At 44.9% G+C, this 230,686-nt stretch carries 205 protein-coding genes, 3 tRNA genes and 2 pseudogenes (2 of these 210 only partly in view); 110 read left to right on the forward strand and 100 right to left on the reverse strand.

Annotated features, from left to right (window positions below; all coding sequences use genetic code 11):
* From trpD to QE390_RS07380, 3 genes are all read right to left on the reverse strand, one after another.
* Positions 1-462 carry the beginning of an anthranilate phosphoribosyltransferase gene (gene trpD, locus QE390_RS07370; protein WP_307141652.1) on the reverse strand. It extends 525 nt beyond the left edge of the window, so the window shows 462 of its 987 coding nt (coding positions 1-462); it begins with the start codon at positions 460-462; its stop codon lies beyond the left edge, outside the window.
* Positions 463-514: 52 nt separating this feature from the next.
* Complete coding sequence (locus QE390_RS07375; protein WP_307141653.1) at positions 515-1,084, reverse strand: aminodeoxychorismate/anthranilate synthase component II; 570 nt, start codon at positions 1,082-1,084, stop codon at positions 515-517.
* 83 nt (positions 1,085-1,167) lie between these two features.
* Entirely contained in the window at positions 1,168-2,535 is a 1,368-nt protein-coding gene (locus tag QE390_RS07380; protein ID WP_373424558.1) for an anthranilate synthase component I family protein, read from the reverse strand.
* 330 nt (positions 2,536-2,865) lie between these two features.
* Between QE390_RS07380 and QE390_RS07385 the strand changes: the two genes are divergently transcribed.
* Positions 2,866-3,300: a hypothetical protein gene (locus QE390_RS07385; RefSeq protein WP_307141655.1), complete on the forward strand. Its 435-nt coding sequence runs from the start codon at positions 2,866-2,868 to the stop codon at positions 3,298-3,300.
* 301 nt (positions 3,301-3,601) lie between these two features.
* On the opposite strand, the gene QE390_RS07390 is transcribed toward QE390_RS07385, so the two are convergent.
* Together QE390_RS07390 and QE390_RS07395 are read right to left on the reverse strand one after the other, a co-directional pair.
* Positions 3,602-5,071, reverse strand: a complete 1,470-nt coding sequence (locus QE390_RS07390; RefSeq protein WP_307141656.1) for a Gfo/Idh/MocA family protein — start codon at positions 5,069-5,071, stop codon at positions 3,602-3,604.
* Positions 5,072-5,129: 58 nt separating this feature from the next.
* A pseudogene (locus QE390_RS07395) lies at positions 5,130-6,063 on the reverse strand (sugar phosphate isomerase/epimerase family protein).
* 398 nt (positions 6,064-6,461) lie between these two features.
* Between QE390_RS07395 and QE390_RS07405 the strand changes: the two are divergent.
* Positions 6,462-7,689, forward strand: a pseudogene (locus tag QE390_RS07405) (4-hydroxy-3-methylbut-2-enyl diphosphate reductase).
* A gap of 184 nt (positions 7,690-7,873) precedes the next feature.
* On the opposite strand, the gene QE390_RS07410 reads toward QE390_RS07405, so the two are convergent.
* A complete protein-coding gene (locus tag QE390_RS07410) occupies positions 7,874-8,689 on the reverse strand; it encodes a 3'-5' exonuclease (RefSeq protein WP_307141659.1) in 816 nt (271 codons plus the stop codon).
* Between the two features lie 208 nt (positions 8,690-8,897).
* Between QE390_RS07410 and guaB the strand changes: the two genes are divergently transcribed.
* On the forward strand, positions 8,898-10,367 hold the full coding sequence (guaB, locus tag QE390_RS07415; RefSeq protein ID WP_307141660.1) for an IMP dehydrogenase: 1,470 nt from the start codon (positions 8,898-8,900) through the stop codon (positions 10,365-10,367).
* Between the two features lie 94 nt (positions 10,368-10,461).
* Here guaB and QE390_RS07420 read toward each other — a convergent pair whose 3' ends face one another.
* The 3 genes from QE390_RS07420 to era form a co-directional block, all read right to left on the reverse strand.
* On the reverse strand, positions 10,462-11,058 hold the full coding sequence (locus QE390_RS07420) for a hypothetical protein (RefSeq protein WP_307141661.1): 597 nt from the start codon (positions 11,056-11,058) through the stop codon (positions 10,462-10,464).
* A gap of 171 nt (positions 11,059-11,229) precedes the next feature.
* A complete protein-coding gene (gene der / locus QE390_RS07425; protein WP_307141662.1) occupies positions 11,230-12,537 on the reverse strand; it encodes a ribosome biogenesis GTPase Der in 1,308 nt (435 codons plus the stop codon).
* A gap of 179 nt (positions 12,538-12,716) precedes the next feature.
* A complete protein-coding gene (era, locus tag QE390_RS07430; RefSeq protein WP_307141663.1) occupies positions 12,717-13,616 on the reverse strand; it encodes a GTPase Era in 900 nt (299 codons plus the stop codon).
* Positions 13,617-13,768: 152 nt separating this feature from the next.
* On the opposite strand from era, the gene QE390_RS07435 reads away from it, so the two are divergent.
* Positions 13,769-13,841: transfer RNA gene (locus QE390_RS07435), tRNA-Met, on the forward strand.
* A 34-nt stretch (positions 13,842-13,875) separates the two neighbouring features.
* Positions 13,876-13,947, forward strand: a tRNA-Arg gene (locus QE390_RS07440).
* Between the two features lie 438 nt (positions 13,948-14,385).
* Here the strand turns inward: QE390_RS07440 and QE390_RS07445 are convergent.
* The 6 genes from QE390_RS07445 to QE390_RS07470 all read right to left on the reverse strand — a co-directional run bounded on the left by QE390_RS07445 (position 14,386) and on the right by QE390_RS07470 (position 18,232).
* Positions 14,386-15,585 carry a VapE domain-containing protein gene (locus tag QE390_RS07445; RefSeq protein WP_307141664.1) on the reverse strand — a complete coding sequence of 400 codons (1,200 nt, stop codon included), beginning with the start codon at positions 15,583-15,585 and terminating at the stop codon, positions 14,386-14,388.
* Between the two features lie 27 nt (positions 15,586-15,612).
* On the reverse strand, positions 15,613-15,987 hold the full coding sequence (locus QE390_RS07450; RefSeq protein ID WP_307141665.1) for a hypothetical protein: 375 nt from the start codon (positions 15,985-15,987) through the stop codon (positions 15,613-15,615).
* Positions 15,988-16,123: 136 nt separating this feature from the next.
* Positions 16,124-16,972 carry a tyrosine-type recombinase/integrase gene (locus QE390_RS07455; RefSeq protein WP_307141666.1) on the reverse strand — a complete coding sequence of 283 codons (849 nt, stop codon included), beginning with the start codon at positions 16,970-16,972 and terminating at the stop codon, positions 16,124-16,126.
* A complete protein-coding gene (locus QE390_RS07460) occupies positions 16,960-17,433 on the reverse strand; it encodes a hypothetical protein (protein WP_307141667.1) in 474 nt (157 codons plus the stop codon). The genes QE390_RS07455 and QE390_RS07460 overlap by 13 nt, the downstream gene beginning before the upstream one ends.
* Entirely contained in the window at positions 17,433-17,825 is a 393-nt protein-coding gene (locus tag QE390_RS07465; protein WP_307141668.1) for a hypothetical protein, read from the reverse strand. The genes QE390_RS07460 and QE390_RS07465 overlap by 1 nt, the downstream gene beginning before the upstream one ends.
* Before the next feature lie 173 nt (positions 17,826-17,998).
* Positions 17,999-18,232: a hypothetical protein gene (locus tag QE390_RS07470; RefSeq protein ID WP_307141669.1), complete on the reverse strand. Its 234-nt coding sequence runs from the start codon at positions 18,230-18,232 to the stop codon at positions 17,999-18,001.
* 127 nt (positions 18,233-18,359) lie between these two features.
* Here QE390_RS07470 and QE390_RS07475 point away from each other — a divergent pair, with 127 nt between their 5' ends.
* Positions 18,360-19,103: a helix-turn-helix domain-containing protein gene (locus tag QE390_RS07475; protein ID WP_307141670.1), complete on the forward strand. Its 744-nt coding sequence runs from the start codon at positions 18,360-18,362 to the stop codon at positions 19,101-19,103.
* Between the two features lie 27 nt (positions 19,104-19,130).
* Positions 19,131-22,154: an NACHT domain-containing protein gene (locus tag QE390_RS07480; protein ID WP_307141671.1), complete on the forward strand. Its 3,024-nt coding sequence runs from the start codon at positions 19,131-19,133 to the stop codon at positions 22,152-22,154.
* A gap of 94 nt (positions 22,155-22,248) precedes the next feature.
* On the opposite strand, the gene QE390_RS07485 is transcribed toward QE390_RS07480, so the two are convergent.
* The 4 genes from QE390_RS07485 to QE390_RS07500 form a co-directional block, all read right to left on the reverse strand.
* On the reverse strand, positions 22,249-22,455 hold the full coding sequence (locus tag QE390_RS07485; protein ID WP_307141672.1) for a hypothetical protein: 207 nt from the start codon (positions 22,453-22,455) through the stop codon (positions 22,249-22,251).
* Complete coding sequence (locus QE390_RS07490) at positions 22,430-22,756, reverse strand: hypothetical protein (protein WP_307141673.1); 327 nt, start codon at positions 22,754-22,756, stop codon at positions 22,430-22,432. The genes QE390_RS07485 and QE390_RS07490 overlap by 26 nt, the downstream gene beginning before the upstream one ends.
* Positions 22,757-22,762: 6 nt before the next feature.
* A complete protein-coding gene (locus QE390_RS07495; protein ID WP_307141674.1) occupies positions 22,763-23,341 on the reverse strand; it encodes a hypothetical protein in 579 nt (192 codons plus the stop codon).
* Positions 23,342-23,577: 236 nt separating this feature from the next.
* Positions 23,578-23,874 (reverse strand): hypothetical protein, encoded by a 297-nt coding sequence (locus tag QE390_RS07500; RefSeq protein WP_307141675.1) that lies wholly within the window; start codon positions 23,872-23,874, stop codon positions 23,578-23,580.
* Between the two features lie 243 nt (positions 23,875-24,117).
* On the opposite strand from QE390_RS07500, the gene QE390_RS07505 reads away from it, so the two are divergent.
* Positions 24,118-24,546, forward strand: coding sequence for a hypothetical protein (locus QE390_RS07505; protein ID WP_307141676.1), 429 nt, complete (start codon positions 24,118-24,120; stop codon positions 24,544-24,546).
* A 7-nt stretch (positions 24,547-24,553) separates the two neighbouring features.
* Here QE390_RS07505 and QE390_RS07510 read toward each other — a convergent pair whose 3' ends face one another.
* The 9 genes from QE390_RS07510 to QE390_RS07550 form a co-directional block, all read right to left on the reverse strand.
* Positions 24,554-24,766 (reverse strand): hypothetical protein, encoded by a 213-nt coding sequence (locus QE390_RS07510; protein WP_307141677.1) that lies wholly within the window; start codon positions 24,764-24,766, stop codon positions 24,554-24,556.
* A 4-nt stretch (positions 24,767-24,770) separates the two neighbouring features.
* Complete coding sequence (locus tag QE390_RS07515) at positions 24,771-25,673, reverse strand: CHC2 zinc finger domain-containing protein (protein ID WP_307141678.1); 903 nt, start codon at positions 25,671-25,673, stop codon at positions 24,771-24,773.
* A 367-nt stretch (positions 25,674-26,040) separates the two neighbouring features.
* Positions 26,041-27,132 (reverse strand): glycine cleavage system aminomethyltransferase GcvT, encoded by a 1,092-nt coding sequence (gene gcvT / locus QE390_RS07520; RefSeq protein WP_106636396.1) that lies wholly within the window; start codon positions 27,130-27,132, stop codon positions 26,041-26,043.
* Between the two features lie 91 nt (positions 27,133-27,223).
* The gene (locus QE390_RS07525) at positions 27,224-27,733 is read right to left on the reverse strand and encodes an HAD-IIIA family hydrolase (protein ID WP_106636397.1); all 510 of its coding nucleotides are present in this window, start codon (positions 27,731-27,733) and stop codon (positions 27,224-27,226) included.
* A 215-nt stretch (positions 27,734-27,948) separates the two neighbouring features.
* On the reverse strand, positions 27,949-28,416 hold the full coding sequence (locus QE390_RS07530) for a hypothetical protein (RefSeq protein WP_106636398.1): 468 nt from the start codon (positions 28,414-28,416) through the stop codon (positions 27,949-27,951).
* 131 nt (positions 28,417-28,547) lie between these two features.
* Entirely contained in the window at positions 28,548-29,663 is a 1,116-nt protein-coding gene (locus QE390_RS07535; protein ID WP_307141679.1) for a VCBS repeat-containing protein, read from the reverse strand.
* A 31-nt stretch (positions 29,664-29,694) separates the two neighbouring features.
* The gene (locus tag QE390_RS07540; RefSeq protein ID WP_307141680.1) at positions 29,695-30,849 is read right to left on the reverse strand and encodes a glycoside hydrolase family 172 protein; all 1,155 of its coding nucleotides are present in this window, start codon (positions 30,847-30,849) and stop codon (positions 29,695-29,697) included.
* Between the two features lie 122 nt (positions 30,850-30,971).
* Positions 30,972-32,579 (reverse strand): hypothetical protein, encoded by a 1,608-nt coding sequence (locus tag QE390_RS07545; RefSeq protein ID WP_307141681.1) that lies wholly within the window; start codon positions 32,577-32,579, stop codon positions 30,972-30,974.
* The gene (locus QE390_RS07550) at positions 32,576-33,175 is read right to left on the reverse strand and encodes an RNA polymerase sigma factor (protein WP_307141682.1); all 600 of its coding nucleotides are present in this window, start codon (positions 33,173-33,175) and stop codon (positions 32,576-32,578) included. Before QE390_RS07550 ends, QE390_RS07545 begins: the two co-directional genes overlap by 4 nt.
* 264 nt (positions 33,176-33,439) lie before the next feature.
* Between QE390_RS07550 and QE390_RS07555 the strand changes: the two genes are divergently transcribed.
* Positions 33,440-34,045 carry a PepSY-like domain-containing protein gene (locus tag QE390_RS07555; protein WP_307141683.1) on the forward strand — a complete coding sequence of 202 codons (606 nt, stop codon included), beginning with the start codon at positions 33,440-33,442 and terminating at the stop codon, positions 34,043-34,045.
* Between the two features lie 56 nt (positions 34,046-34,101).
* A complete protein-coding gene (locus QE390_RS07560) occupies positions 34,102-34,254 on the forward strand; it encodes a hypothetical protein (protein ID WP_157830286.1) in 153 nt (50 codons plus the stop codon).
* A 235-nt stretch (positions 34,255-34,489) separates the two neighbouring features.
* Here the strand turns inward: QE390_RS07560 and QE390_RS07565 are convergent, their stop codons facing one another.
* Positions 34,490-35,134 (reverse strand): NAD(P)-dependent oxidoreductase, encoded by a 645-nt coding sequence (locus tag QE390_RS07565; RefSeq protein ID WP_307141684.1) that lies wholly within the window; start codon positions 35,132-35,134, stop codon positions 34,490-34,492.
* A 99-nt stretch (positions 35,135-35,233) separates the two neighbouring features.
* On the opposite strand from QE390_RS07565, the gene QE390_RS07570 reads away from it, so the two are divergent.
* Positions 35,234-35,650, forward strand: a complete 417-nt coding sequence (locus QE390_RS07570; RefSeq protein ID WP_307141685.1) for a helix-turn-helix domain-containing protein — start codon at positions 35,234-35,236, stop codon at positions 35,648-35,650.
* A gap of 70 nt (positions 35,651-35,720) precedes the next feature.
* On the opposite strand, the gene QE390_RS07575 is transcribed toward QE390_RS07570, so the two are convergent.
* Both QE390_RS07575 and uvrB read right to left on the reverse strand, forming a co-directional pair.
* On the reverse strand, positions 35,721-36,266 hold the full coding sequence (locus tag QE390_RS07575) for a hypothetical protein (RefSeq protein ID WP_307141686.1): 546 nt from the start codon (positions 36,264-36,266) through the stop codon (positions 35,721-35,723).
* 74 nt (positions 36,267-36,340) lie between these two features.
* Positions 36,341-38,356, reverse strand: coding sequence for an excinuclease ABC subunit UvrB (uvrB, locus tag QE390_RS07580; protein ID WP_307141687.1), 2,016 nt, complete (start codon positions 38,354-38,356; stop codon positions 36,341-36,343).
* A gap of 211 nt (positions 38,357-38,567) precedes the next feature.
* Here uvrB and QE390_RS07585 point away from each other — a divergent pair, with 211 nt between their 5' ends.
* On the forward strand, positions 38,568-39,494 hold the full coding sequence (locus tag QE390_RS07585; protein ID WP_307141688.1) for a hypothetical protein: 927 nt from the start codon (positions 38,568-38,570) through the stop codon (positions 39,492-39,494).
* A gap of 27 nt (positions 39,495-39,521) precedes the next feature.
* Here the strand turns inward: QE390_RS07585 and QE390_RS07590 are convergent, their stop codons facing one another.
* Both QE390_RS07590 and QE390_RS07595 read right to left on the reverse strand, forming a co-directional pair.
* Positions 39,522-40,514, reverse strand: a complete 993-nt coding sequence (locus tag QE390_RS07590) for an aspartate-semialdehyde dehydrogenase (RefSeq protein WP_307141689.1) — start codon at positions 40,512-40,514, stop codon at positions 39,522-39,524.
* A gap of 320 nt (positions 40,515-40,834) precedes the next feature.
* On the reverse strand, positions 40,835-41,419 hold the full coding sequence (locus QE390_RS07595; protein WP_307141690.1) for a 5-formyltetrahydrofolate cyclo-ligase: 585 nt from the start codon (positions 41,417-41,419) through the stop codon (positions 40,835-40,837).
* A gap of 169 nt (positions 41,420-41,588) precedes the next feature.
* Between QE390_RS07595 and QE390_RS07600 the strand changes: the two genes are divergently transcribed.
* Complete coding sequence (locus QE390_RS07600) at positions 41,589-42,308, forward strand: outer membrane beta-barrel protein (protein ID WP_307141691.1); 720 nt, start codon at positions 41,589-41,591, stop codon at positions 42,306-42,308.
* Positions 42,309-42,460: 152 nt separating this feature from the next.
* On the forward strand, positions 42,461-43,378 hold the full coding sequence (locus tag QE390_RS07605; RefSeq protein ID WP_307141692.1) for a DUF2167 domain-containing protein: 918 nt from the start codon (positions 42,461-42,463) through the stop codon (positions 43,376-43,378).
* Between the two features lie 81 nt (positions 43,379-43,459).
* On the opposite strand, the gene QE390_RS07610 is transcribed toward QE390_RS07605, so the two are convergent.
* The 3 genes from QE390_RS07610 to QE390_RS07620 form a co-directional block, all read right to left on the reverse strand.
* Positions 43,460-44,089 carry a thioredoxin family protein gene (locus QE390_RS07610; protein WP_307141693.1) on the reverse strand — a complete coding sequence of 210 codons (630 nt, stop codon included), beginning with the start codon at positions 44,087-44,089 and terminating at the stop codon, positions 43,460-43,462.
* Between the two features lie 228 nt (positions 44,090-44,317).
* Positions 44,318-45,805, reverse strand: coding sequence for an amino acid permease (locus QE390_RS07615; RefSeq protein ID WP_106636412.1), 1,488 nt, complete (start codon positions 45,803-45,805; stop codon positions 44,318-44,320).
* A 150-nt stretch (positions 45,806-45,955) separates the two neighbouring features.
* Positions 45,956-46,726, reverse strand: a complete 771-nt coding sequence (locus QE390_RS07620) for a TerC family protein (protein WP_106636413.1) — start codon at positions 46,724-46,726, stop codon at positions 45,956-45,958.
* Positions 46,727-46,996: 270 nt separating this feature from the next.
* Between QE390_RS07620 and QE390_RS07625 the strand changes: the two genes are divergently transcribed.
* Positions 46,997-49,108 carry a thioredoxin family protein gene (locus QE390_RS07625; protein ID WP_307141694.1) on the forward strand — a complete coding sequence of 704 codons (2,112 nt, stop codon included), beginning with the start codon at positions 46,997-46,999 and terminating at the stop codon, positions 49,106-49,108.
* Positions 49,109-49,466: 358 nt separating this feature from the next.
* Positions 49,467-50,039: an RdgB/HAM1 family non-canonical purine NTP pyrophosphatase gene (gene rdgB / locus QE390_RS07630; RefSeq protein WP_106636415.1), complete on the forward strand. Its 573-nt coding sequence runs from the start codon at positions 49,467-49,469 to the stop codon at positions 50,037-50,039.
* A 165-nt stretch (positions 50,040-50,204) separates the two neighbouring features.
* Here the strand turns inward: rdgB and QE390_RS07635 are convergent, their stop codons facing one another.
* Positions 50,205-51,164 (reverse strand): MlaD family protein, encoded by a 960-nt coding sequence (locus QE390_RS07635; RefSeq protein WP_106636416.1) that lies wholly within the window; start codon positions 51,162-51,164, stop codon positions 50,205-50,207.
* Between the two features lie 284 nt (positions 51,165-51,448).
* Between QE390_RS07635 and glyA the strand changes: the two genes are divergently transcribed.
* The 3 genes from glyA (at position 51,449) to QE390_RS07650 (ending at position 58,183) form a co-directional block, all read left to right on the forward strand.
* The gene (glyA, locus tag QE390_RS07640; protein ID WP_106636417.1) at positions 51,449-52,744 is read left to right on the forward strand and encodes a serine hydroxymethyltransferase; all 1,296 of its coding nucleotides are present in this window, start codon (positions 51,449-51,451) and stop codon (positions 52,742-52,744) included.
* Between the two features lie 205 nt (positions 52,745-52,949).
* Entirely contained in the window at positions 52,950-53,840 is an 891-nt protein-coding gene (tatC, locus tag QE390_RS07645) for a twin-arginine translocase subunit TatC (RefSeq protein ID WP_307141695.1), read from the forward strand.
* A 395-nt stretch (positions 53,841-54,235) separates the two neighbouring features.
* On the forward strand, positions 54,236-58,183 hold the full coding sequence (locus QE390_RS07650) for a S8 family serine peptidase (protein WP_307141696.1): 3,948 nt from the start codon (positions 54,236-54,238) through the stop codon (positions 58,181-58,183).
* 335 nt (positions 58,184-58,518) lie between these two features.
* Here the strand turns inward: QE390_RS07650 and QE390_RS07655 are convergent, their stop codons facing one another.
* The 3 genes from QE390_RS07655 to QE390_RS07665 form a co-directional block, all read right to left on the reverse strand.
* Positions 58,519-59,022 (reverse strand): hypothetical protein, encoded by a 504-nt coding sequence (locus tag QE390_RS07655; RefSeq protein WP_307141697.1) that lies wholly within the window; start codon positions 59,020-59,022, stop codon positions 58,519-58,521.
* A gap of 93 nt (positions 59,023-59,115) precedes the next feature.
* Positions 59,116-59,952, reverse strand: coding sequence for a rod shape-determining protein MreC (gene mreC / locus QE390_RS07660; protein WP_106636420.1), 837 nt, complete (start codon positions 59,950-59,952; stop codon positions 59,116-59,118).
* A gap of 80 nt (positions 59,953-60,032) precedes the next feature.
* The gene (locus tag QE390_RS07665; protein WP_106636421.1) at positions 60,033-61,064 is read right to left on the reverse strand and encodes a rod shape-determining protein; all 1,032 of its coding nucleotides are present in this window, start codon (positions 61,062-61,064) and stop codon (positions 60,033-60,035) included.
* A 223-nt stretch (positions 61,065-61,287) separates the two neighbouring features.
* Here QE390_RS07665 and rnr point away from each other — a divergent pair, with 223 nt between their 5' ends.
* The 9 genes from rnr (at position 61,288) to QE390_RS07710 (ending at position 78,618) form a co-directional block, all read left to right on the forward strand.
* Complete coding sequence (gene rnr / locus QE390_RS07670) at positions 61,288-63,672, forward strand: ribonuclease R (RefSeq protein WP_307141698.1); 2,385 nt, start codon at positions 61,288-61,290, stop codon at positions 63,670-63,672.
* 581 nt (positions 63,673-64,253) lie between these two features.
* Complete coding sequence (locus QE390_RS07675) at positions 64,254-67,709, forward strand: DUF4175 family protein (RefSeq protein WP_307141699.1); 3,456 nt, start codon at positions 64,254-64,256, stop codon at positions 67,707-67,709.
* 226 nt (positions 67,710-67,935) lie between these two features.
* Entirely contained in the window at positions 67,936-68,352 is a 417-nt protein-coding gene (ybeY, locus tag QE390_RS07680) for an rRNA maturation RNase YbeY (RefSeq protein WP_307141700.1), read from the forward strand.
* A gap of 138 nt (positions 68,353-68,490) precedes the next feature.
* Positions 68,491-70,353, forward strand: a complete 1,863-nt coding sequence (gene mnmG / locus QE390_RS07685) for a tRNA uridine-5-carboxymethylaminomethyl(34) synthesis enzyme MnmG (protein ID WP_307141701.1) — start codon at positions 68,491-68,493, stop codon at positions 70,351-70,353.
* Between the two features lie 137 nt (positions 70,354-70,490).
* The gene (locus tag QE390_RS07690; RefSeq protein WP_307141702.1) at positions 70,491-71,381 is read left to right on the forward strand and encodes a class I SAM-dependent methyltransferase; all 891 of its coding nucleotides are present in this window, start codon (positions 70,491-70,493) and stop codon (positions 71,379-71,381) included.
* Complete coding sequence (locus QE390_RS07695; RefSeq protein ID WP_307141703.1) at positions 71,362-72,984, forward strand: Ig-like domain-containing domain; 1,623 nt, start codon at positions 71,362-71,364, stop codon at positions 72,982-72,984. The genes QE390_RS07690 and QE390_RS07695 overlap by 20 nt, the downstream gene beginning before the upstream one ends.
* A gap of 589 nt (positions 72,985-73,573) precedes the next feature.
* Entirely contained in the window at positions 73,574-75,409 is a 1,836-nt protein-coding gene (locus tag QE390_RS07700) for a tetratricopeptide repeat protein (protein WP_307141704.1), read from the forward strand.
* A gap of 157 nt (positions 75,410-75,566) precedes the next feature.
* Entirely contained in the window at positions 75,567-76,682 is a 1,116-nt protein-coding gene (locus QE390_RS07705) for a hypothetical protein (protein WP_307141705.1), read from the forward strand.
* Between the two features lie 133 nt (positions 76,683-76,815).
* Positions 76,816-78,618, forward strand: a complete 1,803-nt coding sequence (locus QE390_RS07710) for a long-chain fatty acid--CoA ligase (RefSeq protein ID WP_307141706.1) — start codon at positions 76,816-76,818, stop codon at positions 78,616-78,618.
* Between the two features lie 68 nt (positions 78,619-78,686).
* On the opposite strand, the gene QE390_RS07715 is transcribed toward QE390_RS07710, so the two are convergent.
* Positions 78,687-80,096: an APC family permease gene (locus QE390_RS07715; RefSeq protein ID WP_307141707.1), complete on the reverse strand. Its 1,410-nt coding sequence runs from the start codon at positions 80,094-80,096 to the stop codon at positions 78,687-78,689.
* A gap of 256 nt (positions 80,097-80,352) precedes the next feature.
* Between QE390_RS07715 and purB the strand changes: the two genes are divergently transcribed.
* From purB to map, 4 genes are all read left to right on the forward strand, one after another.
* Entirely contained in the window at positions 80,353-81,699 is a 1,347-nt protein-coding gene (purB, locus tag QE390_RS07720) for an adenylosuccinate lyase (protein WP_307141708.1), read from the forward strand.
* A gap of 274 nt (positions 81,700-81,973) precedes the next feature.
* Positions 81,974-83,182 carry an exonuclease subunit SbcD gene (gene sbcD, locus QE390_RS07725; protein ID WP_307141709.1) on the forward strand — a complete coding sequence of 403 codons (1,209 nt, stop codon included), beginning with the start codon at positions 81,974-81,976 and terminating at the stop codon, positions 83,180-83,182.
* 35 nt (positions 83,183-83,217) lie between these two features.
* Entirely contained in the window at positions 83,218-86,331 is a 3,114-nt protein-coding gene (locus QE390_RS07730) for an AAA family ATPase (protein WP_307141710.1), read from the forward strand.
* 53 nt (positions 86,332-86,384) lie between these two features.
* Entirely contained in the window at positions 86,385-87,149 is a 765-nt protein-coding gene (gene map / locus QE390_RS07735) for a type I methionyl aminopeptidase (protein WP_106636435.1), read from the forward strand.
* Between the two features lie 114 nt (positions 87,150-87,263).
* Here the strand turns inward: map and QE390_RS07740 are convergent, their stop codons facing one another.
* The 12 genes from QE390_RS07740 to prfA all read right to left on the reverse strand — a co-directional run bounded on the left by QE390_RS07740 (position 87,264) and on the right by prfA (position 97,801).
* Entirely contained in the window at positions 87,264-87,755 is a 492-nt protein-coding gene (locus tag QE390_RS07740; protein WP_307141711.1) for a hypothetical protein, read from the reverse strand.
* Positions 87,756-87,867: 112 nt separating this feature from the next.
* Positions 87,868-88,803, reverse strand: a complete 936-nt coding sequence (locus QE390_RS07745; protein ID WP_307141712.1) for an L-threonylcarbamoyladenylate synthase — start codon at positions 88,801-88,803, stop codon at positions 87,868-87,870.
* A gap of 152 nt (positions 88,804-88,955) precedes the next feature.
* Positions 88,956-89,675 (reverse strand): SIMPL domain-containing protein, encoded by a 720-nt coding sequence (locus QE390_RS07750; RefSeq protein ID WP_106636438.1) that lies wholly within the window; start codon positions 89,673-89,675, stop codon positions 88,956-88,958.
* Positions 89,676-89,815: 140 nt separating this feature from the next.
* Complete coding sequence (gene folK / locus QE390_RS07755) at positions 89,816-90,292, reverse strand: 2-amino-4-hydroxy-6-hydroxymethyldihydropteridine diphosphokinase (RefSeq protein ID WP_307141713.1); 477 nt, start codon at positions 90,290-90,292, stop codon at positions 89,816-89,818.
* 72 nt (positions 90,293-90,364) lie between these two features.
* On the reverse strand, positions 90,365-91,903 hold the full coding sequence (locus QE390_RS07760) for a YifB family Mg chelatase-like AAA ATPase (protein ID WP_106636440.1): 1,539 nt from the start codon (positions 91,901-91,903) through the stop codon (positions 90,365-90,367).
* Between the two features lie 139 nt (positions 91,904-92,042).
* Positions 92,043-93,146 (reverse strand): DNA topoisomerase IB, encoded by a 1,104-nt coding sequence (locus QE390_RS07765; RefSeq protein WP_106636441.1) that lies wholly within the window; start codon positions 93,144-93,146, stop codon positions 92,043-92,045.
* A 55-nt stretch (positions 93,147-93,201) separates the two neighbouring features.
* Positions 93,202-93,480 (reverse strand): hypothetical protein, encoded by a 279-nt coding sequence (locus QE390_RS07770; protein ID WP_106636442.1) that lies wholly within the window; start codon positions 93,478-93,480, stop codon positions 93,202-93,204.
* A gap of 171 nt (positions 93,481-93,651) precedes the next feature.
* The gene (locus QE390_RS07775) at positions 93,652-94,440 is read right to left on the reverse strand and encodes an SDR family NAD(P)-dependent oxidoreductase (RefSeq protein WP_307141714.1); all 789 of its coding nucleotides are present in this window, start codon (positions 94,438-94,440) and stop codon (positions 93,652-93,654) included.
* Positions 94,441-94,470: 30 nt separating this feature from the next.
* A complete protein-coding gene (gene nadD / locus QE390_RS07780) occupies positions 94,471-95,043 on the reverse strand; it encodes a nicotinate (nicotinamide) nucleotide adenylyltransferase (RefSeq protein WP_106636444.1) in 573 nt (190 codons plus the stop codon).
* 81 nt (positions 95,044-95,124) lie between these two features.
* Positions 95,125-96,387, reverse strand: coding sequence for a DNA recombination protein RmuC (locus QE390_RS07785; RefSeq protein ID WP_307141715.1), 1,263 nt, complete (start codon positions 96,385-96,387; stop codon positions 95,125-95,127).
* Positions 96,388-96,406: 19 nt separating this feature from the next.
* Positions 96,407-96,610: a hypothetical protein gene (locus QE390_RS07790; protein WP_106636446.1), complete on the reverse strand. Its 204-nt coding sequence runs from the start codon at positions 96,608-96,610 to the stop codon at positions 96,407-96,409.
* 120 nt (positions 96,611-96,730) lie between these two features.
* Positions 96,731-97,801, reverse strand: coding sequence for a peptide chain release factor 1 (gene prfA, locus QE390_RS07795; RefSeq protein WP_106636447.1), 1,071 nt, complete (start codon positions 97,799-97,801; stop codon positions 96,731-96,733).
* Between the two features lie 177 nt (positions 97,802-97,978).
* Here prfA and QE390_RS07800 point away from each other — a divergent pair, with 177 nt between their 5' ends.
* From QE390_RS07800 to QE390_RS07810, 3 genes are read left to right on the forward strand one after another with little or no spacing between them, the layout of a single operon-like run.
* On the forward strand, positions 97,979-98,350 hold the full coding sequence (locus QE390_RS07800; RefSeq protein WP_307141716.1) for a hypothetical protein: 372 nt from the start codon (positions 97,979-97,981) through the stop codon (positions 98,348-98,350).
* Between the two features lie 12 nt (positions 98,351-98,362).
* Complete coding sequence (locus tag QE390_RS07805) at positions 98,363-98,944, forward strand: hypothetical protein (protein WP_307141717.1); 582 nt, start codon at positions 98,363-98,365, stop codon at positions 98,942-98,944.
* Positions 98,945-99,003: 59 nt separating this feature from the next.
* Complete coding sequence (locus QE390_RS07810; protein WP_307141718.1) at positions 99,004-100,662, forward strand: S41 family peptidase; 1,659 nt, start codon at positions 99,004-99,006, stop codon at positions 100,660-100,662.
* A 40-nt stretch (positions 100,663-100,702) separates the two neighbouring features.
* On the opposite strand, the gene QE390_RS07815 is transcribed toward QE390_RS07810, so the two are convergent.
* A complete protein-coding gene (locus tag QE390_RS07815; RefSeq protein ID WP_106636452.1) occupies positions 100,703-101,173 on the reverse strand; it encodes a hypothetical protein in 471 nt (156 codons plus the stop codon).
* A gap of 146 nt (positions 101,174-101,319) precedes the next feature.
* On the opposite strand from QE390_RS07815, the gene QE390_RS07820 reads away from it, so the two are divergent.
* The 14 genes from QE390_RS07820 to QE390_RS07885 all read left to right on the forward strand — a co-directional run bounded on the left by QE390_RS07820 (position 101,320) and on the right by QE390_RS07885 (position 114,104).
* The gene (locus QE390_RS07820) at positions 101,320-102,855 is read left to right on the forward strand and encodes a lipopolysaccharide biosynthesis protein (RefSeq protein ID WP_106636453.1); all 1,536 of its coding nucleotides are present in this window, start codon (positions 101,320-101,322) and stop codon (positions 102,853-102,855) included.
* 296 nt (positions 102,856-103,151) lie between these two features.
* Complete coding sequence (locus QE390_RS07825) at positions 103,152-103,751, forward strand: RNA polymerase sigma factor (RefSeq protein ID WP_106636454.1); 600 nt, start codon at positions 103,152-103,154, stop codon at positions 103,749-103,751.
* Positions 103,726-103,977 carry a hypothetical protein gene (locus QE390_RS07830; RefSeq protein WP_106636455.1) on the forward strand — a complete coding sequence of 84 codons (252 nt, stop codon included), beginning with the start codon at positions 103,726-103,728 and terminating at the stop codon, positions 103,975-103,977. Before QE390_RS07825 ends, QE390_RS07830 begins: the two co-directional genes overlap by 26 nt.
* A gap of 67 nt (positions 103,978-104,044) precedes the next feature.
* A complete protein-coding gene (gene nth, locus QE390_RS07835; RefSeq protein ID WP_307141719.1) occupies positions 104,045-104,710 on the forward strand; it encodes an endonuclease III in 666 nt (221 codons plus the stop codon).
* A gap of 41 nt (positions 104,711-104,751) precedes the next feature.
* The gene (locus QE390_RS07840) at positions 104,752-105,540 is read left to right on the forward strand and encodes a rhomboid family intramembrane serine protease (RefSeq protein WP_307141720.1); all 789 of its coding nucleotides are present in this window, start codon (positions 104,752-104,754) and stop codon (positions 105,538-105,540) included.
* Positions 105,541-105,641: 101 nt separating this feature from the next.
* The gene (locus QE390_RS07845; protein WP_106636458.1) at positions 105,642-106,550 is read left to right on the forward strand and encodes a rhomboid family intramembrane serine protease; all 909 of its coding nucleotides are present in this window, start codon (positions 105,642-105,644) and stop codon (positions 106,548-106,550) included.
* Positions 106,551-106,771: 221 nt separating this feature from the next.
* Positions 106,772-108,703, forward strand: a complete 1,932-nt coding sequence (gene dxs / locus QE390_RS07850) for a 1-deoxy-D-xylulose-5-phosphate synthase (protein ID WP_307141721.1) — start codon at positions 106,772-106,774, stop codon at positions 108,701-108,703.
* 151 nt (positions 108,704-108,854) lie between these two features.
* Positions 108,855-109,553, forward strand: a complete 699-nt coding sequence (locus QE390_RS07855) for a sulfite oxidase-like oxidoreductase (RefSeq protein WP_307141722.1) — start codon at positions 108,855-108,857, stop codon at positions 109,551-109,553.
* Positions 109,553-109,873 carry a hypothetical protein gene (locus QE390_RS07860; protein WP_106636460.1) on the forward strand — a complete coding sequence of 107 codons (321 nt, stop codon included), beginning with the start codon at positions 109,553-109,555 and terminating at the stop codon, positions 109,871-109,873. The genes QE390_RS07855 and QE390_RS07860 overlap by 1 nt, the downstream gene beginning before the upstream one ends.
* Before the next feature lie 138 nt (positions 109,874-110,011).
* Positions 110,012-110,671 carry a phosphatidylserine decarboxylase family protein gene (locus QE390_RS07865; RefSeq protein ID WP_106636461.1) on the forward strand — a complete coding sequence of 220 codons (660 nt, stop codon included), beginning with the start codon at positions 110,012-110,014 and terminating at the stop codon, positions 110,669-110,671.
* A gap of 172 nt (positions 110,672-110,843) precedes the next feature.
* Positions 110,844-111,134, forward strand: a complete 291-nt coding sequence (locus QE390_RS07870; protein ID WP_307141723.1) for a hypothetical protein — start codon at positions 110,844-110,846, stop codon at positions 111,132-111,134.
* Between the two features lie 216 nt (positions 111,135-111,350).
* Positions 111,351-112,676 (forward strand): LVIVD repeat-containing protein, encoded by a 1,326-nt coding sequence (locus QE390_RS07875; RefSeq protein ID WP_307141724.1) that lies wholly within the window; start codon positions 111,351-111,353, stop codon positions 112,674-112,676.
* 9 nt (positions 112,677-112,685) lie between these two features.
* Complete coding sequence (locus QE390_RS07880) at positions 112,686-113,243, forward strand: hypothetical protein (protein ID WP_157830292.1); 558 nt, start codon at positions 112,686-112,688, stop codon at positions 113,241-113,243.
* Between the two features lie 444 nt (positions 113,244-113,687).
* Entirely contained in the window at positions 113,688-114,104 is a 417-nt protein-coding gene (locus QE390_RS07885) for a hypothetical protein (protein WP_106636465.1), read from the forward strand.
* Positions 114,105-114,173: 69 nt separating this feature from the next.
* On the opposite strand, the gene QE390_RS07890 is transcribed toward QE390_RS07885, so the two are convergent.
* Positions 114,174-115,625: a M20/M25/M40 family metallo-hydrolase gene (locus QE390_RS07890; RefSeq protein WP_307141725.1), complete on the reverse strand. Its 1,452-nt coding sequence runs from the start codon at positions 115,623-115,625 to the stop codon at positions 114,174-114,176.
* Positions 115,626-115,869: 244 nt separating this feature from the next.
* Here QE390_RS07890 and QE390_RS07895 point away from each other — a divergent pair.
* Positions 115,870-115,953: transfer RNA gene (locus tag QE390_RS07895), tRNA-Leu, on the forward strand.
* 448 nt (positions 115,954-116,401) lie between these two features.
* Here QE390_RS07895 and QE390_RS07900 read toward each other — a convergent pair.
* The 3 genes from QE390_RS07900 to QE390_RS07910 form a co-directional block, all read right to left on the reverse strand.
* Complete coding sequence (locus tag QE390_RS07900) at positions 116,402-117,916, reverse strand: malate:quinone oxidoreductase (RefSeq protein ID WP_106636467.1); 1,515 nt, start codon at positions 117,914-117,916, stop codon at positions 116,402-116,404.
* A gap of 579 nt (positions 117,917-118,495) precedes the next feature.
* A complete protein-coding gene (gene lpdA, locus QE390_RS07905; protein ID WP_307141726.1) occupies positions 118,496-119,899 on the reverse strand; it encodes a dihydrolipoyl dehydrogenase in 1,404 nt (467 codons plus the stop codon).
* 619 nt (positions 119,900-120,518) lie between these two features.
* Positions 120,519-121,553 carry a type IX secretion system membrane protein PorP/SprF gene (locus tag QE390_RS07910; RefSeq protein ID WP_106636468.1) on the reverse strand — a complete coding sequence of 345 codons (1,035 nt, stop codon included), beginning with the start codon at positions 121,551-121,553 and terminating at the stop codon, positions 120,519-120,521.
* Positions 121,554-121,923: 370 nt separating this feature from the next.
* On the opposite strand from QE390_RS07910, the gene QE390_RS07915 reads away from it, so the two are divergent.
* Both QE390_RS07915 and QE390_RS07920 read left to right on the forward strand, forming a co-directional pair.
* Positions 121,924-124,821 carry a PKD domain-containing protein gene (locus tag QE390_RS07915; protein WP_307141727.1) on the forward strand — a complete coding sequence of 966 codons (2,898 nt, stop codon included), beginning with the start codon at positions 121,924-121,926 and terminating at the stop codon, positions 124,819-124,821.
* A gap of 67 nt (positions 124,822-124,888) precedes the next feature.
* Complete coding sequence (locus QE390_RS07920) at positions 124,889-125,707, forward strand: glycoside hydrolase family 16 protein (RefSeq protein ID WP_307141728.1); 819 nt, start codon at positions 124,889-124,891, stop codon at positions 125,705-125,707.
* Positions 125,708-125,830: 123 nt separating this feature from the next.
* Here QE390_RS07920 and QE390_RS07925 read toward each other — a convergent pair whose 3' ends face one another.
* From QE390_RS07925 to QE390_RS07960, 8 genes are all read right to left on the reverse strand, one after another.
* Positions 125,831-126,859, reverse strand: coding sequence for a hypothetical protein (locus QE390_RS07925; protein WP_307141729.1), 1,029 nt, complete (start codon positions 126,857-126,859; stop codon positions 125,831-125,833).
* A 692-nt stretch (positions 126,860-127,551) separates the two neighbouring features.
* On the reverse strand, positions 127,552-129,678 hold the full coding sequence (locus QE390_RS07930; protein ID WP_307141730.1) for an alpha-glucuronidase family glycosyl hydrolase: 2,127 nt from the start codon (positions 129,676-129,678) through the stop codon (positions 127,552-127,554).
* Between the two features lie 387 nt (positions 129,679-130,065).
* Positions 130,066-130,839 carry a prohibitin family protein gene (locus QE390_RS07935; protein ID WP_157830293.1) on the reverse strand — a complete coding sequence of 258 codons (774 nt, stop codon included), beginning with the start codon at positions 130,837-130,839 and terminating at the stop codon, positions 130,066-130,068.
* Positions 130,840-131,249: 410 nt separating this feature from the next.
* Positions 131,250-131,822, reverse strand: a complete 573-nt coding sequence (locus tag QE390_RS07940; protein ID WP_307141731.1) for a pentapeptide repeat-containing protein — start codon at positions 131,820-131,822, stop codon at positions 131,250-131,252.
* Between the two features lie 95 nt (positions 131,823-131,917).
* On the reverse strand, positions 131,918-132,910 hold the full coding sequence (locus QE390_RS07945; RefSeq protein ID WP_307141732.1) for a ribonucleoside-diphosphate reductase small subunit: 993 nt from the start codon (positions 132,908-132,910) through the stop codon (positions 131,918-131,920).
* Positions 132,911-133,197: 287 nt separating this feature from the next.
* Entirely contained in the window at positions 133,198-134,319 is a 1,122-nt protein-coding gene (gene nagA / locus QE390_RS07950; protein WP_307141733.1) for an N-acetylglucosamine-6-phosphate deacetylase, read from the reverse strand.
* Positions 134,320-134,824: 505 nt separating this feature from the next.
* Positions 134,825-136,579, reverse strand: coding sequence for a discoidin domain-containing protein (locus tag QE390_RS07955; RefSeq protein ID WP_307141734.1), 1,755 nt, complete (start codon positions 136,577-136,579; stop codon positions 134,825-134,827).
* Positions 136,580-136,629: 50 nt separating this feature from the next.
* The gene (locus QE390_RS07960; protein WP_307141735.1) at positions 136,630-137,313 is read right to left on the reverse strand and encodes a ComF family protein; all 684 of its coding nucleotides are present in this window, start codon (positions 137,311-137,313) and stop codon (positions 136,630-136,632) included.
* A 131-nt stretch (positions 137,314-137,444) separates the two neighbouring features.
* Here QE390_RS07960 and QE390_RS07965 point away from each other — a divergent pair, with 131 nt between their 5' ends.
* Genes QE390_RS07965 through QE390_RS07975 form a run of 3 tightly spaced genes read left to right on the forward strand, consistent with a single transcriptional unit; the run spans position 137,445 to position 138,954 of the window.
* Entirely contained in the window at positions 137,445-137,798 is a 354-nt protein-coding gene (locus tag QE390_RS07965; protein WP_307141736.1) for a carboxymuconolactone decarboxylase family protein, read from the forward strand.
* Complete coding sequence (locus tag QE390_RS07970) at positions 137,798-138,136, forward strand: hypothetical protein (protein ID WP_106636480.1); 339 nt, start codon at positions 137,798-137,800, stop codon at positions 138,134-138,136. The genes QE390_RS07965 and QE390_RS07970 overlap by 1 nt, the downstream gene beginning before the upstream one ends.
* A gap of 56 nt (positions 138,137-138,192) precedes the next feature.
* Positions 138,193-138,954, forward strand: coding sequence for an exodeoxyribonuclease III (locus tag QE390_RS07975; RefSeq protein ID WP_307141737.1), 762 nt, complete (start codon positions 138,193-138,195; stop codon positions 138,952-138,954).
* Here the strand turns inward: QE390_RS07975 and QE390_RS07980 are convergent.
* A complete protein-coding gene (locus QE390_RS07980; RefSeq protein ID WP_307141738.1) occupies positions 138,951-139,286 on the reverse strand; it encodes a DUF2085 domain-containing protein in 336 nt (111 codons plus the stop codon). The two genes, QE390_RS07975 and QE390_RS07980, sit on opposite strands and share 4 nt — an antisense overlap.
* A gap of 145 nt (positions 139,287-139,431) precedes the next feature.
* On the opposite strand from QE390_RS07980, the gene QE390_RS07985 reads away from it, so the two are divergent.
* Positions 139,432-140,979 (forward strand): glycerol-3-phosphate dehydrogenase/oxidase, encoded by a 1,548-nt coding sequence (locus QE390_RS07985; RefSeq protein WP_307141739.1) that lies wholly within the window; start codon positions 139,432-139,434, stop codon positions 140,977-140,979.
* Positions 140,980-141,034: 55 nt separating this feature from the next.
* On the opposite strand, the gene QE390_RS07990 is transcribed toward QE390_RS07985, so the two are convergent.
* On the reverse strand, positions 141,035-141,256 hold the full coding sequence (locus QE390_RS07990) for a DUF2795 domain-containing protein (RefSeq protein ID WP_093200032.1): 222 nt from the start codon (positions 141,254-141,256) through the stop codon (positions 141,035-141,037).
* A 191-nt stretch (positions 141,257-141,447) separates the two neighbouring features.
* On the opposite strand from QE390_RS07990, the gene QE390_RS07995 reads away from it, so the two are divergent.
* Entirely contained in the window at positions 141,448-142,218 is a 771-nt protein-coding gene (locus QE390_RS07995) for a copper homeostasis protein CutC (protein WP_307143538.1), read from the forward strand.
* A gap of 185 nt (positions 142,219-142,403) precedes the next feature.
* The gene (locus tag QE390_RS08000) at positions 142,404-143,171 is read left to right on the forward strand and encodes a geranylgeranylglyceryl/heptaprenylglyceryl phosphate synthase (protein WP_106636484.1); all 768 of its coding nucleotides are present in this window, start codon (positions 142,404-142,406) and stop codon (positions 143,169-143,171) included.
* A 63-nt stretch (positions 143,172-143,234) separates the two neighbouring features.
* Here the strand turns inward: QE390_RS08000 and QE390_RS08005 are convergent, their stop codons facing one another.
* From QE390_RS08005 to QE390_RS08025, 5 genes are all read right to left on the reverse strand, one after another.
* Positions 143,235-143,780 carry a NifU family protein gene (locus tag QE390_RS08005; protein ID WP_373424537.1) on the reverse strand — a complete coding sequence of 182 codons (546 nt, stop codon included), beginning with the start codon at positions 143,778-143,780 and terminating at the stop codon, positions 143,235-143,237.
* Positions 143,781-144,145: 365 nt separating this feature from the next.
* Positions 144,146-144,412, reverse strand: a complete 267-nt coding sequence (gene rpmA / locus QE390_RS08010) for a 50S ribosomal protein L27 (RefSeq protein ID WP_106636486.1) — start codon at positions 144,410-144,412, stop codon at positions 144,146-144,148.
* Positions 144,413-144,496: 84 nt separating this feature from the next.
* Positions 144,497-144,808, reverse strand: coding sequence for a 50S ribosomal protein L21 (rplU, locus tag QE390_RS08015; RefSeq protein WP_106636487.1), 312 nt, complete (start codon positions 144,806-144,808; stop codon positions 144,497-144,499).
* 177 nt (positions 144,809-144,985) lie between these two features.
* Positions 144,986-145,861: a prephenate dehydrogenase gene (locus tag QE390_RS08020; protein WP_255400684.1), complete on the reverse strand. Its 876-nt coding sequence runs from the start codon at positions 145,859-145,861 to the stop codon at positions 144,986-144,988.
* A 6-nt stretch (positions 145,862-145,867) separates the two neighbouring features.
* A complete protein-coding gene (locus QE390_RS08025; RefSeq protein ID WP_106636488.1) occupies positions 145,868-147,040 on the reverse strand; it encodes an aminotransferase class I/II-fold pyridoxal phosphate-dependent enzyme in 1,173 nt (390 codons plus the stop codon).
* A gap of 383 nt (positions 147,041-147,423) precedes the next feature.
* Between QE390_RS08025 and QE390_RS08030 the strand changes: the two genes are divergently transcribed.
* The 5 genes from QE390_RS08030 to QE390_RS08050 all read left to right on the forward strand — a co-directional run bounded on the left by QE390_RS08030 (position 147,424) and on the right by QE390_RS08050 (position 153,361).
* Positions 147,424-148,053 (forward strand): Uma2 family endonuclease, encoded by a 630-nt coding sequence (locus QE390_RS08030; RefSeq protein ID WP_307141740.1) that lies wholly within the window; start codon positions 147,424-147,426, stop codon positions 148,051-148,053.
* Between the two features lie 166 nt (positions 148,054-148,219).
* Entirely contained in the window at positions 148,220-150,028 is a 1,809-nt protein-coding gene (locus QE390_RS08035; RefSeq protein ID WP_307141741.1) for a DNA polymerase III subunit gamma/tau, read from the forward strand.
* Positions 150,029-150,133: 105 nt separating this feature from the next.
* The gene (locus QE390_RS08040) at positions 150,134-150,838 is read left to right on the forward strand and encodes a 2-phosphosulfolactate phosphatase (RefSeq protein WP_106636491.1); all 705 of its coding nucleotides are present in this window, start codon (positions 150,134-150,136) and stop codon (positions 150,836-150,838) included.
* An 87-nt stretch (positions 150,839-150,925) separates the two neighbouring features.
* The gene (locus tag QE390_RS08045; RefSeq protein WP_307141742.1) at positions 150,926-151,843 is read left to right on the forward strand and encodes a hypothetical protein; all 918 of its coding nucleotides are present in this window, start codon (positions 150,926-150,928) and stop codon (positions 151,841-151,843) included.
* A gap of 891 nt (positions 151,844-152,734) precedes the next feature.
* Positions 152,735-153,361: a DUF3575 domain-containing protein gene (locus QE390_RS08050; RefSeq protein ID WP_307141743.1), complete on the forward strand. Its 627-nt coding sequence runs from the start codon at positions 152,735-152,737 to the stop codon at positions 153,359-153,361.
* A 115-nt stretch (positions 153,362-153,476) separates the two neighbouring features.
* Here QE390_RS08050 and QE390_RS08055 read toward each other — a convergent pair whose 3' ends face one another.
* On the reverse strand, positions 153,477-154,478 hold the full coding sequence (locus QE390_RS08055; protein WP_307141744.1) for an AraC family transcriptional regulator: 1,002 nt from the start codon (positions 154,476-154,478) through the stop codon (positions 153,477-153,479).
* Positions 154,479-154,592: 114 nt separating this feature from the next.
* On the opposite strand from QE390_RS08055, the gene QE390_RS08060 reads away from it, so the two are divergent.
* The 5 genes from QE390_RS08060 to QE390_RS08080 all read left to right on the forward strand — a co-directional run bounded on the left by QE390_RS08060 (position 154,593) and on the right by QE390_RS08080 (position 161,281).
* Positions 154,593-156,968, forward strand: a complete 2,376-nt coding sequence (locus QE390_RS08060; RefSeq protein ID WP_307141745.1) for a TonB-dependent receptor — start codon at positions 154,593-154,595, stop codon at positions 156,966-156,968.
* Between the two features lie 10 nt (positions 156,969-156,978).
* Positions 156,979-158,184: a hypothetical protein gene (locus QE390_RS08065; RefSeq protein WP_307141746.1), complete on the forward strand. Its 1,206-nt coding sequence runs from the start codon at positions 156,979-156,981 to the stop codon at positions 158,182-158,184.
* A gap of 99 nt (positions 158,185-158,283) precedes the next feature.
* Complete coding sequence (locus tag QE390_RS08070) at positions 158,284-159,471, forward strand: PepSY domain-containing protein (protein WP_307141747.1); 1,188 nt, start codon at positions 158,284-158,286, stop codon at positions 159,469-159,471.
* Positions 159,464-159,655: a hypothetical protein gene (locus QE390_RS08075; protein ID WP_307141748.1), complete on the forward strand. Its 192-nt coding sequence runs from the start codon at positions 159,464-159,466 to the stop codon at positions 159,653-159,655. Before QE390_RS08070 ends, QE390_RS08075 begins: the two co-directional genes overlap by 8 nt.
* Before the next feature lie 546 nt (positions 159,656-160,201).
* Entirely contained in the window at positions 160,202-161,281 is a 1,080-nt protein-coding gene (locus QE390_RS08080; protein WP_307141749.1) for a hypothetical protein, read from the forward strand.
* 4 nt (positions 161,282-161,285) lie between these two features.
* On the opposite strand, the gene QE390_RS08085 is transcribed toward QE390_RS08080, so the two are convergent.
* From QE390_RS08085 to QE390_RS08105, 5 genes are all read right to left on the reverse strand, one after another.
* The gene (locus QE390_RS08085) at positions 161,286-162,494 is read right to left on the reverse strand and encodes a hypothetical protein (RefSeq protein ID WP_307141750.1); all 1,209 of its coding nucleotides are present in this window, start codon (positions 162,492-162,494) and stop codon (positions 161,286-161,288) included.
* 69 nt (positions 162,495-162,563) lie between these two features.
* On the reverse strand, positions 162,564-163,340 hold the full coding sequence (locus QE390_RS08090) for a hypothetical protein (RefSeq protein ID WP_307141751.1): 777 nt from the start codon (positions 163,338-163,340) through the stop codon (positions 162,564-162,566).
* A gap of 60 nt (positions 163,341-163,400) precedes the next feature.
* Positions 163,401-164,993 (reverse strand): PepSY domain-containing protein, encoded by a 1,593-nt coding sequence (locus QE390_RS08095; protein WP_307141752.1) that lies wholly within the window; start codon positions 164,991-164,993, stop codon positions 163,401-163,403.
* A 6-nt stretch (positions 164,994-164,999) separates the two neighbouring features.
* Positions 165,000-165,281, reverse strand: coding sequence for a hypothetical protein (locus QE390_RS08100; protein ID WP_106636502.1), 282 nt, complete (start codon positions 165,279-165,281; stop codon positions 165,000-165,002).
* A complete protein-coding gene (locus tag QE390_RS08105) occupies positions 165,281-165,562 on the reverse strand; it encodes a hypothetical protein (protein ID WP_307141753.1) in 282 nt (93 codons plus the stop codon). The genes QE390_RS08100 and QE390_RS08105 overlap by 1 nt, the downstream gene beginning before the upstream one ends.
* 110 nt (positions 165,563-165,672) lie before the next feature.
* Between QE390_RS08105 and QE390_RS08110 the strand changes: the two genes are divergently transcribed.
* From QE390_RS08110 to QE390_RS08125, 4 genes are all read left to right on the forward strand, one after another.
* Positions 165,673-167,991, forward strand: a complete 2,319-nt coding sequence (locus tag QE390_RS08110) for a TonB-dependent receptor (RefSeq protein ID WP_307141754.1) — start codon at positions 165,673-165,675, stop codon at positions 167,989-167,991.
* A 7-nt stretch (positions 167,992-167,998) separates the two neighbouring features.
* Positions 167,999-169,306, forward strand: a complete 1,308-nt coding sequence (locus QE390_RS08115; protein WP_307141755.1) for a hypothetical protein — start codon at positions 167,999-168,001, stop codon at positions 169,304-169,306.
* Positions 169,307-169,575: 269 nt separating this feature from the next.
* Positions 169,576-170,373, forward strand: coding sequence for a helix-turn-helix domain-containing protein (locus QE390_RS08120; protein WP_307141756.1), 798 nt, complete (start codon positions 169,576-169,578; stop codon positions 170,371-170,373).
* A gap of 75 nt (positions 170,374-170,448) precedes the next feature.
* Positions 170,449-171,318 (forward strand): NmrA family NAD(P)-binding protein, encoded by an 870-nt coding sequence (locus QE390_RS08125; RefSeq protein WP_307141757.1) that lies wholly within the window; start codon positions 170,449-170,451, stop codon positions 171,316-171,318.
* A gap of 160 nt (positions 171,319-171,478) precedes the next feature.
* Here the strand turns inward: QE390_RS08125 and QE390_RS08130 are convergent, their stop codons facing one another.
* Positions 171,479-172,390: a LysR family transcriptional regulator gene (locus tag QE390_RS08130; RefSeq protein WP_307141758.1), complete on the reverse strand. Its 912-nt coding sequence runs from the start codon at positions 172,388-172,390 to the stop codon at positions 171,479-171,481.
* Positions 172,391-172,489: 99 nt separating this feature from the next.
* On the opposite strand from QE390_RS08130, the gene QE390_RS08135 reads away from it, so the two are divergent.
* From QE390_RS08135 to QE390_RS08155, 6 genes are all read left to right on the forward strand, one after another.
* Positions 172,490-173,593, forward strand: coding sequence for an alkene reductase (locus QE390_RS08135; protein ID WP_307141759.1), 1,104 nt, complete (start codon positions 172,490-172,492; stop codon positions 173,591-173,593).
* 248 nt (positions 173,594-173,841) lie between these two features.
* A complete protein-coding gene (locus tag QE390_RS24755) occupies positions 173,842-174,003 on the forward strand; it encodes an NmrA family NAD(P)-binding protein (protein WP_373424538.1) in 162 nt (53 codons plus the stop codon).
* The gene (locus tag QE390_RS08140) at positions 173,954-174,745 is read left to right on the forward strand and encodes an NAD-dependent epimerase/dehydratase family protein (protein WP_307141760.1); all 792 of its coding nucleotides are present in this window, start codon (positions 173,954-173,956) and stop codon (positions 174,743-174,745) included. Before QE390_RS24755 ends, QE390_RS08140 begins: the two co-directional genes overlap by 50 nt.
* Before the next feature lie 12 nt (positions 174,746-174,757).
* Positions 174,758-175,762, forward strand: coding sequence for a zinc-dependent alcohol dehydrogenase family protein (locus tag QE390_RS08145; protein WP_307141761.1), 1,005 nt, complete (start codon positions 174,758-174,760; stop codon positions 175,760-175,762).
* Positions 175,763-175,765: 3 nt separating this feature from the next.
* Positions 175,766-176,053 carry a putative quinol monooxygenase gene (locus tag QE390_RS08150; protein WP_307141762.1) on the forward strand — a complete coding sequence of 96 codons (288 nt, stop codon included), beginning with the start codon at positions 175,766-175,768 and terminating at the stop codon, positions 176,051-176,053.
* Positions 176,054-176,063: 10 nt separating this feature from the next.
* Complete coding sequence (locus QE390_RS08155; RefSeq protein ID WP_307141763.1) at positions 176,064-177,062, forward strand: aldo/keto reductase; 999 nt, start codon at positions 176,064-176,066, stop codon at positions 177,060-177,062.
* Between the two features lie 69 nt (positions 177,063-177,131).
* Here QE390_RS08155 and QE390_RS08160 read toward each other — a convergent pair whose 3' ends face one another.
* Together QE390_RS08160 and QE390_RS08165 are read right to left on the reverse strand one after the other, a co-directional pair.
* Positions 177,132-178,301, reverse strand: coding sequence for an MFS transporter (locus tag QE390_RS08160; protein ID WP_307141764.1), 1,170 nt, complete (start codon positions 178,299-178,301; stop codon positions 177,132-177,134).
* A 62-nt stretch (positions 178,302-178,363) separates the two neighbouring features.
* Positions 178,364-179,605, reverse strand: a complete 1,242-nt coding sequence (locus QE390_RS08165) for a serine hydrolase (RefSeq protein WP_307141765.1) — start codon at positions 179,603-179,605, stop codon at positions 178,364-178,366.
* A 94-nt stretch (positions 179,606-179,699) separates the two neighbouring features.
* On the opposite strand from QE390_RS08165, the gene QE390_RS08170 reads away from it, so the two are divergent.
* The 3 genes from QE390_RS08170 to QE390_RS08180 all read left to right on the forward strand — a co-directional run bounded on the left by QE390_RS08170 (position 179,700) and on the right by QE390_RS08180 (position 181,956).
* Complete coding sequence (locus tag QE390_RS08170) at positions 179,700-180,068, forward strand: helix-turn-helix domain-containing protein (RefSeq protein ID WP_307141766.1); 369 nt, start codon at positions 179,700-179,702, stop codon at positions 180,066-180,068.
* A 170-nt stretch (positions 180,069-180,238) separates the two neighbouring features.
* Positions 180,239-181,171: an AraC family transcriptional regulator gene (locus tag QE390_RS08175; RefSeq protein WP_307141767.1), complete on the forward strand. Its 933-nt coding sequence runs from the start codon at positions 180,239-180,241 to the stop codon at positions 181,169-181,171.
* Positions 181,172-181,248: 77 nt separating this feature from the next.
* Positions 181,249-181,956 carry an SDR family oxidoreductase gene (locus QE390_RS08180; RefSeq protein WP_307141768.1) on the forward strand — a complete coding sequence of 236 codons (708 nt, stop codon included), beginning with the start codon at positions 181,249-181,251 and terminating at the stop codon, positions 181,954-181,956.
* Between the two features lie 76 nt (positions 181,957-182,032).
* On the opposite strand, the gene QE390_RS08185 is transcribed toward QE390_RS08180, so the two are convergent.
* Complete coding sequence (locus tag QE390_RS08185) at positions 182,033-182,380, reverse strand: helix-turn-helix domain-containing protein (RefSeq protein WP_307141769.1); 348 nt, start codon at positions 182,378-182,380, stop codon at positions 182,033-182,035.
* A gap of 116 nt (positions 182,381-182,496) precedes the next feature.
* On the opposite strand from QE390_RS08185, the gene QE390_RS08190 reads away from it, so the two are divergent.
* Positions 182,497-183,363: an alpha/beta hydrolase gene (locus QE390_RS08190; protein ID WP_307141770.1), complete on the forward strand. Its 867-nt coding sequence runs from the start codon at positions 182,497-182,499 to the stop codon at positions 183,361-183,363.
* Positions 183,364-183,506: 143 nt separating this feature from the next.
* Here the strand turns inward: QE390_RS08190 and QE390_RS08195 are convergent, their stop codons facing one another.
* Positions 183,507-184,199, reverse strand: a complete 693-nt coding sequence (locus tag QE390_RS08195; protein ID WP_307141771.1) for an IclR family transcriptional regulator — start codon at positions 184,197-184,199, stop codon at positions 183,507-183,509.
* Between the two features lie 96 nt (positions 184,200-184,295).
* On the opposite strand from QE390_RS08195, the gene QE390_RS08200 reads away from it, so the two are divergent.
* From QE390_RS08200 to QE390_RS08230, 7 genes are all read left to right on the forward strand, one after another.
* The gene (locus tag QE390_RS08200; protein ID WP_307141772.1) at positions 184,296-185,063 is read left to right on the forward strand and encodes an SDR family NAD(P)-dependent oxidoreductase; all 768 of its coding nucleotides are present in this window, start codon (positions 184,296-184,298) and stop codon (positions 185,061-185,063) included.
* A gap of 18 nt (positions 185,064-185,081) precedes the next feature.
* On the forward strand, positions 185,082-185,504 hold the full coding sequence (locus tag QE390_RS08205) for a heme-binding protein (RefSeq protein ID WP_307141773.1): 423 nt from the start codon (positions 185,082-185,084) through the stop codon (positions 185,502-185,504).
* 637 nt (positions 185,505-186,141) lie between these two features.
* Positions 186,142-186,363: a DUF2798 domain-containing protein gene (locus tag QE390_RS08210; protein ID WP_106636534.1), complete on the forward strand. Its 222-nt coding sequence runs from the start codon at positions 186,142-186,144 to the stop codon at positions 186,361-186,363.
* A gap of 19 nt (positions 186,364-186,382) precedes the next feature.
* Entirely contained in the window at positions 186,383-186,955 is a 573-nt protein-coding gene (locus QE390_RS08215; protein ID WP_307141774.1) for a Crp/Fnr family transcriptional regulator, read from the forward strand.
* Positions 186,956-187,062: 107 nt separating this feature from the next.
* Positions 187,063-187,404: a YciI family protein gene (locus QE390_RS08220; RefSeq protein ID WP_307141775.1), complete on the forward strand. Its 342-nt coding sequence runs from the start codon at positions 187,063-187,065 to the stop codon at positions 187,402-187,404.
* 40 nt (positions 187,405-187,444) lie between these two features.
* Positions 187,445-188,101 carry a hypothetical protein gene (locus QE390_RS08225; RefSeq protein WP_307141776.1) on the forward strand — a complete coding sequence of 219 codons (657 nt, stop codon included), beginning with the start codon at positions 187,445-187,447 and terminating at the stop codon, positions 188,099-188,101.
* A 14-nt stretch (positions 188,102-188,115) separates the two neighbouring features.
* Positions 188,116-189,345 carry an RNA polymerase sigma factor gene (locus QE390_RS08230; RefSeq protein ID WP_307141777.1) on the forward strand — a complete coding sequence of 410 codons (1,230 nt, stop codon included), beginning with the start codon at positions 188,116-188,118 and terminating at the stop codon, positions 189,343-189,345.
* A gap of 69 nt (positions 189,346-189,414) precedes the next feature.
* Here QE390_RS08230 and QE390_RS08235 read toward each other — a convergent pair whose 3' ends face one another.
* On the reverse strand, positions 189,415-189,714 hold the full coding sequence (locus QE390_RS08235; RefSeq protein ID WP_232793674.1) for a helix-turn-helix domain-containing protein: 300 nt from the start codon (positions 189,712-189,714) through the stop codon (positions 189,415-189,417).
* Between the two features lie 143 nt (positions 189,715-189,857).
* On the opposite strand from QE390_RS08235, the gene QE390_RS08240 reads away from it, so the two are divergent.
* Both QE390_RS08240 and QE390_RS08245 read left to right on the forward strand, forming a co-directional pair.
* On the forward strand, positions 189,858-190,457 hold the full coding sequence (locus tag QE390_RS08240) for a nitroreductase family protein (protein ID WP_307141778.1): 600 nt from the start codon (positions 189,858-189,860) through the stop codon (positions 190,455-190,457).
* Positions 190,458-190,697: 240 nt separating this feature from the next.
* Positions 190,698-191,270: a Crp/Fnr family transcriptional regulator gene (locus tag QE390_RS08245; RefSeq protein WP_307141779.1), complete on the forward strand. Its 573-nt coding sequence runs from the start codon at positions 190,698-190,700 to the stop codon at positions 191,268-191,270.
* Between the two features lies 1 nt (position 191,271).
* Here QE390_RS08245 and QE390_RS08250 read toward each other — a convergent pair whose 3' ends face one another.
* Complete coding sequence (locus QE390_RS08250; RefSeq protein ID WP_307141780.1) at positions 191,272-191,643, reverse strand: helix-turn-helix domain-containing protein; 372 nt, start codon at positions 191,641-191,643, stop codon at positions 191,272-191,274.
* A 92-nt stretch (positions 191,644-191,735) separates the two neighbouring features.
* Between QE390_RS08250 and QE390_RS08255 the strand changes: the two genes are divergently transcribed.
* Both QE390_RS08255 and QE390_RS08260 read left to right on the forward strand, forming a co-directional pair.
* The gene (locus QE390_RS08255) at positions 191,736-192,722 is read left to right on the forward strand and encodes an NmrA/HSCARG family protein (protein ID WP_307141781.1); all 987 of its coding nucleotides are present in this window, start codon (positions 191,736-191,738) and stop codon (positions 192,720-192,722) included.
* 228 nt (positions 192,723-192,950) lie between these two features.
* A complete protein-coding gene (locus tag QE390_RS08260; protein WP_307141782.1) occupies positions 192,951-193,628 on the forward strand; it encodes a type 1 glutamine amidotransferase domain-containing protein in 678 nt (225 codons plus the stop codon).
* Positions 193,629-193,695: 67 nt separating this feature from the next.
* Here the strand turns inward: QE390_RS08260 and QE390_RS08265 are convergent, their stop codons facing one another.
* Together QE390_RS08265 and QE390_RS08270 are read right to left on the reverse strand one after the other, a co-directional pair.
* The gene (locus QE390_RS08265; protein ID WP_307141783.1) at positions 193,696-194,229 is read right to left on the reverse strand and encodes an NAD(P)H-dependent oxidoreductase; all 534 of its coding nucleotides are present in this window, start codon (positions 194,227-194,229) and stop codon (positions 193,696-193,698) included.
* A gap of 12 nt (positions 194,230-194,241) precedes the next feature.
* Positions 194,242-195,066, reverse strand: coding sequence for an SDR family oxidoreductase (locus QE390_RS08270; protein WP_307141784.1), 825 nt, complete (start codon positions 195,064-195,066; stop codon positions 194,242-194,244).
* Positions 195,067-195,154: 88 nt separating this feature from the next.
* On the opposite strand from QE390_RS08270, the gene QE390_RS08275 reads away from it, so the two are divergent.
* From QE390_RS08275 to QE390_RS08290, 4 genes are all read left to right on the forward strand, one after another.
* The gene (locus QE390_RS08275) at positions 195,155-195,523 is read left to right on the forward strand and encodes a helix-turn-helix domain-containing protein (protein WP_307141785.1); all 369 of its coding nucleotides are present in this window, start codon (positions 195,155-195,157) and stop codon (positions 195,521-195,523) included.
* Positions 195,524-195,563: 40 nt separating this feature from the next.
* Entirely contained in the window at positions 195,564-195,974 is a 411-nt protein-coding gene (locus QE390_RS08280; RefSeq protein ID WP_307141786.1) for a hypothetical protein, read from the forward strand.
* 56 nt (positions 195,975-196,030) lie between these two features.
* Positions 196,031-196,432 (forward strand): AraC family transcriptional regulator, encoded by a 402-nt coding sequence (locus tag QE390_RS08285; RefSeq protein WP_307141787.1) that lies wholly within the window; start codon positions 196,031-196,033, stop codon positions 196,430-196,432.
* 67 nt (positions 196,433-196,499) lie between these two features.
* Positions 196,500-197,237, forward strand: a complete 738-nt coding sequence (locus QE390_RS08290; RefSeq protein WP_307141788.1) for an SDR family oxidoreductase — start codon at positions 196,500-196,502, stop codon at positions 197,235-197,237.
* A gap of 143 nt (positions 197,238-197,380) precedes the next feature.
* Here QE390_RS08290 and QE390_RS08295 read toward each other — a convergent pair whose 3' ends face one another.
* Both QE390_RS08295 and QE390_RS08300 read right to left on the reverse strand, forming a co-directional pair.
* A complete protein-coding gene (locus QE390_RS08295) occupies positions 197,381-197,863 on the reverse strand; it encodes a nuclear transport factor 2 family protein (protein WP_307141789.1) in 483 nt (160 codons plus the stop codon).
* Positions 197,864-198,046: 183 nt separating this feature from the next.
* Entirely contained in the window at positions 198,047-198,382 is a 336-nt protein-coding gene (locus tag QE390_RS08300) for a helix-turn-helix domain-containing protein (RefSeq protein WP_307141790.1), read from the reverse strand.
* A 127-nt stretch (positions 198,383-198,509) separates the two neighbouring features.
* Between QE390_RS08300 and QE390_RS08305 the strand changes: the two genes are divergently transcribed.
* Positions 198,510-199,457: an NADP-dependent oxidoreductase gene (locus QE390_RS08305; protein ID WP_307141791.1), complete on the forward strand. Its 948-nt coding sequence runs from the start codon at positions 198,510-198,512 to the stop codon at positions 199,455-199,457.
* A gap of 428 nt (positions 199,458-199,885) precedes the next feature.
* Here QE390_RS08305 and QE390_RS08310 read toward each other — a convergent pair whose 3' ends face one another.
* From QE390_RS08310 to QE390_RS08335, 6 genes are all read right to left on the reverse strand, one after another.
* Positions 199,886-200,554 (reverse strand): class I SAM-dependent methyltransferase, encoded by a 669-nt coding sequence (locus QE390_RS08310; RefSeq protein ID WP_307141792.1) that lies wholly within the window; start codon positions 200,552-200,554, stop codon positions 199,886-199,888.
* A gap of 111 nt (positions 200,555-200,665) precedes the next feature.
* Entirely contained in the window at positions 200,666-201,850 is a 1,185-nt protein-coding gene (locus tag QE390_RS08315) for a hypothetical protein (protein ID WP_307141793.1), read from the reverse strand.
* 253 nt (positions 201,851-202,103) lie between these two features.
* Positions 202,104-203,480: an MATE family efflux transporter gene (locus QE390_RS08320; RefSeq protein WP_307141794.1), complete on the reverse strand. Its 1,377-nt coding sequence runs from the start codon at positions 203,478-203,480 to the stop codon at positions 202,104-202,106.
* A 9-nt stretch (positions 203,481-203,489) separates the two neighbouring features.
* Positions 203,490-206,729: a hypothetical protein gene (locus QE390_RS08325; protein WP_307141795.1), complete on the reverse strand. Its 3,240-nt coding sequence runs from the start codon at positions 206,727-206,729 to the stop codon at positions 203,490-203,492.
* A gap of 3 nt (positions 206,730-206,732) precedes the next feature.
* Positions 206,733-207,617, reverse strand: coding sequence for an ABC transporter ATP-binding protein (locus QE390_RS08330; RefSeq protein WP_106636557.1), 885 nt, complete (start codon positions 207,615-207,617; stop codon positions 206,733-206,735).
* A gap of 42 nt (positions 207,618-207,659) precedes the next feature.
* Positions 207,660-209,996, reverse strand: a complete 2,337-nt coding sequence (locus QE390_RS08335; RefSeq protein WP_307141796.1) for a TonB-dependent receptor — start codon at positions 209,994-209,996, stop codon at positions 207,660-207,662.
* Between the two features lie 108 nt (positions 209,997-210,104).
* Between QE390_RS08335 and QE390_RS08340 the strand changes: the two genes are divergently transcribed.
* On the forward strand, positions 210,105-211,100 hold the full coding sequence (locus QE390_RS08340; RefSeq protein WP_307141797.1) for an AraC family transcriptional regulator: 996 nt from the start codon (positions 210,105-210,107) through the stop codon (positions 211,098-211,100).
* Between the two features lie 137 nt (positions 211,101-211,237).
* Here QE390_RS08340 and QE390_RS08345 read toward each other — a convergent pair whose 3' ends face one another.
* Both QE390_RS08345 and QE390_RS08350 read right to left on the reverse strand, forming a co-directional pair.
* Positions 211,238-211,672 carry a DUF4262 domain-containing protein gene (locus QE390_RS08345; protein ID WP_307141798.1) on the reverse strand — a complete coding sequence of 145 codons (435 nt, stop codon included), beginning with the start codon at positions 211,670-211,672 and terminating at the stop codon, positions 211,238-211,240.
* Positions 211,673-212,011: 339 nt separating this feature from the next.
* Positions 212,012-215,068: a T9SS type A sorting domain-containing protein gene (locus QE390_RS08350; protein WP_307141799.1), complete on the reverse strand. Its 3,057-nt coding sequence runs from the start codon at positions 215,066-215,068 to the stop codon at positions 212,012-212,014.
* Between the two features lie 907 nt (positions 215,069-215,975).
* Here QE390_RS08350 and QE390_RS08355 point away from each other — a divergent pair.
* Positions 215,976-216,605 carry an MCP four helix bundle domain-containing protein gene (locus tag QE390_RS08355; RefSeq protein WP_307141800.1) on the forward strand — a complete coding sequence of 210 codons (630 nt, stop codon included), beginning with the start codon at positions 215,976-215,978 and terminating at the stop codon, positions 216,603-216,605.
* A gap of 96 nt (positions 216,606-216,701) precedes the next feature.
* Here the strand turns inward: QE390_RS08355 and QE390_RS08360 are convergent, their stop codons facing one another.
* Positions 216,702-217,910, reverse strand: coding sequence for a DUF2254 domain-containing protein (locus QE390_RS08360; RefSeq protein WP_307141801.1), 1,209 nt, complete (start codon positions 217,908-217,910; stop codon positions 216,702-216,704).
* Between the two features lie 1,825 nt (positions 217,911-219,735).
* Here QE390_RS08360 and QE390_RS08365 point away from each other — a divergent pair.
* Positions 219,736-220,260 carry a DUF3997 domain-containing protein gene (locus QE390_RS08365; RefSeq protein ID WP_307141802.1) on the forward strand — a complete coding sequence of 175 codons (525 nt, stop codon included), beginning with the start codon at positions 219,736-219,738 and terminating at the stop codon, positions 220,258-220,260.
* Between the two features lie 570 nt (positions 220,261-220,830).
* Here QE390_RS08365 and QE390_RS08370 read toward each other — a convergent pair.
* Positions 220,831-221,571, reverse strand: coding sequence for a GNAT family N-acetyltransferase (locus QE390_RS08370; RefSeq protein ID WP_307141803.1), 741 nt, complete (start codon positions 221,569-221,571; stop codon positions 220,831-220,833).
* A 951-nt stretch (positions 221,572-222,522) separates the two neighbouring features.
* Here QE390_RS08370 and QE390_RS08375 point away from each other — a divergent pair.
* From QE390_RS08375 to QE390_RS08415, 9 genes are all read left to right on the forward strand, one after another.
* Positions 222,523-223,881, forward strand: a complete 1,359-nt coding sequence (locus QE390_RS08375) for a site-specific integrase (protein WP_307141804.1) — start codon at positions 222,523-222,525, stop codon at positions 223,879-223,881.
* A gap of 574 nt (positions 223,882-224,455) precedes the next feature.
* Entirely contained in the window at positions 224,456-224,920 is a 465-nt protein-coding gene (locus QE390_RS08380) for a hypothetical protein (RefSeq protein ID WP_307141805.1), read from the forward strand.
* Positions 224,921-224,972: 52 nt separating this feature from the next.
* The gene (locus tag QE390_RS08385; protein WP_307141806.1) at positions 224,973-226,424 is read left to right on the forward strand and encodes a phage/plasmid primase, P4 family; all 1,452 of its coding nucleotides are present in this window, start codon (positions 224,973-224,975) and stop codon (positions 226,422-226,424) included.
* On the forward strand, positions 226,421-227,410 hold the full coding sequence (locus tag QE390_RS08390; RefSeq protein ID WP_307141807.1) for a DUF6371 domain-containing protein: 990 nt from the start codon (positions 226,421-226,423) through the stop codon (positions 227,408-227,410). The genes QE390_RS08385 and QE390_RS08390 overlap by 4 nt, the downstream gene beginning before the upstream one ends.
* A complete protein-coding gene (locus QE390_RS08395) occupies positions 227,410-227,808 on the forward strand; it encodes a hypothetical protein (RefSeq protein ID WP_307141808.1) in 399 nt (132 codons plus the stop codon). The genes QE390_RS08390 and QE390_RS08395 overlap by 1 nt, the downstream gene beginning before the upstream one ends.
* 10 nt (positions 227,809-227,818) lie before the next feature.
* Entirely contained in the window at positions 227,819-228,214 is a 396-nt protein-coding gene (locus QE390_RS08400; protein ID WP_307141809.1) for a hypothetical protein, read from the forward strand.
* Between the two features lie 210 nt (positions 228,215-228,424).
* Complete coding sequence (locus QE390_RS08405; RefSeq protein ID WP_307141810.1) at positions 228,425-229,204, forward strand: hypothetical protein; 780 nt, start codon at positions 228,425-228,427, stop codon at positions 229,202-229,204.
* A 60-nt stretch (positions 229,205-229,264) separates the two neighbouring features.
* On the forward strand, positions 229,265-229,597 hold the full coding sequence (locus QE390_RS08410) for a hypothetical protein (RefSeq protein ID WP_307141811.1): 333 nt from the start codon (positions 229,265-229,267) through the stop codon (positions 229,595-229,597).
* A 115-nt stretch (positions 229,598-229,712) separates the two neighbouring features.
* Positions 229,713-230,686, forward strand: partial view of a tape measure protein gene (locus QE390_RS08415; RefSeq protein ID WP_307141812.1) — the beginning only. 2,914 nt of this gene lie beyond the right edge of the window; 974 of the gene's 3,888 nt are visible here — the first part of the coding sequence; it begins with the start codon at positions 229,713-229,715; its stop codon lies beyond the right edge, outside the window.

Below are 230,686 nucleotides of genomic sequence, written 5' to 3' on the forward strand. Positions count from 1 at the left end.
AAACAGCGGAGCATGCAGGTAACAAATTCCAGCTTTCTCTAACTGTCGTCGCAGACGGTCGTAATCATTGGTAAATTCGTAGCCCAGTTTTTCGATTACCGTGGATGAACCGACCGAGGATGAAACCCCGTGGTTTCCGTGTTTAGCTACTGTTTGACCCGCTCCCGCAATAACAAAGGCCGAAGTTGTTGATATATTAAAGGTATTCTTGCCATCCCCTCCCGTTCCGCATACATCCATGGGATCGAATTCGGTAAAATCGACGGAAACGCATAATTCAAGCATGGCCTGACGAAAACCGTTTACTTCTTCAACCGTCAGGCCTTTCATGGCATAAGCCGTCAGGAAAGCGGCGGTCTGGGATGGATTAACTTCGCCTTGACCAATGGAGAGCAGAGCCTGATAGGCCTGCTCGGTAGTTAACGTTTGGCTGGCTAATAACTGGCAGAGTAATTCTTTCATGCGTAATAATGGAGGTTTTGGCCTGGGTTTGTATTCGGTAATCTCAACCTTATTACTTCAGCCAGTTTATTAACATTTCCTTGCCGTATTCGGTCAAGTAAGCTTCCGGGTGAAACTGCACGCCCCGAACATCATACTTTGTGTGAGCTTCCGCTAGTACAAATCCCTTTTCATCCACAGCCGTTACTTTGAGCTCCTCGGGCATGGTTTCAGGAATTACCGTCCAGGAGTGATAGCGGCACACCTCAATGGACTCGGGCAAGCCCTGGAAAAGCTTCTCCGTTTCATCCTTTATAATACAAGTCGTAGTTACGCCGTGTAGAACATCGCCCATGTTATGCAACTTGGCACCAAACGCTTCGCCGATGGCCTGATGACCGAGACAAACACCGAAAATGGATTTAGTCGGAGCGTATTCCTTAATAAGGTCTAGCATAATACCCGCTTCTTCGGGAATACCGGGGCCGGGTGAGAGTAATATTTTATCGTATTTGGCGACTTCTTCCAACGAAATTTTATCATTCCGAAATACATCTACTTCATGGCCCAGTTCCTTTAATAGATAGACCAGATTATAAACAAAGGAATCGTAGTTATCGAGTACTAATATTTTGTAAGGCATCTTTTTGCTTTAGTTGTTGGTTATTAGTTGTTCGTTGATGAATCTCATTTCCTGAAAACTATCAATCGAAAACTCACAACTGATTAGATTTCTTCGGCCATTTCCATGGCTTTGCGTAAAGCAGCTAGTTTGCTGTGAATTTCCTGTAATTCACTTTCCACGTTTGATTTAGCAACCACACCCATGCCCGCCTGATAAAAAAGCGTGTTATGCTTGCTCAGGAAGGTACGGATCGCGATGGCGTGGTTAAAATCACCGTTGAAACTCAAATGGCCAATGGCACCGCCGTATATGCTGCGGTTCGTCGTTTCGTAGCGATTAATCAACGTCATGGCGTTGTGCTTGGGAGCACCCGAGAGCGTTCCGGCAGGGAATGTATCCGCAACTAACTGCAAGGGATTTGTTCCGGCTGTCATTTTACCCACCACTTTTGAGACCAGGTGAATGACGTGACTATAATATTGGACTTCTTTGAACGTCTCTACTTTTACCTCATCACTGCTTCGGCTTAAATCATTGCGGGCTAAATCGACCAACATGACGTGCTCGGCAGACTCTTTAGGATCGGCCAGTAACTCGCGTGCCAGCTCGGCGTCACGTTCATCGTCACCCGTTCGACGGAAGGTTCCAGCAATAGGGTGAATTTCGGCCTGACCATTTTTAATAAAAATCTGCTTTTCAGGAGAAGAACCAAAGATATGATAGCTGCCGAAATCAAAGTAAAATAAGTAAGGAGAAGGGTTAATGGAACGCAGTGCCCGGTAAACCTGAAAATCATCCCCAGTGAACTCGCGGGAAAAACGACGCGAAGGCACAATTTGGAATACATCTCCCCGCAGACAGTGACTGATGCATTTATTTATTACTTCCCGCATTTCCTCATCGGTGCGATTGGTTACTTCTTCGCCGCTTAGCTTAAATGTATTGGAAGACGATTTAGGCGTTTGAATCAGAAATTCCAGTTGGCTCAGGCCTTCGGTATTCTTGTTTTTGGTATCTCCGTACTGATGTTCAAACAGAAATACTTCGTTTTTGAAATGGTTGAAAACGATTACGTAGCGATAGACATAATAAACAATCTGCGGAATGGCTGATTCTTCGCTTTTGGGTTGAATTTCGATGTCTTCAAAATACTCAACCGAATCATACGTCATGTGACCAAATAACCCATTCGTTGGGAAAGGGTAACCCGAGTTACTTTCCGTGAAACTAGCCGCAAAAGCCCGTAGCGTATCTACAGCGTCTTTTCGGTTTTCCAGCTTAAACTGCTCGGTTATGCCATCGGGAAACTTTTGAGTAACGACGTCTTCATCCAGAATAAAACTTGCCACGGGATCACAGCCAATGAAACTCAAACTATTTTGCATGGCGTGGTAATCGGCACTTTCCAGTAAAACAGTATTCGGAAACTGGCGGCGTAAGCGTTGGTAAGCACTCACTGGCGTTAACATATCGGCTAGTAATCGCCGGGAATGAGTGGTAATCGGGTAATTTTTCACGTTTGTTCTGGTCTTATAAGTCCAAATGAAATGAGTTAAAACGACAACGCCCCCTGTTCGGTTGAACAGCGGGCGTTGTCGTTAATGCTATAGTTATCGCTTATCTGACGCAAAAAGAGGCTGTTCAACCGAGGAATCCCAGTTGCCACCACCATGCTTTTGCGAATGAAACGTTCATATTCTGATCTGATTAATTTCGGCAAACTTAAAAACAATTTCAGAGTTTGGCTAAAGTGTTACCTTTTTTTTTGTTTTTCACGCCAGCAAACGGAATTTTGATTCATGAAAACAAGACTAATGACTGCTTCGCTTCTCTTTATATCCAAGAATATCAAGCCCTTCGGCACATTACTTTTTCTTACTTTAACCATCGCCTCGTGTACGCATAAACCCGATTTACAGGGATTTCCGATAGAAAAATGGAAGGCAGACAAAGGTGGATGCAAAGGTGAACGGAAAACGTTACTCGCCGATTTCAAGAAAATCCGGCAAAATCTGAAAGGTACTTCATCAAATGATTTCGTGGATATTTTTGGCCGACCCGATATTAACCAAATTGCTGACCGCAATCAGGAATATTACGTGTACTTCCTGGAAGCCGGGCCGCATTGCGAAGACATCACTAAAAAATCAGAAGCGGCTTCCGTAGCCATCCGCTTTTCTTCCGTAGGCCTGGCCGCCGAAATTACTTTCCAAAACGGAACGCCAGTACAATGATTTTAAATTTTGAATGACCGAGGGCATGAATGATCGAATGACATCATCTTTTTATTACTTCAGCTCTCATCTCGAACGTAGCGATAGCCTTTCCGTAGGCCTAGACCAGACTTAGAAAAGGCTCATTGACTTTCATTCAAAGACGTTACCTTAAATCCTAAGTAAGGTTCTTCGCTACGCTCTGAATGACAGAAGAGAGGTGTTAGTAGTTAAACGCTTCACTCATTCAAAACTAAAAATGAGTGAACAGGTATAAAATCACCTATTCACTCATTCTATTCATTCGCTCATTCGAAATTAACTATGAGCCCAGCGTCCAGCCTTTGCGGTATTCGCGTTTAACGAACTGGTTCGCGTCTTCGAAGTTGGTGATCCGCATCGCGTTACCATCCCAAAGTAGTTTTTTACGACCCGGATACGCAAAGCCCTTACCCTCGGCATTAGGCTTACGAATGTTATAGCTACGAATCGCCAGGTTACCCATTAATACGGTTTCCGTTAATGGTCCAGCATAATCGAACGATGACGTTAATTTTTTGTGAGTTTCTGATCCGAAGCCTTCTTTACATGCCCGTACCCAAGCCGTCTGGTGACCGCTTTCTGGCATTTTTTGAAGTTCCGTTTCGGTCCATTTATACTTAGCCAGATCCTGTTCGCTCACTTTTTTCTTCTCGAAGAACAATTTGGGGGCATTTCCATAAGTTCCGCAGGTCATAATACCTTTTGAACCAATCAGGATTACCCCGTTTGAGCTGTCGGGATCGCCCAGGGGCTCGTCGGCAGGAATCAGATCCGGGTGGAAGGCACGAATACCACCATCTGACCAGTTCATAGTCACGGCTGACTTATTCTTCTTCGTAGCCGGGAATTTGATTTGAACCGAGCTTGATGGAGGACATCCTTCAGGAATGTACTCGGGCGTCCAGTCCTTAATAAATACCGAACCCACTGAACATTCTACTTCCGTTGGATACCCCAGGCCTAATACCCGGAACGCAGGGTCAATCAGGTGGCAACCCATGTCACCCAAAGCTCCAGTACCGAAATTCCACCAACCCCGCCATTTGAAGGGGTGATAGGCAGGCGTGTAATCTACCCAATCTGAAGGACCAATAAATTGATCCCAGGCGATGCCATCGGGAATATCTTTCTGACCCGTTGGCACCGGAATACCCTGAGGCCAAACGGGACGGTTTGTCCAGATGTGTACTTCGTCTACTGTTCCAATCAGCCCCGCATTGAACCAGTTTACCATCTGCCAGCTACCCACACTGGAAGCTCCCTGGTTACCCATCTGGGATACAATTTTATACTTACGAGCCGCTTCAGTCATCATACGGGCTTCGTAGATGTCGTGCGAAAGCGGCTTCTGAACGTATACGTGCTTACCCGCCTGCATAGCAGCCATTGCGATTACGGCGTGCGTATGGTCGGGGGTTGAGATGGTTATTGCATCAATATTCTTGCCTTCCTTATCCAGCATTTCCTTGTAATTCTGGTAACGCTTGGCATTAGGGAAACGCTTTACGGACGCGTCAGCTACCTTCCAGTCTACGTCGCAAAGAGCAACTACGTTTTCAGCTCCGTTATTATAGGCATTCCAGATGTCACTAGCACCTTTGCCACCAGCTCCGATAGCCGCCAAATTCAGCTTATCTGAAGGGGCGGTAAACCCTTTACCTAATACGTGGCGAGGAACGATGTAAAAGGCCGCGGCCGAAAGGGCTCCCTTCTTGATAAACTCGCGGCGAGAGGGGGATTGTTCTTTCATAGTAGGATTAGAAGTCTGAGTGACTCTAACGGTATATTGAAATGTAAAAAGTTAAGTGTTATGCCTGAGAAGCGTAGCGTTCCAGTAACTGCTTCGTTTTCTTAATTCCTTCGTATTCACCGAGCGTATCGCCTTCGTATTCAATACCGATGATTCCTTTGAAACCCGATTTTTTCACAATTCCCATCATGCGGTCATAGTCGGTTTCTACGCAGTTGCCTTTCGCATCGAAATCGAAGGTTTTGGCAGAAATTCCTTTTGCATAAGGTAGTAACTCCTGCGTGCCTTTGTAGCGGTCATACTCGTCTTCGCACTCGTGGTAACTACCCGCCTTACGCTTGATACAGAAATTTCCGAAATCGGGCAAGGTTCCGCAGTTTTTTAGACCTACGCCTTTTATTACCTCACTCAGCCATTGCCCGTTAGAGGAATAACCGCCGTGATTTTCTACGATAACGTTTATACCCGTTTTAGCCGCAAATTCGCTCAGTGAGTGTAAGCCGTCCGTCGCACTTTTCTTGACTTCCTCCGCCGAACCCTCACCTGCTGCATTCACGCGAATGGTTTTGCAACCCAGGAATTTCGCTGCTTCCACCCATTTGTAGTGATTCTCAACGGCTTGTTTCCGCTTGGCGGCATCCTTATTACCGATTTCGCCTTCCCCATCAATCATTATTAAATGGTTCTTTACGCCGTTGTCTTTACAGCGTTGTAGCAAATCCTTGAGGTAAGCAGAATCTTCCGCTTTGTCCTTGAAAAACTGGTTCACGTATTCCACTACGCTAATACCAAATTCTTTTTTGGCAAGGGCCGGAAAGTCAAGATTGTCTATTTTTTTGGATCGCAGAGCTCGGTGTAAAGACCACTCGGCTAGCGAAATTTCGAAGAAAGGCTTTTGCCCCAGGGTTCCCGCCCCAAAGGTCAGCTGCCGGAAGGGTAGCCGCAGCTGCCAGGCCCAGATTCCGCAGAAAGGAACGTCGGTTCTGTTGCATATTTATAAGGTTTAGAGCTGTCGCTTTTCGGGTTGAAAAGTACAGAAGATTTTTTGAAAAATAATGCGTTCACGATGAAACGAAGGAAAAGGCCTACGGCTCTTCACTATGCGTCTAGAACGTCAGGATAGTGTCCCTTCTGTAGTTCCTGAATATTTAAGTGGTAAGCCATTCTTTTTATAGTTACTTTTGAAGGACGAAAAAGTGGATAATAAGTTCATTTTCAGTTTTTTGACGCCCCTGTTATACCTAATCAATACATAGTTTATAGTATTTGGAAAGTTTTTCCCTAAGAAAATACAAATTACGAAAACTGTTTATTGATAAACTTGTTCTTTATTAAGGAAATGAGCAGTACCGTTCATGCGTTGCCTCAAAAGACAACGAAATTTAAGAAAATGAAATCGTTTCAAATTCCCGATACGTTTAAGAGTCCAGTTATCGGTGCGATCAAGGAATATCGCCGGAAGCAGGATAAAATGAAGAAGGATTTTAGTCCGACCCTGCTTGATTTTGGGCCGGTACGGTTTCTTATTGCCCGTCATTTTGGCTTCTGCTATGGGGTAGAAAATGCGGTAGAAACGGCTTATCAGATTATTAAGGACTATTCTTCCAAAAAGATATACTTACTGAGCGAAATGATCCATAATCCCGAAGTAAACCGGGATTTACTCGATCAGGGCGTTCGTTTTATCATGGATACCTCTGGTCGTCAACTGATTCCCTGGGAAGAGTTAACGGCAGATGATATTGTGATTATTCCGGCTTTTGGAACGACGCTTGAAATTCAGGCTAAGTTATCCACAATCGGAATCCAAACTGAACAGTATGATACTACTTGTCCTTTCGTAGAAAAAGTCTGGAAACGGGCTTCTTCCATTGGCCAGAGTGATTATACGATTGTGATCCACGGAAAACCCGCCTCACGAAGAAACAAGGGCTACGTTTTCTCACGCCCGTCAGAACGCTCCTACGGTGATTGTTAAAGACATGAGGGAAGCTCAGAAACTGGCGGCGTATATGAAAGGAGAAAAGTCGGCGGAGTTATTCTACGAAGAATTCAAAGGTCAATACTCCGAAGGTTTTAGCGTAGAGGAAGATTTAAAACGCATTGGAGTCGTGAACCAGACAACGATGCTGGCTTCTGACACCCAAGCTATCGCGGATTATCTGAAACAGGTAATGGTTGAAACCTACGCTTCTGAAGGTTCAGACATTACAGCCCATTTTGCTGATACGCGGGACACCCTTTGTTATGCTACCAATGATAACCAGTCGGCAACGTATGGTTTGCTGGAACAAGCAGCGGACTTGTGCGTAGTAGCGGGAGGTTATAACTCCTCGAATACTTCGCACCTGGTTGAGTTGTGCGAGGCAAAGTTACCGACCTACTTTATTGAAAATGCGGCTAAAATTCTGGATCGTGACTTAATCCGGCATTATGACCTGCACGAGAAAGTGGAGAAAGTAACTGAACATTACCTGCCTGACTCCTCACCCGTAACGATCATGCTCACGTGCGGTGCTTCCTGCCCGGATAAAGTGGTAGAAGATATTCTGATTCGCCTCTTATCCTTTTACCCCGAATCGAAACCTCTGGACGAAACCATGGAAGCCTTTGTGTAAGCTTTTAGGGCGATAGTTAACTACTAATAATTCTTTCCTGTCTTTCAGAGCGTAGCGAAGAACCTTACTTAGGGTTACAGGTAACGTTTCTGAAGGATAATTAATATAGAATGATCGTTTTTAAGTAATATCCTTCTGAATAAACAAAAAACGAGCCGAATATTCGGCTCGTTTTTTTGTGCTTTTATTTCATTAAGGCACTGCTCTTCAGCTTTATTTCGGTTAATTTTCGCTTAGTATCCAGCGTAAAATCACCCTGCATCATCCAGTCGTAATAACTTGGTTCGCGTTTGAAGATTTCCTGAACGGGCTTACCGGTGTGTTTACCAAAATTAAAGACGACGACACCGTCATTGTTATATTTCATCCGCTGGGCAAAATCAACTAATTGACCGGACGTTAACTCATGCAGAGCATCCATATCATTTTTTATGGGAGCCCAGGTTTCTTCTTTATTCTTTTCGATCTCAACTCCTTCGTACCGCTTCACCATTGCATCTAATACCTCCAGCGTAGCCAGTGTATCTGCTTCGGCAGAGTGGGCATCTTTCAGGCTTTTTCCGCAATAAAATTTATACGCAGCTGAAAGATTACGCGGTTCCATCATGTGGTAAATCCGCTGAGCATCAATCAGGCGACGGTTTTTGGTGTCAAAATCAATGCCCGCCCGAAGAAATTCTTCCACCAGCATGGGAACATCAAAACGATTGGAGTTAAAACCCGCCAGATCACAGCCTTCCAGAAACTGAGCCAGTGACTTAGCTAACTGTTTAAAGGGAGGTTTATCGGCTACATCTTCATCATATAGACCATGAATCAAGCTAGTTTCCAGCGGAATAGGCATTTCAGGATTAATCCGTTCCGTCCGTACCTGTACCGAACCGTCAGGCATAGCTTTAGCAATGGATATTTCGACGATACGATCCCGAATTAAATTGATGCCGGTAGTTTCCAGATCAAAAAAAGCGAGTGGCTTACGGAGTTTCAGACTATGTTGCACGGTGTTCCTCTATTTACTGATTATTCAAAAATACACCAATTTCCCCGGAAATGGTTCAATGCCTTTTTGATAAAGCGAAAACATCAGGAGTCATTCACACTCAGAATCAAGCGTTTATTAACTTTATATTAAATCAATAAATGTTTTTCGTTCCTCATAAAAAAAGAGTATCTTTGTCCGGCAAATAAGAATAGCACTGTTATTTGCCATGTTGGACTCCTCCAAGTTTCTCTTTGAAGCACTTACTTACGATGATGTGCTTCTGCTCCCTGCCTATTCGGAAGTTCTCCCCCGCGAAACTAGCACCGAATCATTTCTGACAAAAAACATACGCTTAAACATGCCCCTGGTCTCGGCAGCTATGGATACGGTTACCGAATCCGAAATGGCTATTGCGATGGCTCAGGAAGGCGGTATTGGCATGATTCACAAGAACATGTCGATTGACCGTCAGGCGGAAGAAGTTCGTAAGGTAAAACGTTCAGAATCAGGGATGATTCTCGATCCTATTACTCTTACAGAAGGCGATACCCTGGCGGATGCTCATCGTCTGATGCGGGAAAATAAAATCGGCGGTATTCCCGTCGTTGACGCTACGAACAAGCTGATCGGAATTCTGACTAACCGTGACATTCGTTTTCAAACGAAATTAAGTCAGCCTGTTACGGAGATTATGACGCAGGGTAAACTTATTACGGCTCGTGCAGGCATTGATCTTCAGGCTGCTGAGGCTGTTTTACAGGAATATCGCATTGAAAAACTTCCCATCGTGGATGAAAATCAGAAGCTGGTCGGTCTGATTACCTATAAAGATATCCTCAAGAAGAAAAATCACCCGAACGCCTGTAAAGATTCTCGCGGTCGTTTACGTGTAGGAGCTGCCGTTGGTGTTACGCCTGATTTACTGGATCGCGTAGCTGCTCTGGTAAAGGCAGGAGTGGATGTCATCAGTATTGATACCGCTCACGGCCATTCCTTAGGAGTTATCAACGCTTTGAAATCAGTAAAAGCCGCTTTCCCAAATCTGGACGTTATCGTTGGTAACGTGGCTACGGGTGAAGGTGCCAAGGCTCTGGCCGATGCTGGTGCAGATGCCGTTAAAGTAGGCGTTGGTCCGGGTTCGATCTGTACAACTCGGGTCATTGCAGGGGTAGGTATGCCTCAGCTTTCTGCCGTATATGAAGCAGCAAAAGCCGTAGCGGGTACGGGTGTTCCTATCATTGCGGATGGCGGTATTCGTTACTCGGGTGATATTGTAAAAGCCATTGCAGGTGGAGCCAGCTCTATCATGATGGGTTCCTTACTGGCTGGTACGGACGAAGCTCCAGGTGAGATTATCATCGCTGAAGGACGTCGTTTCAAGAGTTACCGGGGTATGGGTTCTGTAGAAGCCATGGAAGAGGGATCAAAAGATCGTTATTTCCAGGATGCCGAAGACGACATCAAAAAGCTGGTTCCCGAAGGTATCGTAGGCCGTATTTCTTACAAAGGCCGTGTAGGTGATATTCTGTACCAAATGGTTGGTGGTCTGAAAGCCGGAATGGGTTATTGCGGAGCTAAAAATATCGAAGCGATGCAACAGGCGAAATTTGTAAAAATTACCGCTGCTGGTGTTCGCGAAAGCCACCCCCACGATGTAGTTATTTCGAAAGAAGCTCCTAACTATAGCGTGAAATAAGGTTGTTTGTTGATGGTTATTAGTTCTTAGATTACTATTTGATACTAAAAAAGGTCGCTTGAAAGGCGACCTTTTTTAGTATCAAATAGCCTGGTTAGAACCGATACGCTCCCGTAAGTCCTACACTGGATGAATTAAATCCGGCGTTGAATCGGTAAATGCTCGTTACGTTTCCAAAAGAACCACTCACCTCAATGGACGGGATTAATTCACCACTGACATACCATCGGGGATTAAAATTGTATTGAGCTCCTAAAACAAACCCTATTCCTACTGAAGGCGTTACGATGATCAGATTAGAGCCTTCATAAATAGTTGATCCCGTTCCATTGCCATTATCTACCGTAATGGACCCTGAAGTTAAGGTAATCAAACCTATTCCTGCTATTAACTCTGTTCCGTAGATCAATTGCAATTTGTCGTTGATGCTCCGACGTTTTTCTTTCCCCGTTGCTCCGCCCGCCGAGAACCCAACCGAAGTATTATTTCCCGCGAAATTCAATCCTAAACTTCCAAAGGCCAGCCGATGCCGACGATAGACGTTTTCCTTGATTTTTTTCTTATAGATAAATCCGAAACTGTTAAGAGAGCTAGTTCTAATACCAAGTTCACGGCGAAGAGTGTCTTGAGCAAACACAGGAGAACACATACATAATCCAATGACTAAGAGGAAGGTAGATAAAATTTTCATGCATTTAAACGGATCATACTCCGTGAGTTTATAGTGAAAACCGGGGAATTTAGACAGAAAACGTATAGATCGTTTGTTAAATAAACTTAAGCCTTATCAGCATAATCAAAAAGAGACCACTCCGAACACCATGTCGCGTTCGGAGCGGTCTCTTTACTCTTTAGTCAATAACTATTTCTTTCGGAAGAACATCGTTAACGGCACCCCGTCAAAGCCAAAGTGAGCCCGGAATTTGTTTTCCAGGTAACGCTCGTAGCTTTCTTTGATGTACTGAGGATAGTTACAGAATAATACAAACGTTGGACTTGGCGTGGGTAACTGTGTCAGGTATTTGATCTTCACGTATTTACCGTTAATTGCTGGGGGTGGGTACGCTTCAATTTCCGGCAGAATCAAGTCGTTCAGTTGCGAAGTTGGAATTCGGCGACGACGTTGTTCGTATACCTCAGATACCTTCTCTACCACTTTAAAAATCCGCGTTTTTTCGGTTACCGAAGTGAAGATGATCGGAGCATAATCGATGGGGGCCATTCGTTGGCGTAACTCCTTCTCTAAAGCAGGAGCCGTGCGGGAATCTTTCTGAATTAAATCCCACTTATTCACCATGATGACAATACCCTTTTTTGCCCGGTGAGCCATCCCAATGATGTTCATGTCCTGAGCCTCCAGACCACGTTCGGCGTCCAGAATAATAACGGCTACATCACATTCATCCAAAGCCCGCATCGACCGCAGGGTCGAATAAAACTCAATGTTATCATTTACCCGAGCTTTCCGACGCATTCCGGCGGTATCGGTAATGATAAAGTCATTGCCATACAGCGAGTAACGCGTATGAATGGCATCGCGAGTAGTTCCGGCAATGTCCGTTACGATACTCCGCTCACGACCTAATAAAGCATTCAGGAAAGAAGATTTTCCAACGTTCGGACGGCCCAGGATAGCAATCCGGGGAATACCTGCTTCGGGATCTTCTACACCCTCGTCTTCAAAATGAGACACTACGGCATCTAGGAAATCACCCGTGTTATTACCGTTTTCTGCGGAAATAGGGAACGGCTCGCCTAAGCCTAAGGCATAAAACTCAGCCGCAGCGTGCATCTTCTCAGTCGTATCAGCCTTGTTAGCCACTAAAATTACTGGCTTTTTAGAACGACGAAGCACGTTAGCAAAGTCCTCATCCAGGCCCGTCAGACCTGCAATACAGTCTACTACGAAGATAACAACCGTTGCTTCATCCATAGCAATCTGCACCTGCTCGCGGATGGCTTCTTCAAAAATATCTTCGGAGCCAACCACGTAACCACCCGTATCAATCACGGTAAAAAATTTACCAGTCCAGTCCGCATATCCATAGTGACGGTCACGGGTAACCCCCGAAACGTTGTCCATAATGGCTTTTTTCTGCTCGATGATCCGGTTAAACAATGTGGATTTACCTACGTTAGGCCGCCCCACAATAGCAACAATATTTGACATAATGATTTTCGCTGGCATAAACCCGCCAGCATCGGTTTGACCAGCCGTTTCTCGGCCGCTTCATTGAAAAATAAATAATAGTATCCGTTCCGACCGATACAATCACTACCCTCCATGAATGAGCCTTTCACCTGTGTATGAGGCGTATTCATGCGTTGAGAGTCCTTTCGAAACAGCTATTACTCTTGAATGTACCCGAACTCCCGGAGCTTATTTGCTTTACTCCGCCAGTCGGATTCTACGCGAACGTAGGTTTCCAGGTGAATTTGTTTTCCAAAAAAGGCTTCCATTTCCTTACGGGATTCAATTCCCACTTTCTTGATGGAAGCTCCTTTATGGCCTAGTAAAATAGCCCGTTGGCTGGAGCGTTCTACATAAATCTCCGCCAGAATCCGAATGATGTCATCGGTTTCCTTGAAAGAAGTAATGACCACTTCCGAGCTATAGGGGATTTCCTTTTTGTAATTGAGAAATATTTTTTCCCGGACGATCTCCGCCGCAAAAAAGCGTTCGGGCCGATCCGTCAGCGAATCCTTATCAAAAAACGGCGGATGTGTAGGTATAGCTTTGACAATCAGGCTGAATAATTCTTCCAGACCCAGTTTATGCAAAGCAGAGATGGGTAAAATCGTTTGGGTAGGGAAACGGTTCCGCCAGTGAGCGATTTTTTCTTCAACCTGCTCCTGAGTAGCTAAGTCTACCTTATTGATCAATAGAATAACCGGTGTATGATCAATTCGGGCTAGCTTTTCAATGACATCATCCTCGTCGTAAGCTTCAAAAATATCCGTTACGAACAAAATCACATCGGCATCTTCCAGCGAACCCCGTACGAAATTCATCATCGACTGGTGTAACTGATACTGAGGCTTGATAATCCCCGGCGTATCTGAATAAACCAGTTGAAACGGGATACCATCCTGCACCCCATTCACAATCCCCATGATCCGATGCCGGGTGGTTTGAGCCTTCGAAGTAATGATTGAAAGCCGCTCGCCTACCATGGCATTCATCAGCGTTGATTTGCCCACATTGGGCTTTCCAACAATACTGACGTATCCCGTTTTATGATTATCCATCGTGTAATTCAAAAAAATTATAAAAATATTTTTTAGCTATTTCACTGAAAATCAGCAATAATTAAAAAATAATTTATAGTACTCCCTTTATTTTTACACAAAGGTATTGATTTTAATTGAAATGCCCGTATATTTGCAGTCCAATAACACGCCGCGGGATGGAGCAGTTGGCAGCTCGTTGGGCTCATAACCCAAAGGTCACAGGTTCGAGTCCTGTTCCCGCTACTACAAAGCCGTCAGCAATGGCGGCTTTTTTTCAGGTCTCGTAGTACAACGGATAGTATGTGAGCCTCCGGAGCTCAAGATTTAGGTTCGATTCCTAACGAGACCACTTTAAAACAGTTAAGGCCCTGATTTTCAGGGCTTTTTTGTTGCCCCATAGTTAACCCTTCAGTAACCAAAAACAGAGATTTGCTTTTAGATACCTGGCAGGTTACCAATCTTATCTGGTTATTCATCACAGAAAAATTCAATTAATTGCGTTTCGAAATCTTTTTAAAAGTGTACTTTTTTGAAAAGTTTTGGAAATTATCTTACTACAGTACTACAAGCCTATAACTATCTCAATCATAGAAGCTTAAGTGTAGTAATTTACTTTTTTCATGCTACTACAATTCAGCTTTTACCCTACTACAAATCCTTGCTTTCCTATAGGTGTAGTAAGTTGTAGTAAAATGTAGTAACTTCTTATCTTGTTAATCTTACTACACTTAATTAATTAATAATCAGTTAATTGTATCATTTTTGTAGTAAGTAGTAACTTAAATGGTCAATTATTTCTAAAAGTGTACTGCCTTACCCAATAGCCTTTTCTCGGAAAAATACTATTTGTACGATCTGTTGTTTGGGGAAACCTTAAAAAGGCTAAAGCCCGGCCAAAGGTCACGGGGTTAAGTTTGTGCGAATGAGCGGTTAGATAGGACAGTTTTTCCATCATTTCCGATGAAGTAAGAAACTCTGCTTCTGGATGGCCTTTCTCTTCGGGAACGAAGTACCGGGTAATTAACTCGGTCTCGGGGTTTGATCGCTGGAAACTTCGATTCACCTTCTCTGACTGCTCTATTTCTTCCCGGTTCATTTCGTACATGAATCCGCTTTTGAGCAATCCATACGCCTGCGACCAGACCTGATCCATATCGATGTCATGCTGATAGCCCCCCGGCCCCCCATTGTTGTGAATGAAACCTTGCACTTCGAAGATCAGCCACCGGACGTTACCAGTAGTATCGGTCAGGAACTCACTCTCGTTTGTTGAAGCCACAAATGAAGCTCGCCGGATGCCATCTGACTCCCGTTTGGCGTAAGGCAATCGTACCCGAATGATATGATCCGTGAAAAAGGACTTGGCTTTATTAATATCCGTCTTGGAAAGCGTCGCTAATTCGTCCAGATTGATCAGAAAGTTTCTGCACAGGGCAATTCGGCCATCTTTATTTTCAAAGTCTACGTTCTCTTTATAGTAAGATTTGAGCGTTCCTGAAGCCAGAAACCGTAAGAACGACGTTTTACCGTCGTTCTGAGAGCCTACCAATGTAAGGCACTGTTTATTGAAAGGGCTTGCTCCAATGCCACAGGCTACAGCTCTCACCAGCCACTTACGGAACATCGCAGTAAACCATTCAGGATCGGGCGTTTTGACGTAGGTACACAGTTTGGCAATGTAATCTGGATCTCCTTGCTCCCACCTGGGCAGTGATTCAAAATAATGGGTGATGGGATCGTAGCGTTCAACCTGACTAGATAGTAACAAGGCTTCGAGTCTCTTCTCGAAGCCGTTGAAATTTCTGTCGTAAAGTTCACATTTAAGGTCATTATCATTCAGCACAGTATACTCATTGCTGCCCTTCGAACGAGCCTCTAAATCATTAGAAATAACATTCAGTCGAATTTCGTATCGATCAAACAGGTATTGTTTCAGTCGCTGATAAGGGTTTTGTTCCCCTTCCGACTTAGCATTAGTACGGGCCATTAACGAGTAGGTTTGCAGGTAATAGGATTATAGACGGGGGGTGCGGATCGGGAAGGGCTTTCCTGACGGTATGGGTCTGGTTCGCTTACGTCCTTCAGCACGACCGCCTTTCCAGCAGGTAATTAATTGCTTCCTTAACGCCCGTAGATAAGGATCATTAATACCATCGATGGACATAAGCAATTGCTCATTCTTTCTAGGAGAATGAGCAAAACTGACCTGCTGAGCATCCCTATTAATAGGCTTTCTTTCGATAGGCGGTTCTGCTTCAAAGCGGGCAATCAGCGTAGAAAGATCATTGAGTGGGAATGGTAACCGGAACTGATCGGCATCAGGACTATTCCCAGAAGACAAGGAAGGTGCAGCACTTGCAAAAGTGCTGATTACGTGTAATTTTGCCATTGAGTTTTAAGTGATTAAAATTCGTTTAGTGGGTTACGATCTCCATTAAACTTTTACATGGGTTGGATATTCTTAAGGGGTTGGGTGACCTTACAAAAGAATTTGAAGCTTAGCGTAGCCACACGCTAGGCTTTTTTTATGAACTGTTCTTCTTTTTTGCTTTAGCCTCAGAAACGGCCCGTGCTACGGTTTCAGGCTTCAGCCGAGCATACAGGCTCAGCGTTGTTTTGCTGTTGCTATGTCCCAAGCTGGCAGCCACCACGTCCGGGGGAATCCCGTATTCATTGAGCATCAAATCTGCGTGGCTATCTCGGGCGGTCTTTGTAGTTAAGGGAAAGCTTAAATCAATGCTCCGGGCTAAGTACTTCAGTACCCGGTTTCGATGCTGGTTTTCATTGACGGGCAGCAGCCGTCCAGTTCGGCGTACTTTGGGATGATCCCGGTAGCGTTCAATCGTCTCCAGACACTCATCATCCAGAATCGGGAAAGCCTGCACACCTGATTTCTGCCGCCGTATATCCAGATAAGTCAGGCCATCGGGCGTTTTCTTCACCTGTTCTTCAGTCAGATTAGCCAAATCAATGTGGCTCAGGCCCGTAATGATCTGGAAAAGAAAAATGTCTCGTTCCAAACGTTCCGAGTCATCGAGGCCTTTGAGTGTACGTAGCCTTTCCAGATCAGCCAGCGTGAGGTATTCTTTCGGTTTGGACGTACTGGTGTGGGTGAAGGTTTCCAGCGGATTACGTTCCAAATGTCCATCCAGAACGGATAATTGCAGAACGGCCCGTAGCTCTTTTATGTGCCGGGCCATTACATCCGGGGCAAAGGCCCGAATCTTTCCGAAGTAATGCTCCAGATCGTAAATGATACTGGGTTTTACTTCGGTCACTCGTAGATCAGGCTGCTTCCAGTTGATGAAGTCAACTAAATTACCGAGCCGTTTTCGAACGGCCCGGTCGGTACTGTGTCGGATTACTTTTGCCATGAACGCTTGGTTTTACCTTCCACAAAGGGAGCATATCGCACCTGATAATGCCTCTCGATTGCTTCCAGGAGCGTAGGCGGCTGGGGTCGGTCTCTCCCACTCACTTCGTTACGAACCTGTTTCAAATCAATCGGCAATCCGGCTACTTCAAGCCGGGTTACTATCGCTACAATCTGGCCCCTGATCTGCCGGAGCCGTTCGGTTTTCAGGCAGTCGCCATCTACCTCGAAGCGATCCGGGATCAGTTGCCCGGCTTCAACTTCAATTCCGGTTGACAACTGCACTGTATCCTGATCGGGATAGCTAATCTTTAAGTAAATGCTACCCTTCTGGCCCCGGTTATAAGCGGAAATGCTTACGCCCATCTTTCGACGTTTATCCTTATTCGGTAGCGATGTCTGAGCCTGTTGAAGCTTGGTTTCAAACTTTCGGGAGGCATTTTCTTTGGAAGGTCTTTTCATTACTCGGGTCTATCATTTAAGTACTCATTCTCAAGGTTTTTAGTGGCAATGCTGACCCGATCTGGAATAGGTATCCCCTGAATTTTCATCCAGTCTAATCCTTGCAGAAACCGTAGCCAGTCATTTTCATGAACACCAGAGATCATGCAGAGCTGCTTTCTAACTTCCTCCATTTTTCGATTCAGCAGCATATTTTCTCTGAACAGTGCAGAAATCTGAGCTGCGGTTTCGTAAGAGCAGCCATTAATGACCTGACCCACCAAAGCCGATGCTCGCTCACATTTTTGAAAGATGGCCTCGGGGGTCAAATCGTTAAAATTTGTTACATAGGTCTCATTCGTGCAGAATGCCTTGAAATCGTCTCCGTTGTTGTTTACTTTTGAAGTGTTCATAATTGTTGAGTTTTTAACAATTATTCCCCCGGCTGGTCTCGACTACCTCCGGGGGATTTTTTTTGATACCTGATTAAAGAATGCTTTACAAGTGAGTAGGTTGCTCCAATTGTCTTTCGTTCATAATTGTTTGATGGTTAAGTAACTACGGTCTCGACCCCGCAGAAACTGGGTTAGATTAAATCCCGGATATCACATTCCAGAAATGTACTGAGAGCCTTCAGCTCATTGGGGCGGGGCTGTGCCCGCCCAGTACGAAGTTTCCAGAAACGCAATTGTGCAATGCCTAACTGGCTGTGGAAGCGATCATCCAACTTAACCGAAACTCCCTTGCGAGTTTGAAAAGCTTCGAAGGCTTTTTGGATTGGCGGCTTATCCGTTCGAATAGCCGAAACTACAGATGCCATATACAAATATGTTAATCATTTTGTGCAAACATACAATAAAGTTGTTCAAATAAACAAATCCATATTAACATTTTCGATAAAAATTATTATTCGAATTGTTAATAACATTGTATAAAAATAGAAAAGCATGTCACTTTCTGATAAAATAAGAGCGGCGAGGGAATCACAGAGGGTGTCGCAATCTGAATTAGCTAAAAGACTAGAAATCGATCCGCCAGCATATCACAGACTCGAAAAGCGAGGAGAAAAGCTGAGCATCGAGCAAGTAGAGAAGATAGCTAGTGCCTTGAGTATGAGCTATATTGAGTTATTGACTTATGGTGAAACACCTAAAGGTTCTACTGATCAGGGAGAAGTAGCGAAACTGGCTGAAGAAAATCAGCGGCTGAATCAGTGGTTGAAGGAAAGAGGCGAATTGCTGGATACGTATAAGGGTAAGTATACGCAGGCAGTTGAAGCAGTGGAAAGCGTGATAGAGAGTATCTATCTTAATACACTAATAAAACATCCTGACCGCATTGAAACTAAAGTAACTGATGTAGATGACGAGGGAAAACCAAAAAGCGGTTACAATATTAGATTAGATTGCTCAGAAGAAACAAAACAGGAAGTGTTGGAAGAAATAGTATCTAAGCATTACGTAAGAGAGCTTCTAAATACAGGACTAATAGAAAAAGACGAATACTTCAAACCTTTTTATGATGCTTTAGAGAAATATTATTATGCACAAAAGAAAGAAAACGCATTAAAGTTAGGTTTTGCTTCTGCTGAAGAATGGGATGAGCTGGATAGAGAAGCTAAAGAGAAAGGATTTAATGATTGGTTTGTTTATTATAAGTATTTGGCTGAGCAGAATAAAACCTCTAAATAAATACACTAAATTTTAACCCTACACCTTATGAATTTAATTACCCAAACTCAAATTTCTTCAATCCTAGATGATACCTCAAAACCTGTGGCATACTCGAACAGAGGTTTTCCTCTAAACGATCTAGATGATAGAGCATTTGAAATACTTACATATTCATTATTCAAAGACCGAATTAATAATCATGATGATGAATTAAACAGTTATAAAGATGCTATAGTTATGCAAGGGGTGGGTGAAAAAGGCATGGATGTTGCACTACTTGATCACTCAAATGAAATAAGAGCTATTATCCAGTGCAAAAAGTACAAAAGAAATATTAGCCCTGAAATAATTATAGAGGAATTAATAAAGGTTTCTATACATTCAACAATAAATTCCTTTCCTTTAAAATTATCTTCTAATCAACTATTTTACTATTTTGGTACATCTACGGGATATACTTCAAATTCTCAAAAACTAATCCAAGATTTAAAAAGGAAGGTTTATACATCTAAAGAAGATATAACTCCAACTATAAATAAAGTATTAGGCAAATACGAAGAGTTTAAAAAAACTAAGCTTGAAGATATAATTAATAAAGTTAAATTATTTTTAGATAGTTTAGAATATATTTTCATAACTCCTACAGATTACAACAAGTGGATTAATTCATACAGTGATACATTAGAAATATTTTTTGAAGTCAAAAAAGTAACTGACAACAACTTAATTAAAGAAACAGGAAAAGAAATAATCAGTAAAATAGAAAGTATATTTTCAGGTGAAGAAGAGAAAGATATAACAACTTTTATAAGCTCTTACTCAAAAGTATCAAGCAATAAATTGAATAGTATTAATTTTATTGGGTTTGATCTGCATAGAAATAGACAAAAGCCAACAGATATTCTTTTGACAGATTTATTTGTCAAACCTAATTTTAAAAAAAATTCGGACTCTAAAATCACTAAAACTGCTAGAATAATAAATAGTAAAACTGCATATATTGAAGAATTCAGAAATGATGACTTAAGTATTAATGACATATTTAATAGCAAGAAAAATATTATAATATTAGGTGATCCAGGAGCGGGTAAATCTTTATTAGTGAAATATATAATATTACAAATATTATTAAATAATATTGATGAAGAACCCTTAGTTCACTTCAAAGGTTGGATTCCCTTTAGAATTGAGTTAAGAAAGTACAATGAAGTTAGGGAAGAAAAAAATATTATTGAATATTTATCCTTTGTTTTAAGCAAAGAATACCAAACAAACATATCAATAAAGTTATTGACAGCCATAATAGAAAAACATAATTCAATAATTTTTTTTGACGGTTTAGATGAAATATTTAATGTAAATCATAAGAACAAAACTAAGGAAGCTTTAGAAGCATTTATTAATCTATACCCGAAAACTAAATGTGTTGTCACTTCAAGATTTATTGGTTATCATGATATTAAATTCAATAAAAGCAAATTCGATGAATTCAGTATTTGTAACTTTAATTCCAAACAAATAAATCTGCTTATAGATAAGTTTTACATATCTCAAATAAATAACCAAGAAAAAAGGAAAAAAGCTATAGAGCAATGTTCTAATCAGATACATAGTGATGTAAGTACTGACTTAAAGAGTAATCCATTAATACTAACTCTAATCTTAATTCTCGCTTCAAATAACATAGTAATTCCAGAATCAAAATTAGAGATATACGAAGCCTGTACTAATACATTAGTAGAAAGTTTAGATACTAAGGATAAAGAATTGATATTTAATTTGAGGGTTAAAAATAAGCGGGCGACTTTCGCTCATTTAGCTTATTGGCAATATGAATCTTCCAGTAAAGAAAACATGGTATCTTATGAAAAAGCATTAAAACTAATATCAGAATTTCTTTTAAAAAGAGAAGAAGTCAACGAATATAGTGAGGCTGAAGAAATTTCAAAAAGTTTTCTTGACTATGCGGAAAGAAGATCTATTTACTTTGACAACAATTTTACACATAAAACCTTCCTAGAATATTACACATCAGATTATTTATATATAAATTATTACACAAAACTTAGTGATAACGCTAGACAAAATTTAATGAATATCATTAAACAATATATTGACAATTCATTTTGGTCAATAATATTTGAATTATTCTTTTTTAGAATTGATCCTATTCAAGGAGACAATGAAGTTCTGGACACAATTTTTAGAGAACTCATTGATTTAAATAAACTTCAAGTTTCTTATTTTTTAATCAGTATTCTTAATAATATATCAAATATAAGCGGTTCTGTAAGAAGAAAAATAATAGAACAAACTGTAAACTTTTGCATTGATACAGACTCCTTACCAGATAATATGATTAGTTTTTTTTCAAATGAAGATATACTTTATAAGATAAATACTTTGCAAAATCATAAAGCTAACTTTGATTTACTTCAAGATATAATATATACTATCGAAGATAAGGAATTAGATCAAAATAGATTAATAAAGTTTTATAAACTCTATTATTTATTAAATGATTCCTTTCCATTAAAACCCGCAGTTAAAAATAATATAGAAATAAAAAAGATCCATATTGATGATTTATGTAAAAAAGATTTTGAATTATTTATGCATCACGCATCTTACAATAACTTAATAGCTCCTGGAATTGAACACGAAGCCGGGGATTATTTTGGTAATAATATAATATTTGAGCGAGTACAGTATAGTATTAGAAGAAATTTTTTCAAACAAAGTTTATTCCACATATTCATAAATAAAGCTTTTAAAGAACAAAACCCAGCTTTTATAGATAGCTTACAAATGTTTTTAAAAAACCGAAAGATTCCTAGATCACTATATCTTTCCAACATAAAAAAGATACATTTTTGGGGTAAAATAGAAGACAAAAATCATTCACTAGTTTTTAATTTATTTATTGCATGTACAAAAAAAGATTCAAAAAAATTCATAATTAATATTTTAAAGAGCATAAAGAATATTGAAGGTATTTATAGTAAGTATAGGGAGAAAAATGATGGAAATAGCGAACTAGATAAGACCTTAAATTTTATTGGTAAATAAAATTTTGTATCGATACTTAATTTATATTGAGTATCGATACAAAAATAGTTTTCACACATATTTCTTTATTCGCAAAGTCTTTAGATATTTAACTTTATGTGGATTTCAAGATAGGTTTATCATCTATTTCAAACCCATAATGCTCACTCTCTTCCCCTGACATTGCTACTCGATACATGATGTTCTTTGGAATAATAATAATGGCTGTAATTATACGCTCATGTTGCTCAGGATCAGTCTTTAACCATACGGGCTGTCCAATCTGAAATTCCAGCTCAATTATTAATGGTGTCGTTTTCATCGGAAGGTTTGGTGGTTGCATTAGATGTAGACTCGTTTTCTGGTTTTGGCGGCTCCGCGTTACCTGATTTAATTTCGATCAGGGAGGCCAGCTCGGGCAGTGTAGGTAAAAGCGGCTCTTTGGTAGCCGGCGTTTCCTCTTTCGGTTCACTCAGTTTTAGGTAGGCCCAGATGCCATAAAGCAATAGCAGGAAGCCTATAATAAATAGCCAGCCATTACTGCTGGTATTGTCATCATCCTGCTTGGGAATGGAGTAGTACCCAAAAGAGTTGCTGCGGGGAATGAATTGAATCTTTGCCATATATGATTAGCTGAGTTGAGTGTGAAACGCCTGTATTAATCCAATCACTATCTCCGGCATATCCTGAACGGTAATCTCCTTCACCTGCCCTTCAATCACTAAATCCATCTGATGACCTCTCACCTGGGCGAATAAGGTTTGTAGCTCTACTGATTCATATTGAGCCAAACGGGCTTTGAGCTGCTGCACCAGCTCAGATTCATTGCTCTGCTTCTGAGTACCTATCTGAGCTTTATACTCTTCGATGGCTCGATGAGCCGCTTCCTGTCTAACCTTATCAAGATTCTGGCCCGCCAGCTCCTGAGCCTTTTCCAGAGCCTGCTGGAAGGTAGTTTTCTCCTGTCCGCTTTGCCACTGAAGATTATGCAGGTTCTCTTCCAGCACGGCCACTCGTTCCGTGACATTTGTGTAATCATCCAGCCGTGCTAAAATCAGCTCGGATAAAGAAGTACCTAAAGCCTGAGCTTCTTTCAATAGGTTTGATTTACGCTCCGGGCTCACCCGGACGCTAACGGTAGTAGTAAGGGCCTGACTCATTTTGATCGGGATTTTCCGGCAAACGCCGGGATTATTAGTTTTTGTCACACGTTGTAAGACATCGTATGATGAATGAGGTTTTTCTGTTTATCGGTGTTTACCGAGGCTGTAAACAGTGTCTCACAAACCGGGATTCATCGGGCATTTCCCGGTATTCTCCCGGATAAAAGGGCATTTTAATGGTGATTTTACCTGCCCCGGTAAATGCCGGGAATGTATGACATCGTATGACGCGGTATGGCGATGTGTTACACAGTCGGACATTCCCGGATTATAGCCGGGGTTTACCGAGGCAAGGCTTCATCCTGATTTTCGCTGCTCAGCGTATAACCGACCATCAAACCAGCCAGAAAGAAACCGGGGCCGCCCAGCAGGCAGGGTAAAAGCGGCATGGTTACTTTCAGAGCCTGACGAATGATAGGCGTAATTTCCTTTTTGAGAGCTGGAGCTTTGGTAAAAGGTAAGGGTATGGGAGGGGCTGCCGAAGCAGAATCATCCGTAACGGAAGGTATTTGAATAGAGGAAAACGGTAGCCCGGAAACGGACTTTAGGTTTGGCTGCTGCCGTGGAAAACGTATCATGTCTTTTTATGAGGGGTTGGATAAAAATGAGCGTTTACTGATGGTGTTACAGACGTTCGCTTTGTCACACGTTTGTAATACCATGCAGTAAACGCCTGCAAATTGTAGCTTTTGGCTGTACGCCTTTGAACGGTTTCGTACGCTTCTGAACGTTTACGAAAGCGTTCTGTGCATTACCTTAAAAATGAACCGTCTTATATTTGAACTTCTTGATTTATACTGCTCCTATCTTTTATTATTCGTATGGCTACAATCCCCGAAACAGAGTTCCCTCTCATATTACGTACTGACTTTTCTAATAATGATTTAGTCAATATGCTCTATGAGGAAGCACTAAAAGGTAATCAAGAGGATGAATACACTCCATATGTGGAAGTTCTGAATGATCAATCCTTTGAAGGTTTCACCCCGCAAGATCTTCTAAAATTAATACCTAAAGATTACGCTCACGATTTCATGTTTATCTTGGATAGCTTGACTATTCAACACCCTGAACACCCATTTATTTGCCTATCTCTGAGTGAATTTACATTCGGAGAAACATTGCGTTTCATTCCTAAGGAACTATACATATTAGAAAGTAATCTATTTACTGCTAATATGCTCTTTGAGGAATTTATTGACAAGACAGACATTGATGGCATTTTTCGAGCAACAGGCTGGTATTCTTAACTTCCTTTTAGGAGCTTAACGTTCTCAGGAATTCCTGTATGTCATTTTCAGGAAAATCGTGATAGTTACAAAAGTCTCTGAGGCGTACCTTTCCGTGCAGATGAGCGGAAGCAGGATAGAGTATTTTAATCAGGCGGCTAACCTCAAAAGCTGATGTACGCCCACACCGTAATACAAGCTGGATTTCTTCGGTAGTAATGAGGAAACGGGGCTGCTGCATAACGCTAGATCAAAGGAATATATCGGCTATTAGGGCGAGCCGTTAGTAATTCGTTGAAGTCCTTATACCCCTGATAAAGAAAGGAACCGTCAACTACGGAGAAGCCCATTTCTTCAAAACGACTCAGTGCCCTATGACCTTCGTTGTCATTATCGAGGAAGCAATTGAGCTGCGTACATTTCCACTCCTGAAGCACCGGCAAAACCGCCCGCAGATGCGACGTAGAATTTAATACGATGGTAGGATAGCGGGGACGATCCAGATCATAGTAAGCCAGAGCCGAAAGGAAATCGAAAAAGCCTTCGAATACGCATACTTTTCCTTTCAGACTACCTTCGAATGTGGTAAATCCCGCAGGTTTGGTCTGAAATTTAAAACCCGCCCCATTGCGAAGAGCGTAGCCTCCCAGATCATTAGCGAACCCGAGAGCGAAATAGCGTTTCCCTTCCCTTTGATAATGAACTTCCTGCACATACTGATCCGCTAAGCCCAAAGGAATACCCCGGCTTTCTACGTACCGGATCAACACCGGATGTTGCAGGGGTATAGCACACAATACTTCAAGTTGACTTTCTCTATTAACCTTTAGGCCGCTAAAAGAAAAAGCAAGGGTAAAAGGGCTATTTTCAAAGCTTAGAAGCTGCTCGACCGCCTTTCTGAAGCTAATTCGTTCCAGGAGCTGACACAACCGAATTATATCGCCCTTCTCTCCTTCTCCACCAAAATCAGCAAATACGTTTTTAGTGAGGTTTACGAAAAAAGAGGGTGTCGATTCCTGCCGGATCGGTGAACAGTAAAGCAACTCATTCCCTATTTGCTTGGCAGGTAAGATGCCCTTTTGTTGCAGGTATTGAGGTATTGAAACACTTTTGGCCCGCTCAATCAAGTCAGTTGATATAGTTTGCATCTTCTTTCTTTTAGCGGCTTAAGGTTTGGACAAAAATGAAACTGGTAACCTGCAATAGTTGGTAACCTATAGGCTGGTAGTAAGTAAAAGCCCACAAAAAGACTTTTACAAAGAATAAAGAGAGATGATACTTTAGAAATTGAGAAACCCTATTTACTGAATTAGAAGAAAATTGGCTAGTTACAGCCTGATTATGAACATATTGTAGAGAGAGTTCGAGGCCTAACGAGACCACTTTAAAGGCCTGACTATTCACTAGTCAGGCCTTTATCTTTAACACCATTGTCGGTTTGTATTTATAGACCTTAGCATAAAAAAGCGGCTACTGATTTTAAAATCAGTAGCCGCTTTTTTATGCTAAGGTATGTTATTTCAGAAAAGGCAGTTTCACTACTACCGCTTTCAGGTACTTATTACGAATGTTAATGTAAATCTCAGAACCTACTTTGCTGTATTCGGCCTGAACATAACCCATACCGATACCTTTGTTCAAACTGGGTGACTGCGTTCCAGAAGTTACTTCACCGATGATTTGTCCGGCAGCCGTCATGATTTCGTAATGCTGACGGGGAATGCCACGGTCAATCATTTCAAAACCAACCAGCTTACGGGTAACGCCGTTTTCTTTCAGCTTTTTGTGGAAATCACTGTACGTGAATTCTTTATTGAATTTCGTGATCCAGCCTAAGCCTGCTTCAATGGGCGAAGTCGTATCGTCAATATCATTACCGTATAAGCAATAACCCATTTCGGTACGTAAGGTATCACGAGCACCCAGGCCTACGGGAACGATGTTAAACTCCGCTCCGGCTTCCATGATCGCGTCCCACATAGCTTTGGCCTGATGATTGGGTACGTATACTTCCATTCCACCCGCTCCGGTGTAACCCGTTGTAGCAATCAGAATATCGTCAAAACCAGCCACGGTTCCTTCCTTGAAAGAATAGTAAGGCATTTCTTCCAGATTTAGGTCGGTTAGCTTTTGCATAGTCGCTACACCTTTAGGTCCCTGAACGGCAAAAAGTGAATAGTCGTCTGATACGTTTTCCAGCTCAACGCCTTCAATGATGAATTTCTGTAACCAATTCCAGTCTTTCTCAATGTTGGAAGCATTAACTACCACAAAGTAATCGTTTTCGCTGCGACGGTAAATCAGCAAATCGTCCACGATACCACCCATTTCGTTGGTCAGACAGGAATACTGCACTTTTCCGTCGTACAGAGCCGCTACATCATTCGTCGTGACGCTTTGTAAAAACTCAAGAGCTTTTTCGCCCTTCACGCGGAATTCTCCCATGTGAGAAACATCAAAAATACCCACCGAGTTACGAACGGCGTGGTGTTCCTGGATTAATCCGGTATAAGAAACGGGCATTTCAAAGCCAGCAAAAGGAACAATTTTTGCTCCCAGAGCTACGTGTACGTCGTGTAACTGAACTTGACGAAGTGAATCTGACATGTACAAAAGGATCTATTGTAGGAACAGCAAAAATAGTGGAAAAATAAGCTTTCCCACCAGTAAATGCGTTCTTACTCAAAAAGGAATCCAATTAACCTACCAACAAGGCAGAGGCTTCCCATAGATTGGTCCGTAAAGCTTCGGCTTTAGACTGAGTACCAGGGCTGGCGATGCGAATGGTGCGAACGCCCGCTTTTTTGCCCGCCTGCACGTCTCGCTCCTGATCTCCAATCATCCAGGATTGAGTCGGATCGATCCGGTGCTTAGCCATCGCCTTCTCGATCATCAGTGAATCGGGCTTGCGTAACAAAGAATTCGTATCAAAATCGGGGTGATGAGGACAGAAATACAAATCGTCTATCACATTACCGCACTTTTCCTGCAAGAATTCGTGGCATTTCACCACATCCTCTTTTTTATATAACCCTTTGGCAATTCCTGCCTGATTAGTAATCACAATGAGCATGTAGCCAGCCTCCTTCAAAAGCCGTAAGGCTTGTACCGTCTCGTCGGTAATGATCAGATCATCCGTGCAATATAAATACCCCGGACTATCTTGATTTAATACACCGTCCCGGTCCAGAAAAATGCATTTGTTCATAAGGTTCCTTGCTTGTAGGTTCTAGTGATGAGGCCACACGAATAGTATTATGCAAATAATTATTTGCATATAATGCTAATATAGGGATTGAAATGAATCGGTCGAACTTTGTTTTTAAAAAATTTTCTTAAAAAAAAGCCTGCCACCTTTAGCAGGTAACAGGCTTCTTCACAGAAAGTAAACGCTTTTCCAGGAGCGTTCTTTATTTCTATACATTATCCTTCATTACCCAGAGACAGACGGTTCCAGGGAATACGGCTAAGCATGAGGATCAAAGCAATGCCGAAGAAGATCAATGAGCTTTTATGCTTTACCGCGTCAGAGGTCGCTTTTTTGGCTTTGCTATACCCTACGTGCACCAGTGCAATGGCAACAATCATGACAAAAATGTGCTCAACTGCGAAATAACGGATCGTCGTATCCTTCATCGGGTTGATCCCTTCAATCTGGAATGCTTTGATGCCATATAAAGGACTCAGAACAAAGTACAGGATTAATCCTACCAATAACTGGACATCGCAGGAAATCATAAAGAACAGACCTGTTTTGCGATCGGCATCGGTATACAGACTATGAGAGGATAGGCCACGTGCTGCCCGAATTAATGCCAGAACAGCCAGTACCAACACTACCCAGCGGAGCCAGGAGTGAATGGTAAGAAAGGCGGGGTAAAGAGATTCCATTTCGTTTGCTTCGTTAAAATAGTAGGCTCACGGGAAAGGATGAGCTGGAATGTTCGTTAATGAGCAGGCAAACAAACAGCCCAGCCGTTAAATCACCAAATACCCAAAGCGATTAAAATGAAAAATGTTGCTCATCGCTCGTTCCAGAAAATGCTCAGCCCGTCTTTTCCCGCAGTAATTAGTTCGGGATAACCGTCTTTATCTAAATCCTGTACAACCATATAAATCCCGGTTCCTTTGGTTTCTCCGGCGGGTCCATAGGTAATGATGTTTTTTTCAAATTTCTGACCGTTCCACGTGAAGTAATACATTCCGTAGGAGTCAGCTGCTCCGGCATCATTGTCATTATGAGCCCGGTAACGCTTGCCTGTAATTAGCTCTGGTTTTCCATCCCCATCAATGTCCCGCCAATGCATTTCGTGATACTGGGAGTTCTCCGTATCTATGGTTCGTTTCTCCCAGACAATCCGATTGCCGTCTTTTTTATGTTCATACCAGAACAAACCGTAATCGTGAGCCTGCCCAGCAATGAGGTCGTTTTTTCCATCCCCATTCACATCGACTACCAAAATCGGGATGCTTGCCTGGCCTAAATTCAGTTCATCGTGAAAAATCCAGGGCTCCTCAAAGGGTTTCTCGGGTGCCTCCAGCCAGCCATCAGCCAACACGAAGTCGCCCCGGCCATCGCCGTTTACATCGCCAAAACCCAGACCATGCCCCTGAATGGGATGTAAGGTGTAAACCTTAAATGTTCCTTTTTTTCCTTTTTCAAGGCGGTATACTCGCAACGGATTATTGGGCGTATTAGGGACAATTTCGGGCACGCCGTCACCGTCGATATCCCAAGCTCGGGTGGTTTCTACGTTCCCACAACTGTCAATGACATGTTCAGACCATTCCTTGGAAGAATGGCCGGGATTCTCACGCCAGCGAACGGTATTTCCCCACCAGCCGCCAGTGATAAAATCCATTCGACCGTCTCGATTTACATCCAATGGAATGGTTGAAAAATCATCATAATATTCTCCCTGAGCTTTTACCTCTCCTATCCGATGCCGTTTTTTGAAATTCGGTCCTTCATACCACCAGGCACCCGAAACCAGATCTGGCTTTTTATCTCCATTTACATCAAATACCCCCACCGACTCGTAGCGTTCGTCGCTGATTTTCTGCTGGCGAAATTTTCCTTTGTCAGGATATGCCACCATTACGACAAGCACAAGCAGGCCTCCATAAATGGTTTTCATAATTGAATTAGTTGGTGAATCAAATACGCGGCTAGTTAACCTCCAGGCTATCTTTTCCAGGAAGTATCGGGAAAGCTGCGTGTGGTTCTGTTTGATACCAAAAAATCGTACTGGCTACATCCGAACGTTGTTGCAGGTAACGTCCTTCACTTCGCCAGCCCAGATCCTGAATGGTTACTTTTAGGTCTTTTTCAAAACGAATAGGGTCTAGTAAGTGCCAGCGGTAGAGTCCGAATCGTTGCTGAGAACGATACGTCCCGTCAGGGCGGATTACCTGCGGTAAGCCCGCGTAAGGCGTAGAAAATTCTACGTATTTTCCTCCCCGGTCAAAATTATAACTGCCGCAGAAGTAATCTTCCGTTCCTGTGCCCGCAATGGTAGGATAGTCTTTGTCACCATCCATAAAGAACTTTATCTCCCCTTCTCCCCACCAGCCCGTATTATGTACACCCCAGGCCAGGTACGTTCCAACGTAATGGCCTTTTCCCTTGATGCCGTCAACAAGGGTAATAGCCTGCTTAGGATCATGACCATTGGCTCTGCGAAATTGAGCATGGAAATAAGCCGCATCTTCGGGTACTTCAGTCAAGGTATAGTCAACCTGATAATACAGCCGCATTTCGTGCTCGTCGAGGTTCTCCATTGTAATGCGACATTTTTTTCGAAATGGCATGGGCCAATAACAATTGAAAGCACTACCGGGATTTACGGTAACAGCCAAAGAATTCAATGGAGCGTATTCGCCCCAACCCATTCCAAAGAAATCTCCTACGGGTACCTCAACCGAGGGCGTTTTTTCACCATCCCAATAAAATCGAAGAATGCTGTATCGCCAGTTACCCGTTGGTGTCATCCAGATGTGCTGAATTTGCCCGGAACCCGAAATTTCGGCCAGCGTAAAGGTTTGCTTTGGTTTTATTTTTATAAAAGGATTTACTTTCCAGCCCTTCCCCAAATCGCGGGCTTCCCGACGAGCATTAGACTGATTCTCCCGATGATCAGAGGTATCGGCCCTGCCGCCTTTGCCGCGTTCTCCCGTAAAATTTTCCGGACTGATGGAGCGGGTTTGGGCATTCGAAAGACGGTAAATATTGGAAAGCCCTACATCAAGGCCATTCCAGGGTTTGATTTGAGCGTGCGAAGAAAGGAAGCTCAGCATCAGGCTTCCGAGTAATACGTATTTCATAGTGGTAATTAGAAAGAGGTTACGAGCGAAAGATCGGAATTCCCCCACTTTTATTAAGGTAAATTCACAAAAAGAGCCCTCTGAAAACAGGGGCTCACGGTAATATTCACAAAAATCTATTTTCAGAATTGATATAGGGCTCTGATTCGCAAACCAGCGGGGGCTTTTTCCTGCCGGAAAGAGCATTTTTTCAGATTTGGAGCCAGGTACGTTTCAGCCTGCACAACCAAATGATTCCATTGCTTTTCAATTCCCACACCCGCATTCACGTTATTGAAAACAGAAGCTTGCCAGGGTTTGGCAATCACTTGATCTCTAATGGGATTATTATTCCATTTTTCGAGGTCAAACTTAAATTTCTCTTCTACTTTCAGATCAAACGTTGTTCCCGCAGAAGCATAGAATGTCCAGGATTTTTGCAATGGGACCCGATAATTCACGGCTACGGGCATTCGAACGACCTCTGCTTCCGTAGAAATATTTTTGACCACAAAAATCGGAATGGGTGGAATATGAGGAACATACCGTCTCTTGAAATCAAATCGATTTCGTTCCATAAATACCCGCTCGTCTTTATACTGCTGACCCTGAATGACTCCTTTACTCAACCCTAATGAAAGTCCCCAGTGCTTGCCGAAATTTACCCCCGCTAGTAAGGATTTTCCAACGTAATTTTTTTCAAGATCCAAACCAACTCCCGCCCGAACATTAATGCTATTCTCTTTGGGTAGACGAATTTTAGGAGCTTTCGCTACTTTTTCGGAAGTTACCGTAGAGGAGGAAGAACCTGCCGCCCAATTGTAGAACTTACGTTTGACCGGAATTTTGGCGAACGCTGGCACCCCACCCGGAAAAGCTTCAAAGGATAGTTTGGGGGCTAATGTTTTAGTAGTAACGGCTGATAAAACTTCAACGGCTGATCGATTCTGAGCCTCTACCAAACTAGCGTTTAGCTCCTCCGAAGACGTTTCTCCAACTGCTCGTTTCTTCGAGTTACCTGAATGGCTACGCTTATCTTTAGGACTAGCAAAACGTTCATTACTGAACTGATTAGAGCCAGCCCTGACGCTTTTACGTTCCTGAATAAGCTCTTGATTGCTATAGCGAGGTTCAGTATCTGACTCTTTAGTAACCCGTTCTTCCGTTACATTACCCTTTACTTCCGTAGAAATAGTACCTTTCCTAATTACTGAAGGCCGATCTTCAGCAATCGCGACAGATTCATTTTTCTCAGCTTCTATGATTGGACGTTGTGATTTTTGTACGGGAGCACTTCGCTTTTCAGTTGAAGTAACAGCTTCCGTTTTTTCCAACTTGTCAATCACCAATGCTTCTTCTGCCGGATGATTTTCCACTGAAGAACCCGATGGACTTCGTTTCTCAACGGAAGGATGAGGTAAAGTTGATTCATTCGAAGGGGTTTGAAGGGTATAAGATTCGGGTACTCGCGTTTGAGCGGCTTGCTGCTTTACTTCCTGCTGCAATTGGGCAACCGTCTGTTTTAACTCTTTATTCTGCTGATATTGAATAATGTTGGTAATAATCAAGACGGAAGCTACCAAACCGGAAGCTCCGTAGCCAACCCATTTGGCTCCGGTTTTGGCCCACCACGAGACGGGCATCTGCTGCTTGGAAAAAGCCTGGAATGCAGACCAATCCTTTTCTTCGAAAGGAGGCTCAATCCCTTCCAACTTTCGTCGGATGGCTTCATTGAAACGATCCGTTTTCATGGCAAAGACGTATTCCCCCAGTTTTTTTGTACCACATCAGGATAGGATTCCATAACCATTTGCTGAAGAATCACGCGGGCTCGGGCAAAGTGTGAGCGTACGGTTCCTTCCTTTACATTTAGCTGATCAGCAATTTCCCGTAACTGATATCCATCCACGACGTGCATGAGAAAAATAGATCGGTAAATGGGACGTAACTGCTGAACCAGTTCTAATATTTCTTCTGCGGAAATCTGATCCACAATTCCTTCGTCCAAAGCCGGCTCAGTGATGGCTTCAAAACCAATTTCACTATGAAATTTCTGATTTTTACGGAAATGACTAATCGCAGAATTAACCATTATCGTACGTAACCAAGCCTTGAAAGGTAATTGTGTATCGTAATTAGGCAGGCTTTTAAATACCTTAAAGAACCCCTCATTCAAAATCTCTTCCGCCTCTTCCACATTTGAAGAATACCTCAGACAAATACTTTTGGCATAACTGAAAAACTGCTGGAAAAGCACCCGCTGGGCCCGCTGGTCTTCCAACAAGCAGGCCTGAATGACCCCTTCGAGGTCATCATCAGAAAAGGATGATTTTTTCCGGAAAAACAAAATGATCGTGGTTAAGGTCCTTTGTTATGCCTTTACGCAGCCGTAGCCCCTGGCGTTGCAAGCCACCACAAACTTTTTTACTGCCCTTACTCGAGCTACTACTAAACTGTGGCGATTCGTCTGCTAATATATCTGATTGACAGATGATTACTCTCTTGTCTGATTTAATTTTCATTAAAAAAATAAAACTATTCCGAGGCTTTGCAACGCAGTTCCGAAAACCTGCGTATTCGCTATCAAACACATTTTACCCCTTAATAACTTATGAAAAACTATTGGATTGCTTTAGTAATACTGATCGGGACTTGCCTGATGAGTTGTAATCGTGAAGACCTAGCGACCTCTACGTCAACGGAAGAAGCGGCGGAAGTGATGACACTTTCGGCTGCCCGGGTTGCCGTTGCTGCGGACTCGGTTACCAAACAGAAATGCAAAGGAAAACTAACGGCAGTTGATATTTCGACTTTGCCTTCAGCTATTACCACGTACATTCAGCAGACTTACCCAACCGCAACGATTAAACTGGCCGCCAGCGACGAAAAAGGTAATCTGATTGTGGGTATTACAGTAGATAATAAGCCCAAAGCATTACTATTTACTGCTGCGGGAGTCTTCGTTCAGGAATTAAGTCATTACCAGAAGAAGGCGAAACTTACGGAAGTGGCTCTGGCTGATTTACCCACCAGCATTACTACTTATATCACTGCCCATTACGCCGGTGCTACGCTTGAGAAAGCAGGTAAAAATGCGGATGGCGTCTATTTCGTAGCCATTAAAAGTGGTAACTCTATCAAAGTATTACGTTTTGACGCAAGCGGAACTTTCGTGGAAGAACTCGCAAAAGAAGCTCGTCCGAAGAAACGTCATTAATAGTTACCCGGTAGAGAACCTACCGGGTTTTTCATTCACGCATAACTCCCGCTCTCATGGAATCATTACTGGAAAGCAAACCCAAGGCAACCAAAGAACAGACTCAAGACTGGAAGGAAGCCGAAAATTCAACATTACCCCTTTCGGAGTGGCTGATTGAAATGGTAGTAATGAGTATGACTATTCTCATAGCATACGCTATTCTGTAGAGCGGTGGAGGCATCAAAAAGAAACCCCACGCTCCTAAAAGGAATGTGGGGTTAATGTAGATCATGTGACTCCACCGCCTTGGTGTCACGTTACTGAATATGTACTTTATAAGACTCAAGTCGCCACTTGTCCTTATTGTCAATTCAAAGGTAACGTAACCATAGTGACCACGAAGGCTTCTTCGACGGATTGTAGATTTCAGGCTTTATTTGGGTAATAACCTTAGATTTCCTGTTAGTATCCAATCGTAAAGCGTTTTTGTACAAATTGTGGCTTTTCTAATTCATCCACAATAGCCACAGCCAGGTCTTCTACCGAGATTCGGCTTTTGCCTTTTTCATCGAAAACGGGGCTTTCCAATTCCGTACGATATTGTCCTGTACGTTCGCCAGGAACGAGTTCGATGGCTGGGCTTAGAAACGTCCAGTCAATCGTTGATTCTTTTTTAATTACATTCAGAAAGTCACGGGCAGAAGTAGCTCCGGCTTTCCATTCTGCGGGGAATTGAGGCGTATCTACTAATTGTACTCCTGGAGCAGCATACAAACTTCCGGCCCCGCCCACAACGATCAGACGCGAGACGCCCGCTTCTTTCGTTCCGTCCAGGATGGCTTGTGATCCTTTGAGAAAATCCTCGTATAGGTTTGGGTTAGTCCAGCCCGCGTTGTAAGAACTCACAACGGCATCATGACCTGCTACCAGTGATTTTACTTCTTCTTTGGTCTGAACATCACCCGCTTTCACCGTTAAAAATTCGGACGTATTCGTGATTTTATCGGTATTCCGAGCGATGGCCGTTACTTCATGACCGCGGTTTAAAGCTTCGTTTAAAACGGCGGTTCCTACAAATCCAGTAGCTCCAATGAGTGCAATTTTCATTTTATTAGTTATTTTTGTTTCCTTGGTTACTTTTAATAACTCAAAAGTAAATCAATGGTTTAAGCCTTACAAGAAGGCATTTTTCGATAACTAAGGCACATGGAAGTAACTATTGTTGATACTCAGGAAAATCCGGTTCAGGAAAAAATAGAAAAAATTTTCAGTAACACCGATGGACTCGGCGTCTGCCCCGTTCGTGGCATTCTTGACCGGATTGGGGATAAGTGGTCATTCCTAACGATTATCCACTTAGGCAATGCCGGAACGCTGCGTTTTAATGAGTTAAAGGCTCAGATTGGTGACGTTTCCCAACGAATGCTGACCGTTACGTTGAGAAGTCTGGAAGAAGACGGGCTGGTTCAGCGACAGGTATATGCCGAAGTTCCGCCTCGGGTGGAATATCAGTTGACTGCTTTAGGTAGAAGCCTGCTGCAACGAATGATTGACCTCGCCGAATGGGCCAATATGTACAAGGCAGAGATTGTGAAGGCTCGGCAGAAATACTCGGAGAACTAGCGGCAGAGATGGACATCCCGAAAGGTAACGTGCACCAGTGCACAACTTTCGGGATGTTTATAAGAAAATATTAAGATTTAAATCTGCTTTTTACCTCCTGAATTTCTTTAAAGTATTCTTCCTTCTTGAAATATTTTGGTGCAGCCGGATGAGCCCAGTAACAGAAATGCGTTTCACCGATTACCTTATTTTTTAGTGCATCCTGTACGTACCAGCTTAATTCCTTTCCTAAAACGATCACAATCTCAGGCTTGAGCGTAGTTAACGTTTCGAAAAACAATGCTTGAGCTTGGACCCACATCTCATCGCTAGGCCGAATTCTTGCTCCTGTTCCTACTAACTCCTGGATGTAGTTATAAAAGGCAACGCTGTGCCAGAATTCACTTCGCTTCTCGTCTTCCATCCAGCCGGAATGACCAGTAATGGTATTAGCAATCGTAGTAAAAAAACGAAGACGGTTTGCTGGCTTCACAGCATACTCATTTACTACCCATTGAGTAAAGTCGTTCGAATAATCTTCAGGTTGTCCGTAATGCGATTCACCTAAAATCAGAATACGGGGCTTACTTTCAAAATACTTATCTCCCACCCAGGGGAGAAAACCGACTTGAGACATGGAATAAAGATGTAGGTTCTATAAAAAATCCGCTGATGAACATTTCACCAGCGGACTCAAAAATAGAATAATAACTACAACATCTTCTTCAAACTCAGCATTTCATCCCGAAGCTTGGCAGCATTCATAAAGTCGAGTTCTTTAGCGGCCTGCTCCATTTCTTTCTGCACCTGTTTGATGCGTTCGTTAATAGCATCTTTATCCATATAGGCCATCACAGGGTCGGCAGCCAGCGAGATCTCCTGAGGTTCCACATAATAGTTTCGTGAGGGCTTGCCCATGACATCCGCAATACTGGTTTGCTCCAGAATTACGTCTTTCGATTTACGTACCGTTCTCGGAGTTATCCCATTATCGGCGTTATACTCCATTTGTAAGGCCCGGCGACGAGCCGTTTCACTAATGGCTTTTTCCATGGATCCCGTAATGCGGTCGGCGTACATCAATACCTTACCGCGATCATTCCGGGCCGCCCGACCAATCGTCTGAATCAGTGAACGAATATCCCGCAGGAACCCTTCTTTATCAGCATCCATAATCGCAACCAGCGAAACTTCCGGTAAATCCAAGCCTTCCCGCAGGAGGTTAACCCCCACCAGTACATCAAAGATACCCAAACGTAACTCCCGCAAAATTTCGACCCGTTCGAGCGTTTTTACTTCCGAGTGAATATACCGGCACTTCACGCCTACCCGATCCAGGTATTTGGAAAGCTCTTCGGCCATTCGCTTGGTCAGAGTGGTTACCAGCACCCGCTCCTCACGTTTAATGCGATCGTGAATTTCATCCAGTAAATCATCAATCTGGTTAATGCTGGGGCGAACTTCAATTTCCGGATCTAATAGACCCGTTGGGCGAATGATTTGTTCAACAACAACCCCTTCGCTCCGGCGTAATTCATAATCAGCGGGCGTAGCAGAAACGTAGAGCGTTTGTAAGGCCATACTTTCGAATTCCTGGAAAGTCAAAGGACGGTTATCCAGAGCACTAGGTAAGCGGAACCCATAATCAACCAGAGCTTCCTTACGCGAACGGTCACCGCCCCACATCGCCCGAATCTGCGGAACAGTTACGTGACTTTCGTCAATCACCATGAGGTAATCTTCGGGGAAAAAGTCCAGCAGGCAGAAAGGTCGCTGGCCGGGTAATCGGTTATCAAAATAACGGGAATAGTTCTCAATACCCGAGCAATACCCTAACTCCCGCATCATTTCCATGTCGAATTCCGTCCGTTGCTTAATTCGGTCGGCTTCCTGCAAACGCAGTTCTTTTTCGAAAAATTTGATCTGTTCTACCAGATCATCCTGAATTTCGTGCATGGCCCGGGCCAGCGTATCGCGACCCGTTACAAACAGATTGGCCGGGAAAATGGCTACGCGGTTTTCTTCGCCAATCTTCTTACCCGATGCCGGATCAATCCGATGAATGGCTTCGATTTCATCCCCAAAAAAGATGAAACGATACCCAAACTCTGCATAGGGTAAGTGAACATCAACGGTGTCCCCTTTCACCCGGAACGTTCCCCGGGCGAAATCGGCTTCCGTTCTCGAATATAAAATCTCAACCAGGCGATACAGGAACTGGTTTCGAGAGTATAACTCTCCGACCCCCACCCGCATAATGCTCTTACGGAATTCGTCGGGGTTACCCATACCGTAGATACACGAAACCGAAGCCACCACAATCACATCCCGCCGACCAGACATCAACGCTGAAGTGGCTGAAAGTCGAAGTTTGTCGATTTCCTGATTAATGGCAAGATCTTTCTCGATGTACGTATTCGTCGTGGCGATATACGCCTCGGGCTGGTAGTAATCGTAGTAACTAATGAAGTACTCGACGGCATTATTGGGGAAGAACTGCTTGAATTCGCCGTACAATTGAGCCGCCAGCGTTTTGTTATGGCTGAGAATCAGCGTCGGACGATTAATTTCTTTAATAACATTAGCTACCGTAAAGGTTTTACCCGAGCCGGTTACCCCCAGCAAGACCTGAGCCGGTTCATTTCGGTTAATTCCTTCAACAAGCTGCTGAATGGCTTTGGGCTGGTCGCCCGTGGGCTGATATTCAGAGGTTAATTCAAAATTCATGGCGTTCGGTTCAGCTTCTTTACACAAAAAAATCGAAAGGACAATCAGCCCTTTTCGAATGAGTGAAACTACTAAAAAATGGTCAGAAAGATACGATTCGGGCCATCCAGACAGTAACGCTTAAAAAAGCCTTTCCATTCCAACTTTTTGAAAAAACTTGGGGTCTTTCGCGTAGTTGATGTAATCCATTAGTTACCCTGCACCTATCCTTATGAAATGCCTTTATTACTTCTGCTTTTTCTGTATTGTGACGGTATATTTGACTAGCTGCCAAACGGTACGTAATTACCGACTCGGAGCTGGACTTCATGCTCATGATCTGATTTATCAACCTAAACCCTTCGCTCCTAAAGACAGCGGTGTTCATTCAGCATGGTATGTGGGTGGCGTTTATACCGTGGGCGATGGTTACAATAGAGCTACTAACGCATCAAAAAATGGCTATAAATTTGGGTTAGCACAAGTAAGCAGAGCTCATAGCTGGAGAAATGCAAGTATCTCTTACGGAACTTTTGGCTTTATTGGAACGTATGCCATTGGTCCTTATACCTTTTCAGAATACGATACCACGAGTCATACATCTAGCCCCAGCTATGGGAGATTATTCAGTCAATACGCGGGAACGTATCACTTTTACGGTTGGGGCATGAGGGGTAGTGCTCACCTAAATGCATGTATTGGCGGGGGAAAAAATGTCAATTGGCGGTACCTAGGAATTGAATGGGCTTACAGTCAGGAATATGGCTCATTGTATGATATTCGCCAGAAAATACCTAACAAGACCATTTATCACTCTCGTTACGTAGGCTTAGGCTCAAGAGAATATACGGATAACTGGATCGTTGCTTCTTCCCGAGGGTTAACAACGCTGGCTTTATCGAGTGAATTGGTTTTCAATCATTTCCCCGACAACGAAGGAGCTATGATTCTAAAAGCTACCTGGGGAAAAACCATTACGAAAGATTATACCGGCCCTCAATGGTTTAATACTTCAAATATCATGCTGGCCTTTCAGGTTGAAAGGCATTTGGCATCTTGTACAATAGGTAATAACGCCCGCAAGCCCGCTATCCAGTTCGGTTATATTTATCGACTAGGAGAATTTCGAACAAAGAAAAAGCGAGCCAGTAATTACTAGCCCGCTCTTTCTTCATTAGTAATAACTTTATACTAACTCATTTGTATTCAGATATTCAGCGATCTGAACGGCGTTCGTGGCTGCTCCTTTACGCAGGTTGTCAGCTACGATCCATAAGTTCAGGGTGTTCGGCTGAGATTCGTCCCGACGGATGCGACCCACGAAGGTTTCATCTTTGCCATGAGCCGTTAATGGCATCGGATATACCTGATTTTTCGGATCATCCTGAACCACTACACCGGGAGCTTTTTCCAGAATAGCCCGTACTTCTTCCAGATCGAAGTCGTTTTCAAATTCGATGTTAACCGCCTCTGAGTGACCACCAATCGTAGGAATACGTACCGTAGTAGCCGTTACCGCGATGGTTTCATCCCCCATGATTTTCTTGGTTTCATTCACCATTTTCATTTCCTCTTTCGTATAGCCGTTATCCAGGAATACGTCGATGTGAGGAAGTACGTTCAGGTCTATGGGGTGAGGATATACTTTTTTCACCGTATCATCGCCTTTACGCTCGGCAAATAACTGGTCGACCGCCGCTTTACCCGTACCTGTTACAGACTGATACGTCGAAACGACTACGCGTTTGATTTTATATTGCTGATGCAGCGGGTTCAACACCACCACCATCTGAATCGTTGAACAGTTGGGGTTTGCAATGATTTTATCTTCTTTCGTCAGCGTGTGAGCGTTGATTTCGGGTACTACGAGTTTTTTCGTAGGGTCCATCCGCCAGGCTGAAGAGTTATCAATTACAAAAATGCCTGCTTCTGCAAACTTGGGAGCCAGCTCCAGAGAAGTGCTACCGCCCGCTGAGAAAATGGCGATTGCTGGTTTAGCAGCAATGGCATCTTCAAAACTAACTACGGTATATTCCTGTCCCTTGAAGCTTACTTTTTTACCCACAGAACGCTCAGAAGCGACCGGAATGAGTTCGGTGATGGGGAAGTTACGTTCTTCCAATACTTTTAACATCTCACCACCCACGAGGCCGGTGGCTCCAACTACAGCAACTTTCATTGTTTTGTAACGAAGAAATTATAGTGAATAAATAGACTCTTGTTTTCGTAATATGCTCATATTCAACAGCAATTTTCGTACCAGTGTTGAGGTATGGACATAAAAAAATTCGTCACCGTGAAGGAGAGAAAACCGACAAAACAATTCTGGCAAACGAGGGTCGAGGCCCCGCTCACTCCGAAGGTTCTATTTAATTTTCTTTGTGTTCACTGTGACGAATTGTCGAATTGGCCGCAAAGTAAGGGGTTTCTCGGCGATTGAAAAACAGTTACCCCGTTTTTTTATTTTCTTTTGAAAAGTATTCCCAAACAAAGGCTAGCTCAGTGCATAAAATGCCAAATCTCCTGCGGAGTAATGCAGGCCGTTAAAGGCACATCATCTGAGGTAATATCCGTAATGAGCGGTACTGGCTCGAAAAATGAAACGCCAATCTTCTGGACCTCCTGCCGACAACGGGATAAAAACCGATCGTAAAAGCCCATGCCGTACCCTACCCGATTTCCAGCCAGATCGAAAGCCATTAACGGAATCAGGACTGCATCAATTTCAGCATCCGCAATTTCCGGCGAAGTTCCCGGTACGGGCTCAGGAATTCCCCATTGGTTTTCCACAATTTCAGTAGTTGCGGTTAGTAAATAGTGGGTTAACCGTCTGGTATCTGGATTAGACCGTGAAACCACTATATTGATCTGTGGATAACTCTCTTGAACTCTGTGGATAACTTCATACATATCCACCTCTTTCTTCTTTCGAATGGGCAAAAAAACGTGTAAGGTGTGAATAGAGGTTACCAGCGACGAAAGAATTAAATGTTGAGCAATCGCCTGACTGTGGATAACTAGTTCCTCATCGGTTAATCCCTGCCGTTTCTGACGGAATTCTTTTCGTAGTTCTGCTTTAGTCATAACGCTGTTTTTCGGTCTCAAGCCATTCTTATCTGCGATTTCAACCTTTCTTCCCGCTTATTGACCATTACTACTGATATCATTCACCTTCTTCCAGGCTTGCACATCTGCTAATTGAATTCGAAAGTAAAGAATTCCTGTTAAAAGAACCTTCTAAATAGACATAGCCATGAAACGCTCCTTAATTGCCATCGCCGCTTTATCCACCTTTGCTTCGGTAGCTTTTGGACAAGCCCCTGCTGATACGTTACCCACCTTACCTACCAAACCAGTTAAGGTATTAAGCTGGATTCCTGCTGTGACCCACGGTATGGATTTCTCTTTCGGACTCAATGCTCTGAACGTAAAAAACTCGAATGGCATCTCAGGTTATGACCTTCGTCCACTGGGAAGTCGCTTCGTATCCATCGGTTCTTCTCACCGTTTTCGCTTATACAAAGGCAACAAAGCCGCCTTCGCGTTGAAAACGGGCGTGGAAGTTAGTTGGAATAACTTCATGTTTCAGGAAAACAACGTAGTTAATGCGGCCAATGGACAGGTTACTTTCCCCGAAGCGGGTCGTCCTCTACAGAAAAGTAAATTAACTGCCGCTTACCTTAATATTCCAGTAATGCCCACAGTAGTGTTCCGCGAAGGAGTGGTTTCTCAGGTCAGTTTCGGGGGTTATGCGGGTATGAGACTGGACAGTTACACGAAAATCAAAGATCAGGATGGTAACAAAAGTCGCGATCATGGTCGCTTTTACATGAATAACATACGTTACGGCGTAGCTCTTGACATTGCCTTCCGCAAAGCGGGTTCCTTCTTTGTTCAATATGATTTAAATAATGTTTTCCAAACCAATAAAGGTCCCGAAATGAGTGCGATTAATTTTGGAATTCGTTTATAATATAGTTCCATACTTCCCTCTTAATCGGGCTTTTAAAAGCGATAAATCGTTGCTTTTAAAAGCCCGATTAACATTTAAATTAATTCTTAATATTTATATATTTACAAAGTCCATAATCAATTAAAATATTAATTCCAAAACTAACCTTGTCCATGAGAAAATTATTCCTTTTCCTATCTTTATTACTATTCGCATTATCATCTCTTCAAGCTCAAAATCTAGATAGCTTAAAGCTTGAACATGAAAAAATTGAAAAATCTCTTCGCTATCAGACTGGTGTTATTAAGCTGGAAGAAGGCAATGCTACGCTCACGGTTCCGGCAGGCTTTCAATTTCTCGACAAGAAACAAAGCCAGTATGTCTTAACGGACTTATGGGGTAATCCAGCCGATGAATCTATTCTGGGATTACTTGTTCCTGTCAATCACGGTGTCTTAGGAGAAAAAAGCTGGGTCTTTACCATTAGCTATGATGCTATGGGTTATGTCAAAGACGATGATGCCCAAGACATCAATTACGATGATCTTTTAAAAGAACAACAGGAAGAAATTGACGAGGCTAATCCTGAAAGAATTAAGCAGGGTTATCCCCCATTCGAGTTAGTTAAATGGGCTTCTGTACCTTATTATGATAGTAATAAAAAAGTACTTCACTGGGCTAAGGAATTGAAATTTGGAGATAGTGATGAACATACGTTAAACTATAATCTTCGAATTTTAGGAAGAAAAGGAATTTTCATGCTTAATGCTGTTGCATCTATGAGCGAACTTCCTGAAGTAAAAGCAAATATCGACAAAGTTTTAGGCAGTATTACTTTTAATCCCGGCAGTACATACGCTGACTATCTTCCCGATGTGGATAATGTTGCGGCCTGGACCATTGGAAGTTTGGTAGCAGGTAAGATTCTGACTAAAGTAGGATTCCTAGCACTGATATTGAAGTTTTGGAAAGCCATCATCGTAGCTATTGCTGCGGGCTGGGGAGTTATAAAGAGATTCTTCTTAGGTCGTAAAAAAGAAGAACTGGTTCCAGAAATTGAAGAAGATCCCACCTCTTCAACTGAAGCTTAGTTACAACCACTTTACTAGTTAAATAAAAGAGCTCGGTAGGACCGAGCTCTTTTATTTAACTAGTAAATCTATTCTTCGTTATCATTCCTTCCACTGAATCGCACAACCCACCGATTTGGTTACGTTCAACATGACGGGTTTACCCTGAATGAGGTTATTAACGGCATCTTCTACATATCTCCGGGTTACGCCAGAGGGGTCCTGTGAATTATCATCCAGAGCACCCATGTACTGAACGGTAAATTTATCGCCTTCCCGAACCAGAATATAAACCTGAGGCGTACGACTCGCTCCAAAGTTCTTTGCCACTTTCTGGGTATCATCAAACAGATACGGAAAGGGGTAACGCTTGGCATTGGCTCTTACTTTCATGTTTTCATAGGAATCTTCTTCATAAGCCGAAGGATCATTGGGATTAATGGCCAATACCGGAAAACCCTGCGATTTATACTTGGCGTCCAGAGCAATAATGCGGTCTTCATAGGCTTTCGCGTAGGGGCAGTGATTCGTTGTGAATACCACAATGACTCCTTTGCTGGCCCTAAATTCGGACAGACCCAACATTCGGCCATCTACATTTTTCAGCACGAAATTGGCAACGGTTTCTCCAATATTATATCCCCGCTGATCAGTCGGATGATCGGCAGCCTTCAGCGTACTCCAGGCTAGCAGACCTATCCAGAGGCAGGTTCTATAAATTCTCGTATTCATAGTAGTCGGTAATAATTTTTGAGCTTTGTACTTCCCGGATTAGATAAGACGGCTCTGGCGGATTTATTTTTCTTTCACAAGATTATTCCTCAATCGGTTAATAACGAATACTCGTGAATATTTATTTATTACCTGCCGTAAAACTATATGATTATCAAAGACAAATGTAAAAGGGCGGCTCTGGATGCAGAGCCGCCCTTTAAGGTATATCATAGCTGTAAGAAGTGCTTATTCTTCACCAGCTCCGGGACGTTGAAGTTTACTCCGACGAACGCTATAACCAAAATAGATCACCAAACCCAGGGCCATCCATACGATCAGACGAAGCCAGTTTTCCTGACCTAGTCCATAGATCATTAACAGACAGGTAACTGCACCCAAAATAGGCACTACGGGTGAGAAAGGTGTTCTGAAGGGACGAGGTACATTCGGATCCGTTTTACGCATGATTACCACGCCGAGTGATACCAGAACGAAGGCGAATAATGTACCAATACTGGTCATATCACCTACCACGTCACCAGGAACGAAAGCAGCGAAAATACCTACGAAAACAAAAAACAACATGTTCGAACGGTAAGGCGTGCGGAATTTAGGGTGTAACTGGCTGAATACTTTAGGTACCAGACCATCGTTTGCCATTGAATAGAACACCCGAGACTGACCTAACAACATCACCAGAATTACGGATGAGAAACCTGCCAAAATAGCCACGGTGATCAAAGTGCCTAACCACTGGTAATCGTGCATATATTTCTGAATGGCATACACCACCGATGCTTCTTTACCTGCCGTACGGAATTCCGTATAGTTAGCAATTCCCGTTAATACGTGACCAAAAAGAATATAAAGAATGGTACAAATCACGAGCGAAACGAGGATACCAATCGGCATGTCACGGCTAGGATTTTTCGCTTCCTGAGCTGCGGTTGAAACGGCATCAAAACCAATGAAAGCGAAGAATACGGTACCTGCACCGCCCACAATTCCCCAGAACCCACCAAAGTCTCGGGTTACACCTGCGGAATCAGTCACTCGCGTTGCTTCAGGAATGTAAGGCATGTGGTTGGCAGGGTTAATGTACTGCCAGCCCAGAGCAATAAAGAGAACGACGATCGCTACTTTCAGTACAACGATAACTGCATTAACGGTCGCTGATTCCTGAACGCCACGGATTAACAACAAGGTTATACAGAAGAGAATAAATACGGCCGGAATATTCATAATTCCATGCGTACCCAACTCTGAAACCTGAAAGGGTGAATGACACCACTGATAAGGGATCTCAGTCCCAAAGATCGTGGCCAGAAGCTTGTTCAGATATTCGGACCAGGCAATGGAAACCGTTGCGGCACCCAAAGCGTACTCTAATACTAAATCCCAACCAATGGTCCAGGCTACAAACTCACCCATAGTTGCATACGAATACGTATAAGCAGAACCCGCGATGGGGATCATGGAAGCAAATTCAGCGTAGCATAAACCAGCCAGGGCACAACCCACAGCGGCCAGAATGAAAGAAATCGTTACAGAAGGACCGGCACTATCAGCAGCGGCGGCAGCCGTACGTACGAAAAGACCCGCCCCAATGATCGCTCCAATCCCCAGAGCAATCAGGTTTCCAGCGGTAAGTGTTCGTTTTAATGAGCCTTCACCTGTGGCTTCCGCCTCGTTTAGTAACTGTTTCAGGGGCTTCTTTACCCAAATGTTCGCCATACAAATGTTCCGTTAGGAGTAAAATTTAAAATGTTGTCTAGGTTATCAATGAAGCGGCAAAATATTATTCTTCAAATATGCAAAAAAACAGAGCGTTACCGCAAACGTGTCTGCTTTTTTAACTGAAGCTATTCAAGAAATGAAACTGGATCAATCTTCTGTTATATGCCGTTTCGGGACATTGAAAAGAAGTGACCCTAAAACGGGCACGACAAAAAGAACGACCGTTGCAATGGATACGTACAAGTCCGCTTCTTCGCCCTCCAGAAACGTGCAAATGGCGGTTTCCTTGAAGAAATGACACGCCGCGGAAGACATAAGCTTCAATCCTAAAAGCCCAATGACCAGAAAAGCAACTCCTTCCAGAAAAGGAAATTTCTCCATGAGTTTCACGAAAGACTGAGCCACAAAACGCATCGCCAGAATTCCGATGAAGACGCCCGTGCAGATCAGATAGATATTATCGGTGAAAGCAACGGCGGCAAAAACGTTGTCAATGGAAAAGGCCAGATCCATCACTTCGACCAGAGCAACGGTTGCCCAGAACTTGCCAAGCAAACCAATGGTATTCCGGTAAAACCAGGAATCTTTTTTCTGGATTTCGTGCTCTTCTTCGGGCTGAGAGCCTTTGAAAAAGTAGCTGAAACAGAGATACAGCAGATAAATTCCGCCGATGGGTTTTAGCCACCAGATTTTTACGAGCCAGGTAGCCGCCAGCAGACAAAGCCCCCGAAATAAGTAAGCACCAATTATACCGTATTTCAGAGCTTTGTTACGCTGTTCAGGCGATAGGTCCATGACCATCGTAGCCAATACAGCGGCGTTATCTACGGACAGTAAACTTTCAATCAGGATCAAATTCAGGATAACAAAGCCGGCGGCTTCCAGGTCATTCCCGAGTATTTGGTGTAGAAAATCCATTCTGATTTATCAAAGAAAATTGGGAGAGTGTAGGCCCATACCCAGCAAATTTAAGGCATGGAGGGCTAAAAGCTTCATTTTAATGCGATCCTCCGGCAATTATTTACTATAAATCGTTGGATAAGCAGGATTAACACACTTCCTTTTCAAAAACTAAACTATCCTGATTTATTTTGCGTTGCCGACTAATATCAGTGCATAGATGACGCAGGACGGAGGAATCTGCTCATTGGTTTTCCCCATTCATCGTCCTCGACTCATTCAACATTCATGAAAAAGTTACTAGTATTATCTCTCTGGGTATGGACGGCCATCGCGGCTCAGGCCCAGGTGGTCAAGCCTTACGCCCTGAAGTTCTCCCTTTCCAAAAACGAAGTTAAGGTGGGCGAAACGGTAGACGTGATTGTAGAAGTTGATGTAAACAGCGGATGGCATATCTTCTCTCCCGATCAGGATCCCGACGTGGGACCTCTGCCAACGGTAATCAAGTTGAAGAAAAGTGATGCGTACGAAACCGTAGGCAAATTCCGCACGACGAGTAAGCCCATTGAAAAAATGGACGAAATCTTCGACGGGAAAGTTCGCTTTTTTGAAGGGAAGCCTGCCTTTCGCCAAACCGTCAAGATTCTGAAAGAAGGAGCTAAAATTGAAGGAAACATTGGCGGTCAGGTTTGCCAGGACGATGGCTTATGCATTCCCATTAATGATGGTGATTTTAATCTCACCAAACTGAAAGTAATTGCGGCGGCAACGCCCGTTACGGAAGCTCCCAAAACCGAAGAAGCAAAAACGCCCGCTGTAACCAGCACGCCTGCTGATACGGCCAACTCCACAGTAGTTGCACCAACCACGGAAGATACGGATACTATAGCGACGGGATGGGCACCAGTAACGGAGGCCGCTGTAACTCCAGAAGAGGCTAAAGATCAGAAAAGTGGGGTTGGCTTCGGCGATGTTGTATTAGCCTTTCTAGCGGGGTTAGCGGCAGTAGCAATGCCCTGCGTCTATCCTATGATTCCGATGACGGTGGCCATGTTTACTAAACGCGTCGATTCGCGGATGGAAGGCATGACGAAAGCCCTGTTCTACGGTGTTTCGATCATTCTGATTTTCGCTTTTTTCGGAACGCTGATTTCCGCCGTCTTTGGTAGCGGATTTGTGAATTTTATAAGTACGCACTGGATTCCCAACGTATTTATTTTCCTGATTTTCGTTCTCTTTTCCCTGTCGTTCCTCGGAGCTTTCGAGCTGAATTTACCCAGTGCCTTTGTAAATAAAGTAGACGCTCAGGCCGATAAAGGTGGTTGGGGCGGTATTTTCTTTATGGCTTTTGCTCAGGCTCTGGTTTCATTCTCGTGTACGGCTCCGATTGTAGGTACAGCAGCCATTCTGGCGGCCAAAGGCAGTATCTGGGATTCGGCTTTACTAAACATCAGTTTCGGTACGGCCTTCGCCTTACCTTTCGTGATTGCAGCCTTTATTCCGAGCTTTTTGAAAACCATGCCTAAGTCGGGTGGCTGGCTAAACACGTTGAAAGTTCAGTTGGGTTTTCTGGAATTGGCTATTGCGTTAAAATTCCTGAGTGTTCCTGATCAAACCTATCACTGGGGCTTACTGAACCGTGAAGTATATCTCTCCCTCTGGATTGTCATTTTTGCACTGATGGGCTTCAATCTATTGGGCAAAGTATTAATGTCTCACGATAGCCCGGTAGATCGCGTTTCGATTCCCCGTACGTTGTTCGCCATTGTAATTTTCTCCTTTGTGGTCTATCTGATTCCCGGCTTATTTGGAGCTCCGCTAAAACCACTTTCGGGTTTATTACCTCCCGAAACTTCGCAGGAATTTAACCTGCATCACAATGCTCCTACTGCACAACAGGGAACAGGCAGCACCTTACCGGCGGGACGGAAGTACGCCGATTTTCTGAAGTTACCTCACGGACTGGAAGGTTTCTTTGATTACAAAGAGGGCATTGCCTATGCAAAACAGGTGGGCAAACCTGTCTTTATTGACTTTACGGGTCACGGTTGCGTGAATTGCCGGAAGATGGAAGAAACGGTTTGGAGTCAGCCGGAAGTACTGAAACGTTTACGCGAAGATTACATCATCATTTCGCTGTACGTGGATGACAAAACCGAGCTTCCCGAAAGTGAACATTACGTTTCGAAAGTGGACGGCAAACCCAAAACCGCCATCGGCGATCAGAACCTGGACTTTGAAATTTCAAAGTATAACTTTAACGCACAGCCCCTATACGTGTTAATCGACCCTAATAATGATGCAACACCACTGGTAAAAGCGGTTGCTTACGAGCCTAATGTGGAGAAGTTTATCAGCTATCTCGACGAAGGAAAAGCAAAATTCAGTCAGCAGAAGTAATGATGAAAAGCCATCCCTTTAACAGGATGGCTTTTTTCTTTCTGGAGTAATGAAGCCAGACTTGGGGTTTGAATTTGGCCCCAAGTCTGGCTTCCATAGCGAAACGAAGGAACTTATCGGGAATTGAACATAACTCGCCTTCTTCAGACTCCGCTTACATTCACAAGTAAGGTCTTTCTCTTTGTTCAAGATGACAGCTTAAACTTGTGCCCTAAAGCCTAACGAACGTAAATTTTAGCCAGCCCTTTATGTTTCTTTAATGACAGCCGATTTACCTTTGAATCTAAAAAGAAGGTTTTGAGAACAATCAGTAGGATACAACATCCAACTCAAAACCTCGAAACTCAAACTCTGAAAGATGCAACTAGTCGTCGCAACCAATAACCGTCATAAGCTGGACGAAATTCAGACTTTTTTGGGCTCTAGCTTTGAATTAAAAACGTTAGCTGATATTGATTGTACCGAAGAACTTCCCGAAACCGGACGGACGCTGGAAGCCAATTCACTCCAAAAAACCAAGTACCTCGCTGATTACTACAATGTTGATTGTTTCGGCGATGATACCGGACTAGAGATTACGGCTTTGAATGGCGAACCCGGTGTGGACTCCGCTTTTTATTCGGGTTCACGGGATGCTCAGGCGAATATGCAGAAGGTATTAACTCAGTTGGAAGGAGTTACCGATCGCTCAGCTCGTTTTCGTACGGTTATCACGCTGATTATTCAAGAAGAGATTTATCAGTTTGAAGGAATCGTGGAAGGAACCATACTAGAGGCTCCCCGTGGCGATCACGGCTTTGGATACGACCCTATTTTTCAGCCCGAAGGTTTTGATCGTAGTTTTGGTGAAATGACCATGGAAGAAAAAAACGCCATCAACCACCGCACCCGAGCAGTTACGAAAATGGTAGAGTTTTTGACGACTGTCTAAGGATCACTTTAAGTATCGCTGCCAGCTTTTTCGCTGGCAGCATTATAGGCTTGAATCAAAATTAGTTTACCCCTTGCTTGCGGTTATTTCATAAAAAAGCTGCCAGCAGAAAAGCTGGCAGCGACCTTCTAAAGGCTATTCTATTAACTACAGATCAACTAACAACTATTTCTCCCCATTCCCCAGCGTATCGCCAGCGGCTTTTTTGCCTTTCTTCCCTCCTCCAAAAACAGAGAAATGAACGTAACGTTTGGGTTGCTGGCGAAGGTCAACGAGCAGTTTATCCAAATCCCGAATCGACTGATTCATGTTGGTGTATAACTGATCATCCTTCAGCAATTTTCCAGCGGTTCCCTGACCTTCTTTCAACGCCTGCAACATGGCCTGTAATTCAGCTACGGTCTGGTTCGCTTTTGCTACGGTCTGACCTAAACGAAGGGCATTCAGCGAATCCGTGAAGGTATTGGCCTTGGCCATAATGGGCTTAATGCTTTTTTCCGTTTCTACCAGTTGAGCAGATAACTTACTCAGGTTGGTAGTAATACCCGTCAGGTTTTTGCGGTTTTCATTGATCGTAGCCCGCAGAGCCAGCCCGGTTTCATCCACATTGGCCAGTAACTGATTCAGCACGTCGCCCGTTTGCTTGAAACGAGAAACGACTACATTCAGATTACGAATCAGTGAATCCGCGTCAGTCATAATGGGCAAAGCTTTATCCTGTAAAGCCGCCGTTAAGCCCGCCTGTTTATTTCCTTTAAGTGTATCGCCAGCAGCGATGGCCGAGCCTTTGCCAATTTGCAATTGAATTACTTTCCCCCCAATGAGCCCGTTATCACCTAACAGAGCTACCGTGTTGGTAGTGAGGGGAATGTCTTGGTCCAGCGTGAGGGTTACCAGAATTTTATTATTATGTTCCGTGAGAATACGGGTTTCTTTAACTCGACCTACCGCTACGCCATTGAGCATAATCTGATTGGAGGAGGTTAGTCCATCTACACTATCATACAGCACATAATAATCTCGGGAACTGGAAAACAGATCGGACCCTTTCAGAAAGTTGAATCCGAAGTACAAGACAAGCCCTGAAACCAGGGTCATTATTCCAACTTTTATTTCTTTTGACATGGCTTTTCAAACGTTCATTGAACAATAGTCAGTACTCAGGCAGAAGGTATTGGTATGCGATACTGACTATTTAGACAGAAAACTCCCAAAAGTAGCCCATAACCGGGAAATTGCAGAATAGGATTCTAAAAACACTGAGCCAGACCTTAGGATTTGGCAAGCTTAGGTTTCCGGTGTACCTTTGTCTTTCTGTGTTAGTTAGGCCTTTTCTGGAAAGCCAATAAACTGACAATCAGATTAATTTAGCGAAAAAATCTACCATTTACATAACCTGCTTTATAGCCATGTCAACGGTTACCGCTTCCCGCATTGAACGCGACACCCAACTTTTCGATCTCATTGAGAAAGAAGCTCATCGCCAGGAATATGGCATTGAATTGATCGCTTCTGAAAACTTCACGTCTAAGCAAGTGATGGAAGCTCAAGGCAGTGTATTAACGAATAAATACGCTGAAGGTCTTCCCGGTAAACGTTATTACGGCGGCTGCGAAGTGGTTGACCAAGTGGAACAACTGGCTATTGACCGGGCGAAAGAATTATTCGGAGCTAGCTGGGCAAACGTTCAGCCTCACTCGGGAGCTCAGGCAAACGCAGCCGTTTTTCTGTCATTCCTGAACCCTGGTGATAAAATCCTCGGTTTCAGTCTGGCTCACGGGGGTCACCTTTCACACGGTTCTCCTGTAAACTTCTCGGGTAAATATTTCCAGCCTTTCTTCTACGGTGTAGAACAGGAAACGGGTCTGATCGATTGGGATAAAGTAGAAGAAATCGCTCTACGTGAGCGTCCCCGCCTGCTGATTTGCGGTGCTTCAGCCTATTCTCGTGACTGGGATTACGTTCGTCTGCGTGCCATCGCTGATCAAATCGGAGCTTTATTATTAGCGGATATTTCTCACCCTTCGGCTCTGATTGCCAAAGGGTTGTTGAATAACCCCATGGAACACTGCCACATCGTAACGACAACGACGCACAAAACGCTGCGTGGTCCTCGTGGTGGTTTGATTCTGGTGGGTAAAGATTTCGAAAATCCTTTCGGTATTACCACGCCTAAAGGGGACATTCGTACCATGACCAGCCTGCTGGATTCTGCCGTATTCCCCGGCACGCAAGGTGGCCCGCTGGAACACGTGATTGCGGCTAAAGCCGTAGCATTCGGTGAAGCTCTGACGGAAGAATTCGGCGAATATGCCATTCAGGTAAAGAAAAACGCTCAGGTAATGGCTCAGGCCTTTATCGATAAAGGGTATCAAATCAGCTCTGGCGGAACGGATAACCACCTGATGCTTATTGACCTCCGCCCCAAAGGCTGGACAGGTAAATTAGCTGAAAACACGCTGATCAAAGCTGACATCACGGTGAACAAAAACATGGTTCCTTTTGACGATAAGTCTCCCTTCGTTACTTCCGGTATGCGGGTAGGAACGGCTGCTATGACGACACGTGGTTTGAAAGAGAATGATATGCTACAAATTGTAGAGTGGATTGACGACGTGTTAACGCACAACGAAAATGAAAGCTACATCGCAGAAGTGAAGAAAAAGGTAAATGCCTGGACTGAAAACTTCCCGCTGTACCGCTAATTAAATAATTATAAGGTTGAAGATCGTTTGAAACAGTTTAAAAGCTTTGAAGTTTACTCTTCAAATCAACTGCTTCAAACGATCTTTTTTATTGAAGAGCAAAAAATGGATAGTCAAAGGTTGAAACGTTCGGCTCTGATCTATTAATTTACTCTTTTGAACATCAGTATAGCCGAAATTTTTATTCATATTTAACATTTATACAATGCCTCTGGATCAACATTGGGACGAAAATGAAGAAGAAACGGGCGGTGAAATGACCTTCATTGAACACTTGGAGGAACTTCGCTGGCACATCATCCGGGCACTCGCGGCCATTATCGTCTTTACCGTTCTGGCGTTTGCTTTTCATAACGAAATCTGGAATGGCATTATCCTGGCTCCCAGCCGACCCGATTTCTGGACCTATCGCAAGCTTTGCGATTTAGCCCAGATCGTGAATGCTCCTGATTTATGCGTTCAGAAAATTGACTTCATTCTGATTAACCGGGAAATGACGGGTCAATTCATGATGGCCATTACCTATTCCTTTTTCATTGGTTTATCACTAGCCTTTCCGTATGCCTTCTGGGAATTATGGCGATTCATTAAACCAGGTCTTCGGGATGTGGAAATTAGTGCTTCCCGGGGGTCAGTATTTTGGGTAACGCTCTTGTTTTTCTGCGGGGTAACCTTCGGTTATTTTGTGGTCAGTCCCCTAGCCATTAATTTCCTTGCTGATTTTAAGATTGATGAATCCATTCAAAATCAGGTAGATATTTCTTCTTATGTGAGTTTGCTGGTAATGATGGTTCTGGCCTGCGGTCTGACGTTTCAGTTACCGATGATCATTTTCGTGTTATCGCAGGTGGGGATTATGACTCCTAAGTTTATGCGGGACTATCGGAAACACGCCTTCATTGTTATCCTGATTATCGCGGCGGTTATTACTCCTTCACCCGACGTATTTAGTCAGATGCTGGTAACGGCTCCTTTATTATTACTTTATGAAATCAGTATTTTCGTTTCGGCAAGAGTGAATAATAAACGGGAAAAAGCCCGACTTGCCAGCGAAATTGCAGAAGAAAACGAAGCTCGATTTAGAGAAAATAACTAACAAAAAAGCCTCTGAGAAATCAGGGGCTTTTTTGTTAGTTACCGATTTGCCATTATTCCCACAGTCGAAGTTTCACTGTTGATAACAGGCGTATATTCCTTAACTGATCTCTCAAAAGAATGGAGAGATCAGGGGAAACTTTTAGATTATGAACGGTACCTCATGACCTAATAAATTAGAAGAAGATAATAAGGTCCTTCGCTTCGCTCTGGATGAAGGAAAGAAGTTGATAACCTACTGAAACGTATCATCATCTTTTTGACCAGAAGTGACAAATCGCGTCTCTACTTTAAGGTGCCTTGCCAAATAATAATAATCAACGCATTACCCGTCGAAACCTGCAACATCACCCCTACTTTTAACGTATCGTATTTTGAATAGTAACCCCGCAAGAAATGAAAAAATATATACTGGTATTACTAGGATCATTGGTCTTCTATCCTGCCCTGGCCCAAAAACCTCTTTCACTTTATTCACAGAAACAAACGCAATTATTGGAAAAGGCGGCTCGCCAGTTGGCCGATCAGGAAAAGACCTCCTATACGAAAGCTCTGGATCTTGTCAATAAACGCGGCTGGTTTGTCGAGCGGCTGTATGCCAATGGTCGTCGTATTAAACTTCAAGGGCTTGATGCTCACGGAGAACCGGTATATATAACTACTTTTTCGAACGTAATTGCCGCCGCAACAACCCGCACAAATACGCTTCAAAAGGGAGGAAGTCTGGGATTAAGTCTTACGGGTGGAAGCTCCGTTATGAATGGCCGTTTAGGCGTATGGGACGGTGGGGCCGTTCGCCCAGATCACGTGGAATTTTCAGGTCGGGTAACGCAGGTAGATAACGTCACGAGTAATAACTCACACGCTACGCACGTGGCCGGAACAATGATTGCCAGTGGAGTTAACCCATTAGCCAAAGGTATGTCTACGGGAGCTTCGCTTCGGGCCTGGGATTTTAACAATGATATTTCAGAAATAACCAGTGCTGCTTCGGGTTTGTTAATCTCCAATCACTCCTACGGACAATTGGCGGGCTGGCAACTGGACGAAGACGGCACGACCTGGCGTTGGTACGGCACCGATGCCGTCAGCGAAACAGAAGATTATAAATTTGGCTATTATAGCTCCAATGCTCAATCGCTGGATCGCATTGCCGTTAACTCACCCAATTACCTGATCTGTTTTGCGGCGGGTAATGACCGCGATGCCAATGGAACCAACAAACCCGCCGACGGAGCTTCGTATAGCATCGGTTCGGGTTCTACAACCAGTACGAAAGTCCGCAAGAGCAATGGAGCTTTTGATAATATTCCAACCTATGCTACGGCAAAAAATATCCTGACCGTTGGAGCAGTGTATGGCTTACCTCAGGGTTATAACTATGCTTCAGATGTGCAGCTAGGCTCATTCAGCAGCACTGGACCTACCGACGATGGGCGTATTAAGCCTGATATCGTTGGCGATGGAGTCAATGTTCTTTCTTCTACTTCGTCGGCTCGCGATGCGTATGCTACGCTTTCAGGCACTTCGATGGCATCCCCTAACGTTTCGGGAAGTCTGTTTTTGCTACAGGAGCTTTACAGTCAGCAGAATAACAACCAGTTCATGCGTTCTTCCACGCTGAAAGGATTAGTAATCCATACCGCAGATGAGGCCGGAAACAAGGGGCCAGATTATACCTACGGCTGGGGATTACTGAACATGGAGAAAGCCGCCAAGGCTATTCTTAATCAGGATAAGAGTTACTCCATCGCTGAACGCGAATTAAGCTCAGGGCAAACCTACACGCAACAAGTGATTGCTTCCGGTAAAGGTCCGCTAGTCGTAACCATCGCCTGGATTGATCCCGAAGCAACGCCCTTAACCGTCAATGCGGCGGCTTTGAATAACCGTACGCCCCGATTGGTGAATGACCTGGATATTCGAATTTCAGACGGAACAACGACCAGCCTTCCCTACATTCTCGATCCTGAAAATCCTTCCACTCTGGCCACTCGTGGAGATAATATCCGGGATAATGTTGAGCAGGTTGTCATTGAGAATCCCGTTCCCGGCCGGACTTATACCATTACCGTTTCTCACAAAAACAGCTTATCCGCCCCTCAGGCTTATAGTTTAATCATGAGCGGTATTGGCGGAACGGCTTACTGCTCGGCTCTGGCAACCAATACGAATGTCAGTAAAATCAGTAAAGTCGTTTTCGGTACCATCAATAATGCCTTACCCGAAGGTTGTTCAACAAATCTCGTATTTGCAGACCAAATCGCTGAAGTATCCACAGGCCAAACCATTAATTATGAAATTACCGTAGCAAACTGTAACGGAACCAGCACCAGCAAAACGGTAAAACTCTTTGCCGACTGGAATCTGGACGGTGATTTCGAAGATGCGAATGAAACGCTGGGAACTTCATCCGTTTTGCAAAGTGGAGGCCTATTCAGCGGAACCGTTACTATTCCTTCGGGCGTCACTACCGGGCAATTCATTCCCTTACGAATCATTACTCAAGAAGGCTCAACAGCTATTACGGCGTGCGGTAACTATACTGCCGGACAAACGCAGCAATACGCATTGAAAATTGTTACGCCTGCCAAAGACGTAGGCATAACCGCATTGCTTTCGCCCGAAGCGAATTTCTGTTCCGGCGGCAGTACTTCTGTGCAGGTAACGGTGAAGAATTTTGGTACAGAAAATCAGTCTTCTATCCCCATTACGGCTCAAATAAAAGAGGGATCTACCACAGTAGCCACCTTTTCCGGCCAGACCAGTATTAATGCCTTTCAGCAGAAAAACGTGTGGTTGACGGGATCGTTTACACCCGAAGCTACCAAAACGTATACCATTACTGTTACCACAGCCTTACCGGGAGATCAACAATCCAGCAATGATGGATTAACGCAAACGCGGACGAGTGCAGCCCTGGTTACTCCCGTCGCTACCGCTCAAACCTGCGGAACAGATACGAAGGTAACCTTGCGAAACTCTGCTTCCGGCACTGCTTTCTGGTACGATTCGCCCAGTGGAGGTAACTTACTCGCCATTGGTAATGCCACTTCTATTACTCAGAAACCCGCCTCTGGTATGATCTATGCCAGCCTGAACGAATTCAGCGGCACGGTAGGCCCGGCTAATAAATCGGTTTATCCGGGTGGTGGATATAACCAGTTTACACCTGCGATTACTGTACATGCCGATATTCCGGTAGTACTGGAAAGTGCCCGATTATACATTGGCAATAGCGGTACGATTACTTTTTCGGTTGTTAATGCTTCGGGAAATATATTCTCCAGTGTAACGCTGGATGTAACGGCTACCAGAAATCCGGCGGCAACGGGTGCCAGTACGGACGACGCTAGTGATAATGGAGCCATTTACCCACTCGGACTGAACATTCCAGCGGGAGATTATCAAATTCAGATTGCATACGGCAATGGAGCTACGATTTACCGAAACCTGAGCAGTAGTACCAAGCCTTATCCATTCAGTATCAGTAATATCTTTTCGATTACAGGGAATGGAGCTGGTAGTGCCGCTTATACCTACTATTATTACTTCTACGATCTGAAAGTAAAAGCCAGCGGTTGTTCCAGTAATCGGGTTGCAGTGCCCGTAACAGTAGGAACGGTTACCTCGCCTGCCCGCATTACCGCCGGAGATAGTGCCCTGGTGTGCCAGAACGGAACCCTCACCTTACAGGCTAACACTGGAACTGGATTTATCTATCAATGGTACAAAGAAAACCAGACGATTTCTGGGGCCACTTCTTCGACGTATACGCTCAACCAGGCTGGAAGTTATACAGTAAAAGTTTCGGAACCTTCGGGTTGTGAGACGACCTCTTCCGCTACAGTGGTACGCAGTCAGGCTGTAACGATTCCGACCATTAACCGTCAGGACTTACAGCTAACTTCTTCCACAGCAACGGCGTATCAATGGTATCGGGATAGTACGCTGATTTCGGGAGCCTCATCTCAAACCTATCTGGTTGGGCAATCGGGTTCTTACCAGGTGGAAACTACGCAATCGGCTGGTTGTAAAGCCCGTTCGCAGGCCGTTACCGTGGTTATTACATCGGTGGAACCCGTTCAGAAGGCAACTATTTTCAAGGTATCACCGAACCCGGCTCAGGAACGTATTCGCATTGAATATGATAACCCTACCGCTTCCAATGTCTCGGCAACTATTTTGAGTAGTGATGGGAAAACGCTTCTAACGCAGCAGATGTCTCCGTTAGGAACGGGTTATTACCTTGACGTAGACGTTTCCCGCTGGAGTAACGGATTATATCTTGTGCAGATTACCGACGAACATGAACGGGTAAGTCAACGGTTTATCAAGAATTAAGTCCGTAGAGACCTCAATTAATCTGTTTAGCCTAATCAAATTCGGTTGCAGTAAACAGATTAATTGAAATGGGAAGCATGAAACGTGATCAATCAACGTCTCTACGGGAATAAAAGGAAAATGCGACTCGCTGAAACGAGTCGCATTTTTTATGGTGGTCTATTCCTTCGCCTGTCATCTCGAACGCAGAGAGACCTTCTGTAGGCATGGGACTATTTTTGGAAAAGGCTCATTAATTTCAATCAGAAACTATTACTCGCAACTCATAAGTAAGGTTCTTCGCTACGCTCTGAATGACAGGAAAGAATTATTAGTAGTTAACCACAGTACAACCTCTAGTTTCCTCTAAAGAACTGAAGAATAACGATAACCAATGTCGAATAAAAGGTACTGGCTATAATCTTAATCAACGTCGGAGCAATCAAAGCCAGGCTTAAAGATTCGAGACTGAAAAGTAACGCATGATGCAGTAATGCGGCAATGAATGTATAGCGAATCACCCACCAGAGATTCATCACTTCTAATGTAGGTTCGTTACGTTCTTCGTATCCTCGGGCAGGTGTTAATAACCTCAGAATACCGGGACGGGCAAAAGCCAGAAAAACCGTACAGGCCGCGTGTAATCCTAACGTATTATAATAGAAATCGACAAAGAAGCCGGAGACGAAAGCCAACAACAACACCCAGGTTCTGGGAGTATCAAAAGGCAAAGAAAGAACGCTGGCAATGTATATAAAGCAAAAGGCATGATCGAAAAGGATCATGCTTCGAAAGAAAAAGACCTGAAGCAATAAGTAAAGAACTACCCAAAAGGCAATACCTAAAATATTTCGATTCATGGGGTTAAATGCGGTTTGGGTTTAGGGTTTTTATGTTTGGAGTTTGGAGTTCGTTATTAACTCTAAACCCTAAACTCAAACCGCTAAACTCTTTTACTTGACGGTACTTTCGAGTTGTTCCTGCTCTTTCTGAAGGCGATTATTAATGATATACACGTAGGACAGGTTACGTAAATCCGTCGCAAGTTTTACATCAATATCCCAGAACGTCTGGTCTGAACTAACCCCTAATTTTTTAACGGTTCCCACCATAATTCCCGCCGGGAAAACGGAGTTAAAATGCGAAGTAACAATAGTATCCCCCATTTTTACCGACTTATAACGCGACACATCGAAGAGCTTCACGATCTCGGTATTTTGTCCTTCCCAACGGCTGGAACCAATTTCTCCGCTACGTCGTACCTCCGAAGAAACCCGCATGGGCGGATCAATGTGCAGAATAGAAGTTACCAGAGAAAAATGCTCGGAGCAGCCTTTAACGATACCCACTACACCCGTGGGAGAAATAACACCCATTCCCGGCTGAACGCCATCCGCTGTGCCCTTGTCGAGGGTGAGGTAGTTATTCTGAGCCACAACGATGGAGTTTTTCACCACTTTGGCTACCACCGGCTGGAACCGCGTAGCAACCGCTGAATCCGCTTTGTAGTTAATAACGCTAGGCACCTGTTTATTCTGGAGCTTGGTTAACTCCGCATTCAAACGGGCGTTTTCAGCCGCCAAGCCCGCATTTACCTGCCCCAGATTCAAATATTGCGTGACGGAAGCCTGTAACTGAAGGCTTTTGGCCACGTAATAATTGGACGTGTGGAAATAAATCGAGCTTGGGTAGTTGTTAAACTTGAAGTAAAACCACAAGCTTAAAACTTCGAGCAGGATGAATAAAATAAAGGCCCGCTGCCGGGCTATAAAAGCAAAAAGCGAATTCATGCAACGGGAAGCAAAAATGAGAACGTAAGTAACCGAGTCAGTTGATGACTGGGTTACTTACGTTTTACGCTGTCCTGAAATTAACTAATAAGAACGGCCTTAAATTTATCCAGATCTTTCAATACTTCGCCCGTTCCACGAACGACAGCCCGCAGAGGATCATCGGCGATGTGAATCGGAAGTTTTGTTTTTGCACCCAGACGTTTGTCCAATCCATGTAATAAGGCACCGCCACCCGTCAGGTGAATACCGTTGTGGTAAATATCCGCCGAAAGCTCTGGAGGTGACGTTTCAAGAGCCTTCATGGTAGCTTCCTCAATTTTCGAGATCGATTTATCAAGGGCATATGCAATCTCCGAATACGTTACTTTAATTTCTTTCGGAATACCCGTCATCAAATCCCGACCACGGATTTCGAAATCCGCGGGTGGGTTTTCCAGTTCGGGTAAGGCTGCTCCTACTTCGATTTTAATCATCTCAGCCGAACGCTCGCCAATCAGGAGGTTATGTTCCCGACGCATGTAATCCACAATATCACGGGTAAAGACATCCCCGGCAATGCGAACGGATGCTTCACAAACGATACCCGAAAGTGCGATCACGGCAATCTCCGTTGTTCCCCCTCCGATATCCACAATCATGGAACCGTTGGGTTGCTGAATATCGATACCGATACCCAAGGCTGCGGCGATGGGTTCGTGTACCATGTACACCTCTTTTGCACCGGCATGCTCGCACGAATCTTTTACAGCTCGTTTCTCCACTTCGGTAATACCGGAAGGAATACAAACTACCATGCGGTGAGAAGCGGTGAAGAAACGCATGCCTTTGCGTTCGTCAATCATTTTAATCATCCCCCGAATCATCAACTCGGCTGCCGTAAAGTCGGCAATAACGCCATCCTTAAGGGGACGTATCGTTTTGATGTTTTCGTTGGTTTTTTCGTGCATTTGCATGGCTCGATGACCAATGGCCAGTACTTTGCCAGTGGTTTTATCGAGGGCGATAATAGAGGGTTCGTCCACTACTATTCTGCCTTTATGAATAATGAGCGTGTTGGCCGTGCCCAAATCGATCGCTATGTCGCTGGTTAGGAAATCGAATAATGCCATTGGAAGCCTCTGAGCGTCAGTTTTTTTAGTTCAATTCTTAGGAATGTGCAAAATTAGGCAATCTTCGAAGAAATATCTTCGAAACGTTTTTTAAATAATACAACTTTAACTTTAGTTGTTATTTGCCGGTAGTATAGGTATTTCCAATCTGTATGTAATAAATTCCAACGCAGAACCAATTCACTCAACCATCTGTTAATCAGTACGTAACGATATAATTTACATGAAAAAAAATTCAAAAGAAAATCATACAGTCACGAAAGAAGAACGTTTCCTCAATCAACTTAAAGCCGAAATTCACTCTTTTTTTGATATTAATTACAAAGAAGCCTTCACTATTTCGGAGTTATGCGATCAGATGGATGTACGGGGAAAGTCCCTGCGGGAGATTTATCGCCTCATGATCGAAGAGCTCAATGAAGAAGGAAAATTACTTTTTGCTCAAGGTAAGTATCAGGTAGATACGGGCTTACGTTACCGCACGGGCCGGGTGGAACACACCAACAAAAATTTTGCGTTTGTTGTGCTGGACGACGCCAAACCCGACGAGCCTGACGTATATGTTCCAACGGATAACCTGAATTCTGCCATGGATGGCGATCAGGTACGGATTTCGATCTGGAAAGGCAGTAAGCGTTCTGGCTATCGTCCCGAAGGCGAGGTGCAGGAGGTTCTTCACCGAACCCGGCAGGAAGTTGTAGGAACTTTCGAACAGATGAGTCCAAAATATGGATTCGTTTATCCCGACAATCGCCGGATTTATACGAATTTTTTCATTCGAAGTGAAGATTTTAATGGCGTAGAAGACGGTCAGAAAGTAATCGCCGAGATTACTAAATTCCCCGTAGAAGGGCAGCGGGCCGAAGGTAGGGTTAAAACTGTACTAGGAAATGCGGGTGATAATAACACCGAAATGCACGCAATTCTGGCCGAATTTGGTTTACCCAATGAATTTCCAGAACACATCACGGCGGCGGCAGAAGCCATTCCGGAGAAGATCACCCCGAAAGAAGTTAAAAAGCGTCGGGATTTCCGCCCCATTACTACGTTCACGATTGACCCCGCCGATGCCAAAGATTTCGATGATGCTCTTTCCATAGAGTATCTCGAAAATGGTAATATCCGCGTAGGCGTTCACATTGCCGACGTAACCCATTACATTCAGCCGGGAACGGAGTTGGAGAAAGAAGCCTACGCCCGAGCTACATCGGTTTACCTGGTTGACCGGACCGTGCCGATGTTACCCGAAAAGCTTTCCAATAACCTTTGTTCGCTTCGGCCTAATGAAGATAAGCTGACCTTTTCAGCCGTCTTTGAACTCGATGATAAGGCCCGAATTATCAATGAATGGTTTGGCCGAACCATCATTCACTCGGATAAACGCTTTAGTTACGAGGAAGCTCAGGAGTTACTGGAAGCTGAATTAACAGAAAGTGAAACGCCTGCCACGCCAGAAGCTACGGACAAGCCCAAAGGCCGAAAGAGAAAGGTAGAGGCCACCGTTAATTTCCAGAAAGATTTGCACGTGTTGAATGATCTGGCCAAAACACTACGGGCTGAGCGTTTCCGTAAAGGAGCGGTCAATTTTGAAACGGTTGAAGTTAAATTCCGTCTGGATGAAAATGGGAAGCCTCTCGATGTATATCAGAAAGTTCGGAAAGACGCTCACAAGCTGATCGAAGAATTCATGTTGCTGGCCAATAAGCGAGTAGCGGAATTTGTCTTTAATCTCAAGAAAGACGAGCCTCGTAATACGATGGTATACCGAATTCACGAAGCTCCCGATAAAGATCGCTTGAAGACCTTTGCGGATTTTGCTCTTCGTTTCGGCTATCAGGTCAATGTAGAGGGGAACATCGCCAGCTCGCTCAACCGCATGATGACGGCAGTGGAAGGTAAGCCCGAGCAAAACCTAATCGAGAACCTGGCCGTACGAACGATGGCCAAAGCTCGCTATTCGACGGAAGAGATTGGTCACTTTGGTTTGGCTTTTGCTCATTATTCGCACTTCACCTCTCCCATTCGTCGCTACCCGGATATGATGGCTCACCGTTTGCTTCAACATTACCTGGACGGCGGCAATTCAGAAAACCGGAACGAATACGAAGGTCGCTGTAAGCACAGCTCCGAACGCGAGAAAATGGCCGCCGAAGCTGAACGGGCCAGTATTAAATACAAACAGGTTGAGTTCATGCAGTCGCATCAAGGCGAAGTCTTCGACGGTATGGTTTCAGGTGTTACCGAGTTTGGTCTATTCGTGGAAATCAAAGAAACCGCCAGTGAAGGTATGATTCGTCTGAGTGATTTGAAAGATGATTATTATGATCTGGATGCTGCTAATTTCCGATTAGTAGGCCAGAATTCAGGACGTATTATCAACTTTGGAGATAACGTTCGGGTGAAGGTAAAAGAAGCCAACTTAAGTCGCCGGATCATTGATCTGGAATTATTAGGCATCTTGACTACGGGCGAGTCTCCCCGACTCAAACCCATTCCATCCTCAGGTAACAGGGGTGGTAATCGAGGCGGTGGTAACCGAAATCGTAAGCCTTCCAGCTCTTCGCCAAGAGATAAAAATCGGAATAGTTCTTCTCGAAAAAAACGCTAATTACTAAATTAATGATTATGTAAGAACCGGGTCGATAAGATCTGGTTCTTTTTGTTTAGAAGATGAGAGGTAATCCCAAAATGACATTTTACCAATCAGAGAGTCCATTACCTCTTTTTTTGAACGAAGCAATAGACCTTGGCTTTTAGGTTGATAATGGTACCCATGACTCCATAAGTTAGAAGAAGGTAATAAGGTCCTTCGCTTCGCTCTGGATGACAGGCCCTGAGGATATGATGTCCCCACAGGTGTGCGATAATTATAAATACCAACCAGTGTCCCCGAATTTCATCCGGGTCCATCCAGACCGGGGAAGTAACATTCAAAGAAACCTTCCCAAGGCCAAGTAAGCTCTACACCCGCTCGTACGAAGGGAAAAGCCTACTTACTTTTATTTAAATTTCATTGACAGATTGTCTCTAAGGTATTTATATGATTATCAAACAATTAATAAACGAAAACCGAAGCTTTTACCGGTTATTAATAAATTTTTTGTAACTTAAATCGTTTAAAATACACGACTGATCTATACTTCGGTATACGCTTCATACAGCATTTACTCTAAAGGCCTCTGTACTCTTATGCAACACTCTCCAATCTCTACTCTATTAGGGCAACTGGACGAATACAAGCGAAAGTTTTATACCAACTTGCTGTTAAAGGGTATTCTCTTTTCGGCAGCCGTGGTGCTTTCGGCTTATTTGCTTTTGAATACCCTCGAATATTTCGGCCATTTCGGCACCATCTTCCGCACGGTTCTCTTCTTTGGTTTTGTTGCCGTCTTTCTGTTTTCCATCATCTTCTGGGTAATCAAACCATTGGTGTATTTATACGGAAAACAGAAGCCCCTTTCCAATGAACAAGCCGCTCAGCAGATTGGACGTTTTTTCCCGGAAGTGGGTGATCGATTACTAAACACGCTTCAACTCGTTGGACTGAATCATAACCAGAACGAGTTAATCCTGGCTTCTATTGAGCAGAAGTCACAGCAACTGACGCTGGTCAAATTTGCGGATGCGGTTAAGCTCAATGAGAATAAAAGATACATCAAGTTCGTAGCGATACCGGCTTTGGTCATAGCAGCCATTCTCCTTGTCTGGCCGCAGTTTTTTACCAAATCCACGACGCGGATTGTCTATTTCACCAATGAATTTGCGGAAGAGGCTCCCTTTACTTTCCTGCTTGAAAACAAAGAATTACAAGCTTTTAGAAACGAGGACTATACCGTCCAATTAAGGCTTCAGGGCGAAGCCATTCCCGAAGCCGTGTATCTGACTTTCGAAGGACGACGCTTCAAAATGGAATCGACCGATCAGCGGCATTACCAATACACCTTCCGCAAAGTGCAACAGGATATTGATTTTAAGTTTGAAGCAGCGGGTTATACCTCTCATGCGTACGAAATTGATCTCATTGCCCGACCTAATCTGACAGGCTTTGCGGTGAATCTCCATTACCCGGCTTATCTTAATAAACCTACTGAATCCGTAGAAAATACGGGTAACCTTTCCGTTCCTGAAGGAACCCGTATTGAATGGGAATTTGACGCGTCTGAAACAGATGCCGTTAACCTGGCTTTTGAAGGAGAAACCGGACAGCAGATTGCAAAAAAGGCCATGATTGGAGGATTTTCTTTTGTTAAACAAGCTCGTAAATCCGGCGAGTATCAGGTTTTTCTGAAAAATAAATACGCTAACAATCGCGAGCCGGTTAGCTTTTTCCTGAACGTAATTCCCGATAAGTATCCTACCATTTCACTCGAACAATACCGCGATTCTACTTTATATAACTATCTGGTGTTAGGTGGAAACATTGGGGATGACTATGGGGTATCGAATCTCAAACTTTTTTATCGCATCCAGCGGGAAGGCAAGCCTGAGCCTAAAGCATATGCTTCTCTGGGTATCCCCTTCTCTAAAGGCCAAACCATTCAGAGTTTTTATTACCAATGGTCTACTGATAGTCTTAAACTGGCCCCGGGCGATAAGATTGAATACTTCGTTCAGGTATGGGATAATGATGGCGTCAATGGAGCAAAAGCAGCCAAGACGGGCGTAATGAACTATTCCATCCCCTCTAAAAAAGCGATTGACAAAGAAATTGAACAGGCCATTGATAAAACCGAGCATCAGATGGACCGCTCTTTGAGTAAAGCTCAGCAACTCAAAAAGGAACTCGAAGCTCTGGAAACTCGCCTGAAGAACAAACGTGATCTGGATTATCAGGATAAAAAACAGGTAGAAGAACTGCTGAAAAAGCGGCAGGAACTACAGGATGAAATCCGGCAGTTACAGGAATTGAACCAAAGCTTAACCGAAAAGCAGCAACGTTTCAGTGAACAGAAACCCGAGTTAGCTAAGAAGTTCGAGCAGCTCCAGAAGCTCATGAATGAGTTAATGAAAAACGACTCGGATAAACTCTATGAGCAGCTCAAGGAAATGCTGGAAAAAAATCAGGACGAACGCATGCTGGACTTACTGGATCGCCTGAAGTCAAAGGAGCGTAATGCCGAGAAAGATCTGGATCGGGCGATGCAGTTATTCAAGCGTCTGCAACGCGAACAAAAGCTGGATAAGTCTATCGAAGAGTTAAAAAAACTGGCTGAAAATCAGGAACAATTAGCTCAGAAAACGGATCCGGGTAAAGATCAGAAATCAGATAAAAATCAGCCGAACGATTCAAATAACAAAGACTCCAAGGATCCTAAAAATGGGAAGAACGAAACGGATTCCTTGAAAAATCAGAACACCGACCAGAAAGATCAGGATTCTAAAGAGAGTCAAAAGGCCGATGAAAATGCCTCTCCCCTTCAGCAGGAACAGCAGAAACTACAGGATGACATGAAGAATGTCAAGGAAGAGCTGAAGCAGGTGGAAGAACTAAATAAAGAGCTCAAAGACATGGAAAACATGGACATGGGCAAGCAAGAGCAGGAAGACATCTCCAAACAGCAGGAACAGAGCATGCAGGATATGAAGCAGGGCAATCAGAAATCAGCCGCTAAAAAGCAGAAGCAGGCCGCCCAGCAAATGCAGAAACTGGCTCAGAAACTGTCGGACATGAAACAGGAAGCGGAGATGGAAGAGAATCAGGAAAACATGGATCACCTACGCGATATTCTGGAAAATCTGGTTCATCTGAGTTTTGATCAGGAACGCTTAATGAAGGAGTTCCGGGGCATTCAACTGGCTGATCCTCGCTTCGTAAAACTGGCTCAGGAGCAAATCAAAATGCAGGATGATGCCAAGATCATTGAAGACAGTTTATACTCCCTGGCGAAACGCGTCATGCAAATTGAAGCATTTGTTACCCGCGAAGTAGGCAGTATGAAGAAAAACATGGACGATGCTGCCAAGTCGATCCGTGAGCGGAAACTGTCACAAGCCACCGCTCGCCAGCAATTTGCCATGACGAACATGAATAACCTGGCCCTGATGCTCTCGGACGTGCTCAAGCAAATGCAGGATAACGCCATGAATATGATGGCTTCCGGCAAAGGAAAAGGCAAAAAACAAAAAGGCAACGCCCCCGGCATGAGTAAACAGCAGGAGAAAATGAATCAACAAATGCAGCAGATGCAGCAGGGTGGTAATAAACAGGGTCGACAATTCTCCGAGCAAATGGCACAGATGGCTGCTCAACAGGCGGCTATTCGCAAACAATTGCAGGAAGCTATGGAACGGCTGAAAGGAACAGAGGCAGGTAAGAAATTGCAAAACGAAGCGAATGATCTTATGAAAAAGATGGATCAGACGGAAGAAGATTTGGTTAATAAGCGGCTTACTCCAAATACCATTAACCGTAATAAGGATATTCTGACCCGCTTACTGGAGTCTGAAAAGGCGATTCAGCAACAGGAAGAGGACGAAAAAAGGAAATCAGAAACGGCAAAACCCCTGCCTCCCAAAGTCCCCCCTGCCTTTGAACAGTACGTAAAGGAGAAGCAAAAGCAGACCGAGTTATTACGAACGGTTCCGCCCTCTCTGGCTCCGTTCTATAAAAAGGAAGTGGATCAGTACTTTAAAAAACTTCGTTAATCCTATCAAAAGCTGAATCGAAAGGTTCAGCTTTTTTCTTGTTCCAGATTCGTGATCGCTATGATTATTAGATTGCAGTACCCATTTGTACGTTATTAATAGTCAGGTCGTTAGTTATGCACGATCTTATCCACTGGGTTTTCCACAGAGTTATCCACCGTTTCATTTTCAGGCTTCTATCCTACTTGAATTCGCCTTATCTTTGTGATTCTCAATTTGTTTCTGAATGATTCGCTATTTCATAGAGGACGTAGAATTTAAAGTCCCATTTCCACAAAAAACTCGTCGCTGGCTTAATACGGTTGCCTTGGCTGAAGGATTTAAAATCCATGAGTTAAATTATATTTTCTGCTCTGACGAGTATCTACACAAGATCAATGTTGAGTATCTGAATCATGATACGTATACAGATATCATTACGTTTGATAACTCAGAAGAAGAGAGTCTATTAAGCGGAGATATTTTTGTAAGCGTGGAACGAGTTGAAGACAATGCCCGTTCACTCAATACTCTTTTTTACGACGAGCTTTGTCGGGTACTCGTGCATGGCGTCTTACACCTTTCGGGGTATCTGGATAAGACGGATGAAGAGGAAGCTGAAATGCGTCGTTTAGAGTCTCACTATCTGGCTTTAAGACCTTAATATTTTCACGTGAAACATTACTTTTTGATAAAAAAATAAGTTTCCACGTGAAACATTCAAAAATTACAAAAATTCACACAGCCCTAACGTTTATTCATAAAAAGCACTAAGTGCTGAAAATGAGTAACATACAAAAAGATGTTTAACGAGTACGATGTCATAGTAGTGGGAGCCGGCCATGCCGGATGTGAAGCGGCTCATGCGGCGGCTCAAATGGGATCGAAGGTATTGCTCATTACGATGAACATGAATACCATTGCCCAGATGTCCTGCAACCCAGCCATGGGTGGAGTAGCCAAAGGTCAGATTGTGCGGGAGGTAGATGCCCTCGGGGGTATGTCAGGTATTATCTCTGATAAAACCATGATTCAGTTCCGCATGCTCAACCGTTCGAAAGGTCCAGCCATGTGGTCTCCCCGATGCCAATCCGACCGGATGCGTTTTGCGGAAGAATGGCGTCTGGCTTTGGAACAAAACAAGAACGTCGATTTCTGGCAGGAAATGGTTTCGGGACTTCTGGTGGAAGAGGGTAAAGTAACCGGCGTTCGCACCCAGCTGGGTATTGAAATCAAATCCAAATCTGTCGTACTAACCAACGGAACATTCCTGAATGGATTAATTCATATTGGTGAAAAACAGTTTGGAGGAGGACGTACCGCTGAACGAGCAGCGACTGGCATTACGGAACAACTCGTTCAATTAGGTTTTGAAGCCGGACGAATGAAAACCGGAACGCCGCCACGCGTGGATGCTCGCAGTCTGGATTATTCTAAAATGGAAGAACAACTGGGAGATGAGCTACCAGGTAAATTTTCTTACCTGGATACGCCCGTATTGCAAGAACAACGCAGTTGCTGGATTACGTATACCAATCACGAAGTCCACGAAATTCTGCGGACTGGGTTTGAGAAATCGCCCATGTTTGCGGGTCGGATTAAAGGATTAGGTCCTCGCTACTGCCCTTCCGTTGAAGATAAAATCAACCGTTTTGCGGATAAAGATCGTCACCAGATTTTCGTAGAACCTGAAGGATGGAATACCGTTGAAGTGTACGTCAATGGGTTTTCAACGTCTCTGCCAGAAGATGTGCAGTATGCTGCTTTGAAAAAAATTCCCGGTTTTGAACAGGTACGTATGTTCCGCCCGGGGTATGCTATTGAGTATGACTTCTTCCCTCCGACCCAGTTAAAGTCTACGCTGGAGACCCAACTGATTCAGGGGTTATTCTTTGCCGGACAGATTAATGGAACGACAGGTTATGAAGAAGCCGCTTGCCAGGGACTCATGGCAGGTATCAATGCACACAATCAGGTTCACGGAAAAGAGCCTTTTGTGTTGCATCGCTCAGAAGCTTACATCGGGGTATTAATTGATGACCTAATTAATAAAGGTACGGAAGAGCCCTACCGGATGTTTACTTCCCGGGCCGAATACAGAACCCTGCTTCGTCAGGATAATGCGGATCTTCGCTTAACTGAAAAAGGCTATCAACTGGGGCTGGCTTCGGAAGAACGCTACCAAAAGGTGCAGGAAAAGCGGATGATGACCGCCCGATTGATCGATGACCTCAAAAAAATGAAGGTTACCCCCGAAGAGGCAAATGTGGGTCTGGAGCGTCAGAACTCAGCTTTATTGCGGGAAAAAACCAATTTATACCAACTTTTAAAGCGTCCAGAATTGGATATTCACGGACTTCTCGACCTGAGCACTGCTACAGCGGAACTACGGAGCCAATATTCGGACGAAATTCTGGAGCAGGCGGAGATCAATGTGAAGTATGAAGACTACATGGAACGGGAGCGAAGTCAGGTGGAAAAACTGAGTCGCCTTGAAAATCTGGTCATTCATCCTAACTTCGACTATAGCAAACTGACGGCCTTATCTATTGAAAGTCGGCAGAAGTTAACCCGTATTCGTCCCGAAACGCTGGGCCAGGCTTCACGCATCAGTGGGGTATCTCCCTCGGATATTTCAATCCTGATGGTGCATCTGGGCCGATAATCCATCCAGACTTTCTTATGAAAACCCCTTCCTCCGCGAAGGGGTTTTTTATTAGCCTTAAGCATATTTAACGAAGTCATGAAAGATGCTCGACCGATATGCTCAGGGAATCAAAACTCATCGGCTATTTTTGAAGCATGAAAATGGAAACCCTCAGTTGTTGCCCGGTGTGCAAAGGGGAGCGACGTACCCCCTACCTGGTTTGCAAGGATTATACCGTTAGTCAGGAAGAATTCACACTGGAGCAATGCCAGTCCTGCGGCTTTGTTTTTACAAATCCACGTCCCGAAGAAAATGAAATTGGAGCCTATTACCAGTCGACCGATTATATCTCTCACAGTAATACCAAACAGGGATTAGTCGCCAAAGCCTATCACAGTGTTCGGAAGATTACGCTTCAAAGCAAGCTCAAACTGGTGAATGAATTAAGCCCTAAAAAAGGTCGCTTACTCGATGTGGGTTGTGGAACGGGCATGTTTCTATCAGTATGTAAAGAGGACGGCTGGCAAGTAGCAGGCATTGAACCCGATGCCGGAGCCCGCCAAATTGCAGTCGAACAAACGGCTGAGCATATTCAGTCTTCCATTCTTGAAAGTTATGCAGGGGAGACCTTTCAGGTGATTACGATGTGGCATGTGTTAGAGCACATTCATCAACTCGAGGCAACCCTAAACTGGCTGAAAGATCGGGTAGCGAATCAGGGTCATCTGGTCATTGCGGTTCCCAATTTGCAGTCTTTCGATGCTCAGGAATACGGTAAATACTGGGCCGCTTACGACGTGCCCCGCCACCTGTATCACTTCTCACAAAAGGCCATTCAACAATTAGTATCAGAAAAAGGATTTACGCTGACGCAAACCTTACCCATGCCTTTCGATTCGTTTTACGTGAGTATGCTCAGCACGAAATACCGGGATGGTAAAATCAATTATGTGGAAGCCGTACGGAAAGGGCTTCGCTCGAATCAGTGGGCCAAAAGCCATCAGAACAATTACTCCAGCCTTATTTATGTATTCAAAAAAGCGTAACCATTTCACCGCACTATGCTGGGCCATCATAGGGATGATCGGGCTGGCGGGTTGTGCCCAGCAGAGTTCGCCGTCAGGTGGGCCCAAAGACTTAACGCCCCCGAAAGTGGTTCGCCAGGTACCTGAAAATCTAACGACGAACTTTAAAGGGAAAATCGTTGAGCTGGATTTTGATGAGTATATCAACATCGATAACCTGAATCAACAGTTACTCATTACCCCCGCCATTGAAGGAACGTTTGACTTTAAAACTTACCCCAAAGGCGTGCGGATTACTTTCGAAAAAGACTTCCGCCCCAACACCACTTACACCTTAAACTTTCGGAATGCATTCAAGGATGTAACCGAACGCAACCCTGCCCGGAACGTTAAACTGGTTTTCAGTACAGGTACTCAACTTGACTCGCTTCGCTTGCAGGGAACGGTGAAGGAGTTACTTACTGACCGTCCGGTGTATGATGCTCTGGTCGGATTATACCAGGTAAGTGACACCCTGAAGTTTTCCAAAAACAAACCTTATTACCTGACGAAGACCGACAGCTCCGGTCGATTTAATCTGGAAAATATGGCTCCGGGACGGTACTGGCTGGCGGCTTTGAAAGACGTTAACAATAACCTTTTATATAATACCGAAAAAGAAGCCATCGCTTTTCACCCCAACCCTATTACCATACCCGGCTTCACGGATTCGCCCATTCTTAAAATTACAAATGCTGACCAGTCGCCGCAGCGAACCCCCAAGACGCTGGCAACATCCCGGACTTTTTCTCTGATTTATCCCAGAGGCATTACTTCGGTTAAGGTTAAATTTGCGGGTGACAGCTTGCCTTACGCTCTGATGGAATCCAACCAAATCCGGTTTTATAATACCATCAATTCTACGGATACCTTACGGGCCAGTGTTACCGTTCAGGATTCTCTAGGTCGCAATTTTACCAGCGATCAAAAAATTCGTTTCCGCGAAAAAGGCAAACGCGATGCGGATACCCGCGAATCTCTGGAAGTAAAACAAACGCCGAAAAGTGGAGAAGACATAGACGAGGTTTTTAAAATGCAGATGGTATTCAACAAACCCATCACCCGCTTTAATCCGCTATTGGTCCGTATTCAGGAAGATACTATTCGCGATGTTAATTTCACTGCTAACGATTTCGAGTGGAATGCCTATCGAACGGAATTCAAGATCGAAAAGGAATTAAAATTCAAACGCGACGTTCGCAGCCTTTTTCCGAAAGGCACTTTCATTTCCATTGAAGAAGATACCGTGCAGACCGTAAAAAATTTGAATCCATTACGTGATCCCGAAAAGTACGGGACCATCAGTGGCGAAGTTCGAAACGTCCAGTCGAATTATATGGTCGAGTTATTAAGTGCAGCCGATTTCAAAGTGATCCGCAGCATTCCTAATAAGAGCCCTTATACTTTTACTGCCGTCCCTCCGGGAACCTATAAGTTAAGGCTCATTCTGGATCTGAATAAAAATGGTAAATGGGATGCGGGTAATCCTGATGAATTCATTCCGCCTGAGCCCGTCATCGTCTTTCCGAATGATATTAAGCTAAAGGCCAATTTCGAGTTATTAGGTAACGACTTTTCATTGTAGCCATTTGCTTATCCACATCAAAAGCCTGTCCCACTCGGACGGGCTTTTTTATGCCTCAGAAGACCGATAGAAGGCCTTTTTACTATGTGGAAAAGTCCGGTGGAAAAAGTCATTTTGGGTCCTAAAATAGAGGACTACGGAAAAGCTACATTCTAAATTAAAAATGTCCAAACTTTCTGTGGATAAGAACGTTGATAAACTGGCTTTTTGCTGTGGATACTGGGGAAAAAGCCTGTGGACTATTCATAGGGCTATCCACAATCCAATCCCTAAAGACTGAAAATGAAAGTTATCCGTTGAAAACTCCCGAGTAATCCCCGAATCATGAACTAGTTATTAACCGTTTTCCAGGGGTAAAAATTATCCACTTTTCCACGGTGTATAACTCTTCAAAATGTGGGTAAATAGAATTTAATTGTAAATCAGTATATTAGATGTGCACAAAGATGTGGGTAAGTGTGGACAAGCCGTGATTTAATCAACGATGATCCAATCAAGTGTTTTTTGAAAAAAAATTTATTCACTTTTCCACCGGCTTTATAACAACCATTAAAAAAGATTTTAAAAAAGAATTTCTTAATAAATGTAAATGGTGAAGAAACTGTTCAGACTGTTCTTTTGCGGAGCTCTTCTGATTTCGTTTGGGAGTAATGCTCAGATTATGCCCGCTCAGGTGGAGACGCCAGAAGTTCAATTGGGGAAAGAATACCTTCGCAATGGGGAATATGAAAAAGCCCGTGCTACCCTTGAGAAACTGGCTAAAGAGAAAAGCCTGCTGGCGGAAGTATACGAGCCTTACCTCGAAAGTCTGGTTAAGTTGAAAGACTGGAATCAGGCTGAAAAATTTTTGAAAAAGCAGATGAAGGAAGAGCCCGAGAATCCCTTCTACTCACTGGACTATGCCCGCATGCTCGAAAGTCAGGGAAAAGTCAAAGAAGCTGATAAGTGGTATAACGAAGCTTTGGTAAAAGGACAGCGAAAAGAAGAATGGACGTATCGGCTCGGAAAGAACCTGGCCGATAAAGATCAGCTCGATTGGGCCCTAAAACTCTTCCAGGAGGCTCGAAAAGCTCAGCGTGACCCATCACGCTATTCTTTGCAGATCGCTCGTCTGCATCGACTTTTGGGCCAATCGGAAGCCATGATCGAGGAATATCTCGTCTTTGGATCGAATGAAAGTAATACCGATCTGGTGCAGGGCATTTTGCAGGATGAAATGAAAGACGAGAAAATCGTACTGGCACTGGAGAAAACGCTTTACCGCAAAGTACAGGAATTGCCCAATGAGAAGTATTACGGGGAAATGCTGATTTGGTACCTGCTCCAGCAGAAAGAATTTGGGAAGGCCTTCATCCAGGCCCGTGCTCTGGATCGGCGGTTAAAGCAGGAAGGTCAGAAAGTTACGGAAATTGGCTTCCTCGCCATGCAGAACAAAGACTACGAAGCCGCGGGGAAAGTTTTTGAGTATTTGGTGAAAGAATACCCCAAAAGTACCAACTATCCCGTTTATCGCCGCTTGTTAATCAATGCCAAGGAAGAAGTGGTTAAGACCACTTATCCCGTGAAACAGGAAGATATCCGGGTACTGATTAACGAATACGGTCGCTTGTTAGCGGAATTGGGTGAAAACCCCCGCACGCTGGAAGCCCTGCGTAACTCGGCTCACCTCTACGCGTTTTACCTCGACGAGAAAGATACAGCCGCCACCATTCTCCAGAAAGCCATTCAGGCGGGTGGAATGGATCAGGATTTTGTGAATAAGTGCAAGCTGGAGTTAGGTGACGTTTTCCTGTTGAAAGGCGAACCCTGGGAATCCACACTACTTTACTCGCAAGTGGAAAAGTCAGCGAAAGACAGTCCGATGGGTTACGATGCCAAGTTGAAAAACGCGAAGTTGTCGTATTACAAAGGGGATTTTGAGCTGGCCAAAGATGTACTGGATATTCTCAAAAAGGCCACTACTCGCGAAATCTCCAACGATGCTATTGAGCTGAGTTTATTAATTCAGGACAATACGGGCATGGATACCACCGAAACGGCCATGAAAGCCTACGCGGCGGTAGATCTGTTACTTTTCCAGAACCGGACGGATGAAGCTCTGGCTTCGCTCAATGACCTATACCAGAAATACAAAGATCATTCGCTGGCCGATGAGATTCTCTGGCGAAGAGCCAATACGCTGATCAAGGAAAACCGGACGGATGAAGCCATTGAAGATCTGGATAAAATCATCAAAACCCACCCTCAGGACATTCTGGGTGACGATGCTTTGTTTTTGATGGCAAAGCTTCAGCAGGAGAATAAAAATGACAAGGAAACGGCAATGAAGCTGTATCAAGAAATCCTGACGAAGTATCCCGGTAGTATTTACACCGCTGAAGCCCGCAAACGTTTTAGAAATCTTCGGGGTGATGCAATAAATTAATCAATCTTTTCGATTGTTAAGTTAGAGTTCGTGGCTCGTGGAAATACCGTTGAAAAACGGACGTGGGCCGCAACTGGATGAGCCACGAACTTCCATCCCCCTCTTTTCGTTGTGGAAAAGTCATTCCTATTGTTAATAACCCAACAAAGTTATCCACATGTCTACTTTAAGCCGTCTTGTCAAGCAGGGCCTTTTCTGCGGTTTGGTGTTTCTGTGCGGACCCGCTTTTTCTCAAAATTCTTCTGATAATCAGGAAGATAAGTTTCCAACTTGGAGTTATGGCTCGCAAAAACTACAAAAAGGGCCTTGCGACGTATATCTATTTAAGTCTAATCAACATGCCGAAGGCGTTGTGGATAACATTCTGAAGTCGGCGGGCATGGGTTTTGGGAAGCGAAACTTTCAGGTGGTCGAATGTCCCAATACCGATAACTGTTATGCTACCATTATCAACGGAGTTCGCTACGTAGTTTATGACAATGCCTTTTTAAAGCAGGTAGAAAACCGCACCCGCACGGATTGGTCGGCTACTAGTATTATGGCTCACGAGATTGGTCACCACATTTTGGGTCATACATCGGACGGTACCGGCAGTCGTCCTGATAAGGAGCTACAGGCTGATTACTTCTCTGGTTTTGTTATCCACAATCTGGGGGGAACTTTGGAAAACGCCCAAATTGCGATTCAGCTTTTACAGAACGACGAAGGCGACGCGACGCACCCTGCCAAACGTGATCGATTATCCGCAATTGAGAAAGGATGGCGTGAAGCGGATAATTTTTACCCACGTATAGCGAATAAAGTTCCAGATTCCTCCCCTACCCCATCGGCTCCCGTTGAAACCAAAGCCCCGGTAATAGCCGCAGAAGCTCCTGCCCGCACGGGTTGTGTTACCGGCAACTGTTCGGAAGGCATGGGTTCCTATGTCAATCGGAAGACACTGGAGAAATACGAAGGGCAATGGAAAAATAATCGGCCTAACGGGGTCGGTACACAATTTTACGCCAATGGCAAAAAGAAATACGAAGGTGATTTCTTGAACGGTCGTTTTGAAGGCAAGGGAACGCTCTGGTATACCAACGGAGCGGTGTATTCCGGAGACTTTTACGCCGGAGTTTGTCAGGGTGTGGGTATGCTTAAATTCAAGAATGGCGACCGCTATATTGGCGAATTTAAAAACGGTTACCGACATGGCCGAGGTAAATACGTTTATTCCAGTGGATACGAAGAAGTTCTGTACTACATCAAAGATGCTCGACAGGACAAAAAATAACGATTTATTTTTCAAATGAGAAGGCCGGTAATCCGGCCTTTTTTTATGTATACTCGTAACTGTTTTCGGACTATTCTTTATTAAGTATAACTTAGACTTGAAATCTGAATACTTAGCCACAAACCACATTATAATGCAAGTAATAACCTCCTCATTTCCCAGCGAAGCGAAAGAGTACCCGTATAAGCGAGTTTTTGAAGTATTAACCCGATTCGTTCAGGAAACGAATAGCCAGGAAGCTCTAGCCTCGAAAAAGAATGGTGTATGGGAAAAAATACCGGCGGCTGAGTTTCTTCGTCAAGCCAATCTGGTGAGTTTAGGTTTGTTGAAAGCGGGTATTCGGAAAGATGATAAGATTGCAATTGTGTCGAATAACCGTCCGGAATGGCATTTCTTTGATTTCGGAATTCAGCAAATCGGAGCGGTATCGGTTCCCTTATACCCTACCATTACCGTTGACGATTACCGTTACATTCTTAATGATGCCGGAGTAAAAATTGTATTTGTGTCCAATGAAGCTCTGTATGGTAAGGTATCTGAAGCGGTCAATAGCCTTTCCGAAGTACCTCAAATCTATTCCATTGATTCCATTACAGGCGTAAAGAACTGGAAGGAGCTAACGGATCTGGCGAATGAAGCAGACATCCCATCGCTGGAGGAAATCAGAGAAACCGTTCAGCCTGAGGATTTATTAACCTTGATTTATACGTCAGGTACGACCGGAACGCCCAAAGGAGTCATGTTAACGCACCGAAATGTGATCTCTAATATTGAAGGCGTAAAACCTTACATGCCCATGAAACCTCACGAGCGGGGGCTGAGTTTCCTGCCTTTGAGCCACGTATATGAGCGGACCATTCTCTACGTGTATATGCGATACGGAGTATCGGTTTTCTACGCTGAAAGCATGGATACCATTGCGGATAACCTCAAGGAGGTAAAGCCCACTGTATTCACGACGGTGCCGCGTCTTTTGGAAAAAGTGTACGATAAGATTGTGGCCAAAGGGTATGAATTAAAGGGAATCAAGAAGCAGTTATTCTTCTGGGCTTTAAAGCTAGGGCTTCGGTATGATCCCGCCGTTGATCAGGGTTTTTGTTATAATACGCAGTTGAAACTGGCCCGCAAACTCATCTTTAGTAAATGGAAAGAGGCTTTAGGCGGGAACATCAAAATCGTTTGTACCGGATCGGCGGCCTTGCAGCCCCGTTTGTCCCGCGTGTTTTGGGCGGCGGAAATCCCCGTAGCCGAAGGCTATGGCCTGACCGAAACTTCGCCCGTGGTCTCCGTAGGCCGGGTGAATCCGCCTGACCTGCGGGTAGGTTGCGTAGGTAGTGTGTTGCCCGAAGTAACCGTCAAAATTGCGGATGATGGTGAAATTCTGGTCAAGGGTCCCAATATTATGAAGGGGTATTATAACCAGCCGGAACTGACGGCTCAGGCTATTGACGCCGAAGGCTGGTTTCATACGGGTGATATTGGCGAAGCCGTCGAAGGCCGTTTTCTAAAGATTACGGATCGAAAGAAAGAAATGTTCAAGACCTCGGGAGGTAAATACGTAGCCCCTCAGTTGATTGAAAACAAGCTTAAAGAATCGAAGTACATTGAACAAATCATCGTGGTGGGTGAAGGTCAGAAATTCCCATCGGCCATTATTGTTCCCAACTTCGAGGCCTTGAAGGTGTATTGTAACCTTAATCAGATTGAATACTCTACGCCCGAGAAGATGATAAAAAACGAACAGGTACTGGAAAAACTGCACCTGGAAATCGAAAAGTTAAACGAAAGTTTTGCCCAGTTCGAACGCGTGAAGAAGTATACATTACTCAGCAAACTCTTTACCATCGACGCCGGAGAATTAACTCCAACGCTGAAAATCAAACGCAAAGTAGTGGTTCAGAAGTATAAGGATTTGATCGAAAGCATGTATAGTTAGTTGATAGTGGTTGGTTATTAGTTGTTTGTTTTTTCTTTCTAATAACTAATAACCAACCACTCAAATTACTAAACTGTCGCCCGCTTTCGCCAGATGGCGTAAAACGGTAAGCCCGTGGCCATTAATAACAAACCTATCAAAGCTTCTGTTGTACGGTTGAAAAGGGTGTTGATCACTAGAAAGGCACAGAAAATCAGGAAGAGGGCGGGTACTACAGGGTACCCAATCACCTTGTAGGGACGATTGACATCTGGCATTTTCCGGCGTAAAATGAACACGCCCAGCGTTGTAGCTCCGTAAAAAATGAACGAAGCGAAAATAAGCATATCGGTTAACTGATCGAACGTTCCTGATAAAATCAGTACCGAAGACCAGATGCCCTGCATCCACAATGCTTTAGAAGGCGTATTAAAAACCGGGTGAATATAATTCGCTGATTTAAAGAACAAACCGTCCTTCGCCATCGCGTAAAACAAACGCGAAGCCATCAAAATCGTACTGCTGGTACAGTTGAATGTCGTAACTAGAATCAGCAAAGAAATGGCTAATCCACCCCCTGCTCCCAGAAAATGCTTCACGGCTACCACCGCTGCGATACCATTTTGTGACTTATGCACATTAATAATCTCGTCAATGGGTAATACGTAGAAGTACACGAAGTTCATCAGTAGATAAATTGTCATGATAATCAGTGTACCGATGGTTAAAGCCCAGGGGAGATTTCGTTGCGGATTTTCAATTTCTCCACCGATATACCCCAGATTATTCCAGCCTTCATAAGCCCAGAACGCACTTAAACAGGCCAAAGCTAAGGCACTCAGAAGCGTTCCTCCTGACATGGCTTCAGCGTTAAAATCAATCGAAGGTTGCTGAATATTAGCCCAGCTTCCAGTGGATGAAGTTAACCCCAGAATAATGATAACCAGCATGGTTCCAATCATGGTTACCGTCAGAATCCGGCTGATGGTTTCACCCATTTTTAATCCTCGGGCATTGAGAAAAGTCAGAGCTAACACCAGTCCAATGGCAACGGCCTTAACACTGAGGTTATCCAGCGGGTGCAATCCCAGAAGGTTAATATTCGCCAGAGAGGCGGGCGTGGCGGGTAGGGTAATGAGTGAGCCTAACGATTGAGCGAATACGTAAGAAATGGAAGCAATCGATGCCGTTCTGATGACCGCGAAGTTGGTCCAGCCGAGCAGAAAGGCAAAAAAGCGATTGTAGATGGTTCGAAAATAGACGTATTCCCCACCCGAATCCACAAGCATACTGGCAACCTCTGCATTACTGAGCGTTCCGGCCAGACTAATTAATCCTGCCAATAACCAGGCCGCCAGCACCAGGCCCGGCGATTGTAGCTCAGCCGACATGGGGGCCACTTTTTTAAAAACGCCCGTCCCGATAACCGCACTGATAACAAACACAATCCCGGATACCAGGCCAATAGACCGACGAAGATGACCCTGTGATTCAGGCATAAGAATAGTTTATGTAGGTAATTTAATGAAATATGAAAGCAAATTCGGAAAAAATAGGCATTACTGGGTGTTTGTTTGGAATTAATATTCGTAGAGACGTCGATTTATCGCGTCTAATTCCGCGTATCTATTTCAAATAAATAGGAATCAGATAAAAAGAAGACGCGATAAATCGACGTCTCTACGGATTAGGCCTAGCAGAATCGCTATTCTTCACAAAATCAGGGTAACTTTGTCTTTTACGAAGCAAATTAGTATGGCTCTCACTACCTTAACCGCTATCTCTCCCGTAGATGGCCGCTATCGCCGGGCGACGGAATCCCTGGCTCCCTTTTTCTCAGAGTTCGGGTTAATTCACTATCGGGTTCGGATTGAAATCGAATACTTTATTGCCCTTTGCGAATTGCCGCTTCCCCAACTGGCTCAGTTTGATACGGCTCTTTTTGGAAAGTTACGCTCCATTTATACAGAGTTTTCAGAAACGGACGCCCTCCGAATCAAAGAAATTGAGAAAACGACCAATCACGATGTGAAGGCCGTTGAATACTTTATCAAGGAAAAACTTAAAGATCTGGACATTGAGCAGTATCTGGAGTTTATCCACTTTGGCTTAACGTCTCAGGACGTAAACAATACGGCTATCCCATTATCGCTAAAAGAAGCGATGGAGGCAGTCATTAGTCCTGCCTTTGAGGAAGTTATCCACAAGTTAACCGAACGGTCTGAAAGCTGGAAAGACGTGGCTCTGCTGGCACGTACGCACGGTCAGCCCGCTTCTCCAACCCGTTTGGGCAAGGAGATTCTGGTATTCATCGAACGTATTAAACAGCAGCAGGCCCTGTTAACCGCTATTCCACACGCGGCTAAGTTCGGTGGAGCAACGGGTAACTTCAATGCCCACTGGGTCGCTTACCCCGCTTTTAACTGGCCTGAGTTTGGGAATACGTTTGTGGATAACTTGGGATTAACCCGTAGTAAGTACACCACTCAGATTGAACACTACGACCATCTGGCGGCTTTACTGGATACCTTGAAACGCCTGAACACCATTCTCATTGATTTTTCTCGGGATGTGTGGACGTACGTTTCCATGAATTACTTCAAGCAAAAAATCAAAGCGGGGGAAGTCGGTTCTTCGGCGATGCCTCATAAGGTTAACCCCATTGATTTTGAAAATGCCGAAGGAAACTTCGGAGTGGCGAATGCCTTATACGAACACCTGTCGGCCAAGTTACCTATTTCCCGTTTGCAACGCGATCTGACTGATTCAACGGTACTGCGGAATTTAGGTATGCCTTTGGCTCACACACTGATCGCTCTGAAATCTTTACTTCGCGGCATTGACAAATTGGAATTAAATCAGGCGGCCATCGATGCCGACCTAGAGGCCAACTGGGCCGTAGTAGCCGAAGCAATTCAGACGGTATTACGTCGCGAAAGTTATCCACAACCTTATGAAGCTCTCAAAGCCCTGACCCGGAAGAACGAAGCGATCACTGAAAAAACGATTGCTGAGTTTATTGAGACTCTGGATGTGTCAGAAGCCATAAAAGCCGAATTGAGAGCTATTTCGCCCTTTAACTACCTCGGTGTACTCGAGTAAGGTTAAAAATCAGGTTTCGTTCGATTTGTGGACAACAATTTTGAGTGTGGAAAAATATGTGGATAAGTTGTTGATTTTCAAAATTAAGGGTGGATAAATAATCGGTTTTAAGGCTCTGAGAATTGAATAAAAATTTAGAGTCGGGCAGTTGAGCATACGTATCAAATTCTCAGTGACCCATTTTTCCACCGAGTCATAAGATTTTGGAAGCATCCCCGTTTGGTAGCTGTACCATTCGGGGATTTTTTCTAAGCGATTGTTTTATTTTTGAAGAATGAAGATTTTGCACACAGCCGACTGGCATTTAGGAAAGAGACTTTACCAAACGGACTTGCTTGAAGACAGCCGTCGGTTTGTGGACTGGTTGTTGCAGACCATCGAAGAACGGCAAATTGATGTGTTACTCGTTGCGGGGGATATTTTCGACACGGCTAACCCTTCTACGGAAGCGATGCAGGTGTATTACGATTTTCTCAGAAAATTAATACGTCTGAAATGTCGGCTGATTATTACGGGTGGTAACCACGACTCGGCGGCGGTCCTCAATGGCCCCCGCGAGTTACTGGCCTTATTGGATGTACACGTCATTGGCGGAGCCTGTGATGATTGTCACGAAGAAGTCCTTCCCCTACTCGACCGCCATGGAAAACTTCAGGCTGCCGTCGCCGCCGTTCCTTTCCTGCGGGATCGGGATTTGAAACGTTCCGTGGAAGGTGAAACCTTTGAAGATCGCCGCATGGCCGTTCGGGCGGGTATTCAGCGTCGATACGACCAGGTGCATGCTCATGGCCGAAAAACCTACGCTGATGTACCCCTTTTAGGCATGGGTCATTTGTTTGTGAATGGCTCTGCTACGTCCGACAACGACGAAAAACTGCATAGCATTGGTACACTCGATTTGTTTGAGGTAAGTCTTTTCCCTGCTTTCGATTACCTGGCTTTGGGACATATCCACAGACCTCAAATGTTAGGGAAAAAGGAATATGTTCGTTACTCGGGCTCGCCCGTAGCTCTCAGCTTTAGCGAAAGACTGGATGAGAAATTAGTTATCCACATCGAGATAAAGAATAATAAGGTTATTGATATTCAGGAAATTAACGTTCCTAAATTTCGTCAGCTACGCCGATTCAGGGGGGCATTCACCGAGATAGAAACGCTATTGAATAGTTATCAACATTCGGATGAGTTATCCACATTAGCTGAAATAGAAATCCACGAAGAGCATCGCGATCCGGCATTGATTGATCAGGCAAAGGCTTATTTTTTGAAACTGAACCATTCTCATCTTTCCGTGTTGAACTGGCGATTCAAATTCCAGCAACAGCTCAAAACGACTGATGAATTATTCGGTGAAACCATGGCTTTGCCCGAGCTGGCTCCTGCTCAGGTATTTGAGCAGTGGTTGCAGGAAAATGCTAGTTCTGACGAATCCAAAGTCTTATTAACGGAAGCTTTCCACGAGTTGATGAATTCGGTGCAGTAAAGCCTGAATTCATTCCCTGATGATCCAACATCCGAATGCGTATTTTAAAAGTTAGTTTCGAGAATATTAACTCCTTACGGGGCCAGCATACCATTGATTTTCAGAATGAAGCTGCGTTTCGCAACTCCAATCTTTTTGCCATTACCGGCCCCACCGGAGCGGGGAAAACCACAATTCTCGACGTAATTACCCTGGCTTTGTATCACCGAACGCCTCGATTGGGAGAGGTCAATAGTAATCTGCTGGAAAAACTGGGAGGTATTCTCACCCGGGATACCAATCAGGCTTATGCGGAAGTTAGCTTTACCACGCCACGAGGGTCGTACCGGGCCAAGTGGAGTTTACAGCGGGAAATCATCAGCCGGGGAGCTAATAAAGGACAGGCCCGACTGGATGAATACGCTGAAATTGCTGATTTAGAAAGTAATACCATTCTGGCCTCGAAGAAAAAGAAGGAAGTTCAGGAAGAAATCCGAAAACGGGTTGGGCTGGATTATGAACAATTTGTCAAAGCCATCTTGCTTTCGCAGGGCGACTTTGCGGCTTTTCTCAAAGCCAGACGCGAAGAACGGGCGGAGTTACTCGAACGGATTACGGGTACGGAGATCTACCGGAAACTCGGTATGGAAGCTTTTTCCCGCTGGCACGATCACCATAAAAAAGAAATCGAAAGCAAACAACAAAGCCTTGATCTTCAGAAAATTCTTACGGAAGAAGAGCTAAAAGTCTTGCTGGAAGAAATAGAAAAGCACGAAGAGTTATACCGGGTATCTGAAACAAAACGAAAATCGCTGGAAGTACAGGTGCAGCGAAAAAAGCGGATTCGGGAAATTCAGACTGCTCTCGACGTACTGCATCAGAGAGAATACCCACGTTGGAATGTGGATAAACAAACCTTTGATACGCAGGATGCTCTGGTCCTGGAACGGCATGAACGAGTCCAGCAATTTTCAGAACCGCTTACGAACTATCAGCTACAGGAGCAAAGCCTGAAAAGCACTAAGCTTCAGTGGGAACGGATTACCAAAGAGCAGGCACTGGCTCAGCAAAACCAGAAGCAGTTACTATCAGACATTGCAGGATTAGTAACGGAATTAGTGACGGCCCAGTCAGCTCAGCGAAGTATTGAGGTTTTTCGGGAAAAAGTGAGCCAGAGTTACACGGACCAGCAGATGGCTAGCCAGAACTGGGGAACGGCTAAAAATCAGGCGTTTGAGTTATTAACCAAAACCCAGTCGCCCGAAATTCAGTCCTTCTGGAGCCGTGGAGCGTACGCCGATTGTCTCAGTATTTCCCGCGAAGCCTGGCAGGAAATTAATCAACGCAAAACGGAACTTCAGCAGTTATACCAACTAGACAAGAACACCGATGTCCAAACGCTTCGCCAAGAGTCGATGCAACGGCGGGAAGCGTATCAACAACTGGAAATTCAGGTTCGACATTACGAAAATCTCCGAAAGCGATTAACGGATTATGATCGGCAAGTGGAAGAACAACGAAAGTTAATCCACGAACAATTACCACTTATCCACAAATCCACACAAGAGGTAACAGAAGCCAGAAATCTACTCCAAATCGCTCAGGAAGAACAACTTAACTTTATTAGGGAAACATCAATCCCCCGGTTACGCACAGAGTTATCCACAGAACAGCCTTGTCCAGTGTGTGGATCAACACACCATCCCGTTTTGTTGAAAACGGATGAAGAAGATCACTTCAGTGTGGATACCTATTTGCGGGAACTGGAAAATTTAAAGGCCCGTTTCGAAGCCCGGGAAAGAAATCTGGCGACCCTGGAAACCCGTTTGCGTCAACTGGAAAATGATAAAAAAGGGATTGAGGTAAAGATTCAGACCTTAGAGGCAGAGAAAGCCAATGCTCAAACGGAAGAAAAACCCATTATTCAGGTGATCAGTAAGTGGAAAGCTGATTTAAAGATTGAAAAAATTGGCAAGTCCGAAGAAGTCCGGGATTGGTTGCAAAAAGAAACCGAGCGTTTCCAGCACTTGGAAGAATTACTAAAAATTCAGGAGAAGAGCGAAAGTCTGGCTCAATTTGGCCGCCATCTGAAAGAAGGACTGTCTTACTTCCAGAAACACCAGGAACTAACGGACGCGTTAAAAAAGCTTTACGTAAAAGACATCAAGTTTCTGGCGGGCGATTGTGACGGGTTACTCCAGAAACTGGTGCATAAGTCCTATTCTCCTGAACAATATACACAGGAGTTAGAAGAATGTCAGCAAAGTTATACACAGGCTGAAATAGCATTTAAAAGCCTGAAAGATAAGTTATTAACAGAGTTATCCACATTTGGATTTAGTTCAGTGGAAGAAGCCAAAGCCGCGTTACTTTCACCGGATAACCACCGAAAATTAACGCAACAAAAAGAACAACTTGTTCAACGAAAAACGCAGCTCGATACCCAACTGGATACCTTAACTCAGGAAATAACGCTTCTTCAGGAACAGGATGAGGCAGCCATTGAGATTTCCACTTTACTAACGGAAATTGAAACGCACAGCATGGTTGAACGGGAGTATCTGCAAAAAATAGGAGGCTGGAAGCAATCGCTGAAAGATAACGAAGTCAGTCGGACTGAGCACGCCAAAAGGCTTGAAGAGATTGCAGAACTGGAACAACGTTATAAAAAATGGCGGTTATTAGCCGAAGGTCTGGGGGATCGGGAAGGGAAAAAATTCAATCAGTTTGCTCAGAAATTAACGCTGGCTAATCTGGCTCGTTCGGCCAATAGTCGACTGAAAGATTTATCGGATCGATACCTATTGTTGCCGCCCGAAGGAGACGAAGAAAACCTTTGGGTGCTGGATCGAAACTTTGACGAACGCCGGGCCGTTTCTACCCTATCCGGGGGCGAAACCTTTCTGGTGAGTCTGGCTCTGGCTTTGGGACTTAGCGATATGGTATCGAAAAACGTTCGGATTGAAAGTTTATTCATCGACGAAGGCTTTGGTACACTAGACCCCGATACGCTGGAAATTGCTCTGGGAACACTCGAAAAACTCCAGGCGGAATCGAACCGCATGATCGGGATTATCTCGCACGTAGAGGCCTTAAAAGAACGCATTACAACGCAGATTCAGTTGCGGAAACAAGCCAGTGGATTTAGCGAAATGGAAATCGTAGGATAAACTAAAACCCTTTGGCTAAGGTTGTTACTAGTAAGATTTAAAATTAATACCATATGTCGATTACATCGCAGGCAGAAATGGCCGGAATGAAGGAGGTAAGTCAGGCCGTAGCTCTTACCCTGAAGGAAATGCGGACATACGCAAAACCGGGTATGACGACGAAGGAACTGGATAATTTTGGTGGAAAAATCTTAAAGGAACTCGGAGCTAAATCGGCTCCCAGGGCTTCTTACGGTTTCCCAGGCTGGACTTGCATCAGTGTGAATAATGAGGTGGCTCACGGCATTCCTTCGGCTAAGAAAATACTCCGCGAAGGCGATCTCGTCAACGTAGATGTATCGGCTGAGTTGAATGGTTTTTGGGCGGATAATGGCGGTTCGTTTGTATTAGGAAACGATGCCAGGAATCACCAGCGGTTAGTAGATACTTCGAAGCAAATCCTCCATAAAGCGATTCACCAGATCAAAACGGGTGTTCGGATTGCAGACATTGGCTTATTGATTGAAACAGAAGCTAAAAAAGCGGGTTACCGGGTTATTAAAAACCTGGCGGGGCATGGCATTGGCCGCAAATTACACGAAGAACCCAGCGAGATTCTGAACTGTTATAATCCGCATAACAAATCCCGATTCAAGAAAAATGCGGTAGTAGCTATCGAAACGTTTATCTCCACGCATTCCATTTACGCCGATGAGGCCGGAGACGGTTGGACTTTACTCGGCAATCGCGGTGGTTATGTGGCTCAACACGAGCATACCATTGTGGTAACAGACGATAAGCCCGTGATTCTGACAGAAGCTAACGAAATCTGGAGCTGATTTTAAGATAATTAATGGATGCCAGCTTTTCGCTGGCATCCATACTTCTCAAAAGTTGTAAAATGGGGCACGCTGCTTTTTGGAAAGCTATAAGAGTACAATACTGATAACCGTTTACTGGCGTTTCAATAACGCTTTCTGTAGATAATCAACGGAAAAAGTGGTAACGGGCTGAACACTTCCTTTTTTCCCGGAAGTAACTTCAAAAACTAACTCGTCGCCCTTTAGTTCATACGTTGACGTCAACGTAATTCCTTCGGTTTCAAAAAGGCTAAATAGTTTATTTTCAAAACGATAGGAAGGTAATGCAGTACCATCTCCTTCATCAATGACGTAATGACCTTTGCTCTCGTCAACTATCTTCAATGTATAGTCTTTAACTGCGGGATGTTTGGTGGATAAGTATTCCGTTTTCCACAACCAGACCTGAGGGTCCTGCGTTTCGGCTACGGTTAACTGAATCTTGACGCTATCTTTCCGCTGCCCTTTCTGATACATCCGCATCATACCTTCCCACTTTCCAAGACACGCTTTACCAAATGAAACCTGAGCTTTTACGGAGCTTAGCGAAGCCATAATCAAGAAAAGTAAAAGTCTGATTTTCATAAGGTTGTAGAGATTTCTTAGGTAAAGACGCGATTCATCGCGTCTGGCTTAACAAGGGTAATAAATAGCTATAGAGCATTCAACTATAGCCGAGTGACGGCGTGTTTGGGTATCATAAAGCCGCTGCCCGTCGGATACGGTCATTAATGGCTACACCTAAATCCTGCTCGGGTAATAATTCGGCGTAAATATGATCCAAGTCCAGGGCATCGAGTCTTCGCATGGCCGCAAATAGCTGGCGGGCCGCTTCGGCGTAATCACCCGCAGGCGAAAGAATTTCCTGATGGATAAAGCCATAATCGGTTTGAAAACCAAGGATTCCAATTCGATCTGACGGCGGTAGCGTTTCCAGTTCTTCGTGAATTGAAAGCGGCGTGCGAGGGGCATAATGACTTTTCAACATCCCCGGAGCCTGTGGATTAGAGCTGGAATGGGCCCTCACCTCGACAGTTCCAATCAAAGCCTCAATCGCTTCAATGGGTGTTCCTCCTTTTCGGTACACTATAACGTCATCGCCTTCAAAACCGACAATGGTAGATTCTACCCCAATTTCGCAAGGGCCACCGTCTAAAATATACGGAATCTTATCGCCTAACTGCTGCTCGACGTGCTCAGCCGTCGTTGGACTTATGTAGCCGAAGGGATTCGCACTGGGAGCGGCCAGGGGAAAAGGTAACTGTTCGAGCAAAGAACGAGTCAATGCATGCTGAGGAATGCGGACGGCCACGGTATCCAGCCCACTAGTTACCAAATCCGGGATTTGCGGGGCTTTGGGTAAAAGGAAAGTAAGCGGACCGGGTGTTAATTTTTCAGCTAGTAACAGAGCTTTCTCGGGAATGTCGCGAACAAACTCCTGTAAACGTTCAAATGAATTGGTGTGGATAATAAGCGGATCAAAAGCCGGACGATTTTTTACCCGGAAAATGGAAAGTACGGCCTCTTCATTCAAAGCATTACCTGCCAGTCCGTAGACTGTTTCCGTTGGAATACCCACCAATGCTCCTGCTTCCAGAAGCTCTTTCGCCCGTTGCAAATCCGTCCCGATCATTTTCTTAGTTTACTGTTTTCTGTCTCGGGTTTTCAGTTTTCAGGCTGTTTATACCCTCTAATCATTACAAAAATACGGCAAAGCATTTTCATTTTATAAAGAAAAACGACCTGCGTCAGAGCAGGTCGTTTAAGTACTTAAGTAAATCAGTATTATTTAATTCGGAATATAACCTGAATGCGAGAGGTAAACTTCACCTTTTGGTATTCCAGATCGCTATCAGCAACCTCAGCGGTACTTGCATCTGCTTTCATTAGAGCCATCCGAGGCATAGCCATGTATTGTGGATAAATATCGCCGTCTTCAACTTCGTGAATTTCCAGCACTTCACCCAATTTTCCGCCTAAAGCCTCCACCATGTACGTGGCTTTCTCGCGGGCCTCTTGCAGAGCTTTGATTTTGTTATCCTTACGTAACTGCTCTTTTTTCGAGTAGTCTACCCGGCTGATGCGGGTGCTGCTTACACCACGGGAATCTACTTTTGAGAGCAAGTTATCCACATTATATAATTTCGAAAGTTTCAGTTGATACTGTTTGCTTTCCAGGAACTGAGCGGGGTTTTTCTTTTTGCCCACGCTGCTCTGATAACCTGAAATTCCCTGAATACTCAGAGCCTCTTTAGGCAAGCCTGCTGCCTGAACGGACTGAGCCAACTGTTTTTCGAGAATATCAATGGTCACTTTATCTTTTTGATTTTTCTCGTCGTTGTAATATTCCTTAAGAGTAATGCTCAAATAAAACTCATCGGGGTCCACTTCAACTTCGGAAGTGCCCGTGATCTCGATTTTACGAACGGGTTCTTTATCCACATTTTGAGCGAAAAGGGTGGTACTGAATAATAAGGTTCCGGCAAGCAAAAGAATGTTTTTCATGACTTTGTGTAATTAATTGGTTTTTGAATCATTTCACCCTTTGGATGCAAGCGACTCAAAAATTCCATAAAAGAAGGTTGTTAATGAAAGTTAAAGAAAATAGTACTCTGATAATCAATTAAATAATAACAAAAATAATTTCAAATTCTGTTAACCACAGAGTTATCCACACATTGATTTAATAACTCCTGCTGAGTTAGGCTGAGTGAAGGATGCATAAAATCCGGGGCGATCTCAGCGAGCGGAGCCAGCGTAAACCGACGCTCGGGAATGTACGGATGTGGCACCTTCAACTGAGGCAAGTCTAAAATTTCTGAGCCATAATACAGTAAGTCAATATCCAGTAAACGAGCTCCCCATTTCTCCTTCCGAACCCGCCCCATTTCAATTTCAATGGCCTGCGTCTGGGCTAGTACCTCCAATGGTTGTAATGCCGTTGAAAGTAATAAAACCTGATTCAGAAAATTAGGCTGATCCGTCAAGCCCCAGGCCGCCGTTTCCCACAGACTGGATTGTAAAGCAACCGTTCCAACCCGTTCGGAAAGCAGCTCAATAGCCCGCCGAAAAGTCTCCTGACGATCCCCCAAATTAGCCCCCAAAAGCAAAAAAATATCCAAATTACTAACGAGAAATTAAGGTGAGAACAAAATAACCAACGGAAAACTGCAAACTAAAAACGGACCACTCATCTAGCTTCCCCAGTTCTCCCGATCCAGACTTCGATACTGAATCGCCTCAGCTAAATGTTCAATTTTGATTTCTTCCGACCCCGCCAGATCCGCAATGGTTCGCGAAACGCGAAGAATACGATCGAAAGCCCGGGCGGAAAGCTGCAATTTATTCATTGCCGTCTTTAATAACATCTTGCCCGCTTCGCTTAGTGCACAAACTTGCCGAACCATCTCAGAAGACATCATGGCGTTGCAATAAATGCCCGGATTATCCTTGAACCGTTCCGTCTGAATATCGCGGGCTTTAATCACCCGATCCCGAATCTGAGCACTGGGTTCCGATTTTCGGGTGGAGGAAAGCTGGTCGAAATTGACGGGTGTTACCTCTACGTGCAGATCAATGCGATCTAACAGAGGACCTGAAATTTTACTTAAATACTTACCCACACTTCCCGGTGGACAACTGCATTCTTTTTCCGGGTGGTTGTAATAGCCACAGGGACAGGGATTCATACTGGCAATGAGCATAAAATTTGCCGGAAATTCTACCGCCCAACGAGCCCTTGAAATACTCACCGTTCGTTCTTCCAGGGGTTGTCGCATGACTTCCAGAGCCGAGCGTTTGAACTCGGGTAACTCATCCAGAAATAAAACGCCATTATGAGCCAGTGAAATTTCGCCGGGTTGAGGCATGCCCCCGCCTCCTACCAAAGCTGCATCAGAAATCGTGTGGTGGGGATTACGGTAGGGTCTTCGGGCAATGAGAGTCGCTTTCGTCCCGAGTTTACCCGCTACTGAATGAATTTTGGTGGTTTCCAGAGCTTCTTGCAAAGACAAGGGAGGCAGAATGCTCGGCAAACGCTTCGCCAGCATGGTTTTTCCAGCTCCCGGCGGACCAATCATGATAACGTTGTGTCCACCGGCGGCGGCAATCTCCAAGGAGCGTTTGATGTTTTCCTGACCTTGCACATCGGCAAAATCCGTTTCATATTCATTCAGTGTACTCAGGAAAATATCCCGTGTATCCGAAATCGTAGGTTCGATCTCCAATGTGCCTTTGAGGAAATCTACGGCTTCCTGAAGCGTCGTTACACCGATGACATCGAGGTTATTCACAATCGAAGCTTCCGAGGCATTTTCTTTCGGTAGAATAAACCCCTTGAATTTATTCCTACGGGCCTCAATCGCGATGGGCAATACGCCCTTAATGGGCCGAAGTTTACCATCGAGGGATAACTCTCCCATAATCATAAACTCCTCCAGTTTCTTCAGGTTGGCCTGTTCTGAAGAATGAATAATGCATAAAGCAATGGGCAAATCGTACGCCGAGCCTTCCTTACGCACGTCAGCCGGGGCGAGGTTAATGACCGTTTTGTTACGGGGATAGAAGTAATCCTGATATTTAATGGCCGCCTCTACCCGTTGCACGCTTTCCTTGACGGCACTGTCGGGCAAACCGACCAGATAAGTGTTGTTCCCCTGCCCCACGGTAACTTCAATGGTTACCATCGTTGCATTTACCCCAAAAATGGCCGCTCCGTACGTTTTTGCCAGCATAATCAATCAATGAGAAAATAAACAACAAACTTAAGGTCTTTCCTCCGACAAATGGAGCCGATAAGTAATTGGGAGTAGTCTGAACACAGAAAACCCCTCGAAAGGCATCTTCCGAGGGGTTTTCTGTGCGTTAATCAGATTAAAAGCTGGCTTCCAATAACTCTTTTACCTTTAGTTCGAGTGGAGATAAAGCCGTTGTATCGTCTGCACTTTTCACGGGAACATCCAGTCCATCACAGTATTTCCACAGCTTTTCCGATTCGTAGGCCGAAATGATTTTGGGGTGAACGTAATATTTTTTGCTCACTGCCCGCGTATTACCCAGAGCTTCGGCTACCAGGTCGTAACAGCGATTGATATTTTTCTTGCAGGCTGTTGGGGTATCGAACAAACCTAAAGCCTGGAAAGCTTCGAAGGCTCCTAAGGTACCACGCCAGGTTCGGAAATCTTTGGCGGTGAATTCTTCGCCAGTAATGTTTTTCAGGTAGGCATTGATATCGCCTGACCCTACGCTTTTATGATTACCGTCGTTATCGATGTATTGAAAAAGCTCTTCACCGGGCACGTCTTTGCACCGCTGAACGAGCTTGGCTAGCTTTCGGTCTTTCAGGCTGATCTCGTGATAAACGCCCTTTTTTCCTTTAAACCGAAACGTCACTTTCGACCCTTCGATATCGGCATGTTTATCCTGCATGGTGGTTAGTCCATACGAGCCGTTCTGCTTTTTGTACTCTTCGTTACCAATGCGAATGCTGGTTTTTTCCATCAATTGCACGATCAGTGCAAGTACTTTTTCATAAGGCAAGCCTGGCCGCCGTAAGTCCTGTTGCACTTGCTGGCGAATCTTGGGTAATAACTCAGCAAACTGAATAATGCGGGAGAATTTAGTTTCGTTTCGAACTTCGTTCCAGTCGGGGTGATAACGGTATTGTTTACGTCCCTTGGTATCATAACCTGTCGCCTGTAAGTGTCCATTTTCCAACGGACTTATCCACACTTTTTCCCAGGCTGGGGGGATCACCAGCGAGCGGATTCGGCGTAGGGTTTCCACGTCGCGAATGGGCTTTTTATCCGCATCAACGTATCGAAAAGACTTACTGTGCCTAAGTCGAAGAATACCCGGCTGGTCGTCGGTCGTATAGATCAGACCCGCCACTTTCGCGGAACGCTTGGGATCTTTCGACCACAGACGAGTTCGACGACGACGGGCCGGTTTTAGAGGCAAAGGAGGTACAACACTCATATATAATCAATTTTGGGTTGGAACAGTAAGTAATTCATCGGTAATGAATCACTTACTAATTCTCTTTTTCAGGATCGGGAGCTTCATTGTGTTCCTGGTGACGAGCGTCGTCCTGCTGATGGCGATCAGCTCGATCAATGTTTCCTTTCTCCCGCAGACTTGGTTCGGTTTCAATATCGGTTCGGTCGAACTCTCCTTTTTCTTCCTCGAAAGACTGTTCATAGTTTTCAAAACCAGCATCAGCGTTAGCTTCCAGTTCTGATGGATTAAGTCCTACATACAAGCGATTAGGCTCTTTTTTATCCGTATTTTCAGCGTTTGGTGTCGTTTTCATGGCTTATTCTATGTTAAATAGAGTAGTACATGAAAAAACAGTTCCTTCGCTTACATTCCCCTGTAGGCACTTAGGAATTGTAGAAATTATTACCTAGTGAAGAGACAATAACAGTTACGTGTAAGTAATCCGTACTTACACAAAAACTTATTTACGTATTTAAGTAAAATATTATTTAAAATGTACAGGATTGGGAAAGCGGAAAGAATAGGAAAGAATGCGTTGAAGTTTTTCGCTGGAAATGATTTTGAAAGAAAGTGGTTCTTTCGGTACCTCAAAGACAGGCGGTTGCCAGTGGTGATCTTTGGCATTTTGTTCGTACACATCCCGTCGGATGGGGTGTTCGGGGCAGACTACATTGAAAACCTCACCCCAGCTATTCTGCTCCATGATGCTTTCCACGATGTGGATAACATCGTCCCGGTGAACAAAGTTGACGGGAACATCGCCCGTATGAACCGTCTTGCCAATAAAGTACTTCCCCGCAATTCGATCATAACCCATTAATCCGCCACAACGCAGAATAGTAACTGGAAAGGGATTTTCCTGAAGTAAGTTTTCCACCTCAACCAACGGATGATCAGAAATAACCGGGCCGTTTTCATCGATGATACCATTGGTATCTGGATAGACTGAGGTCGAAGAAATGTAGATAATACGACCTTGAAAAGAAGTTAAGCTTTTAAGTAAATACTTAATTTGTTGAGGATGGAAAGCATCCCCTTGTTTACCAGCCCTTGGAGGGATACTAATAATCAAGACATCCGCGTCTAGCAAAGCGTAGAGATCACCTTCTATTTCTGGTTTGAAATTCAGTAATACGGGTTGAATACGAACCTCCTGCAAAGCGGGAATTTTCTCAGGAGTAGTAGTTGTTCCGGTAACGATATACCCCTTCGTTGCAAGAAAAGCTCCCAACGGTAACCCCAGCCAGCCGCAACCCAGAATACTGATTTTCATTTGTTTAATGTTGAGTAAATAAGTAAATACTTACAGGTAAAATTTCTTCCAGCGGATGTACGTCTCTACCTCTTCCGAGACCATATAACGAATGGTTCGTTCGGCTTTGATCTGGGCTCGAATAAAGGTGGCAGAAATGTCGAGTAAAGGAGCCTCTACCATTCGAACATTGGGATGATGCTCTAACTCACTCGGCTCGGAATTGGGCCTTGGATATACGTATAAGCCAAAATCATTCAGGATTTTTTCGTGTTCTTTCCAGTTCGGAAATTGGCCGAGGTTATCGCCACCGATGATTAACCGGAAGGTATGCTGCGGGAATTTTTCCTGAAGTTTAGTTAACGTATCAACGGTATAACTGGGCCGGGGCATGGAAAACTCTACGTCCGTTACGCGAAGTTTTGAGTTATTCTGAATGGCCAGTTCCACGAGCTTATAGCGATCTTCTTCGTGAAGTAACTGCTTATTTTTCTTGAAGGGATTTTGCGGCGAGACCACAAACCAAACCTGATCCAGATCGGTGGTTTCGGCCATTACATTCGCCACAATCAAATGCCCAATGTGAATCGGATTAAAAGAACCAAAAAATAGACCAATATTCATTGTCCTGAGTTTAGGGTTTTAAGGTTTAGAGTTTAGGGTTTTATAACTCAAAACGCCAAACCCTAAACTCAAAACTGCACGTTATTCTTCCGCCTGATCGAGCCAGGATTTGGGTAGGTCCTTGGTGGAGCGGGCTCCGAGGGCTTTGATTTTCTCGGCGGTGCGGAGCATATTCCCTTTGCCTTCGGCCAGCTTCTTGACGGCTTCATCGTAGGCGTTTTGGGAAGATTTGAGGGTATCTCCTACTTTTTGCAAATCCCGGATGAAGCCTTCAAACTTGTCGTATAACTCTCCGCTGAGGCGGGCAATCTCGAGCGAATTCTTACTCTGCTTTTCAAATTTCCAGATGCTGGAAACCGTTCGTAACGTTGCCAGTAAAGTGGTGGGGCTTACCAATACAATCCGCCGTTCCCAGGCAAAATTGAATAGCTCAGCATCCGACTGGATCGCCAGACTAAAGGCGGGTTCAATGGGCATGAATAAGAGCACAAAGTCGGGCGTTAGTAAGCCCTGAGCCGTTTCGTACTTTTTCTCCGCTAATAGTCGGATATGGCTTCGCACGGAACTCAAATGAGCCGTCAGGTATTTCCCGCGTTCCATCTCATCATCGCAGCCCATGCAACGTTCGTAGGCTAACAGAGAAACTTTCGCATCCACAATCAGGTGTTTGTTGTCGGGCAGGTAAATAACCACGTCCGGCCTAATCAGAGCGTTATCCACATTCTGGGTTAATACCTGGGTATTATACTCAGCTCCTTTCATCAGGCCTGAGCGTTCCAGTACTTTTTCCAGAATCACCTCACCCCAGTTTCCCTGTTGTCTGGTATCACCTTTGAGGGCTTTAGCCAGATTATCGGCATCCTGACTGAGTCGCTGACTCAAATCATGGAGCTTACGAACTTCGGCCAGCAGGCTCACCTTATCGCGAAGTTCTTCTTTGTAGTTCTCCTCAATTTTTCGCTCGAAGGCTTGAATTTTTTCACCCAGGGGATGCAGCAACTGATTCAGGTTAAGCTGATTCTGTTCGGTGAAACGCCGGGATTTTTCTTCGAGTAAGTCATTGGCCAGGTGCCGAAATTGCGAAGAAAGTTCTTCTTGCTGGAAATGAAGCTTATCCTCCAGATTGCGGTAATCTGCTTCCAGAGCGGCTAACTGACGATTCAAATCCAGGGTATTCTGACGCTCTTTTTCCAGCGTTGAGCGAAGCTGACTAGTCTCGTTCTGGAGCGACTGAAAGGAATGCTCAGCCACTCGGAGCTGTGAGCCCTTCTGGCCTTTGGTAGCCATCCAGGTTGCTACAGCTCCGATGAGCAAGCCGGTAAAGAGAAAGAGAAAATCGCTCAAGAATGAAATGATTAAGAACTCAATTCAAATGCTGATCCAGAATGTTCGACAAACGAACATTGGCTTCTTCTTTCAGGATGGGAAAAGCATGAAGTAACTCGGCAGAAGTAACCACCAAATGCTGCTTTTCTTCCATTTCAATAGATGTTACAAAAGATAAACGATCTAATAACTGCTTCATAAAAACAGCCTGATCATCAGGAATTTCAATCGTAATTTTCATGACTTTTAATAGAGTTTGGGAAGGTTTGAAAGTTAGAGATGGTTTGAAGTCTGATGTACGTTTTCAAACCTCAAACCCTATTAACCTTTCAAACGAATTCCAACCATAATCAACTAATTACTAAACAGCTCCTTCTTTCAGACGCTCGGCGTTTTCGGCGATGCGTAACTGTTCGATGAAGTCACCAATTTCTCCATCCATAACAGCGGGAAGGTTATAAACCGTAAGACCAATGCGGTGATCGGTCACCCGTGATTGTGGATAATTGTACGTTCGGATTTTATCGGAGCGGTCACCCGAACCAACCATGCTCTTGCGGGCACCGGAGATTTCGGCTTGTTGTTTCGCTAATTCCATTTCGTACAAGCGTGAACGAAGAACAGTCATCGCTTTCTCAAAGTTCTTGATCTGCGAACGTTCGTCCTGGCATTGTACCACCAGTCCGGTAGGTAAGTGCGTGACCCGAACGGCAGAGTACGTGGTGTTAACAGATTGTCCACCGGCCCCTGACGAACAGAAGGTATCTTTCCGAATGTCGTTCATGTTAATCTGAACGTCCACTTCTTCGGCTTCGGGTAATACGGCTACCGAGGCGGCAGAGGTGTGAATCCGGCCCTGCGTTTCCGTCGCGGGCACGCGTTGTACGCGGTGCACACCCGACTCAAACTTCAGCTTTCCGTATACGTCTTCTCCCTGCACGGAAGCAATAATCTCTTTGAAACCACCGGAACTACCTTCGGTCTGGTCCATGATCTGGAACTGCCAGCCCTGATTCTGGGCAAAACGCTGGTACATGCGAAAGATGTCACCGGCGAAAATAGCCGCTTCGTCTCCACCCGTACCGCCGCGAACTTCCAGAATGATGTTTCGGCTGTCGTTAGGATCTTTCGGAATCAGTAACTCTTTTAATTCCTGTTCTATTTCGTCCTGTTTGGGTTCGAGTTCGTCGAGTTCGGCTTTTGCCATTTCCCGAAAATCTTCGTCTTTTTCTGTGGATAATACTTCTTTGGCAGAAGCGATCTGTCCGAGCAGCAACTCGTATTCCTCGTACTTTTTAACGATTTTTTCCAGATCTTTATATTCTTTACTAAGGGCTTTATATCGCTTTACATCGCTTGCCACTTCGGGCTGCACGATTTGTTGGGATACTTCCTGAAAGCGTTCGCGTATGGCTTCTAATTGCTCAAGCATGGTCGTGAGAATGAATCATTTTCCTTCGATTTCATTTTTGAAGGATAAAATTTCTGCAAAGATAATTATTATAAGAGGTTCCAACGAAAGAACCTATAGCAAAGCGTTGATGTTAGGAGTAATAGAAGATTTATCCATCGGAAAACCAGTTATTCTAATTATCCGTAATTTTACTGCGTGAAAGTTATTCCATCCTTCATCGTTCTTTTTCTGGTGCTGACGGCTACGGCTGTTCAGGCCATTGATATTCCCTTGTTCGGAAAAACCCGAAAAGCGGTGATCAATGGACAGGTAGTACGTGTGAAACGGGCCACTATTATTTTAAAGGTAAGTCCTGAAATTCGTCTTTCTACGTTCAACACTCCCTGGGGCCGTCGGCAGTTTGATCGCCTGAGTGAAACATTCAATATGGACTTTCTTCGTCCTGGTCGAGTTTTTGCACCTCCTACGTATCTGCGGATTAAAAGTGCATCCTTACCTTCGCCGAATATCTATCGGAACGAGACTGGATTATTGATCTCCTCCAGTCCGAGTCTGGTTATTCTTTAACATTATCTTTCTATGAAAATACAGGGATGCATACTTATCTTGGGTATGGTGGTTTGTAACGCCTGCGAATTCAAGCGGCTGGATACGGCTAAAATGAAGCAGGACATGGAGAATCAGCAGATTAAGCACGTAACCAGCTCTCAGCTTTCTGCATTTTCCAGTGAAAAGGGCGAAGAACTGGCTGGCGTTTTACAGCAACAACCCGTCAGAGCTTTACGTAATACCACCTTCGTGGATTCGCTGGCAAAAGCTTCGGCTTCTCGTATCGTCTTCGTCCCCACGCAGGACCTGAGTAAGCCCCAAACGGATACCAAAACGAAGGAAGTATTTGCCGCCTATCAGTACAGTGCAGAAAAGCACTTACCTCAGGAAACGAATATTCAGCAAATTGGTGACGGCAGCGAGTGGTTGTACACCGTTCCCATTGTGATGACTAAAGAAATAGAAGCGGCACTGGTAAACAAAAGTATCCGTAATCCAGTCATTCAATCGGTACCGCAAAACGACTTGCTGGGCCTGTGGGCTATTTACCTGAGTCGAAAGGAATTGATTCGGCAGATTGATCCTAAAAAACTGGAGAAAAAGAATTTATAAGCACCACAAAGAAACGTTTCTACGTTGTTGCCTTGATCGAATATATCTTATAGAACCCTATGGAAAACCATTCAGATAAAAATATCCGAAACAGTTCTTCTACCGTTCGGCTGCCTTTGTTACTGGCCATTACCATGGCTGGCGGCATTCTGATTGGTGCTACGTTCTTTGGGGGGCGGCCCAAGTATTCGGGTGACTTGGTGCGTAACCTGAATAAATTTCGGGAAATCATTTCCTGGATTGATAATGCCTACGTTGATTCAGTCAATACCGATACGTTGGTGGATTATGGTCTGGAAAAAATGATGACCCGCCTTGATCCCCACAGTGTATACATCCCGAAAAAGGAAGTTGCTGCGGCCAAGGCTCAGCTTGAATCGGGATTTGATGGTATTGGGGTAGAATTTAATATTTTCAACGATACCGTTTTTGTCATTAATGCTATTCCCGGAGGTCCGGCAGCAGCAGCGGGCTTACGCTCGGGGGACCGCATGATTAAAGCCGACGGTACTTTACTGACGGGTAAGAACATAGACAATAAACTCATCTTTAGTAAACTTCGCGGACCGGGTGGAACGCCCGTCAAGCTGGACATTCAGCGTCGCGGTGAGAAAAACCTGCTTCCTTTTACGGTCACTCGCGGTCGCATCCCAACGTATTCGATCTCGGCGGCTTATATGATTGATCCCCAAACGGGTTATATCAAAATTGATCGCTTCGCTGAGTCTACTTATACCGAATTCCGCAATACGCTGGCTTCGCTGAAAAAAGAAGGTATGACCCGCCTGATGCTGGATTTACGCGGCAACGGCGGCGGTTTCAAAGACCGGGCAACGAATATTGTTGATGAATTATTGGGAGGTAATAAACTGATTGTCAAGACTAATGGGAAAAGTCCCCAGTTTGACGAGGAAACTTTTGCAAACAAAGAAGGACTTTTCGAAAAAGGAGCTGTGGTCTTATTAATCGATGAGAATTCGGCTTCGGCATCCGAGATTGTGGCAGGTGCCTTGCAGGATCATGATCGGGCGTTGTTGGTGGGTCGTCGCACGTTTGGCAAGGGATTGGTGCAGACGCCCATTGATCTTTCGGATGGTTCGCAGATTCGCATTACCGTTTCGCGGTATTATACTCCCAGTGGCCGTTGTATTCAGAAACCTTACGCCGTTTACGAATCCGATGATCGGTATAAAGACGGCGAATTGTTCGTGGCAGATAGTGTGAAATTCGATAAAAAACAGGCCTTTAAAACCGATCATGGTCGTCCTGTGTACGGCGGTGGCGGTATTATTCCTGACGTTTTCGTACCCATTGATACTACTTACCGAACGCGTTATTTATACCAGTTAGCGGGCAAAAATGTGATTGCAGAATATGCCTTCCGTTATGCTCTGGATAACAAAGCCCGGCTAAGCGGACAGACGTTTAAAGAGTATCTGCAGAAATTTAACGTAACCGATGCCATGTTGAATGAAGTCGTAGCTATGGCGGCGGCTTCAGGAATCAAGCGAAATGAGGCCGAGTTTAACCGTTCAAAGGGGTATGTGCGGGATCAGATTAAAGCTCTGGTAGCTAGTTATGTCTGGGAAAAACGGGCTACGACCGCCGGACTTCGCAATGAGCTTTATCAGGTTTTAAACGCCAATGATCCCCTGTATAAGAAAGCCTTGAGTGGTTTTCCACAGGCTGATCAAATGGCGGTTAACCAGCTTAAGTAACAACGTATTTCGATTTTGAAAAGGTGAGTAGGCTGAAATCCTATTCACCTTTTTCTTTGGTTTTTCTCAATTGCCAGGACACACCAAGCCAGGTGCGGAAATTCCCCGATTTAAAATCCTGACGTGAATAAGGGGTGATTTCGAAAGCAATGCCCAGTTGTGGGACTTTTTCCAGCGGATACACCCGCGTTCCGACGCTCAGGAGGTAACCCTGAATGAGACGGCTACGGGAATCCACAATCTTACCAACGATACCCATGTTAGCTCCTACCCCGGCGTAAAACAAATGCTGAGGCTTGCGAACGAAAGTTACCATCGGAACCACTTCCGTATTTAAGGAAGAAAAGATGGAATTCGTCTGAAAACGGGCATCTACCCAAATTCGATTTTTAGGATTGCTGCTTATGTTCAGAATGCTGTTAAAAGGGTAATAACCCACCGCCGCCTGGGCAAAAAGCGACTGAGCAGAGGTGAAGAAGAACAGCAAAACGAGGAAGTAAAGAAATTTCATGGGAGAAAGTTTTGCTCAAAAGTACGATTCTCTCGCTCTCATTGCTCACCGCTTTGGTAATTTGCCCCCTGGCTGCTATACCTTTGCGGCGAAGTTGCTACCGATCATACTGATCAGACGTTTCGCAATGAGCGTACATTTTTCACATGGGTGCTTTAAAGAAATTAGCCAGTGACACGGCTTTATATGGTGTCAGCAGCATTTTAGGTAGGGTAATTGGCTATCTTCTGGTTCCCTTACATACCTCCGTATTCCGACCCGGCGTCATGGCCGAGCAGGTTACCTATTTTCTTTGGGTGGCTCTGTTGAACGTGATTTATGTATTTGGGATGGAGACTACCTTTTTCCGGTTTGCGTCCCGTGAGAAAGATCGTTTTCAGGAATTTTACAACCTTTCCATTACGGCCATTCTGACCGTAAGTGCCATTTGTTCAGGCTTAATCATTCTTTTTTCTTCGTCCATTGCGGAGGAATTTGGTTATCCTGGTCGGGGGCAACTGGTTAGCTGGCTCGCCATCATCATGGTTATTGATGCTCTGGTAGCCATTCCCTATGCCCGTATTCGCCTCGAAAAACGACCCCGAAAGTTCGTAGCCATTCGCGTGTCTAACATCATGCTGAACGTAGGGCTGAATTTTTACTTTCTCTGGTTTTGTAAAGGCATTCACGACGGACATTTTCTGACGTTTCTGCAAGGAACCTGGTTATTCAATTATAATCCTGAACTAGGCGTAGGTTACATTGTATTTGCCAATCTGATTGCTAACCTGGCAACGATCCCGATGTTATGGACGGAGTTTCGGGATTTTCGCTTTCGCTGGGACTGGAACGCTTTCAAACCCATGTGGATTTATGCGTACCCGATATTAATTTTAGGATTGGCAGGAAACTTCAATCAGCTCTTTGACCGTCTTGTACTTGAACGCTGGTTACCCGAAGGTTTCTACCCCGGTCGCACTTCCAAAGAAGCTCTGGGTATTTATGGAAACGTATACAAACTTTCCATATTTATGAGTCTGGTCATTCAGTCGTTCCGATACGCAGCTGAGCCTTTTTTCTTTTCGAAGGCTGAAGATAAAAATGCCCCCGGCGTATTTGCCGATGTAATGAAATGGTTTATCATCGTCTCGGTATTAATCTGGGTAGCCGTTTCGATTAATCTGGATTTAGTAGCCGAGTTATTTCTCCGCCAGAAAGAATACTGGGAAGGGCTGGACGTGGTGCCGGTGCTCTTACTAGCGAATTTATTCCTGGGTATTTATTACAACCTCACCATCTGGTTCAAGCTTTCAGACCGCACCCAGTATGGTACCTTACTAACCTTCATTGGGGCCGCAGTAACGCTGGTTGCTAACTTTATACTCATTCCCTATTTGGGTTATCTGGGTTGTGCCATTGCTTTCGCGGTCTCCTGCTTTATAATGATGGTTACCTGTTATGGATTGGGCGAAAAATATTACCCTATTCCCTACTATGTTTCGTCGGCGGTGGGTTATCTGTTGGTGGGCGGTGGATTAATCGTTATTTCTTCTTTTATAAAAATTGAAAACCTTTGGCTTTCGACTTTCGTACATGGTCTGCTGTTGTTAGGCTTTATGATAGGTATATTAGTGAAGGAACAAAATTCGTTACCACTGGCCCTTCGCCGAAAATTGGGAGTTTTTTTACCATTAAATAAATAAAGGTCTATATAATGAATTTATTGTACTATAATTGTGATTCCTCACAAGAAGATGATAGTACTGTAAAACTGATTTTATTCAAAAGAACCTTTGCTGAAAAAGCCTGATTGGTTAAAAATTACCATCGTGCTTGTTAAAATCTGTTAAATATGTCATCTAGAAGCTTCGTTTGACTGAATCATTTTTGGTTATTTGCGTAAGCTCATTAATTTTGATTATTACAAATTCTTATAAAAAAAACCGGATAGGAGATACTACATGCAGCACCGCTCTACGTTAACTAAACTGGAAAGTAAATGGCAAAAGTCCAATTTAGCGACAGTGAGCTGGTTTCGCTATATATCCGTGGTAATGAGCGTGCCTTTGAGCATTTAGTAAACAGATATAAATCAAAGGTTTACACAACCATTTACCTTATCGTTAAGGACTCGTTTGTGGCAGAAGATTTGACTCAGGATACCTTCATCAAGGCCGTCGATACGCTGCAATCAGGACGATATAACGAAGAAGGTAAATTTCTTCCCTGGATCGTACGAATTGCTCACAACCTCGCAATTGATTTTTTCCGCCGAGAGAGACGCTACCCCGAAGTGGTGTTCGAAGACGGAAGCAATGTGTTTAATACGTTAGAATTTGCGGACGACTCCATCGAGGCGACGACGATTCGTAACGAAACGTATGAACACCTGAAAGATCTCATTACGCGGCTCCCTGAACCGCAGCGTGAAGTACTGGTTATGCGGCACTACGAAGACATGAGCTTTCAGGAAATTGCTGATGCAACGGGCGTTAGTATCAACACCGCGTTAGGTCGTATGCGTTATGCTCTCATCAATTTACGGAAGATGATGAGTAAAAACGTACGTACGCATGATACAAACCTTTACACAAAATGACATTCTTCGTTACGCTTACGAAGAAACCACTACGGAAGAAAACCAGCAGATCGAAGAACTGCTCATGCACGACCATGAGTTACTCCTGTTCTATCTCGATGTCATGGATTTGAAAGCTGGTCTGAATAAAATTGAGCTGGAGCCATCCACCCGCGTAATTGATACAATTCTGAACTACTCGAAAGAGAAGCGTCAGCAAAGCCAGTCCCGTCAGCAGTATCACTGAAACGGGATTGGTTTTTTGTTTATATTCGCGTACCCCTCTCCATTGACGAGACGGGGTTTTTTTGCTTATGACTAAGAAAGAACGTTACGCAGGCCTGATTGCCTACTTTACCGAATATTTTCCCGAACCCGAGACCGAGCTGATTTATCGAAATCCGTATGAATTACTGGTGTCGGTTATTCTTTCTGCCCAGTGTACGGATAAACGGGTTAATATGGTCACGCCTAAATTGTTCGAGCGTTTCCCAACGCCTGAATTATTGCAATTGGCTAGCCCTGATGAGGTTTTTGAGTACATTCGCTCGATCTCCTACCCCAATAATAAGGCGAAGCATCTGGTTGGAATGGCCAAAATTCTGGTTAACGAATTCGGTTCGGAAGTTCCTGCCAAAGTCGAAGATTTGCAGAAAATGCCGGGTGTAGGCAGAAAAACGGCAAACGTAATTGCTTCGGTGATTTACAATCAGCCAACAATGGCCGTCGATACGCACGTCTTTCGGGTTTCGCATCGTATGGGGCTGGTTAATAAAACGGCAACGACCCCGCTAGCCGTTGAGAAGGAATTGATGAAATACATTCCCAAAGAAAAGGTACCCAGAGCTCACCATTGGTTGATTCTACACGGACGATACGTCTGCCTGGCCCGGTCGCCAAAGTGTCAGGAATGTCAGCTAACGGAATTCTGTCAGTACTGGCAGAAAAATTTAGTAGCTATTCCTCTAAAAAAGAGCTGAAAAGCCTGTAGTACCCGTTCTATAAAAAAGTATAACCTGATATGTTCAATCTTACGCCTGCGGTTCGAATTATATTGATTGTGAATGTGGCCATGTACGCCATGCAACGACTGGTTTTTCCTCAGATTACGGATTTGCTAGCTCTGCATAGTGTGAGTTCTAGCTTATTCAATCCCATTCAGTTTGTCACATACATGTTTCTGCATGCCGTTAATGATTTCGGGCATATTTTCAGTAATATGTTTGCCCTGATCATCTTCGGGCCCAATTTGGAGAATCTTTGGGGCACCAAGCGATTTACATTCTTTTACTTTTTTACGGGTATCGGAGCAGGTCTATTGTATTCGGGAATTAATTATTATGAATACAATCAATTATATCAATCAGCCCTTGCGTTTATTCAAGACCCTGATCCTACAAATCTCGTAGGTTTCATCAATGACCATGCTCCATTTCTGAATTCAGAGCCATGGGTGGGTCAATACCTAAGAAATCCAGATAACACATTTTTGCAAAATCAGTGTATTGCTTTGACTAAACAATACCTGGGAATGGTGGTCGACACCCCCATGGTGGGAGCGTCTGGAGCTATTTTTGGATTGTTGATGGCTTTCGGAATGTTATTTCCTAACACGGAGCTGTTTTTGTTCCTGATACCGTTTCCAATCAAGGCTAAATATTTTGTAGCTTTATATGGTATATTCGAGTTGTATTCTGGTTTACACCGCAATCCGGGAGATAACGTGGCACACTTCGCCCACATTGGCGGGATGTTGTTTGCGTATATTCTGATCAGATACTGGGCCCGGCAACGGAAAAATTTTTATTAATCAGGCATTATTTTTTTAGAACCCAAACCTAGCCGTACCCGTTATACTAGTATAGCTATTTGTATGGCCATTAGGAGCAGTATTAACATTATAATCGGGTTATGAGCGGCTTTGTAGACGACATAAAAGAGGCCTTTTCCAGACGGGACAACGGGTTGATTCAGTTAATCCTGATCAACGTATTTGTATTTTTACTCTTACTGGTGTTACAGGTAAGTTTTAGTCTTGCCGGAAAAGCGGGTATTTACGACATCATTCTGAATCAGGTGGCTTTAAAATCCAACCTGGCTCATGTGCTTTACAAACCTTGGACTTTACTAACCTACTGTTTTGTACATCAGAACGTCCTGCATATTCTTTTCAATATGCTTTTTCTGTTTTGGTTTGGGCAGTTGGTGCAGGAATATCTCGGTAGCCGACGGCTGGTTAGCATTTACCTGTTGGGAGGCATTTTCGGGGGCTTTGTCTTCATTGCCCTTTACAATCTGGTTCCTTTGTATCAGAGTCAACTGGATGTATTAAATCTGGGAGCTTCGGGAGCCGTCTATGCCGTTATGTTAGGGGCAGCAACGCTTTTGCCCAATTATACTTTCCATGTATTGATCATTGGTCCGGTTCGAATTAAGTACATTGCTGCTTTCTGGGTTATTGTTTCTTTCGCTCAGATTCCGGGAACTAACGCGGGAGGTAATATCGCTCACTTGAGTGGAGCCTTATTTGGCTATATGTACATTCGGATGTTACGTCGGGGCATTGATTTAGGCCAGCCCGTGGAAGCGGTCCTGGATTTTTTCAAACGTTTATTTGCCCGTCAGCCTCGTCCCACCATGCAGGTGAAATATCGTTCTCAAACACGGACGACTTATACGACTTACAGCACGGCTACTGCCGAGGACTATCCGGGAGATGAAGAAATTGATGCTATTCTGGACAAAATCTCAAAATCAGGCTACGAAAGCCTGACTCGGGAGGAAAAACAGAAGCTTTACAAAGCCAGTCAGAAAAACTAAGCGAACGGCCCCTCGATCTTCGAGGGGCTTTTCTGTGGAATACATACTCTATTAAATCGTACACGTAAGTTATTTTACAGTAACTTTGTGCCTCATTTCCTAAATGATCCTGCTGAAACGTTGAAACATTTAATGACTTTCAGCTGTTTAGGATAAACTACGACTAATTGACTGAGTAAATTACAACGAGTCACTCATTCAGTTTTTGAATCTCTTATGCAATGCTTATTACGCCTGGTCCTTTGTTAGCTCAAATTGACACCCCTGACGAGCTGCGAAAACTTGATAAATCGCAGTTGGTTCAGGTCTGCCAGGAGTTACGTCAGTTTATCATAGATAATGTCTCGGTATACGGCGGGCATTTCGGAGCTAGTTTGGGAGTGGTTGAACTTACCGTAGCTCTGCATTACGTGTTAAATACGCCTGAAGACCAGATGGTTTTTGACGTAGGTCACCAGGCTTATGGTCATAAAATCCTTACCGGTCGGCGGAATCGTTTTCATACCAATCGCTTTTATGGTGGACTTTCGGGCTTTCCCAAACGGAAAGAAAGCCCTTATGATGCCTTTGGCGTAGGGCACTCCTCTACTTCAATTTCGGCGGCTTTAGGTATGTCGGTAGGGGCTTTGCGTAAGGGTAATACCAAGCAACAGCACGTAGCCATTATTGGCGACGGAGCCATGACGGGTGGTATGGCCTTCGAAGCCATGAACCATGCGGGATCGTTGAAAGACAGCAATTTGCTGATTGTTCTCAATGATAACTGTATGAGTATCGACCCCAACGTGGGGGCTTTGAAAGATTACCTGACGGACATCACTACGTCTCATACCTATAATCGGGTGAAAGACGAAGTATGGAATCTGCTGGGTAAGATGAGTAACTTCGGTCGGACGGCACAGGAAATTGTCTCCAAAATTGAGAATGGCCTGAAGGCCACGTTACTGCATCAGAGTAACTTATTTGAATCCCTGAATCTGCGTTATTTCGGCCCCGTTGATGGCCATGATATTGATCATCTGGTTGAAATTTTCTCCGATCTGAAAGATATTCCCGGTCCTAAAATTCTGCATTGCGTTACCGTCAAAGGAAAAGGCTACGCTCCTGCGGAGAAAGATCAGACCAAATGGCATGCTCCCGGCAAGTTCGATAAGATTACTGGCGAGATTTTCAAGAAGGTTTACGAGAAGCCCCAGCCTCCTAAGTATCAGGAAGTGTTTGGAAACACACTCGTGGAACTGGCCGAACAAAATAGTAGTATCGTAGGCGTTACCCCCGCCATGCCGAGTGGTTCATCCATGAATATCATGATGAAAGCCATGCCGGATCGGGCGTTTGATGTGGGTATTGCCGAACAACACGCGGTAACCTTTTCTGCCGGAATGGCTACGCAGGGGCTGACGGTATTCTGTAATATTTACAGCACCTTCATGCAACGAGCGTATGATCAGGTTATACATGACGTGTGTATTCAGGAATTACCCGTTATTTTCTGTCTGGATCGGGCTGGTTTTGCTGGTGCCGACGGTCCGACGCACCATGGAGCCTATGACATTGCTTTCATGCGATGCATTCCGAACATGGTGGTGGCTTCCCCGATGGACGAGCGTGAGTTGCGTAATTTAATGTTCACCGCTCAAAGTGAAGGTTTCCAGTCTGGTACCCAGTCCATGACCATTCGTTATCCTCGAGGCGAAGGTATAATGCCGGAATGGCGTACGCCTTTTGAGTTAATGGAAATTGGCAAAGGCCGAAAAGTTCAGGAGGGAGAAGACGTAGCTATCTTAACCATCGGCCACATTGGTAACTACGTTCCCAAGGCCTGTCAGTTACTGGAAAAAGAAGGCTTACACCCGGCTCATTATGACCTGCGTTTCGTAAAACCCCTGGATGAAGCCTTATTACACGAAGTTTTCCAGAAATTTGATAAAGTCATTACTGTAGAAGATGGCTGTCTGATGGGTGGTATGGGTTCGGCGGTAGTTGAATTCATGACCGAACATGGGTATACTGCCAAAATCAAACGTCTAGGTATTCCTGACCGAATTGTGGAACACGGCGAGCAAATAGACCTACATCACGAATGTGGTTTTGATCCCGAGGGCATTGCCCGGGCCGTTCGTGAACTGGCAGTCGTAACGCTGGTTTCCTAGGTTTTAAATAGCATTGTATTGAATAGAAAAGCCCATTTCTTAACGAATGGGCTTTTTTCTTGAAAAAAGAAACTACCAGCAAGTCGCTGGGCACGATTCTAGCAGTAGAATCGTTGAACACAAGCTATATTTGATTTAAAACTTAGCAAACATGGAATCGGCTTCTGACGATAAATTAGACCGGATCATTGAAGCTCGGATGAAGCTGAAAGATCGGTTTGAAGAACGCATGAAAGGCACGCCTTCGATTGCGGATGAAACCCCACAGGGAAGGGGACCTATCAATCGGCATGGGATGCCACAAACGCCCGTTGGCCAGACCTTAACCCAGAAGTGGCCGGTGTTAGATTTGGGCTATCACCCCAACGTTTCACTGGACCGCTGGCGATTAACCATTGATGGAGAAGTGGAAAATCCGGTCATTCTGAAGTGGGATGACTTCATGAATCTACCTCAGGTAGAAGACATTTCTGATTTTCACTGCGTAACAACCTGGTCTAAACTGGATATGGTTTGGAAAGGCGTGCGATTGATGGATCTGGCGGCACTGGTTCAGCCGAAAGAAACCGCTACTCACATCATGTGTTATGGATATGATACTTACAGTACCAACGTTTTGCTGGAAGAGGCCTTGAAACCTGATGTATTATTGGCCCATACCGTCTATGACGAACCCTTACCCGTAGAGCATGGCGGTCCGGTTCGAATGATTACGCCTCAGCTATACGCCTGGAAAGGCTCCAAATGGATCAAACGGATTCAGTTTTTACCCGAAAATAAACTTGGTTTCTGGGAGGAAAGAGGCTATTCTAATACGGCCTATCCCTGGCGTAATGATCGCTATAGCTGATGATAGTTCTGGTATGGATAAGTACTTTTTTGCTCGGGCTAATACCCGGGCAAAAGCCCGCCAAACTGGTTTTTGCGGAGGGAAAAAGTCGGGAAATTCGATTGGGACAGAAGGAAGAAAAGAATAACTGGCAATCGGCATTGAGTGATTCCAGTGTGGTGCGTATTACCAGCGTTTATCAAAAACCTGTGCGATCAGATTTGATCGGTGAACGAGTGTACACGGTAAAAGGAGTGAAGAAAGGGAGTACCCTCTGGATTTTGACGGATTATTCTGTAAAACCAGCCCGAACGGTGCAGTATCTCATCGTGGTTCGATAAAGGCCAAGTTACTACGGCGAGTGATTTTTTCGTACCTTGCGGCTTCAATGACGCTGATATTCCTGTACAGCATTGACGATCAGTAGGTCTACCGTCATTCTTTAACACTCACCGATCGCGAACATTTATATTTTTTTTATGACCATCCACCGAGAAGGTATTGCTACGTTGTCCCTGGCATTGGCCATTTTACTAGCGATTAATGCTACTATTGCCTATGTCTTTCCTGAACAAACGTTGGTAAGGCAGCTAGCCATTATAGGTAGCATTATCATATACCTGATTATACTTCAGTTTTTTAGAAATCCCCGTCGTAAAACGGTTCAACACCCTAAACAAATCATTGCTCCGGCGGATGGTAAAGTAGTGGTAATTGAAGAAACAGTGGAGACAGAATACTTCAACGGCCCTCGTCGGCAGGTAAGTATCTTCATGTCGCCCGTGAATGTGCACATAAACCGGAATCCTATATCAGGCGTAGTGTCGTTTTTCAAGTACCATCCCGGAAAATATCTGGTAGCCTGGCACCCCAAATCTTCGACTGAAAACGAGCGTACAACCATTGTTGTTCGTCATGAATCAGGGGTGGAGGTAATGTTTCGGCAGATTGCCGGAGCTCTGGCCCGACGGATTTGCTGGTACGTGAAAGAAGGCGATGTAGTTAATCAGGGAGAAGAATTTGGCTTCATTAAATTTGGTAGCCGTGTAGATATTTTTTTACCGCTTGATGCAAAAATTCTGGTTAATCTAGGCGATAAACCCGTTTCTGGAAAAACGATTATTGCTGAATTAGCGTAAAAGTAATAAACCGTAGAAATAAAAAGCAGAGCCTCAAAAGGGCTCTGTTTTTGCGTTTTGGAGCCTTAACGATTTTTAACAGCAGTATTTTTTGAAAAAATAGTTTCTCTTTCCAACTTTCTGACTTTCACCAGTGTCTTCTGCTTGTCTTTCCTGTAAAAGCTCAATAACTATGAAACGTATCCTCGCTCTGGGAAGCTTACTGTTGGTTTTAATCTCCTGCGAGAAAGAAAAGGTAATCGTAGGTGATTCGGAGCGATTACGCTTCATGGAGCAGGAAATCCTGGCCTTGATTCAGGACAAGGCCTGCCAGGGGAGAGCGGGTATGTGGGAACATTGCCTTTGGAAGCAAGCCCTGCGGCGGCCCCTGGAAATACCTGATTTATTCACTTACGCCGACAGACGTAGAAGTGCTCAAGGAAAAAGTCGAGGATTACAATCTGCTGGAAGCAGAAGTAAATAGTCGGGAAGGCAAAATTTCAGATTGCGTCGCAGTAACCCCACCGGCAGTTACTTGTCTGGATGGCACCTGTGGACCAATGAAGTAAAGATTCTAGGTCGCATTCTTCTCGTTACCCATACAATTTTAAGTGAATGACAACTGGTTATGCCTATGCATAACCCTGGCTTTGCTTTGCCTTTTTTACGAATTGCCTTTAACATCCAAACACCTTTTTCTATGAAAAAATCACTACTCGTACTGGCTGTCGCTTTGCTGGGTCTGACTTCCTGTAAGGACCAGTGCCATCAGACAAACGTTTCCCGAAATCTAATTAGTAAGCAAATTTCTACTGCCGACTTACGTAACAATGGCGTTGCTATTGCAGGAGCTAAATCGCTCGAAAAGCCGGGTAAAATCTACGTAAAGGGCAGTTATCTGTTCATCAATGAAATCAAAAAAGGAATCCATATCATTGATAACAGCGATCCGAATAACCCTAAAAACCTTTCTTTCCTGAGCATTTTAGGTAATGCGGATATGGCCGTAAAAGGGAATATGCTCTATGCCGATAGTTACACCGATTTCCTGGTTTTTGACCTGTCGGACCCTACTCAGCCCAAACTTTTAAAACGGATTGAAAATGCTTTCACCAGCGGCATGGTAGAGGGCGTTAGCTGGTTTAGTAACGCCAATGGAATGAATCCTGCGATGGCTCCCACGCAAATTACAGACTATGATGTAGAACTAATTACCAGTGTGATTGAAACGGATTGTGAGGGGAACATGAATCCCTGGAGTAATCCCTGGCTAGTATTCGACAGCTTTTTTAATGCCTCCAGCTCGTTTTCTGCTTCGTTATCGTCCAGTTCATCACCAAATCAGGGCAGCGGAACGGGTGGCTCGATGGCTCGTTTTGCGATTGTGAATAATACGCTTTACGCCGTTACCAATCAGAATATGCAGTTGTTTGACATCAGCCAGCCACAAAATCCGCAGAAGGGCAACGTGGTTACCCTGGGATGGGGCATCGAAACCATCTTCCCGTATCAGGATCGGCTGTATGTAGGTTCGACAACGGGCGTACATATCCTTTCCAACGCCGACCCGAATAATCCCGTTCGAGTGGCTACGCTGAGTCACGTACGGGCCTGCGATCCGGTAGTAGTGCATGAAAACCATGCCTACGTTACGCTTCGGCAGCAAACGATCTGTGGTGGCTCGCCTAGTAACCAGCTTGATCTGATTGATGTGAAAGATATGTATGATCCCAAATTATTAAAATCCTTTCCCATGGAAGGCCCTTATGGTTTGGGCGTCGATCATCCAACTTTATTTGTGTGTGAAGGTAGTCACGGACTAAAAATGTTTGACGTTAGTAATCCGCTGGAGCTAGACAAGCACTTACTGAACCATTTTAAAAACATGGATGCATATGATGTTATCCCGCTGAGTACAAAGCTGTTATTACTGATCGGTAAAGACGGTTTTTATCAGTATGATTACACCGATCGTAATAATCCTCGACTACTAAGCAAAATCCCCGTAACCCGTCCTGAAGCCTAATCTTTTCGTATGAAATCAACTCTATTACTAGCAATGCTGTGTCTGAGCGGGTTCTGCTATGGCCAGGTTAATCAGAAGAAAGGGTATACTAATACTAGCGAAATGGGTGTGCTTTTAGGGCAGGTGGGTCCAAATAATAGTTCTCCGGTTAGTAAAACCAGTTTTACCGCTTCCAGCTTCAATGGTTATCGCCTGATGCACTGGCTGGCAGCGGGGATCACCGTGGGACTGGATAGTTATAAAGGCAACCTTATGGTCCCCATTTCTTTAGGTTTGCGGGGAGATATACTGAAAAATAAAACAGTAACCCCTTTTTATGCTTTGGACATCGGTAAAGGTATGACCTGGCTTGCCAGGGACCCATCGCTGGATTTTAAGCGGGGTGGTCTGCACCTGAATCCGGCAATAGGCCTGCGTTTTGCTACTAATAGCGGAACGGCTATTACCTGGAGCGTGGGCTACAAACGGCAGATTTTAGAAAGCGGTCGATACTTTGGGGAAGACCAGGGTACCTACTACGATTATGCCTACAATCGAATCAGTATTAAAATGGGAATGAGTTTCTAAAACACGTGTTTCCAGCAACGAGTCCTATGATCACCGTTCTGGTTGATTAATAGGACTCGTTACTCTTTAATGAGTTAATGAATCTGATTTCTGAAGGTTCACATGGACATTAGAACTGAAATGCCGCAAGACGAGTAAAGTATTAATAAAAGTGTAAATACTTGCTTGATGATTGAGGACGAAACCTAAATAGCCAAGAGAATGAATACTGAATGTTAATCAGAATTTTAACCCAATAAATCCCGAAGGGTATCTCAGTACCTTTAGAAAAACTAAATAGAAAAGTTAAGTATATCTATAAAAATCAAATTAAGGCTTGGTATTTTATGGATATAGAGAGAAAAATTTTTGTTCGTATGAAATACTATTCATAACAATGTCTCGTATTTGATGATTAACTTACTAATCACTCTAGGTGATTTCTGATTTTAAGCCTCTAATGCCATGACCAAATCTTTGTTTTTATTGAGCTTGATAGGTGTTTCACTGATGGCCTGTGATAAAGAAGAGAAAGCGGATCAAATGCAGGCCCGTACGCTAATTCAGAACGAGCAACCTCCGGTGGGATCAGAAGATTTTTATATTAATTCTGTTCAGCGGGAAGGTAATGTGTTGAAAGTAAACGTCAAGCACGGCGGAGCCTGCTCTCCTACCCCCCAATTTGATTTGTACGAAGTAGGTGGGGAAGATCCCTGTTCGATGCCCGTTACCGTTCAGGTCGTTTTCAAAAATCCGGCGGAAGAATGTGTGCAGGAAAAAGAATCGGAGTTGTATTTTGACATTTCGGCTCTGAAAAAAAATACAGCGAATTGCCAGGATAAATTACAGGTTCTGGGTTACGAGGAATGGGTAGATTTATAGTCTTAATCTTCTACAAAAAAGCGGCTGCTTTCTTAGAAAGCAGCCGCTTTTTTGTAAGGTATAGGTAACTTACCAACGCCACTCGTTTCCTAATACCAGTTCATCTTTCAGGCCTTGTTTGATGAGAAAATCTTTGGTCTGTTCGTTGCTAAGCCGTTGAGTGGGTAGTTCTTTTGCGTTAGCAAGGGCATACAACAGCATGCTGGTATAACGAACCGTATTTCGTAGTCCTTCTTTGTTGACCTTATCGAAAGTGTCCAGATTGGTATGATACGTCATGCCAATCGTCGGTGGAAGATGGCCCAGGGGCGTTAATGTGGGAATCCCTTCCAACATAAAAGGTTGATGGTCTGAATGCAGGCCGGCCCGGTTCATGATTACGTTTTTATAGTTTGGGTCCAACGATTGCATGTGATTGCCCACTTCCTGGAAAAATCTTTCCATGTTATTCCAGCCAGAGATGTTCACGCCTGAAGGCTGGTTCGTCATGTCCAGATTAATCATATACTTGATTCTGCCGAGCGATTTACGATTCTGCCGGATGTAGGCCTTCGAACCCAATAAGCCCTGCTCCTCGCCCATGAAAAGCACAAATTCGATGGTACGGCGGGGTTTCAGTCCCAGTTTTTGAAACGTGCGGGCAATGTCTATCACAGCGAATGATCCCAGTCCGTTATCAATGGCTCCAGTGGCCAGATCCCAACTGTCGAGGTGAGCTCCAATAACAATTTTATCCCGGCTTTTGCCTTTGATGGTAGCAATGACGTTGCGGCTGGTGGATTTTTTGCTGGTATTTCGCATATCCACCAAAGCCATGAGTTTTTCTTCCTTCATCCATTCCCGGATTTGCTGTCCATTTTCCAACGAAATACAAACAGCCGGAATACCAATCAGAGAGCCCGTTACCGAAGCCGTTCCCGTTAGCAGCACATTTCCGGGAACAGTATTCACCATTACGATGCCTGAAGCTCCATACCGAATAGCCAGAGCCGTTTTTTCGGAACGATGCAGATTTTTAGCTCCTGAAGGAGCCGCCAGTAAACCCAGATTGGCTAAAGCGATACGTCCCTTAAGGCGGTCTTTATTGGCTTCGAAATCTGCCTCTAGCCCATTGCCTACGTCTACCAGGTCTGCACTGACATTTGCTTCCAGTGGAGAATGAGCCAAAGCAACGACCGGAATATCATGAAAATTATCACTCTTGCGAGGGGCGATGGCCAGCGTAACCGTATCTCGAGCCCAGGTTTCTACCGAAAAAGGCTGGTAGGCTACGTCCTGAATGCCATAGCTTTTTAATAAATCATACGCATACGTCTCCGCTTTTTCGCCATTCGTGCTACCCGTTAGGCGGTGGCCAATGGTACGTGTAGCTTCACCCAGCTTTTCGTAAGCCTGAGAATTTTGTTGTACTTCAGAGGAAATGCGGGAAAAAACAGCGTCCAGATCATCTTGATCTGCGGCGGCAGTAAGACCAACTAAAACCACTACGAAAAAGACGTAGCGGTACCTAGGGGATTTCATTGTGGGTATAAAGTTCAATCGTTAAATGTATGGCTTGGTAGAAAATATCGTGCTCGACTTAAAAATCAGACACTTAATAGGCGTGAATTAGCGAATTATAGACAAAAATACACAAAGCCTGAACGTAATAGGATACCTCTTACAGATTTCTCGCAAAGGAATTTCTCAAAAAAATAAAAAAACACTTGACAAGGGCTGTTTTTTGGCTACTTTTGCAATCCCAAACGGGAAGTTACTACAGTAAACCGAAGTGGTGGAATTGGTAGACACGCACGTTTCAGGGGCGTGTGTCTTCACGGACATGCGGGTTCGAGTCCCGCCTTCGGTACAGCAAAGGCCTTGTAAGTTTCTGACTTGCAAGGCCTTTTTGTTTTATCGGCTACAAAAAGCTTAAAAGACTATTTTTCCTTCGGTGGAATTATGCTGAAAGCTGAATAATTCAATATCTCTTTTGAATGGTAATGCCGCTAGATTTCTCCAATGGCTTAGGTACTATTAGTAAATAGAGCGATAGTACCTAACTACAACCGAAATGGGTTTTCTTTTATAACGTATTCTCCTATTATTCCTGATACTCATCCAACCTCTTCTGTCACTCATAGTCGTCGGAATTGGTGAAACGGTAAGCTCAGCCAGATTTCTTATGAAACTAATATAGACTACTATCATTTCTTATTAATACTACGAAGGTTAACGGCTTTATACTGGCTTCATTATTCTAAAATAAAAAAGCTCCCGATCCTACGACCGGGAGCTCTCTATCTATTTAATAAGCACTATTCAGCTTTAACCGTTTCCAGTTTTAATACTCGGCTGGTCCATGCTCTTGATTTTTCTACTAATTCAGGCTCTTTCGCTAAGGGTTTACCATACGAAGGAATCATTTGCTTGAGCTTGTTTTTCCAGGCTTCTGAATTTGACTTTTCGGCGAAACAACGCTTTAACAAATCAAGCATGATAGCCACAGAAGTTGAGGCTCCTGGAGAAGCTCCTAATAAAGCGGCGATAGAGCCGTCAGAGGCACTTACTACCTCGGTACCGAACTCCAGAATACCCCCTTTTTTTGGATCTTTCTTGATAACCTGAACGCGTTGTCCGGCGATTTCCAGTTTCCAGTCCTCTAGCTGAGCCGTTGGCATGTATTCTTTCAGGGCATCCAGACGATCCTGCGGAGACTGACGTACCTGATCAATCAGATATTTAGTTAAGGGAATGTTCTGAATTCCCGCCGCCATCATCGGCCCAATGTTATTGAGCTTGATGGATTTGGGCAAATCCATGAATGATCCATTTTTCAGGAATTTTGTAGTAAAACCGGCATAAGGTCCGAAAAGCAGAGCTTTCTTACCGTCAATAATCCGGGTATCCAGGTGAGGAACGGACATTGGAGGTGAACCTACGGATGCTTTACCGTACACTTTTGCCTGATGCCGTTCAATAATAGCAGGATTTGTACAAACCAGCCACTGACCGCTCACGGGGAAACCGCCGAAGCCTTTGCCTTCTTTAATGCCTGATTTCTCAAGGAGTGGCAAAGATCCGCCGCCTGCTCCGATGAAGATGAAGGGAGTAACCAACTGGCGTTTTTTCCCGCTTTTCCGGTTCTTTACTTCCAGTTTCCAGCGACCATCTTTCTGACGATCAATATCACGCACTTCGTGATTCAGGTGAAGGTTAACGCCAGGCAGGGATTTCAGGTGATCAAAAATGCGGCGGGTTAACTCTCCGAAATTCACGTCTGTGCCAATATTCATGCGGGTAGCCGCTATTTTTTGGGAAGAATCGCGGCCATCCGTAATGAGCGGTGCCCATTCCTGAATTTGCTTGAGATCCTCCGAATATTGCATGCCCTTGAACAAGTGATTTTTGGTCAAGGCGGTATGACGTTTCTTCAGGTAATCTACGTTATCATTACCCCAAACAAAGCTCATGTGAGGTGTGTCCACAATGAATTCTTCGGGGTCTGAAATGATGTTATTCTCAACCAGATAAGCCCAGAATTCCCGCGAAAGCTCGAAGGATTCTGCAATTTTAATGGCCTTGTTGATCTCAACCGATCCGTCGGCTTTCTGGGGGGTATAATTTAATTCGCAAAAGGCGGAGTGTCCGGTTCCGGCGTTATTCCAGGCATCAGAACTTTCGGCAGTTACTACATCCAGGCGTTCAAAAATTTCGATGGTCAGGTCGGGCTGCAACTCCTTGAGCATCATACCCAGGGTAGCACTCATGATCCCGGCACCGATCAATATAACGTCAGGGTCTTCCTTTACAGATTTTTTACTGGTATTCATAAGGAAAAAGATTACTTACAACGAATGGAGTGCGGGACCTGGATTCGTTTTTTCAAGGTATCAATTCCCTTGCCATCCGATTCCCAGACGATTGATCTGGGTAAAGCCCGCCCGGAGTAAAAACTGTAAAATTGCCGGGCCACCTTTGCACTCAAAATTGGTGTTCAAAAATAGTGGGTAATCGATAGAACTTTAAGCCTTTCACCACAGGATGTTGGTATTTTATTATAGCTTCCCATAGAAAAGGGTTTCTTCAAACCATTTTTCAGTATAAGACACTGTTTTTCGGAAAAGAAAAATCAATGTAAAAACTACGGAAAGGGGATTCCGGTTTTCAGACCGTTTGAGAATACCCTTTTGAAGACGCTTTTTCTTCGAAAAACACCCTAAGTATCACAATTTCAGGCAACAGAAAGTTCCGGTTTATCCTATAGTTTTCTATTCAATATGTAGAAGCGGTGGATTGCGTCTATTAATAGCTATATCAAATAGATGGAAAGGAAAAAGATGGAGGAGATACAAAAAAACTCCCTTTCAAAGAAGCCTCTGAAAGGGAGTTTTTAGGAACGAAAAAGAATCTTATAAGTCGATTGCTTCGCCGTACGCAGCTTCCGTAGCACCTTTCACGGCCTCAGACATGGTTGGGTGAGGGTGAACGGTACGCAGGATTTCGTGAGCCGTCGTTTCCAGTTTACGGGCCGCTACTACTTCAGCGATCATTTCCGTAACGTTGAAACCGATCATGTGAGCTCCTAACCACTCGCCGTATTTCGCGTCGTAGATTACTTTCACGAAACCATCACGAGCTCCAGCTGCCGTAGCTTTACCAGAAGCAGCGAAGGGGAATTTACCCACTTTCACGTCGTAGCCCATTTCTTTCGCTTTTTTCTCAGTCAAGCCGACCGAGGCGATTTCAGGAGAGCAGTACGTACAGCCGGGAATGTTACCGTAATCCAGAGCTTCGGTATGATGGCCTGCGATATGCTCGGCACAGATGATACCCTCAGCCGTAGCTACGTGAGCTAAAGCCTGGCCAGGTACGCAATCACCAATGGCATAGAATCCAGGAACGTTAGTTTCATACCACTGATTAACCACGATCTTGCCACGGTCAGTAGCGATACCTACGTCTTCCAGACCAATGTTTTCGATGTTGGCAACCACACCTGCTGCGGACAGTACTACGTCTACGTCAAAGCTTTTTTCTCCATCTGGAGTTTTTACTTTCACTTTGCAGCCTTCACCACTCGTATCTACTGATTCAACAGAAGAGTTCGTGTAAATGTCGATGCCTAATTTTTTGTATTGTTTGGCCAGTTCTTTCGAAACGTCCTCATCCTCTACGGGAACTACGTTCGGCATGAACTCTACGATGGTTACTTTCGTACCCATGCTGGCATATACATAAGCAAACTCTACGCCGATAGCACCTGAACCAATCACTAACAGCGACTTGGGTTGCTTTTCGAGCGACATGGCTTTGCGGTATTCAATTACCTTCTCGCCATCGATTTTGATATTGGGCAATTCGCGAGCCCGGCCACCCGTAGCGATCACTACACCTTTGGTTGCCGTGTAATCCGTTTTTGCACCGTCAGCTGCGGTTACTTCAACGGTTTTATTCGCTTTTACTTTACCGTAACCCATGATGACGTCGATTTTATTCTTCTTCATCAGGAAAGCTACGCCTTTGCTCATGGAGGTAGCTACACCGCGTGAACGGCCAATGACGGCACTGAAATCAGCGTTATAAGCACCATCCTGGATAGTAATACCGTAATCCTTAGCGTGTTTGATATATTCAAAAACCTGAGCTGATTTTAAAAGGGCTTTCGTCGGAATACATCCCCAGTTGAGGCAGATACCTCCGAGGCTTTCTTTCTCGACAATTGCGACTTTCATGCCCAGCTGGGAAGCACGTATGGCAGTAGGATAACCACCGGGGCCGCTTCCTACTACGATCAAATCATACTGTTGAGCCATTGTTGCGAAATCTTTTTAAATGGTTTGGGCCGAAGCCACACAAAAATAGAAGAAAACCCGCTGGAAAGAGAACTTCCGGTTTGAAGTTTCCAATTAGAGGTAGGTTATGTTCATTAAATAGAGGAATTTCCGGGGTAATACACCCTATTTAACGCACAGAAAGTCAACAAGTAACGAGTACAAAAAGGTTTCCTTAAAATACGTAGTTGACTGCTTTTAAAGTGTTATCCGAGGAGACTTTAAAAGTTTGACCCTACTGGGGTTGAAAAAGGCATAACTCTAACCCCGGAGGGGTTAAATATGGGTGGCCCAGGGTGCAACCCGGGGAAATGGGGAGAAAATCAAATATTGGGTTTCCTCCCCGGATTATCATCCGGGGCTATTAAAAGTTTAACCCCGCTGGGGTTGAAAAAGAAATGACTCTAACCCCGGAGGGGTTGAACACGAATAGCCCCGGGTGCAACCCGGGGAAAATGGGGAAGAAAATCAAATATTGGGTCTCCCCCGGATTGTCATCCGGGGCTATTAAAAAGTTTAACCCCGCTGGGGTTGAAAAAAGAAATGGATCTAACCCCGGAGGAGTTGAATATGGATAGCCCCGGGTGCAACCCGGGGAAAACTAAAACTTCGGACAGGCCAGTTCTTTTTTACGTTTTCGCGGAAAGGGCTTTGGATCAAACAAAGCCTCGAGTGTGTAGGAAATAGATAGCTCATGAGCCCCGCCTGAGGCCATACTCAGTGTTGAAATAGTAGCGTCGTAGCTGTAACCGATGGAGAAATTATCCTGTCGATATCCCACCAGAAAAACCAAAGCATCGTGGTTATTCAGTCCCCGATCGTACTGTTTAATGGGAATGCCGCGGTACCAGATGCCCAGCGTCAGCGGGTCGTAAGTCATGTAAAGTCCTACATCCAACTGATCAAATTTTCCCTGTTTTTTATAAAGAATAGCCGGTGAAAGACTTCGTTCACGCCCCATATCGGCCCCGAGGCCATTTCCTAACTCCCAGCCCATCAAAGGAATTTTGAAACCTCCTTGCAGACTAATTTTCATGGGTAATCGCTCGGGATTGGCCGAGAAAGATTGATCCGGACGGTTGAGGTGATGCACTGAAATGCCTCCCCAGAATCGGTCGGAATAGGCTAACAAACCACCCGAAAAATCAAGGTAATTGATGCGTGGACCCGCATCAACGACGGGATCATTATAAATGGGCGTGACATTTCCGGGGCTGGTTACGTCGTAGTTAAAAACCAGATCATAATAATTTACACTCCGATTCACGTAAGAAGCCTGAATCCCTGCCCTTAGTCGAACCTCCTCGCTCAGACGGGCTTGGTAGGAATACTGCAAACCCACATCCAGCGTGCGAAGGTTACTGAACTGAGCGTCGTTCATGACCATAAAACCCAGACCCGAATTAATTTTATCGATGTACGTGTCAACGCTGGCAATGGTTGTGACGTAATTAGCATTAAGAGCAGGCCATTGGTTGCGGTAGTTAAGCGTAGCTCTGGTAGCCAGAGCCGAGCCCGCAAAGGCTGGATTCAGATAAAGCGGAGCGGCATAAAACTGCGAAAGCTGCGGATCCTGAGCCCGAAGGTCAAGGCCCATGCACAACAAGGCAGCGAAAAGAAATAAATGTTTTAGCATGGCAGACAACCAGAAATCGGATGCATTGGATTAACGATTCATTCAACAACTCCGATCAATCATGACATTCTTGTGAACGCATTTTTTAGAAATATATTCGTTCCGCCGGGGTTTTTGCAAAAGTTCAGCAAGTTGCACAAACCTTCACAAAATTTGTAGCCCAAGTTTCCGTTAATTTTCAGGAAATTGCTCCTTCTTAATTCACGAACGTTCGAACTACCCATGTTTAAACGGTGTCTTAGCGAGGGATTACCGCCAGTAACAGTGAATAACTCAGCGTAGTAGTCTGGTGTTTGCCTCTGAATCCAATCCAGCCCAGAGACTTTCCCCGACCTACGTCGTCTAAAACGTATAAAAAGCTTCATCGGGTATGATTCGAAAGATATATTTTACATTACTTTTCTGGATGGCCTGTTGGGGAATTGCCGAAGCCCAGACCATTAAGGTAACCGGGCGAAAATGCGAGCCTGAGCAGGGTTGTAATGGCGACTCTACCCGGTTTGAGCTTACTGGCGTTACGGCTTCTAGCTGGAACTGGACGTTTCAAGATCCCAATTCTCCCGATCCGCAGGCCAATAGGTCAACGAAAGCAAAACCGGCTCACCTGTACCTGCAACCAGGTTCGTACAATGTTAAGGTTACTGGAAATTTAAGGGCAGGCGGTACTTATTCTAAAGACACTACCATCCGAATTTCGGCTTTACCACCTGCTTTCGAGTTTTTTCAGGGAAAAGAAGATACGACCATTTGTAAGGATAACCCACTGGTTCTAGACCCTTATGATTCCAAATCTTTTCAGGGAACCCCTCCTGCGGAAGGGACAGTTAAGTATCTATGGTACCCAACGGGTGATACTACCCGAACCATTACGGTAACGGAAAAAGGATGTTACTCAGTCGAAGTAATGAATGCCGATAGTTGCACCGTAACGGATCGTATTAATGTCAAAATATGCGGCGAGTCGGATCAGCAGGCCTCGAAATGGTACTTCGGATCTAACGCGGGTATCAATTTTGAAGGAGGACAGCCTTCGGCTATAACGGATGGAAAAATCAATACGCCGGAAGGAACCTCGTCTATTTCCAATCGAAAAGGTGATTTACTTTTTTATACGGACGGAATAACGATTTATGATGCCGAGGGTAACCCCATGCCCTCCCGTGACCCTTCGGATACTACTAGTTTGAACGGGAGTCGAGGTTCTACGCAGGCCGCTCTGATTGTTCCTCAGCCGAGTTGTCGAGGATGTGAAACCATTTATTATGTGTTTACCACCCGCGATGTAAACGATTCCATTCGATGTCTGGAATACACCCGGGTAGATATGCGGGGAAATGGCGGGAAAGGAATTATTCTCGATAAAAATAACCAGACGGGTGAATGTAATGTCAGCGAGCGTTTAACCTCGATTCAAAACCCGGCTGATTCATCGTACTGGGTATTAAGTCACGAAAACGGAACCAGTAAATTTATTCTCAAACGTCTGACCAAGAGCGGGCTGGAAGATGCGAATTCTCCTTCGATTGGGCTTCCCCATACCACTAAATACCAGGGGGAAGGCCAGATTAAATTTGCTACTTCAGGCGGGAAAATGGGCGTAGTTATTCCCGGCCCCGCCCGGAATTACGTCGAGATTTATAACTTCAATGATTCTACCGGAGCCATTACTCCCCCACCCATTACGCTCGATTTAGGGCCGGCTCCGCCCTCTGCCTATGGGTTGGAATTCTCCCCGGATGGCAAAAAAGTTTATGTCAGTTTGCGAGGGAATGACAGCACAGAATCTGTTTTGTACCAATATGACCTCACTGGAGCGGACTCAACCACCATTGCTTCTACCCGCATTGAGGTAGCTCGTTCTGAGAAAGAGTTTGGAGCCTTGCAATACGCTCCCGATGGCAAGATTTACATGGCTATCAAAGACAGCGAATACCTCGGAGTCATTACCCCTTCCAGCGGCGATTCAACGAAAGTAGATTTTCAACTGGATGGTTTTTATCTGGCCGGAAAACGGAGTCAACTAGGTTTACCCAACTTCGTTCAGAGTATTATTGAGCCTCCGTCGGGGCCGGGTATTAGTGCCGAAGATGTCTGCTTTGGAGAACCCGTGGAATTAACCACAGGGGCCATCTGTGATCCATTGAAAGATAAATATGAGTGGGATTTTGGGGATGGTTCGGCCAAGGGAACCAAGCAGTCCGAGACGCACTTATACGCGGCTCCGGGAACGTATACGGTTACGTTAAGGCAGTATAATGATTGTAAGGATACAACGATGACTCAGCAGGTCAAGGTCAACCCACAGCCCATTGCAAACCTTGGTCAGGATCTGAATGTATGTTCACGGACGGTAACGCTAGATAGCAAAAACCCCTACCCGAATAGCAAATATTTGTGGTTCAGAAATGGTCGGCAATTAGCTGTCGATAGTACGGCTTCCAAAATTCAGATCGATTCATCAGGACGTTATGTAGTGGGGGTATTAATTGGCGATTGTTATTCGCTGGATACGATTAATGTCATCCTCGAACGACCGCCGTTATATAGCTTAGGCCCCGATAAAAAGCTGTGTACGAATGATACCCTTCAACTGGATGCTCTGCCAGGAGGAGCATCGTATCTATGGAATACGGGTCAGAATACGCAGGTAATAGACGTAACGCAGGCTGGTAATTATTCTGTAGTGGTAATGATTCCCCGAACAAATGGCATTACCTGCGAAGTTACCGATACCGTACGCGTGGATTTATTACCTCTTCCAAACGTCACCGTTCAGCCGGAGGCTTCCCTTTGTCAGCCTAATAATCAGTCGATTATGCTGAGTGCGGGGAACAACATGAATTACCAGTATCGATGGCTACCGGGGAATGAATCCACGCGAACCATTACGGTCAACCGAGTCGGCGTTTATACCGTTGAAATCAGCACTAGCGACGGGTGCACGGAAGCTCATGCGATCAAAGTAATAGATTTGTGTGAACCCCAAATCTTTGTCCCGGATGCCTTCTCGCCCAATGGTGACGGTCAGAACGATCAGTTACAGGTCATTACCAATCATATTTCCGATCAGGATTACGAATTCCGGGTGTATGACCGTTGGGGTGAACTGATTTTCCGCACCACCAATCGTAACGAAATGTGGGACGGCACCTATAAAGGCCGGACATTCCCGCCACAGACGTATGCCTGGACCGTTCAGTATCGAAGCACGTATTTCCCGGAACGCGGCGTCGAAACGAAGCGAGGGGCGGTATTAATTGCTAAATAAGTATTTTCAAGGCTGCTCGTCTGAAGACCAGCAGCTTTATCTTTACTATCCTGTTAACCTCAATTCTATGATTCGCCCCTTTTTGTTACTTGGCAGCGTTATTACGTGCCTCTCCTTTCACCCTCCCCAAAAATATAAACTCGTCTGGGCTGATGAATTCAATACCAATGGTGAGCCCAATCCGAAAAACTGGACTTTCGAAAAAGGGTTTGTCCGCAATGGAGAATTGCAATGGTATCAATCGGAAAATGCTCGCTGTGAAAATGGTTTCTTAATCATAGAAGCCCGAAAAGAATCCCGGCCTAATCCGCTTTATGAGGAAGGAAGTATGGACTGGCGGAAGAGTCGTAAGACAATTGATTATACCTCTTCAAGTCTGTTAACCAGAGATTTACACGCGTGGCAATACGGTCGTTTTGAAATGCGGGCGAAGCTCAACGTTCAGCCCGGCATGTGGCCTGCCTTCTGGACGCTGGGCATAAAGGGTCAGTGGCCTTCCAACGGTGAAATTGACATCATGGAGTATTACCAGAACACAATTTTGGCTAATACCGCCTGGGGCACTGACCAGGCATATAAAGCAAAATGGAATACCGTAAAAACACCCTTGTCGACGTTTAATGACCCCGAATGGGCCGATAAATTTCACGTCTGGCGAATGGATTGGGACGAAAAAGAGATTCGTTTATACGTGGATGATCAGTTACTAAACACCACGGAATTAAGTAAGACGTTGAATGCTGACGGCTCTAATCCATTCCACCAACCGCATTATGTGTTAGTTAACCTCGCTCTGGGTGGCGATAACGGTGGCGATCCAAGTGCCAGCAAATTCCCTGCCCGTTACGAAATTGATTACGTGCGGGTATATCAGAGAGGAAAATAATCAATAAGTTAGAAGGCCAGATAGAGATTGCTTTGCAACCTATCCGGCCTTCTAACTTATTGATTACTAAAAGCCTGTGATTATCCAAACGAATTTGGTCAGGAAAATCAGGCATGTAAAAAACTACTGCACGGGTACATCATAAGCATTCAGGTTAGCCTTAGAGGTAGTGCCCAGTTTAGCTCCATACCCAGCGGCAACAATACCAACCAGTAATCCGAAGAAGCCCATGATGGCTCCTTTGGAAGCGGCTGAAGCAGCCTTATCCGCAGCCTCGCGGGCTTTTTCTGCGGTCTCACGTTTCGTTTGCTCAAATTTAGCCGCGGCCTGTTTGTAGGTGTTAATCCAGTTATCCACAATCTGCTCAGATTCTGCCCGGCTTTTGTTAGTGCGTTTCATAACGACGTTAACGGCATCTTCGCGATCTACCTGATTAACCGTAGCCTGACCCTGACGGAACAGACGATCAAATAAACCATTAGCAATATCGTCGGTAGCTTGCGGATTTTCAGCCGCCTGACCAGCAGAGGCCTTAAGATCTTTACCAGCCTGATCTGCTTTACGTTCCAGCGTATTAGGATTCAGAGCTGGATTTCCAGTCTGACGTAAAAGGGTATTTACTTCGCTACGCAGATCTTTGAGGTCCAGATCGTTGATATTAATTCCATTTTCAGCTAGGGTTCCTTTGACTGCTTCTCCCAACTGAGGACCTGCTGCGGAGGCTACCGAACCAGCAGCTGAACCCGCCGTGCGAACAATGCCCCCTACGAGCCGACTGGCTCCCCCAATCAGGCTACCAACCGTAGTGGTTAGAAAATAGATGGTCAGAAGCGTCATCAGACTCCAGGTTAGCACACCGTGAATAATACCGTCAAACAAGCGGGGAGTACTTGCCAGCCGACCTGCCACCCATCCTCCGGCCAGTAAGGAAAGCAGGCTGCTGATGATATACCAGATTGCCGTTCCGATGCCCAGTCCGGCGGTAGGATTCTGTTCTTCCACGGGATCAATCGTAGAAAGGCCGATCCCTAACCCTAGTAGACTTAATAACAATTGAGAGACTACTGCAATCAAAACCCCAGCAAATACAGCACTCCAGGAAATCCGTTTAACGGGTGCTAATGACTTGGCGTATACAATTTCACGTTCCATAAAAGTTGAATAGTTTAAGTTTTATTTTACTCAATCAGAGTGAGTAGGTGCTTAAACTAAAATTTCATACCAATTATTTATTAACGTTACATTTTGCTTAGCAAAAGCCCCTTTATGTGTGATTTGTTACCTACCCTTTACAAGAGACGTTTGGGTAGTAGAACTTCCCGAACGCTTTTTAGAAGTTTGGAAATACGAGCTAATAAAAAATTGGAATGCTCTTAAAACCTGGTTTACTGCTCTATCCTTATCATTGGTAATAGGTAGCTGTTCAAATCCGTCTCCTGAAAAAAGACCAGATGATTTTAGCTTTTAATTTCCTCAGATTTTAGTGAGTATAACTCAGATAGTCAGCTATTGCAGGGGGCATTGAAAGATACAGTGTAACCCTTTCTACGGCTGAATTAGATCGATTATATAAGGCGTTTCAAAACATAGAGTTTACAGATTTCCCTAAACACTTTATTGATTTCCCTTTTCTTGAAACGCTCCCCTGATCAAGGATGGCTATTGAATATTCAGCCAATCATGAGAGCAATAGGTCTGAATACAGCAATTGCTTTACCCCTACACTTCAGTAGAGGCAGGAAAAGCGATTCCATGAGATAAGTACTTTTATTAGTGATGTGATTACTATAAATCAGAAGTGAGTAAGACGATCGAATTCATTGGACCAATTATAGTAGAATAACTTACCGAATCTGATATACATCCACCAGTTGTTTTACCTCTTCCAAGGTCCGGGTAGGTTTTTCCAAACCTTCGGGAATAGGTCGTTTGGAGAGGGTCTGGAAGTATAATACGCAAGCATCCCGCCACCAAAGGGCTTCGCGGTGCTGAATGCTGAGTTTCCCTTTTACATTCTCAAAAATCTCAGGATCAATCTGATTTTTAACGCCCTCCCATTGTTGTTGCATCCGAGTTACTCCGGCTACACCTGCGTAATAGCGGTGGCAAAGTTCATCCCAAAGAATCCTTCCCGAAGGCATGGGATGCGTCCAGGGTACGTGATGAAACCAGAGTAAATATTCAGGTGGGCAGGAAGGGGCATCCCATTGTTTCTGCACTTCAGGAGCATACAAATGCAGGGCTTTACTGCCCGATTCAGTACGATCAAAGCCAATACCATTTTCATCGGCTTTGTGGTAATACACGGAAGTCCAGTCGGGCCGGACGTTTTTAGCAAGCCAGGGGTTGGGCCCATAATGCAGGTTATTACCCATGATGTGATGCAAGCCCAGCGGCGTCATGTAATTCACCAGCGTTTCGCGGGAATTGACTAGCATGTTCTGAATAGTCGCAACCGCTTTGGTATCATTCGTAAGCGTCATACGAATCCATTCTTCGGCGATTTTTTCCGAGGAAAGCGTATAATCCCAAGCCAGACGACCAAAGGCATACCAGTTAGCCTGCCCCATCGGATGGCCCGTCCAGTTACGATCAGACCCTGTATTAGCGACGCCCGCCATGCCCGTTTTCTGATAACCGTGTACCGAGCCATCAATAACTTTAGCAACTGTAGAACCCTTACCCTTCGCATAGGTATCCGAATCCAGACATTCCTTGAACAGAGGAGCCATATAAGCCAGATGGGTAGCAAAACCCAGGTATTCCTGAGTAAGCTGAAATTCCATCATCAGAGGGGTTTGGGGCATGGCCCCGAAAAGCGGATGAAAGGGCTCGCGGGGCTGAAAATCAATTGGTCCATTTTTGACCTGAACCAGTACATTTGAATCAAATTTTCCGTCCAGCGGCTTGAATTCTTCATACCCTGCCTTGAATCGATCCCCGTTGGGATCAGCTTTATAGACAAACGAACGCCACATAACAATTCCTTGAGGATAAGGAGCTAAAGCTTCAGATAACATCCGGGCACCGTCGGCGTGGGTACGGTCATAATCCTGTGGGCCGGGCTCACCTTCGGAGTTCGCCTTTACCAGATAACCACCGAAATCAGGAATCAGCGTATAAATTTCTTTCGTTTTTTCGGCCCACCAACGCTTCACTTCCGGATCGAGTGGATCAGAGGTTTTAAGTCCACCAAGCGTTTTCGGAGCTGCAAAAAACACGGATAGGTACACCTTAATACCATACGGACGAAAAACGTCGGCCAGAGCAGCTACCTTTTTGAGGTATTCCGGCGTAAGAAAGCGGGCACTGGCATTCACATTGTTCAGAACGGTTCCGTTAATACCAATCGAAGCATTCGCCCGGGCGTAATCATGGTAACGCGGGTCGATCACGTCGGGTAAGTCAAACCAGTGCCAGAGTGTAGACCCGGCATACCCCCGCTCAATAGTGCCGTTGTTATTATCCCAATGGTTTAAAAGTCGATACTGAACTTTCGGACTGCTGGTAACATTCAATTTTTCTAACGGCTGTAACGTCTGAATTTCCCGTAACAAAGCAAAGGTTCCATAGAGTAACCCCGTTTCTGTTTTAGCCGAAATGATAAGGTTTTTCGAGGATTGCGAAAGGTGATAACCCTCCGCATTGACAAGCTCAGCGGGATTGATCTTTAGGAGAATACTTCCTGCATTAGTAGTCTTTTGAATGGCCAGGGTTTTTCCGGTTAACCCCTTAATGGCGGTTTGTAATTCTTTCGCCGCCACTTTCATCGTCGGCGAATCATTGGGAATGGTAATACTTTGAAGATGGTTGAGAATAGGTTGAACCTTACTCAAACGATCATATTTTAACCATAAGCGATAGCCATCATCTGCTCGTGCGTGGGTGACAAAAAGTAGAAGCGTAACGAATAAAGCCTGCGAGAATCTTTGAAAAGCAATAGACTTACGAAAACGAAAGAAAAATGCCATGATCAGTCTTTGATTGGATAATACAAAAGAATGATTTTTTTGGCTTTTATAACGACTGTTCGACTTATTATTCATCGTAAATCCAATCAGGAAGAGATGAACTAGAGAATGACCAACGCTCAACTAGTGATGACAGCTACGAGCAGGGTTCAGATTGGGATAATCCATTAAACGCTGCTGCTAGCGTGGCCCGGCCCGGCCAGCTTTTCGCTGGCAGCATAATTTTTGGGCTTGGACAATTAAAAGGCAGAATAGAAATGGCTTGCTGCCAGCGAAAAAGCTGGCAGCGGAAGGGAAAACCTATTAGCCAGCAACTACAATCTCTTACACTAAATACCGTTGTAAACAAAAAACTACCAACCAATAACTATCAACCAGATACAAGACCTATTGAACATTTTTGAAAAAGGTAGGCGAGTTCCCGTATAAAGGCGTCTTACCGTCCCATTTTTCAATAAACTGCTGCTGAATCAATAGAGGAGATAAGGTACGTTGACGCAATTCATTGGCTTTGGCATCTGCCTCGGCTTCTACGATCTTCTTCCGAGCCTGAGCTTCGGCTACGCGTAACTCGTTTTCCACCTGCATCGCCTGCTGAACAGCTTCGTTTTTAGCATTAATTGCTCTAACTATACTCTCGGGGTAACCCAGGCCACTGGTCAATTGCTCCAGTAAAAAACCGTCGGCTTTAAAGGAAGAATCGAGCGTATGTTGTACGTCATTTTCGAATTGTTGACGGTTGGAAATTAGCTCATCCGTCGTGTATTTATTCATCTGAATACGGAAGGCATCTTTCACATAATTAAGTAAAGTGGTCTTCGTAATTTCAGGAATATCTTTTCGATACTTGGTAAAAATATGCGGACTTTTTCCGGCCTGAACGCGGAAAGAAATCGTAGGATCTACGGTAAAAACACTACCATCTTTTGCGTTAACGGTAAATGCTTCGTAATCCGCCGTTTGCATGTACAAAGGCGATTGATACACATCCTCTGTAAAAGGATTATACCAAACTCGACCTGTTACTAATACCACATCTTGTACCCCTTTATCGGACCCATATTGTTTGACCCGAATCCCTTCATGTCCGGCATCAATGCGGGTACAGGAGTATAGGAATAAACTAAAAAGAGCGGCAATGATTAAGGTAAATTTTTTCACGATTTTAAAAAGGTTAAGGTGAATTTAAAAAGTAAATAATTGATAAGTAATAAACCACTGAATCCAATAATTCCGAGCAAAACGAAAGCGTTGGACGCTTTAGAAAGCCATTCAAAAATCCAGGTAATTGCGTATAGGTCTAACGCGATGATAAGGGGTGCTAAGATAAGTAAATAGGTTTTCCTGTCCATATGATGTTGCCTCTATCAACTTGGTTTATAGAAGTTTATGCAAATATACATCGGGACTAAAAGAGCAGAGGAACTATTGTGATGAATGTAAAAAGAAAGAATCTGTTCGGTAAATAGATGGGATGAGATAGAATAGTATACTAAAAATGAAATAGTTATTGCATATATAATAAATGTTGATGTCCTCAAGTAGAAAAACAGGACGTCAGAGTAAAAAACTTAACCAATTTTCAGATCATATTTACGCAGCAATCCTACCAGACCTTCCGTAGAAAATCTAGCTTTTTTAATCAAATTATTTTCGGGATCAATGGTATAATTATAAGCGGTTAAAAAGTTAACCTGATCCAGTTTGGTTTGTGAAAAAACGGCGTTTTCCAGATTACAATGCTGGAAGTTACTACCCGTTAATACGCACGATGAAAAATCTACACTTTTCAATGAACAATCATCAAAGAGTGTCTTTATCATTTTTTTATTAGTAAAAAGGCTAAAGTCTAACTTACACTTTTTAAAACTTACGCTAAAAAATCCATTTTCGCAGGTGTTGAAGTGCACCCCAATTAACTTACAATCATTGAAGGTAACGTTGTTTAGTACGGAACGGTTAAGCGGTAACATAGCCATGTTACAACTTACAAAGGTACAATCCGTAAAGCGATTGGATGAAAAGTTACTCTCAGAAAAATTGCATTGCTTAAAAACACAGTTTTCGAACTCTTTATGGCGAATTTGCTCCCCCGAGTAACTCACTTTATCAAAAATCTCGTCCTGATAAAAATCTAAGTCCATTTTCAAAAAAAAATTTTGAAGCTTCGCTTCATAGTGATCCCATAAAAAACCCGCAGCTCATTGCCGCGGGTTTTAGTATAGAGCAGGAGGGTGTCCTAGAAATCTTCGTCTAACGCAAATTTGTTAGCGTCTTTTTCCTGCTGGTTAGCCATAACGCCGGCTTTCTGATATTCACCCACGCGTTTTTCAAAGAAGTTGGTTTTGCCTTGCAGCGAAATCATTTCCATGAAATCAAATGGGTTCGTAGCGTTGAACTGTTTCTCCAAACCGAGGGACACTAAGAGACGGTCAGCAACGAATTCGATGTATTGACTCATCAGAACGGCATTCATACCGATCAGAGAAACGGGCAGAGCGTCCGTTACGAATTCTTTTTCAATGGCAACGGCATCCAGAATGATCTGATACACTCGCTCTTTCGGCAGTTTGTTTACGATGTGGCTAGTGTACAGCATACAAGCAAAATCACAGTGCAGTCCTTCATCGCGGGAAATCAGCTCGTTTGAAAACGACAGACCGGGCATCAGACCCCGTTTTTTCAGCCAGAAGATCGAGCAGAACGAACCAGAGAAGAAAATACCTTCTACGGCCGCAAAAGCGATCAGACGTTCGGCGAAGTTGTCGCTATCGATCCAACGCAGAGCCCATTCGGCTTTTTTCTGCACACATTCAATCGTATCAATTGCCCGCAACATCCGGTCTTTTTCAACGGGATTTTTGATATACGTGTCAATCAGAAGAGAATAGGTTTCTGAGTGAATATTTTCCATCATTACCTGAAAACCGTAGAAGCATTTGGCTTCGGCGTATTGCACTTCACTAAGGAAGTTCACGGCCAGGTTTTCGTTCACGATACCATCTGAAGCGGCGAAAAATGCCAGTACGTGCGAGATAAAGTGGCGTTCGCCATCGTTGAGATTTTCCCAGTCTTTCAGATCCTGGCCCAGGTCAATCTCCTCGGCTGTCCAGAAAGAGGCTTCGTGCTTTTTGTACATTTCCCAGATGTCGTGATGCTTGATGGGAAAGAGAACAAATCGCATCGGATCTTCTATCAATAGCGGTTCATTTCCAATGTGCTCCTGAGCCATAACGGATTATAATTTTTTGGTTATGATTTAAAGTGGGACTCCGTGCCTGCTGCCCCAAAGAAGGGGTAACTAGCTGAAAACCAAATTCGAATATAGGGCAATAAAAACGGCCCGACCGGGGCCGTTTTCTTTTACTCTCTTTAATTTTGAGAGGGTACTTCAACAAAATTAAGCGTTTCGACGGGTGATACAAGGAATTTTTTGAAAGAAGAAAACGGGCTTTTAGGGAACCTTTTTATAACATCCGTCAGGCGTGGCATTTAAGCCAAAATAACCTTTGATAAATTTTAAATGCGAGTGAACTTTCCCTCCGTATGGTAGCCCTTCATTTGAAAATTTTGATCAAAGAGGATGAAACTGGCCTCGTAACCTGCCCCGAGTCGGCCCAGCGTATGATCTTTTCCAATGATTTGAGCGGGGTAAAGCGAGGCCATTCGCAAAGCTTCCTCCAGTGGAATGCCAACCTCATTAACGCAATTCTTCACCGCTTCAATAAGCGTCAGCGAAGAGCCGGATAAAGTACCGTTTTCATCTTCAAAACGTCTGCGTTCTGGGTTGATCGTGAATCTGTATTCGCCACGGGTGTCTTCAGTGACGGCATCGGTAATGAGGAAGAGCCGATCTCCCATCATTTTCTTGGCAATTCGAACGCTGGCAAAGTCTACATGAATACCGTCGGCGATGATACTGGCCCGAACCGACGAATCCAGCGTAGCTCCCAGTAGTCCCGGCTCGCGGCTGTTGAAAGGCGACATGGCATTAAATAAATGAGTAACTAGTCCAATGCCCCGATCAAAGGCCTGGATGGCTTCGGTATACGTCGCGTTTGAATGCCCGGCGGAGAGAAGAATGGGACTGGACAGCAACCATTCCAGCACTTCAGGGTCGGCTTCTTCGGGAGCAAGAGTCAGGTAAAGGGGTAAATCATCCGCAGCTTCAACTAATGCTGTCAGCTCAGCGATAGTCGCTTTTCGGATGTAGGAAAGCAAATGTGCTCCTTTCTTGACGGGATTAAAGTAAGGCCCTTCCAGATGCAGCCCTACCAGTCCGGCTCCACCCTGCTGTCGATAACTCCGACAAGCCTGAATAGCGGCCAGCATTCCGCTTAATGGCCCTGTATGGTAAGTAATCTGAAAATGGGTAGTACCGCCCTTGAGGTGTTCTTCGTAGGTTTTCTGGATGGTTTCTGGTGTAGGCTCGGTGGTAAACAAAGCCCCCTTCCCTCCATAAACTTGAAGTTCAATCAAGCCCGGAGCAATGATGCTATCGGAGCAATCGATTACTTGTGCTCCTTCGGGAGCATTCTCCTGAATACCTATGATGGTTTTACCATCGGTCAGCAGGTATTGATGGTCGATAAATTCTAAACCCGTAAAGATGCGGGCATTTTTAAAAGCAAAGAGGCTCATAACGTATGACGTTGAGCCTCAAAGAAAACTATTGTTGATGACTTATGTGTCAGTATTAGAAAATAATAGAAACTAGCCAGGTTATGAAAGTAACCCACAGTAATGCTCCCATAGGTAAAGCAACAAACCAAACCAGGGTATTTAACCGATCGTATTTGACGGGTTTTTTAGCTTTGGCAATCTTCTTAGTTGTTCTGGCAACCTGAGTAGAATCAAAGTTAATGTAGCTGACAGGAGCGGATATCATAATTAACGTTTTTTGAGGTGAGTTAAACTCAAACTTGATAGAACAAGATTAACACCATTTCTGAACAAGGTACCTTGCCATTCGATAGATGGTATGTTTTTCCCGGTAAATGTCAAAATAGCCAGACGAATGGATTTGTTTTGACTATTCGCTGATTTAATAGTAAATAAACGAGTTTTTCTTGATAATTAGTATAGTTTTTTGTGTTTGATAATTGATAATAAATCTATAAATATGACAAAATAAAGGGAAAAGTTCTTATTTGATTGATAGTATTGTACTAAGAGTAGATACGCCAGTTTCATTAAAAGTCTCAATAGCGAAAAAATAATTTACATCTACGCTCAATGCCCTTAATTCCAGGTAGGATGGCTGATCTGACCAGACCTGATAGGTTTGGTAAAGTTTGTCGGGAGCAATGCCCCAGCGAATGTTATAACCTACGGCACCGGGCACTTTTTCCCAGCGGATATCCGCATTTCGCTGATCTTTCTGCCGAACCACTTTCAATGCGGTAGGGGTATCAGGCACTTTTCCGGGCGTATTCCCGAAGATCCGAACATCGCTAATCGCCAGATGTGGACCAGCCGTATAGATATGTTCGTACCGGATGTAACGCGTACGTACAGGCTTTGAAAACGCTACATACGCACAGGCCCGATCTCGCCTGGGTTCGTTGGATAAGTCCGTGACTACTTCCCAGCGTTTCCCGTCTTTCGAATGCAGAATTTTAAACTGTGTATAAACCGTGGAATCGCTATTATATACATTGTTTTCATAATCGGTATAATTGACTTGAACGGCTTTTACTTCGCTTTCATGCTGAAGGTCGACCGTCAGCCATTCACCCGGTTGGTTATGCTGGGCAACCCAGAAGGTTCGTGGGTTTTCATCGGTAACTAAACTGGCTCTGAGCGTGTCTTTTGTGGAAGAAGCGGTAACCGGTTTCTGATAAGACAACAGCATCCAGCCCGTAAAAAGCTCGTCTTTATTTTGCCATTTTTTTGTAGGCAGGTAATGCGGAAAATCGCCAAAGCGGGTGTTCGCATACATCTGATCGTCTTGGTCAAAGCCAGCAGGGAACATCGCCAGTCGTCGTTCCATGCCCCAGTTTACGCCAATCCAGGGCGTACCTGTATTCCAGTAATTACCGTAAATATCCTGAAACGTATTCCCATGTCCGGCTCCGTTCATAAAGCCGCCTGGTTTGTAGGAAATAGGGTTATAAGGAGCATATTCCCAGGGGCCAAGCGGGTCTTTGCCCACGTAAGTGCCGGTGGCGTACACGTTATATTCGGTGCCTGGAGCTCCGTATTGCAGGTAATATTTTTTGTTATGCTTGGTCATCCACGCTCCTTCCACGAAAGGTTTCATCAGGTCGGCGTGATTCGGGCCGAAGCGTTCCCAACCGTGTTTCCAAGGGTCGAGCCAGAACATGGACTGGTAAGGACCCGCATAGGTGAGGCGTCGTTTATGGTCCAGCTCCGCTCCGAAAATGGGATAGACGTTGGAAGAGCCCCAGTACATAAACCAGCGGTCGGTATCGTCATCGTGAAAAATGGCCGGGTCCCAGGGACCAATGTCTTTGGGTAATCGCGGTAACCAGCGATTGTAGAACTGCAATTTGCCCTTTTCCGGCTCTACCGAATAAAGAATGGGTCGTTGTTCAAACGTAGACTGAAAAAGAAAAAGCGTATCGTTTACCGAAAGGGCCGCCGGAGCACACATATCCTCGAAGGGCCATTTGTCAGGAGTAATAAACTTCCAGTTGGAAAGGTCTTTGGAATGCCAGTAACCCCCGGAAATCGTTACAAAAAGGTAATACTCCCCCTTGTGATTGACAATAACCGGATCGGCCCCAGAACGGTAGGAAATCTTTTCATTCATCTGCTCAAAATTATACCGATACCCAATGTCCATGGGGTTACAGTAGGTTAATTGGGCAAATGAGGTAATACTGCTGATGAGCAGTAAAGTAATGACGAGGCAAGCGTTCAGGAATCTCGTTTTCATAGCATTCATGGCTGGTTTGCTTAGCGTAAAAGGAGTACAAAATTGGGATTTTAGAGGGCTGTTGCAAGCGTCCAGATGTGAAGTTCTTTACAACCGTGTTCAAGCAATACCTCCGCACAGGTTTCGAGGGTTGATCCCGTAGTAATAACGTCATCAATCAGGGCAATTCGTTGATTTTCAATGCCATTTTTTTCAATAACCTGAAAGGCATTCGCTACATTCTGAAAACGCTCCATTCGACTTTTGTTGGTTTGACTGGTCGTCGCCTTTACTTTTTGCAGCACATCACTTCTCCACGGGATTCCCGTTACCTCTGAAATGCCTTTGGCGATGGAATCGCTTTGGTTATACCCCCGTTGCCGCAGTCGACTTTCGTGTAGGGGCACGGGTAATAAAAGGTCGGCAGTAAGCCCGGCGGTTTTGATTTCCGAACCGAATAGCCGCCCCAGCCATTCGCCTACCTCAGGCTGGTTGTTATACTTCAGTTGATGAAGCAAATGCTGAACTTTTCCGCCCTTCTGAAACTTCAGATAAGCGTGGGCACTGGTAATCTTTATCTTTCCGGCAAATTTTTCTTCGATGGTCGAGTGGCCCGTCAGGCAGCTTTGCGTGCGGGGTAAGTTATAGTGACAAGTAGTGCAAAGAAGGTATTCTCCTTCGGCAAGGGCCTGCTGGCAACTCAGACAAATACGCGGAAAAAGAAGGGCCCAGAAGGCCTCCCAGTAGCTTTTCATGGTTAGGGTAAGTTTTTGGCTAACTTCGCTGTGAAAACGGAAAGTGAGATTACCATTGACTAAGTAATCCGAACCGGAAAATAGATAAGGCTGTGTTTCAGCGTTTACTTCATACTAGCTATTAACAACAAATGTCACTCGTAGAACAATTCGACGAATACCGGAGCCGAATGAATGAACGCATTTTGGGCTCTGATAACCTGGTTATCAAACGTTTATTTAATCTTGACACGAATACATATTCAGAAGGAGCTGTTTCCAGCAAAACCAAGGAAATGATCGGCTTGGCCTGTTCAATGGTGTTGCGTTGCGACGATTGCGTGAAATACCACCTGGGTAAATGCCACGAGCTGGGGGTTACGGAATCCGAAATGCAGGAAGTTTTTTCCATTGCAACCGTCATTGGCGGAACCATCGTGATTCCTCACCTGCGGCGGGCGGTGGAATATTGGGACGAATTGCAGAGTAGTAAAACCGAAGCCTAATGAAAGAAAAAGATCAGGAATGGGAAAGTTTGCTCGATCGGCTGGAAAGCATGATTGGGAAACGCCCCAACGATTTAAACGGTGTTCTGTTTCTCATCGGCGTGCAGGAACTGGGTAAAGGCCACCAGTTTTTTACCAAAGAACAGAAGCAGGACCTGATGCACATCGCCGTTTGTAAAGTATTGAGCTACAGTGGTTATTATGAACTTGAAGGACTCGATGCTGAAGGTTGGCCGCACTGGAAACTAGCTAAACCGCTGCCTTTCGTCGATTTATTAAGTCAGGAAGAATTGCTGAAACAGCATGTATTAGAATATTTCGAAAGAGAACAGATTTAATCATTAAAGCCCTGTCGTCGTTCAGGCGGCAGGTTTCCTTTTCCCTATTGTTTGCTATGAAACTGATTACCTACAACGTAAACGGCATTCGCTCGGCCATGACCAAGGGTTTTGCGGAATGGCTGGAAAGTACCAATGCCGATGTTGTTGCTCTACAAGAGGTAAAGTCGGATCAGAATCAGTTTGATAATACCATTTTCGAAAAGATGGGTTATCAACTGTATTGGCATCCGGCAGTGAAGAAAGGGTATTCGGGGGTCGCCTTATTAACGAAACACACGCCTAAACACGTAGCATACGGTTGTGGTAACGAAATTTACGACCACGAAGGGCGGATCTTACGGGCTGATTTCGAAGATTTTTCCTTCATCAGTTTATACCTGCCTTCGGGTTCGAGTGGCGAGTTACGTCAGGCTTTCAAGATGGAATTTCTGCGTGATTTTCAGGATTATATCAATGAACTAAAAAAGGAAATCCCCAATCTGATTATTTCCGGCGATTACAATATCTGTCATCAGCCCATTGATATTCATAACCCCAAATCCAACGCGAACTCCTCGGGCTTTTTACCGGAAGAACGGGCCTGGATGGGTAGCTTCCTCGAAAGCGGATTTATCGATTCTTTCCGCCATTTTCATCCAGAACCGCATCAATACACCTGGTGGAGTTTCCGGGCCGGGGCACGGGGTAAAAACCTGGGCTGGCGAATTGATTACCATCTGGTTTCAGAGCCCTTACGTGACCGATTAAAAGATGCCGCGATCTGGTCGGAGGTGAAGCATTCAGATCATTGCCCGGTTATGCTGGAGATTGATTAATAACTCGTGGACGAAAAATACGATTGCAGGTATACTGCCGCCGAATACGCCAGAGCAAGGGTAAAACCGATGATTCCTATGCCGCCGAGTAATCCAGTGATGAACCGTAAAGGATTGGTGCTGGTTCGCCACTGCCAGGATTGGGTAAGGCTATCGACGATTAAAGGAATGAGTAACAGAATGGCTGCGTAAGATACCCAGGACCAGAAAAACAAAGCCAGCACTATACCTGACCCATAGCCTAGGTACAAACCCGTGCAGCGGGCACAGACGGGAAATGGCTTTCCTTGCCAGAAAAAAGAGCGGTCGGGACGACGGTGACAGGCGAACATACCGAAAGGGATGAGTTAAACGTTTAGCAATGAATTACGCATGAAATAGGCTTTTTTATCAAATTTTTCTGATAAAAACGTCGGTAAGTACTAAATTAATGCTGAAAAAGCTCTATATCGCTGAAGAATCTCATCCTTCTTTGCTATGAATCGTGCCGCTTTTTTAGAACAGCTTTCGGCAGAGCCTTTTGATGTGTGTATCATTGGCGGAGGGGCTACAGGAGCCGGTTGTGCTCTGGATGCCGCTTTGCGAGGGCTAAAGGTCTGCCTGATTGAAAAGGAGGATTTTGCCGCCCAAACATCATCGAAATCAACCAAGCTTATTCACGGCGGTGTTCGGTATCTGGAGCAGGCCGTGAAGCAATTGAGTCCCGATCAGTTTCGTATGGTGCGGAAAGCTCTGCACGAACGCCGGACATTACTTCAAAACGCTCCTCACCTCACGCGTCCGCTGGCTTTATTGACGCCTTGCCATAACTGGTGGGAAGGGTTGTATTATACCATTGGTTTGAAGATGTACGACTGGCTGGCTGGTGGCCGGAATATTCAGCCGAGCCGCTGGTTATCGAAATCGAAGGTAATAGAGTTAATTCCTCAGTTACAGACCCAGCATTTGCACAGTGCCGTTCTGTATTACGATGGACAGTTGGATGATGCTCGTTTTGCTCTGGCTTTGATTAAGTCGGCGGCTAAGGAAGGAGCAGTGGTAATAAATCATACGAAAGCTCTGGAGTTTGGGTATTCCAAGTCGGGGAAGCTTCGTAAACTGGAAGTGCAGGATACTTTAACGGGTAAAAATTATAGCTTGACCGCCAAGGTCTTTGTCAATGCCACCGGGCCGTTTGCGGATCATATCCGTACGATGGCTTCTAGCAAAGCTCAACCCCGCATGCGGGTCAGTCGAGGTTCGCACATTGTATTGCAGAAAGAACATTTGCCGGGTAATACGGCCATTCTGGTCCCTAAAACGGATGATGGACGCGTACTGTTTCTTATTCCCTGGAAAGAGCAGGTATTAGTCGGAACTACCGATCTGGAAGATCAACTCAACGAACGGCCCCTGCCAACGGAAGCAGAAAAGCAGTATCTCATTGACTACGTAAATCGGTATTTACAGAAGCCGATTACGGAAGTAGAAGTAAAAGCAGGTTTTACCGGACAGCGACCCCTGATTGAAGCCACGTTTGCCAGAGAAACCAAATCGCTGGTACGGGATCACGAAGTAGAAATTGATGATAAAACGAAGTTAATCAGCATTCTGGGCGGAAAATGGACTACTTATCGACTCATGGCGAGTGATACCATTGATGCCGTTTGTGAGGTATTAAAAATCCGAAATCGGGATTGTGTAACGGAAAAATACCTCTTGTCGGGGGCTGAAAATTATACACCAGACTTATTTCTGAAACTTCAGGAAGAATATCAATTCACGGAAGAAATTGCCCGGCATCTGGCCCGAACTTACGGAACGGAAGCCCGGAACGTCGCTGATTTAACGCGTGAAAATTCCGCTTTGAAGGAGCTTTTAGTGGAGAATCACCCCTTTATTCGGGCTGAAGTCGTTTTTGCCCGGCAACAGGAAATGGCCTGCACGCCCGAAGATATTCTGTATCGTCGATTAGGACTGGGCCTGATGGATGAAAAAGCCACCCAACAGACGTACGCACAGGTAGAAAAGCTATTACAAGCCTAATAAAAAAGGCCCGAATTAATTCGGGCCTGACCAAGAGCTTAATAATCAGCGAAGATCAATATTCGTCTTCGTTGAAGAAGAAGTCATCTTTTGTCGGATAATCCGGCCAGATTTCTTCAATGCTTTCGTAAGGTTGACCGTCGTCTTCAAGTTCCTGAAGGTTTTCAACTACTTCCAGGGGAGCACCCGTGCGGATAGCGTAGTCAATAAGTTCATCTTTAGTTGCAGGCCACGGAGCATCCTCCAAGTAGGAAGCAAGTTCAAGGGTCCAATACATGCGTTTTCCCTCCTAATGATATAATGGGTCCAGAAAAATGACTGCAAAAGTAAGTCTTTTTTGTTTTCGTAACTGACTTACCCCTATTTTTCGCCCGAATAAAATAAAAAACGTTCCAAAAAGTATCGTTCCTTTCTAAAAAAAAAGAGCGTTCTCTCCAAAAGAACTATAAATTATTGATTATGAGCGAAATGCATTCGTTTGAAAATAGTAAACTACGGAAGGTAGAAGTTTGTTCGTTCAGTTTAGAGTCTTGTCTTGCTGCAGAAAGGGCCGGTGCAGACCGAATTGAGTTATGTGCCTCGCCGTTTGAAGGAGGAACCACTCCCTCCATGGGATTGACTCTTAAAGTCTTACAGTCGGTGAGTTTAAAGGTTAACGCGATCTTACGGCCCCGAGGCGGTGATTTTTGTTACGATGATTTAGAATATGAAGTCATAAAATCGGATATCGAAGCCTTTAAAAAAGCGGGAGTTCATGGCCTGGTGCTGGGCATTCTGTTACCCGACGGTCAGGTGGATGTAGCCCGTACGAAGGAACTAGTAGAGCTGGCGGCCCCGCTTCCCGTCACTTTTCACCGGGCGTTTGATTTTGTGAAGGACCCCATTCAGGCTCTGGAAGACGTGATTGCTACGGGCTGTAAACTGATTTTAACCTCAGGCTGTCAGGATAAAGCTCCCGATGGGGCTGAATTGATCAGACAATTGGTAACGCAGGCGGCGGGCCGAATTGAAATCATGGCCGGAAGCGGCGTTAATGCCGCCAATGCTCAGGCCTTACTGGATACGGGAGTGGATGCCCTGCATTTATCGGGCAAGGTAAGCCGCGATAGCCGGATGATGTACCGCAAAGAAGGAATTGCCCTGGGAGGAGTGCCATCCGTGCCAGAATATGACGTTTCTTATACCGATTGGGAACGGGTACAGGCGGTAGTAAAACAGGTTCATGCTCCCACTAACTAAGGTCGAAAGTAGGGCTACACACGAGCAATTTAAAAGCTTCAAGGCTATTTCCAGCCAAAGTTCGTACTTTTGAAAAAGCATCAGGCATAGACCCAGCCAGGTCTCTGAGCAATTATTCCATGGAACGTGTCGAGGCAATAGATTACCCTTCAACCGCGTTCGTGTTTAACTGAATACGCACTCTCATGATAAAACCGATTCTTAATCAGTTTATTACGTTTCGGGAACAAGGTCGAAAGGCATTTGCTGTATTGATTGATCCAGACGATGTACGGATGGATGAATTTCCTTCATTGCTGAAGCGTGCTCAGGAAGAGCAAGTTGATTTTTTCTTTCTGGGTGGTAGCCTGATTACGCAGTTTCAGATGGGTGAAATCATCGCTCTCATTCGGGAATACACGAAAATTCCAGTGGTATTGTTTCTGGGGAGTAACATGCACGTGCATCCCTCAGCCGATGCCGTTTTGTTTTTATCGTTAATTTCGGGTCGGAATCCTGAATATCTGATTGGGCAGCAGGTGGTAGCGGCTCCGATGCTGAAAAAATCAGGACTCGAAATTCTTCCCACAGGGTACCTGCTCATCGACGCGGGCCAGCAGACGACGGCGTCGTATATGTCGCACACTACGCCGATTCCTAATAATAAACCCGCAGTAGCAGCCTGTACGGCTATGGCCGGAGAAATGCTGGGTTTACGATTAACGTATATGGATGCCGGAAGTGGAGCTTTGAAAAGTATTACGCCCGAAATGATCGCCGCCGTTCGCCAGAGTGTAGAAACGCCTTTGATTATTGGCGGTGGCATTGACTCCGCTCAGAAGGCAAAAATTGCCCTGCAAGCCGGAGCCGACGTAGTCGTGGTAGGAAATGGAATCGAAAAAAATCCAGACTTACTACCCGAAATTGCAGCCACCGTTCGGGCTATGAATGAAAAACTAGCGGTTAATCTGTAAGTAATAAAAAGTAAAAGCCTGAGTCCGAACGACTCAGGCTTTTACTTTTATATCAGAAAAGGCTTAAACGCCTTCCGCTTCTACCAGTTTCACTTCAGGAACCATGCGGGTTAGTAAAGTTTCAATACCTGCTTTCAGGGTCATGGTGGAAGAGGGGCAACCGCTGCATGAACCTTGTAATAATAACTTCACTAGCCCCGTTTCCTCCTGGAATGAAGAGAAGCTAATAGCTCCACCATCCATTTCAACGGCTGGTTTTACGTATTGATCCAGAACGGCTTTGATTTTGACAATGGTATCAGAATCCTGCTCACCATTAATAACGTCGTGTTGCGTTTCGGCGGCGGCACGGGTTAATACGGGCTTACCCGTATCCATGTATCGTTTAATGAGTTGCTTCGTTTCAAATAACACTTCTTCCCATTCGGTCTCTTCGTCTTTCGTTACGGTAACGAAGTTATAGGAAATAAATACCCGTTGAACCCAGTCATTGCCGAATAATTCAACGGCTAAAGGAGAGTTTTTTTCGGGAGAGATGGCTTCTTCAGGAGAAGCAAAATCGAAGGAAACGCCTTCAGGAACCAGTTCGAAGTTGATGACAAACTTCATGGAATTCGGGTTCGGCGTCGTTTCTGTATAGACAAGTACCTGTGGTCGGAGCATAACGCTGGGAATATCTGTAGTTATAGGTGTTTATCCAACACGAATTTACAGATTTCGGTTTCAGGTTATCCGTTTTTAGTAATGAAAATCAAATGTATAAACGCGACTTCATTGCGGCTACCGGGCTGAGGAACTGGTAGCATCATTCCCAATAGCACTCCATTTCTAACCCAGATGCGATGAAGTCGCGTTTCTACCAATGATAACAAACGAAAAATCCCGTTTGAATCACATTCAAACGGGATTTTCAATGCTTGGTGTAATCGGGTTTTTAGTAAACGGAAAACAGCTCACTAAAAACGGATAACCGACTAAGCTTCTGCTTCTACGGGAAGAACGCTAACGAAAGAACGTCCTTTCAGACCTTTCTTGAATTCTACAACACCGTCAGTTAAAGCGAAAAGTGTGTGGTCTTTACCGATACCTACGTTGCGGCCAGGATTGTGCTGAGTTCCGCGTTGACGAACTAATACGTTGCCAGCAATGGCTGCTTGTCCGCCGAAGATTTTTACGCCGAGACGTTTACTTTCCGATTCCCGGCCGTTTTTGGAGCTACCGACCCCTTTCTTGTGTGCCATGATCTTGTTTGGTTTTTAGTTAATAGTTTATAGTTGAGCTTATTGAAAAACGTTCCAACCTCCTCAACTCTTCGCTACAACCAATTACAATGAAATTTCTTCGATTAAGATTTTCGTCAGGTCTTGACGGTGGCCGTTTTGCTTCTGATACCCCTTGCGGCGTTTCTTACGGAAGACAATGACCTTCTCACCACGAACGTGGCTTAGGATCTTAGCTTTAACGCTAGCACCTGAAACGACAGGAGCACCAACGGTAATGGCACCATCATTGTCCACCAATAGAACCTTATCCAGCACAAGGGCAGCACCTTCCTCACCCGCTAAACGGTGCGTGTAGAGGTATTGGTTTTGTTCGACTTTAAATTGCTGACCTGCGATCTCGACAATTGCGTACATTTTAAATTATGTTTGGTCCTGAAAATGGACTGCAAAGGTAGTGAAATCTTTTGACAATCAGCAAGTCGCGGGGAAAATTTGTTGTTGGTTATTGGTTATTAGTTGTTTGAAATAATTCATAGATGTTCTTACATCCATTTGCTAACCACTAACAACCCCTACCTAACCCCTCAAAATCTACTCCAGAATCCGCTGAATATCATTCGCGTCTTTTAGATAACCCTGAAAACGGTCGTAACTATCGGACAACATTAATCCCTTGAATTTCAATAGGTTATTGATGTATTCATCCAGTACATCCAGAATGTTCTCCCGGTTTTGACGGAAAATAGGAATCCAGGTTTCGGGTGAACTTTTCGCCAGACGAACCGTACTGGCAAAACCGGAACTGGCTAATTCAAAAATCCGGTTCGCTTCTTTTTCTTTTTCCAGCGTGGTTAGGGCCAGAGCAAAGGAACAGATGTGTGAAATGTGTGAGATATAGGCGGTATGTACGTCATGGGAGACGGAATCGAATTCCGTAATCTTCATGCCTATCGATTCATAAAGCTCTTTTACCGTTGCAACAGCGTCCGAATCTGAGTCGGCAGCATCGCAAATCACATTGTATTTTCCGGTGAATAAGCCCCGAACGGCTGCTTCAGGCCCGGAATACTCCGTACCCGCCATCGGGTGCGTTGCCACAAACCGGCGACGGTTCGGATGATTCTTTACTGCTTCGACAATCGGACGTTTCGTCGATCCTACATCGATAACAATTTGTTTATCAATCCGGTCCAGTACGTATGGTAGTAGTGTGAGCAGCCCGTCAACGGGTACGGCCAGTATAATAAGGTCTGATTGGTTAATGGCATCGTCGAGCAATGCCATTTTATCTACTAATTTCAGTTCAAGAGCCTTCACGACGTGCTCAACCTGCTTATCCACCCCAATGATGGTATCTGCAAAGCCTGATTCTTTGAGGGCCAGGGCCATCGAGCCGCCAATTAAGCCAATCCCAACAATTCCTACAGTCATGTTCGTAGTTTTCAGTTTATGGTTTTCCGTTGACAATGGGACTTAGCAAATGCCTCGGGTTTGCCGAATTCGTAAGATAGAAGCTTCAAAAACAGATACTTCTGCACACAGCGAAATCCGAATGTAACCATTGCCTTGCGACCCAAAAATGCCGCCTGGGGTAATGAATACGTTGGCATTATAAAGAATTTCGTCGGACAACGCATACCCATCTGCATACGTCGAAGGAATCTTAGCCCAGACGAACATACCCGTCTGTTGGGGATCATAACTACAATCCAGCAGGTCGAGTAACTCAAATACTTTTTTCTGACGCTCGGCGTAGATGGCATTCAGTTCATCGTACCACGATTCGGGGTTATTCAACGCTTCAATGGCGGCTTCCTGCAAAGGTAAAAACATGCCCGAATCCATGTTGGATTTGAAGCGAACGACGTTTGCCAGATGCTCCGCACCACCGGCCAGCATGCCCATTCGCCAACCCGCCATGTTATGCGACTTGGAAAGCGAATTTAATTCCAGAGCCACTTCCTTCGCTCCGGGCACCGAGAGGATGCTGTTGTACTCGTTATTTAAAATAAAGCTATAAGGATTATCATTAACAATCAGAATACTGTGCTCTTTACCAAATGCTACTAACTCTTCGTATAAGGCAGGTGTCGCTTTTGCTCCCGTAGGCATGTGAGGGTAATTTACCCACATGACTTTCACGTTGGATAAGTCCGTTTGAGCTAAGGCTTTCAGATCGGGTAACCAGCCATTTTCTTCCGAAAGATCGTATTCCCGAACTTCCGCTCCGGTCAGTAATGACGCGGCCTTGTACGTAGGATAACCTGGATTAGGAACGAGCGTAACGGTGCCCGGTTCCAGGTAACTCATGGCAATGTGCATGATTCCTTCTTTTGAACCAATCAAGGGCAGAATTTCATTCGCTGGATTAAGTCCCACGTGAAAATAGGTTTGGTACCAGGTCGCAAATGCCTGACGCAGAGCGGGCAAACCTACATAACTTTGATAGGCATGGTTGCGGGGGTTCTGAGCAGACGTGCTCAGAGCGTCGATGGTTTGAGACGAAGGAGGCAGGTCGGGGCTGCCGATACCAAGGTTAATCACGTCGAGGCCACGGCTCTTCATTTCGGCGATTTCCTTGAGTTTCGTCGAAAAGTAGTATTCCTGTACCAAACTGAGCCGCTGAGCGGGCTGAATCGTTGCCATGTTATTGGGTATAAAAACAAAAAACCGACTCCATACGGGCCGGCTGCGGAATGATGCAATGCTTTTTGAAAAGACAATTTCCTACCCGGCTCTACGCATTGGCGTAGTAGTAATAATAAGAAGCCGTGTACAGAATCGTTGCCATAGTTGTAATTAGACCGAGCAAAAGTATTGGGGATTTTTTAAATCGCCAAGGAAATGTACTGGAAATGTTAAGGGTAACTGTAAAATCACGTAGAGACATGATTCGCCGCTTCTGAGCTCCGGTAGTGCCTCTTGCAACTTCCCGAAAGGCAGCGTGCCTCGGTTTACAATAGGACTGGAAACGCTGGCAAATTTTTTTGGTAAATTATCAAGCATTAACTTCTAATTTCAGAACGGTTATGGCTACCCTTCAACGCACGTTTATTAGTCAGGAAGAATACCTGCAAACTGAACGAACCGCTACAGTAAAAAGCGAATATTTCAATGGTCAGATGATTACCATGACTGATCTTAATGAACTTACTTCCGAAAATCAGGGGGGTAAGTATCACAACTTAATTCAGGAAAACCTGTCAAGAGCCATTGACGAGCATTTGCAGGAACAGGGGCTCGGTCACAGCTTTACGGGCGATCAGCGAATTTTTGTAGCTGAGACCAATTATTATACCTATCCCGATCTGGCCATTACCGTAGGCGAACCCGAATTTTCGGATAGCCAGGTAGATACGTTACTCAACCCGGCAGTGATCATTGAGGTCATGTCTGCGAAAAGCAGCAATTATGACCGGGGTAGTAAATTCGAAAATTACCGTGCACTCGAATCCCTACAGGAATATCTGGTAATTGATTCTCGCCGGTTTTATGCAGAGTTATGGCGGAAGAATGAATCAGGTCAATGGGTATTAACCGATCAGGCTCAGCACGGTTCGGATATGCTGCATCTGAAAACCATCGATTTATTTATCCTGATGGATGACGCCTACGAACAGACCGAAGGCTTACCCGAAGAAGAGTTCTCCATTCGGTAAGAATTTAGTGATCCTGCAAGTCAAAAGCCTCGCTTTCTCTGTGTAAAAAGCGAGGCTTTTACGTAGGTGAAATACTAAAATGAAAGTCAGGCCACTAGCTTAAAAGGGCATCTGAATCTTTAACGATCCCTACACTCAATCGAAAATCCGTTCGTAACTTCACGGCATGGAAGACAAGCAGTTTGTGGTTTCGGCCCGAAAATACCGTCCGGTGACTTTCGATTCAGTGGTGGGGCAGTCGCACATTACGACGACGCTAAAAAACGCCATTCGGACGAATCACCTGGCTCAGGCGTTTTTATTTTGTGGACCTCGTGGAGTGGGTAAAACGACTTGTGCCCGAATTCTGGCTAAAACGATTAACTGCCTGCGGCTGGATAACCGCGTGGAACCCTGCGGTGAATGCGAAAACTGCGTAGCTTTTCAGAACAACGCTTCGCTGAACGTACATGAGCTGGATGCGGCTTCCAATAACTCCGTGGAAGACATTCGTAACCTGATTGATCAGGTGCGTTACCCGCCCCAGATGGGTAGCAAAAAGGTGTACATCATTGATGAGGTGCACATGCTTTCGACGAGTGCTTTCAATGCCTTCCTGAAAACGCTGGAAGAACCGCCAAGTTATGCCATTTTCATTCTGGCGACGACGGAAAAACATAAGATTCTGCCTACAATCCTGAGTCGTTGTCAGATCTTTGATTTCAACCGAATTCAGATCCGGGATATGGCTGACCATCTGGCTCATATTGCAGATAATGAAGGAATCAAGGCCGACTACGACGCTTTGGAGTTAATTGCCCAGAAAGCCGACGGTGGTCTACGGGATGCGTTGTCGATGTTTGATTTGAACGTTACTTTTTCTAAAGACGGTCAGATTCATTACCACGACGTTCTGAGTAATCTTCATATCCTTGACTACGATTATTACTTCCGTCTGACGGAGGCTTTGCTGGCTGAAAGCGTCCCACAAGCCTGGTTATTGTTCGACGAAATCCTGCGGAAAGGCTTTGATGGTCATCAGTTTGTGGTCGGCTTACTCGAACACTTCCGAAACCTGATGGTCTGCAAAGATCCCGCTACGGTTAGCTTATTACAGGTATCAGAGTCGGTGCAGAATCGCTATCTGGAACAATCGGCAAAAGCGTCGCTGTCCTTTCTGCTCTCTGCGATGAGTCTGGGCAGCCAGTGTGATATCACCTATAAACAGGCCAAGCAGCAGCGGTTACACGTGGAGATTACCCTCTCCAAGATGGCTCACCTGCCTTCGGTATTACACCTGGCCGGGTTACCCGCTCAGGGAAATGGGGAGGTGCCCGAAAAAAAAAAGTTAACGCCTGAGCCTGTTGCTGAAAAATCAGTAACTCCTCCGCCTGTGGCTACTCCGGCACCCGTGGTAGCACCCGTAGTTACACCTCCGGTACCCCCCACGCCAGCGGTAGCCGTAACGCCCGCTCCGACGGTTGTGGAAGAACCAGTGGTTACTTCGGTTGCTGCTCCGCCACGTCCGGCTAAGCCCGCTACGTCCCGCTTAAGGGCCACGATTGATCTTAATAATTTTGAAGAAAAATCGGATGTAACAACGGAACAGAAAGAGTCCATTGTCCGGCAGAATACGCCTTATACCGAAGAAGAACTGCACAAAGCCTGGCACGAATTCGTGGAAATCCGGCGGCAGGGCGGCTCGATGAGCGAAGTAGTCATGCTTGATCGAGTCTTTACTATAGAAGGGAACGTGATTCAACTGGGGGTGGATAACCCGGTGCAGCTGGATTTGTTAAACGATCTTAAATCGGACTTATTAATGTATCTCCGGCAAACGCTGAAGAACGGTCAGATTCAGATTCATGCCTTTGTGCTGGAGCAGCAAACCAGCCGTCAACCTTACACCCAGGCTGAAAAGTTTAATTACCTGGCCGATAAAAATCCGGCTTTACTAGATTTGAAAAATACGCTGGGACTGGATTTTGACTGGTAATATACAAGAGCCCGTTCGCTCTTGTGCCCTCATTCTCTTATCTTTGCGACCCCAAACCAATACCTTTACCAAATACATGGTTCGGGTATTAGCGAATAGCCCTTCATGAAACAAATTGACGTTTGTCTGACTCCCGAGCTGCTCTATCAGCATAAAATTGATAATTCCATAGTAGTCGTTGTTGACATTTTTCGGGCTACGTCCTGCATGGTAACAGGCTTTGCTTATGGAGTGCAGTCCATCATTCCCGTGGCCAGTATTGAAGAATGCGTTCAACTACGCGACCAGGGGTATTACGCCGCTGCCGAACGGAATGGCATGACGCCCGAGGGGTTTGATCTGGACAATTCGCCGTTTAGTTACATGAACGAGAAGTTTTCGGGTTCAACCATTGCCGTAACTACTACCAATGGAACGCTGGCGATTACCAAATCGCGGGCGGCTGTAAAGGTAATGATCGGATCTTTTCTGAATCTGGAAGCCTTGACGCAATACCTTCGCAATCAGCAATACGACATTCTGGTGTTATGTGCGGGCTGGAAAGGCAAACCTAATCTGGAAGACACCTTATTTGCCGGGGCTCTGGTAGATCGTCTGCAAAACGAATTTATGATTTCGGAAGACGCCGCCATGATGGCACAGCGGCTTTATGTCGGAGCAAAAGACGATTTGTTAGGTTTCGTGGCGAACTCTTCGCACGTGCGTCGTCTGCACCGCTTAGGCATTCATAAAGACATTTCTTACTGCTTACAACACGATCTCTACGATGTATTACCCGTTTTACGGGGGAATCAACTCGTGGCGATGTAAACCGTTCATAGGAAAATAATTTCGAACGCAGGTAAGGTTTATGACTTTATCTGCGTTTTTTCATTCAGAAATTACCATCAAAAACGCATGAAATACCTTCCCTACCTGATTTTATTCATCACTCTGAGCGTGCCAACCTTTGCTCAGAAAGCCAAAAAGCCTGTTAAGAAAAAGGGTAAAGTAACCGTAAAAACGCCCGCTTCCCAGACCGCTCTTGATGCTCATTTGCTTCAACCTGGTCAAGCCTTTGCGTATGACATTGTGAAGGGAAATCTCGGAAAAACCGACCCTCAGGATGCTGATAAGAGTTATTACGATATCTATACCCTGAGCTTGAAAGAAGGCGAAGAACTACGGTTGGAAGCAGCAACGGATTGGTATCGCATTGCCATTTCATTGGAAAGCCCTGATAAGCAGGTGCAGACGAAAAAAGATACCGATGAATTTCCGGGTTTTAGTATCCAGAAATTGAGCTATAAAGTTCCAGTCACGGGTACGTATCAGCTCAAAGTATTCTCCACCGATCCTAACAGTGCGGGTGATTACGTGATTCGGAAATACCTGCTACCCGCCGAAGTAATCCTTCCAACGGAGCAGGCGGATTTCTGCGAGCGGGTTAACTTTCTGCTTTCTCAACATCAGGATCATTTCAGTCGGATCAAGGGTAAGAAGACCAAAACCGATAAAAAAGCAGGCATTACGGATCACTTTCAGACTTCGTTCGCTTTTCTGCCCGGAAAAAATTCTGAAATTATTTTTGAGACCGAACAGGAGAAAACAAAATATCAGGCCGTTTTGGGAGAATTCTCAACGAAAGATCAGGCTAAACAACTCTTCTCCCAACACGTCAATCAGTTGAAAAGCTGTTTACAGGGCTGGGAACCAGACGAATTATCCGGTGAAAAATTCGAACAGTTTGGCGTGTCGAGTTATACCGATTTTATATCCCTGACGGTGAAAGAAATAGGTAAGAAAAAGTTTCAGGTAATCTTAGGCTTAGATTAAAAGCTGGCTTAGTCAAGTTACCGCCTGACCTAACCAGCTCGAAAAGGTCATAAGATCATTCGCTTCGCTCTGAATGACGGATGCTGTTATGAAAGTAATGATGTTTGCTTCAGGTATGAAATGTGCCCTCGCAGTCGCTCGGCTCTAGCCGAGTGACGCTGTAGTCTGGTAGGCCCCTGGCCGATGTTAACAAGCCTGTTTTGGTTGGGGAAAAATTGTTGGCTGATCCTCTACTGGTTCGCCTTCTACCGGCCAGAGGCCTAGAGCTAGGTAGTCACTCGGCTAGAGCCGAGCGACTGCGGGTGTGATTAACCCTTAACTGACCTCTCGAACGTAGAGAGACCTTCTGTGGAATGGGAAGAGACGGGGCTAGGCAGGTTACTGCCTGACCCAACCAGCTCGAAAAAGGCCCTAAGATCCTTCGCTTCGCTCTGAATGACAGATCTTGAAGATTAAGTAATGATGTATCCTTTAGATATAAAATAAGCTATCATTACCAACCGTGTCTGTCCCCGGATAAAATCTGGGGGCTCGATAACAGATGGCTGCATAAACTCTACTTCCAATGGTCCCCCGAATTAAGCAGAGACTTACTCCTTTTGGTTAACTCTTATTTGTTAGACAGTTGCTAAACACTTAAAATAAAAAAAGGCCTTAATAAACTAATTATCTCTAAGTTTAGTTATATACGTAAGAACTCTTTTTAGAGTGAACTTGGCGGAACACTCTGAAAACATTATATATGAACTCCTGCGGCTCTGCGGCAGGAGTTCTTTTTTGTATATAGCTTAGTAATCTCTTAGGGTTTGATCACAATAATTCTTCTTTTCTACTAGTCTGAAATACAACCTTTTTCGTGCGTTTGGCGTCCTGTATAAAAATCGCTGACCCATGAAAAAATCACTACTGACGATTGTTCTGTTTTTTAGCTTGGCTAACCTAAGCTTTGCTCAGTGGAAAACCCGCCTTGGAGCCAATGTACTCTTGTTACCCCTTCGTACGCTGGAAGTCACCGCAGAATTTCAAAAGCATCCGGCCTACAGTTTAACTCTTCATTCAGGCTACGTACATCGATCGGGTTATATAGGTTTGAGTGGCCTGAAGTTTGATGATATGATTGATGAAAGAGCTACTTCCGGTTGGTTTGGGAAGGTCGGAGGGCGATTATACCTGCTAAGTGTAACCGGGAAAGAACCTGCTACCAATATTTTCATTGGGGCTCAAGTGATTGCCTCTGGTTATAATCAGAGCGGCGTCCGGCGAGACGATATGAATAATAGCAGCGAAGATATTAAGGCTAGTGGATTACTGGTGGGAGGGGCCTTAACTGGCGGGTTAACCTTTAAGCTTTCGAAACGTTTCCGGCTAGAAACGGGCGTACAGTATGGTTTTCAACCCCAACGGAATAACTATGTAGGTAGTATCGTTCGCAACTATCAGCCAGGTTTTGGCGTAAGCCGGGGTGGCGAACCTGTAAGAAGCATTCAGGGATTCATTGTACTAAGTTTTTTGCTTTGACCGATACCTCCGCTGCGGTTAGAGTAAAGAAGCCGAGTAACCCTTCTTCTAATAAAAAAGCACTTACCAACAATAGATACAAGGCAGGAGTGAGTGTATTAAATGGCAAAAACACCTAGTCCGATTTCAAAAGCTGTTTAGGCAGATAGCCAAACTTCCGTTTGAAGGCCGCCGTAAAATGCTGCGGGTTTTTGTAGCCTACCAATGCGGCCACTTCGGCAATGGTCTCGTATCGGCCACTAGCGAGGAACTCCTGAGCCCGCTCCATCCGCTGGTCGGTGATGTAGCCGAAAATGGTGGTACCGAAAAGTTGTTTAAAGCCTTCCTGTAAGTTGGTTCGATTGATGCCCACGGTTTTCGATAGCGTCTCGATGGAACAGGGCGTATCCAGATGGGTAAGTAGTAAGGTTCTGACTTCCTGTAGTTTATCCTGCGTTTTCTTCTTCAATATGGGCTGGGTGTCTCGGGCCGACAAAATCTGATCAATCTGAAGCGTGAGCAGCTCCACAATTTTTGCTTCCACGAACATTCGTTTCAAAGAACCCACGTACTGACAATTCCGAATCTCGGACAGCACCTGAATCATACGGGGCGTTATCGGGTAACTCTGTTGGCCCAGCAAAGCGGGTTGGGCTTGTTCAAGCCGACGGCCAAACGTACCCAGTTGTTCGAGGTCGTTATTGAATAACTTACGCATAAAATCCAGCGATAATTCAATTTCAACGCTCGAGCCACCGGGCGTTTTCAGGTACGTTAAGGGGCCTTTCAGTGCGGGGTAAAACAGCAGGGCATGCTGTCCTTTGGTGATGAGCGTATGCGGTTCGAAGTCACCTTTGGGCTGGTACAGACAACCTTGCGTGGTTAATTCGAAATGCATTTGCAGGTACGGAAAATCGCTTTCAATGTAGTGGGTGAACGAGAAATCGTGCCGTGACTGAAAAAAACCGGCAATAACTCCATCAATGGAAAACCGTTGAGCCTGGGAGTGGATACCCGCATACCTGAATTCTGTGGTGACTTCCCGAATGCCAGTGGAGCTTCCAGCCTTAAACCCTTCGGAATACTCCTTTACAAAGTTATGTTCCCGGATGTCGTCGGAGCTAAATACAATTTTCATAAAAGGCTGTCTATGGCGGCATTAATACTGCATCTCGCGTTACCAGGGTGGCTTTATCGAACCCTACTTTTGTCGCTATTAAGAATAAGTCTTAATAAGCGAATGTACAGATAAATGTGTAAAAGGCTACTATTTCTGCTGGCCTTTCTTGCTTCCTGGATGGTGAACGGACAATCCGTCCCCTGGCTATTCAAAGGAAGCGTAAAGGATGTGAAAGGATCGGTCTTGCCGGGTGCTACGGTAAGCCTGATCGAGCTAAAGAAATACACGACAACAAATTCCGACGGTCAGTTTGCGTTTTCCGCTCTTCCGCAAGGAACGTATCAGGTGCAGGTGACGCACCTCGGCTACCAGTCGTCGACGCAGGTGGTTCGTTCCGGCAATCAGCCCGTTGTGGAGCTTACGTTCACGCTGCAGGAAGATGCTCGCCAGCTTTCGGAAGTGCAGGTAACAGGTAAAACCGAAACCCAGCAGGCCAAACTGCAACCGATTAAGGCAGAGGTTATTAACACCAAGGCGGTACAGGAGCAACCCGCTACGCTGGTTGAGCTAATGAACCGTTCGGCGGGGATTCGCATCCGGCAAACGGGCGGATTGGGCTCTGACGCGGGTTTGATGATGAATGGGTTTCAGGGACGGGCCATCAAGAATTTCAAAGACGGCATTCCGATGGATTATCTGGGGACTGGCTATAACATCTCGCTTGTGCCAGTCAATATGCTGGAACGGGTAGAGGTATACAAAGGCGTGTTACCCACCAGTTTAGGAGCCGATGCCCTGGGCGGTGCGGTGAATCTGATTACTAAAAAATCGCTTTACCGGTATGCCGAAGGGTCGTACGAAATCGGTTCGTTCAATACCCATCGCCTGTCGTTGAATGCACTGTATACTGATACCACCCGACGATTCTTCGTCGGGGTCGATGCTTTCCTCAACCGCTCTGACAACAACTATCCGGTAACGGTCAACGTAACGGATCAGGAAACGGCCACTCAGCGACCCGCTACGGTGCGGCTGTTTCATAACCGATTTACGAACTATTACGCTGAAATTTATGGCGGACTGACTCACCTACGCTGGGCGGATGAACTGCGAATTGGCGTGACGGGCTTCGATATTGATCGGCAGAACCAATACGGTGCCACGATGTCGCAGCCCTTTGGGGCCAGCGTGAGTCGACAGTATTCCATCATCCCGACGCTACGTTACCGGAAAACGGTGGGTAAACTCAGCATCGATCAGTTCCTGACGACCAACACGATTCGCGTTACTCAAACCGATACGGCCCGAGGTACCTACGACTGGTACGGGAACTTCATTCCCAGTCCATCCCGTCAGGGCGAAATTTCTGTGCGGGGAACGTTGTCAACGCTCGATTTTTCATACCACACCTCCCGTACAAATCTGGCTTATACGTTCAACGATCAACACCGACTGGAATTCAATCTCGTTTCGTCCAACATGACCCGCGTGGGCCGCGATCCGCTGGGCGTTACGTTTCGGGAGTCGGGGCGGGACATCTTGACCGTGAAGGCGAACTATAACAAAGCCGTTGCCGCACTGGGCTTAGCCTCGACGTTGCTCAAAGAACGTCTATCCAACCAGCTGATTGTCAAGTTTTATCATTACGACACCCACGCGATTGATGCCGATTATTACGGAACGGAACAGCCCCGTTCGGCTTCGATCCAACGCTGGGGAATTGCCGAAGCCCTTAAATTTTCATTGACTTCATCAACGTTTCTACGGGCATCGGCTGAACTGGCCACGCGGCTGCCGGAACAGGACGAACTCTTCGGCGATGGGAACTTTAACCGCTCTAATTTTCAGCTTCTCCCCGAGCGGAGTACGAACGTCAATCTGGGCTTTCGGACCGAAAAAACGGGACGTTATACCCTCGAAGTCAATTCCTTTTACCGGATTACGCACGACATGATTCTGCGAGTTCCAGTCGATTTTCTGTTCAGCCAGAACCAGAACGTAACGAACGTACGAGGCTTGGGCGTGGAGTCGGACCTAACCGTTTCTCTGTGGAAATGGCTGCGAGCCAACGGGAATTTCACGTATCAGAATTTCCGGCTGTTCGATACCGGCAACCGCATTGCCGAAGGTTCCCGGCTTCGCAATACGCCTTATTTCTTTGCCAATCTTGGGCTTACGGGCACGTGTTCGCACGTACTGTCCTCACGCGATAAACTCCATCTGTATTACTACTACCTGTTTGTGCGGGAGTATTACCTGGACTACGTACCGAAGGCACAGGAACCAAGCGGATTACTGGGCCTTTGGGGCAAGGCCCGGTTCGATGCTCCCAACATCATCCCCAATCAGTCGCTCCACACGGTTGGGTTTACCTATAACCCCGTCAGTCCCTGGTTTTCGGTGGGGGTTCAGGTTAAAAACCTGCTGAATACGCCCGTTTACGACAATTTCCGCATTCAGAATGCGGGCCGCAGTATCCATCTGAAAGTGAACTATCTCCTTTATTAATCAAGTTTGTATGAAAACGTCTTTTTCCCAGTTTATTCTTTCCTGCCTGACCATCGCCCTGCTCGCTGGGTGTAGCAAAGACAGTGCTGATAACCCAACGCCAACCCCGACTGCCAACGCAAAATATGTGCTAATGACCGATGTGACCAAGTTTCAGTCACCGGGTTATCTGACGGCGTTCACTAGTATACCGACCGGGACCGTAAACCCCATTACGTCGAAAGCGTTGCAAGTCAAATCCGCCTTTGGCTTTCGGGCTTTCGGAAAGTGGTTTTTCAACCGTAGCAATGCGGCTGGTGATGTAGGGCTGCAAAAGTATACCGTAGCCGACGATGGTAGTATTGTCGATGGAGGCTTTCTGGCGGGTTCTACTCAATACGTGATTGCTACGGAAACCAGCGGCTATTACCTGGACGAAACGAGGGGAACGCTCAAGATCCAGAAGTTCAACCCGACCACCATGCAGCGAACCGGGGAGATCGACCTGTCGTCCCTGCAAAAATCCGGGGTGGAATATCAGGTTATTGGCAAGCATACGCTGGCAACGAAGGAAGGTAAACTGTACGCCGGTATTACCTATGGCACCAAAAAGGCACTGGGTTACGGTGACGATATTTATAACTACATTGAGTTTGCCGTGATCGATATGGCGACGGATAAACTGGATAAAACGATCAAGTATGAGGGGCTGAAAGGCGTGGGCTGGGGTTCCTCGGCTAATAAGATGTGGAGTCTCGGCGATGATGGGGCCCTGTATTTCTACAGCACAGCACTGGGGACGGGCTTTACTAGCTCTTCGGTGATTCGGATCAAGAAAGGCGAAACCGATTTTGATCGTAACTGGATACTGAAAGCCAATGACTTACAAAACGGAGCTTCCATTGCTACTGCCTTGGTAAAAGGCGGGAAGATCTACATTGAGTTACCTTCTACTCCGCTGGCGGCTAACTTCTCCAACCTAACCAGCCCAATTTTTGAATATTACGTGGTCGATATGGCTACGGGCCAGAAAACGAAAATTGAAGGGATGCCGCAGCATGATTACTCCTATGCCAACGATTATGGGATTACCGAAATAGATGGAAAAATCTATTTCTGGGTTCGGAATCCAAGCCAGAAAGTTGACGGCTATTACGTACTGGATGGCACCAAAGCCACACAGGTATTCAACGTAGCCCATGAGGGCAGCCTCTGGGGCTTTGCAAAGTTACAATAGGTTTTTATGCGACAGGATTAACAGGATTCACAAGATTGATTCTGTAAAATCCTGTGAATCCGCCCGGCGACCCGGCTGTCAGAAAATAATCGAATACGTATGAGCACGACCAAACAGGTAAAAACCTGGTTTCAGATTCACAAGTGGACCAGTCTGATCTGCACGGCTTTTCTGCTGATGCTGTGCGTGACGGGCTTACCTCTGGTTTTTCATGAGGAAATTGAGGGATTGGAACCCAAGCTGGCTCCCACCTTGCCCGCCAATACCCCCAAAGTAAGCCTGAATAAACTCGTGGAAACCGGGCTGCAAGCCAATCCCAGCAAAGTAATCCGGTTTCTGTACTGGGATGATCACCAGCCTCATACCGTAACGCTGAGTTTATCCGATTCGCTAACGGCTCCTCCCACTAATTTCAAAACGGTCATTATGGATGAGCGAACGGGAAAAGTACTGGAAGAGCCCCATGATCAGGAGGGTTTTATGTACGTCATGCTTCAACTACATACCGACATGTTCATGGGAATGGGCGGTAAACTGTTTCTGGGGCTGATGGGAATGCTGTTCGTGCTGGCGATCATATCGGGGCTGATGCTGTATGGACCCATCATGAAACGATTTGATTTCGGGATGATTCGTACTGAGAAGTCTTCCCGGCTGAAATGGCTGGATTTACACAATCTGCTCGGCGTCGTAACGGTGGCTTGGGCCGTTGTGGTCGGTTTTACGGGCGTCATCAATACCCTCTCGGAAGTGGTGCTGGGTTTATGGCAAGTAGGTCAACTGGCGGAGATGACAGCTCCCTACAAAAACGCGGCTCCCCTGACGGGGAAACTCAGTTCGCTGGATCAGGCCTTCGAGGTTACCCGCCGGGCCGCCCCCGAGATGGAACCGTATCTGGTGGCTTATCCGGGAACGATGTTCTCCAGTAAGCACCACTACGCCGTATTTGCCAAGGGTAAAACACCCCTTACCGAACGATTGATCAAACCGGCACTGGTTGATGCCAAAACGGGAAAACTGACCGACATGCGGGACATGCCCTGGTTTGTCAATGCCTTATTTCTTTCGCAGCCGCTCCATTTTGGCGACTACGGGGGACTCCCGCTAAAAATAATCTGGGCACTTTTCGATCTAGTAACCATTGTGGTCTTAATCAGCGGTTTGTATTTGTGGTTTGCTCGCAACAAAGCAACCAAAGCTCAGATTGCCCGCATGGGACAGTCGAAGGCAAAACAGATCGAGAACGCTGAAATTTTAACCCTTAATTCGCCCGCAACTGATGACTAATCGATTCTGGCATATCTGGACAATCCCGTTGTTACTGGCTATCGTCAGCCTCAGCGGCCTTATTTCGGCCCTGGTCGGTAATGACCTCTGGGACGTGTTATCCTGGCTTACCCTAAGCATTTCCCTACTGGTTATCGGGCGGTTTTGGTTATGGCCGCAGGGAAATAAGAAAGCTGTAAAGTAGATTCATCTGCTCATTACCCTAAAAAACGACACGATTGTATTCAGCTCGTCCGCAATACAATCATGGACGAGCTGAATACAATCGTGTTCGGAATGTGGGTGTCATGCAGTCATGCAGCAAACGTTCAATATGCATCTGTTTGGCCTAAACGGACGATTGGCACTGAACCCGCGTTTGCATCTCATTGGCGTATACTAGAGTAACACCGCTTATATAACGTCCGACTAGCCAGAGAATATCGCCTGCTGTCGTATATGTATGTAGCCTTTAACGAGAGCCTGAACCCACCGATCACTTCAGGCAACAGCAGCCTCGTGGCAAGTTGACGTTCGTTCGGCAATTGTTAAGAATAATGGACGGGCCTTATTCTTGTTGTCACCTTTACCGTAGGTTGTACCCGAAACAAAAAGCTCAAAGCCGGAACATGCGATAAATGCACTAACTCACCAATTTCTGAGTGATCTCCAGCGATTGGTTCTGAATTACTAGCTCTTGATAAGTTAAAAGGAATCATGTAGTTTCACAACCGTTAATAAATCTAAAATAATGTGTACTCATGGCCCTTACGATAAATCCACGCTCGACGCCGTTGCCCGGGGATATGGCTACTCGTTGCATGAGTTTACCGATGAGGATGCAAACGATATCATTGCAGTAGATTTCCAGCGTAAAGCCAACGATTTTCTTTCCAAACATTGCTCGGGCTTCTTCAGCATATACAACGGCAGGATATACGTCGAAGTGGCTTTTGTTGAGCCTGGTCCCGAGAAAATATTGGGAATCGAGATTTTGGTGGTGCCTGTGGATAACTCAACGGTACATTGTTTCGCGATTTTTATATCGATCAAGGCACTCGTCGGTATTTCGAGTCTCTTTGCTTCGCTCAGTCTCGGCCCTGAACGTATCAACAGTGAGGAAAAAAGTCGGTTCATAAACGAGCGGTTTGCTTCGGAGCTGTTTCCCAAAATAATAGCTGCACTCACGTTCATCTTCTTCCACGAACTGGCTCATATCTTGCGTGGTCATCTGCCTTACTTTTTAAAGGATGAATATTGGACCAATGGAGGTGATAGGAAAGTTGCTTTCCACCTAATCAATGAAGATGTTGAACCGAATTGGACAAAACGAGCAACGATCCGGGCGTTGGAAATGGATGCTGATTTAGTGGCATTTGGTCTGTTTTTGGAACTGTTTAATCATCCCGAGCTGATCAACACGGAACTGGTTCCACCTGAACTTTTCCGGAACATATCCCTGGCTGGAGAAGCCGTCTATGTACTGATCCGGCTGCTGGAGGTTTGGAGAAGGGAAAGTAGTCAAGAGCCGTATGATCCGGACAACACGCCGCACCCCCATCCTGACATCCGGCAAATTTTCTACGAATCGTGGCTTAGAGCCAGGAAAAAAGACAAAAGCTTCAGCCCCGAACTGCTTCAGGCATTCATGGCGGGCAGCAACCGTGCTCAGCAGATTCTGGAAATGTTTGGGCATGACATTCTACCAAACATGGAGTATTTGATTGACGAAGGCACTGAAAACGTAATCAGTGAATATGACATCTTAGTGAGTTGTCTGGAAGGGAAAGTACGTCCGGAATTGAAACGCTTTTCCGTGCAAAAGCCGTAAGGAATCAAGTGATAGTCTGGCGAAACAGGACAACCCACTGCTTGCTCCTGAAATAGTGGGCGGTCAAATCCATAGCACGTTGCAGGTCGACGACTACTTGGGGTAAATCGTCAATTGTTTCGATATTTCTTCCGTTCGGAAAGCCGATACGTTCCCAAGCTCCCTCGGCCATGTCAGCGTATCGTTCGACTAAATCCCCGGCGACTTCAGGATCATATCCGTCACGATCCGCCATGATTGTTCCCAGAAATGCCATCAAAAAGGTAATTCGGGTGATGGGAGCCGGATGAGAACCCTTCACATCGATCATATACTGCTGCTGGCCGAGTAGTAGAAAAACCAGATATACGGCATACAGCATTCGACCATACAAACCGATTGGATCGTTCTGGCAACGCAGATAATGCATGAATTTGCCCCGGTGTTTGGCCGTACCGATCACGTAGCTATACAAAAATCCCATTGCCGTCTGGTCAGCCTGGATTTCGAAAGCATGACTGAGCCATCGGCCTATGGGGCGTGCCTCATCCATCTCCCCGTTGAATCTGACTTCCTGAATCGTATGCATTGAACGGAGTCCCATAATATCTGTATGGCCACAAACCAGATGCCCAATCTCGTGAGCGATACAAAAGCAAATGGCTAGTTCGGTAAATTTGCTGGACATCATTCGTTTCCATCGCTCGTCGGGAATTGTATCCTTGATAATCGATTCAATCTCAGACCGTAAGGCTTCGTTTTCAAAGAAGTTGGTCAGTAGTCGATCCGGAAAAATGTAGTCTTGCTCATCTTGAGAATCTGCTACAGAGTCATCTTCGTAAAAACTTGCCAGCGGATTGGTAAACGAGAAAAGATTATGAAATAGGGCCTGTAACAGGGCTGGCAGGGCCGCAGAGATACCGATGAAGTAGTAGTTCTGTTGTTTTGTCGCAAAAGCCCGAAAACGGCTATCATGCACGTAGTCAATGACACAGTTTAGGATCATATCTTCTTTGCCAATACGGACCAGAAAGCTTTTTAGCATTTCGTAGCCTACTTCCTGTGCAACCAGATAGATCCCTTGGAGATTTGATTCGATCAGTTCATAGTTAAAAACCGGTGTATTACATGCAGCAGTATAATCCTTGAAGGCGGTTAAAGCAGCCTGCCCGGCAAAGGAGTGCGAAATGGAGTTGGTGCTGAATGCCCCGGAAGTATCGTTGACTGTTTTCACGATGAGTTTTTCATTAGTTGACAATTCACAAGAAGTGGTCGGAAACAGATTGTCTACGGATAAGCCTAACTAATTCTTCGTGAACGCAAAAAAATCCTCTACGTTTTTTTCACCACGCCGAATGTGATCCAGCACTTGCTCATCGGTTGGACCGTCGGACTCGCTAAACCCAAAACTTGGCTTTCGAAACGGCCAGGCCCCTTTACGCTTAACAGATGACGTTTCCAACAGGCAAACATTTTCACTATTGTCCATGATATTCATCTCCAGTGTATCTTGTCGTTTAATACGTAGCTGTAACTGAACATCAGCCAAGTCAAGGCGGGGGACATCCGTTTCAGCCTCTAAAACAATGCTTGCCCCGCCTTTAGCTGAGCCGAAGATCAGGGTAGATTTGGCGATGTAGACAGCCGTTACCAATACCCACTGTCTCTGCCAGATCCCAGCTTTATAGAGTTCAAGAATCTTCTGTCCAAGTAAAATTTGGTTTTCTATTTCGTGAATTCGAATATCAGTGGCACTAAAAAAGATGGCGTTCTCTTTTTGCAGATTAATCTCCAGACCAGCGTGAGCCAGACCTGCATCTCCTTTTGCCAGGGAGCGGACTTCGGTTTTGCCTTCTGTGGCAAGGTAGAATCGATTGTCAGTTTGGGCGGAAAGCTTTGATAGCCTATGCTTAACGGTCAAGCCAGTGAGTGCACTTAGGTGATCCTGTCTCTTGAATAGTTTGTTTTCTAGGAGTCCAACATCGCCGATCGTGAGGTCCTTCATAGGTGGGTAATGAACCATCAGACCAAACTTCTTATGGAGCTGTTTGGCGTAATTCAAATGAAGTGCGGACGGCATACGTTGCGGGTCTAAGGTACAACCCGAATATAACGTATATTTACTGTAGCAAAGCTCTCCTTATGCCGTTTCGTATTGATTTTTTTCGGATGATACGGCAGTTTGAGCTCTTCGCGTGGCGTAGTAGATCAGGAGTGTAGCGATACCGATCAGGAGCCAGCTTACATCGGTTCCAAATACGTATGGCTTGCCTTCGTTCAGAGAACGCCAGAGCCAGTCGCCGGTTCGAAGGCCATTTGCCACAGGAACCAATACTGAAAAAACGCCACCCAGCAGCAGAAACAAGCGGGTTTGCCGGGCTTCTGTTTTCAGCCCTAGTCCGACCAGGGCCAGAGCCAGCCAGGACAAAAAGAACATGGCGTTTACCTGCATGGCATGGGATTCGGTTTGACCCGGCACGGCCAGTTCGGCGATGAATAGCAACGGAACGGCCGGAAACAGACTCAGGCAAATGGCAAGGTAAATCATCGTGACCCGATGGTGAAATCGCTTTTGCTGATCAGTGTAGTTTTTCTTGTTGCGGGCTTCTTTCCAGAGCAAAATGCCACTGATGATGACGAAACAGGTAAATAGGGCCAGCAGGAAATAGATTCCTTTGAGCAACAGGCCGCCAAAGCGGGCAAAATGGAGTCGGGCAATGCCATCGACCACGGATTGAACGTACGTCTTACGACCCGGAAGAACCTCAACCGCTTTCCGGCCGTCTTTCATGTAAACCGCAACCAGGCCATCGCCCGTAAACGACGTTTGATCCGCGAGTCGGGCAGAGGCCAGGGCGTCAGTCCGGTTCAGGTTCCTGATTTCCAGAACCGTGGCCGTGTAGCCTGGGTAGTCGGTCGCGAGCTTGTCTACAATCGTGGCGATGGAGGGATTCCCCTTCGTAACGGGAGCCTTCTCCGCTAGTTGAACGGTTTCATTGGGTCGAATGAGTCCATAGATTTTTTGTTGATCGCCCCCGTACAGGATCATTACCGCCGGTACAAGAATCAGGATCAGTAACAGATAAAACGCTCCGGTAATGGCGTACATGAGCTGGAAGGGAAGCCCGATCAGGCCGAAAACCGTGTGGGCATTCGTCCAGAGTTGCTTTGGGGAGCCTTTCAGTGAAAAACCGTAGAATTTAGTCAGGATGTTCCGCCAGTGAATAAGTACACCCGTTACGCTGGCAAATAGAAAAAACAGGGCAACCAGTCCCGCAATCCAGCGTCCGGCGTAGGGCACCTGATCCAGATAGTGCAGCCGAAATAAGGTTTCGCCCACCGTGGTCGGCGGAGAATCCGTCGATTGGAGTTGTCGGGTAACGGGATTGTACAGAAAACCCACGAATTCCGATTGGCCTTTGGGTTTCGCCAGCGTTCCAAGAATCGAAAGCAGGGGCTTTTCTTCAGTAGGAAGGATGATGCGTATTCGCTTGCTTTCTTCGAAGTTGGGATGAAGCTGTTTAATCTGGTGAATAACACCGTCGTAGTCCATGCTTTTGGCCATCGGAATACGGGCCGAAGGGTTCTCCCACTGATAGAATTCATCCCTGAAAAGCGTAAAAGCCCCGGCAAAAAAAATGATGTACAAAGCGACGCTAATTACGATTCCGGATACCGTATGGGTATGGAACACAATGTTATACGTCCGATTCCCTAATCCGTTCAGTTTCATCGTTGTTTATCGGGCGAAATAGATAATTCCAGAGAATACGACACTACTCATCAAGTAAATACCCCAGATTTTCCAGCCGTTTCGAGCCAGAAAAGCCAGGATCATCAGCCCTACCCAACTCGGAAAAAACGTGAAGGTAGATGATAACAGCACTTGTTCCCGGAAGGGGGTAACAACGGCTAGCAGGAGGTGAAAGGCCGTCGCCAGCAGGTACCCGCCAACGATACCTGCCGATAGTTTCAGGGCTCGCTGGCCTGGTGTGGAGAGGTATTCCTTTCGGGCTGGCATCAGAAAAATAAGTCAAGGAGTAGCAAACCATGCATCAGCCCAATCAGGCTGTAAAAATATGTCTTCCCTAAAACAGCCGTGAGCGGCACCAGCATCAACGCCAGACTGAGTGCACACAGGCCGATCAGGCACCCACTAACCCAACCTTCGGTCCTGATCAGTAAGCCCGTTGCCAGAGCAATTAGTAATGCTGCCAGCCACGACGACCAGGCGGCTGTAAACCGATACAGACTTGCTGGAAAGCACTTGGACTTAGAATAATACAAGTAGGTTCCAGACATAATTAAGTAGAGTGCCAGCATAAATTTTTTCACAAAATTATATTTAATTAGATTAATTACAAATAATTTTGCAGAGAAAATTCTACACTTATTCTGACAAAGTCGTGTCTATGAAACGATTGGTACTCCTGGCGTTTTTAGTCGTAATTGTAAACCCCTTGTTTGCCCAGCGTTTTTCCCTGAGAGGACGGGTGGACGATGAGCAGGGCAAGCCGTTATCGCTCGTAACGGTTTATTTGAAAAATACAAAACACATTACGCAGAGTGATAGCACCGGGCAGTTTCTGCTTCCCAACGTAGCGTCGGGAAACTATCGGCTGGTTATGAGCCACCTGGGGTTTAATTCGGTTGAGCAGGAGGTAGTAATCCGGCAGTCTACCACGCTTGATCCCATCGTGCTCACGAGTACGGCAAAAAACCTGGACGAAGTGGCCGTAAAGGCTGAAAAGCAGACCAAAATTCAGGAGACGAAGCCGATTACGATCAGTAGTGTCCAGATCAAGGAAGTGGCTGCCCAGAATGTGCTGCTCACCGATGTGGTAGACCGCTTATCGGGCGTTCGGATACGCCGGTCGAGTTCCTTGGGGGATGCCTCGGACATTTCAATCAATGGGATTCGAGGAACGGCTGTTCGGGTGTATATCAACGGATTACCGATGGAATTTATCTATCCACGCTTCGATATTTCGACCCTGCCCCTGGGCAATGTCAAGCGGATTGATGTCTACAAAGGGGTACTACCGGTGGAGGTAGGGACCGATGCCATGGGCGGAGGAATCAACCTGATTACGGAACAGAAAACCTACAATTCGCTGCGAGCCTCCTACAACGTGGGTTCCTTCAACACCCATCTGGCGGATTTTACGCTGGGGCTGGCAAATGCAAAAAACTACTTTATCACGGTATCGGGAGCTTACAATTATTCGGCGAATGATTACCGGATGAAGGCCCTGGTGTTCGAGAAAAATAAGACCGAGGAGGTCCGGCGTTTTCACGACAAATACCAGATGCTTTTTGGCAGCGTTACGGTGGGCGTTCATAGCAAGCCCTGGGCCGATGAAATTTCGTTAACGATCAACCAGTCAGGTGGTTACAAGGAACTCATGAATGGTGCCCGCGTGGCCAGTACCGCCATCGGTGAGGCGATCTACCATGCTAATAATCTTTCTTCGACGCTGAAATACGAGAAGGCCTTTCTGGGCGAAAAAGTCCGGTTCAGCACCGTAGGGAACTACAGCCGAGAACACATGAACTATGTCGATACGACCCGAAATGTGTATAGCTGGAGCGGAGCTATTGTGGGCCGGAGAAGCTATCCTGGCGAGTATAGTTATGGCTACTCGGACACCTATACTGACAGTTGGGTTAACCGAAGTACGGCCTCGGTGAGGCTAACCCCAAACCATACGCTGCTCGTTTCCAATCTGTACGCCAAGCAAAAAATAGCCGGCGAAAATCATCTTGAATCGCCCGAGGAGGATTACCTACGGATTCCCCAGCATTTGACTAAAAACATCGTGGGCCTACAGTATGAGGGTCAGTTTACGAAGCTCACGTTCACTACCGCCCTGAAACGGTTTGACTATACACTGGATGGAGCTGAAAACTACACGTTCCAGCTGATTCATAAAAAAGGGGGCTTCTGGGGATGGAATACGGGCCTGAAATACACGATCAGTCCCGCTCTCTTTCTGCGAGCCTCGTTCGAGAAAGGCTACCTGATTCCGCAGTTCAGTCAGTTTGTAGGCAACGGAGCCGACATCCTGCGAAATACCGATCTCATTCCCGAAAGCAGTGACAACCTGAATTTGGGCGTCACCGTAGACTGTCCGGTATCGCCTACGTTCCGAATCGCGAGTGCCCTCAACGGCTTTTATCGTAAACAACGCGATGTCATTTTTCTGGGAAATACGGTGTTCCGGCGGTACGAAAATGCGGATGAAGTACGAACAATCGGGGTGGAAGGCGACGTAGTGCTAACGCATCACAAAGGCTTTTCGCTCAAGACGAACGTGACGTTCATGCGGAAAAACTTCACCAAAGTGAAGGGGACCGAGAATCAGTTTCTGGTTGGAGCGGCCTTTCCAAACAATCCTAACTTCTTCGCTAATACGGAGTTGTCGTGGCAAAAAAAGGGCCTCTTCAACGCGAACGGTGAGTTCAGAGCATACCTGTTTTATAATTATATCGCTCCCTTCAATTACATCCAGGTGGGTAACGACAATAGCCCCCGCAAAACGCCGTCTGCTTACGTGCCAGTGCAGCACCGCACCGATGTCGGTGTTTCCTACAAGCTGCTCAAGTCCGGGCTGACTACCTCACTCAATGTGCTGAATATTTTCAACGCCGAATTGTTCGACAACTTCCTGGTACCCAGGGCTGGAACGAGCGTCAACGTCAAACTCATCTACGAAATCGCTAATTTTTAATTGAACCATGAAGAACCGTTTATCCATTGCCGTACTCGTTACGGGAGCCCTTTTGTCGTGCTCAAAACCGGCGGATCCTACCCCCGGCAATGATTCCAAATACCAGGAGGAAGGCTATGTAATGGCCTCTATTTCCCAGACATCGGCTGGTGAGACGTATTACGCTGGTTATTTTTCGACGCTGCCTTCGGGATCGGTTGACCTGACCGCCAAAGCCACCTATTCGAACTTTGTTCCGCGTACGGCCTGGAAAAATTATCTGTTTGGTCCTCCGCTGGTGAGCGACAAGAAGTTGGCTAAAATGGCCGTTGTGAAGGCCACTGGTGCTATCGAAGAGGTAGCCAGTATTCCGCTGGTCGATTATTTGCAGTCCGTCATTATTATCAACGATCAACTGGGGGTTTATTCAACGGGAGGTAACCGCACATTGTTCATGTTTAACCCGTCGACGATGGAATCGTTGGGGCAGATCGATATGTCATCGGCCCAGAATTTTCCGAATAATGAGATTAACAACTACGCTTATCTGACGTATCGGGCCAGTGATAACCGCCTGTTTGCGGCACTTTACACCAACAGCTACAAAACCGGCCAGTATTATGATGCCCAGAATGTGTACGTGGAGGTCATCAACCTGACGACCCGAAAATGGGAAAAAACGACCATCTACGAGCAGGCGACTTACCCATTCACCCGGGGGGCCAACAACGGCATTGTTGATGAAGCAGGCAATGTTTACATCATCACGCAGGGGCAATACGGGCTGGACGGGCAGCTCGGACCGAATGCGGCCAAACGGTCTAAACCTCAGATTTTAAAAATACCGGCGGGCAGCACGGATTTCGACAAGTCGTATAGCTTTACCCCTGTTACGGCAACGGGCTTGCCCAATCTGATGTTCCAACTGTTGCTCGGTGGGGTTTACGATGCTAATGGCATCATGTACGCCTGTCTGTCGGGTCAACCGGACTCGGCCCGTTTGTTGGAACTGATTGCCAAACTGGCGACCAATTCGATTACGTCGTCGGAATACCAGGAGCTTTCGAATCTGGCCTTTTACGACCCCAATCAGCGTTGGGCCAAACTAGATCTGAATGCCCAAACGGCAACGTTTATTTCGGATATGCCCCTGACGGCGGGCTATGCCTACCCGATTACGTATAAGTACGACGGCAAAATTTACATGCCGGTCTACAACACGTCGTTGAAGCAAAACGGCTTGTACAGCTACGACCCGGCCACGGGTAAGTCAACGTCCCTGAACACGCTAGCCGCCGGCGGTATGATCACCCATTTCTTCAAATTGACGAAGTAGAAGGGGGCATTTTTCCTGTCATTGTAGCCAGGTAGTGGCTTCGCCTAAAAAGTAAATCGGCACGGAAGCAATTCGGTGCCGATTTGCTTTTTGTATTGTCCCGTTTGTCCACGATTGTATCGCGGACGAGTGTGAGTCTCCACGTTAATAAGTTAGTTTTGTAGCACCCCATAAGCACAGGCAGATATGCTGAAAGCAATAAAAATACCACAAGACGGAGTGATTACGTAGCGGCCATGGTTATCAGGCTTAACGAACGATCAGGCAGAATGGAATACCTAAAAATTGAGCCGGCAGATCACTTGAAACCTTATGTTCAGTGGTTTGGGCTATTGCGAAACCAACGGAGTGAGGCACTGACGCATACCTTCAGGATCGTTTCGGATGGCTGCCCGGGGCTGGTCTTTCAGCAAACGGCGGATTCTTTTTACACTATTGACGGAAAACCTTTCCCGCATCTATACCTGCACGGTCCGGCAACGGCCCATTCGCAAAATACGGCCTTTGTAACGTACGATATGATCTTTGTGCATTTCCAGCCGCAGGCCTTAAAAGCTATTTGGGGGATGGACGCCCACGAGCTTACCGATGGCTATACCGCATTGGACAGCGTGCTGAAAAATGACCTGTGCGACAGACTTCTTAGCTCAGAAGATACCAACGAAAAAATAGCCCTGATTAGCGATTTTCTTACCCAGCAACTGATTCGCAACCATTATAAAGCCGACGGCAGAGTCGCTTCTTTTATCCGGCAGATGGCCAATAATCCATGTAGTTTGAAGGAAATACAGTCGCAACTAAACCTCTCCGAACGTTCGCTGGAACGGCTGATCAAAACGAATATCGGTCTTTCTCCCAAACGATTCATGCGAATCAACCGGTTTCAGTCGGCCCTTCGGTTACTGGATACGCAGCCTGCCCAATTGCTGACTTATATCGCTTACGAAAACGACTATTTTGACCAATCGCATTACATCCGTGACTTTCGGGAGTTTGCGGGTGCAACGCCCAAAGAGTTCTTGGCGAGAGCAAACGGTCCATTGGTTAACTTCCCCGAATGGACCTAATTACGGCTGTCGGGTTTGTACAATTTCTGGCTATTGGTCGCTCCTACATTTGACTGGTCAATTAAAAACAGTGAAATGGAACAAGCTAGAAAAATTACCGTATTTGGAGCCACTGGTAAAATAGGGTCTGATTTGATCCAATTGTTCTCGGATGCCAAAATACCCGTTACGGCGGTAACGCGTAACCTGAAACGAGCCATCCCGTTACCTTTTGTGCAATGGCATCAGGCCGACATGGCCCATGAGGAGCAACTGATTCCTGCCATAGCTGAAGGTGGTGGCGTTTTCCTGACCTCAGGCCCCAGTCCAGATTTTATACAGGAGCAAACGAATGTGATCCGGGCCGCCCAAAGAGCAGGGGCCGCCCATCTCGTTAAATTATCTTCCGGGGAGGCCGATGCCTCCTCTCCGCTCTTTATTCCCCGGATGCATGGTCTGGTCGAAACGACCTTAACCCAAGCGGACATTCCCTATACCATCCTAAGGTCTAACGGCATGATGCAGAACTGGCTGGGCGATCTGGCCGAAAGCGTGCGTAAGGAACGCAAATTCCACGAATCAACGGGCGATGGGAAAAGAGCCTACGTAGACAAAAGGGACGTTGCCGAAGTGGCTTTCAACTGCTTGACAAAGCCGAAAAATCACTACGCTAAAACCTATTTCCTGACGGGTGGCGAGGCTGTAAATTATAATGATGTTGCCGCAGCGATTTCCAGCGTGATTCAACAGCCAGTGGCGTATGTGCCTATTTCTTTGGAGGAAGCACGCCGGGAGATGGAGCAGCAAAATCTGCCTCCCGCTCTGATCGAAACCTTTATTGCGTATGACACCGCACAACGTAACGGCGAAAAAGCGTTGGTTACCGATTGGGTGAGCAAACTACTGGGTCGCCTACCGCGAACGATAGACCAGTTTTTTGCCGATCATGCCGATTGTTTTCGGTAGTCATTACTGGGTTTTATATACTTTAGGAAGCACTGACCATCAAGGAAATGACCGCATTTAGATTAGGCTGGTCGTTATGCTCTTCGAGCATTTCTTTTTTGCTGTCGTAACCTACGCTCGTACGGCTCCATCATTTTATCAAGTGAATTGAAATAAACATTTACGCCATTTCCCTTTCCCACTTTTCCTCAAATAGTTTTTTCAGTTTCTCTAACTCATTTTTATACATGGTATTCTTTCTTGTGCCGAAATAAAGGGTGTTTTCCCACGGTTGATTTCCCTGCCAAACCAATTTGATTTTTCCAGTATCCAGTGCTTCGTGGCAAAGAAAATCCGGCACAATAGAGAACCCCTCGTTATCACTAAGGCAACGAATAATAGAGCTGATATTGGGTACAATGTAGTTGGGGCTAAAATCGGGATGCTCATTAAAATTCTTCGACCAAAAGTTTTTCAGGTGTTCCATATCGCCTGCCGTACTGTACCAGAGTTGTTGTTTGAGGAAAGCCCTTGCCTTATCAATAGCTCCGCTCTTCAACAACGGTATCAGTTCGGAAATATCCGTGTTGCTTCCGGCAATTAATACAATCCTTTCTTTGGAAAAGGGTTCATAAACCAGATTTTGCTGATTACCCTTCTGCGGGGTGACAATCATATCCAGTAAACCGCTATCCAAATCTGCCTGCATCTGAGGGTAAAGACCAAACTTGATAATCAGGTTAAAAGGCAGGCTTGCTACGTGTTCTTCCAAGGTATATTGGAAGGTTTCAAAGCACATCCCTACACTGATGGTCGCCCGCTCTGGTTGCGAACGGCGATGAAAATGCTGTTCGGCACTCTCCAGCTTTTTGAGCGGTTCGAGGATAAAGTTGTAAAGGATTTTGCCCTTTTCGGTCGGGACTATTTTCCGTGGCGAACGGTCAAACAACTTATATCCCACATAGGCTTCCAATGAATTGAGGTGCAAGCTTACTCCCGGTTGTGAAATAAACAGTTCCTGTGCTGCGGCAGACAAGGTGCCTGTTTCATAAATGGCTTTGAAAGTTCTAAGCCATTCCAAGTTCCATTGCATATCTATCAGATTTATGATACAAAGGTATTATTTAAGTTATTTGTACAATATAAAAAGGTGATAGAAATTTGCAGTATCAATCATTAAAGTTATAAATATATGTTGTTTGAACCTTATTATTTAAAAGATATCCCTCTGAAAAACAGGGTTGTCATGCCGCCGATGACACGCTCACGGGCAGGTCAAGGAGAGGTACCAACAAAGCTGATGGCGGAATATTACGCTCAACGGGCATCTGCCGGATTGATTATCACAGAGGGCACGCCAATCAGTATACAAGCAAGAGGCTATGCCTGGACACCGGGCATTTATACGCAAGAACAAATCACCGGATGGAAAAAAGTAACCGATGCCGTTCACGCAAAGGGAGGTAAGATTGTTGTTCAGCTTTGGCATGTCGGCCGGGTTTCCCATACTTCGTTACAGGAAAAGAACCAAAGTCCCGTTGCTCCATCGGCTATTCTCGCCCAAGGGGTAAACGTATTTCTTGCCAAAGACGGTTCGGATGCCGCTACGGGGCAGGGGGAAATGGTCCAACATTCCATGCCAAGAGAATTGACCGGATCAGAAATCCGACAAATCATCAATGACTTTGTACAGGGGGCAAAAAATGCGATGATCGCAGGATTTGACGGTGTGGAATTGCATGGAGCCAATGGCTACCTGATTGAACAGTTTATAGACAGCCAAACGAACAAACGTACCGATGCATATGGGGGCTCGCTGGAAAACCGTTTACGATTCCTGAAAGAAGTAACAACTTCCGTAGCCAATGCCATAGGTGCAGAAAAAGTAGGCGTACGCCAGGCCCCTCTTACCACCTTGATGGGTGCGACGGACGACAACCCCGAGGAAACGTACATAGCTGCCGCAAAAACCCTGAATGAAATAGGTATCGCCTACATCCACATTGCCGAAGCTGATTGGGATGATGCTCCTGTCATGTCCATAGACTTTAAAGAGGCCTACCGAAAGGCCTATGAAGGCACCTTGATTTATTCGGGGAAATATACGGCTGAAAAGGCTGAAACAGCTTTACAGGAAGGTTGGGCCGATCTAATCGGCTTCGGTCGCCCGTTTATTGCCAATCCCGATTTACCCTACCGATTGCAAAATGGCTTACCCTTAAATGAACCCATCAGAGAAAAATTCTTTGGTGGAGGTGAAGCGGGTTATACCGATTACCCATTCATCGATCATTAAGAACGATCAATGAATGCATACCTGTCACCCCGAAGTATCGGGACATTTGGTTGGGGAGGTGCGTTCAGCACACATGGCTGGCTGACCCAAAAGAGGGAATCATAGCACTCCTGTTTACGCAGGAATAGGTATCTCCGTAGTCTTCCATCGGCGAAGCATTTCAGACATCAATCTTTCAGACTAGTGCCGATTAGCCCTTTTTGATGCACGGGAAAAAATCAAATAACATGAATTAATGCGATATAGATATGAACATTTTTCTAACAGGAGCAACTGGATATATAGGTAGCTCCGTTGCAACACAGGTAATAAGCAAGGGCCATCAGGTGTATGGTTTGCTAAGAGACAAGGGCAAAGCAGATGCGGTCAAAGCATTGGGCATCATTCCGGTTGTTAGGAACCTTGGATGATAAGGAATTACTTACCGAGTACGCACAAAAAACAGATGCGGTAATCCATACAGCCGATTCAGACCATCGTTTTGCAGTGGATACATTTATCGGTGCCTTAACCGGAACGGGAAAAACGTTTATACACACTTCGGGGTCAAGCGTGGTAGGCGATGATGTCATGGGTGAAACGGAAAACCCACAGGTGTTTGATGAGGAAACCCTGTTTACTCCCATTGAGGTAAGACAGGAAAGAGTAACTATTAACAACGACATACGCATTGCAGGTATTAGCAAAGGCATAAGAAGCATCGTTATCGTTCCCTCCATGATCTATGGTGATAGCTTGGGGCTGAATGTCGAAAGTGACCAGTTGCCAGTGGTTTTCAGAAAATCAAAAGAGATGAAGGCAGGTGTTTATCTGGGCAAAGGGCTGAACAGGTGGTCAAATGTGCATATAAAAGATCTGGTCGACCTCTATGCTTTGGCTTTGGAAAAAGCCCCGACCGCCTCTTACTTCTATGCTGAAAACGGAGAAGCATCTTACGGAGAAATTGCTGTTTATGTAAGTCAGGCGTTGGGATTTAACGGAAAGGTTATTTCCTGGGATGCCAATGAGGCACTGATGGAATTGGGCGATTGGGCAAAATATGCCTGGGGTTCAAATAGTCGTGTAAGAGCCGTTCATGCCCGGAATTTATTGGGATGGAAACCCAATGGCATTTCTTTGAACGAGTGGATAGGATCAAAAGCAAATCGCTAAAAACAGGAGGATATGAAAGCAGTACTATTGGAGTGCTTTGGAGCAGCTGACAAAGCATTCAGAACAATAGAATTCCCTACCCCTGAAATCAATGACGAGGAAATCCTGATAAAGGTAAAAGCAACATCCATAAATCCCATTGACTACAAAATAAGAAGCGGGTATTTGCCGCACTTGGTTCCAGCTTTTCCGGCTATTCTGCATGGAGATGTTTCAGGTATTGTAGCGTGCTTAGGAAAGAACGTAAAGGGATTTCAAATTGGTGACTATGTGTATGGGTGTATTGGTGGTGTAATGGGTATCGGCGGGGCTTCAGCGGAATATACAAAAGCTGATTATCGATTATTATCCAAAATTCCTGAAAATATAGATGTTTACGATGCTGCTACTATTCCGTTGGCGGGCATTACTGCTTATGAAGCCATTTTCCAAAGAGCCCCTATACAGCCTGGTCAGAAAGTACTGATTTATGGCGGTGTCGGCGGCGTCGGGCACTTTGCTGTACAGTTTGCCAAAGTGTTGGGAGCCGAAGTATATGCCACTGTTTCCAGCGAACAACAAGCGGTGATAGCCCAAAAATTAGGTGCAGACCATACGATCAACTACAAGAAAGAAACCGTAGCTGATTTCAAAGCACGGTATACCAACGGAAAAGGTTTTGACTTTGTATTTGATACGATTGGAAACCAAAACCTAAAAAACAGCTTTGAAGCTGTCCGTATCAAAGGAACGGTAGTAACCACCGTATCACTGGATACAATAGACCTATCACCCATACACGAAAAAGCATTGGCATTTCATACGGTGTATATGATTATCCCTATCCTTTACAATGATCAAACAGGAAAAACAGAACACGGTAGAATACTGCACCAGATAGGCGAGCTGATTACTCAAGGAAAAGTGAAACCGTTGATAGATGAAAAGAAATTTTCACTAAATGAAATAGCAAAAGCCCATGAATATGCAGAAAAGGCAAGGAATATGGGGAAAATAGTAGTAACGATAAATGGATAAAATATGAAAGTCAATTTAACGGTATTGATCAAAAGCAAAGCTGAATACACCGATGAAATCAGGGAAATGCTAAAAAAGATGGTGGTGCAGTCAAAACAAGAAACCGCCTGCCTGCAATACGATTTACATCAGAGTATAGATCAGCCGCACACATTCATCTTTCACGAAGTATGGCAGGATGAAAAAGGTCTTGCCTTGCACAATGAACAACCCTATATCAAGTCGTTTAGGGAAATCATAGAGGAGAAATTGCAGGAAGCACCTGTTATTTATAAAACGATCAACGTTTAAAAGTATTAAAATGGAATACAGAAAATTAGGTAATTCGGGATTAAAAGTACCCGTCCTAAGTTTAGGTACGGGTACGTTCGGAGGCACAAACGAATTCTTCGGGCGTTGGGGTCAAACGGATGTAAAAGAAGCTTCACGGCTGATTGATATTAGTTTGGAAAGGGGTGTAAATTTCTTTGACACCGCGAATGTGTATTCAAATGGAGCTTCGGAAGAAATCTTGGGAAAAGCGGTACAAGGAAAAAGACATCATACCATCATTGCAACGAAAGGCTCATTTACCATGAGTGAGGATGTGAACGATAGAGGCTCCTCTCGTTTTCACCTCACCAATGCCGTAAATGACAGTCTGAAACGCTTGGGTACAGACTACATTGATGTGTATTTCATGCACGGCTTTGACAGTCATACGCCCGTAGAAGAAACCTTGCGGACGTTGGATAACCTGGTATCAAGTGGAAAGGTCAGGTATATTGGCTGTTCCAACTTTGCGGCATGGCAACTGATGAAATCATTGTCCATTTCTGAAAAATATAACCTGGAAAAATATGTGATCTATCAGGGGTATTACTCACTGATTGGTCGGGATTATGAGCAGGAACTAAAACCATTGCTAAAAGACCAGGGATTAGGACTAATGGTATGGAGTCCGCTTGGTTGGGGCAGGCTTACGGGAAAGATAAAACGCAATCAACCCATTGCCAAAGGTCGGATACAGTCAGGCGGAGCGGTTGGCTCTCCACCCGTTGATGATGAATTTCTGTATACCGTAGTTGATACGTTGGAACGGATAGCCCATGAAACAGGCAAGACTATATCGCAGGTTGCTCTTAATTGGCTGCTGCAACAGGAAACCGTTTCAAACATTGTCGTAGGTGCAAGGAATGAACAGCAACTCATCGAAAATTTAGATACAGTAGGTTGGTCTTTATCAGCAGAACATAGTACCGAACTAAATACGGTTACTACCCAAACGCTTATGTATCCGCATTGGGTTGGAGAACGTTGAGGTTTACTAATGACAAAGCCTAAACAGTTAAGTTTAGGCTTTCTCTGTATAATCTCGGTAAACCGTGCCTTATGGCGAAACTTTGTCAGGTTGAAGCAATTCCCTTCTTTCCAGGTATTGGCGTAAAACGATCATTGTAAAAGCAAGCATACCAAATACAACGGTGATCCAAGGCGTGAACTGCACCCCTTTAGAAACAATGATCCAACCTCCCACGGTCGTTCCCACGGTTACACCCAAGTTGCCAAATGACGTAGCCAGGCTGTTGGCAAATGCCATGGCTTCCGGTGCGGAGGAAATCATGTAGGTAGAAGCATTCAGAAAACTGGGCGAATACAGAAACCCCCACAAGGCGATTACCAGGATGGTAGCCATCGTGTTGCCTCCTGAAACATGCAACAGTATAGGCACGATGATGGTCCCTGAAAGAAAAAAAGCGACGGTATAGGGGATGTTTTTATTCAGCATTTTACCGGCCGTCCAGTTGGCAAGCACACCGATAATGCCAAATACAAACAACATATAACTAATCATTGTGCTATCCATATCTTTGGCTTTATTCAGGTAATCGGCAAAGTAACTATAGGTGGAAAACCACGCCGAAATCATAAAGAAATTCATCGCAGTGCTGACCATGAACGTTGGTTTGGTCAGTATTTGCAACTGGCTTCCGTAGGACTTTTTTTGGTTTACGGGCATAGGTGGCAATACGAAATAGATAGCCAGCAAAGCCACCACGCTGATCATGGCCTGCACCATGAACGAATATTCCCAGGAAAAACGGCTAGTTATATACGTAGCGAATGGAACGGTGGTTACCATGGCAATGGCGACACCACTGAATACGATACTCATCAGTTCGTTCTCGTTCTGTTTATTGCCTTGCGAAACCGCTACGGATAAAGCCGTTGCAATATAAACCGGCTGTAAAAAGGCTGGCAGTATTCTGACGAACATCAACAACCAAAAGGGCGGTGAAAAAGAAGAGACAACGCCCGTAACGAGAAAAATAAAAATAGCCGTCAGCATCACTTTCCTGCGGTCAAAGCCTGAGGCCAGCAAGGTCATAAAAGGTCCCGTAAGGGCGATGACCAATGCAAAAGCACCCAATAAATACCCTGCTGTATCGATGCTGATCTGGTAATGTGCTGCCACTTGCGGCAAAATACCGATGATGCCAAATTCGGTAGTAATGACCGCTAAAAACCCCAATGCTCCTATGTATGCGTATTTTTTCATTGCTTATTGAGTACGGGCTCAAGTTCAATACGTTGAGCTGCATGTATCTAATTGATGTTGCATCAGTCGTCTAGTGAAGCATAGATGACATTCTTGAACAAGTGGCCTATGTCTTCAGAATAGGCATCGTACTGCTGGGTATAAACCAAGCCGATCAGGTGCTGCTGCTGATCAACCCAATAATGGGTATTGAAAATACCTCCCCAATAGAATGACCCTACAGAAGGCGATTGCAGGTACTTGTTGTGGTCGGTAACCAGGGCAACCCCAAGGCCGAATTGTAACCCGGCAGGTCTTTTGATCTCATCCGGGAGTTGGTTGGTCAATAGAAGTGCCAACGTTTTTGAACCAATCACTCGCTTGTTGCGTGCGTATCCTTTGTTGAGGAAGAGGCTCAAAAATTTGGCATAATCAGCCGTGGTAGAAACTAAGCCAGCTCCCCCGGAGCGGTAAATACCGTCAGCTAATGGATAAGCCGGATCATTGCCCTCATAGATGGGGGCACTTACCTCGCTAAATTTTCCATCTTTATCTTTTACCGACAGTCCAACCAATCGCTTGGCTTTTGATTGGGGGAGGTGGAAATACGTGTCCCTCATTCCCAGCGGCTCAAAAATTCGTGATTGAAGAAATGTATCCAGTGACATACCGCTCCAGACCTCTATCAGGTAACCCAGCACATCATCATTCAAACCGTAGGTAAATGATACGCCCGGTTGATGAAATAGGGGTTGTTTAGCGAGCAACAACATTTGATCTTTTAAAATACCCTTGCTGCCGATGCCAGTCCCAATGCCTGCTTTGGCATACACGGCATTAATGATGCGATTGCCCGAAAATACAGGGTAGGCTATACCTGAAGTGTGGCGGAACAAATCCCGAATGGTGATTTCCCTTTGTGCCGGAACGGTCGTGTAACTACTGTCGGCGGGATTGAATTGGCCCAGTACTTTGGGATTTTTGAACGCCGGGATGTATTTGGATAAGGGGTCGTCCAACAGGAATTTTCCCTCTTCCCAAAGCATCAGTGCGGCAAGGCTGGTGATGGCTTTGGTTTGCGATGCAATGCGAAAAATATGGTCGGTCTGTAAGGGCTGTTTGGTTGATACATTGGCATAACCAAAGGCTTTATTGTATAAAACGTTGCCGTCCTGCATCAGCAACACATTCATTCCCACGACTTCTTTGTTTGCTATAAGTCGATTGGACAAGTCGTCTAGTTTCTTTTCTAACAAAGTCGTTTGAGCCGAACTGCTTAGGATTACTAGACTGGCGATGAAAGTAAGAACCTGTTTGTGCATCATTAACTTATTTGAATTGACCCCACAAACCTATCGAGCAACCACTATTTTTGCATAGTATACAGCTATTTGTATGGTACAGACAAATTTGTAAGTAATGGGTAAAAGAAAAGAAACGTCAACCAATTTGTTAAATGAAAACTACATCGTTGAAAGCTGTGATTTGACCTACGCCGTTTGTATGATTGGCGGGCGATGGAAATTGCTGATTCTTTGCAAGCTTGAAAATGGGAAATTGCGTTTCAGTGAGCTCCGGGACAGGATTAACGGGATTACAGAACGAATGCTTACGCTACAGTTGAGAGAGCTTGAAAAGGAAGGTTTGGTAAAGCGTACCGTACATGCGGAAGTGCCTCCCAGAGTAGATTATGAACTAACAAGTATTGCTAAAGAGTTAGTGCCTATTTGGTCACAATTGAGTAATTGGGGAGGGAAGCATAGAAAATTGATGAACAAACCAAGGTAATACCTAGACTGCTCTTGCTTATTGAACTACTGTAAATCAGGGTTATTCTTGAAGCGTTCCAGTTCATTTTTTATAATCCGAAGAACGTATGCCTTAGTCTGATTATGAATGAGTGTGAAGAAAAAATTAGCAGTGATTTTAAGGACTGGAAAATTTGATAGTTGTCTGTGATGAAAAAAGTGGTTACAGATATTCCAAAATACGACCTGAAAAAGTTTAAATCCGTTCATCGGGAAGATGATGGAATGGCATCATTCGGGTACAATCATATTGAAAAAACTAAAACGATTGAGGGCTTTGAAATCTATTCCAGCGAAGGTCTGATTCGGTCTATCGGTCCTTTAAAATCTGATTTTTACAGGGTGAGTATTACCGTGCAAGGCTCACTGGATATGCAAATTGGGTTGGACCGTTTTCCTAACAAGTCCCGGACGCTGGCGTTCACATTTCCTAACCAGATTTTTTCGAAAAGCAATTTTTCTGCCGATACGTTCGGTTACTATATCCTATTCAATGCTGATTTTCTGAACGATCTGATTCCATCCATAAAAATAACAGATGAATTCCCGTTCTACAGTCTTTCGGGAACACCTGTTTTTCAGGTTTCAGCCGATGAGTTGGAGGTAATGATTGAGCTGTTGATGAAAATGAATGCCGAACTACAAAGCAAAAAAACAGGTCGGGAGAAGGCCATCCGAATGTATCTGTATCTCTTGCTTTTAGAGGCAAAAAGAAGCTACGAAAAGCAAACTATTAGTGATGAAAGTGAAGATAAACCGGAAAGTTACCGGTTGGTCAGCCGTTTTAGAAAATTGGTATCCATACATTATTTAACCAAAAGACAAGTGTCGGATTATGCGGAAATGTTGGGTGTAAGTGCCAATCATCTCAATAAAACCGTAAAGGAACATTCCGGCCATACCGCTTCCGAAGCCATCAGGGAAATGCTTTTGCAGGAAGCGAAATCACTGTTACGGTACACCGATCATTCAGTGGCGGAGATTGCCTATAAACTTGATTTTTCAGAACCGGCTTCGTTCAACCGTTTCTTCAAAAGCTATACAGGAGAAACACCGCTCACGTTCCGGAAGATGAATAATTGAGTATATAAAAGGCCGTATCAGGTCAATGTTTTAGCATGGTTGGGGTAGCAATTTTGTTCCAACTTTTAAAAGCAAAAATGATGACTTTAGAGCACAAAAAAATCGTTATTGCCGGAGGTACGTCCGGTATTGGATTATCCACTGCGTTGTTGTTTCTGAACAAAGGGGCAAGCGTTACGGTAACGGGAAGAGATGCAGAGAAACGGAGATCCGCATCCGCAAAAGGATTACAAACCGCCGGAGTAGACAGCACTAACCCTGAAGCATTGCAGGCATTTTTTCAATCCTTGGGAAATATCGACCATTTGGTTATCTCTTTAGGCAGCAACAAAGGCTTGGGAAACTTTATGGAACTTTCGCTGGACGATTTACGGAAAGGTTTTGAAGAAAAATACTGGCCGCATCTCAACACCTTGAAATCAGCCATTCCGTTTATGAATCCGGCAGGAAGCATTACACTGGTTACTGCTATTACCGCTACGGCAAAGTTTCCCGGCACGTCAGGAATTGGTTCGGTAAATGGGGCGTTGGAAATGATGGTGCCCATTATTGCCAAAGAAATTGCACCTGTCCGCATCAATGCCGTTTCGCCCGGAGTAGTGGACACGCCCTGGTGGGATTTTATGCCAGCAGATAGTAAGCAACAGGCTTTTGAAGGCTATGCCTCACAAATTGCAGTCGGCAGAATTGGAAGACCGGAAGATATTGCCCACGCTATTCTTTTTCTCGCCCGGAACGACTATATGACCGGGAAAATTTTGCCCTGCGATGGCGGACTTTCCTGACAGGTCAACACGGCCGATACCCGAAAAGATCAGCAATGATGGCTTGGGGTTCTAATGAGTCAATCCTTCGCATCTTCTAAGGATATTCAATCTCGTATGCGGCCATCAGTTTTTTACCATAGTCGATAAGTGTTTCTACTACGGGAAGGGCTTCTTTTCCCTTTTCGGTAATGCTATATTCCACTTTCGGAGGCACTTCCGCATATACTTCTCGCTGGATTAATCCATGGGCTTCTAAATCTTTTAGTTGGCTGGACAGCATCTTGTGGGTGATATGCGGAATGTCTTTCTTTAGTTCACCATAACGCATCGTCTTGGTTCTCAAACGCCACAGAATAGGCATTTTCCACGTCCCGCCTATATGAGACAAGGCAAACTCTATGGGATTGTAATACAGTTTTCCGTCGTGCTTGAACTCTGGCATATCGATGACTTTGCAACACTTCCATAAAAGTAAGTATAGCACAAAAAAGTGTGTGATGACTTTTTACGTACCTCGTGAGCAAATTTGCACAAAATGGTACCACAGACAACTAAATTATGGAAAAGTTGAACGTAACAGAATCCCGGAAGGCATTGGTGGATGCAGCCCGTCAATGGGCAACAAAAGAACAAGTTCCGATAAACTTTGTTGTCAATCAGTCTATTGATGAAACGTTGCAAGTCAGGATTTACAGAAATAACGAAGCCGTATATGCACTACCGGTACTTATTTTTTTGCACGGTGGAGGTTGGTTACGAGGAGATTTAGATACGCATGATGATGTTTGCAGGCGTTTGGCTTCGGATGGTAGTTTTATGGTCATTGCCGTAGATTATCGTCTTGCACCGGAGCATGTATTCCCGGCTGCGGTGGATGATGCTTTCACAGCTTTTCAATGGATATTGGATAACGCCAAAGCCATTAATGCCGATGCTCAAAATATTGCGGTTTGCGGGGATAGTTCTGGCGGGAATCTTGCTTTGGCATTAGCTCAAAAAGCAAAAGAAAACAACAGGATGCTGAAAGGCATAGCGGTTGCCTACCCGCCCTTGAACTATGATTTTGAAACGTCATCTTATCAGCAATTTGCTGATGGCTATGGGCTCACAAAAGACCTGATGAAATGGCTCTGGGACGAATATCTTGGAGACGCTGCTACTGGCGAAAACCGTTTTGCGTCTGTTCTGAAAAATAATTTTGAGCATTATCCCCCGACCTTAATCATTGCTTCTGATGAAGATCCCTTGCGTGATGACGGAAGACAGTTATTTAAAAAGATGCTGACGGCATCGGTTGCTGTAACTTACTCTTTCTACCCCAACACACGCCACGCCTTTTTACTACAAACGGCCGTAGAAAAATCAGCCAAAGTTGCCCAGCAGGAGATTATAGACTTTCTAAAAAATAAGGTTTTTATTGCGTAAAAAATTTATTCTTTACCAATGGTTTAGCTAAAAAAGGATTGTCTTTATTGAATGATTTGAAAGGCAAAATTGGTTCTTTGGTAGTTTGTTCGATGCAAATCTTTAACCATATACAGTAAGATAGCAAGGCAGAAAGGCCAAAGTTATCCCAGGAGTATTTTAATTCGCTCGCAGGTCTTTATCATTTCTTCCTGATGGAACCGGTATGTTGGGCCTGCCACGCCTATCACAGCCAGAATACGTCCTTTACACAGATAAGGCACAGCCACGCAGTTTAACTCTTTCTCGTATTCTTCAAAATCGAGGGCATAGCCATTTTTTCTGATGCCCATCAGCTCCTCCTGGAAAGCCGCCATATTTCCATCGTACATTTCTTCCAGGAAAACCCTGGAAAGATGTGGCGAATATGCCATAAATACCTTGCCGATGGCGGTGTGCTTCATTTCAAATTCCCTGCCCAATTCCAGGGAGATGCGTACAGATTTGTTGGGTTCACATTTGTATTCATACCGGAAATGGCTTCCCAACTGAACCGCTAAATAGGCGGTTTCATCCGTATCTGCACTTAATTTTTCGATAAGCGGTTTCAGCTCCCTTTTAATCTGGTACAGCGGTTTATCGGGAAGGTACAGCTCGCTGATTTTAGACGTAATCCGATAACGGGGCGAACGTTCGTCCTGCTCCACATAGCCCAGTTCTTTCAGGGTATTCAGGAAATTGTGTACGGTCGTATTCTGTAAACCGACAGCTTCCGCTATATCGTTCAGTCTTACCAGATTACCGTTGGCAGCGATATAATTCAATATCTCAAATGTTCTTTTTACCGATTGAATCATAATTATTCAATATTGATGAATAAATAGAGATTTTACATCGATTGTCTCTTAATTAGTTCAAAATTAATACAGATTTACGCTCTAAAAAGATGGAAAATGAAAAGAAAAGTGATTATCACGGGAGCAGCCGGAGGTATCGGCAAAGGAATTGCCGCTGTATTTGCTCAAAAAGAGTACGAGCTGGTTATCGTAGACCGTAATAATGAACAGTTGCAGCAGACCCAAGCCGAATTTATCGCCTTAAATCCGGCATTGGGCATCCAAACGGTCGTCACCGATTTATCAACCCCGGAAGGTAAGGAATACCTGTATACACAGGTTCCCGAAACGGACGTATTGGTCAATAACGTGGGTTATTACGAAAACATAGATTTCTTTGACTTGCAGGAAGTCCATTGGCAAAAGATGATAGACCTCAATTTTATGATCGGCATGCAGCTTTCCCAAGTCTATTTCCGGAAGATGCTGGACAAGAAAAAAGGCAGGCTCATCTTTATTTCATCCGAGTCTGCGATCAATCCCGACAGCGAGAAAATCCATTACTGCGTGGCAAAGACTATGCTGCTGAGCCTTTCCCGCAACCTGGCAGAGCTGACCAAAAATACGGAAGTCACCGTCAACTGCATTCTTCCCGGCCCTGCACTGACCACCGGAACCGAAAAATTCGTTACCGAACGTTACAGCCCCGATTTAAAAGAGGCAGAAAGAAAATTTATGGCAAGCCGACCCACTTCCATTATCGGCAGGCTGATACGCCCCGAAGAAATTGGGAATGCCGCAGTCTTTCTGGCGGATGAAAACAGCGGGGCCATCAACGGAAGCAATCTTCGGGTAGAGGGCGGTATCGTAACCAGCATTATCTAACTTTAAGAACATCCTACAATGACAACATTTCAGACTAGCAATATCAGTCTCGAAACGGCGAACAGGCTGATAGACAGAGCGATTGGAGAGGCTTTAAAGGGTGATTTTGCCATCGTCGCTTCCGTGGTGAACAAAGACGGAATACTGATCGCTCTCAAAAAAATGGATCATTCGGTAACAGGTCCGGTTGAAGTGTCTATCAAAAAAGCAAGAACGGCAGCACTCTTCGGTTTCAATTCCCAGGAGTTTGGCAAAATCGCACAGCCGGGACAGCCCATTTACAGCATCGAAAATACTAATGGCGGAATGATCAGTTTCGGTGGTGGTGTAACGCTGCTAAAAGACGGCAAGGTTATCGGAGCGTTGGGCGTTGCGGGTGCTTCTGTGGAGGATGATGAGCGGATTGCACTGTTGGCTGCGGGGAGTGGGCAGTTTTCATAAGGGTGAGAATATATTAAGATATGCCCCAGACGGCGGGTTCCGCCTACGCCATTACGTACAAGTACGACGGCAAAATTTACATAGCTGTCTGTAGTACGTCGTTGAGGCAAAACGGTCTATACAGTTACGACTCGGATAATGAAGGTAACCGTCCCTGAGCATACAAACCGATGGGGGCATAATCACTCATTTCTTTGAACTGACGAAGAAAGAAAAGGCTTGGCCCATTCGGGCCGGTTTCAATTCAATTTGCTGAATACTTCCCTATCGTAAAAAATTAAAAAATAATACTGAGAAGTTCATGGATAGAGGTATGGCCTTCATCTCAACAATTTCAATGCTAATTTCAAAAGCAAGTACAAAGCGATTGCGTTAGCCAGCTCACCGCGAAAAATTGACCCGTTTTATCCGTCATGCCGACTGTTTTCGGTAGGTAGTACTGGATTTAGGAATCTGGGTAGAAAGCACCGATTCCCTTTTTTGATTCCCCACAGCTAGCGGGCAAATGATGTCTGTCGGCTTCAATCTAGCGTAATTAGAAGAAACGTTACAGTCTTTTTCTTTTTTGATCTACATCAAGGTTTCAGCGGGCGGACTTCGGCACTTTTGCAGGGTCAATTATCGAAAACTTGTACCCATGAAGAATTATTTCAAGTACATCAACACCCTGTTTGTGGTGATCCCAATGACGCTGATCATGGCATTTGTCGGCCTGATGCGTAACTATGGCTTTGGTCCCGACTGGGGCATGAAGTTTCTAAAGGCTTGGAGTGTCATGCTCCCCGTGGCGTATGGAGCTGCCTTCCTGATTATTCCTAACGCCCGTAAACTCGCGGAAAAAGTAACGAACAAATGGTAACTTAAGTAACACGGAGTGAATGCACGAACAACTAAGTCAGTACATTACCAGTCAGATCAAGGTCAACGAAGAGGAACTAAGGACGATTCTCTCGTATTTCAAGCCCCTGACCCTAACCAAAAACGAACTCGTGGTAACCCACGGACAAACCAGCCAACGGACCTACTTCGTTGGCAAAGGTTGTTTACGCGTGTGCTTTATCGACGAAAAAGGACAGGAAGCCACCCGCTATTTTGCTTTCGAAAACCAGTTTGCCACGGCTCTGGTCAGTTTTATTACTAGCGAACCTTCCGAAGAATTCATACAGGCGGTTGAACCCACGGAACTGCTTTACATTAGCCATACAGATTTCCATCAATTACTGGATACAATTCCGCAGTGGGAGAAATTTTATCGCTACTATCTGGAGAAGGCGTATGTGAACAACACCAAACGGCTGATGTCTTTTCTGATTCAGGATGCCGCCGAAAAGTATCGGCTGTTACTGGCCGAGAATCCAGTCATCGTCAGACGTCTTTCCAATAAACTAGTAGCCTCTTACCTCAATATTTCGCAGGAAACGCTCAGCAGGCTGAAAGCCAGAGTGAAATGAGGATAGTAACCAATCGTTTTCTCCGTCACGTCCGCCTTTTTAATCGTTAATGGTCCCCGTTTGGTTCGTTCAATCGTCATTGGGTAAATTCATAAACTTTATTGATCATGAAAGAATTTGCATTAATCTTCCGACTAAACGATATTGCTGATTTCAAGCCCTCTCCTGAGCAAATGCAGGAGCGGATGAACTGGTTAGCGAGCATTGCTGCCCAAAACAAGCTGGTTGATAAGGGCAATACCCTTTTGCCGCTTCCGGGAAGTGCTAAAGTCGTTAGGGCGGATCACGTAGTGACGGACGGGCCCTATACCGAAATCAAGGAATTTATCAGCGGGTATATTGTGCTCAAAGCAGAAACTATCGATGAAGCGGTAGCGATATCGAAAGAAAACCCGATCTTTAAAATAGGTGGCAGTATCGAAATCAGAGAAGTCTTAAAACGAGAATAATTATTTTATAACCACTGTATCGCCCCTATAGAACGTTGAAATGAGCTTCTTTAATCTTGAAAGATACCATAAAGAAAGGCAGTTAACCAGATCTGATGTAGTGATTGGGAGCATTTTGTCGGCTATACTGCTTACCCTATTTGCTTTAGGCAGTTCAGGAATGAGCCTGATCGCTACATTTATTCCTGGTATTTTATTCGCCTGGCTTTTGTTCGTTTTCATGTATTTCAAAGAAATCGAATTGCCGGATTATACCATTTTCCTGCCCCAGTATTTCTTAGCCTTAGGTTGGCAGTTTATTCATTTTGCAGAAGAATTTATAACAAATTTTAGGGAGCTATTCCCCGTAACCTATGGTGGTCAACCCTATGCTGCCAACAGCTTTGTTGCTTTTAACATGCTCTCGTATTTTGTCTTTATAGGGGCTCCTATCTTGGTTTATTTTAGAGGGTTGAAGTTTTTGTTTATACCTGTCTTGTTTTTTATAGTTTACGGGGTTATGGGAAATGCGATTGCCCATAGTTGGTGGAGTGCTTATTTAGGGGCTTACTTTCCCGGTTTATATACTTCTTTGGCGTATTGGCTGTTGGGACCAATGGTTTTAGCAACCATAGTCAGATCAAAAAAAATTGCCTTGATTTATATCCTATTACTTACCGCTATTCTGATAGTTACGTTAACTTTATTAATGGCCTAACGGTGAATGAAGGGTTGCCAAATCAAGAAATTTTACCGCACCTGTTTCGGCAGGAGTATACCAAACTGACGGCTCTGTTGTGTCGTCAGTTTGGCTTGCCCTACATCGAAATAGCCGAGGATATTGCCAGTGATACGTTTCTGAGAGCTTCCGAGTACTGGTCCATCAACGGCATGCCGGATAACCCTACGGCGTGGCTATACACCGTTGCCCGAAACAAAGCCAAAGACTATCTCAAACGCGATTCACGTTTCAAAAATCAGCTAAAAGAGACTGAAACAGAACAGCAGACCTGGCCGGAACTGGTGATTGAACTGGATAATCAGCTGATTGCCGACAGCCAGTTAGCCATGATTTTTGCGGTTTGTAATCCGGCCAATTCCCCCGAAAGCCAAATCGCTTTAGCCCTGCAAATTTTCTGTGGTTTTAGCGTGGAAGAAATAGCGAATGCTTTTCTCACCAAGACCGAAACGATCAAAAAACGTCTGCTTAGGGCAAGAACCAATCTGCGGAACGACAACTTTCAAATCAGGTTTTTGCGTAAACCCGAAGTCGAATCAAGGGTAGACGCCGTTCTAAAAACCTTGTATTTACTTTTTAACGAGGGTTATTTTTCTAAAACCAGTCATCAGCAGATCCGAAAAGACTTTTGTTGGGAAGCAATGAGACTGACGGTAATTCTGACGGAACATGCATTGACCCATACACCCCAAACCAATGCTCTACTGGCTTTGATGTGTTTTCAAAGTTCCCGACTCGAAGCCCGAACAAACAGCGATGGCGAAGCCGTTTTATTTGAGGCACAGGACAAACATTTGTGGGACCAGACATTGATTGAAAAAGGCAACTACTTTTTGGTAAATGCCTGTACCAATCATGAAATTTCAACATATCATCTGGAAGCAGGTATTGCTTATTGGCATACCACGTCGGCAGACGGAGATAAATGGCGGCACATTTTACAACTTTATAATCAGCTGATTCTGATCGCGTATTCGCCCCTAACTGCTCTGAACCGAACCGTTGCGTTTGCTAAAGTTTACGGTAATGAGAAAGCAATCCCTGAAGCCCGGAAGCTTGATCTGTCCGATAATAGCCATTACCACGCCTTATTAGGGTATTTGTATGCTGAAGTCGAAGTAGATACCGCAATAGAGCACTACCAAAAAGCCATCGCATTGACCCCGTCAGAGGTAGAGAGAAATACGTTCACCCGACAGATCGAACGTCTGAGGACAAGGTAATACCAGTAGAATTACGGCTATGCAATCGTTTTCGAACAGCTCCAGGGTGTTTGTTACCCTATCCGCGGTTTATTCTACAACCTTTATCCGCTTGTTTCTCTCAGCGGTTTCCCTGCCCCAGCGTGCTACGGCTTCGAGCAAGGGGATAAGCGTTTTGCCGAAATCGGTCAGTTCATATTCTACCTTCAGGGGCGGTTTGCCGGTATGGACCGTCCGTTTAACCAAACCGTCTTCTTCCATTTCTTTGAGTTGCAGGCTTAAGGTCCGCTCTGTAATCACCTTACATGCTTTTCTTAGCTCACTATATCGTTTTTTTTCGATTAAGTGAATCAGGATTACTGCTTTCCATTTGCCGCCTATGTATTTCATTGTCAGGCTGGTAGTACAAGGGAATTCCTTATCGTCTATACAATACATCAGTTACTATCGTTTTTGACCATTATTGCGAAGGTATGACACTATACTTAGTTTTGCAACTATAAAAAGTATAGTTAAGTCAAAAATCGAAAACAATGCATTTTTTAGGACTTGCCAAAACCAGGTACACCACCAAAAATTATGATCCGAACCAGAAAATTTCGGACAGTAACGTGCAGCAGTTAAAAGAAATTTTACGGTTAAGCCCTTCATCCATTAACAGTCAACCGTGGAGATTCTTTTTTATTGAAGACGAAAAAACAAAAAATGAACTGGCCGATGCTTCGTACTGGAACGCCCAACGAATTAAGGACGCAAGCCATCTGGTTGTATTTACCGCAATCGATGCTATTGAAAAATTTGAGCAGCAGATTAATGAAAATTTGCCGGTAGGTTCGGTCAATTACTACAACAATTTCCTGAAACCATTACCCGAAACGGAAATTAGATCCTGGCTACAGCATCAGGTCTACCTTTCACTCGGCTTTTTCCTATCGGCCTGTGCCAGTATGGAAATTGACAGTACCCCGATGGAGGGTATTCAAAATGAAGAATACGACAGGATACTTCAACTGAACGGTTACAAAACGTTGTTTTCCGTTGCTGTGGGTTACAGAAATCCCGAAGACAGTAACCAGCCATCGCTGAGTCCGAAATCGCGTTTGCCCTTAGAGCAGATCATTCAATCTATTTAAAAACGTGAAGAAGTATGTGTTAGTTCTTAGCGTGCTGATCCCTTGGTAATCCTGCATTCAGAGTAGTGAAATAGGATGTTAAACGTAAAACAATAACATTTTTAAATGAAGCATGCCAAGGTAGATAGTATAACTAGAGATAGGTAAGGGAAGAATTGGACGGGGTGACCAGATAATCTACCGATACATACATTTAAATTGGTAAATTTTGCAATTTAAATCTTCAATCCATCATTTACAGTGAGCCACATTTTACGCCGGCACATCGAAGCGATTACTCCCATCAGCGATAAAGAGTTTGACTATGTATTATCGCATTTTCAAACAAAAAAGCTCAAAAAACATCAATTTCTGGTGCAGGAAGGGGATGACGTGGTCAATGATTATTTCGTGGTTTCCGGCCTTTTGAAAGCGTATTTCGTCAACCCTGATGATGGAAAAGAACACATCATGCAATTTGCCTGGGAAGACTGGTGGATTACGGATTATCAGGCCTATTTTAACGAAGCGACCGCCACGCTGACTATTGATTGCATCGAAAATGTGGAAGTCCTGTGCCTTTCCCTCCACAACCGGGATAAAATCTGTGCGGAACTGCATCAAATGGAGCACTTCTTCCGCCGGAAATCCAATGCCGGATACGTAGCCTTACAACGCCGGATTTTGTCGCTGCTCACCAGCTCTGCCAGGGAACGCTATGAGCAGATGCTCAAAAGTTACCCCTCACTTTTCCAGCGGGTTCCCAAATCGTATATCGCTTCTTACCTCGGGGTTTCCAGGGAAACCCTGAGCAGGCTTCGTACTTCGTCTTAAATTATTTGCTCAAAAACTCGCCTTTTTCGCTAACCACCTTATTGCCCCATTCCGTAATGGCTTCCAAAACGGGAGTAAACGATTTCCCGAAATCAGTCAGGCTATAAACAACCTTGACCGGTGGTTTTTGGCCATAGACTTTCCTGGATAGTAACCCGTCTTTCTCGAGTTGTTTTAACTGTAAACTTAGGGTCATTTCGGTAACCGAGGGTATTTCCTTACGAAGTTCACTATATCGTTTGGGTTCATTCCGCAAATGGTATAGGATAACTACTTTCCATTTTCCCCCCACCAAATCCATCGTGAGACTAACCGTACAGGGATAGGTTTTCTCCTTCAGCTTCACATAATCACCAAGACATTCTGTTTTCATCACGTATCCTTTTTTGCACCTATCCATTTCGATAGATATTGTAAAAGTAGGGTGCTCAAAATAGTTTTGCAACTATACTAATTATAGTTCAAATGGAAACTAGAGCAATGGAGTCAAACGTAACAGGCTTGCAGGAACCACATGACAAGCCGCTCATTACGGTCGTTGGGGTTTTGGGAAAACAGGGACAGAGTGCTGCACACGCGTTGCTGGAGAGCGGGCGGTACCGTGTACGTGGCATTACCCGCCGTATTCATTCGTCGGAGGCACTCAAATTGGCAGAAAAGGGCGTTGAACTCATCAGTTTGCCCCTCGACCTCGGATATCAGGACAAGTTTGTGCAGGCATTCAGAGGCTCTGCTGGCGTTTTCCTGATGACTCCAAACATCGCCCCGCCAGCGACGCACGAATTTGAGTTGGGCAAACAGCTGGCCGATGCTGCCGTTGAAGCAGGGGTACAGCATATTGTTTTCAGCAGCCTGGAAAACGTCGATGAAATATCCGGTGGAAAACTGTTCGCTCCCCATTTTACAGACAAAGCCCGAGTAGAAGCCTATATCCGAACCCTGCCCTTAACCAGTTCATTCATCTATATGGCTTTCTTTTTCACCAACCTGATCGAGTTTTATACGCCCCGGTTAACAGGTGATACGCTTGTATTTCCAATCTATCTGCCCAAAGATTTCCGTGCACCGTTTGTTGATCCGCTTACGGCAACCGGACCTGCTGTTTTGGAAATGTTTTCCAATCCTGATCAATATTCTGGTAAGTCCTTACCCGTCATCGGTGATCTAATTTCCCCAGAGGAACTAGTGGAAACCTTTACTAAAGTTACCGGACAAAAAGCGGAATATAGCTCTGCTTATTCACGGGAAGAAATGCTCCGTCATTTCCCCGAGTTTGGTTCAAATGAGGCTTTAGTACAGGAAATTTTGGGGATGACTGCCTATGCGGTTGAATATGGATATTTTGGCAAAAACCGCGACCTGGAATGGAGTCGGCAGATGAATCCCCAAAGTCTTACCTGGGAGCAGTTTCTTCGACATACAGGCTGGACGGGTCAAAAATGGATGTATTGATGAGGATCATAAGGTCCATGATTACGATCAGAACCAGCAGTTAGTGTGATGTAGATCACACCAAATCTGTGATTTACCTCCTGTGCTGAATTTTCCATTTTGCTGAATTTTGTCCGGTCAGTAAGGTCAATGAAAATGAAAGGATTCACCATTTCAGCGGTTTTAACGGCGTTCAGTGTTTTGGCATTTTCAAATCACTTGCAGGCCCAAAACAACCATTCAGTACGTATGGAAAAGAAAGTTTTATTTGTGGTTACGAGCCACGACAAGAAAGGCGACACCGGCCAGCCCACCGGTTATTATCTGGGTGAAGTATCGCATCCCTGGGACGTATTGCATGCTGCGGGTTACGAGATCGATTTTGTGAGCCCGAAAGGGGGTAAAGCACCCGTAGATGGCCTTAACCTGGACGATGCCGTGAACAGAAAGTTCTGGGAAGATGAAAAGTACCACCATAAAATTGAACATACCTTAACGCCTTCAGAAGTAAAACCTGAAGATTACGCAGCCATTTTCTACGCCGGCGGACACGGAACCATGTGGGATTTCCCCGAAAATGAAGCCCTGGCAGCAATTGGGCGGAAGATCTACGAAAACGGCGGTGTGGTGAGTGCCGTTTGTCACGGGCCATCGGCCCTGGTGAACGTTACGTTAAGTAATGGAAACTACTTGGTGGATGGAAAAAAAGTCAATGCGTTTACCAGTGAAGAAGAAGTGGCCGTAAAGCTGGACAAAGTGGTTCCGTTTCTCCTGGAGGAAAAGCTGAAAGAGCGAGGAGCTCTATTTGAAAAATCAGGGCTTTGGCAACCGCACGTGACCGTTGACCAGCGGCTGGTTACGGGACAAAACCCGCAGTCGGCGAAAGGGGTGGGGGAAGCGGTTTTGGCGGAATTGGAAAAACAATGATGATCCTTACCACAAACTATTTCGTGACCATGTCGGGCGATTGCCCGTACATGGTCTGTTTGTTATATTATCCTAACGTTTCGATAAAACTGAGGTACCCCGGAATGCTCTGCTCTACCCATTCCTTGGTTGCGTTGTGTTCCATCCCATAATAGGCGTAGAAAGACCGGTAATCGGCTTTTACATAGTCAAAAGTCAGTTCAAAAGGTCGGGTTAGTTCCTCCAGCGTATATTTATATTTTTTCGTTGGCATAAATTCATCTTCAGCTATTCCGGCAGATATGGCCAACGCAATTCTTTTCCCAGCCATTTTATAGCCGCTTTTGCTTCCGTAGGCCCAGCCACGGATTAATACCTCGTCAAACCATTTTTTCAGGAGCGGTGGCGAACTAAACCAATAGAGTGGAAATTGAAATATGATTTTATCATATTGCTCTATTCGTTGTTGTTCCGCCCGTACATCAATCTTTTCGTCCGGGTATGCGTCGTATAGTTTATGGATAGTATATTTTTCCGGTTGTTTCTCTAATGCTTCTATCCACCTTTTATTAATGACCGAATGGGTAAGATCAGGGTGGATCACAATAATCAATGTTTTCATGAAGTAATCGTGTTAGTCAATAGAAAATTTGCTGCCGATCACATCAAGGTAATCGTCAATAGTATGGTTGGATCGAAGCTGTAAGATCTCGGCGGTATCGCTGCCCACGGGATTACGAAACGCGTTAATCTCACCAATCGCTAGTTTATAAATGGTCTCCACAACATCCGTTATTGCCGTATGGGGCGAATGCGGATCGGTCAACTTGGTTGCCAGAACCTTACTCAGGTTGGCGTTTATGCTGTTGTAGACCGGGTCTTTATCGGTCGGAAACAGGATGGCATTATCAACTAGGGAAGACTTGAAACCGCCCGGTTCTACCAGATGAATATCAATACCCAATGCTTTCAGTTCAAAGAAAACTCCCTCTGTTAGCCCCTCCAAGGCAAATTTGGACATGGCATACACCGAAGCCAGTGGTATATCAACGGCCAGTCCCGACAAAGAACTTACGTTGATAATCCGGCCTTTTCCCCGTTTTCTATAGTAGGGGACGAGGGCTTGCAGCATCCTGATCACGCCCAGCACATTTACCTCAAAGATTTGCTGCACCGCGTCTATCGTGGTGTCTTCTAATGAGCCTAACACAGCTCTGCCAGCATTATTGATCACCAGATCAATTGTTGACGCGGACTGGTGCAGCTCCTTAAAGAGTGCAGTTACGCTTGCTGCATTGGTGACATCCAGTGGTTTTTCAGACACATTTTCGTAATCTTTCCACATTCCTTTCGGCTTCCGGCTCGTAGCGATGACCTGCCAGTTGTGATGGGCAAAATGTTGCACCAGTTCCTTGCCCAACCCTGAACTTGTGCCCGTAATCAATACCGTGGGGTTCATATCACTAATTTTCTTACAAAGGAAAATCAGCAACAGCTACTTCCGTATATTGACGACTAATTGTAAGGTACATACAAAAATGTTAGTGATGAGTAAGATCAAAGAAAGCTCTACCAATTTTCAGAACAAACAGCTTTTAACGGATGAATGTGACGAGATCTATTCCGTAAGCCTCATTGGTGGCCAATGGACACTGGCTATCTGCTGCCATCTTGCCAACGGAAAACTACGCTTTGGCGAACTGAAAAAAAGAATCCCGAACATCACCGAACGGATGCTCACGTTGCAGCTCAGGAAAATGGAAGAAAATAAACTGGTGACGCGTACCGTATATGCAGATGTTCCTCCATGTGTTGAATACGAGCTTACGCCTATTGCCCAACAGCTCATTCCTATCATAAACCAACTGGCAATGTGGGGAAAGGAACATAAACAAAGCATTTCCATGGGAGTGTAGCGAAATGCCATTTGTATGACTATTCATAATAGCAGACCATATGCAAGGAACAAACGAAAAATATGAAAACGTACCGAATGATGAGTTGAAGATTAAAATTAACTCCAACGACAATCCTTATCCTACTTCTGACATTCAGCAAAAATTTCTCCAACCTCGTAGGTTAACTTCTTATTTTGTCGTTTTAATAGACTGCGGTTCTGTTACTTATAAATTAGACTTACAGGACATTACGGTCACTAGTGGCCAATTGCTTTTTGCAATGCCAAATCAGATTTTTGAACCCCCTACGGTAACAGGTAATCTTAAATACTTCAAGGTGTTATTCGATGAAAATACCTTGTCATTGTTGCCCCAATACTTTCCATTTTTAGTGAATCCATTGCATACACAAATTATCAATTTTGATGCTCCTGCAAGAGGAAGAATAAAAAAGGTTTTGAAATTATAAATCAGATACTTTCTATAGATAGACATTCAACAGACTCAGAAATAAAACTAGCCTACTTGAGTTTACTGTTGTCAGAATTAAATAGTGCGTATTTTAAATATGAACCAGTTACTGTTGTAAATACCAATTTGTTAAAGTTTGTTGAGTTTAAATTAATGGTGGAAACGCACCTGATAGAACAACCATCTATTCATACCATTGCTGAGAAATTAGCTTTAAGTACAAACAGCTTATACCGGCTCGTAAAAGAATATTCTGGAACATCGCCCAAGGATTTTTTTACAAACCGTTTAATGATAGAAGCCCAGCGGAAACTACGTTATTCTAATCTTTCTGTAAAAGAAGTAGCGTATGAACTAGGATTTAATGATCCTGATTACTTTTCAAGACTTTTTAAAAAATGCACGGGGAAAAGCGTAAGTGCGTTTTTAGCCCGGCAAGATTCGTCAAGATCATAAATGGATTTGTCCAGCTTTCCTGTTTTTTAGCTATCTACTTTTGCTTTGTTAATTTAAAAGCAAAGAAATGAAATCAGCATTAGTAACAGGAGCTAACAAAGGCATTGGCTTTGAAGTGGCAAGGCAACTTGCTCAAAAAGGAATGTATGTTTATCTCGGCAGTCGCCAAGTAGAAAATGGTTTAGAAGCCATTGATCAATTGAAAGCGGAAGGGATAAATAATGTAGAAGCTATTCAACTTGACATAACAAATGAGGAATCGGTAAAAGAAGCCCGTATAGAAATAGGCAAGAAAACAAAATCATTGGATATTCTTATTAACAATGCCGGAATCTACGGTGGCTATCCGCAATCTGCATTTGATGCAACTATAGAGCAGTTTAAAGAGGCATACAATGTCAATGTGTATGGAGTAGTAAGGGTTACACAAGCATTTATTGATTTGCTGAAAAAATCTTCTGAACCTCGTATTGTCAATGTTAGTTCAAGTCAAGGTTCAATTACCTTACACAGCGACCCCTCTTACAAGTATTATGACTACAAAGGTGTCGTTTATCTTTCTTCAAAAGCGGCCTTGAATATGTATACCGTTGTATTGGCATACGAACTGAAAGATACCAATTTCAAAATAAATGCCGTTTGCCCTGGATATACGAAGACCGATTTCAACGGCCACCGAGGTCCGGGTAATGTGGAAGATGCAGGAAAGCGAATTGTAAAATATGCGTTAATGGATAGGGATGGACCTACGGGGAAATTTTTTAGCGAAGAAAATAATCCTGAAACGGGAGAAATTCCTTGGTGACAATCAGAGCTCTAGTCAATCGTAGCCCCAGAAAATGGGGCTTTTGTTGTTAGATCAAAGTATTTTGTCAGAAGTCTACCTACGGAATGTGGGCCGTTGAGTTGCGTAACGTCAAGCCGATGCTGCCAGCCGTGTTTTCGGTGTCAGCCTTCAGGTCGCTCATAGTTTGCCATTTCTGCCATCCCATCACCAGTTCTCCAAACATTGCGATTTACCAATTCGCTAATCCTCCAATTAGTGCCAATTTTGATAGCTTGTGCGGTCAATACTGCCCCAGCAAGGAAGTGTTTGTTATGAAGTGGCGAATTTTTATCATCGCCTGCCCACAAATGCATGGCTGTTAAATTGGCTCGTAAGGTTGCTGTGTGGTCATGAATGTCGATGATGTAGTCTGTAATGACATGATGTGTCGCTTTAAATCGGGCGAAACTTTTTCGATGTCCATCAAGTATGTTATCGTGTCCAGTCGTGACTGAACCGTTCGGTCTTAAAATTTTTGCGTCTTCGGTAAAGGTAGTTTCTACAGTAGTTTTATCCAGTTTCTTGTCATCTATTGCTCCGAAATAGTTGGTCAGCAAATGGCTGATTTGAGCTTTTTGAATCAATATGCTTAGTTGGTCTTCCATTTTTGTAGTGAGTGTTCAGTGCGTCAGCGTTGCCGGTAAAATGATTGGTAAAGTCGGTAAGGGACAGCATGCATTTATTAATCGTCCTTATTTGTTCAGGATCATCTCATCTTTTCCAAACCGCCCGGCGGCCCAGTTTGGAAAAGATGGGATGGGAAGATGAATTCACGGATCAATAATAGCCTATGGAATGTCCTTCTTTAATTGACGCGTTCCCCAATCTTTTAAATGTTCAATAAATGGGGTAAGTTCTCCGCCCGTTTCAGTGAGAGCGTATTCCACTTTGGGCGGGATTTCGTGGTACACTTTCCGAGTGATAAGCCCATCATCTTCTAATTCTCTAAGCGTTTGCGTTAACATTTTGGGTGTTACGTCAAAAAGCGATTTTCGGAGCTCACCGTATCGCATGATGGTATTTAAATGCAGGTACCAGAGTATTCTGCCTTTGTATTTTCCGCCAATTCTACGAAAAGCGTAGTCAACCGGACAGGAAGGTTCATTAATAAATTTTTTGCTCATTTGTAAATTTAATTAATTGGTTTTCAATGTTGGTATATTTTTAGTTCGTAGGTTACAAAATAGTGCATACTTGTCACAAGTATACTGGTAAATTAGTTTTGCCTCACTAATTATTAAAAACCAGACGATGAAAGCATTTATTTTACAAGAGGCAGGAAGTGTGGATAAACTTATGGCCTCAGAAGTTGAAACTCCTATCATCAAAAGCGACGAGGTTTTGGTAAAAGTAGTAGCAATTAGTATAAATCCTGTAGATGTAAAGGCAAGAGCTAACGAAGGTATTTTAGATTGGATTTTTGGAAAAAATAGACCCGTTATCTTAGGTTGGGATATTTCTGGTATCGTTAGTGAAACAGGAATTAATGTGAAAAATTTCAAACCGGGAGATGAAGTTTTTGGAATGGTGAATTTTTTCGGAAACGGTAAAGCCTATGCCGAATATGTGGCTTCGCCAGCAACTCATTTGACGTTGAAACCCGGTAATGTAACCCACCAACAAGCGGTAGCTATTTCAATGGTTGCTTCCACCGCTTATCAAGCCTTGGTAGACGTTGCCCAAGTAAGAAAAGGCGATAACGTATTGATTCACGGAGCTTCGGGAGGTGTAGGGCATTTAGCTGTGCAAATTGCCAAACATTTTGGAGCTTATGTTATCGCAACTTCGTCTGCCAAGAATAAAGAATTTTTACTCAATATGGGTGCAGATAAGCATATCGATTATACCCAGGAAAAGTTTGAAGAAGTAGTAAAAGATGTCGATATTATTCTTGATACTGTAGGCGGAGAAACGTTGATGAACTCGATACATAGTATCAAAGATAGCGGTGTCATAGTTACTTTACCTTCGCCTGAAATACCCCAGGAATTACTTGAAGAAGCATCAAAAAAAAGAGCAAAACTTATTTTTCACATGGTAGAATCTCGAAAAGACACCATGGATGCAATCGCTTCCCTTCTAGAAAAGGGTGTATTAAAGCCTCATATTTACAAAACTTTTTCGTTTGAAGAAATAAGAGAAGCTCATTTGGAAGTAGAAACAAACCGCGTAGTTGGAAAAGTGGTGGTAACTATTTAAAAGTAAAAGCGAATAGCCTTTTGTACCAATGATTTATTTTTATTAGGATGATTTAAAATTGAAAAGGCGTTACCTACTTTTTTTGCTGAAAACTAGGTAACGCCTTTTTTGAAACTTATAACAAGAGAGAAGAAGAGTTAATATATTTTGAATTATTAATCCCTATCAAATAAACACAGTAATCCAGTTTTCTAAACAAAAGTAGCTTTCAATGAATCCTATTAATGTGTTTTTTTGATCTCTTCTGCGGAGAAATTTACTGCCTTGCCTAGTGGAAAAAATTGTTAAGCTCAATTGCCGGACTTTTACCCCTTTGCTACGCCCGCAGCTCTGCTAAAACTTTACAGTAACAGTTCTGGTGCCCTCAAAATGACTAATAGCCTCGTTTGGTAAATGGGCCTGGGTCTCGATTTACATAGCTATTTCATCTACTTCTTTCTAGTTAGCCAGCCCATGTAAATGGATGACTGAAAAAAGCGGAGGGGCGGTTCAAAGCCTGCTTCCTGACATAAGGCCGAGAGCCGTTCTTCTGAAACGGCATACAGTTCCTTTTCTATTCGGTTCAGACGACTGCTGACTTGTTCCTGCTCTAAACCGTCTGGCAAGAGAAGCCGGAGCACTTGTAGATTTCGTTTGATCTGGTTTCTGTCGCCCGTAATGTCCAGCAATACGAAGGGTGCTCCCGGAATTAATCGGTCCGCAATGTCTTTCAGCAGGTTTAGTTTATTGCCGTTGTCGTCCAGAAAATGTAAAACCAGCAAAAGCGTGGCCGCATCGTATTTCTTGTCGGTGGGAAGATCAGAAACCAAACCTTCCCGTAGCGTTACGTTGTCGTAGGTTTGAAGTTTTTCGCTGGCTTGTTTGATCATGTCCGGCGAGGGATCAACGCCAGTTAGGTTCCACCGTTTGGGTGCCTGGACAAATTTTTCGATCTCGTTCCCCGTTCCACAACCAACCACCAACAAATCGTAGCCCTTTGTTTCGCTGAGTAGCTTGGGCAAACGCTCCAGGAAATAACTATAGTTGGGTATCCAGGTTTCTACAAACTGGTTGTAGCCTGTTGCTCTTTCGTTTTCAAATAGTTCTATATGATTCATGCGTTTCTTTAGGTAGGAGTGTGTGGTTTATAGCTATGGTACTCCCTAAGGCGGGAAAATTCAACACTGAAGTTCAATTGAGAAATTGCTATTGAACTTTCGTCTGCCTAACTAAAAAGCCTCATTAGACGTAGCTTTTATTTCAAATTCCATTTTATCCAAATACTGATCAAGAGTCAGCTCTCCCTTCACCTTCTTTAATGCCACATCGATAGATATTGTTGCAGATGCAAGAGCGTTTCTATTGTCATCAACTATACTTATCCTAGTTTTCTTAAAGTTATCTTTAACAAACTTATCGTCGTAAATAGCACATGAAAGCCGGTCTAAACATTCCGAAGCATGTATTAAAGAAGATTTCACGTCATGCTTATTGTTTCCTTTAACATTTAGACAAAAAATATCATTCAGTTCTTCATTTGATACAAATTCAAAGCCTACTATTTGCATATTATGAATTATATGAAGAAGTGAGGATTCAAAGCGAATATTCATATTTTCTGTGCCGCCCAACTCGGTGACTATTTCTTCAATATAGTTTAATTCTGTCAGTACTTGTCCAAATCGAATTACTCGATAAATGTCTTGAGTCCAATGAACGATTTTGTAAAAATCGTTATACGATAGTGCAAGTGATTGTATATTTTTTCTTCCATAGTCCACAACTATATCTTTTTTATTAATAGTAAAGGATTTGTGTGCTGCTATGTTTCTCCACTGATTTGTAGAGATGGAAAAGAATGGATCTTCAAGAAATAGAACAGTATCGCTTTTTACCTGATCAGGAAAATCTCTAATTAGCTTCCCAAAGTCAAAACCTGAGTTGTCACGCGTATTGCCATACAATTTGTAATTAACAAGTTTGTCTAATAACTTGAAACGAGGTTTAAAAACACCTTCCAATGTTTCATCTATAATTTTGAAATAATAATTTATTTTGTCTCTTTCTGAAAATTCTTTTTCGTCTGGCTGCGTCAATACATTTGTCATCCATTTCATGTCTGTATTTGAAATGCCGTTAAATGACTCCGTCAAAACCTTGATGATCCTTTGTTTATCTAAATTAATGCAATCTTTATAAAGGTTAAATGTCCATTCAAATAGTTTGAAATATTCAGGCTTAGTGAAAAGTACTATAAAATTAATAATTTCTGTCCTTAAAACCTCTTTATTATTTTCCAAAACTGTTTCATCTGAGAAGTACTTTCCTAGTTTTAGTTTTACCAATGCATTCCAATCTTCTACCGAAAAATCGGAAGTGAAAGGTAAATCTTCATACATTTTATCTCGTTTCATAAGTGTCGTTAGTATGAATATTTAACCCCCAAGATACGAAAATTTTGCCGTTTCTCTACTGTTTATTTGAACTATTGTATGTGTGGGTTGATGTATTTAGGTTCATCTTTCTACCTACTTTTCCCTACCAACCATTGATCTCTAACCGCGAGACAAAATGAATATTACGCTACCGTTCAGAAAACACCAAAGCCCATCGCTGTACAACCTTCCACCCAGCGACGGGCTCTGACGATGATTTACTGATCACTTATCAGCTACTAATCTCAGAAACCATTACCCGATCTTTCCCCGCCCTCAACTCTTTAAAACTCTTCAATAGTATCCCCAACGTCATCAAAATAACCACAACATCGATCAGGGTGCTGCCCCAATAGATGGCCCGGACGCCGAAAAAGCGGGGGAAGAAAAGCATCACGGGTAGGTAAAAAATCACCTGCCGGAGTAGGGCGATCAGCGAGGTCTGTTTGGCTTTTTCGATGGAAGGCAACGTAACCAGAACCATGAACACGATGGGAAGGAAAGGCAGCACCGCCAGATACACCCGAAAATCGGTCATTTGCTGCGTCGAAACGGCAATACCGGGCAGAATGCTGTGGATGGTCGATAAGGGAAATAGCGTCATAAAAAGCCAGACGGGTACAATCAACCCGGCACCGCAGGCGGTAAATAGCCAGTACGAACGCCTTACCCGATCATGACGACCGGCTCCGTAGTTCATGCCCACCACGGGTTGGAGGGCCCGCATCAGGCCAATCATGGGCGTCATCAGAAACAGCAGAATACGGTTGCAGGCGGTGTAGAAAGGCAAATCGGCGTCGGTACCGTAGTGGGTGATGGCGTGTAGCACGACTATGCTTTGAATAACCGTCATCAGCGTCAGGATCATGCCCGGCAGGCCCGATTTGAGAATGGACCCGAGCAGGTCTTTCGGCAACCGTAGCGTTTTCCAGTCGGAGGCAAACGAAGCCCGTCCCGTCGCGAAGTACCAGAGCCCCACCAGCGAGTAGACCAGCATACCCGTGTTGGTGGCCCAGGCGGCCCCGTCTACGCCCCAGCCGAACGTCTGGATGAAAATGGGTTTCAGAGCTACATCGACGATCAGACCTACGGCAATCATCCAGGCGGCTGTTTTCATTTTCCCTTCGCCCCGCACCATCATGTTCAGGGCCAGCCCGTGAATCCAGAAAAACGATCCGAGAATCGTTACCCGAAAATAACTGGTGCCATACCCCAGCACGGCCCCGCGGGCTCCCAAGGCCCGCACCAGCGGTTCGGCCAACCCGTACAAGGGCAAACAAACCACCACGGCCAACAACAGGCAAAGCAGGTTGACCGTGCCCAGTAGTTGGCTCAGCCTGGCTTTTTCGTTGGCTCCCAGCCAGATACTGAGTACGGTGCCCGCTCCCATACCGACCAGACTACCCAGCCCCAGCGTAATTTGCGACAGAGGGTAAGCCATGCCGACGCCAGCCAGAGCGTCCTGATTCATCAATTGGCCGACAAAAACGCCGTCCAGAAAACTGTTCAGTCCGTATAAAACCATTGCCAGTACGGCAGGCCACGCCAATTGCCACAGTACGGTGGTTAATACTCCGTTTAGGATCAGTTGCTTCTCTTTTTCAATCATGGATAAGGCTTATTTTTCTTCGAAAAGTCTGGTTAATAAGGCCCGATTGCCCACGGAGGCCCGGAGCTGGTCATAAAACACCGTGGCTGGAATCGGCTTTGGCGACAGCCTGGCCTGTTGCAAAAACTGACCGATGAGTCGATTCAGTCGGGGTTTGCCCACCGTTTTACTCAACTCATACAAGGCAGCTCCTCCCTTTTCATTGAATACGTAGTCGGCCTCTTCGTCGCATTGCAGCAACGAGGGTTCTTCGTTCGTCTCCTTCGCCCGACCTTTCAGGTATTGATCGCGGCTTTTGGTCAGATGGTGCTGAACCGCTTCGGAACCGTGTGTTTGCTCAAGCTGACACAGGGCCAGATAGTACGGAATGGATCGGGTAATGAATGGATAGCCCTGCGTTCGGCTGACGTTGGCCTGTTGCATAAACTGCTGGGCGATGAGTCGCGTAACGACAAAGTGCAGGTAATCCAGATCACTGGGTGAACGTACGTCGGCAATCCAGCCGTGATTTTCGGGTAACACTAGTACGTTGTCCTCGGCAAACAGTTCTTCATCGTAACGGGGGCGTTCGGCGATCCGTAGCGTCGTGTAGGGATAAGGCCCCAGCCACCGACTCAACGTATCGAGGGCTTGTCGGGCGGTTGTTAGCAGATGGCTGGTGTTATAGGGGTGCCCCGGATGATAATACAACTCAATGGCAACGGGCTTGCCAGCTATCCGATCCGTTGCTTTTTTGACGGCATAGCGAGCCGATAGCAGATGAAAAGCGAAGGTGGTCGGCTGCTCCGACCGAAACCGGTAGTAGCGTCGCCCTTGCTGTTGCCATTCCTTTTCCAGTTTTCCCGGAGCCACAATCCGTTGGTCGTCAGTCGTGCTGATGGTCAGGGTGTAGTCGGGACGTAACGCCTGCGTCGAGGCAAAAAGCTGCTGCGAAGCCCGTTGGTCGGTTGGGGCGGGTAGTCGATGGGTCAGTTTAGCCAAGCCGTAATCGGGGCGATACTGGTTTCCCTTGAGTTCGCGACCCGGATCGTAGCCAAAATAAGGCAGGATGCCGGAGGGCAGAAAACTACCGTTGAAGGTTAGCTCCGGTTGCGGATCGCCGTTGGTGTAGCCCGTATGCTGCAAGGTACCGACGGCCGTAACAATCAGGGAGTCATTGGGCAAAAGAGGCCGAGGTAGTCGGTATAGGGCATGACGTAGCGTTGTATCCTGACGAAGCAAAGAAAGTGGCTTGCCGTTGACCGACAGGCTGCGAAGTGCCGAAAAATCCATCCATTCCACATGAAGCGTATCCATCGGCAGTAAGGTGCGGTTCTGCACATGAAGCTGCGTGGTGTAGCTTACGTTTCGCTCGGCAGGGTAAAAATCAAGTTGAAGGTTGAAATGGGAAATAGTGGGTTGTGGGCTGTAACGATATATACTATACGTCTTTTCATACAGGGCCGCTTCGATTCGGGCTTCTTCGTTTGTTTGAAAATGATTGTCAACGTTTACGGCCTGGTAAATGCGTTGGCCGCAGAATCCAAAGCCAAGCAACCCACCCACAAAAAGAACCAGCGTAACCGGACTGACTTGTTTTTTGAGATGGGCCAGCCGTTTGCCCAGGGGCGTCAGCGTACCGCGTTGCCAGAGCCAGAGTCCGACCAGGCACAGACTTACCGCCAGCGAAAACCAGTACAGCATATACCAGCCGTGAGCCAGGGTAAACAGGCCGTTCCCGTTCATGTCGGTGTTCATTTTCGTGCCCGGCGAAAACATGAAGTTCAGCCGGTTCTGCTCGATGACATCGGTTTCGTGCAGAATGAGGCTAAAGAGCAGGAACAGAATGGTAATCCAGTGGGTCGCGTACCGATTGGCCGTTAATCCAGCCACAAACACGGTTAGTAAAATGTAGAGGACGTATTTCGGTAACCAACGGATGAACAGGTCTTCGCCATACACCATCCAGTCGAAATCGTAATAGCCTTTGGCCGCCTGTACGCCCACCCCGAACAGGGTAAAGTTGACCAGAATCAGGAAGGCTACGCCCGTCATGGCTCCGATCTTCGAGAGTAGACTCACCCACGTAGGTACGGGTAAGGCGTCGCCAATCTGCCAGAATCCGGTGCTACTGTTCTTAAATAATAGTTCGGTCGTATTGACAATCAGGAACATCAGGATGTAAAACGCCATCGGCAAGGTAACCGACGTGATCTCGACCGTTACCGGGAGCGTTGGGGCGGCTGAGTAATACTGTTGCTGCCAGACGGCGGTGTAGCCGACGTACATCACCAGGAGAAGGGTGAGAAAAATTCGGAAGCCCAGCGGTCGAACGGTGGTTTTGAACTCCAGCCAGGCCAGCGAAAACACCTTGTTCCAATCCGAAGCGGGCGAAAAATGCTGGCGGGTTTTTCGGGTGGGCAAGTCAGTCCGTACGGCAACCATTGGGTGATGGTTGTCGGGGTTGGTTTTGCTGACCGGTTCGGTTCGGGAGATAAAGGATCGGAATGAAAACCGTCGCCACGCCAGCCCTAACGCCAGCATCCCAAGGGTTATCCAGATCACACGGTTCCAAAGCAGAAGTCCCGCGAAATCAGGGCTAAAGCTGTTTTTCTCGGCGGGTGATAAATGCTCCAACTGGCTGTGCAGGACCGAAAATGCCGTTGGGTCGAGCAGCACCGTTTGCGGATTACTGTCGAAGGTCGTTTCGCCGAAAATCATCAATAACAACGTCAGCAGGGCCACCATGTAAGCCAGCTTCGGATTGCGGAACAGCACCGAAATACCAAAGCAAAGGGTATAAATGATAAAAACGTTCGGCAGAAAAATTAGCAGAATACCCCGCAGAAAAGCACCCCACGCCACCGGACCCAGATTATCTATGGGGAGGTAATTATACAGCATGATGCCTAACAGGTAGCCGCCATACAACAGCAGTAACACCACCAGCGACCCCAAATAACGGGCCGCAAAAAAGGTATTTTCCGTGGCCCGAGTGGTGTAGAGAAACGAAGCGGTTTTGTATTCCAGATCTTTTCCCAGAACCAGACTTCCGAAAATTCCCGCCACAATGAATCCCAGGTAACCCATCCCCGCCAGCACCGTATACACGATGGCCGGAGCGTTGGCAAAGGTGCGGTCGGCACTGTAAAACGCACCGGAATGGTGCATGTAATACACGCCCTGAGCCATCATCAAAAACAGAAATACCCAGGTAAATACCTTTTTGAGGTGCTGCCGGACTTCGAAGCGATAAATCGTGCTGAACATGGCTTAAACGGGTTGCGGGGTGGTTTGCGACAGTCGTTTGAAGTAGGCGTCTTCGAGCGTAGGTATTTTTCGCCAGAAACCGGGGTCGGGCATGGTTTCCTGATAGACCGTAATGATCAGTTTACCCGCGTGAAAGCGATTCGAAATCACCTCGAACTGTTGCTGATACTGCCCCAGCAGGTGTTTGTCGATCTGTTTTTCCCATAGGCAGCCGTCCAGTGCCGTTTCAATATCGGTTGGTTTACCGGCCTGCAACACCGTTCCGTTGCCAATGATTGCCATGTCGTTGCAGAGCGTGCTGACGTCTTCTACAATGTGCGTCGATAGAATAACGATGGTGTTTTCGCCAATTTCGCTGAGCAGATTATAGAAGCGGTTGCGTTCGAGCGGGTCGAGGCCTGCCGTCGGCTCATCGACAATCACGATGCGAGGTTCGCCGAGCAAGGCCTGAGCAATGCCAAACCGCTGTTTCATCCCGCCCGAATAGGTGCTGAGCTTTTTGTGCCGCACTTCGTACAGATTCACCCGATGCAGTAGCGTTTCAACCGATTCTTTCTTCTCGGCTGCGTGGGTAATGCCTTTCATTTCGGCGATGTAGAGGAGCATTTCCTCCGCCGATACATTGGGATAGACGCCAAAATCCTGCGGCAGATAACCGAGTACTTTTCGCATTTCGGCGGGTTGATTCAGTACGTCAATATCATCCAGAAAGATGCTGCCCGTGTCGGCGTCCTGCAACGTAGCGATGGTCCGCATAAGGGTCGATTTACCCGCTCCGTTCTGCCCCAGCAGGCCAAACATGCCGTTTTGAATGGTCAGGGTAATATGCTTAAGAGCCTGTTTCCCATTGGGATAGGTCTTGGAAAGATTCGTGATCCGTAATTCCATAATGATTTTTCTTTTTGACAGCCCGGCTGTCGAAAACAACGTTTAAAAACCAGCTTTCAACGTAACGCCTATGGTGCGGGGAGCCCCCTGTGCGACAGGCGATTGAGCTTTTACCGTAGTGGCATAGGCAAACGTCAGGTAGCGAACATCGCCCATATTTTTACCCCAGATGCTGATTTCGACCGGGCCGTATTTTACCCCTGCGTTGAGATTGATCAGGCTAAACGGCTGCTGGATCAGGTCGTTGTAGTAGTTCATGTACTGCAAGCCCAGATACTTCCATTCGGGGGTCACGAAGAGAGCGGCTTTCTGGCCCAGCGTGTGCCGATACGTAGCGGCCAGACTGGTGCTGAGTTTGGGAGTGAAAATCTGGTGGTTACCCGCGTAGTCTTTGTTTTTGCCCGCTCCGTCAGATAGAATCAACGACTGGTACTTCGTATCGACCATGCCCAGATTGTAGTTCACCTCCAGTCCTTTCAGGGGAAGAGCGGTCAGTTCCAGTTCGAGGCCCTTGTTTTGCAGTTTTCCCACATTATCCGTGATCAGATCAGGGAAGGCCACGCTTTGCTGCTGATCTTTCCAGGCAACGTAGAACAGGGCCAGATTGGCTCGCAGGCGACGATTCAGCCACTCCGACTTGACGCCTACTTCGAAATTATCGGTGAACTCAGGCTTATAATTCAGCTTGTTAGCCTGTGCGGTATACTGGTTAAAGCCCCCCGACCGATAGCCGCGTGAGTAGGTGGCGTAGGCCATCAGATCGGAAGTGGCTTTCAGCGAAAAGCCAAGCTTGGGCGACACGGCATCGTTATGCCCGTCAATGGTTTTGTCGGGAGCAATCACCGTCGGCGTTTCGCCCGGTTTGGCCATTTCGGTTCGATGCGTCAGCGTCCGGTTTTCGTAATCATACCGTAAGCCCGCAATCAGATCCAGTTTGCTGGTCAACGCGTAGGTCGCGTGTACGTAAGCCGCTAGACCCTGTATTTTTTTGTCGGAGTAGATGAAGCTCGAATAGGGTGCCCCCGGATAATAGGTAGCTGCATCGGCTCCGTAACGGTAAACGGTTTCGGCTTTTTTTCGGTCCATAAAGCCAAACAGCCCCGCCGTAAACCGAAGCTTTTCGTGCTGATTACTAACCAGCTTAAACTCCTGCGTAAGGGTGTTTTGCGGCTGGAAAGGCATTTCGTAAAGCATGAAGTCGGCAGGCGAATAATCGACGTCATAATCCTGGTACGTATCGCTCATAAACGTATGGCCTGTCAGCGACGACAGTTCCATGCCCTTGAGTTGATACACCGCCTGCAAAGACGTCGTCACCAGCTTTCGCGTCTCCCGATTAGTACCGTTCTGGTTGATCGTCAGCGGCTGTTGCTCCGCCATCGACGCAAAGGTATAGGGGAAGGTTCCAGCGATGTGGTTGTACTCGCCCCGCGAATGAAGCGTAAAGGATAAGCGGTCCGAAGCCAGGTATCGCAGATTCAGGCTGCCGCTGTAGGTTTCGGGTTTGTCAAACTTTCTGCCCGTGTAGAGATTCGTAAAGAAACCGTTTCGGGTATCATAAATCCCTGAAAATCCAGCAAATAACTTGTTTTTGACGAGGGGCCCCGACAACCCTGCCGCGTAGCGTTGTCGGCTAAAATTACCCAGTGTAAGCTCCCCAAAACCGTGGGTCACATTGCCCGGTTTACTGGTAATGATATTGATTACCCCACCCAAAGCATTACGTCCATAGAGCGTACTTTGTGGACCCCTCAGCACTTCTACCCGCTCGATATTCTGAATCTGCACCGAACTGGAATACCCGTCGAACATCGGAATGCCATCGACATAAATCCCGACGACCGGATTCTGCGAAAACGTGTTTATGCCCCGAATGGAAGTCATTGTCAATGTTGGTGAACCCACGTTCATACTCATCAGGTTAGGTACCGACATGAGCATATCGCCCATCTCCTGAATCCGGCGTTCCTGAATCTGCCGACTGCTGAGCGACGAAACCGACAGAGCCGTCCGCTGCTGCGTATTCGCGTATTTTTCAGCCGTAATGGTTACGGGACTTAGCTGTAACGTTTTGGTCGTAGCCGTCAGCACAACCGTAACTGTTTGGCCGTCGGCAACCGCAACTAGCTTGTGGTCAAACTGATAGTTCAGGCTGCTGGCGTGCAATTCGTAAGAGCCGGCGGGTATATTGGTGAACGTAAAACGCCCCTGTTCGTTAGACGTCGTGCTGCGATGGACGGGTTTCAGTTCGATGGTAACGTCGGTGATGGGTTGGCCATTTTCCTCTTCCACCCGTCCGCGAATCGTAGCCCCCCGCTGAGCTAGCACTAGGCTAACATTCAACAGAAACAATCCAAGAAAATAAATAAGTCTGCCCATGTAATGTAGAATAATTCTAAATAAGTAAGTAGTTTCGGCAAAACTACGGACTCGGGGCAGAGGGGGCGGTACGTCAGCCGGAGTGAAACATACGTGAAAAGGAATTTTATGCATCTGAAGATACACCTTCGCGATCTGGAAGAAATCCTCCTGGAGCAAACCGTTGACAGAGCGATGCTGGTATCCAATGAGCCTGTCATAGAACGGGTTACCACCATTGATCTGGCTTCAAGCCGGGGAACGTACCGAGAAATACTGCTCGACGGCATCCACATCGGCTACGGCGATCTACAGCTCAAACAAACCACGCTGCTGCAATTTGAAAGTGATTTTGAGACGGTTGAAATGCATTTCGATCTGTGTGGGCAGAGTGAAGCTGCGTTCCGGGAACCGGGGGTAACTCCCTATCAGTTTAGCAGTAATACGCATAATCTGATTTACGTGCCCGGTACGAAAGGAACGATGCACCTGAACGCTTCGCATGCCCGGATTCTGGAAATCAATATTCGTCCGAGCGTATTTGAACACTACCTGTCAGGCTCCGATCACCACCGCCTTGCCGCCTTCCAAAAGCACATGCAGCACCAGCAACACAGCTTGCTGGGCCGGCATAATCTGCCCATCAGTCCAGCCATGCACCACGTGATCGAGGCCATTGTTAACTGTTCAAAAACGGGCGTCTATAAAAAGCTATTTCTGGAAGCCAAAGTGATCGAACTCCTGATGCTGCAACTGGAGCAACTGCTGGAGCACAATTGTGAGGGATGTCCGCATCTAAGGCCGCAGGACTACGAAAAGATGCATCACGCCAAAGCCATCCTGCTCACCCACCTGGACGACCCCTATTCCCTGACGGATCTGGCCCGGCAGGTGGGCACCAATGAATTTACGCTCAAAAAAGGCTTCAAGGAACTGTTTGGCACGTCTGTATTCGGCATGCTGGGCGACGAACGCATGAAAAAAGCCCAGGCCCTGCTCCTCAACACCACCAAAAGCGTCGCCGAAATCAGTCAGGAAATTGGCTACAAGTACCCCCATCACTTCAATGCCGCCTTTAAGAAAAAGTTTGGCGTACCGCCGGGAAGATATAAGCGTTTTGACTGATCTTTATTCCTTGAAGGCCTTTCGACTTCTTCTAAAGACATCCGCTGGAGGAATGAAGAGGAAATGGCAAAGCCGCAATGAAGAACCTCAATGATTAAATCAATCTTTTACTAACATCTATACAACTAAATTTGAGCTTATTTATATAGAATTTCCTGAATAGTAGTGACATAGCCCCTGTCATCAGGAAATCTTCTTTCAGAATCAGGCCAGACACATTGTAATACAGGAAAGTCAAAACCTTCGTAGTAAGTAATAGCTCTACCTAAAAACTCCTCATAATTGCTTTGAGTTACCGTTTTAAAAAGGCAAGGATAGTCATCTAGGATATCGTTGTAAAAGGTGTCTGGTTCTCGGATCATATTATTTTCTATGTCGTTGCCAATATTATTTAAGATCACGTGAGCTGATTTGTGCTCTATACCAGAAATGATTATTTCAGGATGGCCGAATGTCTTAAAAAGACCTACCGTATAAGAAAAGGGAGGTAAGGTATCATCGACAATGTTAAAAACAATCCACTTATATTTTTCGACTCTATCGAGCAATTCTTGACGTATATTTTCAGCCATCTGTAGGAATCAACTTTCAATTTGAGCTTCTTGGTGCAATTTAAAAGGATCGATGAAAATAAGAGCCATACATTTGCCCTAATACAAAGAGTAACAATATTAATAAATTGGTTTACAGGCAGATATGTTTTTATAAACATCCCATTTTAAAATATGGAAGAGATAAGGACTATTAATTAGCTATAGTAACTCTTTTTCAGAGTAACGATGATTGAAGAGGATGCCAAAGAAATATACTGAACTAACCCACGAAGCCTAGTAACAGGTTTCGTGGGTTAGTTTAGTTACAGGACTTCCCATTCATTAAACAGCCCCGCATTTTTGTAACACGCGTCTGTCTTATTTTATGAAATTCCCTTTAAAATGATTCGCCTGATAATGATAAATACCCGGTGCCAGAGTGGAGACGTTAATGACTTTTTGATCGGCTTGATCCAATGGGGATTGAAAAACGGTTCGTCCAACTGCATCAATAATAACAAGCTGCCCGGTTAGTTTATTTCCATTAAAATCGAGCGTCAGAAAATCCTTTACGGGGTTAGGATACACCTTCACAGATGTCGGCATTACCTGTTCCACCGCTCTGATCACGGAATACTGATACGTTCCGTCCAGATCCACTTGTTTAAGCTGGTAATAGTTACTGCCCTCCAAGGGAGACGAATCAACCATTCGATAATTCAGCTCCCGTACGCTAGTCCCATTGCCGGGAACGAAACCAATTTTTTCGAACGTTTTCCCATCTTTACTTCTCAGAATATCAAATCCAAAGTTATTTTTCTCAGAATAGGTAGTCCAATCGAGCTGTATCCCATTTTCGACCGATTTGGCCGTAAATCTGCCTAAGCTGACGGGTAATGCTTGCTCGATTAATTGCAATTCTAAACTTGCTGCCGTGGTTGGTAAGCCAGGGGTTAGGTAGGCGTTGAAGGATTGCAGGGAAGGTTGACCCGCACTGGTAACCCGACTGAATGAGGCTGTTCCATTGATAGTGGTTAGGTAGTAACTGCCTAAGGGGGCCGGAATACCCACATACACCCCCGTGCTTATGCCTGACTCTACCGCAAGTGTCAGCCATTGCTGTTGTTGGTTAGGGGCAGTATTAACGGACTGCTGCTTCGAGGAGGCAATCGCTCCAGAGCCTTCAAAAACTACGGTTCCGGCTCCGTTGACCAGAACGGGGGTATTGGCAGGAATTTTTCCAGTGGTAATAGCTCTTCCGACTACTTTCGAATCAGCAAAATCCAACGTATAGGCTTTGACGCCCTCTGGAATAGTAGCTTCGAAGGGTAAAACCAGCATTCTTGCTCCGTCTAACGTACTACGATATACTGCTGAAGTGGCCGTGAAACCCTGAGGTGCATAAAAATCGCCTCCTCCTTCGCTAAGTTCAAGTTTTGTGCAGTTCTGTCCGTTGATTACGTTGGTTTTGTCACTCACCGTGCTGGTTTGTACATAATACAAACCATTCTTATTGGCCGCCGCCGCGTGCCAGTTGGTTTGGGCGGGAATATTGGTCACATTGGTAAGGTCAAGGGAAGTATACGTAACGTCATCCAGGCAATCCATTAAATAACTATCCGCTGCACTGTACACGCCGGAAAACTTGTACCCCCGTTCATTACCAATGGCAACGTACACATCTTTGAATTTAAACGTTAGCCGGGAAGCCGCGTTCCCACTGGTCATACCAATGATTCCGATACAACCATCGGTCAGTACGTCCTCGGAGATATTCAGAACCCAGTTGAAGTCGTTTCTTTTGTCAAAAACAATACTGCCGTAATTTTTTGATTTGGTCTCTCCCTGCTTGTTTACGTAGTAAAGCGTGGTATTGCTCGAAGAGTAGTTGTAACTAGAGGAAAGGCTTTCTACTTGAAATACCAGGCGGTTAAACTTTCCACCCAGTGGGAGATATCCGTTAGTCGCGTTTGTATTGGCACTAAACAGGGGCGATGAATTCAGGAAGGTAAAGGTTTTGCCGCTGAGCTTATATCCGGTACCAAATGCTTGCGAGGTTGGCGTTTTGTTATCAAGCTTCTCGTAGTTGACGAGTTCACTAGTCATTTGTGATGGTTCGAAATCCCCACTCTTGGTAAAAACGAGTGTGGTCACACTAGAGGCCTTGATGGTTACCTTGGGTCGGTTGGTTTGCTGGGGAAAATCCACGTTGCTTTCAACCATGCTTTCGGTCTGAGTCGTACTAATGACTTTGCCTTCATTCGAGAGAAAGGGTAAATCCACGGACAGATTATAAGTGTTCGAGGAAGGATTAATGACCTGAACTACAATTTTATCGCCCGTTTCGGAAAGGTAAGCAGACCCTCTTAACTCACTCGTATTGTCATTCCAGCTATTTTGAATGCGGGTATAACCCGTGACATACTTGGCGTAATGCGAAAGAATACTGCCTCGTTTGGTCATTACCCCGGCAGTACTTCCAAACATGCCATCTCCGAGAGGTCCGTAATACCGCTTGGTTGCATAATGAATCCAGGCATTGACATTAGACAGCAGGGCCTGATTCACGGCGTTTGCGAAAGAAAAACCATCAATGGACCAGTTGAAGTCCCGGGAGCCACCGTCGGAATTCCAGTTAATGAGAAACTCGGTCATCCACACTTCTTTTCCCTGAGCCTGTACATTGAGCAAGCCCGACTGAATTGCCCCATACTGATGACCGCCGAATATATCAAAGTGCGGAAGTACCTCGGGATTCACAAAAGCACTGGCGTAATTATCCGTGATGCCCACACTCTCGGGTGCGATGATCTTGCAATCGATTAAATCACCATAGCTTTTAATAAAGGAGGCCATTTGGGCAGGGGTCCAGATGCATCCGGCATAATCTACCTGATAGTCAGGTTCATTCTGTAGTGAAATAGCCTCTAGTGTAACGCCATTTTGCCGTAAATAGGTGACAAAGTCGTTGAGGTAATTGGCGTAGTCAGCGTAATTTTCCTGCTTTAGGTATACGGGTTGCCATACGCCGTTTGCATCCTGATAACGGGAGGCAATGGTATTGTACGTTTTCCATTCCGCCGGCATTGACCAGGGAGAAGCGAAAATCTTAATATTCAGGGATTGTGCTAATTGGGCTGTTGTTAGCACCTGTCCCCAGTTATCCTTGCCAGTAGGTATGTAGATACGCATGATGTTGTAGCCTGCTTCACTGCCTGCCCCCCACATCTTGCGTATTTCGGCTTCGGTCATGTGGTTATACCCAAACTGAGGGCTATTGACGAACCCCCCAAAGCCCGTAATTTTCTGGTACTTCTGGTCTTTGTTCACTTTGACGGTTGCCGTTCTCTCCTGAGCCTGAACGGTAGGGTGAAGTACGGCTGCCAGAGCCAGCATAATCACCGATTTCATAAGGATAAGTAATTGTTTTTTCATAGGTGTATTAGATTGTTTTGTAATCGGGAAACAAAACTTCAACGGGATTGAATGATACCTTACCGACCATTCCTGTCACTAAGAATGATCTTAGGCTCTGATACATGATCCAATTATTTGATGGAAATACGAACTACTAACAGCAAGCTATGTGGCTTTCTAAATCCCTTTGCAAACCCGCTTACCTACAACCAACTTCTACATACTTGCCATCGGTAATTATTCTATAAAATATTTATTAATTGATTAATAATCAGTGATATAATGTCTATGGGTCGTATGACCTCGACCGTCTTGTTCATAACAATCTATGGGAATGCGGAGGCTTTAGGAGTAAAATAAAATATGTATTAATCGATATATAATATGATTATTCCACTGCAAATGTATGGCATTGGAAAGAGGAAGAGCGGATACAAATCGTCATATCTCTTGAACTAATGTTCAATCCCTATGAAAATTTGCTAGACTGATCGTAAAACCTCAGGTAGTTGCTCGGTAACTTGCCCATTTTAAAGGCATAGGGAGGCTTGAAGAAGTTGTGTAGAAGGGTACATTTACCCTCACTTCCTTTCGTTAGGGTAATCCTGAGCATCCCTGACGGAGTGGTAAAAGAGATGCTTATACAGACCTGAATCCATCATGAGCTGGCTGATGTCTACTTTGGTTTCGTATTTCTCTTCATAGTCAGGTTGTAGTAGTGCTACCTTCTGCTTCCTATCGTCTATTGATACTAGATGGATCGCACTTCGAAATCACTTACTGACTATTCATTTACTATTTCTTATCTTGGGCATCAAGCTTTTATAGTAACACCCTTATTTAATTCAGGCCTAATTGATAGGCAAATGAGTTACTTACAGCTTTAGCTCTATTAAATGGCAACCTTTTAGCTTTGATTTATGGTATGGAAAGACCTCGTAATAAAACCACTCTAAGAAATTCTTTACTGATCGCCAGTCTACTGGGTTTGATCTTGACTAGCATTTTTCTCAATCGCCGTAGTGTACATCAGATTCAGGAGGCTTCAGCTTCCATCTACAAAGATCGTTTAGTGCCAACGGCTATTATTGCTAAGTTGACTTCACAAGTTTATAGCAAACGGCTCTTGCTGGAGTCCTACGTACTAAGCAATACGAAGCTACCACTGAGCCAGGTAGCCTTCGCTCTGGATCGTTCCAATCGACAAATCGATTCGTTGATAACCAGTTTCGAAGAAACCAGTCTAACCCTTCGAGAAGCAGATCAATTTAATGCACTCAAACAACGGCTGGAAACGTATAATAAATTAGAAGGAGAGGTAATGAAGAACCCTAAAGATCTGTCACAGGCTCGACAGGTTCTTTTAACCGGAACTGGAAATATTGCGTTCAGTGAGGTGATCCAAACCCTAACGGAATTGTCGGCTCTGCAATTGGCGGTTGGCCAGGAGTTACTCAATCAATCCAATGGTCAGTCGAATTACATTTATGTATTAACTGCCTTGCAGCTTGGTCTTGTATTATTAATATCATTAGTGCTATTCTGGAAGCTTTAATCCAGCAAGCAGGTCCGCTTTAGAACATTCAAGGTTCATAAGGGGTCACGTCAACCCCTGGAAAGAGTACACAAATTTGTCCTGTATCATAAGCCTTTAGGACGGAAATGAAGCAAGCCTGGCTTTTATTTTTGATAAGAGATTCTCAAAAACTGGTTTGGAAGTTAGTTTCTGCAACTGTGAGCATAACGCATACATTTCATGGCACAGCAAGCGGTCATCCTGGCCATAATCCCAGATAGGATTAAGATGTTCCAGGACTAGTGCCTCAAAACTAACTTCCGGTACAACCAATAGGATAGCACCCTGCGGATCGCGTATCAACAGTTCCGGATGATGTTGGGACCGGTATAAAAATAGTGATGACAACGCACGCAAACTAATGATAGCCGTACCGGGGTCGTTTACGCCCGTACTGAGGGCTTTTAAGGTAATTTCTCTTAATTGGCTAAACCCGTATAAAAAATTACCCTGGATCGTTTGGATCAGGGGAATGAACATGAATTCAAGTAGTTGGTGCTGTAACTCCTCCGGCAAGGATTTGCTGGTTGCCAATACAGGAGTACCGGGTAATACAAACGTTCCAGGGGTGAGGAGAACTTTAATTTGAATCGAATGCTCTAGACAAAAGGCCTTTAACCCTTCTAGCTCAACTCCTTCAAAGATACCCGACTTCACCGCTTTCACGTGGAAGGGGGTTGTAGGCGACACCTCAAGTGAAGAAGGCTGCTGGTGGGCACACGCCTTTTTCATCGAGGCTAACGTATCATCAAATACCTTCTGTATAATAACCTCATATTTAACAGACTGCGTAATGTAATGAAGAAAATAGATAAATAGGAAAATATCGAAAATAGTAATGAAAATCAACAAATAGGTACTGAGTGCTGGTATATAAATCCCTGATTCTACATCCCTGATCGTGCTAAGTAGAAAGAAAGCGTAGATAATGGTTCCGATGTAAGTACCTAAAACAGACTGCTGAAATTTGTTGCCGATTAATTGCCCAAGCACCCGGTTACTCATTTGAGAAGCGGCTTGGTTCAGCACGATCATAACCATTGAAAAGCTAAACACCGTTAATGATAAAATGCCAGCGGCAATGGCCCCAATGATACTTCTTGCCGTCGAAGCATCTTTCAGACGAAGCCAATCAAGCTGGCTTTTAATCAGCTTTCCTGGTTCTGAATAGTCTAAGGTGATCATTAAGCCACCTAAGGCGAGAAATCCCAGAGCAATGATGGCAGGTAAGAACGCAATACTGTTGACGGTTTTTTGATATTTTCTTTTAAAAAAGTTATTCACACTCATTCGCCTGTTTATTAAGTTAAAAACTTCCTCTTAGTAACCCAATCTCTTCGCACCGTTTCCATGGGTCAAGGCATCATCAGAAAAGGAGCATACCATCGATTTCGATGGGCAGTTTTCATCTAAAAGTAACGATGCTGTCAATAGGTGAATGATCTAACGCATACCTCTGTTTTGCAATCCCATCATTTCAAGCTTAAATGGATCTACGATTCCCTTGCCTGAGATAGTCATGCAGCTCAGCTATTATGAACTGATGTTATCTGTTATAATAGCTGAAGCTATGGAAACGCCTTCATTTGGATTGCATGCTGAACCGTTGGGCTAGTAATGAAGTCAAGCACGGCTTCATTTTTCAAATTTTTAGCTTTTCATACCACATACCACCCAGCATTTTCAGCCGAAACAGACACAGAGCTCTACACCCCGGTACTCGGGGTGTAGAGCTCTGTACAAGGTATTTTATTAATCCTGCTTGTATGGGAGGTGGAGGTGTAACAAAGGTTATTTTTTATTTCTGGCGGTGAAAAATGGTAATGCCTGTAGATACCCAAGCTGGACACATGAAAAAATGCTTTATGCATCGTCGGCAACGATAATAACGTTTGGGAAAAAGCACGTTGCGAACATAGGAAGGACGGCGTGTCCGTTCAACATCTTTGGAGCGGCAATAGGGGCATTGCTTGGTTAAGGATAGCATTAGGCGTTTATTAGGTATGGGATAATGCTTTGAATTTAATTATTTTCATAGAAATTAACTATACTAAGTAAAGCAAAAATTAACTTTTTTAACATAAGTTATCTTGTTCAGTTGACTGAACTATGGAGGAATTCTATTGAAAGACCACTGGCTTCAAAAGAAAATCTATTCCTTTTGGTAATAAGGGGTTAAATTCAATGGTGCAGCTTCTCCCAACTTGAGTTATCTAAAGAAGGGCCAACTGATAGGATAGTTTAGACGGGCATGAACTGTAATGGGGCATCGATGCTGTAGTTTCAGACCTTTTTACTGAAATCACATCCTAAGGAATGATCAGATTTAACGTTTCAGACGCTGGAATTAGTTAAGACCTTTCGAGCTGCGAGTTAACTAAACCTTTTCCGTATAAACCAGACAAACACTCCTCATCGAAGTGGTCATTTTTTTGCTGGTCATTAACCTCAGATCACAGCGGGGCTTTCTGAAATAGTTTTTTTATTTTGGTAAACTTTATTGTGCTGGAGCTATAGGGTTTACATAACGATTGATTATAGAACAACCCTTTCCAACGAAAAGGATTGTAATGGGGTCTCATTTATTGAAACACCAACGGTCTATATGGGCTATGAGAAAGTTCATTTGGGTAAGCTTGCTTTTCGCGATGGGCTGCCGCGATAAATCAGATGTTATCATTTCCATGACATCTGATCAACTAATCGGTACTTGGAAAGACACTTCGCCTAAGATCCAATTGGGAAAACGATTGACATTTACTCATACCCAGGCTTATAGAGCTATCGACTCACTAGCCAGTTGCCGGCCTGTTGAACCAAACAATGCTTTACGTTATAGGTATACCATCGATAAAGGAGCCATTGTGTTCACACCTGATGGAATAACGATTGGAATGGATGCTCCCAGGCAAGAACGTTTATCCATAGTTTCGTTCGACTCTACCCACCTAGTAATCCGAACTCCTCTGAGAGAACAAATAGAGTTTGAAAAGTGTAAGTAAGGTTATCCAACTCCTAGAATCGTTTACAAAGGATTCTAGACGGTATTTCAAAATATTGAAGTTACTTGACATACAGATACTTATACAACTAAATTAAGTAGTTGCTTATGCTTTCTCTTAAACAGAAGTTCTTTCTTATACTGGGTACTATATCCTTGCTGTTCTTTGTTTATTTACTATGGCTGGTAAGTGCATTCATGGGAGGGGGAGCGGACTATTATGTAGATCTACCTAACGGATACTTGTTTCGGGGAGGAGATGGCGACGGAATAATAACCTATGATACCACGAGAAAAAGCATCTATGGAAAGGTTACAGAAATAGCCTTCAACGATGACTTTATCATTGCCAAACAAGTACCAGATTCTATGTCTCATGAATCAGAAATCGAAAATCATCTGAAAAGACGCAATCCACAAAAGAATTCAGATTTAAAGGCTTTGGCTGATAGTATCCTGTCTGCTGATCCTTACTACAAACGGATCTTTTCTGCCCAAGAAAACTACTGGATCCTGAATCACCATGGAAAAGGACTACTCTACGGCCCCTTTACTAAAATAGAATTTGAGCGAAAAAAACAGGAGTTGCAAGTTCCTGCTTCATTAGTTTTGAAGAATGCTTGGGATTTATAGCTTATAACATTTTACAAACGACCCTCTCGAAAATATAGATCCTAGCGGGGCGTTTTGTTTATAATATTACTCTCTTGAAATTTAAACCCTTTGATTGATTCTTGGCAGATTCTCAGAAAACTCCGTAGAGGCGTTTAAATTCTTTCAATCATCTTACTCATACTAGCAGTGGGATACCAATCAATCCTGAGCCAAAAGAAGGCACAGATTCGGGGGTTCGTGAGAGAGCCAGGAGAATACTAGGGCTTACCCATTCAAAGCTATGGCAAGACTCAGGCCTTTTCAGGATTGCTTTCTTCGACTGGTTACACTCAAGATTTCGAAGGCTGGAAGGGGGGCCGCGGAACCGGGGGATGGCTTTTCTTTACTTTTCGTCTCTGAGAGCAATAGGTATTGATTAAAAAAACAGTTCGACGCAAAGGCGTGAAAACGCCCTTTTAGTGTTTTAATGTTTTTACTGTTTATATAGTTTTTATTTGGTTGGGTATCCTTCGGGTTATCCTTCCGGTGTACCTGCGGGGTATCCTCCGGGTTTTATCGGCAGGTAGACCCGCAGGTTAAATCAAGTCTTCACGGTAGCTCTGTAATCATTACAAAAGACCCGATGTACCGTCCCCTATTAAGAAACCGCTTCACTTTCTCCTCTTTTTTAGATAAACCTTCTACGCTCCAGTTTATCTGCCAGTCTGGGTTAGCCGGATGAATAATAGGAAGCTTAAGCGTTCTAGTTTTCGACTGAAACGTAAGGTTCCATTGCCAGGCTGGATCATACTTTCTTGCTTCATGCGGTTCTTGGCTCCAGAGATTAACAACCTCCTTCGCAGTTACCTTCTTAGCAGGTTTCAAATGAGGTACAATAATCTTATACATCTTAGATCCCTCATCACTTCTTCTGTTTGTACTCTGCATAACCTCTGGAAAACGAATAAAGCCTAATCTCTTCCAGGCCTTTTCCGATGCGGCCGGCACGCATCGCAACCACAACGCTACGGTTCCCTGAGCAACCAGATACTGACAAAGCTCCTCAAACAGATGCTTCAGGTACCCTCTTCTACGGTAATCTGGATGTATCTCTGCGATATCAATGCCTGCACTAGAATCCTCTCCTCCTCCATGCCAGGTTATGAACCCGATGGCTTTTCCACTAACTAGTATAATTACCCCTTGATCTTTTTGGCAAGAATCTTGGATATAGTCCCAGTTACAATAGAAACCTTCTTTTTTATTCTCATCTTCCTGCCTTAGCCATTCACGAATTTGCTCTAACGAATGTTCAGAAGGTTTGAAAGATATTTTCACGTCTTCGATCATAGCTATAAGTGGATGAATTGAGAATCATGCGAATTTATAAAGTCATATATGGCCATTAAAATACCATTTTGGAGACGGCTTCGATATACCCATGTTTTTATAAAAACCTATATTTCACAGGTATTTCAGTGGAAATACAGTGGTATTTCAGCGTTATGTTGTAGATATAAGCTCTACAATTTCCTACATTTGTAGTAAAATAAAATAAAGCCCCACCGGCAGCAAACCGATGAGGCTTTAGGGCTTTTACTTGATTACCAGTGGTGCAACACTGATAGCATTGAAAGTAAAAGTCCGATCACCGAAGTGATTACTTTGATTACCGATCGATACCGAATGCAAAACCGTATCAATCGGGCACTTAGGGAGTCTTCCATATGCTGGATTTTAACTCCTCCGCAAAACGACCTGCCCTGTGTAGGTCGTTTTTTTTTACTAACTACTCAGAGCAGCAATGGATGGAAGTCATACCGACGATTCTTGGAGTGTGATGACTTCCTAATCCAAAGTTAAGTTATTGATTTGGCTCAGAAAGTAAGGAAATATTACTTTTTATAAAAAAGTAATAGAATAGCGATAGTAAGGAATGGGAAATCGCCTTTGACGAGAATGTTAGGCAAACTGTTAGGCAAAAAAAGAAAAAGCCACTTACGAATGAACGTAAGTGGCTGACTACTAGGCTCCCGAAGCTGGGCTCGAACCAGCGACCCTCTGATTAACAGTCGTTAGGCTGTGCTTATCCTATTATATCATATCTTTTCCTTTTTTATCATATATAACTGTATTACAGGAGTATATAAATATAAGATTAGCATAATTTTGCATATTTAATCCGAATATATCTATGTTTGTTGGCGAGTTAGCTGGCGAGTTGTTGGCAGTGCAAAAGCAGATTTGATTATGCACTGGTTTTGCACTTCAAGTGCAAAAACGAAAATATTCTAAGTTTATATGGATGTAAGTAAAGCAGAGGTCCGGTTAGCACATGACCCTACCAAGACAGATAAGGTATCAGTAAAGCTTCGGGTGATCTATCAACGTGATAGTCGGCGGTACGGCTTACCTATTAAGGACGGTGTATTTGTTACGCGGGAAGAATTCACTCGGCTTGTCAAATGTCATAGTGGTAATTATGCCAAGTCCGCCGAACGCATCCGGTTGCTTTATGATAGTATACGTCCGCACATTCAACGAGCTAAATCAGTAATTGAGAAGTTGCCAGTATTCAGCTTCGAAAGCTTCAAAGAGGAGTTTTACAAACAGGATCAGGAAACCGCTACGGATGAACTGGATTTACTCCAGGCCATTTCTAAAAAGGCTCAACTGATGAAAAAGCAGGGGCGGATTGGAAATGCTTCTAACTATGAGCTAGCTGGAAAGTCTCTTGCTCGTTATGTAAACTCATTATCCAAAGAAGAACGGAAGGACATAGGGCTCCCTCCCCTCCCTCGAACTCCCTCCCCGGTAATTATTCTACTATTCACTCAAGTAAATGCCGCATTACTGGCAGACTATGAGGCGTGGATGAGAAAGTACGGTAAATCTCCGCAGAAGAAAGGTGCTGAACCTGGACCCGCTACTGCAACAACCATTGGTATTTATCTACGCCACGTACGAGCTGTTTTTAACGATGCCATTGAGCAGGGAATTATTGGAAAAGAAAATTATCCTTTTGGTAAGAAGAAATATGCAATACCAGCCAGTCGGAATAAGAAGAAAGCTTTAAGCCGGGATGAAATGGATCTACTTAAGCAATACAAGCCATCCCCTAATCCATTTGAACAACGGAGCTACGATCTTTTTTTCTTCAGCTACTATTGTAATGGTATGAATATGACCGATATTGTTAACCTCCGCTGGAAAGACGTTGATGCAAAGGCGGGTGTCTTTCACTTCGTTAGGGAAAAAACGCAGCGTACGAAGAAAGAGAACCAGACTCATATTACAGTACAATTACGACCTGCTACCTGGGAGATCATTGAACGCTGGAGCGAGGGCGATCGAAGAGGTGATCAATACGTTTTCCCCTTCTTGGAGTCAGGTTTATCTCCTGAGAAGGAAAAAAGCACGATCAGTCAGTTGGTTAAGGTGACTAATAAACACATGCGTAAGATCGCCCAAAAGTTGGGTATACAATCCGACATTGTAACCTATTCAGCTCGACACACCTTTGCTACTACGCTACTCCGTAGTGAAGCTCCATTAGGCTTCATTTCTCAAACGTTAGGCCATAGCGATATTAAAACTACACAGGCCTATTTAGGTAGTTTTGATGACGAGCAGACAAAAAAGTATTTAGACAATTTATAATTATAAGCTTTTGGTTTACAGTGATATACAAATTTTATGAAAAAAGTTTATGAAAAAAATACGGTAAAAGCTTGCAAGTTTTTTCTTAATTTTTCCTACTTTAGCGAAAGTTCTTCTGGGGGTCGTATAGGCCTCAACGCACTTTTTTTCAAATAGCGTTTCAAGCGTTATTACTTCGATTACCCGGATCTCCCTGAGATCGATGAAAAGCCAGACCGCGAGGCGATGGCACCCTAGTCATCTAACAAATCAACGTAGTTGTTAGATGAAATTTGTTCAACACCTTAATGACACTTTTGGTAAAGGACACTCAAGTCGAAGATTTTTTCGACCGTGTTCGTCAAGTAGTTCGCGAAGAAATCGCGAACAATCAAAACTCAAAAACAGAGTCGAATCCTTACGATGAATGGGGTGGTAAGGAAGTCGCTCGAGAGGTTACAGGTTGGTCCGACTCTACGATTTACAAGAAACTTAGTCGCATTCCTCATGCAAAACAGGGGGGTAAGCTCTTTTTCAACCGCGGCCAATTGCTTGATTTCATAAAAAATGGTCAACGCACGAAAGGGGGTAAAAGATGAACGCCTTGCAAATTCTCAACGATTTGTCTTTCGAGGCGACTCGACGAGCACACCCTTCAGTACCAGATTACGCGATACCAAAGCCTCGTTTTTCGGACAAAACACCGAACGAACTGACTAGGGCTATCATTTCTTGCATACATCTGCACAACTTCCAAGCCGAACGCATCTCCGTCGAAGGCAGAGTCATCGATACTCGAAAAACTTTTACGGACGTAATCGGTAGGCGACGTATAATAGGATCCGTTACAAGAATTAAGTCCTCAGGACAAAAGGGATCAGCGGATGTTTCGGCTACAATCAAAGGGCGTTCCGTCAAAATCGAGGTAAAAATAGGTCGCGATCGTCAGAGTGCAGATCAGATCAAATATCAATCCGAGATCGAGGCCGCTGGAGGTGTCTACTTGATTATCAAAGATTTTGAGAGTTTTTTCGATTGGTTCAAAGGTTTTATCAAATAATAAATAAGAGACCCGCATTGCGAGCCGTCCTATTTATAAAAACACTGAACCGATGACAAAGCAAAAATCGCTTCCGTTTTCGGTTATCGAGGAGGAAACCGGAAGTAAAAACGTTGATTTTCAGGCGATTGACCACCGCCAATTGTTCGATAAATTTTTGAAGCAGGTCGGTCCGATTGACTTTCGTAAACTGCTCGGTTTGAAGGCTGACGCGACGCTACGGTCCAAGCACTTTGTCGTAGGAACTGTCAGGCAAGTGCTAATAATTGCCAAAAATTGCGGATGCAACTTTTGCAAATTTGGTGAGAAGTTACATTTCTACAATGGCGTGTTTTGGAAGGTAGTTGACCTGGACATCTTGCAATCATTTTTGGGGGCCGCGGCTGCTTTGATGGGTGTCGATGGCCATGATGCGGAGTTTTGGCGATTTCGCGAGGAATTACTAAAACAATTCCTCGCCTCGGCTGTCCTTCCTGAATTTGAACGACTAAGTGGAGGGGGGCCAGTGCTAATTAATGTTCAAAACGGCACTCTTGAAGTGCACAATAATGGCAATTGTAAACTACGAGAACCCGAAGCTGCTGATTTTTTGACCTACGTACTGCCATTTGCCTATGACGATCAAGCAGTGGCTCCCAAATGGCAAAAATTCCTCGACTGGGCACTGCCTGATACCGCTTTGCAAGATGTTTTACAAGAATACTTGGGCTACGTCTTCGCAAAAAATTTGAAGCTGGAAAAGTGCCTCCTGTGCTACGGAAGCGGTAGAAACGGCAAATCCGTCGTTTTTGACACGATCAATGCCTTGTTGGGCCGTGACCTCATCGCGAACTTTTCATACGCTGAATTGTCGTACGAGCATAATCGAGCGGAGCTCGAGGGTAAACTTTTGTGTTACACCTCGGAACTGGGAGCAGGCCGCCTCACTACTGACGACTTTAAGAAATTGGTCTCGGGCGAACCAATACTCGTGCGTCGGAAGTTCGGCCATCCTAAATTCATGTACGATTATTCGAAACTCATTTTCAATACAAATTCGCTTCCAAAAGAGGTGGAAATTACCGACGCGTTCTTCAGAAGGATTCTTATTTTGCCCTTCGAGTCTAAAATTTCAGACGAGGAGAAGGACCCCAATCTGGCTCAGAAAATCATTGCAAGTGAATTATCAGGCGTTTTGAACTGGATTTTAGCAGGCCTTAAAAGGTTATTGGTTCAGCAAAATTTCACGAGAGCGGAAGCCGCGGAGAAAGCCATGGAACGTTACCGAATCGATTCTGACTCAGTTCAAACCTTCCTGATCGATGAAGGGTACGAAGCTTCCGCAACTGGTCGAACAGAATCCAGGGGATTTTATTTGGAGTATCGGCAAAAATGCATCGATGACGGATGCAAGCCCCTTGGTCGTAAAAATTTCAACAAACGTTTGGAGCAGCTTGGTATAGATTACCGCATCCGATCAAACGGCCAGGATTTCGTAGGAGTTGAAAAAACGGAGGCACCATGAGCAGTGACGAACTCCCCGAACTGATTTTCGATAAGCAGCGAAAAAAGGTCAAAGAATGTCCGTGCGGGAAATCTAACCGGGACGGTAAGTTCACTCCCTATGTTGGCCACGACTGCTATGGGTATTGCCACGCGTGTGGGGAAACGTTCTTGCCTCCGATCGAACGCGATAAGCAGCAAATGGATGCGAAACCCGTCAAACCCGTAGCAAGGAAACCAAAGCCCCCGGAACCGCCCCCTTCCGTCCATCCCCCGGAAATGATGCGGGATACGATGCGTAACTACGAACAAAACAATTTTGCTACGTTTTTAGAATCCCTGTTTGGGCCCGTTTTAACAGCAACACTATTGTTGATATACCGGATCGGGACCGCCAAAGGCTACCGGGTAGTTTTCTGGCAGTGTACAGCTCATGGTGAAGTCCGGGCGGGAAAAGTGATGGTTTATGACCCTAAAACCGGGAAACGCTCGAAAACGGAGCATCCGAACTGGGTGCACAGTTTATTGAAACTGGAAAATTTTAACCTCCGCCAGTGCCTGTTTGGCGAACACCTGCTAACCGATGGTAGCCGCCCGGTTTGCATCGTCGAAAGCGAGAAAACCGCAATCCTGGCCTCTGCCTATTTTCCGAAATCCATCTGGCTAGCTACTGGTGGGAGTAATGGGCCTGGACTCACCCGCCCGGAAGTATTGGACTCTTTACGAGGTCGTCAAATTACTTTGTTTCCCGATGTTGGAGCCTACGACAAATGGGTTGAGAAATCCAAAGAAATGCAGTTAGCAGGCCTAATAGTCAGGGTTTCTGATCTTTTGGAGGGTAATGAAAGGCCGAATAACTGGGATCTTGCAGACGAAATTTTAGAGTATCGGGAGCCGGTTGTACTTGAAAATGGTGACACGGTCAACTGGGCACTTTCGGACCTTGACGGATACCCGGTTTTCTGGGACCATAGAATTAAGAATCAAGATCATAAACTCAAAAATTGATGCAAAAATCAATCATCAAACGGTATTGGTTTCCTCTCATCTGTCTCTGGGAGCTAACCGAAGAACTTGAACTAGACGCCGATTTCTTCATCAATAAATTTGGAATATGGGGGCTGGATGAGCAGGTATTAAACGATTTGGCTAACGGCAATTCAGCACGTTACGTCGAGGAATTCAGGCAAAAACGTATCGAGCAGGTAGACTCTGAGTGGTTTCAAAACCATTGCCAGGATGGTACCAACGAAATGGACGTACAGGCCTTCTTTGATGAGTTTCACGACAACTACGAGACGTTGATTCGTACAGGTCTCCTTTTTGAATTTATGGTTTTCATTAAAACCTACAAAGATGGCTACAGTCGGGTGAAAGTATTGCCGCCCGCTTTTATGTTGAATTAACCGCAAGAAAATGGCACGCAAAACAACCCCGGCCCCAAAGTCAGAGGAGACCAGAGCCACGCTCACCGCTAGAAAAAAAGAAAATATGCTCAATGCACTGGAAAAAACGATGGGGGTTGTTGCACCCGCTTGCAAGCGTTTACAGATGCACCGCCGCACTCACTACCGTTGGTGCGAAGAGGATCCTGAATACAAAGAGAAAGTGGATTCAATTAAAGACCTTGCCCTGGACTTTGTAGAGTCTAAGCTTTTAAAACGCATCAGCGAAAACTCAGATACCATGATTATGTACTATTTAAACAATCATGGTGCATCGCGTGGCTACGGAAATAAGCCTGTTAATCCCAATACAGAACCAGAAATAGTGGTTCGGATTATCCGTGAAGAGCGAAAAAGGGACGAATAAAGCCACCGTGGCAGATGTTTCAAAATGAGTTGAGTTTATTTTCTCAGGTTTTGACGGCTAACACAGCACTATTACTCATTGCTCCTTTTCTCGCCTACGGAAAAGTTAGACCTAAAATCAGGAATCAAAAAAAGCAAAATGTCACACTTTGTCACACTATAAAAAAAGGGGTCAAATCCCCGGTTTTAATCATTACAAAACGCACAAACGATGATCGATTTTTCAAGTAAAATCTCAGGCCCTTCGATGGCCTTCAAGCAGTGCGATACAAAGGAGTTCGCTTTCCGCTCATTAGGCGTTGACTATTATAAGCATACCCACCGGGGCTTTAGTATGACCTATGCCAAGTGGTTTGATTATTCCGCCTTATCGGAATATCACGACACCTGGCAATTGACGGAAATTGATGTAAACGAGTTCTTCCGGGTGGAACGAGATAGTGTAGCCCGCATCCGGGCCCTGGTGGCCAATGGTCAAAATGAAGAGGCTTTAGAAATGATCGATGAACTTGCCATGTACCAAATGCTCATGGAAGTACGCCGAAACCTCAAACACCCGGAATCTTTGTACCGCGAAGCCAGCGTTTTCTATTTTGATGAGAGTGAAGACCCGGCCAAATATGACGAAATCTACGCTCAGGAAAAGATAGCCCGGTGGATTCAGGATAAAGAACTCATTAACGACAAGCAGCTTTTTTTTTCGCCAATCAGTGCTTTGTTACCATTAGACGGGTTGTCGATGAATACGGAAGAGCTGCAACAGACGATCATCCAGCTAACCAACCAGATACAGACGGGAACCACCGCCGCCGTATTGACTTCCGAGAAAGCCCTGACGCTTGGAAAATTGAGCAACACCGGCGATTCTACGCTGAAAAATATGCACTTGCGTCTGGAAATACTGAAGGAATACGAACACTTGAGCGGCTTACTATTCAGGAATACCTCGATTTTAGACGGGAATGGAGCCAGCAAAAGCAGCGACAACTAGAAGCCGCTAAAAAGCAAAGCTCACCAGGTTCAAAATCTGATTTTTAATTAGCCCTTTGCCATGGATAAAATTCAGCAGTTACTCAAAAAGCAAATTCAACTATCGCAAGCCATCAACACCGAGTTGGATCAGTTGCGAGAAGATTACCAGGCATTACTGCAAAAAAACGAAGGCAAGCCGGGTAGTTTCAGGCCTCAACAGATGATTGGGGCTCCTGTGGGAGCGGCCCCTGTGGCAACGGTCAACGTAGTAGCCGCCGCCAATTTTGATCTACGGGTAATCAACACTAGTCTACAAGCCGAATTGCAATCAAAGCAGGCCGAAATTATTCATTTAGAGATGGAAAATGAGCGGCTTCGTTTTTTGTTGTCTGCTTACACCTCCACCAATTAAGCTTTATTCTTATAAAGCAAAAATCAATTACCTGGCTGCGATTTTCCGTAGCAACGCAATAAGTACCGGCGGGACCTATAGGGTTCTGCGATGAAAGTTCAAAATAGAATCATCGATGGATGAGGATATCAGATTACGCTTACAGGCCGTCATGGAAGGCGGCAAGGCCGTAGAAGAGCAATTACGTGCCATTCTTACCATTGAAAAGCAGCTGATTGAAGCCGCTAAGCGTCAAGAGGAGGCCGCTAAGGCTCGAACAGAAGCCGCCAAAGCTCGGGCCAAAGCTCAGCAGGACGAAGCCAGCCGGGAAAAGGGAATTTTAGAGAGCCTGCAAGCTAAGTACGCTGAATTACAAAAAGCCAGACAGCGGGCGATGTCGATGAAAGAAGTCCGGGAGCTGAATCAGCAACTCTCCCAGCTGGAGCGGCAAATGCAACAAGTAACGGCCACAACAGTAACGCTGGGAAAGAATACGGCCAGTCTTTCGGGTCAATTCCGCTCGCTTCAGACGCTTGCCGCCGCCGCTTTCTCCATTACCGCCCTGAGTCAATTTGCCAGCAAAATCAAAGACGTGACCAGTAATAATGAGTCATTTCAGATTAGTCTGGAAACCATGCTGGACTCCAAGGCAAAGGCCGATAGCCTCAACCGGGAAATCATTGATCTGGCTAAGCGTACCCCGTTTACGCTGGGAGAAGTACAGGAGCAAACCAATAAGCTCTTAGCCTACGGAATTGCCTCCGAGGACGTAACCAAGACCATTGAGGAGCTAGGCAACATTGCCGCCGGCGTTGGAAAAGAGAAATTGCCCTTCCTTACCCTTGCCTATGGCCAGGTACGAAGCTTAGGCCGTTTGACGGGTCAGGAGGTTCGCCAGTTCACCGAAGCCGGAGTGCCTCTTTTGGAGCTACTAGCGAAACAATCCGGGAAAACGACCGCTCAGATTCAGAAAGATGTATCTGACGGGGCCGTTTCCTTTGAAATGGTCAAACAGGCTATTGCCTCCACGAGCGTAGAAGGGGGCAAGTTCTTTAACTTGATGGAAAAGCAGTCTACCACGATTCAGGGGCGGCTTTCCAACTTTTCTGA

Source organism: Siphonobacter sp. SORGH_AS_1065, assembly GCF_030818595.1.
Lineage (GTDB): Bacteria > Bacteroidota > Bacteroidia > Cytophagales > Spirosomataceae > Siphonobacter.

Bases quoted from the DNA above. Each gene is read 5' to 3' on its own strand.
- QE390_RS07375 (WP_307141653.1), bottom strand. From the start codon at position 1,084: ATGCCTTACAAAATATTAGTACTCGATAACTACGATTCCTTTGTTTAT.
- QE390_RS07380 (WP_373424558.1), bottom strand. From the start codon at position 2,535: ATGTTAACGCCAGTGAGTGCTTACCAACGCTTACGCCGCCAGTTTCCG.
- QE390_RS07385 (WP_307141655.1), top strand. From the start codon at position 2,866: ATGAAAACAAGACTAATGACTGCTTCGCTTCTCTTTATATCCAAGAAT.
- QE390_RS07390 (WP_307141656.1), bottom strand. From the start codon at position 5,071: ATGAAAGAACAATCCCCCTCTCGCCGCGAGTTTATCAAGAAGGGAGCC.
- guaB (WP_307141660.1), top strand. From the start codon at position 8,898: ATGTTGGACTCCTCCAAGTTTCTCTTTGAAGCACTTACTTACGATGAT.
- QE390_RS07420 (WP_307141661.1), bottom strand. From the start codon at position 11,058: ATGAAAATTTTATCTACCTTCCTCTTAGTCATTGGATTATGTATGTGT.
- der (WP_307141662.1), bottom strand. From the start codon at position 12,537: ATGTCAAATATTGTTGCTATTGTGGGGCGGCCTAACGTAGGTAAATCC.
- era (WP_307141663.1), bottom strand. From the start codon at position 13,616: ATGGATAATCATAAAACGGGATACGTCAGTATTGTTGGAAAGCCCAAT.
- QE390_RS07445 (WP_307141664.1), bottom strand. From the start codon at position 15,585: ATGGCCCGTACTAATGCTAAGTCGGAAGGGGAACAAAACCCTTATCAG.
- QE390_RS07450 (WP_307141665.1), bottom strand. From the start codon at position 15,987: ATGGCAAAATTACACGTAATCAGCACTTTTGCAAGTGCTGCACCTTCC.
- QE390_RS07455 (WP_307141666.1), bottom strand. From the start codon at position 16,972: ATGGCAAAAGTAATCCGACACAGTACCGACCGGGCCGTTCGAAAACGG.
- QE390_RS07460 (WP_307141667.1), bottom strand. From the start codon at position 17,433: ATGAAAAGACCTTCCAAAGAAAATGCCTCCCGAAAGTTTGAAACCAAG.
- QE390_RS07465 (WP_307141668.1), bottom strand. From the start codon at position 17,825: ATGAACACTTCAAAAGTAAACAACAACGGAGACGATTTCAAGGCATTC.
- QE390_RS07470 (WP_307141669.1), bottom strand. From the start codon at position 18,232: ATGGCATCTGTAGTTTCGGCTATTCGAACGGATAAGCCGCCAATCCAA.
- QE390_RS07475 (WP_307141670.1), top strand. From the start codon at position 18,360: ATGTCACTTTCTGATAAAATAAGAGCGGCGAGGGAATCACAGAGGGTG.
- QE390_RS07480 (WP_307141671.1), top strand. From the start codon at position 19,131: ATGAATTTAATTACCCAAACTCAAATTTCTTCAATCCTAGATGATACC.
- QE390_RS07485 (WP_307141672.1), bottom strand. From the start codon at position 22,455: ATGAAAACGACACCATTAATAATTGAGCTGGAATTTCAGATTGGACAG.
- QE390_RS07490 (WP_307141673.1), bottom strand. From the start codon at position 22,756: ATGGCAAAGATTCAATTCATTCCCCGCAGCAACTCTTTTGGGTACTAC.
- QE390_RS07500 (WP_307141675.1), bottom strand. From the start codon at position 23,874: ATGATACGTTTTCCACGGCAGCAGCCAAACCTAAAGTCCGTTTCCGGG.
- QE390_RS07505 (WP_307141676.1), top strand. From the start codon at position 24,118: ATGGCTACAATCCCCGAAACAGAGTTCCCTCTCATATTACGTACTGAC.
- QE390_RS07510 (WP_307141677.1), bottom strand. From the start codon at position 24,766: ATGCAGCAGCCCCGTTTCCTCATTACTACCGAAGAAATCCAGCTTGTA.
- QE390_RS07515 (WP_307141678.1), bottom strand. From the start codon at position 25,673: ATGCAAACTATATCAACTGACTTGATTGAGCGGGCCAAAAGTGTTTCA.
- gcvT (WP_106636396.1), bottom strand. From the start codon at position 27,132: ATGTCAGATTCACTTCGTCAAGTTCAGTTACACGACGTACACGTAGCT.
- QE390_RS07525 (WP_106636397.1), bottom strand. From the start codon at position 27,733: ATGAACAAATGCATTTTTCTGGACCGGGACGGTGTATTAAATCAAGAT.
- QE390_RS07530 (WP_106636398.1), bottom strand. From the start codon at position 28,416: ATGGAATCTCTTTACCCCGCCTTTCTTACCATTCACTCCTGGCTCCGC.
- QE390_RS07535 (WP_307141679.1), bottom strand. From the start codon at position 29,663: ATGAAAACCATTTATGGAGGCCTGCTTGTGCTTGTCGTAATGGTGGCA.
- QE390_RS07540 (WP_307141680.1), bottom strand. From the start codon at position 30,849: ATGAAATACGTATTACTCGGAAGCCTGATGCTGAGCTTCCTTTCTTCG.
- QE390_RS07545 (WP_307141681.1), bottom strand. From the start codon at position 32,579: ATGAAAACGGATCGTTTCAATGAAGCCATCCGACGAAAGTTGGAAGGG.
- QE390_RS07555 (WP_307141683.1), top strand. From the start codon at position 33,440: ATGAAAAACTATTGGATTGCTTTAGTAATACTGATCGGGACTTGCCTG.
- QE390_RS07560 (WP_157830286.1), top strand. From the start codon at position 34,102: ATGGAATCATTACTGGAAAGCAAACCCAAGGCAACCAAAGAACAGACT.
- QE390_RS07565 (WP_307141684.1), bottom strand. From the start codon at position 35,134: ATGAAAATTGCACTCATTGGAGCTACTGGATTTGTAGGAACCGCCGTT.
- QE390_RS07570 (WP_307141685.1), top strand. From the start codon at position 35,234: ATGGAAGTAACTATTGTTGATACTCAGGAAAATCCGGTTCAGGAAAAA.
- QE390_RS07575 (WP_307141686.1), bottom strand. From the start codon at position 36,266: ATGTCTCAAGTCGGTTTTCTCCCCTGGGTGGGAGATAAGTATTTTGAA.
- uvrB (WP_307141687.1), bottom strand. From the start codon at position 38,356: ATGAATTTTGAATTAACCTCTGAATATCAGCCCACGGGCGACCAGCCC.
- QE390_RS07585 (WP_307141688.1), top strand. From the start codon at position 38,568: ATGAAATGCCTTTATTACTTCTGCTTTTTCTGTATTGTGACGGTATAT.
- QE390_RS07590 (WP_307141689.1), bottom strand. From the start codon at position 40,514: ATGAAAGTTGCTGTAGTTGGAGCCACCGGCCTCGTGGGTGGTGAGATG.
- QE390_RS07595 (WP_307141690.1), bottom strand. From the start codon at position 41,419: ATGACTAAAGCAGAACTACGAAAAGAATTCCGTCAGAAACGGCAGGGA.
- QE390_RS07600 (WP_307141691.1), top strand. From the start codon at position 41,589: ATGAAACGCTCCTTAATTGCCATCGCCGCTTTATCCACCTTTGCTTCG.
- QE390_RS07605 (WP_307141692.1), top strand. From the start codon at position 42,461: ATGAGAAAATTATTCCTTTTCCTATCTTTATTACTATTCGCATTATCA.
- QE390_RS07610 (WP_307141693.1), bottom strand. From the start codon at position 44,089: ATGAATACGAGAATTTATAGAACCTGCCTCTGGATAGGTCTGCTAGCC.
- QE390_RS07615 (WP_106636412.1), bottom strand. From the start codon at position 45,805: ATGGCGAACATTTGGGTAAAGAAGCCCCTGAAACAGTTACTAAACGAG.
- QE390_RS07620 (WP_106636413.1), bottom strand. From the start codon at position 46,726: ATGGATTTTCTACACCAAATACTCGGGAATGACCTGGAAGCCGCCGGC.
- QE390_RS07625 (WP_307141694.1), top strand. From the start codon at position 46,997: ATGAAAAAGTTACTAGTATTATCTCTCTGGGTATGGACGGCCATCGCG.
- rdgB (WP_106636415.1), top strand. From the start codon at position 49,467: ATGCAACTAGTCGTCGCAACCAATAACCGTCATAAGCTGGACGAAATT.
- QE390_RS07635 (WP_106636416.1), bottom strand. From the start codon at position 51,164: ATGTCAAAAGAAATAAAAGTTGGAATAATGACCCTGGTTTCAGGGCTT.
- glyA (WP_106636417.1), top strand. From the start codon at position 51,449: ATGTCAACGGTTACCGCTTCCCGCATTGAACGCGACACCCAACTTTTC.
- tatC (WP_307141695.1), top strand. From the start codon at position 52,950: ATGCCTCTGGATCAACATTGGGACGAAAATGAAGAAGAAACGGGCGGT.
- QE390_RS07650 (WP_307141696.1), top strand. From the start codon at position 54,236: ATGAAAAAATATATACTGGTATTACTAGGATCATTGGTCTTCTATCCT.
- QE390_RS07655 (WP_307141697.1), bottom strand. From the start codon at position 59,022: ATGAATCGAAATATTTTAGGTATTGCCTTTTGGGTAGTTCTTTACTTA.
- mreC (WP_106636420.1), bottom strand. From the start codon at position 59,952: ATGAATTCGCTTTTTGCTTTTATAGCCCGGCAGCGGGCCTTTATTTTA.
- QE390_RS07665 (WP_106636421.1), bottom strand. From the start codon at position 61,064: ATGGCATTATTCGATTTCCTAACCAGCGACATAGCGATCGATTTGGGC.
- rnr (WP_307141698.1), top strand. From the start codon at position 61,288: ATGAAAAAAAATTCAAAAGAAAATCATACAGTCACGAAAGAAGAACGT.
- QE390_RS07675 (WP_307141699.1), top strand. From the start codon at position 64,254: ATGCAACACTCTCCAATCTCTACTCTATTAGGGCAACTGGACGAATAC.
- ybeY (WP_307141700.1), top strand. From the start codon at position 67,936: ATGATTCGCTATTTCATAGAGGACGTAGAATTTAAAGTCCCATTTCCA.
- mnmG (WP_307141701.1), top strand. From the start codon at position 68,491: ATGTTTAACGAGTACGATGTCATAGTAGTGGGAGCCGGCCATGCCGGA.
- QE390_RS07690 (WP_307141702.1), top strand. From the start codon at position 70,491: ATGAAAATGGAAACCCTCAGTTGTTGCCCGGTGTGCAAAGGGGAGCGA.
- QE390_RS07695 (WP_307141703.1), top strand. From the start codon at position 71,362: ATGTATTCAAAAAAGCGTAACCATTTCACCGCACTATGCTGGGCCATC.
- QE390_RS07700 (WP_307141704.1), top strand. From the start codon at position 73,574: ATGGTGAAGAAACTGTTCAGACTGTTCTTTTGCGGAGCTCTTCTGATT.
- QE390_RS07705 (WP_307141705.1), top strand. From the start codon at position 75,567: ATGTCTACTTTAAGCCGTCTTGTCAAGCAGGGCCTTTTCTGCGGTTTG.
- QE390_RS07710 (WP_307141706.1), top strand. From the start codon at position 76,816: ATGCAAGTAATAACCTCCTCATTTCCCAGCGAAGCGAAAGAGTACCCG.
- QE390_RS07715 (WP_307141707.1), bottom strand. From the start codon at position 80,096: ATGCCTGAATCACAGGGTCATCTTCGTCGGTCTATTGGCCTGGTATCC.
- purB (WP_307141708.1), top strand. From the start codon at position 80,353: ATGGCTCTCACTACCTTAACCGCTATCTCTCCCGTAGATGGCCGCTAT.
- sbcD (WP_307141709.1), top strand. From the start codon at position 81,974: ATGAAGATTTTGCACACAGCCGACTGGCATTTAGGAAAGAGACTTTAC.
- QE390_RS07730 (WP_307141710.1), top strand. From the start codon at position 83,218: ATGCGTATTTTAAAAGTTAGTTTCGAGAATATTAACTCCTTACGGGGC.
- map (WP_106636435.1), top strand. From the start codon at position 86,385: ATGTCGATTACATCGCAGGCAGAAATGGCCGGAATGAAGGAGGTAAGT.
- QE390_RS07740 (WP_307141711.1), bottom strand. From the start codon at position 87,755: ATGAAAATCAGACTTTTACTTTTCTTGATTATGGCTTCGCTAAGCTCC.
- QE390_RS07745 (WP_307141712.1), bottom strand. From the start codon at position 88,803: ATGATCGGGACGGATTTGCAACGGGCGAAAGAGCTTCTGGAAGCAGGA.
- QE390_RS07750 (WP_106636438.1), bottom strand. From the start codon at position 89,675: ATGAAAAACATTCTTTTGCTTGCCGGAACCTTATTATTCAGTACCACC.
- QE390_RS07760 (WP_106636440.1), bottom strand. From the start codon at position 91,903: ATGCTGGCAAAAACGTACGGAGCGGCCATTTTTGGGGTAAATGCAACG.
- QE390_RS07765 (WP_106636441.1), bottom strand. From the start codon at position 93,146: ATGAGTGTTGTACCTCCTTTGCCTCTAAAACCGGCCCGTCGTCGTCGA.
- QE390_RS07770 (WP_106636442.1), bottom strand. From the start codon at position 93,480: ATGAAAACGACACCAAACGCTGAAAATACGGATAAAAAAGAGCCTAAT.
- QE390_RS07775 (WP_307141714.1), bottom strand. From the start codon at position 94,440: ATGAAAATCAGTATTCTGGGTTGCGGCTGGCTGGGGTTACCGTTGGGA.
- nadD (WP_106636444.1), bottom strand. From the start codon at position 95,043: ATGAATATTGGTCTATTTTTTGGTTCTTTTAATCCGATTCACATTGGG.
- QE390_RS07790 (WP_106636446.1), bottom strand. From the start codon at position 96,610: ATGAAAATTACGATTGAAATTCCTGATGATCAGGCTGTTTTTATGAAG.
- prfA (WP_106636447.1), bottom strand. From the start codon at position 97,801: ATGCTTGAGCAATTAGAAGCCATACGCGAACGCTTTCAGGAAGTATCC.
- QE390_RS07805 (WP_307141717.1), top strand. From the start codon at position 98,363: ATGAAAATACAGGGATGCATACTTATCTTGGGTATGGTGGTTTGTAAC.
- QE390_RS07810 (WP_307141718.1), top strand. From the start codon at position 99,004: ATGGAAAACCATTCAGATAAAAATATCCGAAACAGTTCTTCTACCGTT.
- QE390_RS07815 (WP_106636452.1), bottom strand. From the start codon at position 101,173: ATGAAATTTCTTTACTTCCTCGTTTTGCTGTTCTTCTTCACCTCTGCT.
- QE390_RS07820 (WP_106636453.1), top strand. From the start codon at position 101,320: ATGGGTGCTTTAAAGAAATTAGCCAGTGACACGGCTTTATATGGTGTC.
- QE390_RS07825 (WP_106636454.1), top strand. From the start codon at position 103,152: ATGGCAAAAGTCCAATTTAGCGACAGTGAGCTGGTTTCGCTATATATC.
- QE390_RS07830 (WP_106636455.1), top strand. From the start codon at position 103,726: ATGATACAAACCTTTACACAAAATGACATTCTTCGTTACGCTTACGAA.
- nth (WP_307141719.1), top strand. From the start codon at position 104,045: ATGACTAAGAAAGAACGTTACGCAGGCCTGATTGCCTACTTTACCGAA.
- QE390_RS07840 (WP_307141720.1), top strand. From the start codon at position 104,752: ATGTTCAATCTTACGCCTGCGGTTCGAATTATATTGATTGTGAATGTG.
- QE390_RS07845 (WP_106636458.1), top strand. From the start codon at position 105,642: ATGAGCGGCTTTGTAGACGACATAAAAGAGGCCTTTTCCAGACGGGAC.
- dxs (WP_307141721.1), top strand. From the start codon at position 106,772: ATGCTTATTACGCCTGGTCCTTTGTTAGCTCAAATTGACACCCCTGAC.
- QE390_RS07855 (WP_307141722.1), top strand. From the start codon at position 108,855: ATGGAATCGGCTTCTGACGATAAATTAGACCGGATCATTGAAGCTCGG.
- QE390_RS07860 (WP_106636460.1), top strand. From the start codon at position 109,553: ATGATAGTTCTGGTATGGATAAGTACTTTTTTGCTCGGGCTAATACCC.
- QE390_RS07865 (WP_106636461.1), top strand. From the start codon at position 110,012: ATGACCATCCACCGAGAAGGTATTGCTACGTTGTCCCTGGCATTGGCC.
- QE390_RS07870 (WP_307141723.1), top strand. From the start codon at position 110,844: ATGAAACGTATCCTCGCTCTGGGAAGCTTACTGTTGGTTTTAATCTCC.
- QE390_RS07875 (WP_307141724.1), top strand. From the start codon at position 111,351: ATGAAAAAATCACTACTCGTACTGGCTGTCGCTTTGCTGGGTCTGACT.
- QE390_RS07880 (WP_157830292.1), top strand. From the start codon at position 112,686: ATGAAATCAACTCTATTACTAGCAATGCTGTGTCTGAGCGGGTTCTGC.
- QE390_RS07885 (WP_106636465.1), top strand. From the start codon at position 113,688: ATGACCAAATCTTTGTTTTTATTGAGCTTGATAGGTGTTTCACTGATG.
- QE390_RS07890 (WP_307141725.1), bottom strand. From the start codon at position 115,625: ATGAAATCCCCTAGGTACCGCTACGTCTTTTTCGTAGTGGTTTTAGTT.
- QE390_RS07900 (WP_106636467.1), bottom strand. From the start codon at position 117,916: ATGAATACCAGTAAAAAATCTGTAAAGGAAGACCCTGACGTTATATTG.
- lpdA (WP_307141726.1), bottom strand. From the start codon at position 119,899: ATGGCTCAACAGTATGATTTGATCGTAGTAGGAAGCGGCCCCGGTGGT.
- QE390_RS07910 (WP_106636468.1), bottom strand. From the start codon at position 121,553: ATGCTAAAACATTTATTTCTTTTCGCTGCCTTGTTGTGCATGGGCCTT.
- QE390_RS07915 (WP_307141727.1), top strand. From the start codon at position 121,924: ATGATTCGAAAGATATATTTTACATTACTTTTCTGGATGGCCTGTTGG.
- QE390_RS07920 (WP_307141728.1), top strand. From the start codon at position 124,889: ATGATTCGCCCCTTTTTGTTACTTGGCAGCGTTATTACGTGCCTCTCC.
- QE390_RS07925 (WP_307141729.1), bottom strand. From the start codon at position 126,859: ATGGAACGTGAAATTGTATACGCCAAGTCATTAGCACCCGTTAAACGG.
- QE390_RS07930 (WP_307141730.1), bottom strand. From the start codon at position 129,678: ATGGCATTTTTCTTTCGTTTTCGTAAGTCTATTGCTTTTCAAAGATTC.
- QE390_RS07940 (WP_307141731.1), bottom strand. From the start codon at position 131,822: ATGGACTTAGATTTTTATCAGGACGAGATTTTTGATAAAGTGAGTTAC.
- QE390_RS07945 (WP_307141732.1), bottom strand. From the start codon at position 132,910: ATGGCTCAGGAGCACATTGGAAATGAACCGCTATTGATAGAAGATCCG.
- nagA (WP_307141733.1), bottom strand. From the start codon at position 134,319: ATGAGCCTCTTTGCTTTTAAAAATGCCCGCATCTTTACGGGTTTAGAA.
- QE390_RS07955 (WP_307141734.1), bottom strand. From the start codon at position 136,579: ATGAAAACGAGATTCCTGAACGCTTGCCTCGTCATTACTTTACTGCTC.
- QE390_RS07960 (WP_307141735.1), bottom strand. From the start codon at position 137,313: ATGAAAAGCTACTGGGAGGCCTTCTGGGCCCTTCTTTTTCCGCGTATT.
- QE390_RS07965 (WP_307141736.1), top strand. From the start codon at position 137,445: ATGTCACTCGTAGAACAATTCGACGAATACCGGAGCCGAATGAATGAA.
- QE390_RS07970 (WP_106636480.1), top strand. From the start codon at position 137,798: ATGAAAGAAAAAGATCAGGAATGGGAAAGTTTGCTCGATCGGCTGGAA.
- QE390_RS07975 (WP_307141737.1), top strand. From the start codon at position 138,193: ATGAAACTGATTACCTACAACGTAAACGGCATTCGCTCGGCCATGACC.
- QE390_RS07980 (WP_307141738.1), bottom strand. From the start codon at position 139,286: ATGTTCGCCTGTCACCGTCGTCCCGACCGCTCTTTTTTCTGGCAAGGA.
- QE390_RS07985 (WP_307141739.1), top strand. From the start codon at position 139,432: ATGAATCGTGCCGCTTTTTTAGAACAGCTTTCGGCAGAGCCTTTTGAT.
- QE390_RS07990 (WP_093200032.1), bottom strand. From the start codon at position 141,256: ATGTATTGGACCCTTGAACTTGCTTCCTACTTGGAGGATGCTCCGTGG.
- QE390_RS07995 (WP_307143538.1), top strand. From the start codon at position 141,448: ATGCATTCGTTTGAAAATAGTAAACTACGGAAGGTAGAAGTTTGTTCG.
- QE390_RS08000 (WP_106636484.1), top strand. From the start codon at position 142,404: ATGATAAAACCGATTCTTAATCAGTTTATTACGTTTCGGGAACAAGGT.
- QE390_RS08005 (WP_373424537.1), bottom strand. From the start codon at position 143,780: ATGAAGTTTGTCATCAACTTCGAACTGGTTCCTGAAGGCGTTTCCTTC.
- rpmA (WP_106636486.1), bottom strand. From the start codon at position 144,412: ATGGCACACAAGAAAGGGGTCGGTAGCTCCAAAAACGGCCGGGAATCG.
- rplU (WP_106636487.1), bottom strand. From the start codon at position 144,808: ATGTACGCAATTGTCGAGATCGCAGGTCAGCAATTTAAAGTCGAACAA.
- QE390_RS08025 (WP_106636488.1), bottom strand. From the start codon at position 147,040: ATGGCAACGATTCAGCCCGCTCAGCGGCTCAGTTTGGTACAGGAATAC.
- QE390_RS08030 (WP_307141740.1), top strand. From the start codon at position 147,424: ATGGCTACCCTTCAACGCACGTTTATTAGTCAGGAAGAATACCTGCAA.
- QE390_RS08035 (WP_307141741.1), top strand. From the start codon at position 148,220: ATGGAAGACAAGCAGTTTGTGGTTTCGGCCCGAAAATACCGTCCGGTG.
- QE390_RS08040 (WP_106636491.1), top strand. From the start codon at position 150,134: ATGAAACAAATTGACGTTTGTCTGACTCCCGAGCTGCTCTATCAGCAT.
- QE390_RS08045 (WP_307141742.1), top strand. From the start codon at position 150,926: ATGAAATACCTTCCCTACCTGATTTTATTCATCACTCTGAGCGTGCCA.
- QE390_RS08050 (WP_307141743.1), top strand. From the start codon at position 152,735: ATGAAAAAATCACTACTGACGATTGTTCTGTTTTTTAGCTTGGCTAAC.
- QE390_RS08055 (WP_307141744.1), bottom strand. From the start codon at position 154,478: ATGAAAATTGTATTTAGCTCCGACGACATCCGGGAACATAACTTTGTA.
- QE390_RS08060 (WP_307141745.1), top strand. From the start codon at position 154,593: ATGTGTAAAAGGCTACTATTTCTGCTGGCCTTTCTTGCTTCCTGGATG.
- QE390_RS08065 (WP_307141746.1), top strand. From the start codon at position 156,979: ATGAAAACGTCTTTTTCCCAGTTTATTCTTTCCTGCCTGACCATCGCC.
- QE390_RS08070 (WP_307141747.1), top strand. From the start codon at position 158,284: ATGAGCACGACCAAACAGGTAAAAACCTGGTTTCAGATTCACAAGTGG.
- QE390_RS08075 (WP_307141748.1), top strand. From the start codon at position 159,464: ATGACTAATCGATTCTGGCATATCTGGACAATCCCGTTGTTACTGGCT.
- QE390_RS08080 (WP_307141749.1), top strand. From the start codon at position 160,202: ATGTGTACTCATGGCCCTTACGATAAATCCACGCTCGACGCCGTTGCC.
- QE390_RS08090 (WP_307141751.1), bottom strand. From the start codon at position 163,340: ATGCCGTCCGCACTTCATTTGAATTACGCCAAACAGCTCCATAAGAAG.
- QE390_RS08095 (WP_307141752.1), bottom strand. From the start codon at position 164,993: ATGAAACTGAACGGATTAGGGAATCGGACGTATAACATTGTGTTCCAT.
- QE390_RS08100 (WP_106636502.1), bottom strand. From the start codon at position 165,281: ATGCCAGCCCGAAAGGAATACCTCTCCACACCAGGCCAGCGAGCCCTG.
- QE390_RS08105 (WP_307141753.1), bottom strand. From the start codon at position 165,562: ATGTCTGGAACCTACTTGTATTATTCTAAGTCCAAGTGCTTTCCAGCA.
- QE390_RS08110 (WP_307141754.1), top strand. From the start codon at position 165,673: ATGAAACGATTGGTACTCCTGGCGTTTTTAGTCGTAATTGTAAACCCC.
- QE390_RS08115 (WP_307141755.1), top strand. From the start codon at position 167,999: ATGAAGAACCGTTTATCCATTGCCGTACTCGTTACGGGAGCCCTTTTG.
- QE390_RS08120 (WP_307141756.1), top strand. From the start codon at position 169,576: ATGGAATACCTAAAAATTGAGCCGGCAGATCACTTGAAACCTTATGTT.
- QE390_RS08125 (WP_307141757.1), top strand. From the start codon at position 170,449: ATGGAACAAGCTAGAAAAATTACCGTATTTGGAGCCACTGGTAAAATA.
- QE390_RS08130 (WP_307141758.1), bottom strand. From the start codon at position 172,390: ATGCAATGGAACTTGGAATGGCTTAGAACTTTCAAAGCCATTTATGAA.
- QE390_RS08135 (WP_307141759.1), top strand. From the start codon at position 172,490: ATGTTGTTTGAACCTTATTATTTAAAAGATATCCCTCTGAAAAACAGG.
- QE390_RS24755 (WP_373424538.1), top strand. From the start codon at position 173,842: ATGAACATTTTTCTAACAGGAGCAACTGGATATATAGGTAGCTCCGTT.
- QE390_RS08140 (WP_307141760.1), top strand. From the start codon at position 173,954: ATGCGGTCAAAGCATTGGGCATCATTCCGGTTGTTAGGAACCTTGGAT.
- QE390_RS08145 (WP_307141761.1), top strand. From the start codon at position 174,758: ATGAAAGCAGTACTATTGGAGTGCTTTGGAGCAGCTGACAAAGCATTC.
- QE390_RS08150 (WP_307141762.1), top strand. From the start codon at position 175,766: ATGAAAGTCAATTTAACGGTATTGATCAAAAGCAAAGCTGAATACACC.
- QE390_RS08155 (WP_307141763.1), top strand. From the start codon at position 176,064: ATGGAATACAGAAAATTAGGTAATTCGGGATTAAAAGTACCCGTCCTA.
- QE390_RS08160 (WP_307141764.1), bottom strand. From the start codon at position 178,301: ATGAAAAAATACGCATACATAGGAGCATTGGGGTTTTTAGCGGTCATT.
- QE390_RS08165 (WP_307141765.1), bottom strand. From the start codon at position 179,605: ATGATGCACAAACAGGTTCTTACTTTCATCGCCAGTCTAGTAATCCTA.
- QE390_RS08170 (WP_307141766.1), top strand. From the start codon at position 179,700: ATGGGTAAAAGAAAAGAAACGTCAACCAATTTGTTAAATGAAAACTAC.
- QE390_RS08175 (WP_307141767.1), top strand. From the start codon at position 180,239: ATGAAAAAAGTGGTTACAGATATTCCAAAATACGACCTGAAAAAGTTT.
- QE390_RS08180 (WP_307141768.1), top strand. From the start codon at position 181,249: ATGATGACTTTAGAGCACAAAAAAATCGTTATTGCCGGAGGTACGTCC.
- QE390_RS08185 (WP_307141769.1), bottom strand. From the start codon at position 182,380: ATGCCAGAGTTCAAGCACGACGGAAAACTGTATTACAATCCCATAGAG.
- QE390_RS08190 (WP_307141770.1), top strand. From the start codon at position 182,497: ATGGAAAAGTTGAACGTAACAGAATCCCGGAAGGCATTGGTGGATGCA.
- QE390_RS08195 (WP_307141771.1), bottom strand. From the start codon at position 184,199: ATGATTCAATCGGTAAAAAGAACATTTGAGATATTGAATTATATCGCT.
- QE390_RS08200 (WP_307141772.1), top strand. From the start codon at position 184,296: ATGAAAAGAAAAGTGATTATCACGGGAGCAGCCGGAGGTATCGGCAAA.
- QE390_RS08205 (WP_307141773.1), top strand. From the start codon at position 185,082: ATGACAACATTTCAGACTAGCAATATCAGTCTCGAAACGGCGAACAGG.
- QE390_RS08210 (WP_106636534.1), top strand. From the start codon at position 186,142: ATGAAGAATTATTTCAAGTACATCAACACCCTGTTTGTGGTGATCCCA.
- QE390_RS08215 (WP_307141774.1), top strand. From the start codon at position 186,383: ATGCACGAACAACTAAGTCAGTACATTACCAGTCAGATCAAGGTCAAC.
- QE390_RS08220 (WP_307141775.1), top strand. From the start codon at position 187,063: ATGAAAGAATTTGCATTAATCTTCCGACTAAACGATATTGCTGATTTC.
- QE390_RS08225 (WP_307141776.1), top strand. From the start codon at position 187,445: ATGAGCTTCTTTAATCTTGAAAGATACCATAAAGAAAGGCAGTTAACC.
- QE390_RS08235 (WP_232793674.1), bottom strand. From the start codon at position 189,714: ATGAAATACATAGGCGGCAAATGGAAAGCAGTAATCCTGATTCACTTA.
- QE390_RS08240 (WP_307141778.1), top strand. From the start codon at position 189,858: ATGCATTTTTTAGGACTTGCCAAAACCAGGTACACCACCAAAAATTAT.
- QE390_RS08250 (WP_307141780.1), bottom strand. From the start codon at position 191,643: ATGAAAACAGAATGTCTTGGTGATTATGTGAAGCTGAAGGAGAAAACC.
- QE390_RS08255 (WP_307141781.1), top strand. From the start codon at position 191,736: ATGGAAACTAGAGCAATGGAGTCAAACGTAACAGGCTTGCAGGAACCA.
- QE390_RS08260 (WP_307141782.1), top strand. From the start codon at position 192,951: ATGGAAAAGAAAGTTTTATTTGTGGTTACGAGCCACGACAAGAAAGGC.
- QE390_RS08265 (WP_307141783.1), bottom strand. From the start codon at position 194,229: ATGAAAACATTGATTATTGTGATCCACCCTGATCTTACCCATTCGGTC.
- QE390_RS08270 (WP_307141784.1), bottom strand. From the start codon at position 195,066: ATGAACCCCACGGTATTGATTACGGGCACAAGTTCAGGGTTGGGCAAG.
- QE390_RS08275 (WP_307141785.1), top strand. From the start codon at position 195,155: ATGAGTAAGATCAAAGAAAGCTCTACCAATTTTCAGAACAAACAGCTT.
- QE390_RS08280 (WP_307141786.1), top strand. From the start codon at position 195,564: ATGCAAGGAACAAACGAAAAATATGAAAACGTACCGAATGATGAGTTG.
- QE390_RS08290 (WP_307141788.1), top strand. From the start codon at position 196,500: ATGAAATCAGCATTAGTAACAGGAGCTAACAAAGGCATTGGCTTTGAA.
- QE390_RS08295 (WP_307141789.1), bottom strand. From the start codon at position 197,863: ATGGAAGACCAACTAAGCATATTGATTCAAAAAGCTCAAATCAGCCAT.
- QE390_RS08300 (WP_307141790.1), bottom strand. From the start codon at position 198,382: ATGAGCAAAAAATTTATTAATGAACCTTCCTGTCCGGTTGACTACGCT.
- QE390_RS08305 (WP_307141791.1), top strand. From the start codon at position 198,510: ATGAAAGCATTTATTTTACAAGAGGCAGGAAGTGTGGATAAACTTATG.
- QE390_RS08310 (WP_307141792.1), bottom strand. From the start codon at position 200,554: ATGAATCATATAGAACTATTTGAAAACGAAAGAGCAACAGGCTACAAC.
- QE390_RS08315 (WP_307141793.1), bottom strand. From the start codon at position 201,850: ATGAAACGAGATAAAATGTATGAAGATTTACCTTTCACTTCCGATTTT.
- QE390_RS08320 (WP_307141794.1), bottom strand. From the start codon at position 203,480: ATGATTGAAAAAGAGAAGCAACTGATCCTAAACGGAGTATTAACCACC.
- QE390_RS08325 (WP_307141795.1), bottom strand. From the start codon at position 206,729: ATGTTCAGCACGATTTATCGCTTCGAAGTCCGGCAGCACCTCAAAAAG.
- QE390_RS08330 (WP_106636557.1), bottom strand. From the start codon at position 207,617: ATGGAATTACGGATCACGAATCTTTCCAAGACCTATCCCAATGGGAAA.
- QE390_RS08335 (WP_307141796.1), bottom strand. From the start codon at position 209,996: ATGGGCAGACTTATTTATTTTCTTGGATTGTTTCTGTTGAATGTTAGC.
- QE390_RS08340 (WP_307141797.1), top strand. From the start codon at position 210,105: ATGCATCTGAAGATACACCTTCGCGATCTGGAAGAAATCCTCCTGGAG.
- QE390_RS08345 (WP_307141798.1), bottom strand. From the start codon at position 211,672: ATGGCTGAAAATATACGTCAAGAATTGCTCGATAGAGTCGAAAAATAT.
- QE390_RS08350 (WP_307141799.1), bottom strand. From the start codon at position 215,068: ATGAAAAAACAATTACTTATCCTTATGAAATCGGTGATTATGCTGGCT.
- QE390_RS08355 (WP_307141800.1), top strand. From the start codon at position 215,976: ATGGAAAGACCTCGTAATAAAACCACTCTAAGAAATTCTTTACTGATC.
- QE390_RS08365 (WP_307141802.1), top strand. From the start codon at position 219,736: ATGCTTTCTCTTAAACAGAAGTTCTTTCTTATACTGGGTACTATATCC.
- QE390_RS08370 (WP_307141803.1), bottom strand. From the start codon at position 221,571: ATGATCGAAGACGTGAAAATATCTTTCAAACCTTCTGAACATTCGTTA.
- QE390_RS08375 (WP_307141804.1), top strand. From the start codon at position 222,523: ATGGATGTAAGTAAAGCAGAGGTCCGGTTAGCACATGACCCTACCAAG.
- QE390_RS08380 (WP_307141805.1), top strand. From the start codon at position 224,456: ATGAACGCCTTGCAAATTCTCAACGATTTGTCTTTCGAGGCGACTCGA.
- QE390_RS08385 (WP_307141806.1), top strand. From the start codon at position 224,973: ATGACAAAGCAAAAATCGCTTCCGTTTTCGGTTATCGAGGAGGAAACC.
- QE390_RS08390 (WP_307141807.1), top strand. From the start codon at position 226,421: ATGAGCAGTGACGAACTCCCCGAACTGATTTTCGATAAGCAGCGAAAA.
- QE390_RS08395 (WP_307141808.1), top strand. From the start codon at position 227,410: ATGCAAAAATCAATCATCAAACGGTATTGGTTTCCTCTCATCTGTCTC.
- QE390_RS08400 (WP_307141809.1), top strand. From the start codon at position 227,819: ATGGCACGCAAAACAACCCCGGCCCCAAAGTCAGAGGAGACCAGAGCC.
- QE390_RS08405 (WP_307141810.1), top strand. From the start codon at position 228,425: ATGATCGATTTTTCAAGTAAAATCTCAGGCCCTTCGATGGCCTTCAAG.
- QE390_RS08410 (WP_307141811.1), top strand. From the start codon at position 229,265: ATGGATAAAATTCAGCAGTTACTCAAAAAGCAAATTCAACTATCGCAA.